This is a genomic window from Streptomyces sp. NPDC055013, assembly GCF_053608645.1.
In genome coordinates this window covers 266900-432756 of record NZ_JBSGVW010000002.1, presented here as the reverse complement: position 1 = coordinate 432756, position 165857 = coordinate 266900, and the positions used below count along the sequence as shown (strand labels likewise).

The 165857-nt window shown below is 70.9% G+C and carries 150 protein-coding genes, 3 tRNA genes, 3 pseudogenes and 2 riboswitches; of the genes and pseudogenes, 58 read left to right on the top strand and 98 right to left on the bottom strand.

What is annotated here, in order from left to right; genetic code table 11:
- Positions 1 to 522 precede the first annotated feature (522 nt).
- From ACWGDB_RS04630 to ACWGDB_RS04605, 6 genes are all read right to left on the bottom strand, one after another.
- Positions 523 to 867, bottom strand: coding sequence for a GNAT family N-acetyltransferase (locus tag ACWGDB_RS04630; RefSeq protein WP_427844168.1), 345 nt, complete (start codon positions 865 to 867; stop codon positions 523 to 525).
- A gap of 41 nt (positions 868 to 908) precedes the next feature.
- Positions 909 to 1331 (bottom strand): aspartate 1-decarboxylase, encoded by a 423-nt coding sequence (panD, locus tag ACWGDB_RS04625; protein ID WP_453821063.1) that lies wholly within the window; start codon positions 1329 to 1331, stop codon positions 909 to 911.
- 179 nt (positions 1332 to 1510) lie between these two features.
- Entirely contained in the window at positions 1511 to 2419 is a 909-nt protein-coding gene (locus ACWGDB_RS04620) for a hypothetical protein (RefSeq protein WP_453821062.1), read from the bottom strand.
- Entirely contained in the window at positions 2416 to 4140 is a 1725-nt protein-coding gene (locus tag ACWGDB_RS04615) for a diflavin oxidoreductase (protein ID WP_453821061.1), read from the bottom strand. The genes ACWGDB_RS04620 and ACWGDB_RS04615 overlap by 4 nt, the downstream gene beginning before the upstream one ends.
- A complete protein-coding gene (locus tag ACWGDB_RS04610) occupies positions 4137 to 9647 on the bottom strand; it encodes a glutamate synthase-related protein (protein ID WP_453821060.1) in 5511 nt (1836 codons plus the stop codon). Before ACWGDB_RS04610 ends, ACWGDB_RS04615 begins: the two co-directional genes overlap by 4 nt.
- Positions 9648 to 9946: 299 nt before the next feature.
- Positions 9947 to 11467: a catalase gene (locus ACWGDB_RS04605; RefSeq protein WP_453821059.1), complete on the bottom strand. Its 1521-nt coding sequence runs from the start codon at positions 11465 to 11467 to the stop codon at positions 9947 to 9949.
- A gap of 428 nt (positions 11468 to 11895) precedes the next feature.
- Here ACWGDB_RS04605 and ACWGDB_RS04600 point away from each other — a divergent pair, with 428 nt between their 5' ends.
- Positions 11896 to 12393, top strand: a complete 498-nt coding sequence (locus ACWGDB_RS04600; protein ID WP_427844165.1) for a hypothetical protein — start codon at positions 11896 to 11898, stop codon at positions 12391 to 12393.
- Between the two features lie 18 nt (positions 12394 to 12411).
- On the opposite strand, the gene ACWGDB_RS04595 is transcribed toward ACWGDB_RS04600, so the two are convergent.
- The 3 genes from ACWGDB_RS04595 to ACWGDB_RS04585 form a co-directional block, all read right to left on the bottom strand.
- Positions 12412 to 14025, bottom strand: coding sequence for a serine/threonine-protein kinase (locus ACWGDB_RS04595; RefSeq protein WP_453821058.1), 1614 nt, complete (start codon positions 14023 to 14025; stop codon positions 12412 to 12414).
- A gap of 146 nt (positions 14026 to 14171) precedes the next feature.
- Positions 14172 to 18095 (bottom strand): glycoside hydrolase family 2 TIM barrel-domain containing protein, encoded by a 3924-nt coding sequence (locus ACWGDB_RS04590; protein WP_453821057.1) that lies wholly within the window; start codon positions 18093 to 18095, stop codon positions 14172 to 14174.
- 93 nt (positions 18096 to 18188) lie between these two features.
- Entirely contained in the window at positions 18189 to 20126 is a 1938-nt protein-coding gene (locus ACWGDB_RS04585) for an ABC transporter ATP-binding protein (protein ID WP_453821086.1), read from the bottom strand.
- Between the two features lie 171 nt (positions 20127 to 20297).
- Here ACWGDB_RS04585 and ACWGDB_RS04580 point away from each other — a divergent pair, with 171 nt between their 5' ends.
- The 3 genes from ACWGDB_RS04580 to ACWGDB_RS04570 all read left to right on the top strand — a co-directional run bounded on the left by ACWGDB_RS04580 (position 20298) and on the right by ACWGDB_RS04570 (position 23611).
- A complete protein-coding gene (locus ACWGDB_RS04580; protein ID WP_453821056.1) occupies positions 20298 to 21263 on the top strand; it encodes a lysylphosphatidylglycerol synthase transmembrane domain-containing protein in 966 nt (321 codons plus the stop codon).
- Positions 21264 to 21366: 103 nt separating this feature from the next.
- Positions 21367 to 22131, top strand: coding sequence for a crotonase/enoyl-CoA hydratase family protein (locus tag ACWGDB_RS04575; protein WP_453821055.1), 765 nt, complete (start codon positions 21367 to 21369; stop codon positions 22129 to 22131).
- A gap of 370 nt (positions 22132 to 22501) precedes the next feature.
- The gene (locus ACWGDB_RS04570) at positions 22502 to 23611 is read left to right on the top strand and encodes a mechanosensitive ion channel family protein (RefSeq protein ID WP_453821054.1); all 1110 of its coding nucleotides are present in this window, start codon (positions 22502 to 22504) and stop codon (positions 23609 to 23611) included.
- Between the two features lie 15 nt (positions 23612 to 23626).
- On the opposite strand, the gene ACWGDB_RS04565 is transcribed toward ACWGDB_RS04570, so the two are convergent.
- Positions 23627 to 25195 (bottom strand): M1 family metallopeptidase, encoded by a 1569-nt coding sequence (locus ACWGDB_RS04565; RefSeq protein ID WP_453821053.1) that lies wholly within the window; start codon positions 25193 to 25195, stop codon positions 23627 to 23629.
- A 235-nt stretch (positions 25196 to 25430) separates the two neighbouring features.
- On the opposite strand from ACWGDB_RS04565, the gene ACWGDB_RS04560 reads away from it, so the two are divergent.
- The 5 genes from ACWGDB_RS04560 to ACWGDB_RS04540 all read left to right on the top strand — a co-directional run bounded on the left by ACWGDB_RS04560 (position 25431) and on the right by ACWGDB_RS04540 (position 30456).
- Entirely contained in the window at positions 25431 to 27650 is a 2220-nt protein-coding gene (locus tag ACWGDB_RS04560; protein WP_453821052.1) for an NADP-dependent isocitrate dehydrogenase, read from the top strand.
- Between the two features lie 230 nt (positions 27651 to 27880).
- On the top strand, positions 27881 to 28744 hold the full coding sequence (locus ACWGDB_RS04555) for a helix-turn-helix domain-containing protein (protein WP_363034257.1): 864 nt from the start codon (positions 27881 to 27883) through the stop codon (positions 28742 to 28744).
- Positions 28741 to 28959 carry a DUF397 domain-containing protein gene (locus ACWGDB_RS04550; RefSeq protein ID WP_453821051.1) on the top strand — a complete coding sequence of 73 codons (219 nt, stop codon included), beginning with the start codon at positions 28741 to 28743 and terminating at the stop codon, positions 28957 to 28959. The genes ACWGDB_RS04555 and ACWGDB_RS04550 overlap by 4 nt, the downstream gene beginning before the upstream one ends.
- 49 nt (positions 28960 to 29008) lie before the next feature.
- Positions 29009 to 29659 (top strand): hypothetical protein, encoded by a 651-nt coding sequence (locus ACWGDB_RS04545; RefSeq protein WP_453821050.1) that lies wholly within the window; start codon positions 29009 to 29011, stop codon positions 29657 to 29659.
- An 8-nt stretch (positions 29660 to 29667) separates the two neighbouring features.
- Positions 29668 to 30456: an N-formylglutamate amidohydrolase gene (locus ACWGDB_RS04540; protein ID WP_453821049.1), complete on the top strand. Its 789-nt coding sequence runs from the start codon at positions 29668 to 29670 to the stop codon at positions 30454 to 30456.
- 9 nt (positions 30457 to 30465) lie between these two features.
- Here the strand turns inward: ACWGDB_RS04540 and ACWGDB_RS04535 are convergent, their stop codons facing one another.
- The 3 genes from ACWGDB_RS04535 to ACWGDB_RS04525 are packed head-to-tail and all read right to left on the bottom strand — an operon-like array spanning position 30466 to position 33037.
- Entirely contained in the window at positions 30466 to 30957 is a 492-nt protein-coding gene (locus ACWGDB_RS04535; RefSeq protein WP_453821085.1) for a hypothetical protein, read from the bottom strand.
- 8 nt (positions 30958 to 30965) lie between these two features.
- On the bottom strand, positions 30966 to 31541 hold the full coding sequence (locus ACWGDB_RS04530) for an RNA polymerase sigma factor (protein WP_328877796.1): 576 nt from the start codon (positions 31539 to 31541) through the stop codon (positions 30966 to 30968).
- 59 nt (positions 31542 to 31600) lie between these two features.
- On the bottom strand, positions 31601 to 33037 hold the full coding sequence (locus ACWGDB_RS04525; protein ID WP_453821048.1) for a S8/S53 family peptidase: 1437 nt from the start codon (positions 33035 to 33037) through the stop codon (positions 31601 to 31603).
- A 148-nt stretch (positions 33038 to 33185) separates the two neighbouring features.
- Between ACWGDB_RS04525 and ACWGDB_RS04520 the strand changes: the two genes are divergently transcribed.
- Complete coding sequence (locus ACWGDB_RS04520; RefSeq protein WP_453821084.1) at positions 33186 to 35753, top strand: CHAT domain-containing protein; 2568 nt, start codon at positions 33186 to 33188, stop codon at positions 35751 to 35753.
- Positions 35754 to 35778: 25 nt separating this feature from the next.
- On the opposite strand, the gene ACWGDB_RS04515 is transcribed toward ACWGDB_RS04520, so the two are convergent.
- Positions 35779 to 37764 (bottom strand): LuxR family transcriptional regulator AbsR2, encoded by a 1986-nt coding sequence (locus ACWGDB_RS04515; protein WP_453821047.1) that lies wholly within the window; start codon positions 37762 to 37764, stop codon positions 35779 to 35781.
- A 70-nt stretch (positions 37765 to 37834) separates the two neighbouring features.
- On the opposite strand from ACWGDB_RS04515, the gene absR1 reads away from it, so the two are divergent.
- The 5 genes from absR1 to ACWGDB_RS04490 all read left to right on the top strand — a co-directional run bounded on the left by absR1 (position 37835) and on the right by ACWGDB_RS04490 (position 43088).
- On the top strand, positions 37835 to 38920 hold the full coding sequence (absR1, locus tag ACWGDB_RS04510) for a beta-glucuronidase AbsR1 (RefSeq protein ID WP_453821046.1): 1086 nt from the start codon (positions 37835 to 37837) through the stop codon (positions 38918 to 38920).
- 543 nt (positions 38921 to 39463) lie between these two features.
- Positions 39464 to 40240, top strand: coding sequence for an ABC transporter permease (locus ACWGDB_RS04505; protein WP_453821045.1), 777 nt, complete (start codon positions 39464 to 39466; stop codon positions 40238 to 40240).
- A gap of 120 nt (positions 40241 to 40360) precedes the next feature.
- Entirely contained in the window at positions 40361 to 41413 is a 1053-nt protein-coding gene (locus tag ACWGDB_RS04500; RefSeq protein WP_453821044.1) for a taurine ABC transporter substrate-binding protein, read from the top strand.
- Positions 41400 to 42191: an ABC transporter ATP-binding protein gene (locus ACWGDB_RS04495; RefSeq protein ID WP_453821043.1), complete on the top strand. Its 792-nt coding sequence runs from the start codon at positions 41400 to 41402 to the stop codon at positions 42189 to 42191. The genes ACWGDB_RS04500 and ACWGDB_RS04495 overlap by 14 nt, the downstream gene beginning before the upstream one ends.
- Before the next feature lie 27 nt (positions 42192 to 42218).
- A complete protein-coding gene (locus ACWGDB_RS04490) occupies positions 42219 to 43088 on the top strand; it encodes a TauD/TfdA dioxygenase family protein (RefSeq protein WP_453821042.1) in 870 nt (289 codons plus the stop codon).
- A 56-nt stretch (positions 43089 to 43144) separates the two neighbouring features.
- Here the strand turns inward: ACWGDB_RS04490 and ACWGDB_RS04485 are convergent, their stop codons facing one another.
- From ACWGDB_RS04485 to ACWGDB_RS04455, 7 genes are all read right to left on the bottom strand, one after another.
- Positions 43145 to 44269, bottom strand: coding sequence for an LLM class flavin-dependent oxidoreductase (locus ACWGDB_RS04485; RefSeq protein ID WP_453821041.1), 1125 nt, complete (start codon positions 44267 to 44269; stop codon positions 43145 to 43147).
- On the bottom strand, positions 44262 to 45353 hold the full coding sequence (locus tag ACWGDB_RS04480) for an LLM class flavin-dependent oxidoreductase (RefSeq protein ID WP_453821040.1): 1092 nt from the start codon (positions 45351 to 45353) through the stop codon (positions 44262 to 44264). The genes ACWGDB_RS04485 and ACWGDB_RS04480 overlap by 8 nt, the downstream gene beginning before the upstream one ends.
- On the bottom strand, positions 45350 to 46735 hold the full coding sequence (locus ACWGDB_RS04475; RefSeq protein WP_453821039.1) for an NtaA/DmoA family FMN-dependent monooxygenase: 1386 nt from the start codon (positions 46733 to 46735) through the stop codon (positions 45350 to 45352). Before ACWGDB_RS04475 ends, ACWGDB_RS04480 begins: the two co-directional genes overlap by 4 nt.
- 20 nt (positions 46736 to 46755) lie before the next feature.
- On the bottom strand, positions 46756 to 47958 hold the full coding sequence (locus ACWGDB_RS04470; RefSeq protein WP_453821038.1) for an LLM class flavin-dependent oxidoreductase: 1203 nt from the start codon (positions 47956 to 47958) through the stop codon (positions 46756 to 46758).
- 80 nt (positions 47959 to 48038) lie between these two features.
- The gene (locus ACWGDB_RS04465) at positions 48039 to 48116 is read right to left on the bottom strand and encodes a putative leader peptide (RefSeq protein ID WP_453821082.1); all 78 of its coding nucleotides are present in this window, start codon (positions 48114 to 48116) and stop codon (positions 48039 to 48041) included.
- Between the two features lie 100 nt (positions 48117 to 48216).
- Positions 48217 to 49239, bottom strand: a complete 1023-nt coding sequence (locus ACWGDB_RS04460) for a transporter substrate-binding domain-containing protein (protein ID WP_453821037.1) — start codon at positions 49237 to 49239, stop codon at positions 48217 to 48219.
- Between the two features lie 78 nt (positions 49240 to 49317).
- Positions 49318 to 50106 carry an amino acid ABC transporter ATP-binding protein gene (locus tag ACWGDB_RS04455; protein WP_453821036.1) on the bottom strand — a complete coding sequence of 263 codons (789 nt, stop codon included), beginning with the start codon at positions 50104 to 50106 and terminating at the stop codon, positions 49318 to 49320.
- Between the two features lie 221 nt (positions 50107 to 50327).
- Between ACWGDB_RS04455 and ACWGDB_RS04450 the strand changes: the two genes are divergently transcribed.
- The gene (locus ACWGDB_RS04450; RefSeq protein WP_453821035.1) at positions 50328 to 51527 is read left to right on the top strand and encodes an IS110 family transposase; all 1200 of its coding nucleotides are present in this window, start codon (positions 50328 to 50330) and stop codon (positions 51525 to 51527) included.
- 8 nt (positions 51528 to 51535) lie between these two features.
- On the opposite strand, the gene ACWGDB_RS04445 is transcribed toward ACWGDB_RS04450, so the two are convergent.
- The 4 genes from ACWGDB_RS04445 to ACWGDB_RS04430 form a co-directional block, all read right to left on the bottom strand.
- A complete protein-coding gene (locus ACWGDB_RS04445; protein ID WP_453821034.1) occupies positions 51536 to 52519 on the bottom strand; it encodes an amino acid ABC transporter permease in 984 nt (327 codons plus the stop codon).
- Positions 52520 to 52702: 183 nt separating this feature from the next.
- Positions 52703 to 52852 (bottom strand): hypothetical protein, encoded by a 150-nt coding sequence (locus ACWGDB_RS04440; protein WP_187284659.1) that lies wholly within the window; start codon positions 52850 to 52852, stop codon positions 52703 to 52705.
- A 29-nt stretch (positions 52853 to 52881) separates the two neighbouring features.
- Positions 52882 to 52989, bottom strand: a riboswitch (SAM riboswitch).
- A gap of 66 nt (positions 52990 to 53055) precedes the next feature.
- Positions 53056 to 53952 (bottom strand): glutathione S-transferase family protein, encoded by an 897-nt coding sequence (locus ACWGDB_RS04435; RefSeq protein WP_453821033.1) that lies wholly within the window; start codon positions 53950 to 53952, stop codon positions 53056 to 53058.
- A gap of 66 nt (positions 53953 to 54018) precedes the next feature.
- Complete coding sequence (locus tag ACWGDB_RS04430) at positions 54019 to 54117, bottom strand: putative leader peptide (protein ID WP_328877807.1); 99 nt, start codon at positions 54115 to 54117, stop codon at positions 54019 to 54021.
- Between the two features lie 162 nt (positions 54118 to 54279).
- Here ACWGDB_RS04430 and ACWGDB_RS04425 point away from each other — a divergent pair, with 162 nt between their 5' ends.
- Entirely contained in the window at positions 54280 to 55020 is a 741-nt protein-coding gene (locus tag ACWGDB_RS04425; RefSeq protein ID WP_453821032.1) for a class I SAM-dependent DNA methyltransferase, read from the top strand.
- Positions 55021 to 55039: 19 nt separating this feature from the next.
- Here the strand turns inward: ACWGDB_RS04425 and ACWGDB_RS04420 are convergent, their stop codons facing one another.
- The 7 genes from ACWGDB_RS04420 to ACWGDB_RS04390 all read right to left on the bottom strand — a co-directional run bounded on the left by ACWGDB_RS04420 (position 55040) and on the right by ACWGDB_RS04390 (position 61333).
- Positions 55040 to 55498: an RrF2 family transcriptional regulator gene (locus ACWGDB_RS04420; RefSeq protein WP_453821031.1), complete on the bottom strand. Its 459-nt coding sequence runs from the start codon at positions 55496 to 55498 to the stop codon at positions 55040 to 55042.
- A gap of 52 nt (positions 55499 to 55550) precedes the next feature.
- Positions 55551 to 56756 (bottom strand): acyl-CoA dehydrogenase family protein, encoded by a 1206-nt coding sequence (locus ACWGDB_RS04415; protein ID WP_453821030.1) that lies wholly within the window; start codon positions 56754 to 56756, stop codon positions 55551 to 55553.
- Positions 56757 to 56906: 150 nt separating this feature from the next.
- Positions 56907 to 58058, bottom strand: coding sequence for an LLM class flavin-dependent oxidoreductase (locus tag ACWGDB_RS04410; protein WP_453821029.1), 1152 nt, complete (start codon positions 58056 to 58058; stop codon positions 56907 to 56909).
- 40 nt (positions 58059 to 58098) lie between these two features.
- Complete coding sequence (locus ACWGDB_RS04405; RefSeq protein ID WP_453821028.1) at positions 58099 to 59295, bottom strand: SfnB family sulfur acquisition oxidoreductase; 1197 nt, start codon at positions 59293 to 59295, stop codon at positions 58099 to 58101.
- The gene (gene ssuE / locus ACWGDB_RS04400) at positions 59292 to 59849 is read right to left on the bottom strand and encodes an NADPH-dependent FMN reductase (RefSeq protein ID WP_383600088.1); all 558 of its coding nucleotides are present in this window, start codon (positions 59847 to 59849) and stop codon (positions 59292 to 59294) included. Before ssuE ends, ACWGDB_RS04405 begins: the two co-directional genes overlap by 4 nt.
- 63 nt (positions 59850 to 59912) lie before the next feature.
- On the bottom strand, positions 59913 to 61040 hold the full coding sequence (gene sfnG, locus ACWGDB_RS04395) for a dimethylsulfone monooxygenase SfnG (protein ID WP_453821027.1): 1128 nt from the start codon (positions 61038 to 61040) through the stop codon (positions 59913 to 59915).
- 212 nt (positions 61041 to 61252) lie between these two features.
- Positions 61253 to 61333: a putative leader peptide gene (locus ACWGDB_RS04390; protein ID WP_351078001.1), complete on the bottom strand. Its 81-nt coding sequence runs from the start codon at positions 61331 to 61333 to the stop codon at positions 61253 to 61255.
- Between the two features lie 137 nt (positions 61334 to 61470).
- Here ACWGDB_RS04390 and ACWGDB_RS04385 point away from each other — a divergent pair, with 137 nt between their 5' ends.
- Entirely contained in the window at positions 61471 to 62379 is a 909-nt protein-coding gene (locus ACWGDB_RS04385; protein ID WP_453821026.1) for a LysR family transcriptional regulator, read from the top strand.
- A 22-nt stretch (positions 62380 to 62401) separates the two neighbouring features.
- Here the strand turns inward: ACWGDB_RS04385 and ACWGDB_RS04380 are convergent, their stop codons facing one another.
- From ACWGDB_RS04380 to ACWGDB_RS04360, 5 genes are all read right to left on the bottom strand, one after another.
- Complete coding sequence (locus tag ACWGDB_RS04380; protein WP_453821025.1) at positions 62402 to 63691, bottom strand: sulfite oxidase; 1290 nt, start codon at positions 63689 to 63691, stop codon at positions 62402 to 62404.
- A gap of 198 nt (positions 63692 to 63889) precedes the next feature.
- Positions 63890 to 64654 (bottom strand): amino acid ABC transporter ATP-binding protein, encoded by a 765-nt coding sequence (locus ACWGDB_RS04375; protein WP_453821024.1) that lies wholly within the window; start codon positions 64652 to 64654, stop codon positions 63890 to 63892.
- Positions 64651 to 65607: an ABC transporter substrate-binding protein gene (locus tag ACWGDB_RS04370; RefSeq protein WP_453821023.1), complete on the bottom strand. Its 957-nt coding sequence runs from the start codon at positions 65605 to 65607 to the stop codon at positions 64651 to 64653. Before ACWGDB_RS04370 ends, ACWGDB_RS04375 begins: the two co-directional genes overlap by 4 nt.
- Positions 65604 to 66119 carry a GNAT family N-acetyltransferase gene (locus ACWGDB_RS04365; RefSeq protein WP_453821022.1) on the bottom strand — a complete coding sequence of 172 codons (516 nt, stop codon included), beginning with the start codon at positions 66117 to 66119 and terminating at the stop codon, positions 65604 to 65606. Before ACWGDB_RS04365 ends, ACWGDB_RS04370 begins: the two co-directional genes overlap by 4 nt.
- Positions 66116 to 67252 (bottom strand): LLM class flavin-dependent oxidoreductase, encoded by a 1137-nt coding sequence (locus tag ACWGDB_RS04360; RefSeq protein ID WP_453821021.1) that lies wholly within the window; start codon positions 67250 to 67252, stop codon positions 66116 to 66118. Before ACWGDB_RS04360 ends, ACWGDB_RS04365 begins: the two co-directional genes overlap by 4 nt.
- A gap of 545 nt (positions 67253 to 67797) precedes the next feature.
- Here ACWGDB_RS04360 and ACWGDB_RS04355 point away from each other — a divergent pair.
- The 6 genes from ACWGDB_RS04355 (at position 67798) to ACWGDB_RS04330 (ending at position 73904) form a co-directional block, all read left to right on the top strand.
- Positions 67798 to 68796, top strand: a complete 999-nt coding sequence (locus ACWGDB_RS04355) for an amino acid ABC transporter permease (protein ID WP_453821020.1) — start codon at positions 67798 to 67800, stop codon at positions 68794 to 68796.
- The gene (locus tag ACWGDB_RS04350; protein ID WP_453821019.1) at positions 68793 to 70754 is read left to right on the top strand and encodes an FAD/NAD(P)-binding protein; all 1962 of its coding nucleotides are present in this window, start codon (positions 68793 to 68795) and stop codon (positions 70752 to 70754) included. The genes ACWGDB_RS04355 and ACWGDB_RS04350 overlap by 4 nt, the downstream gene beginning before the upstream one ends.
- Positions 70755 to 70839: 85 nt before the next feature.
- Positions 70840 to 70941 (top strand): putative leader peptide, encoded by a 102-nt coding sequence (locus ACWGDB_RS04345; RefSeq protein WP_369274863.1) that lies wholly within the window; start codon positions 70840 to 70842, stop codon positions 70939 to 70941.
- Between the two features lie 97 nt (positions 70942 to 71038).
- A complete protein-coding gene (locus ACWGDB_RS04340; RefSeq protein WP_453821018.1) occupies positions 71039 to 72145 on the top strand; it encodes an ABC transporter substrate-binding protein in 1107 nt (368 codons plus the stop codon).
- A 36-nt stretch (positions 72146 to 72181) separates the two neighbouring features.
- The gene (locus tag ACWGDB_RS04335; RefSeq protein WP_453821017.1) at positions 72182 to 72979 is read left to right on the top strand and encodes an ABC transporter ATP-binding protein; all 798 of its coding nucleotides are present in this window, start codon (positions 72182 to 72184) and stop codon (positions 72977 to 72979) included.
- Positions 72966 to 73904 carry an ABC transporter permease gene (locus tag ACWGDB_RS04330; RefSeq protein ID WP_453821016.1) on the top strand — a complete coding sequence of 313 codons (939 nt, stop codon included), beginning with the start codon at positions 72966 to 72968 and terminating at the stop codon, positions 73902 to 73904. The genes ACWGDB_RS04335 and ACWGDB_RS04330 overlap by 14 nt, the downstream gene beginning before the upstream one ends.
- A 91-nt stretch (positions 73905 to 73995) precedes the next feature.
- On the opposite strand, the gene glpK is transcribed toward ACWGDB_RS04330, so the two are convergent.
- On the bottom strand, positions 73996 to 75510 hold the full coding sequence (gene glpK / locus ACWGDB_RS04325; protein WP_453821015.1) for a glycerol kinase GlpK: 1515 nt from the start codon (positions 75508 to 75510) through the stop codon (positions 73996 to 73998).
- 42 nt (positions 75511 to 75552) lie between these two features.
- Positions 75553 to 76320, bottom strand: a complete 768-nt coding sequence (locus ACWGDB_RS04320) for an IclR family transcriptional regulator (RefSeq protein WP_383600128.1) — start codon at positions 76318 to 76320, stop codon at positions 75553 to 75555.
- 149 nt (positions 76321 to 76469) lie between these two features.
- Here ACWGDB_RS04320 and ACWGDB_RS04315 point away from each other — a divergent pair, with 149 nt between their 5' ends.
- Positions 76470 to 76898, top strand: a complete 429-nt coding sequence (locus ACWGDB_RS04315; protein WP_453821014.1) for an ATP-binding protein — start codon at positions 76470 to 76472, stop codon at positions 76896 to 76898.
- Between the two features lie 290 nt (positions 76899 to 77188).
- Here the strand turns inward: ACWGDB_RS04315 and ACWGDB_RS04310 are convergent.
- Positions 77189 to 77262 (bottom strand) — tRNA-Pro (locus ACWGDB_RS04310).
- Between the two features lie 176 nt (positions 77263 to 77438).
- On the opposite strand from ACWGDB_RS04310, the gene ACWGDB_RS04305 reads away from it, so the two are divergent.
- Positions 77439 to 78371, top strand: coding sequence for an alpha/beta hydrolase (locus ACWGDB_RS04305; protein WP_453821013.1), 933 nt, complete (start codon positions 77439 to 77441; stop codon positions 78369 to 78371).
- 47 nt (positions 78372 to 78418) lie between these two features.
- Here ACWGDB_RS04305 and ACWGDB_RS04300 read toward each other — a convergent pair whose 3' ends face one another.
- From ACWGDB_RS04300 to ACWGDB_RS04270, 7 genes are all read right to left on the bottom strand, one after another.
- Positions 78419 to 78763 (bottom strand): hypothetical protein, encoded by a 345-nt coding sequence (locus ACWGDB_RS04300; protein ID WP_453821012.1) that lies wholly within the window; start codon positions 78761 to 78763, stop codon positions 78419 to 78421.
- Positions 78764 to 78920: 157 nt separating this feature from the next.
- Positions 78921 to 80249, bottom strand: coding sequence for an MFS transporter (locus ACWGDB_RS04295; protein WP_453821011.1), 1329 nt, complete (start codon positions 80247 to 80249; stop codon positions 78921 to 78923).
- A 152-nt stretch (positions 80250 to 80401) separates the two neighbouring features.
- A complete protein-coding gene (locus ACWGDB_RS04290) occupies positions 80402 to 81352 on the bottom strand; it encodes a catechol 2,3-dioxygenase (RefSeq protein WP_453821010.1) in 951 nt (316 codons plus the stop codon).
- The gene (locus ACWGDB_RS04285) at positions 81349 to 82458 is read right to left on the bottom strand and encodes a 4-oxalomesaconate tautomerase (protein WP_453821009.1); all 1110 of its coding nucleotides are present in this window, start codon (positions 82456 to 82458) and stop codon (positions 81349 to 81351) included. Before ACWGDB_RS04285 ends, ACWGDB_RS04290 begins: the two co-directional genes overlap by 4 nt.
- On the bottom strand, positions 82455 to 83165 hold the full coding sequence (locus ACWGDB_RS04280) for a 4-carboxy-4-hydroxy-2-oxoadipate aldolase/oxaloacetate decarboxylase (RefSeq protein WP_453821008.1): 711 nt from the start codon (positions 83163 to 83165) through the stop codon (positions 82455 to 82457). The genes ACWGDB_RS04285 and ACWGDB_RS04280 overlap by 4 nt, the downstream gene beginning before the upstream one ends.
- Positions 83162 to 83950 (bottom strand): PIG-L deacetylase family protein, encoded by a 789-nt coding sequence (locus ACWGDB_RS04275; RefSeq protein WP_453821007.1) that lies wholly within the window; start codon positions 83948 to 83950, stop codon positions 83162 to 83164. Before ACWGDB_RS04275 ends, ACWGDB_RS04280 begins: the two co-directional genes overlap by 4 nt.
- 72 nt (positions 83951 to 84022) lie before the next feature.
- Positions 84023 to 84673 carry a GntR family transcriptional regulator gene (locus ACWGDB_RS04270; RefSeq protein WP_453821006.1) on the bottom strand — a complete coding sequence of 217 codons (651 nt, stop codon included), beginning with the start codon at positions 84671 to 84673 and terminating at the stop codon, positions 84023 to 84025.
- Positions 84674 to 84874: 201 nt separating this feature from the next.
- On the opposite strand from ACWGDB_RS04270, the gene ACWGDB_RS04265 reads away from it, so the two are divergent.
- Positions 84875 to 85219 (top strand): cupin domain-containing protein, encoded by a 345-nt coding sequence (locus ACWGDB_RS04265; RefSeq protein WP_383600158.1) that lies wholly within the window; start codon positions 84875 to 84877, stop codon positions 85217 to 85219.
- On the opposite strand, the gene ACWGDB_RS04260 is transcribed toward ACWGDB_RS04265, so the two are convergent.
- A complete protein-coding gene (locus ACWGDB_RS04260) occupies positions 85209 to 86213 on the bottom strand; it encodes a LacI family DNA-binding transcriptional regulator (RefSeq protein WP_453821081.1) in 1005 nt (334 codons plus the stop codon). The genes ACWGDB_RS04265 and ACWGDB_RS04260 overlap by 11 nt on opposite strands.
- 142 nt (positions 86214 to 86355) lie before the next feature.
- Here ACWGDB_RS04260 and ACWGDB_RS04255 point away from each other — a divergent pair, with 142 nt between their 5' ends.
- Entirely contained in the window at positions 86356 to 87513 is a 1158-nt protein-coding gene (locus tag ACWGDB_RS04255) for a Gfo/Idh/MocA family protein (RefSeq protein ID WP_453821005.1), read from the top strand.
- Positions 87514 to 87522: 9 nt separating this feature from the next.
- Here ACWGDB_RS04255 and ACWGDB_RS04250 read toward each other — a convergent pair whose 3' ends face one another.
- Both ACWGDB_RS04250 and ACWGDB_RS04245 read right to left on the bottom strand, forming a co-directional pair.
- The gene (locus ACWGDB_RS04250; RefSeq protein ID WP_453821004.1) at positions 87523 to 88140 is read right to left on the bottom strand and encodes a TMEM175 family protein; all 618 of its coding nucleotides are present in this window, start codon (positions 88138 to 88140) and stop codon (positions 87523 to 87525) included.
- Positions 88141 to 88206: 66 nt separating this feature from the next.
- Positions 88207 to 89235, bottom strand: coding sequence for a LacI family DNA-binding transcriptional regulator (locus ACWGDB_RS04245; RefSeq protein ID WP_453821003.1), 1029 nt, complete (start codon positions 89233 to 89235; stop codon positions 88207 to 88209).
- Between the two features lie 107 nt (positions 89236 to 89342).
- Here ACWGDB_RS04245 and ACWGDB_RS04240 point away from each other — a divergent pair, with 107 nt between their 5' ends.
- The 4 genes from ACWGDB_RS04240 (at position 89343) to ACWGDB_RS04225 (ending at position 93429) form a co-directional block, all read left to right on the top strand.
- A complete protein-coding gene (locus tag ACWGDB_RS04240; RefSeq protein WP_453821002.1) occupies positions 89343 to 90503 on the top strand; it encodes a phytanoyl-CoA dioxygenase family protein in 1161 nt (386 codons plus the stop codon).
- A 16-nt stretch (positions 90504 to 90519) separates the two neighbouring features.
- The gene (locus ACWGDB_RS04235; protein WP_453821001.1) at positions 90520 to 91296 is read left to right on the top strand and encodes an SDR family oxidoreductase; all 777 of its coding nucleotides are present in this window, start codon (positions 90520 to 90522) and stop codon (positions 91294 to 91296) included.
- A gap of 109 nt (positions 91297 to 91405) precedes the next feature.
- A complete protein-coding gene (locus ACWGDB_RS04230) occupies positions 91406 to 92410 on the top strand; it encodes a Gfo/Idh/MocA family protein (RefSeq protein ID WP_453821000.1) in 1005 nt (334 codons plus the stop codon).
- Entirely contained in the window at positions 92407 to 93429 is a 1023-nt protein-coding gene (locus ACWGDB_RS04225) for a Gfo/Idh/MocA family protein (RefSeq protein WP_453820999.1), read from the top strand. The genes ACWGDB_RS04230 and ACWGDB_RS04225 overlap by 4 nt, the downstream gene beginning before the upstream one ends.
- A gap of 55 nt (positions 93430 to 93484) precedes the next feature.
- Here ACWGDB_RS04225 and ACWGDB_RS04220 read toward each other — a convergent pair whose 3' ends face one another.
- From ACWGDB_RS04220 to ACWGDB_RS04200, 5 genes are read right to left on the bottom strand one after another with little or no spacing between them, the layout of a single operon-like run.
- Complete coding sequence (locus ACWGDB_RS04220; RefSeq protein ID WP_453820998.1) at positions 93485 to 94507, bottom strand: Gfo/Idh/MocA family protein; 1023 nt, start codon at positions 94505 to 94507, stop codon at positions 93485 to 93487.
- 25 nt (positions 94508 to 94532) lie between these two features.
- Positions 94533 to 95435: a sugar phosphate isomerase/epimerase family protein gene (locus ACWGDB_RS04215; RefSeq protein WP_453820997.1), complete on the bottom strand. Its 903-nt coding sequence runs from the start codon at positions 95433 to 95435 to the stop codon at positions 94533 to 94535.
- Between the two features lies 1 nt (position 95436).
- Complete coding sequence (locus ACWGDB_RS04210) at positions 95437 to 96345, bottom strand: ATP-binding cassette domain-containing protein (RefSeq protein ID WP_453820996.1); 909 nt, start codon at positions 96343 to 96345, stop codon at positions 95437 to 95439.
- Positions 96346 to 96350: 5 nt separating this feature from the next.
- Entirely contained in the window at positions 96351 to 97430 is a 1080-nt protein-coding gene (locus tag ACWGDB_RS04205) for an ABC transporter permease (RefSeq protein ID WP_453820995.1), read from the bottom strand.
- The gene (locus ACWGDB_RS04200) at positions 97430 to 98446 is read right to left on the bottom strand and encodes a sugar ABC transporter substrate-binding protein (RefSeq protein WP_383600254.1); all 1017 of its coding nucleotides are present in this window, start codon (positions 98444 to 98446) and stop codon (positions 97430 to 97432) included. Before ACWGDB_RS04200 ends, ACWGDB_RS04205 begins: the two co-directional genes overlap by 1 nt.
- A gap of 297 nt (positions 98447 to 98743) precedes the next feature.
- On the opposite strand from ACWGDB_RS04200, the gene iolC reads away from it, so the two are divergent.
- From iolC to ACWGDB_RS04170, 6 genes are read left to right on the top strand one after another with little or no spacing between them, the layout of a single operon-like run.
- Positions 98744 to 99703, top strand: coding sequence for a 5-dehydro-2-deoxygluconokinase (gene iolC / locus ACWGDB_RS04195; protein WP_453820994.1), 960 nt, complete (start codon positions 98744 to 98746; stop codon positions 99701 to 99703).
- A 34-nt stretch (positions 99704 to 99737) separates the two neighbouring features.
- A complete protein-coding gene (locus tag ACWGDB_RS04190) occupies positions 99738 to 100616 on the top strand; it encodes a Cgl0159 family (beta/alpha)8-fold protein (RefSeq protein ID WP_453820993.1) in 879 nt (292 codons plus the stop codon).
- Positions 100617 to 100629: 13 nt separating this feature from the next.
- Complete coding sequence (gene iolB, locus ACWGDB_RS04185; protein ID WP_453820992.1) at positions 100630 to 101517, top strand: 5-deoxy-glucuronate isomerase; 888 nt, start codon at positions 100630 to 100632, stop codon at positions 101515 to 101517.
- Between the two features lie 11 nt (positions 101518 to 101528).
- Positions 101529 to 103406: a 3D-(3,5/4)-trihydroxycyclohexane-1,2-dione acylhydrolase (decyclizing) gene (gene iolD, locus ACWGDB_RS04180; RefSeq protein WP_453820991.1), complete on the top strand. Its 1878-nt coding sequence runs from the start codon at positions 101529 to 101531 to the stop codon at positions 103404 to 103406.
- A gap of 42 nt (positions 103407 to 103448) precedes the next feature.
- A complete protein-coding gene (locus tag ACWGDB_RS04175; RefSeq protein ID WP_453820990.1) occupies positions 103449 to 104942 on the top strand; it encodes a CoA-acylating methylmalonate-semialdehyde dehydrogenase in 1494 nt (497 codons plus the stop codon).
- A 23-nt stretch (positions 104943 to 104965) separates the two neighbouring features.
- Positions 104966 to 105751, top strand: coding sequence for a GntR family transcriptional regulator (locus tag ACWGDB_RS04170; RefSeq protein WP_453820989.1), 786 nt, complete (start codon positions 104966 to 104968; stop codon positions 105749 to 105751).
- On the opposite strand, the gene ACWGDB_RS04165 is transcribed toward ACWGDB_RS04170, so the two are convergent.
- From ACWGDB_RS04165 to ACWGDB_RS04140, 6 genes are all read right to left on the bottom strand, one after another.
- Positions 105741 to 106544, bottom strand: a complete 804-nt coding sequence (locus ACWGDB_RS04165; protein WP_453820988.1) for a DUF427 domain-containing protein — start codon at positions 106542 to 106544, stop codon at positions 105741 to 105743. The genes ACWGDB_RS04170 and ACWGDB_RS04165 overlap by 11 nt on opposite strands.
- 45 nt (positions 106545 to 106589) lie before the next feature.
- Positions 106590 to 107576: an aldo/keto reductase gene (locus tag ACWGDB_RS04160; RefSeq protein ID WP_453820987.1), complete on the bottom strand. Its 987-nt coding sequence runs from the start codon at positions 107574 to 107576 to the stop codon at positions 106590 to 106592.
- 91 nt (positions 107577 to 107667) lie between these two features.
- The gene (locus ACWGDB_RS04155) at positions 107668 to 108330 is read right to left on the bottom strand and encodes an NUDIX domain-containing protein (RefSeq protein WP_453820986.1); all 663 of its coding nucleotides are present in this window, start codon (positions 108328 to 108330) and stop codon (positions 107668 to 107670) included.
- Positions 108331 to 108442: 112 nt separating this feature from the next.
- Positions 108443 to 109141, bottom strand: coding sequence for a hypothetical protein (locus ACWGDB_RS04150; protein ID WP_453820985.1), 699 nt, complete (start codon positions 109139 to 109141; stop codon positions 108443 to 108445).
- Between the two features lie 121 nt (positions 109142 to 109262).
- Positions 109263 to 109694 carry an HIT family protein gene (locus tag ACWGDB_RS04145; RefSeq protein WP_453820984.1) on the bottom strand — a complete coding sequence of 144 codons (432 nt, stop codon included), beginning with the start codon at positions 109692 to 109694 and terminating at the stop codon, positions 109263 to 109265.
- A 139-nt stretch (positions 109695 to 109833) separates the two neighbouring features.
- Positions 109834 to 109907 (bottom strand) — tRNA-Pro (locus tag ACWGDB_RS04140).
- Between the two features lie 111 nt (positions 109908 to 110018).
- Here ACWGDB_RS04140 and ACWGDB_RS04135 point away from each other — a divergent pair.
- The 3 genes from ACWGDB_RS04135 (at position 110019) to ACWGDB_RS04125 (ending at position 111965) form a co-directional block, all read left to right on the top strand.
- Positions 110019 to 110540, top strand: a complete 522-nt coding sequence (locus ACWGDB_RS04135) for a DUF309 domain-containing protein (RefSeq protein WP_383621934.1) — start codon at positions 110019 to 110021, stop codon at positions 110538 to 110540.
- Between the two features lie 84 nt (positions 110541 to 110624).
- Positions 110625 to 111398 carry a precorrin-6A synthase (deacetylating) gene (gene cobF / locus ACWGDB_RS04130; RefSeq protein WP_453820983.1) on the top strand — a complete coding sequence of 258 codons (774 nt, stop codon included), beginning with the start codon at positions 110625 to 110627 and terminating at the stop codon, positions 111396 to 111398.
- 105 nt (positions 111399 to 111503) lie between these two features.
- Positions 111504 to 111965 carry a hypothetical protein gene (locus tag ACWGDB_RS04125; RefSeq protein WP_453820982.1) on the top strand — a complete coding sequence of 154 codons (462 nt, stop codon included), beginning with the start codon at positions 111504 to 111506 and terminating at the stop codon, positions 111963 to 111965.
- Here ACWGDB_RS04125 and ACWGDB_RS04120 read toward each other — a convergent pair.
- The gene (locus tag ACWGDB_RS04120; protein WP_453820981.1) at positions 111955 to 112701 is read right to left on the bottom strand and encodes a cobalt-precorrin-6A reductase; all 747 of its coding nucleotides are present in this window, start codon (positions 112699 to 112701) and stop codon (positions 111955 to 111957) included. The two genes, ACWGDB_RS04125 and ACWGDB_RS04120, sit on opposite strands and share 11 nt — an antisense overlap.
- A gap of 184 nt (positions 112702 to 112885) precedes the next feature.
- Here ACWGDB_RS04120 and ACWGDB_RS04115 point away from each other — a divergent pair, with 184 nt between their 5' ends.
- Complete coding sequence (locus tag ACWGDB_RS04115) at positions 112886 to 114337, top strand: hypothetical protein (RefSeq protein ID WP_453821080.1); 1452 nt, start codon at positions 112886 to 112888, stop codon at positions 114335 to 114337.
- 35 nt (positions 114338 to 114372) lie between these two features.
- Positions 114373 to 115239, top strand: coding sequence for an HAD-IIA family hydrolase (locus ACWGDB_RS04110; RefSeq protein ID WP_453820980.1), 867 nt, complete (start codon positions 114373 to 114375; stop codon positions 115237 to 115239).
- A 3-nt stretch (positions 115240 to 115242) separates the two neighbouring features.
- On the opposite strand, the gene ACWGDB_RS04105 is transcribed toward ACWGDB_RS04110, so the two are convergent.
- Positions 115243 to 116016 carry a sulfite exporter TauE/SafE family protein gene (locus ACWGDB_RS04105; protein ID WP_453820979.1) on the bottom strand — a complete coding sequence of 258 codons (774 nt, stop codon included), beginning with the start codon at positions 116014 to 116016 and terminating at the stop codon, positions 115243 to 115245.
- A gap of 66 nt (positions 116017 to 116082) precedes the next feature.
- Positions 116083 to 117270: a thiolase family protein gene (locus ACWGDB_RS04100; protein ID WP_427844069.1), complete on the bottom strand. Its 1188-nt coding sequence runs from the start codon at positions 117268 to 117270 to the stop codon at positions 116083 to 116085.
- Between the two features lie 132 nt (positions 117271 to 117402).
- Here ACWGDB_RS04100 and ACWGDB_RS04095 point away from each other — a divergent pair, with 132 nt between their 5' ends.
- The 5 genes and pseudogenes from ACWGDB_RS04095 to ACWGDB_RS04075 all read left to right on the top strand — a co-directional run bounded on the left by ACWGDB_RS04095 (position 117403) and on the right by ACWGDB_RS04075 (position 120602).
- Positions 117403 to 118245 carry an alpha/beta hydrolase gene (locus tag ACWGDB_RS04095; RefSeq protein WP_453820978.1) on the top strand — a complete coding sequence of 281 codons (843 nt, stop codon included), beginning with the start codon at positions 117403 to 117405 and terminating at the stop codon, positions 118243 to 118245.
- Positions 118246 to 118369: 124 nt separating this feature from the next.
- The gene (locus tag ACWGDB_RS04090; RefSeq protein WP_453820977.1) at positions 118370 to 118852 is read left to right on the top strand and encodes a Dps family protein; all 483 of its coding nucleotides are present in this window, start codon (positions 118370 to 118372) and stop codon (positions 118850 to 118852) included.
- A gap of 93 nt (positions 118853 to 118945) precedes the next feature.
- Positions 118946 to 119278, top strand: a complete 333-nt coding sequence (locus ACWGDB_RS04085) for a DUF3140 domain-containing protein (RefSeq protein ID WP_328420798.1) — start codon at positions 118946 to 118948, stop codon at positions 119276 to 119278.
- Positions 119279 to 119722: pseudogene (locus ACWGDB_RS04080) on the top strand (endonuclease); the annotation flags it as partial. It abuts the gene before it with no gap.
- Positions 119723 to 119771: 49 nt separating this feature from the next.
- On the top strand, positions 119772 to 120602 hold the full coding sequence (locus tag ACWGDB_RS04075; protein WP_453820976.1) for an SAM-dependent methyltransferase: 831 nt from the start codon (positions 119772 to 119774) through the stop codon (positions 120600 to 120602).
- 31 nt (positions 120603 to 120633) lie between these two features.
- Here ACWGDB_RS04075 and ACWGDB_RS04070 read toward each other — a convergent pair whose 3' ends face one another.
- From ACWGDB_RS04070 to ACWGDB_RS04035, 8 genes and pseudogenes are all read right to left on the bottom strand, one after another.
- The gene (locus ACWGDB_RS04070; protein ID WP_453820975.1) at positions 120634 to 121326 is read right to left on the bottom strand and encodes an SDR family oxidoreductase; all 693 of its coding nucleotides are present in this window, start codon (positions 121324 to 121326) and stop codon (positions 120634 to 120636) included.
- A complete protein-coding gene (locus tag ACWGDB_RS04065) occupies positions 121323 to 122198 on the bottom strand; it encodes a cupin domain-containing protein (RefSeq protein ID WP_453820974.1) in 876 nt (291 codons plus the stop codon). The genes ACWGDB_RS04070 and ACWGDB_RS04065 overlap by 4 nt, the downstream gene beginning before the upstream one ends.
- Positions 122195 to 123547, bottom strand: a complete 1353-nt coding sequence (locus tag ACWGDB_RS04060) for an amidohydrolase family protein (protein WP_453820973.1) — start codon at positions 123545 to 123547, stop codon at positions 122195 to 122197. Before ACWGDB_RS04060 ends, ACWGDB_RS04065 begins: the two co-directional genes overlap by 4 nt.
- Before the next feature lie 36 nt (positions 123548 to 123583).
- Positions 123584 to 124564 carry an alpha-ketoacid dehydrogenase subunit beta gene (locus ACWGDB_RS04055; RefSeq protein ID WP_453820972.1) on the bottom strand — a complete coding sequence of 327 codons (981 nt, stop codon included), beginning with the start codon at positions 124562 to 124564 and terminating at the stop codon, positions 123584 to 123586.
- Entirely contained in the window at positions 124552 to 125529 is a 978-nt protein-coding gene (locus tag ACWGDB_RS04050; protein WP_453820971.1) for a thiamine pyrophosphate-dependent dehydrogenase E1 component subunit alpha, read from the bottom strand. Before ACWGDB_RS04050 ends, ACWGDB_RS04055 begins: the two co-directional genes overlap by 13 nt.
- Entirely contained in the window at positions 125529 to 126905 is a 1377-nt protein-coding gene (locus ACWGDB_RS04045) for a M24 family metallopeptidase (protein ID WP_453820970.1), read from the bottom strand. The genes ACWGDB_RS04050 and ACWGDB_RS04045 overlap by 1 nt, the downstream gene beginning before the upstream one ends.
- A 52-nt stretch (positions 126906 to 126957) precedes the next feature.
- On the bottom strand, positions 126958 to 127599 hold the full coding sequence (locus tag ACWGDB_RS04040; protein WP_453820969.1) for a helix-turn-helix domain-containing protein: 642 nt from the start codon (positions 127597 to 127599) through the stop codon (positions 126958 to 126960).
- A 100-nt stretch (positions 127600 to 127699) separates the two neighbouring features.
- Positions 127700 to 128188: pseudogene (locus ACWGDB_RS04035) on the bottom strand (sensor histidine kinase); the annotation flags it as partial.
- A gap of 184 nt (positions 128189 to 128372) precedes the next feature.
- On the opposite strand from ACWGDB_RS04035, the gene ACWGDB_RS04030 reads away from it, so the two are divergent.
- The 6 genes from ACWGDB_RS04030 (at position 128373) to rox (ending at position 135022) form a co-directional block, all read left to right on the top strand.
- Positions 128373 to 129236: a hypothetical protein gene (locus ACWGDB_RS04030; RefSeq protein ID WP_453820968.1), complete on the top strand. Its 864-nt coding sequence runs from the start codon at positions 128373 to 128375 to the stop codon at positions 129234 to 129236.
- 147 nt (positions 129237 to 129383) lie between these two features.
- Complete coding sequence (locus ACWGDB_RS04025; RefSeq protein ID WP_453820967.1) at positions 129384 to 130193, top strand: SAM-dependent methyltransferase; 810 nt, start codon at positions 129384 to 129386, stop codon at positions 130191 to 130193.
- Between the two features lie 78 nt (positions 130194 to 130271).
- Complete coding sequence (locus tag ACWGDB_RS04020; protein ID WP_453820966.1) at positions 130272 to 131675, top strand: glutamine synthetase; 1404 nt, start codon at positions 130272 to 130274, stop codon at positions 131673 to 131675.
- 1 nt (position 131676) lies between these two features.
- The gene (locus tag ACWGDB_RS04015) at positions 131677 to 132849 is read left to right on the top strand and encodes an amidohydrolase family protein (protein ID WP_453820965.1); all 1173 of its coding nucleotides are present in this window, start codon (positions 131677 to 131679) and stop codon (positions 132847 to 132849) included.
- A gap of 42 nt (positions 132850 to 132891) precedes the next feature.
- Positions 132892 to 133419, top strand: a complete 528-nt coding sequence (locus ACWGDB_RS04010; RefSeq protein WP_453821079.1) for an NUDIX hydrolase family protein — start codon at positions 132892 to 132894, stop codon at positions 133417 to 133419.
- A 175-nt stretch (positions 133420 to 133594) separates the two neighbouring features.
- Positions 133595 to 135022, top strand: a complete 1428-nt coding sequence (gene rox / locus ACWGDB_RS04005) for a rifampin monooxygenase (protein ID WP_453820964.1) — start codon at positions 133595 to 133597, stop codon at positions 135020 to 135022.
- Positions 135023 to 135096: 74 nt separating this feature from the next.
- Here the strand turns inward: rox and ACWGDB_RS04000 are convergent.
- The 9 genes from ACWGDB_RS04000 to tdh form a co-directional block, all read right to left on the bottom strand.
- Positions 135097 to 135170: transfer RNA gene (locus ACWGDB_RS04000), tRNA-Pro, on the bottom strand.
- Positions 135171 to 135269: 99 nt separating this feature from the next.
- Positions 135270 to 136580: an MFS transporter gene (locus ACWGDB_RS03995; RefSeq protein ID WP_453820963.1), complete on the bottom strand. Its 1311-nt coding sequence runs from the start codon at positions 136578 to 136580 to the stop codon at positions 135270 to 135272.
- The gene (locus ACWGDB_RS03990; RefSeq protein ID WP_453820962.1) at positions 136573 to 136932 is read right to left on the bottom strand and encodes an MmcQ/YjbR family DNA-binding protein; all 360 of its coding nucleotides are present in this window, start codon (positions 136930 to 136932) and stop codon (positions 136573 to 136575) included. The genes ACWGDB_RS03995 and ACWGDB_RS03990 overlap by 8 nt, the downstream gene beginning before the upstream one ends.
- A 69-nt stretch (positions 136933 to 137001) precedes the next feature.
- Positions 137002 to 137484, bottom strand: coding sequence for a YfbM family protein (locus ACWGDB_RS03985; protein ID WP_453820961.1), 483 nt, complete (start codon positions 137482 to 137484; stop codon positions 137002 to 137004).
- A gap of 115 nt (positions 137485 to 137599) precedes the next feature.
- Positions 137600 to 138112 carry an N-acetyltransferase family protein gene (locus ACWGDB_RS03980; protein WP_453820960.1) on the bottom strand — a complete coding sequence of 171 codons (513 nt, stop codon included), beginning with the start codon at positions 138110 to 138112 and terminating at the stop codon, positions 137600 to 137602.
- On the bottom strand, positions 138109 to 138696 hold the full coding sequence (locus tag ACWGDB_RS03975; RefSeq protein WP_453820959.1) for a helix-turn-helix domain-containing protein: 588 nt from the start codon (positions 138694 to 138696) through the stop codon (positions 138109 to 138111). The genes ACWGDB_RS03980 and ACWGDB_RS03975 overlap by 4 nt, the downstream gene beginning before the upstream one ends.
- A gap of 46 nt (positions 138697 to 138742) precedes the next feature.
- Positions 138743 to 139645: a LysR family transcriptional regulator gene (locus ACWGDB_RS03970; RefSeq protein WP_453820958.1), complete on the bottom strand. Its 903-nt coding sequence runs from the start codon at positions 139643 to 139645 to the stop codon at positions 138743 to 138745.
- Positions 139646 to 139683: 38 nt separating this feature from the next.
- Positions 139684 to 140877, bottom strand: a complete 1194-nt coding sequence (locus ACWGDB_RS03965) for a glycine C-acetyltransferase (RefSeq protein ID WP_453820957.1) — start codon at positions 140875 to 140877, stop codon at positions 139684 to 139686.
- A gap of 40 nt (positions 140878 to 140917) precedes the next feature.
- The gene (gene tdh / locus ACWGDB_RS03960; RefSeq protein ID WP_453820956.1) at positions 140918 to 141946 is read right to left on the bottom strand and encodes an L-threonine 3-dehydrogenase; all 1029 of its coding nucleotides are present in this window, start codon (positions 141944 to 141946) and stop codon (positions 140918 to 140920) included.
- A 274-nt stretch (positions 141947 to 142220) separates the two neighbouring features.
- On the opposite strand from tdh, the gene ACWGDB_RS03955 reads away from it, so the two are divergent.
- Complete coding sequence (locus ACWGDB_RS03955) at positions 142221 to 142826, top strand: GOLPH3/VPS74 family protein (protein ID WP_453820955.1); 606 nt, start codon at positions 142221 to 142223, stop codon at positions 142824 to 142826.
- Between the two features lie 24 nt (positions 142827 to 142850).
- Here ACWGDB_RS03955 and ACWGDB_RS03950 read toward each other — a convergent pair whose 3' ends face one another.
- From ACWGDB_RS03950 to ACWGDB_RS03925, 6 genes are all read right to left on the bottom strand, one after another.
- Positions 142851 to 143429: a GAF domain-containing protein gene (locus ACWGDB_RS03950; RefSeq protein WP_453820954.1), complete on the bottom strand. Its 579-nt coding sequence runs from the start codon at positions 143427 to 143429 to the stop codon at positions 142851 to 142853.
- Between the two features lie 61 nt (positions 143430 to 143490).
- Positions 143491 to 144090, bottom strand: a complete 600-nt coding sequence (locus tag ACWGDB_RS03945; protein WP_383600375.1) for a GTP-binding protein — start codon at positions 144088 to 144090, stop codon at positions 143491 to 143493.
- A complete protein-coding gene (locus tag ACWGDB_RS03940; RefSeq protein WP_328430358.1) occupies positions 144068 to 144439 on the bottom strand; it encodes a DUF742 domain-containing protein in 372 nt (123 codons plus the stop codon). Before ACWGDB_RS03940 ends, ACWGDB_RS03945 begins: the two co-directional genes overlap by 23 nt.
- A 2-nt stretch (positions 144440 to 144441) precedes the next feature.
- Positions 144442 to 144876, bottom strand: a complete 435-nt coding sequence (locus ACWGDB_RS03935; RefSeq protein WP_453820953.1) for a roadblock/LC7 domain-containing protein — start codon at positions 144874 to 144876, stop codon at positions 144442 to 144444.
- 92 nt (positions 144877 to 144968) lie between these two features.
- A complete protein-coding gene (locus tag ACWGDB_RS03930) occupies positions 144969 to 147164 on the bottom strand; it encodes a sensor histidine kinase (protein ID WP_453820952.1) in 2196 nt (731 codons plus the stop codon).
- An 805-nt stretch (positions 147165 to 147969) separates the two neighbouring features.
- On the bottom strand, positions 147970 to 149145 hold the full coding sequence (locus ACWGDB_RS03925; protein WP_453820951.1) for an MBL fold metallo-hydrolase: 1176 nt from the start codon (positions 149143 to 149145) through the stop codon (positions 147970 to 147972).
- 261 nt (positions 149146 to 149406) lie between these two features.
- On the opposite strand from ACWGDB_RS03925, the gene ACWGDB_RS03920 reads away from it, so the two are divergent.
- On the top strand, positions 149407 to 150585 hold the full coding sequence (locus tag ACWGDB_RS03920) for a Glu/Leu/Phe/Val dehydrogenase dimerization domain-containing protein (RefSeq protein ID WP_453820950.1): 1179 nt from the start codon (positions 149407 to 149409) through the stop codon (positions 150583 to 150585).
- 69 nt (positions 150586 to 150654) lie between these two features.
- The gene (locus tag ACWGDB_RS03915) at positions 150655 to 151275 is read left to right on the top strand and encodes a TetR/AcrR family transcriptional regulator (protein ID WP_453820949.1); all 621 of its coding nucleotides are present in this window, start codon (positions 150655 to 150657) and stop codon (positions 151273 to 151275) included.
- Between the two features lie 85 nt (positions 151276 to 151360).
- Here the strand turns inward: ACWGDB_RS03915 and ACWGDB_RS03910 are convergent, their stop codons facing one another.
- The 3 genes and pseudogenes from ACWGDB_RS03910 to ACWGDB_RS03900 form a co-directional block, all read right to left on the bottom strand.
- Positions 151361 to 152146 carry an SGNH/GDSL hydrolase family protein gene (locus tag ACWGDB_RS03910; protein ID WP_453821078.1) on the bottom strand — a complete coding sequence of 262 codons (786 nt, stop codon included), beginning with the start codon at positions 152144 to 152146 and terminating at the stop codon, positions 151361 to 151363.
- A 263-nt stretch (positions 152147 to 152409) separates the two neighbouring features.
- Positions 152410 to 153357: a LysM peptidoglycan-binding domain-containing M23 family metallopeptidase gene (locus tag ACWGDB_RS03905; protein WP_453820948.1), complete on the bottom strand. Its 948-nt coding sequence runs from the start codon at positions 153355 to 153357 to the stop codon at positions 152410 to 152412.
- Positions 153358 to 153361: 4 nt separating this feature from the next.
- Positions 153362 to 153519, bottom strand: a riboswitch (cyclic di-AMP (ydaO/yuaA leader).
- Between the two features lie 307 nt (positions 153520 to 153826).
- Positions 153827 to 155563 (bottom strand): annotated as a pseudogene (locus ACWGDB_RS03900) (alpha-galactosidase).
- A 191-nt stretch (positions 155564 to 155754) separates the two neighbouring features.
- Here ACWGDB_RS03900 and ACWGDB_RS03895 point away from each other — a divergent pair.
- Positions 155755 to 156552, top strand: coding sequence for a tyrosine-protein phosphatase (locus ACWGDB_RS03895; protein ID WP_453820947.1), 798 nt, complete (start codon positions 155755 to 155757; stop codon positions 156550 to 156552).
- A 21-nt stretch (positions 156553 to 156573) separates the two neighbouring features.
- On the opposite strand, the gene ACWGDB_RS03890 is transcribed toward ACWGDB_RS03895, so the two are convergent.
- The 8 genes from ACWGDB_RS03890 to shc form a co-directional block, all read right to left on the bottom strand.
- A complete protein-coding gene (locus ACWGDB_RS03890; RefSeq protein WP_369274764.1) occupies positions 156574 to 156696 on the bottom strand; it encodes a DUF6126 family protein in 123 nt (40 codons plus the stop codon).
- Entirely contained in the window at positions 156693 to 157361 is a 669-nt protein-coding gene (locus tag ACWGDB_RS03885) for a helix-turn-helix domain-containing protein (RefSeq protein WP_453820946.1), read from the bottom strand. Before ACWGDB_RS03885 ends, ACWGDB_RS03890 begins: the two co-directional genes overlap by 4 nt.
- A gap of 77 nt (positions 157362 to 157438) precedes the next feature.
- On the bottom strand, positions 157439 to 158824 hold the full coding sequence (locus ACWGDB_RS03880) for an aspartate aminotransferase family protein (protein WP_453820945.1): 1386 nt from the start codon (positions 158822 to 158824) through the stop codon (positions 157439 to 157441).
- Complete coding sequence (gene dxs / locus ACWGDB_RS03875) at positions 158821 to 160821, bottom strand: 1-deoxy-D-xylulose-5-phosphate synthase (protein ID WP_453820944.1); 2001 nt, start codon at positions 160819 to 160821, stop codon at positions 158821 to 158823. Before dxs ends, ACWGDB_RS03880 begins: the two co-directional genes overlap by 4 nt.
- A 31-nt stretch (positions 160822 to 160852) precedes the next feature.
- Entirely contained in the window at positions 160853 to 162028 is a 1176-nt protein-coding gene (ispG, locus tag ACWGDB_RS03870) for a flavodoxin-dependent (E)-4-hydroxy-3-methylbut-2-enyl-diphosphate synthase (RefSeq protein WP_453820943.1), read from the bottom strand.
- A gap of 4 nt (positions 162029 to 162032) precedes the next feature.
- Positions 162033 to 163055, bottom strand: coding sequence for an adenosyl-hopene transferase HpnH (hpnH, locus tag ACWGDB_RS03865; RefSeq protein WP_369274759.1), 1023 nt, complete (start codon positions 163053 to 163055; stop codon positions 162033 to 162035).
- Positions 163056 to 163060: 5 nt separating this feature from the next.
- Complete coding sequence (locus ACWGDB_RS03860; protein WP_453820942.1) at positions 163061 to 163702, bottom strand: phosphorylase family protein; 642 nt, start codon at positions 163700 to 163702, stop codon at positions 163061 to 163063.
- Positions 163702 to 165717: a squalene--hopene cyclase gene (shc, locus tag ACWGDB_RS03855; RefSeq protein WP_453820941.1), complete on the bottom strand. Its 2016-nt coding sequence runs from the start codon at positions 165715 to 165717 to the stop codon at positions 163702 to 163704. Before shc ends, ACWGDB_RS03860 begins: the two co-directional genes overlap by 1 nt.
- Positions 165718 to 165857: the final 140 nt, after the last annotated feature.

The following is a 165857-nucleotide window of genomic DNA, read 5'->3' as shown; positions in this document are numbered from 1 at the left end:
CAGCGTGGGGGCTGTTCGCGCCCACGCGGCGGAGCCGCAGATCGATAGGGCCCCGTGCCCCTCAGGAGGTTGCGGTGGGCGGCATGTGCAAGCGCCCACCGCTTCCTCTTGCCCGGCTCAGCTGAGTGGCGGGCCCGGTTCGGGGCTCGGTACCGGCTCCGGGCCCGGGGGGATCGGAGACGGGGATGGGTCCGGGGGTGCGGGCGGGGTCGGGGGTGACGGTGGGGTGGGGCCGGGAGCCGGAGGCGATGGTGGCGTCGGGCCCGGGCCAGGGGCCGGAGGCGGCTCGGGAGCCGGCGGGGGCTCCGGGGGTGGTACCGGGTGGGGGTCGGGTGGCTGCGGCTCCGGGCCCGGGGTCGGTCCCGGATGGACGGGGTCCGGATACGGGTTCGTCATGGCGTCCTCCGGCCAATCGGTGCGCGTGGCCAATCGGTGCGCGTCGGCTCTGGACTACTCCCCCGCGTACCCGAGGGGCGCGCCCCCAGTCACTCCCTTGCGCCGATCCGGCCGCCCGGGTGGGCGTCAGAAGCGCTCGGGGTGCTCCCGCAGCCAGTCCGTCGCCGCCTCCAGCAGCGCGGGGTCGGCCGCGGGGGCCTCGTCGGGGTGGCGCTCGGCCCACTTCACGACGTACGGGCACAGCGGCGCGACCACGGCTCCCTCGCGCGCCGCCATGCCGTACAGCTCGCGTGCCAGGGAGCCCGCGATGCCCTTCCCCTCGTGGGCCGGCTCCACGACGGTGTGGACGGGGACGAGGGCGCGCGCCGGGGATTCGAGGACGAAGTACTCGATGCGGCCGGTGACTTCGTCGCCCTGGAGGGCCTCCAGGCGGCCCGCCGCCCGGTCGTCACGGATCTCGATGTCGCTCATGGCTCGCTCCTGGTCCGTCGTCAAGCTGAGGATGAGTGCGGTCAGGCCACCGGCACGGCCTGCGGGCTGCGTTCCTGGTCCGAGCCCGGCACCGGCGCGGACGGGTCCGCGCCCAGGGCCACGATCCGGTTGGCGCCGTCCACGTGCACGACCCGCGGCTCGAACTCCCGCGCCTCGGCGTCGGCCATCTGAGCGTAGCTGATGATGATCACCAGGTCGCCGGGGTGGACGAGATGGGCGGCGGCGCCGTTGATCCCCACGACCCCCGACCCTCGCTCGCCCTCGATGACGTACGTCTCCAGGCGGGCGCCGTTGGTGATGTCGACGATGTGGACGAGCTCACCGGGCAGCAGGTCGGCGGCGTCGAGCAGGTCCGCATCGATGGTCACCGATCCCACGTAGTGCAGGTCGGCCTGGGTGACGGTGGCGCGGTGGATCTTGGACTTGAACATGGTACGGATCATCGAGGTACTCCCACAAATAGGCTCCCTGCCCGCGTTATTGCAGGTCAAGGGCTGTTTCCATACCTACGGCGAGTTGCAGGTCCCCCTCGCCGACGGCCGGGATCAGCGTACGCAATGGCCCTCGTAGACCTCCGTGACGATCGCCACATCGGGGCTCGGAAGTGACGCCGGTGCGCCGGCTACGCGTCGGGCAGAGAAGCGGCAAGGTGCTCCCACGCCATGTGCACCTGCTCCCCCACCATCCCGAACTGCGTGATGACCGCGACGCAGCGTCCGTCCTCGTCGTCGAGCTCGATCGTGGAGGTCGAGCCGTGCGCCGCCGTGGAGCGGACGAGGTGGCAGGCCCGGACGTGGGCGAGGTCGATCTCGACCGAGCTCTGCGCGATCGCGGCGAACAGCCGCCCGCCGACGGTCCGCTCGGTGACGTGCGCACGGCCGTTGCACGCCTGCATGGCCGACGGGGCGAACACCGCGACACCGATCGGCAGGCCGACGGAGCAGACATGGTCGAGCACTGCGGGCACGACGCCGGCGTCGATCGGTCGGTGCTCTCCGCGGTACCGGTCGAACGCCGCGCGCCGGGCGGTTCCGCCGTCCGCGAGGATGGCGTCGAGCTGTGCGAGCTGGTCGCCGTTCTCCCACGCCGGCACCTCGGGGACCGGGGACGGCGCGGAGAGCGAGGCTCCGGCGTCGACGGTGCCTGCGAGTCCGGACAGGAGACGGTCCCCCTCGGAGAGCAGGCGCCCCTGGTGCGAGGTCCTTCCCTCCGCGTCGAGCAGGCGTACGGCGACCGCGCCGGTGATCTCGTCCCGCGCGACCACGCCCGAGGCGACACCCTGGCCGTCCAGGCGCAGCGCGATCGCGCCCGGGTGGACGGCGAACGCGTCGCCGCGCAGGCTCGGGACGGCGTAGCTGCCGGCCTGGTCGATCCGCGCGACCGGCCCTCCGGTGACCGCCTGGACGTACTGGAAGAGCGTCAGGCACCGCGCGAGTTCCGGCATCCGCGCGTCGATCAGCCGCACACTGCTGCTGCGCCGGCCGCAGCACCCTTCGAACGCGCAGTGAGCGTCGGCGTGATGGTCCGTCATGCTCCGTACACGTCCCGTACGTAGCGCTTCGCCCGGCGCAGGTCCGCGAGGTACTCGGCGGCGTCGTCGTCACCACGTCCTCGCTGCTCCGCGATGACGCCCAGCAGGGCCGCCTCGACGTCCTTCGCCATGCGGGAGGCGTCACCGCACACGTACACGTGCGCGCCGTCCTCCAACCACGCGTACAGGTCGCTCGATCGTTCCCGCATGCGCGTCTGCACGTAGACCTTCTCGGCCTGGTCGCGCGAGAACGCGAGGTCGAACTCGGTGAGCACACCGCGCCGTTGCAGCTCGGTCAGCTCGTCCTCGTACACGAAGTCGGTCTCGCGGTGCCGGTCGCCGAAGAACAGCCAGTTGCGCCCTGCGGCACCTCGTGCGGCGCGCTCGTGCAGGAACCCGCGGAAGGGCGCGATGCCCGTGCCGGGGCCGATCATGATCATCGGTGCCTCGTCGTCCGCCGGGACACTGAAGGACGCGTTCGGCTGGAGGTAGATGCCCACCTCGCCGTCACTCACCCGGTCCGCCAGATACGTCGACGCCACGCCCTCGTACCTGTCGTACCGCACGGACGCGACGGTGAGGTGGATGCTGCCCGGGTGGGCGAGCGGGCTCGACGAGATCGAGTACTGGCGGGACTGCAACGGCCGCAGGAGCGGCAGGAGTTCGGCGAGGTCCGGGGCCTTGGGCCCGGTGTCCCGGAGGAGGTCGAGCACGTCCCGGCCCCAGAGCCAGGAGTCGAGGTCCTCCCGGTCGCCGTGCATGACGACCGAGGCGAGTTCGCCGGCGGGCGACCGCTCTACGAGGTCGGCGATCAGCTCCTTCGACGGGGTGCGGATCTCCCGTTCCGCTCGCAGGAGCGCGGCGGTCTCCTGGTCGTTGCTCGCGCCCAGGTGCTCCAGCAGAGCCCCGACCAGACGGTCGTCGTTCAGCGGTACGACGGCCAGCGCGTCGCCCGCCTCGTACGTGATGCCGCTGTCGCCGAGGTCGAACTCGTAGTGGCGGATCTCCTTCGCGCTGCCGGGGGCGGAGAGGAGCCGGTTGGTGGTGAGGCGGGACTGGTAGGGGGTGCGCTTGTTCCAGGGCGAGCGGGACTTCGGCGACGGGGCCTCGGCAACGGCACCGGTGCCCTTCGCGCCCGTCTCGGCGGCGACCAGGTCCAGGACGCCCGCCGTCCACTGGGCCGCGGGCTCCTCGAAGTCCACGTCGCAGTCCACGCGTTCGTGCAGCCGGGTCGCCCCGAGCTGTTCCAGACGCGTGTCGATGACCTTCGCGGCCTGGCAGAAATCGTCGTACCCGCGGTCGCCGAGGCCGAGGACGGCGTAGCGCACGCCCTCCATGCGCGGCGCCGTGTCGGACTGCAAGGCCTCCCAGAACAGCCCCGCGTTGTCGGGCATCTCGCCCTCGCCGTACGTCGAGGTGACGACGATGACGTGGGACATCGCGGCGAGCCGCTCGGGCGTGACGTCGTCGAGCGCGGTGGCCCTGCCGCCGAGGCCGCGGGCGCGGGCACCGGCGACGACGTCGTCGGCCACGAGCTCGGCGTTGCCGGTCTGGGTGCCGATCAGGACGTCGATCGTCGCCGCGGGCGCGTCGCCCGCCGCGTCGTCCCGGCGTCCGGCGGCCGCGATGCCGGCGATGAACCCGGCGAGCCAGGACTCCTGTTGGGCGGAGAAGGGAGCGTCGGCCGGGATGAGGGATCCGGTCGGGGGCATGACGGTCATGCGGTCACCGTCTCGGTCGGGGCCTGCGGGGCACGGCGGGAGGCGATGTCCTCCAGCGCCGCGTTCGCGAGCAGTTCGTCGAACCGGGCGGCGCGGACGCGGCCGGCGTTCTTGGCGTTCTGGTGGACGATCCAGCCGTAGGTACCGGGGGCGTCCACGCTGAGGTTGTTGCGCTGCTTCAGCGCGCGCTTGTAGTCGTCGAGGCGCTTGATCGCGATCAGCGTCGCCAACTCGCCGTCGTCGAACCGTTCCAGCGTCCCGCGCAGGTACTTCACGACCCGCTGCTTGACGAAGAAGTCCTCGGTGAGCACGAGGTTGCGGACGGCCTCGGCGACCTTCGGGTCCTGCGGGCCGCTCGCCCCGGGCACCCGCTGGAGCGCGAGGTCCTGCGCGACTCCGAGCACCGTGTAGGACGACAGCAGCGAGAACATGTCGTCGCTGCCCTGGTCGCCGAAGGCCGGGGCGCGGCCGCCGAGCACGGTACGGCGGTCCCGGTAGTCGACCTTGAACGCCCGGAGCTTGTCCGTCGCGATCGAGGTCGCCAGCTCGTCGAGCAACTGGCCCCGGGTCGCGGCGGCGAGGATCTCGCCGGCGTCCTGGTAGAGCAGCAGGGCGCGGGGCATCCCGCAGTACACGTGCTGCCGCTCGGAGTCCCAGTCGTGCAGCAGCCGGGCGGCCAACTCCGAGCCGGTGGCCTCCGCATGCCAGGTCAGCAGCAGTCGTACGACTTCTTCGTGGAAGGTGCCGTGCGAGGTGTCGGTCACCGGGAACACCAGCAGCGAGTCGGCGCTCACCCGGCCTGCCAGCTCGCCCGACGGGTCGTACTGGTACAGGAACCCGCCGCTCATGCCGTTGCCGAGGCCCTTGCCGAAGCCGCCGAGGTTGAGCACGGTGCCGCCGGTCATGTACTCGCAGCCGAAGTCACCGACGCCCTCGACGACCGCCGTCGCACCGGAGTTGCGCACGGCGAACCGGTCACCGGCCTCGCCCTGCACGAACGTCCGCCCGCCGGTCGCGCCGAACAGGGCGAAGTTGCCGATGAGCACGTTCCCGCCGCGCTCGGGGCTGCCGCCGCCCGGGGCCCGCACGACGATCCGGCCGCCGCTCTGGCTCTTGCCGACGCCGTCGTTGGCGGTGCCGGTGTGTTCGAGGGTGATGCCGTCGTTGCAGAAGACGCCGTACGACTGTCCGGCCGACCCGGTGGTGCGGATGCGGACGGCGTCGTCGACGAGGCGGCGACGGCCGCGGTCGTCGGTGGTGACGGCCGGCACGGCGCCGTCGAACTCGTGGTTGAGGAGCCGCTCGACGTCGATGCCGAGCTGCCCGCCCACCGACTTGTCACTGTTGCCGAGCCGGATCCCCTCGACGAGCAGCGACGGCTCGCGCCGGTCGACCAGCGCCTCCCGGACGCGTTCGATGAGGGTGTCGTCGGTGGTGAAGTCCTTCTCCAGGTACTCCGGATCCGCCGCGGCCTTCTCGGGCAGGCGAGCCAGGAGGCGACGCACGTCCAGGTGCCCGACGCTCGCCGGGTGGTCGAGGAGCTGGAGCAGGTCCGTGCGTCCCCGGGCCTCGCGGAGGGACCGCAGGCCGAGGCGGGCGAGGATCTGCCGTACGTCGTGCGCGATGTTGAGCAGGTACTGGGCCAGCGCGCGCGGGTCGCCCTCGAAGACCTCGGGGTTCGTGGTGAGGCCGGCCGGGCACTTCACGTTGCAGTTCTTCGCCATGACGCAGCCGAGCATCATGAGGGCCGTCGTGCCGAACTCGAAGCTGTCCGCGCCGAGCAGCGCCGAGGTGACGACGTCGCCGCCGGTCTGGTGGGCGCCGGAACAGCGCAGGACGACCTTCTGCCGCAGCCCGTTGGCGACGAGCGCCTGGTGCACCTCGGCGACGCCGATCTCCGCCGAACGGCCCGCGTACTTCAGGCTGGTGACGGCCGCGGCCCCGGTACCGCCGGTGTTCCCGGCCACGTTGATGACGTCCGCGCCGGCCTTGGCGACGCCGACCGCGATGGTGCCGATGCCCTCCGAGGACACCAGCTTGACGATGACCCGGACCCGGGCGGCCTTGCAGTCGTGGATGAGCTGCGCGAGGTCCTCGATGGAGTACGTGTCGTGGTGCGGGGGCGGGGAGATGAGCTCGATACCGGGGGTTCCGCCACGCGCGGCGGCGATGTCGACCGTCACCTTCGGCGCGGGCAACTGGCCGCCCTCGCCCGGCTTGGCGCCCTGCCCGATCTTGATCTCCAGCTCCTCCAGCATCGGGTCGGCGAGATAGCCGGCCCAGATCCCGAAGCGGCCGGACGCGAACTGCTTGATCCGGGAGCCGCGGATGGTGCCGTACCGGGTGTGGTGCTCGCCGCCCTCACCGCTGTTGGACATGCCGCCGACCATGTTCGTGCCGTGCGCGACGGCCTCGTGCGCGGTCGCCACGAGCGCGCCGTGGCTCATCGCACCGGAGGCGAGCGAGCGCGTGATCTCGTGCGCGGGCTGGACCTCGTCGAGCGGGACGCTGTCGGGGGCGTCGTCGAGGAGGGCGAGGAGGCGGGCGGCGGCGCCGGTGGCGGTGACCTCGATGCCGTCAACGCCCACGGCGAGGGCCTCGGCCTCGCCCAGCTGCGCGAGCCCTTCGGCGAGGGCGGTGTGGCGCTCGGCGCCCTCGTCGCCCGGGGAAGTGAGGCGCAGGTGGAAGGTGCCCCGCTCCGTGCGGGAGACGACGACACCCCGGACCGTGACGCTCGCGTTCCCGTCCGTGGAGAACCGGCCCAGCTCACGGGCGAAGTCCTCGGCCGTACGCAGTCCGGTGACGTCGGCGGGCAGCGCGAGCACGTCACGCAGCGCGGCAGGGCGCCGCGAGCGCTCCTCGTGCGTGGTCCGCAGGAAGGCCCGGTACCCGGGCGTGATCCGGAACGCGTCGATCTCGTCGTCGCTCAGCGCGTCGTACCCGGTGTTCCGGTACGCGGCGTCGGTGATGCCGAACGCGTCGTCGAGCTGACCGAGGGTGAGCAGGCGCAGCGCGTCGGAGTCCTCGGGCTTGCCGAACTCCGGTCGCTCCTCGACCATGTCGCCGAAGCCGCGCACAGCCGTCACGCCGAAGGAGTGCCCGGCGCCGTCCGACCGCTCCTTGAACAGCCCGAGCAGCGGGATCTGCTGCTCGGTCCCGACCGTGCGGGCCCGCTCGTGCCAGTCCGTCGCGGCCTGCGCGATGCGGGCGAACCCGACACCGCCGACCGGTGCCTCCATGTGCGGGAAGGTCCGCGCGAAGACGTCGTCGCGGGTGTCGAGGTAGTTCGGTTCGAAGAACGCGCCGCCGATGTAGCTCTCGGCGGTGCAGAGCCCGACCCGGCCCATGGTCTTGGCGAGGGACTTCTCCGCCGCCTTGCGGAACTTCGCGAGCGCCCGGTCGGTCTCGGTGATCTCACCCGCGGGGGCCGCCGCACTCGGGAACTTCTCCTCGGCGCGCAGCCGTGCGCTGAGGCTGTAGACCGCCGACGCGCCGAAGCCGAGCGCGGTGGCGACGTGGTGGGACGAGGCCAGCTGGCCGCTCTCCGCGACTAGCGAGACGCGCAGTCGCAGCCCGGCCTCGATGAGGCGCTGGTTCGCCGCGGCGACGGCGAGGATGACGGGCAGGGGCGCGCGCGTCGACGAGACCGCCCGGTCGGTGAGGAGCGCGATGCCGCCCTGTTCGGTGGCGAACCGTTCGACGTCGTCGCAGAGCCGTGCGAGCGCCGACCGGAGCGCGTCGGCGTTCGCGGTCTCGTCCCCGGCCACCGGCTCGTAGAGCATCGCGAACCGCTCCAGCGGCACGATCCGCTGGTCCCGCAGCCGCACCATGTCGAGGTGCCCGAGCACGGGCGAGGACACGACCAGCTGCCGGCCGCCGGCGCTCCCGCCCCCGTCGGGCTTGGGGCCGAGCGCGACCCGCATGCTCATGCCGTCGGCCTCGCGGATGCTGTCCAGCGGTGGGTTCGTCACCTGGGCGAAGCGCTGCGAGAAGTACTTCGCCATGCCGCCCTCGGTGTCGCTGAGCGCGTTGATGGCGTTGCCGTACCCCATCGCCGAGATCCGCTCCGACCCGTCGGCGAGCATCGGGTCGAGCATGAACCGGAAGCTCTCCTGATTCAGCGAGTACGCCACGTACCGGCCTGCGAGGGTCAGATCACCGTCGTAGCCGAGCGTCGTCGTGCCGCGGTAGTAGTCCGGGGCAGGCAGGTCGTCGAGGTTCTCCCGTGCCGAGGCGAGCAGTTGCGAGTACGGGCGACGCGCGGCGAGGGCGTCGAGCACCTCGCGGGTGCGCATCCGGCGTCCGGTGCGGTGGTCGACGACGAGCATGCCGCCGGCCTCGATGCGGCCCCGGTGCACGACCTCGTCGTCGGGGAAGGCGACCTGGCCGGCCTCCGACGCCACCATGAGGTACTCGGCGGTCTCGACGGTACGCAGTGGACGGAGCCCGAGCCGGTCCAGCCGGGCGCCGATGACGTCCCCGTCGCTGAAGATCACGGCCGCCGGACCGTCGTTCTTCTCCTCGTACAGCGAGAAGTACTCCAGCATGTCCCGGACGGCGACGGGCAGGCCGCGGTCGTTCTCCCAGGCGGGCGGCATGAGCGACACGACCGACTCGACGATGTCCAGGCCGTCGTCGAACACCCGGCTCTGGAGGGTCTGGTCGAGCCGGCTGGAGTCGGACTGCCCCGGCGGCCGCACGATGCTCCGGGTGCGGGCACGGGCGAGGGCCTCGTCGCTCAGCCGGTTCTTGCGGTCGGTGTTCAGCTCGCCGTTGTGCGCCATGAGGCGGAACGGCTGGGCCATCGTCGGGTGCGGCTCGGTGTTCGTGGAGAACCGGGTGTGGAAGTACAGCGACCGGACGGAGTGCCGTGGATCGAGCAGGTCGCGGAAGTACCCGATCACCTCTCCTGAGTTGAGCCGGCCCTTGAGCACTTGCGTTCGCGCGCTGAGCGACAGCGGGTACAGCCCGGCGTACGTGTCGGTCTCGGCGTAGGCGACGGCCTCGATCGCAAGCAGGGCGCGGTTCGCCGCCGCGTCGACGTCGGCACGCTCCCAGGCGTCGGGTGCGCGGAACACCCACTGCACGATGGGCAGTTGGTACGACTCGGCCGCGGGCCGGGCGACGGTGTGGTCCACCGGGACGTCGCGGACCAGGAGGACTTCGAAGCCCTGCGCGGCAATGCTGCGGCCGACGAGGTCCACCGCGCCGCCCCGACGCTCGGCCGCGGTCGGCACGAAGCAGTTGGCGACGCCGAAGCGCCCGGCGCGCAGTTCCTCGCCGGTGATCGCGCTGAAGAACTCGACCGACAGGTCGACGCTCACGCCCGCGCCGTCGCCGACGCCCTCGGCGGAGGTGCCGCCGCGGTGCGGGATGGCGCAGAGCGCTTCGTCGCCCTTGCGGATGACTTCATGGCTCGGCGTGCCGTCGAGGCGGGTGAGGAAGCCGACGCCGCAGGCGCTGTGGTCGCGGGCAGGGTCGTACAGACCGAAGGTGCTGTGATTCAAGTGCGGTCCTGTGAGCAGCGAGTTCCGGCTGGGGGTACCTCCCAGGCCCTTGAGGCACTACGGGAGGACGGCCAGGCTGCGTCGGTGAAGCGCTCGCCGCGGGCGGACCGGTGTGACGGCCGGGGCCCCGAGTGGTGCGACTTAGTACGGTAAGCCTTACCTAAGTAACTGGCAAGTGTGTGCTCTGCACCCATGCGCGCCCGCGACGGCGGCACCATGCCCGGCGAGAGGGAGCGCTCCGTCCCTCCCGCCGGGCCGTCGGCGTCAGCCGTCCTGGCCGCTGGGCCCGACCGGGCGTTTCACGCCTTGTGCTGCATGGAGCTCCGTGCCGGGTTGCCCTGTTCGGCGGCCTTGGGGTCCTTCTCGTCGGCCTTCGCCCGTACTCCGTCGGCGATGCGCTTGCCGATGGTCTCGTCGATGTTCGACCAGTAGGCGAAGGCGCGCTCGAGGACGGGCTCGCTCACTCCGTTGAGGAGATGTCCGACGACGTTGTCGACCAGACGATCGCGGGCGGCGTCGTCCAGGACCTCGCGCACCAGGGTGCCGGGCTGCCCCCAGTCGTCGTCCTCGGGGTGGGAGACGTAGGCGGCCCGGGTGATCTCGCCGTCGGCCGTCCAGCTGGGCGGGGATCCGTAACGCTCGGTGTCCGCCGCGGGGCCGCCCTTGGAGTTCGGGGCGTACACCGGGTCGGTCGTGTTCCGGTAGGCCATCGCCCCGTCCTTGGAGTAGGTGTGGACGTCGACGACCGGGGCGTTCACCGGAAGCTGCTGGTAGTTGCCGCCGATGCGATGGCGGTGGGCGTCCGCGTAGGAGAACAGCCGGGCCAGCAGCATGCGGTCCGGGCTCGGACCGATGCCGGGGACGAAGTTGTTGGGCTGGAACGCCGCCTGTTCGATCTGAGCGTGGTTGTCGGTGGGGTTGCGGTCGAGCGTCATACGGCCGACCGGAATGAGCGGGTAGTCCCCGTGCGGCCACACCTTGGTGAGGTCGAACGGGTTGAAGCGGTAGCCCGCGGCCTCCTCGTACGGCATCACCTGCACGTACAGGGTCCAGCTGGGGTGGTCACCGTCCCGGATGTGCTCGAAGAGATCCCGGGTGTGGTAGTCCGTGTCGGCCGCGGCCATCTGGTCGCCCTCGTGCTGGGTGAAGAACTCGACGCCCTGGTCGGTCTTGAAGGTGTACTTCACCCAGAACCGCTCGCCGGCGGCGTTGATCCACATGTAGGTGTGGGAGGTGTAGCCGTTCATGTGGCGCCAGGTCCGCGGGATGCCGCGGTCTCCCATCAGCCACGTGACCTGGTGGGCGGACTCCGGGGAGAGGGTCCAGAAGTCCCACTGCATGTCGTGGTCGCGCAGGTTGTTGTCCGCGCGGCGCTTCTGGGACCGGATGAAGTGCTGGAACTTCATCGGATCCTTCACGAAGAAGACCGGCGTGTTGTTGCCGACCATGTCGTAGTTGCCCTCGCTGGTGTAGAACTTCACCGCGAAACCCCGCGGGTCACGCCAGGTGTCCGGGCTGCCGCGCTCGCCGGCGACGGTCGAGAAGCGGATGACCAGGTCGGTGCGCGTACCGGGCTGGAACAGGGCGGCCTTCGTGTACGCACTGACATCGTGTGTCACCTCGAAGTGACCGAAGGCGCCGCTTCCCTTGGCATGCGGCTGCCGCTCGGGAATCCGCTCTCGGTTGAACTGCGCCATCTGCTCGATCAGATACGCGTCCTGCAGCAGGATCGGTCCCCCGGGGCCCACGGTGAGCGAGTGCTCGTCACTCTCCACCGGTGCGCCGGAATCGGAGGTGGTGGCGGGTCGGATCTCCGTCATGAGTCGTCCCTTTCCTGGTGTGTCGACGGCCAGGTCGCGACTCCGGTGCGGACGCGGCATAGACGATCCCAGCCGACACTTTTTCCCCTATGGCGCGTGACCCGGAGCAGGCGGGATAAACGCCCTGGCCTCGACCCACCGGCATCGTGAGCGCAAGTGAGGAGCACGTGGGAAAATGTGCCCGCCGCGACTCAGCCGACCTCATGCGCACCCGTGAAGGTCCTGCGCTCAGCGCGCGATACTCGGGTCCCGATCCATCCCCACCTGGCATTATGAGGAGCGGACGGAGATCCACCCGTTCTGTGTCGCAGTGGGGGCTAGAGGCAGTGCCACAACGGAATTCAGCGGACGATCACTTGCGCGCCCTTCACCAGCAGGGATGGGAGGCCGCGTGTTCTCTCCACCGCCACCTGAGCAGCGGAGGGGAGTTGGCCCCGATCGCCACTCCAGGTGTGCTGCTCGAACAGGGTGAGATCGCATACGGCGACGTAGGGGCGGACTACTCGCGCTTCTACGGCACGAACGTGACCTACAACCAGCGCTCGGGCTTCTACTTCGGGTCGCCGATGTTCGTCGCCGCCGGGCTGGTCGGAGACGCGCTCGTCAACAACAGCGCCCGCAACCGGGCGCAGGCGATGGCTCAGGCGCAATGGCGGGACTTCTCCTCCTGCCGCGCGATACTCACCGACCGTCGCATGCTGCTGCACGTCGCGGCCGAGAACCGCTGGGTGACGGTTCGGCACCACGAGATCATCAGTTTTCTTCCCGTGCTCGACCAATGGGCACTGTTCACCGACTACCAGCAGTGGGAGCCGATGCGGCTGGCCGGGCCGACCGTGCCGTGGTTGACCGCCGCGACGATCTCCGTGCTCAACCGGGGCCGCTCCGAGTACCAGCAGCTGCCCCCACTGCCGCTTCCGGACTGATCTGCTAATCCCTGCCGGTCACTTGCTGCGGCGCAGCGTTCCGGTGTCCTCCACGCTCGTCACCTGGTAGCCCAGACCGCCGTCGCCCGAGGGGGTCAGAATGAGATCGACCTCGTCGACGCAGTTCAACGGGTCGCTTTCCTTGGTGATCTCCTCTCGGACCTGGACCGAATGCCCCGTGTCCATGGTGAGGACCCACCGGCCGCTGCACGCCAGCGACGGGTACTCGACGGTGGCCACCTGGTCGCCGATCTCTCCGCCCTTGTAGTTCACCTGGATCGAGTAGAGGCTGCCGTCCGACTCGCGGATGTTCCCGGTCCACTTGCCCTTGTAGTCGGCGGGGGACGCCTTCGAGGAAGCACTCTCGGACGCCTCGGAGTCGGCCCGGTCCCCTTTCCCTCCGAGACCGGGAACCACCACGGCCAGAACGATGGCGAGTACGACGATGGCGGCAAAAGTGAGCAGCACGGGGCCGACCCGGCTCGTGCTGCGGCCGCCGGGCTGGAAGCCGCCCGGTACCGGCGGCATCGGCGGTGTGGTCACCGTTGTCCGCGGTGTCGGCATCGGCGGCATGGGTGTCGGCGTCGGCGTCGGCGTGGGTACGGGGGGCATCGGTACCGGCGTCGGAGTGCCCGGCGGCGGAGGCGGGACGCGCCCGCCCAGCATGGTCGGCAGGGCGTGCACGTCGTCCCCGACACGACCGGCCGGGTTGTCGACCTGGGTAGGCGGCGGCGCCTCCTCGAGGTCGAGGAGGGTGGCGGCGTGCCGGCCGAGCTCCGCTGTCAGGGCGCCCGGAAGCCACGTGTCCGCGGTGGCGTCCGTCGTGGCCGCGGTTGCCGTCGCCACGATCTCCGGCAGCTGAATCCGCTGCTCGGGCTGCTTGGCGAGGCACCGCCGCACGAACTCGGCCAGCGGCTCGGACATCCCCTCCAGGTCCGGTTCGTCCTCGGTCACCCGCAGCATGACCGCGTGAGCGCCGCTGTCAGGCGCGCCGAACGCCTGTCGGCCCGTGGCGGCGAACACCAGCACCAGGCCGAGGCTGAACACGTCGCTCAGCCCGGTGACCTCGCTGCCCAGGATCTGCTCGGGCGACATGTACCCCGGAGAGCCGACCATCGCACCGGTGCGGGTCAGCACACTGGCCTCCGCCGCGCGGGCGACACCGAAGTCGATCACCCGGGGACCGTTGACCGTCAGCATGACGTTCGACGGCTTGAGGTCCCGGTGCACCAGCCCGCAGCCGTGGATGCTCTGCAGCGCACGCGCCAGACCGGCGGCCAGGTGCCACACCGACTCCTCCGGCAGCGGCCCGCCGATCCCGGTCACCGCATCGTGCAGTGTGGGACCGGCCACGTAGCCGGTGGCGACCCAGGGCGTCTCCGCCTCGGTGTCGGCGTCCAGGACGGGGGCCGTCCACTCCCCGCCCACCTGTCGCGCCGCGGCCACCTCCGCACGGAACCGGCGGCGGAACTCGGCGTCGTACGCCAACTGCGCATGGACGAGCTTCACGGCGACCGTGCGCCCCCGCTGCGAGCGCCCGAGGAACACCTGCCCCATGCCCCCGGCCCCGAGCCGTCGGAGCAACCGGTAGTCCCCGACCTGCGTGGGATCGCCGGGCCGCAAGTTCTCCATGATCGTTCGTCCCCCTGATCGGCTGAGCGTGGCACTACAGCCCGACGCCCATTACAACATCACCGGTTGCGCCTGTGGGCGTCACAGGTGGATCACGCCGGGAGCGGACGAGATCTGCCCAGGTGTGGGGAATTGGCGGCGTCCGGTCACTCCACCGCGGTGGGCCGGCGGGACGCCGCCATCGCCTCGTCCACGTCCGTCAGCGGGCGCAGCCGGTACGTGTAGGAGTAGTCGCGGCTCGGGAACAGCTTGTACCGGTCGTGGGTGTGCGCGCCCCAGCTGTTGTCGCCGCCCAGGCCCATCTGGCGGTGGTTGACGCGCAGGACCACCTCGTCGCGCGGGGTGAGCTGGTAGTCGTGGCGGACGCCGGACGACAGGTCCTCCGGGGTGAAGTGGGAGGCGTTGACCTCCAGCAGGGGTTCGCCGGAGACGAGGAGGCCGGTACCCCTGGCGTCGGTCAGGGCGATCCAGCGGACGTCGGTCTTGTTGCCGTTCTCCTGGGGGCGGATGTACGGCGTCCACTGCTCGGAGACGGTTGCGGAGTACACGCCCACATCGGTGGCGTCGCGGCGGTCGACGTAGTTCTCCTCGGGCCCGCGGCCGTAGTAGCGCAGCCGCTCGAAACGTCCGGGCAGGCACAACAGCGCGCCGACCTCCGGGATGTAGGGCAAGGACGCGGCGCCCGGGTGCAGGGTGGTGTCGACCCTGATCTCGCCGTTGCCGAACACCGTGTAGGTCATGGTGTACGTCGACTCGACGGAAGTCGGCAGCGTGCCGCTGACCTTGATCTCCACCGCCTTGTCGCGCAGGGCGCGCACCGCCACGTCCGTCACCTTGCGGTTGGTGCCCGCGTCGCGCCAGGTCTGGTTGCGGGTGTGCTGGCCGTTGCCGCGGTCGTTCTCGGTGGGCGCCCGCCAGAAGTTCGGTACTGGCCCGGAGGTGAGCAGCCGGATGCCCCGGGACTCGTAGGAGGTGATGACGCCGGTGCCCTTGTCGACGGTGACCGAGAAGTTCTTGCCCTTGACGGTGACGGCCTTGCCGCCGTCCTCGTGGCGCAGGGACGGCACGTTCGACAGGGGGACGGGCGTGACGGCCGGGGTGCCTGCGTCGAGGGCGAGTTGCTGCTTGGCCACCTCGAAGCCGGCCTTCGCCCACGGCGTGGATTCCTTGGTGGTGAAGGAGAGCTGGAGGAAGTACTCGGTGCCCGGGGCCGGGTCGTCCGGCAGCTTCACCGGCACCGTGATGTCCTTGCTGCCGAGCGGCGGGACGTCCAGCTGGGCGCGGCTCAGCCTGCCGCGCCGCGCCACCTCACCGTCGGCGAGCAGCTCCCAACGGCCGTCGAACTCACGGAGGTCGGTGAACAGGTACTCGTTGGTGAGGGTGATGGCCGCGCCGGGGGTCAGTGCGTCACCGGACGCCGGTGCCGCGTTGACCGCCTGGTAGATCTGCTTGATCTCGGCCGCCTTGGCGGTGTGGCGGCGGTCGGCGGTGACGATGCCGTCGGCGTTGGAGGTGCCGTCGTTGGGGTTGTCGCCCCAGTCGCCGCCGTACGGGAAGAAGGTCTTCGCGCGGGGCCGCTTCTCGGTGAGGCCGACGGTGGCCGCGTCGAACCAGAACCGTACGCCCTCGTCAGCGGGGCGGCGGCTGTCGGAGCCGAGTTCGGCGGCGCTCAGCGCACGGGCGTACACGCGGGCCCGGCGGATCGTGCCGCTGAACTCCCGGGTGGGGTTGTCGACGTCGGTGGCGAGGGCAAGGGGTGCGGTGTTGGTGGCGGGCCTGCGCGTGGTGGTGCGGGTGGACTTCACCTCGCCGTCGACGTGGAGGGTCAGCGTGCCCGTGTCCGCGTCGAAGACTCCGGCGATGTGGTGCTCGCGGCCGGTCCAGTCGGCCGGGAGGGTCCAGTTGACGGTGATCCACTGGCCGCCGCCGTGGATGAAGAACTCCAGGGTGTCGTCCGACTGCTTCAGGGCGTACTGGGTGTCGCCCTTGGCGATGATCGGCTGGTGGTAGCCGGTGTGGTGCGGGGTGACCCAGGCTTCCAGGGTGAGCGATCCGGTGAGGTCGAGGCGCTCGTCGCGGGGGAAGACGGTGGCGCCCGAGACGCCCTCGGCGCGGTCGAAGGTGCCGCTCGCGGTGAGGATCTCGCCGCGCAGGGCGCCCGGCCCGGCCTCGGTGAGGAACTTGCGGGTCGGCACGGGCCAGTTCAGTGACTGGTCGACGAAGTCCCAGATCCAGCCGCCCTGGAGGACGTCGTAGCGGCGGACGATGTCCCAGTACTCCTTGAAGTTGCCGTTCGAGTTCCCCATCGCGTGCGCGTACTCGATCATGACGTACGGCCGGGTGTCGGCGGTGTCCTTCGCGCGCTGTTCGACGCGGGACGGGCTGTCGTACATCTCCGAGCGGATGTCGCTGATCGTCGGCCGGTCGTCGCCCTCGTACTGGATCACGCGCGTCGGGTCGTAGGACTTGATCCAGTCGTGCATGGCGACGAAGGTGCTGCCGCCGCCGGCCTCGTTGCCGAGCGACCAGATGACGACCGAGGGGTGGTTCTTGTCGCGGTGGACCATGCTCTGGGCGCGCGCCACGCACGCCTTGGTCCAGTCGGCGTGGTTGCCGGGGTACTCGTCGCGGATGCCGTGGGTCTCGAGGTTGGTCTCGTCGACCAGGTAGAGGCCGTACTCGTCCGCGAGTTCGTACCACAGCGGATTGTTGGGGTAGTGCGAGGTGCGGACGGAGTTCATGTTCATCCGCTTGATGATCTCGATGTCCTCGACCATGTGCGCGCGGGTGAGTGCCATGCCGCTGTCGGGATGCATCTCGTGCCGGTTCGCGCCGCGGAAGGACACCGGCTTGCCGTTGATCCGCATCAGGCCGTCCTTGAGCGCGAACTCGCGCAGACCGACGCGGTGCGAGAGGGTCTCGATCACCTTCCCGGCCGGGTCGCGCAGCTGCAGTACGGCGGTGTAGAGGTTCGGGTGCTCGGCGGACCACAGCTTCGGCTCGGGCACGGCTCTGCTCGCCCGGACGGTCACGTCCTCACCGGCAGGGGCGGACGCGAGGTCGACCGCCTGCTGGAGTGGCCTGGACCAGACGGCGTGACCGCGGGCGTCGTACAGCTGCGTCTCGACGGAGTAGCCGCCCTCGGCCGTCCCGCCGTACGAGCGCACATGGGCGGTGACGGACAGCTCGGCGGCGCTGTAGTCGTCGCTGAGCGGGGTGTCCAGCTTGAAGTCGCGCAGCCGGACTTCGGGCGTGGAGTAGAGGTGGACCGAGCGGAAGATGCCGCTCAGCCGGATCATGTCCTGGTCCTCCAGCCAGTCGCCGTCGGAGAAGCGGTACACCTCGACGGCGATCTGGTTGGTGCCGGGCTTGAGGTGCGGGGTGATGTCGTACTCGGCCGGGGTGAACGAGTCCTCGGCGTACCCCACCAACTCCCCGTTGATCCACACGTAGTGCGCGGACTTGACGCCCTCGAAGTGCAGGAAGATGCGCCGCCCCGACCAGCCGCGCGGCACGGTGAAGGTACGGCGGTACTGCCCCACCGGGTTGAAGCGGGTCGGAGCGGCCGGGGGCTGCGCCTCCTCGCCGAGGCCGTTCGGACCCCACCAGGGGTAGGTGATGTTGACGAAGATCGGGCGGTCGTGGCCGTGCATCTGCCAGACGGAGGGGACCGGAATGGTGTCCCAGTCGCTGTCGTCGACGTCGGTGCGGTGGAAGTCGGCGTCCCGGTCGTCGGGGCGGTCGGCGTAGGCGAACTTCCACTTGCCGTCGAGGCTCAGCCGGTACGGCGAGCGGGTGCGGTCGGCGTCCAGCGCCTGCCTGACGTCCGCGTACGGCATGAGGGTGGTGTGCGGCGGCTGGGTGCCGATCCGGAAGACGTCGATGTGGCCGTTCCACTCCGGGGTGTCGGCCACCGCTCCGGCTCCGTCGGCCGCGTGCACCGCGGCGGACGATCCGGAGACGGCGAGCGCACCGAGCAGGGCGGCTCCTCCCTCCAGCAGACGGCGGCGGCTGACCGGCACGCCCGGCGCGCGGGACGGGCCGGTGGGGGGCACGGGGGTGAGCGGCATCGACGGTGGCCTTCCTCGGGACGACAGTGCGGCGCTGCGCGGCTTGAGGGAGCGTCAGATCATGTGCGGTGCTGTTGGGAAACCCAACGCACACTAGGTTGTGAACACAGTGGAAGCAATGATGCTGTCGAGGTTTGTGTGTTCCTGATGGGTACGGCCATCGACCTTGGCCGAATCCAGCTGCTCGAACTGTGTCCGGTACAGCTCGGCGTAGCGCCCGCCGGCCGCCAGCAACTCGTCGTGCGTGCCGCGTTCGACGATCCGGCCGGCCTCGACCACCAGGATCAGGTCCGCCGCCCGCACGGTGGACAGCCGGTGGGCGATCACGACCGCGGTCCTGCCCTCCAGCGCCTCGGTGAGCGCCTCCTGGACGGCGGCCTCGGAGGTGTTGTCGAGGTGGGCGGTGGCCTCGTCGAGGATGACGACGCGCTGGCGGGCCAGCAGCAGCCGGGCGATGGTCATCCGCTGGCGTTCACCGCCGGAGAGCCGGTAGCCGCGCTCGCCGACCACCGTGTCGAGGCCGTCGGGCAGGGACCGTACGAGATCGTCGAGGCGGGAGCGGCGCAGCGCGTCCCACAGTTCGGCGTCGGTGGCGGTGGGGCGGGCCAGCAGCAGGTTGGCGCGCACGGAGTCGTGGAAGAGGTGGCCGTCCTGGGTGACCATGCCGAGGGTGGCGCGCAGGGACTCGGCGCTCAGGTCGCGGACATCGGTGCCGGCCACGCGTACGGCGCCCCCGTCGACGTCGTAGAGCCGCGGGAGGAGTTGGGCGACGGTCGACTTGCCCGCGCCGGACGAGCCGACGAGGGCGACCGTCTGGCCGGGTTCGGCGCGGAAGGAGATGCCGTGCAGCACCTCGGCGCCGCCGCGCGTGTCGAGGGTCGCGACCTCCTCCAGGGAGGCGAGGGAGACCTTGTCTGCGGAGGGGTAGCCGAAGCGGACGTTGTCGAACTCCACCGACACCGGGCCGTCGGGGACCTCGCTCGCGTCCGGCTTCTCCTCGATCAGCGGCTTCAGGTCGAGCACCTCGAAGACGCGCTCGAAACTGACCAGGGCGCTCATGACCTCGACGCGGGCGCCGGCGAGCGCGGTGAGGGGCGCGTACATACGGGTCAGCAGCAACGCCAGTGAGACGACGGCGCCCGGCTCCAGGGTGCCGCGCAGGGCGAACCAGCCGCCGAGGCCGTAGACCAGGGCGAGGGCGAGCGCGGACACCAGGGTGAGCGCGGTGATGAAGACCGACTGGGCGGTGGCCGTCCGCACACCGATGTCGGCCACCCTGCGGGCCCTGGCCGTGAACTCCTCCGACTCCTCCCCGGGGCGCCCGAAGAGCTTGATCAGCGTGGCGCCGGGCGCCGAGAAGCGCTCGGTCATGCGGGTGCCCATCGAGGCGTTGAGCGCGGCGGCCTCCCGCTGCATGCGGGCCATGCGGTGGCCCATACGGCGGGCCGGGATCACGAACACCGGGAGCAGGACGAGGGCGAGCAGGGTGATCTGCCAGGACAGGGTGAGCATGACGGCGAGGGTGAGCAGCAGGGTGACGAGGTTGCTGACCACGCCGGACAGCGTGTTGCTGAAGGCGCGCTGGGCGCCGATGACGTCGTTGTTGAGACGGGAGACCAGCGCTCCCGTACGAGTGCGTGTGAAGAACGCGACCGGCATGCGCTGCACATGATCGAACACAGCCGTGCGCAGATCGAGGATGAGTCCCTCGCCGAGCGTCGCCGACAGACGTCTGGCGATGACCCCGAGCACCGCCTCCGCGACCGCGATCAGGGCGATCAACAGGGCCAGGCGGACGACGGTGCCCTCGTCGCCGCCCGTCACGATCGCGTCGACGACGCGTCCGGCGAGTACGGGGGTCGCGACGGCGAGCAGCGCGGTCATCACCCCGAGCACGACGAAGAACGCGATCCGGCGGCGGTGCGGGCGGGCGAAGGCGGCGATGCGGCGCAGCGTGGCGCGGGCGAAGGGGCGGCGCTCCTGCTCGGCGTTCATGACGCTGTGCAGCTGGGTCCAGGCTGTGGTCTCCATGCTCATGCGAGAGAACGTAGAACCTCAAGCATTGTTGAGGTCAACATCGGATCGGCCGAAGCCGATATCGACGGGTTCGCCGAGATCGGTGTCCGTCCGCAGCCGGTCCGTAAGGCGCCGTCCCCGCTCCCGCTACCCGCCGTTGTCGCAGCGTGGAGAACCTCTCCGAATGTGACAGCCGTACGACTTCCCGCGGGACGCCTGCTCAGACGTCTCCCGATCCGCCGGATACTGGTCCTGCTTCCGCTCGCCCTCGTCATCGTGGTCGCGGTGCAGCATCGCTCCGTGCTCGCCGAGGGCATCGGTCATCTGGCGACGGCCAAGTGGCCGTGGCTGCTCGCAGCGGCCTGCGCCACCTGCCTGACCTGGGTCGCGGCGGCCGTCACCCGGCAGGGCGCCGTGATAGACCGGCTGCCCAGACTGCGGCTGCTCGTCACGCAGTTCGCGGCGGGCTCCGCCAACCACCTGCTGCCCACCGGGCTGGGCGCGAGCGCGGTCAACCTGCGCTTCATGACGGTGTGCGGGCTGCCGCTCGCCCGCTCCTCGGCCGCGCTGGCGCTGTATCTGCTCGCGGAGAGCGTGGCCCGTGTCGGTCTGCTGGCCGCGCTGCTGATCGCCTTCCCGCACGCGCTGCAACTCGGGCCGCTGCTGCCGGAGGGGGCGTGGGGCCCGCTGCTGCTGGTCATCGGCGCGGCGGCGATCGTGGTCGTGGCCGTCTTCGCAGTCGTACGCCGACTGCGTACCGCCGTTCTCTCCTTCCTGCGCACCGCGCTGGACGAAGCGCGCTCGGTGCACACCCGTCCGTCCCGGGCACTGGCGTTGTGGGGCGGTTCGCTGGCCTTCCCCATGTTGCAGGCGGCCGGGCTGGTCCTGGTCGGGCTCGCCCTGGGGCTCGACGTGCCGCCGGCCCACATGGCGCTCGCCTATCTGGCGGCGACCGTCGCCGTCGCCCTGGTGCCGACGCCCGGCGGGCTCGGCTCGGTCGAGGCGGCGCTGATCGTGGCGCTGGTGGCGGCGGGCGGCCCGGTGGCGGTGGCGACGGCGGTCGTGCTGGCGTACCGGATCATCACGGTGTGGCTGCCGCTGCTGCCTGGGGCGTTGACCCTGGGGGCGCTCGTGCGCTTCAAGGTCATCTGAACGAGGACACCTGATCCAGGTCATGCGACCCGGCGGTACCGGTGGAAGGTCATGTGACCAGTCAGTAACGTACGGGGTCCGACCCACGGAAAGGACCCCCGCCATGCCGGTCCGCGTCGAGCGCCAAGGGCACGTCACCACCGTCGTCCTCTCCCGACCGGAGGTCCGCAACGCGGTCGACGGACCCACGGCCGCCGATCTCGCCGACGCCTTCCGGGAGTTCGACGCCGACGACGAGGCGCGGGTGGCGGTGCTGTGGGGCGAGGGTGGCACGTTCTGCGCGGGCGCCGACCTGAAGGCGCTCGGCGGCGGACGGGGCAACGCGGTCACGGAGGACGGTGACGGCCCGATGGGGCCGACCCGGCTGCGGCTGTCCAAGCCGGTGATCGCCGCGGTCGCCGGGCACGCCGTGGCGGGCGGCCTCGAGCTGGCGTTGTGGTGCGATCTGCGGGTCGCCGAGGAGGACGCCGTCTTCGGGGTGTTCTGCCGCCGCTGGGGTGTGCCGCTGATCGACGGCGGCACGGTACGGCTGCCCCGGCTGATCGGCACGAGCCGCGCCATGGACATGATTCTGACCGGACGTCCGGTGCCGGCGAACGAGGCGCACGAGATCGGGCTCGCCAACCGTGTCGTGCCGAGCGGACGTGCCCGCGCCGAGGCCGAGGAACTGGCCGCCACGATCGCGCGGTTCCCGCAGGCGTGCCTGCGCGCCGACCGCGCCTCCGTGCTCGACCAGGAGGGGCTGGCCGAGCCGGCCGCGCTGCGCACCGAACTCCGGCACGGCATGGGCGTGTTGACGGAGAGCCTGGAGGGCGCTGCCCGCTTCTCCTCCGGTGCGGGGCGGCACGGATCGTTCTCGGACATGTGACGCGGTTCACCGCTGGGGCATCCCCTACGCCATCCCGTGCCCTGTCGCTGCGGGAGCGTGCGCGGCGTGGAGCGCCCCCCGAGCGGCGCTCGCGCATCAAGCCCGCCTCCGGAGGCGGGCGTTCCGCCCTCGGGGGGCCGGAAGTTCAGGGGAGAATGCCCGAAAGCGGCTGATGAGGCCGTCCGGCCGACGTTCCTGGTGCGAACACGTGTACCCGATACGGCAGGATGAGCCCTCGTGCCGGTCTCGGGGGACGGGGTGGTCGGCGCGACGGCACATCGCGGAATCGAGCAGGTGACAACGTGACGAGACTTCACATCCGGCCGTCGGCGAAGGGGTTCGCCGCAGCTTTTCTCCCCGGGGGTGACCGGTGACGCGAGCGCTCACAGTGGACGACCTGGTGTTCGCCGGGATCGCGCTGGCGGCGGGGTTGCTCGCGGCCTTCCTGCTGCGGATGCTGCTGCGCTGGCTGGGCAAGCACGCCGACCGCACCCGCTGGAGCGGCGACGACCTCATCGTGGACACGCTGCGCAGCGTGGTGCCGTGGGCGGCGTTCCTCGGCGGCGCGGCCTCCGCCGGCGCCGCGCTGCCGCTGACGAAGACGGTCCAGCACAACGTCAACCAGATCCTGACGGTGCTGCTCATCTTCGTCGTGACGCTGTCGGTGGCCCGGGGGATCGCCGGGCTGATGCGGACGGTCACCCAGTCCCGCCCCGGCGTCGCCGGCTCGGCCACGATCTTCGTCAACATCACCCGGGTCCTGATTCTTGCCATCGGCTTCCTGGTGGTGCTGCAGACCCTGGGCATCTCCATAGCGCCCCTGCTCACCGCCCTGGGCGTCGGTGGTCTGGCGGTCGCGCTGGCCCTGCAGGACACGCTGGCCAACCTCTTCGCGGGCATCCACATCCTCGCCTCCAAGACCGTCCAGCCCGGCGACTACATCCGGCTGAGCAGCGGCGAGGAGGGCTACGTCGAGGACATCAACTGGCGCCAGACGACGGTGCGCGCCCTCTCCAACAACCTGATCGTGATCCCCAACGGGGAGCTCGCCAAGACGAACATGACCAACTTCATGCGTCCCGAGCAGGAGTTGACGATCCTGCTGCAGGTCGGCGTCGCCTACGACAGTGACCTGGACCATGTCGAGCGGGTGACGAACGAGGTCATCGCCGAGGTGATGTCCGAGGTCGAGGGCGCGCTCCCGGACCACGAGCCGATCATCCGCTTCCACACCTTCGGCGACTCCCGGATCGGCTTCACGGTCATCCTGGGCGTCGGCGAGTTCAGCGACCAGTACCGGATCAAGCACGAGTTCATCAAGCGCCTGCACAAGCGCTACCGCGCGGAGGGCATCCGCATTCCGGCGCCCACCCGGACGGTGGCGATCCAGCAGGGGACCGTGTCGATACCGCCGCAGTCGATACCGCATCCGCGGCTCCCCGGAGAGGCGGACGAGGTGACCCCCGTCCGCCTCGACTGACCTGCCCGCATGTGCCTAGAGGGTGGCCGAGTTGTCGTGGGACCGGCTGCGCCCCCGGCTGTGCGGCGCGGCGAGGGCCGGGTTCACCGGGGTGACCGTCCAGTCCGGGTGCCCCGGCATCCGCGGCGTCTTCGTGCCGTACAGCCAGTCCCGCAGGAATCCGGTCAGATCCTGGCCGGAGGCCTCGGAGGCCACGGCGATGAAGTCCTCCGTCGAGGCCGAGGAGTTGCGGTACCGGGCGAGGAAGGCGCGCTCGAGGTCGTTGAAGGCCTGCTCGCCGACGAGGTTGCGCAGCGCGTACAGGACCAGGACGCCGCCCAGGTAGCGCTGGCTGTCGAAGAGGTTCACCGCGTTCGGCGCCGCGACCGGCCCCGAGTCGTGGCGCCACTGGTCGCCGCGCGCGTAGGTGTTCTTCATGCGCGCTTCCATGGAGGTGAGGCCGAGCGAGTCGGGCCAGCCGCGCTCGTAGCGGTAGAGCAGCCCGTAGAAGTCGGCGTGGCCCTCGTTGATCCACAGGTCGGCCCAGGTGGCGGGGCTGACGCTGTTGCCGAAGTAGGAGTGGACCAGCTCGTGCATCATGTGCGAGCCGATCTTCGACTCCTCCTGGAGCAGGTAGTTCGGCTTGTAGATGGTGAGGGTCTGGGTCTCCAGGCCCGTGAAGTCGAAGGCGTTCGGGTCGTCGGAGTTGCAGGGCAGCAGTCCGTACGTCTCGAACGGGTACGCCCCGAGCCGCGCCTCCAGCCATGCCACGATCCCCGGAGTGAGCGCGAGCGCCGGCTCCAGCGCCTCGGCCCGTGCGGTCGGGACGACGTCCCGCAGCGGGAGGCCGTGCGGGCCCTGCCGCTGCTTCACCACGTAGTCGCCGACCGTTATCTGGACCAGCTCCGTGGCCATGGGCTCGCGGGAGCGGTACGTGTAGGCCGTACGGTCGCCGCCCAGGCGCTGGGTGCGCACGAGCAGGCCGGTCGCCACGCCACTCAGTCCGTTCGGGACGACGAGGCGGAAGGAGAAGTCGGCCTTGTCGGACGGGTGGTCGTTGCAGGGAAAGACGGTGTGGGCCAAGTTCGGCTGGCAGCACACGGCGAACCCGTCCAGCGTGTCGACCCAGCCGGTGTGCGGCTGCGGGATACGGCGTGGGTCCGCCGAGTACTCGACGCAGACGGTGACCCGGCACTTGGCCGGCAGGGTCCGGGCGGGCGTGATGCGCAGCTTCTCGTCGACCTGCTCGAAGGTCGCCTTGCGGCCGTCGACGCGCACGGAGCGGATGTCGAGGCCGAGGGCGTCGAGGGAGAAGCGGCTCAAGGCCTGGGTGGTACGGATCTTCAGGGTCGCGGTGGCGTCGACCAGGCGGGTCGTGGCGTCGTAGGAGAAGTCGAGGTCGTAGGCGGCGACGCGGTAGCCGTCGTTGCCGAGGGCCGGGTAGACGGGGTCACCGAGGGTCTCGGGGCCCGGCGTGCCGGAGGTCTTGGCGGCCGACGTCCCCGTCAGTGTCGGCGTCGCGTGGGCGGAGGGGGCGGCGGTCAGGGCCGCTGCCGTGCCGATCAGGGCGGCCGCGGGGGCCGTCACTCTGCTGCGATATCTCATGGTCCGCTTTCGCTCGGGCGGCCGGATGGTCAGGGCCGGCCGCCGGATCGGTGGTGATCGCCTTACATGACTCTGCGACCAGGCGATCCGGTTGCACGGAGGCGGTAGATCCGTTTGCGGGGATCAGGGATCGCGGCGCATATCCGGCACCTCGGTGCGGACCCCTGTCGATGAACGATCGATCAGGAGATATCTTGATGTCGAGCAATGTTGCAGACGTGGAGCGGAGCACCCGGTGACTGACTCGACCATCATCTATACGCACACTGACGAGGCCCCGGCCCTGGCGACGTATTCCTTCCTGCCGGTGGTCCAGGCGTACGCCTCGCAGGCGGGTGTCGCCGTGGAGACGCGGGACATCTCGCTGGCCGGCCGCATCATCGCGGTGTTCCCGGAGCACCTGGCCGAGGACCAGCGCATCCCGGACGCCCTGGCCGAGCTCGGTGAGCTCGCCAAGACGCCCGCGGCCAACATCATCAAGCTGCCGAACATCTCGGCGTCGATCCCGCAGCTCAAGGCCGCGATCGCCGAGCTCCAGGGCCAGGGCTACGCGCTGCCGAACTACCCGGACGACCCGAAGACCGACGAGGAGCGGGAGATCCAGGCCCGCTACGACAAGGTCAAGGGCTCCGCCGTGAACCCGGTCCTGCGTGAGGGCAACTCCGACCGGCGCGCCCCCGCCTCGGTCAAGAACTACGCCAAGGCCCACCCGCACCGCATGGGCGCCTGGACCGCCGAGTCCAAGACGAATGTGGCGACCATGGGCCGCAACGACTTCCGCTCCACCGAGAAGTCCGTCGTGATCTCCGAGGCCGGCGCGCTGCGGATCGAGCACGTCGCCGAGGACGGCACGACCACCGTCCTGCGCGAGTCCGTACCGGTCCTCGCCGGTGAGGTCGTCGACGCCTCCGTGATGCACGTGGCCAAGCTGCGTGAGTTCCTCACCGCGCAGATCGCCGAGGCCAAGGCCCAGGGCGTGCTGTTCTCCGTGCACCTCAAGGCCACGATGATGAAGGTCTCCGACCCGATCGTCTTCGGCCACGTCGTGCGCGCCTTCTTCCCGAAGACCTTCGAGCAGTACGGCGCCGCCCTCGCCGCCGCCGGCCTGTCCCCGAACGACGGTCTGGGCGGCATCCTCAAGGGCCTGGGCGCGCTGCCGAACGGCGCCGAGATCCAGGCGTCCTTCGAGGCGGAGATCGCCGAGGGCCCGGAGCTGGCCATGGTCGACTCCGACAAGGGCATCACCAACCTGCACGTGCCGTCCGACGTGATCGTCGACGCCTCGATGCCGGCCATGATCCGCACCTCCGGCCACATGTGGGGCCCGGACGGGCAGGAGGCCGACACCCTGGCGGTGCTGCCGGACTCGTCCTACGCCGGCGTCTACCAGGCCGTGATCGACGACTGCCGTGCCAACGGCGCCTACGACCCGTCGACGATGGGCTCGGTGCCGAACGTCGGCCTGATGGCGCAGAAGGCCGAGGAGTACGGCTCCCACGACAAGACCTTCGAGGCCAAGGCCGCGGGCACGATCCGCCTGGTCGACCAGGCCGGCAACGTCGTGATCGAGCAGGCCGTCTCCCCCGGTGACATCTTCCGCGCCTGCCAGACCAAGGACGCCCCGATCAAGGACTGGGTGAAGCTGGCCGTCACCCGCGCCCGCGCCACCGGCGACCCGGCCGTCTTCTGGCTGGACGAGACCCGCGCGCACGACGCCAACCTGATCGCCAAGGTCAACGCGTACCTGCCGGAGCACGACACCGAGGGCCTGGACATCCGCATCCTCGCCCCGGTCGACGCCACCAAGCTGTCGGTGGAGCGCATCCGCCGCGGCGAGAACACCATCTCGGTGACCGGCAACGTCCTGCGTGACTACCTGACGGACCTCTTCCCCATCCTGGAGCTGGGCACCAGCGCCAAGATGCTGTCGGTCGTCCCGCTGATGGCGGGCGGCGGCCTGTTCGAGACGGGCGCCGGCGGCTCCGCGCCGAAGCACGTCCAGCAGCTGGTCAAGGAGGACTACCTGCGCTGGGACTCCCTCGGTGAGTTCTTCGCGCTGGTGCCCTCCCTGGAGCAGCTGGCGACGGCCACCGGCAACACCCGCGCCCAGGTCCTCGCCGACACCCTCGACCGCGCCACGGCGACCTTCCTCAACGAGGACAAGTCCCCGACCCGTCGCGTCGGCGGCATCGACAACCGCGGCAGCCACTTCTACCTGTCCCTGTACTGGGCGCAGGAGCTGGCCCAGCAGACCGACGACGCGGACCTGGCGAAGGCCTTCGCCCCGCTCGCCGAGACGCTCGCCGGCAACGAGCAGAAGATCGTCGAGGAGCTGAACGCCGTCCAGGGCAAGCCGGCCGAGATCGGCGGCTACTACCAGCCCGACCCGGCCAAGGCGGCCGCGGTCATGCGTCCGTCAGCCACCTGGAACGAGGCGCTCGCCTCGCTGAGCTGACCCATCGGGCCTGCGGGCCTTGCCGTCTCCGCCCCGACCGGTGCACCGCCCGGCCGGGGCGGAGTCATGTCCGGGGCTGTTTCCGAAGTCGTTGACGAGGCGTTCCGAAGTCGGGCGATTTCTCTCACGCAATTGCGTGAGCCATGTGCATGATCTCAACTATCCTCAGACACAAGGAGATTGACGGCCGGACACACTTGCCCGGCGCAACAGACGCGAGGGGTGAGGCAATGGCCACGGCCGGCGGACCCACGCTGCGGCGGCGCCAGCTCGGCGCCGAACTCCGCCGCCTGCGCGAACACGCGGGCAAGCGGATCGAGGACGTCGCGGCGCACCTGGAGTGCTCGATGTCCAAGATCAGCAGGGTGGAGACCGGACAGGCCCCCATCAAGGCCCGGGACGTCCGCGATCTGCTCCAGTGGTACGGCGTGACCGAGCCGGAGCTCACCGAGGCCGTCATGCTGATCCACAAGGGCGCCCAGCAGCAGGGCTGGTGGGCGCACTACAACGAGGTGCTGCCCTCCGGCATGGCCACCTACGCGGGCCTGGAGGCGGACGCCAGTGTCCTGCGCAGCTATGAACCCACCTTTGTGCACGGCCTGTTGCAGACCGCGGACTACGCCCGTGCCGTGATCGCCGCCGTACGGCCCAACGAGCCGTACGAGGTGGACCAGTTGGTGCGTTTCCGCAAGGAGCGGCAGGCCCTGCTGACCAGGACTCCGGAGCCGCTGGAGCTGTGGGTGGTGGTGGAGGAGAGCGCGCTGCGCCGGCCGGTCGGCGGCACCGAGGTCATGGTCGACCAGCTGGAGCATCTGGCCCGGGCGACGGAGCTGCCGAACGTCACCATCCAGATCATGCCGACCGCGAAGGGCGCCCACGCGGCCCTCGCCGGGACCTTCTCGCTGCTGGAGTTCGGGCCACGTGAGCCCACCGTCGTCTACGTCAACTCCATCGCCGGAAACGTGTACTTGGAGAAGGAACGCGATGTGCGCACCTTCATTCAGACCTTCGACCTCGTGCGGGCCGCCGCTCCCGACCCGCAGGAGACACCCACCACGCTGGAGCGGATCGCAAGGGAGATGCAGGGGTCATGAGCGCGCACGACGGGCGGAGGCTGTCGCGGGTCGACCTGGACGGGGCCGACTGGCGCAGGAGCAGCCGCAGTTCGGGCAACGGAGCCTGTGTCGAGGTCGCGGCCGTGGCCGGACTCGTCGCGGTCCGGGACTCCAAGAACGCTCAGGGGCCGGCACTCGTGTTCACACCGCACGAGTGGCGGGCGTTCCTCGGCGGAGGAGTCCGCCACATGTGAGTCGTGAAGGAAGCCGTCGGCGGGCCGGGACGGAGAGTCACCGGAACAGTTGCCGCACGTACGAACGGAGTACGACGCGCGACCGGCCCCTTGGCGCGTCGGGCTGCCCGTGAACGAGGTCACCTCTCTCCCGCCCGTCGCGTCCGGTGCCTTCTACACCGGGGAGACCTTCTGGACGGCGGCCGGCGTCGCCGGGACCGTACTCGTCGGCTTCCTCGCGATGTGGACCGCGTTCCGCTCCACCCATCCCAAGCGGCGACTCAACTACACCGTGAGCCACCAGCCGTTGGTACGGCAGGTCATGTACGGGAGCCTGGAGATCCGGTGGAACGGTGCGTTACTGACCGATCCACACGTGGTTCGGCTGGTGCTGACCAACCCCGGTCGGTGGGACATCCCCAGCGAAGCGTTCGACCGGGGGGACCCGTTCCAGGTCGACTTGGGCGTGCCCTGTCTGGAGGTGCTGCGCACCGAGGCGGGCCCCGGCGCGGCCCGGGCCCCGCAGACCGAGGTGTGCGGTTCGCTCCTGCGCATCGGCCCCGGGCTCATCGGCCGCGGCACGACGATCACCTATCTCCTGCTCGTGGACACGGCACCGGCCTACGACTGCCGGCACTCCCTAGTCGACGTCAAGGTGCAGCAGGTCTCCCTGCCCCCGCCACGCCGCACCACCCGCCCGCCCCTGACCAGAACGCCTTGAGAGCCCCCATGTCTGCTTCCTTCGAGCTGCTGCCCGGCGCCGCCGGCTCCCCCGTGATCCTGCACGTACCGCATTCCGCCCGGCGGATCCCGGCCGACGCGCGGGCCTCGATCGTGCTGGACGACGGGGCGCTGGAGCGCGAACTCGACCACATCACCGACGCGCACACCGCGGAGCTCGCCGAGGCGGCGGCCGAGCGGGCGTCGCTCACGCCCTGGCGGTTCGTCAACCGGCTGTCCCGGCTGGTGGTGGATCCGGAGCGGTTCCCGGACGAGCGGGAGGAGATGCTCGCCGTGGGCATGGGCGCCGTCTACACACGGACCACGCATCTCGCGGATCTACGGCCGGCCGACACGGACCCGGAACCGCTCGTCGAGCGGTACTTCCGGCCGTACGCGAGGGCCATGACGGCCGCCGTGGCGGACCGTCTCGCCGCCACCGGCCGGGCCGTGATCATCGACGTGCACTCCTATCCGACCGCCCGCCTCCCCTACGAACTGCACGGCGAGGGTCCGCGGCCGCCGGTCTGCCTGGGCACCGACTCGTTCCACACGCCGCCCGAGCTGCTTGCCGCCGCCCGGGAGACGTTCGCGCCGTGCGGGCGGACGGAGCTGGACAGTCCGTTCAGCGGGACGTACGTACCGCTGGAGTTCCACGGCAGCGAGCCCCGGGTCGGCGCCCTGATGATCGAGATTCGGCGGGACACGTACATGACCGAGCCGGGCGGCCGCGCAGGTGCGGGACTCACCCGGCTCTCGGCGGCGCTGGCGGCGCTGGTGGACACCGCCGCTCGCTGACCCGGTGGCTCAGGCCCGCAGCCACTCCGTGACCACGACCTCCGCGCCCGTCCGCAGCCGCAGCGCGAAGGGGCCGTTCGGCGGTGCGTCGCTGGTGAAGCGGCCCATGTCGTCGGCCACCACCGGGGTGGCCGTCTGCGGGCCGCCCAGCACCTCGATCCGTGCCTGCTGGGGCGGCAGCACCTGCCCCATCAGCCCCTGCGCGGTCACCTCCACGTCGACGGTCACGTCGCCCGCACGGAAGGTCAGCATCCGCGGTACGTCCATGGCCCCCCTGACCGGAATGGCGTCCACCACCGAGTCGAACGTCAACTCGGCGATACGGGCGTCGAGATCGTGCAGTGCGAAGGCCTCGACGGCGAGCTGCCGCAGCTGGGCCGGTACGGGGTCCAGGATGGCGGCGGCCTGGCGGAGTTCCTCCTCCAGCAGTTCGATGTCGAACCCGTCGTCGCCGGACCCGGTGTGGTCGACGGGCTCCTCGCCGGTCGCTTCGTCGTGCATGTCGTCGTTCACAGCGCTCCCCGTGCGTCGAGTCGGGCCCGGAGCCGGCGCAGACAGCGCTGGCGCAGCGGCCCGATGCTGCCCACGGCGATGCCCAGTGCGGCGGACACCTCCTGGTAGCTGGGCGGCGGCGAGGCCATCAGCACGCGCAGCAACTGGCGGCAGCGGTCGCCCAGTTCCTCGAACTCCTGCCACATCCAGCGGATGCGCTCCGACTCGGCGGCGGCCTCCTCGGAGTCCAGGAGCGACTGTTCGGGCGTACGTTCCTCGCTGACCCGGTCCAGCAGCTGCGGATCGCTCGTCACGGTCAGCCGCCTCAAGCTCTTGAGCACCTTCAGGCACTCGTGCCGTGCGGTGCTCGCGAGCCAGGACCCGGCCTTCTCGGGTTCACGGATGCGCCCGAGGTGCTGGGCGAAACGGAACCACACGGTCTGGTACACCTCGTGGGCGTCGGCGTCATTGAGCCGGTGCGCGCGCACCACGGACCACACCAGTGGGCTCATTCCTTCCACGAGCGCCTTCCAGGCCGCCGCGTCGCCGTCGACGGCGGACTGGACCAACGCACCGACATCTGCACGGTCCACAGCCCCACCCCTCGTGTACGGCAAGTCATCGTACGCCGCGGAGGGGGCGGTTCCGACCCTCATGAGCGAGGAGCCGGCGGTGCGACGGGGGCAGGGCGCCAGGTCGGGGGGCGAAGCGCGGGTACGTGCGCCCCCCGCACCTCCGCGAACCCGGTGTTCGCCGCGAGCATCTTGTACCGGGCGACCCGCGGGTCGTTCTCCTGCTGTGTGCTCATGTGGGTGGCGATCATCGCGGCGACGACGGGAGTGGCGAACGAGGTGCCGCTCCAGTTCGCGAACCCCTCGAACATCACCTGGTCGGGCTTGGTGCCGCCGCTTGCCCCTGCCTCGCTCAACAGGCCGGTGTGGCGCGGGGAGACGCAGGAGCAGGAGTAGCCGAAGCCGTACCGGCAGGCGTCGTAGGTGGAGTGCTGGTACACGTACGGCACGGGCGTGTCGAAGCCGGTGAGGACGCTGGTGAGGCGCTCGCCGGGCGCGTACACCTTGACCCAGGGGCCGTGGTTGCTGAAGCAGGCGCCGAACTCGCCGTCGCCGCGCAGCGCGCCGACCGACAGCACGGTGTCCTGGTAGTCGGGCAGGTCGGCGTAGGCGGCGGGCCAGAAGGGCGTGGCGCTGCCGTTGTTGCCGGCCGCGGCGACGAGCAGGGTGCGCTGACCGCGCAGTTCCTGCATGAAGGCCTCGACGCCGAGCAGGCCGTCGGTGCGGCCGTTGGAGGTGCCCGCGGAGAGGCTGAGGATGTCGGGCCAGCCGCCCGCGTCGACGGCCTCGAAGAGCTTCTCGCCGAACTCGGACTCCAGGATGGCGCCGGCGTCGTTGAGGGAGTTGCGAACCGTGACGTTCGTGTTCGGCGCGACGGCGGCGACCAGCCCCGCGATGAACGTGCCGTGGCCGACGTACTGCTGGAGGATGCCGTCGTCGTCGCACTCCTTGAGTTGCGCGTCGCCGTCGGTGTGGGCGAGCAGCGGGGAGGACCGGAAGTCGTTCATGAGGCCGGTGTCGATGACGAGGACGCCGACGGCGGTGTCCGGGTCGTGGACGCCTTCGGCCACAGCGGGGTTGAGCTCCTCGGTGGCCGGGACGGGCACGGGCTCGTCGCCGGGGCAGGAGTTGACCGCGATCGACACCAGGTGGTTGCGGCTGACCAGGCGGCGTCGGGCCCGGCCCTCCGTCTCCCGCAGAGCGCGCAGGGCGTGCGCGACGGGGCGGTCGCCTGCGCGGTCGCCCTCGCCGGGGTCGCCGACCTGGATGCGGGTGATGCCCGAGCGGTTGGTCTGCGGGCTCATGCGCCGCACGTTGTCCTGCACGAGGTCGGGCTCGGCGGTGAAGTGCGCGCGTACGGTGTCCTCGACGAGGCGGGCGTCCTCGCCGTCGCGGACCAGCACATAGCCCTTCTCGTAGATGAACTCGGCGGAGTCGTCCGGTCCCATCGCGAGGGGGACGTCGGGCATGGAGCGTTGGATCTGCTCGAACTGCTCGTGGAATCGCTGTGGTGCCATGGCGTGTCCTCCCACTGAGGCGACGGTCGTCAATCAGAGCCGTGCGGTCACTGATTGATACAGCGCCAAACCTGTGTGGCACGGTCCTGGGGCAACTACCATCCGTGGAGTGACAGCGGGAAGCGAATCGGTTCTCGAACTGCTGCCGATGGTGTTCGCCGCCCCGAACGACGCGCTGGCGAGGGCGGAAGGCGTGCTCGACGCCGATCCGACGCCGTTGCACGCCTCCGTCGCCCACCAGGTGATCGGCATCTGGCAGCGGGACTGGGGCGACATACGCATCGCCCTGTATCACCTGCGGCGTGCGCGTGACCTCGCGGCACGCGCGGAGTCGGCCGACCGGGAGGCGGACGTCCTGGCCGCGCTCGGGGTCGCGCTGGTGCACGCGGGGCGCACTCAGCAGGGGCTGGCCGCGCTGGAGCGCGGTGTCGAGCGCGGCAGCGGGCACACACGCGCGCGCGTGCTGTTCCGCCGGGCCTACGCCCGCTGGGTGCTGGGCCATCACCCGGAGGCGCTGGAGGACGTACGCAAGGCGATACCCGTGCTGCGGCAGATGGACGACGTGATCTGGACGGCGCGGGCGCTGACCCTGCGGGCGACCGTGCATCTGGCGGTCGGCGCGGTGGACCGGGCGGATGCCGACTTCACCGCGGCCGAGGCGCTGTGGGACACCACGGGCCAGGAGCACGACAAGGCCGACGCCGTGGAGAGCCGGGGTCTCGCGGCGTTCCGGGCGGGCGACATCCCGGCCGCGCTGCGGCTGCTCGACGAGGCCGAGGAGCGGTACGCCAAGCTCGGCACGCCGACGTTCATGCTCAACATCCGCCGCTGCGAGGTGCTGATGGCCGCAGGGCTGGCCCGGGAGGCGCTGACCGAGGCCGACTCGGCGATCGCCGTGCTCGACCGCATCGGCGGCCAGTCCACCCGCAAGGCCGAGCTGCTGCTGGCCGCCGCGCGTGCCGCCCGGCCGGCGGGCGAGGCACACACCGCGATCGCGCGCGCCGACATGGCCGTACGGCTGTTCGCGGGGCAGCGGCGCGGTTGGTGGGAGGCGCATGCCCGGCTGGTGCTGATCGAGGCGCGGGTGGCCGCCGGACGCAGTTCGGGGCGGCTGGTGGCCGACACGGCGGCGGTCGCCGAACGGCTGGCCTCCTTCGGCGCGCCGGCCGCGCCGGAGGCCTCGCTGCTCGCCGGCCGGATCGCGCTCGGTCTGGGCTGGCGGGCCGACGCCGAGCAGCATCTGGCGGTGGCCGCCCGCAGCAGGCGCAGCGGCCCGCCGCTGGCGCGGCTGACGGGCTGGGCGGCGCAGGCACTGCGGGCCCAGGCGGCCGGGTCGGGGCGCGGCGTCCTGGAGGCCTGTCGGCGTGGCCTGGACGTGCTCGATGCCCACCGGATGACGCTGGGCGCCTCGGAGTTGCGTGCCCGCGCCACCGAGCAGGGTGCGGAGCTGGCCGCGCTGGCCCAGCAGGCCAGCCTGGTCTCCGGCAGTCCACGTCGGCTGCTGGTGTGGAGCGAGCGCTGGCGGGCCACCGCGCTGTCGACCCCGCCGACGCGGCCGCCCGCGGACCCGGAGCTGCAGAGCAACCTGACGGCGTTCCGGGAGATCGCGGCACGCGCGGAGGCCGCCCGCATGGAGGCGCGTCCCGTTCCGGCCCTGGAGCGCGAACAGCGGCGCCTGGAGCGGGAGATACGCTCCCGGACCCTGCACATGCGCGGTGACGCTCCCGGCGACGGCTACCGCTTCGACCCGGGCCGGCTGCTGGACCGGCTGGGCGACGACGTACGGCTGGCCGAACTCGCCGTGCTGGACGGGCGGGTTCAGGTGCTGCTGTGCGGGCAGGGCCGGGTGCGCCGGTACGAGGCCGGGCTGCTCGCCGATGCGGAGCGGGAGGCCGAGCACGTCCAGGCCGGACTGCGGCGGCTGGCCCACCCGGGTGCGGAAGGGCGGCTTCCGGTGGTGGAGGCCGCGGGGCGGCGCCTGGAGGAGCTGCTGCTCGGTCCGGCGGCGGCCCATCTGGGTGACGGCCCCGTGGTGGTCGTACCGCCGGCCAGGCTGCACCGCGTGCCGTGGGCGCTGCTGCCGTCGCTGCGGGAGCGGGTGCTCAGCGTGTCGCCGTCGGCGAGCAGCTGGCTGCGCGCCCGGGAGACCGAACCGCCGCACGGTGGCCGGCATGTGCTGGTGCGCGGGCCGGGACTGGCGACCGGTGGCGCGGAGGTGCCGCACCTGGCCGGCCGGTACGGCGGATCGGTCGTCCTGGAGTACGCGGACGCGCGCGTGCCGCGTGTCCTCGAGGAGCTCGACGGGGCCGAACTGGCGCACATCGCGGCGCACGGCACGTTCCGCGCGGACAGCCCGCTCTTCTCGGACCTGCGGATGGCCGACGGGCCGCTCATCGTCCATGACTTCGAGCGCCTGGACCGCAGCCCGTACCGGATCATCCTCTCCTGCTGCGAAACCGCCCGCTTCGCGTCCGTCGGCGCCGACGAACTGCTCGGCCTGGTCACCGCCCTGCTGCCGCTGGGCACGGCGGGCGTGGTGGCGAGCAGCGCGCCGGTCAACGACGCCGCTGTGGTGCCGCTGATGCTCGCACTGCACAAGGGGCTGAGCCAGGGCCTGTCCCTGGCGGAGGCCCTGCGCGACGCGCGGGCGGCTCTGCCGTCGGACGCGCTGCATCAGGCGACGGGGTGGGCGTTCTCGGCGTTCGGCGCGGCCTGACCCCGGCGCGGCCCGGACAACTCCCTCACGCCGGCTGCGCGTCCGGCAGCTCCACCAGCCATGGCAGGGCGCCCCGGTCGCCGGCGCCCAGGCGGGCGTAGGCGCTGTAGAGGTGGTTGCCGACCGTGCGGACGGAGAGAGTCAGCTTCTCGGCGATCTGGCGGTTGCTCAGGCCCGTGGCCGCGAGCGTGACGATCTGGCGCTGCCGGGTGGTCAGTTCGCCGAGGACCAGGCCGGACAGGGCGGGGGTGCGGGCGCCCTGGCAGCGGCGGGCCAGGGCGACGGCACGCGTGCGTGCGGTGCGGGCGGCGCGCGGGTCGCGGTGGGCCCGTACGGCGTGGGCGTGCGCCTCGGCCGCGAACAGCAGGAAGCCGCGCTGCTCCAGCTCCTCGGCGACCCGGTCCAGCGCGGGGCCGTCGCCACGGTCGAGCGCGGCGGCGTGCTCGGCGAAGACACCGGTCAGACGGCCCGCGGCACGCTCCGGGTCGCCGAGGCGGACGGCGTCGTACGCATCGCCGGAGAGTGCCTGGACACTCCCGTCGAGGTCGCTGCCGGTCGCCTCGACGGTCCCGTCGGCGTGACCGCGGGCCGCTGTCGGCCGGGTGACCGCCCCACCCCCGTGGGGGCGGCCACCCAGGATCTTGTGCGCGGCCGTCGGATCGCCCGACTGCGCCGCGGCGAGGGCGAGTTCGAGGCGGCAGGACGGATCGTCACCGCCGTCGCGCAGGCCTTCCCGCGCCCAGGCCGCCGCCTCACGCAACTCGCCGCGCAGGCGCGCGAATTCCGCGCGCACGGCCGCGTATCCGGCGGGCACCGAGGCGCCCTCCGCGACCAGCCACTCCCCCACCGGCGTCGGCAGCTCCCTCACGTCCGCCCGCTCGATGGCCCCGGCCAGCGCGGCCCGCTCGGCGTCGAGGGCGGGCCCGCACCGATCCGGCGTGCGAAGCGAGAGGGGGGTCCCCCCGGCCGCAGGCTCGGGGAGGGACAGTCGCCTCGCCCGGAGCCGGCCGGCCGCGGCCCGCAGGGCCGGGCCGTGCAGGGGGTGGGCGAGGCGGACTGCGCCCTGGTCGTCGACGTGGACCAGCGAGTCGGCCTCCAGGCGTTCGAGGACGCGAAGATCCGGTCGGTGGGGCTCCAAGCCATTTTCGGGCCCCTGTTCCAGACCGGGTTCCGGTTCCAGGTTCAAGGGCAACGGCTCGGAGAAGGCCAGGCGTTCGAGGATCTCGCGCTCTTCGGAGCAGGCACGGTCGAGGACCTGTGCGGTGTGCTCGCGCACCGTCGCGGTGACGGGCACCGGGCCGCGCCACGCCCACTCGTCGGAGTCCGAGTCCGGGTCCGCGTCGACGACGCGACTGAGCAGCCCGCGCTCGCGCACCGCGCCCACCAGGTCGCGCAGCAGCCGCAGGTCCCCCCGGCACAGGCGGTGCAGCCGGTTCACGGTGAGAGGTTCGAGGCCGCCGCCGCCCATTCCGGTGCCGGCCGCCAGTAGTTGGGCGGTCTCCTCGCGGGGCAGCGACTCCAGGGTGAGGCGGGGCAGGAGTTCGCCGGTCCACAGCCGGGAGATCGCGCCCGGGGCCGGGGCACCGTCGGTGGTGACGACCAGGAGACGGGTGCGTCCGTGCACCGCCAGCTGATGGACGAGGGCGGCGGAGGCGTCGTCGAGCAGCTGCGCGTCGTCGACCAGGAGCAGCCGTACGCCGGACAGGTGCTGGAAGGCACCGTGCAGGGAGGCCGACTCCGGTACGAGGTGTGCGAACGCGGCGAAGCGGATCCGGCGGGTCTCGGGGGTGCCGGCCACCCGGGCGCAGTCGGTGCCGCGGACGGCCTCCGTGACGAGGCGGGTCTTGCCGCAGCCCGCCGGACCCGTGATCACTAGGCCCTGGCGGCCCGCGGTCAAGGAGCCGCGTACCAGCTCGAGTTCGCCCTCCCGGCCGGTGAACGGCCAGGGCAGCTCCAGGGTCTTCGCGTCACGTTCGAAGTTCGTCACGGCAATAGGAGCGCCGTGACTCATCCTTGATACAGGGGTACTTGAGTAGCCCTCGACTCAGGCGCCCGCGGCGGGCCGACGGCAGGCTGTCCGCATGACCGCTCGCTACTGCTCCCTCGCGCAGCAGTCGGCCCCCGCCTTCACTCCGGGGCTGGCCGCCGAGCGGCTCAGTGCGCTCATCGGCGGACGCCGGATGTGGGTCAACGGCACCGTGCTGCACTACTGCTTCTTCGACCGGGAATCCGACGGCTCCGTGATCCCCGATCCGGAGACCGGCGAGACCCGGCGCGTGTCGTGGGTCGGCAGCAAGGAGCAGCAGGACGTCGTGCGCGAGTGCTTCCAGGAGTGGCAGGGCCTCGGCATCGGCCTGTCGTTCGTGGAGGTGGGCGACCGGTCGGAGGCCGAACTGCGCATCGGGTTCCAGCTCGGCGACGGCTCCTGGTCGACCGTGGGCAAGGACGCGCTCGGGGTCGGCCTCAACGAACGCACGATGAACTTCGGCTGGGACCTGACCGTGCCCGGGGAGCGCGGCACGGCCTTGCACGAGATCGGGCACGCGCTCGGCATGCTGCACGAGCACCAGAGCCCGTTCGCCGGCATCCACTGGGACGACGAGGCCGTGTACGCCGATCTGGCGGGCCCGCCGAACTTCTGGAGCCGGGACAGGACGTTCTTCAACATCCTGCGCAAGCTCGATCCGAACGAGGTCAACGGTTCCGCCTGGGACCCGCACTCGATCATGGAGTATCCCTTCTCGGCCGGACTGATCCTGGAGCCGGAGCAGTTCCGCGCGGGTCTGAACCCGCCGGGTGTGCTGTCCAAGGCCGACCGGGAGTTCGTCCAGCGCTGGTACCCACCGGCCGCGACGCCGGAGCCGCGGGAGCTGGTGCCGTTCCGTTCGGTGCCGCTGCGGCTGGGTCCGGCGGAGCAGGCCGACTTCGTCGTCGAACCGCCGGAGACCCGCGAGTACACGGTGGGCACCTTCGGCGACAGCGACACCGTCGTCGTGGTCTTCGAGGAACGGGACGGCGAACCCCGGTACCTCACCGCCCAGGACGACGGCGGCACCCCGGACAACGCCACCGTCAGGGCCCGTCTCGTCAAGGGCCGCCGCTATCACGTCAGAGTGCGCCTGTACTCCAGCTGGGGTTCGGGGGAGACAGCGGTCATGTGCTGGTGACGGCACGGATCGGCTGAGCGCTCGGACGCGGGAGTCCACAGTCCGGCGCCGGGGAAGTGGGCGGGACGCCACCTTCGGGGGAGGGTGACGTCCCGCCCACGCCGACGCCATGGGGCTGACACGGGGTCCGCCGGTGTTCCAGGGAGTGGACGCCTGTTGGTGACGGGCTGCGGCTGCGGTAGAAATAGGCCTCATGATTCCCGAGCCCCTGGTGCGACGCCTGGTCATCGACCTGTGCCGACGCCCGGGCTCGGGTTGTTGTTGCTGACTTAGCCCTGTCCCACGTGCCGCGCCGCCCGGTGGTCCCACCCGGCGAGGGCGGTTCGCGCACCCTGTCGCAGGGTGCTCTCTCCGCTTCGTTCAGCATCTCTCTCGCTCGGGGCCGGCCGCCCATGTCGGTCGACGGCAGCAGCTCATGTCCCGGCGCCCCATGGAGGACGCCCCGTGTCCACACCTCCCGCTCTGTCCAAGGCTGATCGCACCCGCACACCTGCCGACGTACCGCCCCGGCCCAGTTCGCCCGCGCGGGGCGGGTGGGCACGCGTGCGCCCTGTCGCACTGCCGGTCGGCTCGCTCCTGCTCTTCCTCGTCCTGTGGCAGCTGCTGGCGGCGAGCGGGACGTGGAGCGCGACGCTGGTGCCGCCACCGGCCAAGGTGGTGGACGCGTTCATCGACGTGTCCACCACGCACGACGGTGTACGGGGCTACAACGGCACCACCCTCGTCGAGCACCTCGGCATCAGCCTGCAACGCATCGCGCTCGGGGCCGGCATCGGCATCGCCGCCGGGGTGGTCTTCGGGCTCCTCATGGGCACCGTCGGCTGGCTGCGCTCGCTGTTCGAGCCCTGGATCACCTTCCTGCGGACGCTGCCGCCGCTGGCGTACTTCTCCCTGCTGATCATCTGGCTGGGCATCAACGAGGAGCCGAAGGTCACCCTGCTGGCGGTGGCCGCCTTCCCGCCGGTGGCGGTGTCGACCACGACAGCCGTGGCGGCCGTACCGAAGAGCCTGATCGAGGCCGCCCGTGCGCTCGGCGCGTCGCGGTGGGCCGTCGTCCGGGACGTCGTCGTCCCGTCAGCCCTGCCGGAGACGCTCACCGGGGTGCGGCTCGCCGTGGGGGTGGCCTACTCCTCCCTCGTCGCCGCCGAGTTGGTCAACGGACTGCCCGGCATCGGCGGCATGGTCAAGGATGCCGCCAACTACAACAACACCCCGGTGGTGCTCGTCGGCATCATCGCCATCGGCGTCTCCGGGCTCGTCATCGACGGGCTGCTGCTGCGGTTGGAACGCGCCGTCGTCCCGTGGCGCGGCCGCGCATAGGACCACGCTAGACGACCCACCTCTCCGCCCCGCGCAGCAGACACCCCGCTGCCCCGCGAGGCAGAAGACATCGCCCTCTGCCCCGCGCAAAGAACCCCTCAGCACAGAAACGGCCCTGACATGTCCCGTGTCTCCCCCGGCCCGTCCCGCCGGCTCCTGCTCGCCGGCGCCCTGGCCACGGTCTCCGCCGCCGTCACCGGCTGCTCCTCCGGCAGCTCGGCGGCCTCGTCCGGTGGTTCCCGGCAACTGCGGATCGGCTACTTCGCCTTCCCCAGCGGGGACTTGATCGTGAAGCAGCGCAAGTTGCTGGAGAAGGCGCTGCCGGACCACAAGATCTCCTGGATCAAGTTCGACTCCGGCGCGAGCGTCAACCAGGCCTTCCTCGGCAAGTCCCTCGACATCGCCGCGCTCGGGTCGAGTCCGTTCGCCCGCGGAGTGTCGGGCAGTTCGCCGGTCCCGTACAAGGTCGCCTTCATCCTCGACGTGGCCGGCGAGAACGAGGCCCTCGTGGCCCGCGAGCAGACCGGCATCACCGACGTGGCGGGGCTCAAGGGCAAGACCATCGCCACGCCGTTCGCCTCCACCTCCCACTACAGCCTGCTGGCGGCGCTGGAACAGGCCGGACTGAAGACGTCCGACATCAAACTGATCGACCTGCAGCCGCAGCCGATCCTCGCCGCCTGGCAGCGCGGTGACATCGATGCCGCCTACGTCTGGCTGCCCACCCTCGACGAACTCCGCAAGACCGGCACACAGTTGACGAGCAGCAAGGAGATCGGCGCGGCGGGCAAGCCGACGCTCGACCTGGCCGTCGTGTCGGACGAGCTGATCGCCCGCGATCCCGAGGTGATCGACACCTGGCGGTCGGTGGCGGCTCAGGCGCTGCGGCTGCTGAAGTCCGACCCGGACGGCGCGGTCAAGGACGTCTCCGCCGAACTCGGCATCAGCACCGCCGACGCCAAGGCACAGCTCGCGCAAGGCGTGTTCCTCACCCCGGAGCAGGTCGCCTCGGCCGACTGGCTGGGCACCGACGGCAGCCCGGGCAAGTTGCTGACCTACGTCACCGACACCGCCCGGTTCCTCGCCGGCCAGAAGCAGATCGACGCGGCACCCTCCGAGGCCGTCGTCCGCAAGGCGTTCTACCTGAAGGGACTTCCCGATGTCCTCAAGTGACACGGTCGAGGCCGCAGTTGAGCCGGCAGTCGAGGGTTCCGTCCGGATCGAGCAGGTCACTCATCGGTACGGTCCCGTCACGGCCGTCGGCCCGGTCGATCTGACCGTCCCCGCGGGCGAGTTCCTCGTCCTGGTGGGTGCCTCCGGCTGCGGCAAGAGCACCCTGCTGCGGCTGATCGCCGGGTTCGAGCAGGCCACGCAGGGTTCGGTGCGGGTGTCCGGCAAGGCGCCGCGGCCCGGCGAGGCGGCCGGGGTGGTGTTCCAGTCGCCGCGGCTGTTCCCGTGGCGGACCGTGCAGGGCAACATCGACCTGGCGCTGCGGTACGCCGGCGTCGAGCGCGCCCAATGGCCCGAGCAGCGCGCCGAGTTGCTGGCCCGGGTCGGGTTGGAGGGCACCGAGAGGCGGCGCGTCTGGGAGATCTCCGGCGGGCAGCAGCAGCGCGTCGCCATCGCCCGTGCCCTGGCTGCCGAGAACCCCCTGTTCCTGCTGGACGAGCCGTTCGCGGCGCTGGACGCGCTGACCCGGGAGCGGCTCCAGGAGGACGTACGTCAGGTCACCGGCCGGACCACGGTGTTCGTGACCCACTCCGCCGAGGAGGCGGTGTTTCTCGGCTCCCGCATCGTCGTGCTGACGAAGGCCCCCGGGACCGTCGCCCTGGACCTGCCGATCGACCTCCCCCGCGGCGAGGTCGCCGCCGACGAACTGCGCGAGTCAGGGGAGTTCGCCGAGCTGCGTGCCCAGGTGTCCCACGCCGTCAAGACAGCCGCCGCGGCCTGAACTCCGTATCAAGGAAAGGATGTCCGGATGACCGTCATCGCCCCGCCCCAGCTCCCCTTCACCCCCCTCGGCCCGAACTTCGGCGCCGAGCTCCACGGCGTCGACCTCGCCCGTCTCGGTGACGAGCAGATCCAGGCGATCCGGGAGGCGCTCGTGGCGTACAAGGTGCTCTTCGTGCGTGGCCAGGACGGCCTGGACGACTCCGCGCAGATCGAGTTCGGCCGGCGCCTCGGCGAGGTCACCGCCGGGCACCCGATCCACGACTCCGGTGAGGTGGCGGCCGAGGTGTACGCGCTGGACAGCCAGGACAACGGGTTCTCCGACGTGTGGCACACGGACGTGACCTTCGTACGCCGGCCGCCGGCGATCTCCGTCCTGCGCGCCGTCGTCCTGCCTCCCAACGGCGGCGACACGAACTGGGCCGACAGCCAGCTCGCCTATGAGTCGCTGTCGCCGGGCCTGCGGGCGTACATCGACACGCTCACCGCCGTGCACGACGGCAACCGCGCCTTCGGCTACTACCTGGCCCAGCAGCGGCGGGGAAGCGGAAACGTCTGGGAGGGCGAGGTGTTCACCGAGCTGGTGCCGGTGGAGCATCCGGTGGTGCGGGTGCATCCGGAGAGCGGACGCAAGGGGCTGTTCGTGAACCCCGGGTTCACCTCGCACATCACCGGGGTCTCCGAGTACGAGAGCCGGGGCATCCTCGACATCCTGTACGCCCACCTGACCAAGCCCGAGCACGTCGTGCGGCATCGTTGGCAGCCGGGTGACGTCGCCCTGTGGGACAACCGCAGCACGGCGCACTACGCCAACCGTGACTACGGCGACCGGCATCGCGTCATGCACCGCATCACGTTGCGCGGCGACACCCCGGTCGGTCCCACGGCTCACCGCTGACCACGTGTGCGCGGGCAGGCCCGGCGGCGGTCTCCCGCACGCCGGGCCTGCCCGTTTCACCTGCGACTCCACTCCCGCGCCAGCAGTTCGTACGACCGCACCCGGTCCGCGTGGTCGTGCGTGATCGTCGTGATCAGCAACTCGTCGGCCCCGGTGGCCTCCTGAAGCTGCGCCAGCCGGTCGGCCACCCGGCCCGCCGACCCCACGAACTGTGTGTCGACGCGGTCCTGGACCAGCGCCCGGTCCTCGTCGCTCCAGGGGTGGGCGCGGGCCTCCTCGGGAGTCGGGTACTCGATGGCGCCCTCGGCGGTGCGGATGCTGCGGACCCAGGGGCCGTAGCCCGCCGCCAGTTCGCGGGCCGTCGTGTCGTCCTCGGCGACCACGACGTCGGCCGAGACGCTGACGTAGGGCTTGTCGAGGAACTCGGAGGGCTGGAAGCAGGCGCGGTAGCCGTCCACCGCCTCCAGGACGGAGGCGGGGCTGACGTGGTAGTTCGCGGCGAAGCGCAGGCCGCGGGCGCCTGCGGCCTCGGCGCTCGGGCCGCCGCTGCTGCCCAGGATCCACACCTCGACGTCGGCGCCCTCGCCCGGCACCGCGTGTGCCTCGATGCCCTCCGGGGAGCGGTAGGTGCCGGCCAGCAGCGCGAGGATGTCGTCGATCTGCTCGGCGTAGTCGTGCGATTCGGCGCCCGGCAGCAGGAGCAGTTCGCGCTGCAGGGCGATGCGGGGTGAGCCGAGGAGGTGCTCGAAGGTGAAACGGGGCGGGATCAGCAGGCCGTTGGGGGTGCGGCCGTCGACGACCGGGGTCGCCGTCGCGGTGGTCGCCCTCTCCCCCGGTGGGCCGCCGCCCGAGCGGCCGAGGCCCAGGTCGAGGCGGCCTGGGTGCAGGGCGTCGATCAGGCCGAACTCCTCGACCGTGGACAGCGCGGTCCGGTGGCCGAGCTGTACGGCACCGGCGCCGAGGCGGATGGTGGAGGTGGCCGCGGCGGTCAGGGCCAGGGCGACCGCGGGGGACGTACCCGCCACGCCGGGGTTGAGATGGTGTTCGGCGAACCAGTAGCGGGCGTAGCCGAAGCGTTCGGTCTGCCTGGCGAGGTCGATGGTGTTGCGCAGGGCGGCCGCTGCCGTCGAGCCGGAAGAGATCGGTATCAGGTCCAGGACGCCGAGGGGGATGTCAGACATGGACTCGCTCCTGCGCCGTCGGTGCCGCCGCGAGCACGGGGGCCCAGGCGAAGGGTGGGTCCGGGATGTCCTTGCGCAGCACGGGTGCCACCGCCGACTGGAACAGTTCGAGCGAGTCGCGGTGCCGGGTGTCGGTGAGGCCGCTCGCGTCCGCCTGGACGTGGACCGCGGTATGGCCGAACTGCTCGTGGTAGCGGTGCACCTTGTCGATGACCTGCTGCGGGCTGCCGATCAGGGCGGAGCTGCGCGCGACGAAGTCCTCCAGCGTCTCGAACACGACGGGCAGTCCCGCCTGCCGGTAGAAGGCCAGGTTGGCCTCGAAGACGGGCCGGTAGGCGGCCAGGGCCTGCTGGGAGGTGGGGGCCACGTGGATGCCCGCCGTGCCGGCCCCGATCGCGATGTCGGCCGGGTCGTGGCCGTGGTGCTCCCAGCGTTCGCGGTAGTGGCGGATCAACTCGGCGTACGGCTCGATGGGGTGGGTGACGTTCGCGGAGAACAGCGGATCGCCGTAGCGGGCGGCCAGGTCGACCGACTCCTTGCTGGTGGCGCTGCCGTGCCAGACGCGGAGGGGCTGCTGGTAGGGACGCGGCCACACCTCGGCGTCCGTCAGCGGCGGGCGGAAACGGGTCGCCGCGGTCACCTTGTCCTGCCGCCAGATCCGCCGGAAGACCTCGTAGCTCTCGGCGTTGCGGTCCCACTGGTCCTCGGGGGTGACGTGGAACAGGTCGCGCTGGGCGGCGCCGTTGCCCTTGCCGATGATGAGGTCGAGCCGGCCCTCGGAGAGGTGGTCGAGGGTGGCGTAGTCCTCGTAGGCGCGCACCGGGTCGAGCAGGCTGAGCGTCGTCACGGCCGTGAAGAGGCGTATCCGCCTCGTCAGGGCGGCGACATGGCTGAGGACGACCGTGGGCGACGAGGAGATGAACGGCCGCTCGTGCCGCTCCCCCACGCCGAAGCCGTCGAAGCCGAGCTCCTCGGCGAGCAGGGCGTTGTCGAGGACCTCGCGGAAGCGCTCGTGCGTGGGCTTCTGCACCCCGGTGACCGGGTCCGGGCGATGCACGATCAGGGTGATGGCGATGAACTTCACGACGCGAGCCGCTCGTCGCCGGGTTCGTCGCGGTGCCCGTCGGGGTGCGTCAGGCCGAGGTGTTCGCGCAGGGTCGTGCCTTCGTAGTCCGTGCGGAACACGCCCTGTTCCTGAAGCAGCGGGACGACCTTGTCGGCGAACTCGTCGAGGCCGGTCGGGGTGATGTGCGGGACGAGGATGAAGCCGTCGCTCGCGTCGGCCTGGACGAAGTCGTTGATGGTTCTGGCGATGGTGGCCGGGGAGCCGACGAAGTTCTGCCGGTTACCGGTGTTGATGACCAGGTCGCGGATGGACCACTTGTTGGCCTCGGCCAGCTCGCGCCACTCGCGTGCGGTGGCCAGCGGGTCCCGGTACATGCGGACCTGGGCGCGGCCCTTGGAGATGTGGTCGTCGCCGATGTCCGGGTCGATGTCGGGGAGCGGCCCTTCCGGGTCGTAGAAGGACAGGTCCCGGTTCCAGACGAACTCCAGGTGCTTGAGGGCGGTGGCCCCGCTGACCTGTCGGCGGCGCACCTCGCGGGCGAGCTCCTCGGCCTCGGCGTCCGTGTCGGCGAGGGCGAAGGTCGCGGCGGGCAGGATGAGCAGCTGGTCCGGGCCGCGGCCGTACTTGGCCAGGCGGGACTTCACGTCCGTGTAGAAGGCCCGGCCGCCCTCCAGGGTGCCGTGCCGGCTGAAGATGGCGTCCGCTTCGGCGGCGGCGAACTCGCGGCCCTCCTCGGAGTCGCCGGCCTGGAAGACGACCGGGCGGCCCTGGGGCGAGCGCGGGACGTTGAACTGTCCGTGGATGTCGAAGTGCTGCCCGGTGTGGACGAAGGCGCCGGCCTTGGCGTCCCGCAGGAAGGTGCCGGTCTCCTTGTCGGCGAGGATCTCGTCGCCGTGCCAGGAGTCGAAGAGCTCGTTCGCGGTGGCGAGGAACTCCTTGGCGCGGGAGTAGCGCTCCTCCTGGGGCAGGAAGCCGCCGCGGCGGAAGTTCTCGCCGGTGAAGGCGTCCCAGGAGGTGACGACGTTCCAGGCGGAGCGACCGCCGGAGAGGTGGTCGAGGCCGGCGAACTGGCGGGCGACCTCGTAGGGCTCGTTGAAGGTGGAGTTGATGGTGCCGGTCAGGCCGATGCGCTCGGTGACGGCGGCGAGCGCGGCGAGGATCGTGAAGGTGTCGGGGCGGCCGACGACGTCCAGGTCGTAGATCTTCCCGCCCTGTTCACGGAGCCTGAGCCCCTCGGCGAGGAACAGGAAGTCGAACTTGGCGCGTTCGGCGGTCCGGGCGAAGTGGGCGAAGGAGCTGAACTCGATGTGGCTGCCGGCCTGCGGGTCGCTCCACACGGTGGTGTTGTTGACGCCGGGGAAGTGGGCGGCCAGGTGGATCTGCTTCAGCGGCTTGGTCATGGCGGCGGGGTCCTTCCGGCTCAGGCGGCTGCATAGCGGTTGGCGGGGCGGGCCAGGCCGAGCAGGCCGCGCAGGGTGGCCGACTCGTAGGCACGGCGGAAGGCGCCCCGGCGCTGGAGTTCGGGGACGAGTCCGCGGGTGATCCCCGGCAGGTCGTGTCCGGCGACGGCGGGGCGCAGCCGGAAGCCGGACAGACCGGAGCCGTGCAACTCCTGCAGTGAGTCGGCGAGTTGGGAGGGAGTGCCGGTGAAGATCAGGGCGTCACTCGTGTACGGCTGTCCCGCGAGCGCGTCCAGCCGGTCCCGGCGTGCCCTCGCGGCGGCCGGGTCGTCGTCGAGGAAGGCCACGATGTCTCCGAAGATGTGCAACGGCTCGGCGGCCCGACCGGCGGCGTCCTGCTCCGCGCGGATCCGGGCGACGATCGCGCGGGCCTCGTCCGCGTCGTGCGGAGTGACGTAGCCGACGTCGGCGGCGCGGGCCACGAGCCGGTACGGGACGGTGTCGTGGGCGAGGGCACTGACGATCGGCTGGCCCTGCGGCGGGCGAGGTGTGATGGAGGGGCCCCTGACGCTGAAGCGCCGGCCCTCGAAGTCGATGTAGTGGAGTTTGTCGCGGTCGATGAAGCGCCCGGTGGCGGCGTCCCGGATCTCGGCGTCGTCCTCCCAGCTGTCCCAGAGGCGGCGCACCGCCTCCACGTGGTCGGCGGCCTCGTCGAAGAGGTCGGTCACCACCTCCTGCGCGGCCGGGCTGTCGTAGGCCTCGATGCGGGCGACGGTGCGGCGGCCGAAGTGCGCTGCCTCGTTCGGGCGGGCGGTGATCTGGACGCGCAGACCGGCGCGCCCGGCGCTGACGTAGTCGAGGGTGGCGATCGCCTTGGAGACGTGGAACGGCTCCGTGTGGGTGGCGACGACCGTCGGCACCAGACCTATGCGGCTGGTCAGCGGGGCCACCCGGGAGGCGATGAGGACGGCGTCGAGGCGGCCGCGCACCTGGTCGGTGCGCTCGTCCGGGTCCAGGAAATGGGAGGACTGGAGACCGAGGCCGTCCTCGATGGTCACGAAGTCGAGCAGTCCGCGCTCGGCCTCGGTGACCAGGTCGGTCCAGTACCCGGCGGTGAACAGGTCCCGGGGGCGGGCCACCGGCTCTCGCCAGGAGGCGGGATGCCAGCCGGTGCCGTCCAGGGCGACGGCTAGATGCAGGGAGGGAGAGGGTGTTGAGGACACGAGTCGGTGCCTTCCTGGAAGTCCGTGACAAGAACGCCGACGGCCTCACGCGGGGGTGGGCTCGGCGGTGGAGGAACGCGTCAGGAGCGACAGAGCGCGCCGGCCACGCGCTGGAGGTCGATGTGGGGCCGGGAGTGGAGGTGGACGGCGTGGAACATGTGCGTCACGTCCGCCACCTCCGTCCTCCGGGTCGCGCGCTTTCGCGCCTCGCACATCTCGGCACGAGTCACAACGCGCCGACCTCGGTGGGTGTTCCCGTCAGGAGTTGTCCAACGGCAGGCCGGGCGGGTTGACCTCCGACTTGGCCACGGCCTCGCCCGAGAGGTTCCAGGCGGCGAGCCACTTGGCGTACTGGCCGTTGTCGATCAGGTGGTTGATCGCGTCGGCGAGGGGCTGGGCGAGGCCGCTGTCCTTCTTGGCTGTCGCGGCGATCAGGCCCTGGAGCGTGGCGCCGGCGCCGGAGAACTGGCCGGCGATCCTCGTCGGGGAGGGCGTGCCCTTGGTCTGGGTGACGTGGTAGGAGAGGTTGGGGCTGGGGCCGAAGTAGGCGTCGATCTTGCCGCTGCCCAGGGCCAGGTAGGTGCTGTTGCTGTCCTGGAAGTACTTGACGGTCAGCTTCTTGCCCTCCTTCTCCAGCTTGCCCTTCCACTCCAGCAGGATGCGCTCCTGGTTGGTGCCGGCGCCGACGGAGACGGTCTTGCCGGCGAGGGCCTTGTAGTCGCCGTCGAAGCTGAACTTCGAGTCCTTGAGCGCCTCGAAGGCGAGGTCGTCCTTGCGGTAGGAGGCGAACTCGTACTTCTGCTTGCGCTCCTCGGTGTCGGTGATGTTCGAGAAGCCGACGTTCACCTTGCCGCTGTCGATGCCGACGAAGAGGTTCTCCCAGGTGAACCGCTTGACCTCGGGCTGAAGGCCGAGGACGGCCGCGACCAGCCGGGCGAGGTCGATCTCGGAGCCGGTGAGGGTCTTCTGGTCGCTGCCCACGAAACCGAGGGGCGGGGCGCCGGAGGGCAGAGTGCCGGAGCCGATGACCAGCGTGCCGCTCTTCTTGAGGGCGTCGGGCAGCTTCGCGCTGATGGACTTCACCTCGGACACCTTCAGGGTGGTCTCCTTGGCGGCGCCGTTGGAGAGCTGTCCGACGGTGACGGTCCCCGCGGTGTCGTTCGTCCTGGTGGCGGCGTCGCTGTCACCACCGCAGGCGGCGAGCCCGGTGGCGAGGGTGGCGACGGCGGTCGCCGCGGTGATGCCGCGTATCAGGCTGCGTCGGGAGATGTGGCTGGGCATGGCCGTCCTTGGTGTTCGGAAGGGTGGTGAGGGTGGGGCGGGTGACGCGTGGGGGGGAGTTCGTGGGGAGCGGTGGGCTCAGAGGACCTTGCTGAGGAAGTCCCTGGTCCGCTCGTGGCACGGCTTGTCGAGGAGCTCGGAGGGCGGGCCCTGCTCGACGATCCTGCCGCCGTCGATGAAGACGACCCGGTCGGCGATCTCGCGGGCGAAGCCGATCTCGTGGGTGACGATGACGAGGGTGGTGCCGCTGGTCGCCAAGTCCTTGATGACGGAGAGGACTTCGCCGACGAGTTCCGGGTCGAGGGCGGAGGTCGGCTCGTCGAAGAGGATGACGCCGGGGCGCAGGGCGAGGGCGCGGGCGATGGCCACGCGCTGCTGCTGTCCGCCCGACAACTGCCGTGGATAGGCGGCGGCCTTGTCGGCGAGTCCGACCCGGCCGAGGAGGTCGCGGGCGAGCTCCAGTGCCGCGGTCTTGGCGAGCTTGCCGGTGGCCACCGGGGCGGCGGCCACGTTGTCGAGGACCGTCAGATGCGGGAAGAGGTTGAAGTTCTGGAAGACGAAGCCGATCCTGCTGCGCTGCGTCAGGATGGCCCGCTCGCTCAGCTCCTTCAAGCGCTCGCCGTGCCGCCGTACGCCGATCAGCTCGCCGTTGAGGCTGACGTGCCCGATCTCCGGCTTCTCCAGGTGGTTGATGACCCTGAGCAGGGTGGACTTGCCGGAGCCGGAGGGGCCGATGATCACGGTGACCTCGCCCGGACGCACGGTCAGGTCGACCCCGTTCAGCACCCGGTGGACGCCGTACCACTTGTGCACGTCGTGCACCTCCACGGTGGCGGGCGCGTTGTCGAGGGTGGTCTCGGCGGTCATACGGCCCTACCTTCTTGAGTGCGTCCCGAGAGTTCGCGACTCTGGGACTGCGCGGGTGGGGCAGGGATGGCTTTCATGCTGGCTGCCCTCGATGGCTCAGGCCGCTGGTCCCCCTGCCCCGCCACTTCTTCCGGACTGCTGATTAGGCACTGCGAACGATCGCTTGGTAGGGCGAGGACAGGCGGAAGGAGTCGCGTCACACACCGCACGAGGAGGGGACCGTGACCACCACCGCAGGCTTCGACATCGCCAAGGACTTCCACTGGCTCGCGGTCGCCGACGACCGGGGACGGCCGCTGCTCAGCCGCCGGGTCGACAACGACCCGGCCGCCATCGACCAGGCCATCGGCGAACTGCACACCATCGAGGCCGACCACGGCCCCGTCACCATCGGGCTGGACATCCTCGGCGGCATAGCAGCCCTGCTGACCGCGATGCTGCTGGCCGCAGGCTTCCGCGTCGTGCACGTGCCCGGCCTGGCGGTCAACCGCGCCCGCCGCGCCACCCGCGGCGGAGAGAACAAGTCCGACCCGCGCGACGCCAAAGTCATCGCCGAACAGGTCATGCTCCGCGAGGACCTGCGCACCGTCGAGCTGCCCGAGGAAGCCACCGTGGAACTGCGGCTCCTGGTCGGCCACCGCACCACGCTGGTCAAGGAGGCCACCGCCCGCACCGCGCGACTGCGCGACCTGCTCACCGGCATCCACCCCGGCCTGGAGAAAGCCGTCGACGCGACGAACAAGTCGGGCCTCATCCTCCTGGGCCACTACGTCACTCCGGCAGAGATCCGCCGCGCCGGCGTCACCCGCATCGCGGACTACCTGCGCAAACGCGGCGTCAGGACGGCCATCGCCCAATCCCTGGCAGACGCGGCACACGCCTCCGCGCAGGCCCAGCATGCCGTCGTGCCCGGTGAACGGCGCACCGCGCGCCTCATCCGCGAACTCGCCGACGAACTGCTGGCCGGCAAATCCCGACTGAGCACGCTGGAAGCCGAGATCGGGCAGCTGGTGGCCGACCACCCTGACGGGGCCCTCATCCGCAGCCTGCCGGGGATGGGGGCCACTCTCACCGCCGAGTTCATCGCCTCCGTCGGCGACATCCGCCGCTTCGCCGGCGGGGACGCCCTGGCCGCCGCGTCCGGCCTGTCCCCAGTGCTCTCGCAGTCCGGGAAGGTCCGCTACTCGCGCAGCGCGACCGGCGGCGACAAAGCCCTCAAGCGGGTCTTCTACCAGGCCGCGTTCTGCTCCATCCAACGCGATCCCACCTCGCGGGCCTTCTACGACCGCAAACGAGCGGAAGGCAAACGCCATCACCAGGCCCTGATCGCACTCGCCCGACGCAAGGTCAACGTCCTCTACGCCATCCTGCGTGACCGTCGCCCCTTCGAAGCCCGGCCAACTCTTCGTCTCGTGGCTTGACTTCAGCATTAGGCAGCGGCCTCCCTGCGGATGCGGGCGCTCAGGTCGGTGAACCCGGTCCGCAGCTTCTGCAACGGGGTCGGCGGCAGGGAGCGCGTGGCGCCCCGGGCGTAGTACCGCTCGACGTAGAACTGGACGACGGAGACGACGCTGGTGAGGATCAGGTACCAGACGGTGGCGACCATCAGCAGGGGCACGATGTCGCCGGGGTAGGTGGAGCCCATGGACTGCGCGGAGCCGAACAGGTCGAGCAGGGAGACGTAGAAGACCAGCGAGGTGCCCTTGATCAGGCCGATGAGCTGGTTGACGTAGTTCGGCACGATGGAGCGCAGCGCCTGCGGGAACACGATCCTGCGGAACTGGTAGCCCTTCGGCAGGCCGAGTGCGGCGGACGCCTCGTGCTGGCCCTGGTCGACGGAGAGGATGCCGCCGCGGACGACCTCGGCGGCGTACGCGGACTCGTGCAGGCTGATGCCGACGACGGCGATGACCATGTCGGTGGCGAGCTTCGACTCGTCGAAGGAGAAGAAGGCGGGGCCGAAGGGGATGCCCACGCTCAGCGTCTTGTACAGGGCGCTGAAGTTGTAGAGGAACAGCAGCACCACGATCAGCGGGACGGAGCGGAACGCCCAGACGTAGACCCAGCTGACCGCGCGCAGCACCGGGCTCTTCGACAGCCGGGCCAGTGCCAGCAGGATGCCGCCGAGGAGCCCCAGCACCGCGCTGTAGGCGGTGACTTCGAGGGTGATGAGGAGCCCGTCGAGGATGGTGGGGCGCAGGAACCAGTAGCCGAAGCGGTCCCACTGGTAGAAGGGGTTGGTCACCAGGCCGTTGACGAACTGGGCCGCCAGGACCAGGACCACCGCGGTGGCGATCCAGCGGCCGGGCCGCCTCAGCGGCAGCACGCGCTGGGCCGCGAGCTGTCTCGGCGGGGCGTCTGCGGGCGGCGGTGCCTCGGCGAGGGAGACGACGGCGCCTGGGGGTTCACTCATGGAGGGCTCCGGCAGGAGTCGGATGTCCCCGGAACGCGGCGCACGGCGCGGCGACGACAGCCGCACTGCGGCTGCGGCTCGTCAGGACGCGGGAGGACGCACGGTCACCGGGGGGGTGGGCGGACGACAGCACACCGCCGAGGCGGTGTTCGTCAGGGAGTGCGGGGCAGCGGACGGGAGACGTCAGCCGCGGCTGCGGGCACAGCCCGGTGCGGTACACAGTGCGCTGTTGACGCGGAGCAGATCGACGGCCCGGTCGGCGACGAACAGGGTCGCGTACGCCAGGGCGCGGCTCTGGGGGCGGCGTACGGCCGTCCTGGGAGCTGCGTCCATGGCGTCACTCACTCTTCCGGCCCGTGGGGCCATCGCGCTTACCGAAGTCATTCGGTCCGGTCGTCACCTGGGGCACCCCACCGCGATGCGAGGGTTGCCGGTCAGCGAGCCAGGGCTTGTCGCTGACGCTCATGACCGTTCTGGGCCGTAAGTAAGACAGTTGCCCGAACGGATGTCAACGCCGGTCCACTGTGCGGACCGGCTCATGGCCGCTCGACCTGCGCTCGTGTCCCGGTCCCGGCTGCCGCGTGGGCCGCCCAGTCCAGGATCTGGACGGCCGCTCCGGCGCCCTCCAGGCCTCGGCAACGGGCATGGTGGCGCCGGGAGATGGCGTCGAGGTCGAGATGCGCGCCGAAGGCCGGGTGCGCGGCGAGCCGGCGGGCGTAGGCCCACAGGGTGGCGTGCGCGGCGACGCGCTGCACCGCGGCGGCGTCCAGGTGATGCCGGTGAACGGTGTCGAGTTGGACGAGGGATACCCACAACTCCACGTCGGCGGCGGTGATCTGATCGCGAATCAGGTACTCGCGGCCGTCCAGCCACCGATCCAGCGCGCCCAGCGCACGCAGCAGTGTCCCGAGCGCCTCGTCCCGCTCCGCCCGCTCGGCGCCGGCCGCCCCCGCGGCCTGTGCGGCCTCCTCGATGTCCTGCGCACACATCCGCTCGACGGCCTCGATCTCCGACTCCGCACCGCCCGGGTACAGCTCCTGGCGACAGCCGCCGAAGCGCCGGGCCAGGTCGCGGGTGATGTCGGGGGCGTGCGTGCTCACGATGCGCCCGGACCAGTCGTCGCTGAGGACCGGCGCGAGGGCCGGTCCGGCGTACCGGTGGACGCTGGCGTCGTACAGCGGACGCAGCGCCGCGTGCCCGCCGTCGGCGCAGTCGGGGATCTCGGGCAGGAATGTCGCCGGGCAGACGTCGTCGAGGGCCAGCAGGCTGTGGGCGACGGCGATGCGCAGGCCGTCCGCACAGGCGGTGGTCAGGTGGAGGCGGTAGCGGCGCGGCACGGCGTAGTGGCCGCTGCGTTCGTCCCGGCCGATCCGGCCCCGGAAGGCGGGAGCGGTCGGTGCGGACGGGTGGGCGGCCAGCGGTGTGACGGACATGACTCTCCCCGGGGCAGGCGTGTGGACGTACACGTACGGAAGCGGCGTGGAGGAGGGCTCGGGGGGTCAGATCGCGCTGCAGACGCGGAGCAGATCGATGTGACGGCGGGACGTGAGAAGGGGCGTACGGCTCACTCGGCCGGTGACCGACTCAGGACGCCCCATGCTTCCCTACCAATTCACTAGGAAACCTGATTGGAGTGTCGGCTCCTCCGCGGCCGACGTCAAGAGGGCGTCCGGGGATCGAGCAGCCGGAGTCGCCGCCCGGGTGAGCGCCGACGGCAAATTCAGGTGCCCCGTCACGACGGCCGGCAGTACGGTCCCGGTGTGATCGATGACGACGGCTACTTCGGAGAGAACATCGCGGCCACCTACGACAAGTCAGCGGCGGACATGTTCCGCGCCGATGTGGTCGGCCCCGCGGTCGACCTACTGACCGAGCTCGCCGACGACGGCCCGGCGCTCGAGCTCGGCGTCGGCACCGGACGGATCGCGCTGCCGCTGTCCGGCCGCGGGGTCCCGGTGCACGGCATCGACATGTCCCGCGCCATGGTGGACCGGCTGCGCGCCAAGCCCGGCGGTGACGCCGTCCAGGTGACGATCGGGGACTTCGCGACGACACGGGTGGCGGGCGACTTCGCGGTCGCCTACCTCGTGTTCAACACGATCGGCAATCTGACGACCCAGGACGCGCAGGTCGACTGCTTCCGCAACGCCGCCGCCCATCTGCGGCCCGGGGGCTGCTTCGTGGTGGAGGTGGGTGTGCCCGATCTGCGCCGGCTGCCTCCCGGCCAGAGCGCCGTACCGTTCCACATCAGCGACACCCGGTGGGCGTTCGACACCTACGACGTCGCCACGCAGGCCATGAGCTCGAACTACGTCACCATCGTCGACGGCCGCGCCGAGCACTGGTCCATCCCGTTCCGGTACGTCTGGCCGGCCGAGCTGGATCTGATGGCCCGGCTCGCCGGTCTGCGGCTGCGCGACCGGTGGGAGAACTGGACGCGCGAGCCGTTCACGAGCGAGAGCGGCAAGCATGTGTCGGTGTGGGAGAAGCCGGCCGACTGATGCACGCGGCGGGGCCCGGTCAGGGGTTCGTCCACGCGTCGGGGTCGTCCGAGAGGCTCAGCACGTCGTCGGGCAGCTTCGCCGCGGCCACGTGGGCCAGGGTGACCTCGCCGAGGATCTTGCGGACGTTGGCGCGTACGGCGATCCACAGCGGCAGCAAGGACTCCGCGGGGCCGATGTAGGAGAGGTCGGGCGGGCGTACGCCGCGCACCGAGACCAGGGGGCCGTCGGCCACGCGGATCACGTCCGCGATGGGGATCGAGTCGGCCGGACGGGCGAGCCGGTAGCCGCCCTTGCCGCCGCGCTGGCTGACCACGAGGCCGCCCCGGCGCAGGTCGCCGAGGATGCCCTCCAGGAACTTGTGCGGGATCCCCTGCGCCTCGGCGATCGCCTCGGCCTTGAGTGAGGTGTCGTCTCCGGCCGCGGCCAGCTCCAACGCCGCCCGCACCGCATAGTCCGCCCTCGCCGAGATCCGCATGCTGAGATTATCCATCACTGCGGTGCCCGTCCCCACCGGCCGGCCCGTCGGGTCAGGCGGGAAGGCTGAACGGCGGATGCGCGCCGTTGAGGAAGTAGTCCCCGACCTCGCGCAGTCTGTGCGCGATCGGCTCACGCAGGGTGTGCGTGCGGGTGTCGCGCCAGAAGCGGTCCAGGCCGTGCCGGGCGAAGGCGGCCGGCGCGCCGACGGCGTCCAGGGCACGGGTGGTGATCTCCTGCGCGGCCCTGGAGGCGGCGGCCTCGGCCGCGCTGGCGAGCACGGCGATCTCCGCGCACTCCTCGTCGTCGAGGTCCTCGCCCCGCCCCAGGCCGCGGTTCAGGGCGTCCACCGCCTGGGCGGCGAGGGCCGAGGCGGCACGTGCGCCAACGGCGAGTTCGCCGAACGCGGTCAGCACGTACGGGTCCTGCGGCGGGTGGCCCGGCCAGGGTTGCGGGGAGAACGGCTGCCAGGGGGACCGCACCGCCCGTCCGTGCTCGCGGACTTCGCCGAGCAGCCCCTCGGCGATGCCGAGGAAGAAGTGGGCGGAGACCAGCCGTGCGGTCGGCGCGGCGAGGCCCGCGAAGGGGGACAGGGCACCCTCGTCGGAGGAGAGGGAACCGAGTACGTCGTCGGCGGCCACCGGCACGGCGTCGAACCCGACATCGCCGGCCGCTGCCAGCCGCTGCCCGAAGGTGTCCCCGCCGCTGCCGATGACGAGGCCCGGGTGGGCCGGGTCGACCAGGACGGCCAGGGGCTCGCCGATGCCGGGCACGGCGGCGCGGACGACCAGCCGGTCGGCGACGCCGACTCCGGAGCCGTACCGCTGATGGCCGTCCAGCAGATAGCCGTTGGCCGTGGGGGTCAGCATGAGCGGCGGTTCCTGCGAGGCGATACCGCCTCCCCAGTGCCACTCCCCCGCCGTGAACGCCCGCTCGATCCGCGCGGCACGCTCGGGGCCGGCGAAGAACCGGGCGCAGAAGGACAGGAAGTAGTGGCTGCCCAGCAGGTGGCCGATGGCGCCGTCGGCCGCGGCGATGGTCCGCACGACGGTGTAGGCGGTGCGCCAGTCCGCGCCGCCTCCGCCGCGTTCGGCCGGTACGAGCACGGTGAGCAGGCCCGATTCACGCAGCCTGGCGACCTCGTCGAGGGGTGGCTTGCCGGCCTGCTCGCGCTCGACCGCGTCCGTGGCGAGGTCGTCCGCCAGCTCGCGGGCCGTGTGCAGCCAGTCGGCACACCTCGTTCCTGTTTCGGTTGTCATGGCGGACTTCCTTCATGGCCGAAGAGAACGCGGTGTCTGGCTGCCCGGCCGACCGGGTCAGCGTCATCCTCACTCGCTTCACCGACCAGGGTCAACACTTCCCTAGTAATTCGATAGGAAATATAGGGAATATGTGTCCCGGGTGGCCGATTACCGCTCGGCGAAGGGGATCTGGGCCTCGGGACGAGCCGCCGTCGCACTGCGGAACGGATGGGTCCACAGCCCCTGCGCCTCCAGCCGGGGCAGCACGCCCTCACCGAACCAGTACGCCTCCTCCAGGTGCGGATAGCCGGAGAGCACGAACTCGTCGATGCCGAGGCGGTGGTACTCGGCGATCCGCTCGGCCACCTCGTCGTGACTGCCGACCAGCGCGGTACCCGCCCCGCCACGCACCAGCCCGATCCCGGCCCACAGGTTCGGGTGGATCTCCAGTTCCTCGGTGCTGCCACCGTGCAGGGCGAGCATGCGCCGCTGGCCCTCGGACTCGCTGCGGGCGAGCCCGGCCTGTACGGCCCGCACGGTCTCCGCGTCGAAGCCGGCCAGCAGCCGCCGGGCCTCGGCCCACGCCTGCTCGGCGGTGTCCCGGGTGATGACGTGCAGGCGGATGCCGAAACGGACGCTGCGGCCCTCCTTCTCGGCCAGCGCCCGGATGCGGGCGATCTTCTCGGCGACGGCGGTCGGCGGCTCTCCCCAGGTGAGGTAGACGTCGACGTGCCGGGCGGCGATCTCCCCGGCGATCGGTGAGGAGCCGCCGAAGTACACCTCCGGGACCGGGTCGGGCACCCGGGCCAGCCTGGCGTCCTCGACCTGCAGGTGCTCACCGACCAGGTCGACGGTCTTGCCCTCCCACAACCCCCGTACGATCTGCAGGAATTCACCGGTACGGCGATAGCGGTCGTCCTTGTCGAGGAAGTCGCCGTAGGCGCGCTGCTCGTGGTCCTCCCCGCCCGTGACGACGTTCAGCAGGAGCCGTCCGCCGGACTGCCGCTGGAAGGTGGCCGCCATCTGCGCGGCGAGGGTCGGCGAGACGAACCCGGGCCGGAAGGCGACCAGGAACTTCAGGCGCTCGGTGTGCTGGCTGACCATGGCGGTGGTGAGCCAGGCGTCCTCGCACCAGGCGCCGGTGGGGGTGAGCGCGCCGACGAAGCCCAGGTCCTCCGCGGCGCGGGCGATCTGGCTGAGGTAGGCGACCGTGGGCGGCCGGTCGCGGCCGGACGCCGTCGCCGGGGTGCCGTGGCCGCCGCCGACGACATGGCGGCTGTCGCCGTTCGTGGGCAGGAACCAGTGGAAGGTCAGGGACACGCGGGACTCCGATCGGGAAGGTGACTGAGGGGAACGGCCGTCACAGCAGGCCGTGTCGGGGCGGCCTGGTGCCGTTCAGCACATAGCGGCCGATGTGCTGGACCTTCCAGCGGGCCGGGTCGTGCAGGGTGTGGGTGCGGGCGTCGCGCCAGTGGCGGTGCAGGCCCAGGGAATCGAGCGCGGAGCGGGTGCCGGCCACTTCGAAGAGGGCGCTGCCGGCCTCCACGGCCGCCTCCGCAGCCGTCACCTTGGCGGCGGCCACGGCGATCGAGGTCTCGGCGGCCGAGTCGTCGGTCAGGTCGGCGCGGGCGGCGTCCACGGACCGCGCCGCGGTGGCGAGCAGCGCTTCGGCGGCCCGCACCCGGATCGCCAGTTCGCCGAAACGCTGGATCAGCAGCGGATCCTCGGCGGCGGTGGCGTGGCCCTCGTCGACGCTCTCGAACCAGGGGCGGCTCTTGGTGCGGACGAACTCCACGGCCTCGGCGAGCGCTCCGGAGGCGATTCCCGCGTCGATGGCCGCGTGCAGCAACTGGGCTTCTGCGCCGTGGAGTTGGGGCCCTTGGAAGGTGAGGTGGTGCGGCACCACCCGGTCGGCGGGCACGGGCACCGACTCCAGCCGGACGGTTCCGCTGGCCGTGGTGCGCTGGCCCATGCCGTCCCAGTCGTCCACGACCGTGAGGCCGGGTGCGTCCCGCGGCACGTACGCCACATGCAGGTTGTCGTCGTCGGCGCGGGCGAGGACGGGGATCCAGTCGGCGAACAGGGCGCCGGTCGAGTAGTGCTTGACGCCGTCGAGGACGTACGAGCCGTCCGGGCGTCGCCTGAGCCGGGTACGGATGTCCCGGACATGGCTCGTGCCCGCCTCGGACTGGGCGTTGCCGAACCGCTTGCCCGCCAGCACTTCGCCGAAGAGGAACTCCTGCTGCTCCCGTGTCCCTTGCCGGCGCAGCACACCCACGTACACGAAGTGACTCTGCGGGATCTGCGCGAGGCTGGCGTCGGCCGAGGCCAGCAGCCGGAAGACCTCGGCGAGGGTCTCCGTACGGACGTCCGCGCCGCCGAACTCCGCGGGCACCGTCACACCCAGCAGCCCGGAGGCGGACAGCCGCTCCAGTTCCCCGCGCGGAAGGCGGCGCCGCGCGTCCCGCTCGGCGGCGTCCTTGCGGAAGTCCGCGGCAAGTTCGGCGGCGACACCGAGGGCGTCGGCGTCGCCGGCGAGCACGGTCGCGGCGGTCATCCGGTGGCCGCCAGCACCGTCGGGCGGCCACCGAGGGCGAGCGAGAACTGGTCGGTGACCTGGGCCAGGGCCTCGGCGGCGCCGGGCGCGACGGTCAGGGTGCCGTCGTCGGCCACGGTGATCTCCTTGTCGAGCGTGAACCAGCCCGGCGTGATGTGGGCGGGACCCATGGAGTTCAGGACCGGACGCAGGGCGTAGTCGATGGCCAGGACGTGGGCGGTGGTGCCGCCGGTGGCCAGCGGCAGGACCGTCTTGCCCGCCAGTGCGTACTGCGGGAGCAGATCGAGCAGCGCCTTCAGCAGACCGGAGTAGGCGGCCTTGTAGACGGGGGTGCCGATCACGATGCCGTCCGCCCGCTCGACCAGGGCCGTGGCCTCGACGATCGCCGGGTGCCGGAACTGGGCGTGCAGCAGGGCCTCGGGCGGGAGTGTGCGGACGTCGAGGGGGATCACGTCGTGCCCCTGGGCGATCAGCCGGTCGTCCAGGTGGCGCAGCAGCCGGGCGGTGCGGGAGGTCGCGGAGGGACTGCCGGAGACGGAGAGGATGGTGGCCATGGGAGGACCTTTCGGGAGGAGTACCGGGTGGGCTCCGGCGGTGCGCCGGTGGGGACGCGCGGGTCAGGCGTGGGCGCCGACGGGCGCCGACTCGGCTTCCTGGGCCTCCAGTTCGCGTACGAGCGGCAGCACCCGCTTGCCGAAGTACTCGACCTCCTCCAGGTAGTGCAGGAAGCCGAGGAGGAAGAGGTCGACGCCGAGCCGCTTGTAGGCGACGATCCGCTCGGCGATCTGCTCGGGCGTGCCGATCAGCCCCGTCCGGAAGCCGTCGTTGTACTGGACGAGGTCCTCGAAGCTGGAGTCCTGCCACATGCCCTTGCCGTCGCCGGTGGACGGACCGGCCTGCTGGACGGCGTCGCGGAAGCCGTGGACGGCCTCGGTGTTGGCCTTGGCGACGATCTCGCGGAGCGTCTCGCGGGCCTCGGCCTCGGTGTCGCGGGCGATGAGGAAGCCGTTGAGCCCGAACTTCGGTGCGCTGCGGCCCGCCCGGGCGGCGGAGGCGCGGACGTCGTTGATCTGCTCGGTGACGCCGTCGAAGTCCTTGCCGTTGCTGAAGTACCAGTCGGAGACGCGGCCTGCCATGGCGCGGGCGGCGGTGGAGTTGCCGCCCTGGAAGATCTCCGGGTGCGGTCGCTCGAGGGTGTTGAGCGGCTTGGGCTTGAGGGAGAAGTCGCGTACCCGGTAGAAGTCCCCGGCGAGTTCGGCGTGGTCCTCGGTCCAGATCTTGCGCAGCGCGCTGATGAACTCCTCGGCGCGCCGGTAGCGCTCGTCGTGCTCCAGCCAGGGTTCGCCGAGGGCGGTGAACTCGCCCTTGAACCAGCCGCTGACGACGTTGACGGCGAACCGGCCGTTCGACAGGTGGTCGGCGGTGGCGCCGAGTTTGGCGAGGACGCCGGGGTGCCACAGGCCGGGGTGTACGGCTGCGATGACCTTCAGGCGCTGGGTGGCGAGGAGCAGGGCGAGGCTGAAGCTGGTCGACTCGTGCTGGAACTCGGCGCCGTAGCTGGCCATGTAGCGGACCTGGCTGAGGGCGTAGTCGAAGCCGTTGTTCTCGGCGAGGACGGCGAGTTCGCGGTTGTAGTCGTAGCCCCAGTCGGTGCGCTGCTCGATGGTGCTGGTGACCAGGCCGCCGCTGACGTTCGGCACCCAGTAGGCGAAGCGGAGGGGGTCGGATCCGGGCGGTACGGGCATGGGGAACTCCTGGCATGACTGCGCACGCGAAAAGGGCGCGTGCGTGGCAGGGAAACGTGTTCGGTGATCGGGATTCAGTGATCGGGATCAGTGATCGCGATTCAGGCGTGCGGAATCGCCGTCCCGGGGAAAGCCGAAATCGGCACGGAAAGCGGCCGGCGGTGAATTACGCGAGAAGAGCGGCGCGAGTGCGAGGGTTTCCCTCGGTGCGCTCAGACCCGACAGCGACAGCAGGAACTGGAGACACGCGCGAGGTCGACGTGGCGTCGCCGCGTGAGGTCCTGTCGCTTCATGCCATCGATCAAAGCAGCGGGGACTCCGGGAGGTCAAGAATGCCCGGTTGGGATTCCACATGCTGAGAGTCGGTATTCACGAGGTTGTGACAGGGTTTCCCTTGAACGCGACGCGCGGCTCGGGTCACGCTCCTGGCGTGCGTATCGAACAGCTCGAATACATCGCCGCCGTCACGCGATTGGGTTCGCTGCGGCGCGCCGCCGAAGAACTCCATCTGTCCCAGCCGGCGCTCAGCGAGACCGTGCGCAATCTGGAGCGTGAGCTCGGCGTGGACCTGCTGGAGCGCAAGCGGTCCGGTGCGAAGGTCAGCGACGAGGGACGGGAGCTGCTGCCGCACATCATGAGCGTGCTGGACGCGGTCGACCGGCTGCGCGGCGCGGCCGGCGACCAGCACCGCATCAGCCGTATGGTCCGGCTCGGCACCGTCAACACGGCCACCGTCCCACTGGTCATCCCGACGGTCCGGGAGTTCCGGGCCTCGCACCCGGACACCCAGGTCGAACTGGTCGGCGCGCAGCAGTCCGAGATCCAGCGCGGACTGATGGAGGGTGGGTTCGATCTGGGGCTGGTGAACTACCTCGGCGGCGACGACATGCCGCCCGGCTTCGAGACCACGGAGCTGCTGCGCGGCCGGCCGGTGGTGTGCGTTCGTCCGGACAGTGCGCTGGCCGCACTGGAGGCGGTGGACGCGGACAGCCTGCTCGCCGAACCGCTGGTGGTGATGCGGTCCGGCTATGTCATGCACCGCTTCGTCCACCGGCTGCTCGGCGGTCGTACGCCGTCCTTCTCGTACTCCACCGACGGCGCCGAGATGGGAAAGCTGATGGTCGCCGAGGGGCTGGGGGCGACCGTGCTGCCCGACTTCAGTGTCCTCGGGGACCCGCTGGAACGGCGGGGCGCGATCACCGTACGGCCGCTCGCCGGTGACGCGACCGACGTGCTGCTGGTCCTGCAGAGCCGCCCGTCCGGCCCGGTTCCCCGGGCCGTCCGCGATCTGCGCGAGCTGTTCGTGCGCAACGCGCGGGCGCACAGCGCCCCTTCGTAGTCCGTACTCGATCAGAACCCGATCAGATCACGGTCACCGGATGCCGGACCACCGCGTCGAACAGATAGCCCTGGGTGTTGGGCACGGCGACGTCCGGCTGACGACGGCCGGCCGTGTCGGTGGCACGGGCCAGGAGGTGGGTGGCACCGGTCGTGTCGGGCTTCCAGGTGACGGACCAGCGCGTCCAGGTGTCGGCTCGGGGCCGGTCATGCAGCCGGGCCCTGCGCCAGCTCGCGCCGCCGTCGGTGCTGACGTCGACCCGCGCGACGGCGCCCGCGCCCGACCAGGAGCGACCGTGCAGCACCTGCCCCCGCCCCACCCGGAAGGTCGCGCCGCTCGCCAGCTCGAAGGCGCTCTTGATGGTCTGCCGGGTCAGCGGCGCGCTGCCCTCCACCGGGTGGGCGGGGCCGTACAGCCGGTAGAAGGTGGTGTTCCACGGCGAGAACAGCGGCTGCGCGGACACCTCGATGTCGCCGACCCACTTGATCGACGAAATCCCCACCCACGAGGGCACCAGCACCCGCACCGGATACCCGTGGTCGTACGGCAGCGGCTCGCCGTTCATCTCGTAGGCGAGCAGGACGTCGTCCAGCGCCTTGGCCAAGGGCAGCGGCCTACGCACCCGGCCGAGGCTCTCGCCACCGCTGACGTACTCGGCGTCCAGCCCGCGCGGCTGCAGGTCCACGGCATACGGGGACAGCCCGGCTTTGCGCAGTACGTCGGCGAGGCGCACCCCGCGCCAACGCGCCACGCCGACCGCGCCCAGGGTCCACGAGGTTCCGGCGACCGTTTCCCGCTGCTGGGTGGTGTAGTAGCTGCGGCCGTTTCCGGCGCACTCGACGAACGCGGTCCGGGTGACGGCGGGCAGGGCGCGCAGATCGTCGTACCCGAACTCGACCGGGCGGCCCTCGGAGGGCTTGCCGCGCAGCCCGTCGCCCCAGAGTCTCAGCCGCCAGTCGGCGGCATCCAGCACGGGGGTCGCCGTGTGGTTGCGTACGAAGAACAGCTCGTTGGGGGTGTGGTGGCCCGTTCCGCGCAGCGCCTCCCAGCGGGTCTCGGCGTTGGTGCCGCGCTGGATGAACCACTCGGCCGGCAGCGGTTTGACGATCGGGGTGTCGGCCGCGTGCGCGGGACGTGGAGCGGGCAACGCGGTCGCGGCCGCCGTGGCGGCGAGCAGGGTGAGCAGCCGGCGGCGGCTGACCCCGTCCGCCCGGGCATCCCCGGCGAGCCACTGGCGCAGCCTGCGGCGGTCGTAGGCGGTCTCGTCGACGCGGGACGCGGAACGGGGTGAGGGCGCAGGGGATGCGGGCATGACGGGTCCTCGTCGTCGATGGTCGGGCCGGATGGTGAGACCGGCTGTGCGGGGGCAGCGGCAAGGCAGGTCAGACTGCCAGGGTTAACGACACCGGTGCGTACGGGTGTTGGAGGTGTGGCCGGGAAGCGTGTGCCGGCCGGTGAGCCGACACACGGCGGCGGCCACGCGGACGAGGTCCACGGCACGGGCGCACTTTCAGAGAACTTTGGCGAGGAAAGTACGGGTGCGTTCCTGACGCGGGCGGTCCAGGACCTCGGCGGGCGGTCCCTGCTCCACCACGACTCCGCCGTCCATGAACACCACGGTGTCGGCGACCTCGCGGGCGAAGCCGATCTCGTGGGTCACGACGATCATGGTGGTGCCGCTGCCCGCCAGGTCCTTGATGACGTCGAGGACTTCGCCGACCAGCTCCGGGTCCAGCGCGGAGGTGGGCTCGTCGAAGAGGAGCACCTTCGGTTCGAGGGCGAGCGCGCGGGCGATGGCCACGCGCTGCTGCTGGCCGCCGGACAGCCGGCGTGGGTAGGTGTCGGCCTTGTCCGCGAGGCCGACCCGGTCCAGGAGCCGGCGGGCCGCCTCCTCCGCCTCCCTGCGCGGGCGGCGCAGGGCGCAGACCGGGGCTTCCACGAGGTTCTCCAGCACGGTCAGATGCGGGAAGAGGTTGAAGTTCTGGAAGACGAACCCGATGCCGGTCCGCTGCCTCAGGACGTCCTTCTCCTTCAGCTCGTGGAGCTTGTCGCCCGCGCGGCGGTAGCCGATGAGTTCACCGTCGATGCTGACCCAGCCGCGGTTGACCTTCTCCAGGTGGTTGATGGTGCGCAGCAGCGTGGACTTCCCGGAGCCGGACGGTCCGAGGATCACGGTGACCTCTCCGGCGCGGACCTGCAGGTCGACGCCGCGCAGCACCTCCAGTGGGCCGAAGCTCTTGTGGACGCCGTGGACTTCGACCATGACGTCGCTCATGTCTGCTCCGGCGGGTTGACCCGCGATGTCTCGATCGCGGAGGCAGAGGTACCCCACTTGGTGAGGATCCGGGCGTACGTTCCGTTCCTGATCAGCTCGTTGACGGCGGCCCGGAACGCCTTGGTGAGCGCGGAGCCCTTCTTGAAGGCGAAGCCGACGTCCAGGCGGTGGTACTCGCCGAGGAAAGTGGTCTGCGACGCCGGTTGTGCCGCCTGGTAGCGCAGGCCGTTGATGGTCGACATGATCACGTCGATACGGCCCTGTTGGAGCGCGGTGAGCGTGGCCGCGTTCTCCGAGTAGACCTTCACGTCGTACGGCTTCTTGCCCGCCTTCGCGCACACCCCCTTCTGCGCGGTGAGGGTCGCCTCGAAGGTCGTGCCGGCGCCGGTGCCGATGGTCAGCCCGCACAGCTGGGTGAGGTCGGTGATCTTCGACTTGAGGGCGGTGTTGCCCTTCTTCACCGCGAAACCCTGGCCGTCGTTGATGTAGGTGACGAAGTCGATGGTCTTCAAGCGATCGCTCGTGACGCCGAAATTACCGGTGCCGAAGTCGTACTTGCCGCTGCCGAGGGCGGGCAGGATCGCCTCGAAGGAGGCGTCCTGACGCTCCAGCCCGACCCCGAGCACCTTGGCGACCGCGTCCGCGAGGTCGATGTCCTGCCCGGCGGGCGCCTTGTCCGTGCCGTTCGGGTAGTAGGCGCCGGGCGGGAATCCGATCGAGCTGCCGACGCGCAGCTTGCCGGCCTTGCGGACGTCGGCGGGGAGCAGGGCGGCGGCGGAGTCCACCTTGCGGACGGTGGCCACCGGGTCGTCGGTCGGTGCGGGAGAGGCCTCGGCACCGACGGCCGCCGTACCGCCGGTGTCGCCGGAGCCGCAGGCCGTCAGCGCGAGCAGGGGCAGCAGGGCGAGGGCGGCGGTGCCGCGCAGGCGGGTTTTGAGGGTGCGGATGTTCACTGGTCGGGGGCCTTTCCCGTGCGTTCCCGCACTGCGAGGTGCTTCTCGAAGGGCAACGGGCCGATGGTCTCCGGGTCGGCCTCCGTGTCGAACAGGGGTGTGTAGCCGGTGGCCAGGTACAGGCCGCGCGCCTCGGGCTGGCGTGGACCGGTGGTCAGGTGGATCCGCCGGTATCCGTGCGTGCCCGCCGCCCGCTCCAGCTCGGCGATCACGCGGCGGGCGAGGCCGCGTCTGCGGTGGGCGGAGTGTGTCCAGATCCGTTTCAGTTCGGCGGTGGTCGCGTCGTACCGGCGGAAGGCGCCGCCCGCGACGGGCTCGCCGCCCTCCAGCAGCAGCAGGAGCAGGCCGCCGTGGGCTTCGGTGAACTCCTCGTCGGGGTAGCGGGAGATCTCGGCGTGCGCGTCCTTGCCGTAGCGCGTGGAGTACTCGTGGCCGAGTTCGCGCAGCAGCGGTCTGACGCGCGGGTCGGACACCGGGACCTGAACGACGGACAGCTCGGGTGCGGAGGTCATGCGTTCACCGCCACCGGCGTCCGCGCCTCGCGTGCCGCCCGCTCGGCGTCGCGCTTGGCGACCTCCTCGCGGACGATCGGGATCACGTAGCGGCCGAAGTCGATGGCGTCGCCCAGCAGGTCGTAGCCGCGGGCGGAGAGGATGTCGACGCCGAGGTCGTAGTAGTCGAGGAGTGCCTGGGCGACCGTCTCCGGGGTGCCGACCAGGGCGTTGGAGTTTCCCGCGCCGCCGGTCGCGGCGGCGGTCGGGGTCCACAGGGCGCGGTCGTAGCGCTCGCCCGCCTCGGCGATGGCGATCAGCCGTTGCGAGCCCGTGTTCTGTGGATGCGCATGTCCGTTGTGGCGTTTGGTGATCGCCTCGCCCCGCTCCCTGCGGGCCTTGATCGCACCTACCGTGCGGTGGGCCTTCTCCCAGGCCAGTTCCTCCGTCGGGGCGATGATCGGGCGGAAGGCGACCTGGATGCGCGGCACGTCGGTGCGGCCCGCGGCCTTCGCGGCGGACTTCACGTTCTCGATCTGCTCGGCGGTCCTCGCCAGGGGCTCGCCCCACAGGCAGTAGATGTCGGACTCGGCGCCTCCGGCGGCCAGCGCGGCGGGCGACGAACCGCCGAACGACACATGGGGGCGGGGCTGCTGGACAGGGAAGACGTCGCTGACGAAGTCGTGGAAGCGGTAGTGCTCGCCCTCGTGGTCGAACGGCTCGTGGGTGGTCCAGATCTTCTTGACGATCCGGATGTACTCACGGGTGCGGGCGTATCGCTCGTCCTTGGTGAGGGTGTCACCCTCGCGGCCCTGCTCGTGGTCGTTGCCACCGGTGATGAAGTGCACGGTCAGCCGGCCCTCGCTGATCCGGTCGAGGGTGGCGAACGTCTTGGCGGCGAAGGTCGGATACGAGACGTTGGGCCGGTGCGCCAGCAGGATCTGCAGGCGGTCCAGCCGGCTCGCGATGTATGCGGCGGCCGGTGCGGGGTCCGGCGATCCGGAGCCGTACGCGAACAGCACCCGGTCCCAGCCGTGGTCCTCGTGTGCCCGGGCGAGGCGGAGGGTGTAGTCCTTGTCGAAGGCGGCGCCGGAGCGCGGCGTGGTTTCGGAGCCGTCGTTGGTGGCGGCTATACCGAGGAACTCCACCGGCATGGGTATGACCTCTCGGAAATGCGCACGCGGACAGGCGTGACGGAACTGCTTGTGCGCAAAGGTGAACGGGCGACTGAATTCAATGCGAGCGTGACGACGCGAAGCGTCGAAAAACGGTGCTACGGCAGCAGCGCGCGAAAAAGGAGAACTCGGCCCGCGACGGGGTCACCGAGGGAGGGAAGGGCCGGTCGGAGGGCCCGCTGCCGAATCAGGCGCAACACGCCGCGGACCACACTCGACCGAAGTCGATGTGATCGCGCGAGACCAAGCGCAGCTGGGCAGTCATGCGACTAATTGAGCAGTACATCGTGCTCCCCGTCAAGCAGATCCCGGATGCCGGAACGCGCGGACAGGCGTCTCAAAGCTTGCTGTTGACACATCGATGGCGTGGGCACATACGATCGACGGCGGACCGGCTCCGCGTTGCGCGGCAGCCTCTCCGGCCGCGTTGAGGGACGCGGCGAGCGTGTCGACGCCGATCCCCGGCCGCACCGAGTGCCCCTGGGGTCACCCACGCCTGCGTTCCCTCCCCGGAGAGCCTCCCCATGGTCACGTCGCCCGATCTCACGTCCGGCCCCGCAACGAAGAGTCACCAGGTACTCGCCACCGACCTGCCGCGGATCGTCCCGCGCCGTCACGTCGGCCGGTGGCTGACCGCCGCCGTCGCGCTGTCGCTCTTCGCGATGGTGCTCAACTCCGTGGTCCGCAACGACGCCTTCCAATGGGACGTGGTGGGCGGGTACTTCACCACGGCCGCCGTGCTCGACGGGCTGCTGCTCTCGCTGTGGCTGACCGCCGTGGTGATGGTGCTCGGCTTTCTGTTCGGCACCGTGCTCGCGGTGATGCGGCTCTCCGCCAACCCGGTTCTGCGCACGCTGAGTTGGGGCTATGTGTGGGTCTTCCGGTCCACGCCCCTGCTGGTGCAGCTGCTGTTCTGGTTCAACATCGGGGCCCTGTATCCGACGCTCGGCCTCGGTATCCCGTTCGGCCCGGAGTTCCTCACGTTCAAGACGGTCAACCTGCTCGGTCCCACTCTCACCGCCGTCATCGGCCTCACCCTGCACGAGACCGCCTACGCCGCCGAGGTGGTGCGCGGCGGCATCCTCGCCGTGGACGCGGGGCAGACCGAGGCCGCCCTGGCACTCGGGCTGAGCAGACGCCGCACCCTGCGCCGGATCGTCGTGCCGCAGGCCATGCGTTCGATCGTGCCGACGGCCGGGAACATGCTGATCGGCACCCTCAAGGGCACCAGCATCGTCAGTGTGCTGGCCGTGCACGACCTGCTGTACTCGGTGCAGTTGATCTACAACCAGACGTACCAGATCATCCCGCTGCTGATGGTCGCGACCCTGTGGTACATCGCGGTCACCACGGTGCTGAGCGCGGGCCAGTTCTACGTCGAGCGGTACTACGCGCGCGGCAACTCGCGCACCCTGCCCCCCACTCCGCTCCAGCGGCTGCGCGGCCACCTGACCGCCGTGCGCCTTCGGCTGCGGGCGGCGACGGCAGCCGACGCCCGCCCGGCGATCGGCGGTGACCGGTGAGCGCCGGCCCTTCCGCGGCGGTCCTGGTCGTCGTGGGCGCGGGTCCGCGTGCCACGGGCCTGCTGGAGCGCATCGGCGCCAACACCCCCGAACTGTGGGACCGGGACGGGGAGTTGCGCATCCACCTGATCGACCCGCACCCGCCCGGCCCGGGTCGGATCTGGCGCGACGAGCAGTCCGCGCTGCTGCGGATGAACTCGATGGCGGAGGACGTCACGATGTTCACCGACGAGTCGTCCACCATCGACGGTCCGGTACGCCCCGGACCCTCCCTCGCCGAGTGGGCGGCCCAGTTCTCCGGCCGGGGCCCGCGCCACGCGCCCCACACCGAGCCCGCCGACCCGGAGGTGCTCACCGAACTGCGCTCGCTCGCCGGGACGGACTTCCCCACCCGCCGGGCCCAGAGCGCCTATCTGGACTGGGTGTTCCGCAGGGCGCTGGCCCAGCTGCCGCCCACCGTCACGGTCGAGTGGCACCGCACGACCGCGACCGCGGTCACCGGTCCCCCGGACGGCCCGCAGTACGTTCACCTGGCCGACCGCGCCACCCCCCTCACCGCCGACCTGGTGGTCCTGGCGCAGGGACACATCGGCTCCACCCCCGCCGCCGAGCACCGCGACCACGCCGCCTTCGCGCGCCGCCACGGCCGCTTCCATCTGCCACCGGAGTTCTCCGCCGACGCCGACCTGTCCGCGCTGCAACCCGGCGAGCATGTCGTCCTGCGCGGCTTCGGGCTGGCCTTCATCGACCTGATGGCGCTGCTCACCGAGGGCCGCGGCGGCACCTACCGCACCGAGGCCGACGGCAGCCTCACCTACCTGCCGTCCGGTCTGGAGCCCGTCCTGCACGTCGGATCGCGGCGGGGAGTGCCGTACCACTCCAAGACCCGCTACCGGCTCCAGGGCCCCCGGCCGCCGCTGCCCAGGCACTTCGGTCCCGAAGCGGTCGACGCGCTGCTCGCCGAGGGGCGCCCGCTGGATCTGCGGCGCGATGTGTGGCCGCTGATGGCCAAGGAGATCGGCTTCGGCCACTACCACGAGCTCTTCCACGCACACCCCGAACGCACCGCCCTCCCCTGGCCGGACTTCATCGCCGCCTACGACCGTCTGGACTGGTACGCCGACGCCATGGCCGACCTCGTAGCCGCGGCCGTACCCGACCCGGCTTACCGGCTGGACTTCGAGGCCCTGGACCACCCCCTGGACGGTCTCGCGTTCCCGACCCCGGACGCCTTTCAGGAGCACCTGCGGGACCGGATCGCCGAGGACGTCGCCCGCCGCGAGGACCCGGAGTTCAGTGCCGACCTCGGGGCCTTCCTCGCGCTGCTCTCCATCTACGGGCAGTTGCCCCGCCTGGTGGCCGGTGGACGGCTGACCGCTCGGTCCGTCGCCGAGCAGCTCGACGGCTGGTGGCACGGATTCTTCAGCTTCCTGGCCTCCGGGCCGCCCGGCTTCCGGCTGCGCCAGCTGCTCGCCCTGTCCCGGGCCGGGGTCGTCCGCTTCCTGGGCGCCGGCATCCGGATCGGCACCGACGAGACGACCGGCACCTTCACCGCGGCCGGCCCCACCCTCCCCGGCCGCACGCTCCACGCCACCGCCCTGATCGAGGCGTATCTGCCCCGCCACTCCCTGGACCGCACCGAGGACCCCCTCCTGCGTGACCTGCACCGGGCCGGCGCCCTCACCGAGGAGGTCATCGCCGACCCCACGCACGCCCACCGCTCCGGCCTGCTGGCCGTCTCCGCCGCGGACGGCCATGTCCTCGACCCGTCCCTCGGCGGCACTCACCCGCGCCGCATCGCCCTCGGCGCCCCCACCAACAGCCGGGCCGTCGCCGCGTTCGCCCGCCCCCGTACGAACGCCCCCGCCTTCCGCCAGAACGACGCGGTGGCCCGTGCGCTGCTGTGCGCCCTGAGCTCACAGTTCCCAAAGGGAGAGATGGCAACGTCCACTATGTGAAATCCCTCTTGGGGTGAGCGCCACCTTCTGCCACGATCCCCATCAACCAGGTAGGAAAACTAGGAATCGGTGGGGTGGGGTGGCCATGAGTTCGCGCGAGCACGCACGCCTCGTCCCGCCCCTTCTGACCTCGCGTCGCCACATCGACTTCGCGCGTACGTCCAGCGCCATCTGTCGGCTCGTCTGAAGCCGTTCGCGGAGCCTGCCCGCGCTCCGCACCAGCGCCACCGTTCTTCGACGTACTTCCGCACTCTCCTGTCACTCATCTCCGAGAGGACACCTTCGTGTCTGCCGCAAGACCGCTCACCACCCTGCGCACCCTCGCCGTCATCGCGGCGCTCCCCCTGCTGCTGACCGCCTGCGGCTACGGCGCCGATTCCACCGACGACGGCAAGCAGGCCGAGGTCGCGGCGGACGCCAAGAAGCTCTCCGTCGACGAAGTGAAGATCGGCTACTTCCCCAACCTCACGCACGCCACCGCTCTGGTGGGCGTCCAGGAGGGCCTGTTCCAGAAGGAGCTCGGCGGCACCACGATCAAGCCGTCGACGTTCAACGCCGGGCCGTCGGAGATCGAGGCGCTGAACTCCGGCTCCATCGACATCGGCTGGATCGGCCCGTCCCCCGCGATCAACGGCTACACCAAGGCGGCCGGGAAGAACCTGCGGATCATCTCGGGGTCGGCCTCGGGCGGGGTGAAGCTCGTCGTCAACCCGGAGAAGATCAAGTCCCTCAAGGACGTCAAGGGCAAGAAGATCGCCACGCCGCAGCTCGGCAACACGCAGGACGTGGCCCTGCTCAACTGGATCTCCGAGCAGGGCTGGAAGGTCGACGCGGAGAGCGGCAAGGGTGACGTCTCGGTCGTCCGCACCGACAACAAGATCACGCCGGACGCCTACAAGTCCGGCTCGATCGACGGTGCCTGGGTGCCGGAGCCGACCGCGTCCAAGCTGGTCGCCGAGGGCGGCAAGGTGCTGCTCGACGAGGCCGACCTGTGGCCGGACAAGAAGTTCGTGATCACGAACATCATCGTCCGGCAGGAGTTCCTCAAGGAGCACCCGGACGTCGTCGAGGCCGTGCTGCGCGGTTCGGTGAAGACCAACGAGTGGATCAACGCCAACCCGGACAAGGCCAAGGCCTCCGCGAACAAGGCCCTGGAGGAGCTCTCCGGCAAGGCCCTGCCCGCCGAGGTCATCGACCCGGCGTGGAAGTCGATCACCTTCCTCGACGACCCGCTGGCCGCGACCCTCGACAGCGAGGCGGAGCACGCGGTGAAGGCCGGCCTGCTGGAGGAGCCCGACCTGAAGGGCATCTACGACCTCGCGCCGCTCAACAAGGTCCTCAAGGCCGACGGCAAGGACGAGGTCGACGACGCCGGTCTCGGCGTCAAGTAACCACCGCATCCGCTCAGTTCCCAGGAGGTGACGACCATGGCCACCCCGACGGCCACGACCGCGAAGGTCGCCGAGGACGCCGCGGCGGTGACGTATGCCGCGCGTGTCGAGCATGTCTCGAAGTCCTTCGCCGGCCCCGCCGGGCGGCAACTCGTCCTCGACGACATCACGCTCGATGTCGCACCCGGCGAGTTCGTCACCCTCCTGGGAGCCTCCGGCTGCGGCAAGTCGACGCTGCTGAACCTGGTCGCGGGGCTGGACCTGCCGTCCGCCGGTTCGATCGGCACGGACGGCCGGCCCGCCCTGATGTTCCAGGAGCACGCGCTGTTCCCCTGGCTGACCGCCGGCAAGAACGTCGAGCTCGCGCTCAAGCTGCGCGGGGTCGCCAAGGCGGAGCGCCGCACCGAGGCGGAGCGGCTGCTGGAACTCGTCCGGCTGCAGGGGGCGTACGGCAAGCGGGTGCACGAGTTGTCGGGCGGCATGCGGCAGCGGGTCGCCCTGGCCCGGGCGCTGGCGCAGGACAGCCGGCTGCTGCTGATGGACGAGCCGTTCGCGGCGCTGGACGCGATCACGCGTGACGTGCTGCACGACGAACTGACCCGTATCTGGCGGGAGACGGGGCTGTCGGTGCTGTTCGTGACGCACAACGTCCGCGAGGCGGTGCGGCTGGCCCAGCGGGTGGTGCTGCTGTCCTCGCGGCCCGGCCGGATCGCGCGGGAGTGGACCGTCGACCTCGCCCATCCGCGCCGTATCGAGGACACCGCGGTCGCCGAGCTGTCCGTCGAGATCACCGAAGAACTGCGTGGGGAGATCCGCCGCCATGGCCGGCACTGACAACCGCGTCGACACCAAGGTCGACGTCACCAAGGACGGTTCCAGGACGGCCGGGGCGCCGCAGGATCCCAACGATCTGGCGGGACTCGAGGCCGGGCTCGACGCGCTGGACTCGGTGCAGGTGAGCCGTACGCCGTTGCGCGAGACCCTGGTCCGCAAGGTACTGCCGCCCGTCACCGCCGTCGCATTGGTGCTGGTCGTCTGGCAGTTGCTGGTGTGGGCCGAGGTCGCACCCGACTACAAGCTGGCCTCGCCGTCCGACGTGTGGGGCGAGGTGCGCGAGGCCTGGCTCCAGGGCACGCTGCTCGACTACATCTGGACGTCCGTCTCACGCGGCCTGCTCGGCTTCCTGCTGGCGCTCGCCATCGGCACGCCACTCGGCCTGCTGGTCGCCCGGGTGCGGTTCGTCCGGGCGGCCATCGGCCCCATCCTGTCCGGCCTCCAGTCGCTGCCGTCGGTGGCCTGGGTGCCGCCCGCCGTGCTGTGGCTCGGCCTCAACAACTCGATGATGTACGCCGTGATCCTGCTCGGTGCGGTCCCGTCCATCGCCAACGGCCTCGTCGCGGGCATCGACCAGATCCCCCCGCTGTTCCTGCGCGCCGGGCGGACCCTGGGCGCGACCGGGCTGCGCGAGGCCTGGCACATCGTGATGCCGGGTGCGCTCCCGGGCTATCTCGCCGGCCTGAAGCAGGGCTGGGCGTTCTCGTGGCGCTCCCTGATGGCCGCCGAGATCATCGCCTCCTCCCCCGATCTCGGCGTCGGCCTCGGCCAGTTGCTGGAGAACGGCCGCAACAACAGCAGCATGCCGCAGGTGTTCCTGGCCATCTTCCTGATCCTCCTCGTCGGTATCGCCATCGACCTGCTGATCTTCAGCCCGCTGGAGCGGCGGGTGCTGCGCAGCCGGGGTCTGCTGGTCACCCGCTGAGAGGCGGGTCCACGACCGACCCGGGCGTCGGACACCCAGCGGGTCCGCGGACGGTGGCGGACCCGCTGGGCAGAACCGTCGGCCCGGCGGGTCACGGTCGCTTCGGTGGCTGGATCCACCCCAGCGACCGCTCGACGGCCCGCTTCCAGCACTCGTACTCCCACTCCCGCCGCTCGTCGTCCATGTCCGGCAGCCACTGCGCGGCCCGGTGCCAGTTGCGGCGCAGGACCTGGAGGTCCGGCCAGTAGCCGGCCGCCAGACCGGCCGCGTAGGCGGCACCCAGGGACACCGTCTCGGCGACGAGGGGCCGTACGACGGGAACGTCGAGCACATCGGCCAGGATCTGCATGAGCAGATGGTCGGACGTCATTCCTCCGTCGACCTTGAGCTGCTTCAGGGCGAGCGCGGAGTCGGCGTTCATGGCGTCGACGACCTCCCGGGTCTGCCAGCCGGTGGCCTCCAGGACAGCGCGGGCCAGATGGCCCTTGGTGATGTACGACGTGAGTCCGACGATCACACCGCGGGCGTCGCTGCGCCAGTGCGGCGCGAACAGACCCGAGAACGCGGGGACGATGTAGCAGCCGCCGTTGTCCTCGACGGTGCGGGCCAGCGTCTCGATCTCGGGGGCGCTGTGGATCAGGCCCAGCCGGTCGCGGAACCACTGCACCAGCGACCCGGTGACGGCGATCGGGCCCTCCAGCGCGTAGATGGTGGGCTGGTCCCCGATCTTGTACGCGACGGTCGTCAGCAGCCCGTGTTCGGAGCGGACGACGTCGGTGCCGGTGTTCATCACCAGGAAGCTACCGGTTCCGTAGGTGCACTTCGCCTCGCCCGGCGAGAAGCAGGTCTGCCCGAACAGGGCCGCCTGCTGATCGCCGAGGGCCGCCGTGATCCGCACGCCGGGGAGCAGGGCGCTCGCCTCGCCGTAGCTCTCCGCCGAGGACCGGATCTCCGGCAGCATCGCGCGTGGCACGCCGAAGAAGGCCATGAGCTCCGCGTCCCAGGTCAGCGTGCGGATGTCCATGAGCATGGTGCGGCTGGCGTTGGTGGCGTCGGTGATGTGCAGGCCGCCGTCGGGGCCGCCGGTGAGGTTCCAGATCAGCCAGCTCTCGATGGTGCCGAACAGCACCTCGCCGTCGCGGGCGCGCCGCTCCAGCCCGTCGACGTTGTCGAACAGCCAGCGGATCCGGGGCGCGGAGAAGTACGTCGACGGGGGCAGCCGGCAGCGGTCGAGGAAGAAGTCGTCGCCCGGGTCGCTCCTCAGCTCGTCGACGAGCGGGGCGGTTCGGGTGTCCTGCCAGACGATCGCCCGGACCAGCGGGATGCCGGTCCGCGGGTCCCAGAGCACGGTCGTCTCGCGCTGGTTGGCGATCCCGATGGCCGAGATCTGGCTCGCCTCGATCCCGGCGTTCGACAGTGTCTCGGGGACGATCCGCCGGAGGTTGCGCCAGATCTCGACGGCGTCGTGCTCGACCCAGCCGGGCCGGGGGAAGAACTGCTGGTGCTCCCGCTGGGCGACCGACACCAGCCGCCCGCCGTGGTCGAACAGGATGCAGCGGGTGGACGTGGTGCCCTGGTCGATGGACATCACATACCGTTCAACCATGATCGGCCCTCCCTTCCGATGTGTCGCGGAGGTGCTGGGGGCCTACCAGCGAGCCGCGCCCAGGTCTCTGGAGATCGCGCGTGCCGCCTCCCTCAGCACGGTGATCAGGGCCGGCAGCGGCCGGCCTTTGGAGTCGCAGATCCGCTCCACGGCCCCGGACACGCCTATCGCGCCCACCACGAGACCGCCCTGTCCCCGGATCGGCGCGGCAATCCCGGCTTCGCCCATGCTCATCTCCTGTACTTCGGCGCCCCAGCCGAGGTCCCGTATCTCCGCGAGCGCCCGGTTCAGCTCCGAGGGGTGAACCAGGGTGTGCCGGGTGTATCCCTCCGGTTCGTCCTCCAGCAGCGGCTCCACCGGGGTCGCTCCGAAGGCCAGCAGAACCTTGCCGAGCGAGGAGGCGTGGAGGGGCAGCAGCGCGCCGACATCCAGGGTCTGGAGGGTGTCGTCGGGCCGGAAGACGTGGTGGATGACGAGCACCTTGCCCTCCAGGGGCGTGCCCAGTCGTACGGCCTCCCCGCTGCGGGCGGCCAGGGCGTCGGCCCAGTTGATGGAACGCGAGCGCAGTTCGTTGACGTCGAGGTAGCTGGTGCCGAGGTGCAGCAGGGCCGCCCCGAGCTGGTATCTTCCGGTCGCCGGGTCCTGCTCGACGAAGTCCACGTGCTGCAGGGTCCGCAGGATTCCGTGGGCGGTGCCCTTGGCCAGCCCCAGCGACGAGGCCACCTCCCCCAGCCCCAGTCGGCGGGATCCGCCGGCGAGCAGTCGCAGGATCGCCGCCGCCCGCTCGATGGACTGGACTGGGCCGGCCATGAGGCGATGGTAGTCCCAGTTTTTCCGCTTTGGGACTGTCGTTCGGTAATGCCGACCCAGGTTCGTTGACCGGTGGATTCTCCTTGTTTAGCGTTCCATGACGCCTTCGCCCCGACCTGGGGCCGGCGGAGACCGCCCGAGGAGGACAGATGACTACAGCGCAGCTCGCCGCCGCGCCTCCTGGGGAGGTCGAGCACGTCTTCTCCCTGCCGCACGCCCCGGGGGCGGTCGCCGGCATGAGGCGACGTGTCCGTGCCGTGCTGTCCGACTGGAATCTGACGGCCGACTGCGCCGCCGACGTCCTGCTGGTGGTCTCGGAGCTCCTCACCAACGCCATCGTCCACGCCGTGCCGCCGGCGACGCTGCGGCTCTCGCGGAGCCCGCTGGAGGGATGCGGAACGGTACGCGTCGAGGTGACCGACCTGGGCCCCGCGGCACCGGCGGAGGACCCGACCTCCACGATCGACCCGGACGAACACGGCCGCGGCCTCGACATCGTCAACGCACTGGCGTCCCGCTGCGGCGTCCACGTCCACACGGGCGGAACCAGCCGCTGGGCCGAGCTCCCCTCGACCTGAGGCCGACGCCATACGAAAAGGGCCTCCCCGAGCCACTGCCCACGAAGACCCTTAACACCGTCGGACGACAGGGTCCATGCATTCCAGGGAGTCCGGCAAACGTCCAAGCCAAAGGCCTGCTGCGCGGGGTGATTGCGATTCTGCGGGCAATTGACCGGCCTCGGTACATGACCACTGCCCAGGCACTTCGTCGAGAAGCTTCGCGCGACGACACTCCAGAAACGGTCAAGGGCCTCGTCCCACCGAAGTGAAACAAGGCCCTGACCTGCGACTACATGGTGCTGCAGCAGTCGGGACGACAGGATTTGAACCTGCGACCCCTTGACCCCCAGTCAAGTGCGCTACCAAGCTGCGCCACGTCCCGATGCCTGTCGCGCGACGAACCGCGTGATCATGCAGGTCAACCCTACCCCATGGGCGCCCCGCCCCAGCCGGTCCCGACCCCTTGACCCATTATTGTCGTTGCCTATAATTGCCTAACTCAAGGAGGGCCGGTCCGCTGCCGGACAGGCCCACGCGCCGCGACCGAACGGATGCCACATGTCCCTCCTGACCCGGCCCGCGGTGGCCGGCCTTGTCGCCAAGGTCATGCAGCGGGTGACCGTCATGGCGGACCGGCGTCCCGGCGGCCGGGGTTCCGCCGCCGCCTCGCACGCGCGCTTTCCCGAATTCCCGCGACGCGTACGCGAGTTGACGATTCCCACGTCGATCGCTCCCGCCCGGGCCACGGTGTATCTGCCCGCCCGTGCCGAGCCAGCCCCGCCGGTGCACGTCAACTTCCACGGCGGCGGATACGTCATGACGCTGACCGAACTGGACGACCCACTGTGCAGGTTCCTCGCCGCGGAGACGGGGGCCGTCGTGATCAATGTGGACTATGTCGTCGCGCCGCAGCATCCGTTCCCGGCGCCGACCCGGCAGGCGTACGAGATCGTTCGCTGGGTCGCGGCACACGGCGCCGAGGAGGGGTGGGACGGCGAGCGGCTCACCGTGGGCGGGCAGAGCGCCGGCGGCGGGCTCGCGGCGGCCGTGGCACGGCAGGCCTTCGATGAGGGCGGGCCGTCGATCGCGCTGCAGGTGCTGCACTATCCCCCGCTCGACCTGGCGACGGGCGTCCGGAACAAGCGCGCCGCCATCGCCAAGCCGATGCTGCGGCCCTGGATGGGCGACGTCTTCGACACGTCGTACGTCCCGGATGTGCGGCGGCGTCTCGATCCGCTCGTCTCCCCCGCGCACCCTTCGGACACCGCGGACCTGAAAGGCATCGCCCCTGCCCTGGTGATCACCGCCGAACACGACCTACTCCGGGCCGAGGGCGAGCGTTACGCGGAGCGACTCCGGGGCGTCGGCGCGCTGGTCGACCACCATGAGGTGCGCGGCGCCGATCACGGGTACGACGGGACCGACGACGACAAGGCGCGGGACGTTTACACGATCATCGCCCGGCGGCTCCGGGAAGCCGTGGATGCCTGACGGGGCCGTCCGGCGGCGGGCCTGGGTGACGGACCTTGGCGACGGGCCTAAGAACCCAGCCCGCTCTTCCCGTTGGCGACCGCGGGCTGCCTCTCGCCGGTCACGCGGGTCCCGGCGCTCGCCACGGGCACGCCGTACTCGTCCGGGGACGGGACGCGCACGTGCACCGGGACCACCGGCACGACGACCGAACTCCGGTCGGCCGAAGGCCAGATGGGCTGAGCCGCCGGGCCGCCGGACGTCGGGGTGGCCCGGGAGCCTCGCCATGGACCCCCGGACCTCCCTGCGCCGAATCCCGACATCAGCAGGGCCACGGCCACGACCACCCACCACGGCAGGCCCGCCTTGGCCATGAACGCGACGACGGCTGCCAGCGCGAGAAGTGCCGTCACGTCCTGCTCCCCCTTTACGGAACAACTCACCAGCCCCGGGCGCACCGAAAGGCGCCCTCCATCACTACGGGCATATGACGCAACAATACGCGAGACCGTCGTATAACCCAGTTCGGCTCATCTGTACATATGGCTCGTCAGTACATATGACGGGCGGTCAGTGTGCTCCTACGAGTTTCTGCTCGCTGTCGCCCCCGACGGTCCGTTTCGAGCCGCGCAGTGCCGCGATCCCGATGAAGACCATCGACGACAGGCCGGCCAGGGCAAACGCGGTGAAGCCCCAGTCGCCCTTGTTCGCGGCGAGCAACTGGCCGCCCAGCCAGGGCCCGAACACCGCACCGAAGCGGCCCATGCCGGAGGTCCAGCCGACGGCGGTGGCGCGGTTCTCGGGGCGGGAGCGGATCGAGACGGTCGCGTAGATCATGGTCTGCGCGCTGTTCAGGAACACTCCGGTCAGGAACACCACCGCGAAGGTGAGCGCCGGCGGCATGTGGACGCTGAGCAGGAAGACACCGGCGGCGGTCAGCGCGAACCAGATCGCCGAGATCCGCGGGGCGCCGAACCGGTCGGAGGCGCGGCCGGCGACCAGCATGCCGACGATGCCGCCGAGGTTGAACAGGACCACGAAGGTCAGTGCGGAGCCGAGGTTGTAGCCCTCACCTCGCATCAGGGTGGGCAGCCAGGTGGCGACGCCGTAGACGAGGAGAAGCCCGCCGAAGGAGGCCGCCCAGTACAGCAGGGTCTGGCTCCACTCACCGCCGCGGAACAGGCTGACGAGGGCGTTCCAGCGGCCGGCGGTGCCCTGCTCGCCTGCGGGGGCGGCCGGCAGCGCGACCTCGTAGCGCCGGGCCAGCTCGCCGGCCTCCTCGCTGCGACCCTTGGCGACCAGGAAGCTCAGCGACTCGGGCAGGGACTTGGCCAGGACCGGCACGAACAGCAGCGGGAGCACGCAGAACCAGAACGCGGCCCGCCAGCCCAGGGGTTCGACGACCCACAGGGCGACATACGCGGAGAGGATGCCGCCCGCGTGGTGGGCGGTCATCAGCATGCCGACGGTGAGAGCGGCGCGGCCACGCGGGGCGTAGTCGGAGACCATGCTGATCGCAGTGGGCAGCAGACCGCCGAGGCCGATTCCGGCGAGCGTGCGGCCGAGGCCGAACACCCCGACGCTGCCCGCCATCGCGCACAGCCCGGAGGCCAGCGAGAACAGCGCGACGCAGGCGACCATCAGCTTCTTGCGGCCGATCCGGTCGGCGACCGTGCCCGCGGTCAGGGCGCCGACCAGCATGCCGAAGGTGGCATAACTGCCCAGGTCACCGGCCTGGTCCGGGGTGAGGCCGAGGGCCTTCTGCTCCAGCATGTGGGGCAGCACCGAGCCGTAGACGAACATGTCCAGGCCGTCGAAGAGGACGGCCAGCCAGCACAGGCCGACGGCGAGCACGGCCAGTCTGCCGACGCGAGCGGTCGGGGAGGGGGAGGAGGACATCCTTGTTTTCCTCTCGTGCGTTGTGCGCCAGACGCTAAGGAGCCGGAGACCAAAGAGTCAACGTTTTTGTCAACAATCTCAGCGACAATCCGGTGCGCCTGGAAGAACCCGAAAGACCCGAACGATTCGAAAGACCCGAAGGGCGCGCCTTCTCAGACGACCGGCGGAGTCCCGTGCGTGTGGAAGGACTCGATCGTCTTCAGGCCCCATGCCTGCCCCTTGGCCCGTTCGGCCTCGGTCCAGGTGATCAGCGGCCAGTCCGGGGCCAGCACCAGGCGCGTGAGCGGGTTGCACAGCTCGATGCGGTTGCCGCCGGGCTCGTAGACGTACAGGAAGAACGTCTGCTGGATGGCGTGCTTGTGCGGGCCGGTCTCGATGAACACGCCGGTGTCGATGGCGAGGTCGGCGGCGCGCAGGATGTCCTCACGGGTGTCGGCCGCGAAGGCGATGTGGTGCAGCCGGCCGGCGGAGCCGGTCCAGTCGGAGGTGTGGACGACGTCGTACGACTTGTCGGTGAAGGTCAGCCAACGCGCCGCGATCTTCCCGGAGTCGAGCCGGATCTGCTCGGTGGGCCGGGCGCCCAGCACCTGTTCCTGGAACTCGGCGTTGGCGAGCACGTCGGCGGCGAGGAAGTTGACGTGGTCCAGTCGCCGTACGCCCACGCCCCGGTTGGGCTTGGCCTGCGGCTGGTTCTTCAGGGCGGGCTTCAGCTCCGCCGGTGCCCGGTAGTACTCGCTCTCCCAGTAGAGGGCGTGTTCGTGCCCGTCGGGGTCGGTGGTCAGGTACAGCCTGCCGATGCCGGGCTCGTCCTCGACCCACTTGCCGGAGCCGCCCGCCGCCTCGATCGCCTTGATACGGCGGTGCAGTGCCTCCTCGCTGGAGGTGCGCAGGGCGAGCCGGCCGAGGCCCGGCTGTTCGCGGGCGGTGAGGACCAGGCTGTGGTGCTCGTAGTCGTCGAAGGTCCTCAGGTAGACGGTGTCGCCGTCCTGCCCGTTGACGGTGAGCCCCAGGTAGTCGGTGAAGAAGGCGACGCTGGCGTCCAGGTCCGGGGTGAACAGCTGGGCGTGGCCGATGTGGGCGATGTCGCCGAGCGGCGGGGTCATCGGGAGCCTCCGGGGGTGGGTGCGGGGAGTGGAGCCGTCTCGGCGGACCGGGGGAAGACGGTGCCGTCGAAGATCTTGCGGGCGGTGCGGACGACCGCCGTACGGCGGGCTGCGGGCAGGCCTGCGGCGTCGGTGCCGAGGCTGCTCTCGATGTCCAGGAATCCCGAGGGGTGTTCGATGCGGACCCGGTCACCCTCGGGAGGCAGTTCCGCGAGATCCGCGCCAACGCCCCCTTCGACGCGCAGGCCGGCGGCGACACTGGCTGCCCCGAGCACGCCGATCGACGTGTGGCAGCGGACCGGGATGAAGGTGCGGGTGGTGATCACGCCGCCGTGACGGGGCGGGGCGAGCAGTGTGAGCTTGGGGACGGTGGCGTCCGAGACGTCACCGAGGCCCATCAACTTCCCCGCCGCCGAACGGAGTTCGCTCAGACGCTCGGCGAGCGCCAGATCCTCCTCCAGCTCCTTGGGAGTCTCGTGGCCGGTGACCTGGAGCGCGGCGGCCTGCACGAGGACGGTCGGCATGCCGTTGTCCACGCAGGTCACCGGGATGCCGTCGATCTCGTCGCGGACGTTGCCGGTGGGCAGCAGCTTCCCTGCACGGGGCGGGAATTCGATCATCACGGGCGCTGCCGTGCCGGGTACGCCCGAGATCTCGGCGTCCCCCGTGCAGTCGACGCGACCGCCCGGGGTGGGGAAGGCCGCCGTGGCGAAGTCGCCGGTGTTGACCATGCGGATGCGTACGGAGGTCCGCTCCTCCCCCGCCGGGACGAGACCGCGCTCGACGGCGAACGGCCCGATGCCCGCGAGGATGTTCCCGCAGTTCTGACGAGCGATCACCTCCGGTCTGTCGACGACCACTTGAAGAAACAGGTAGTCGACATCCGCCCGCGGGTCCGATGACGGCGAGACCACGGCGACCTTGCTCGTGAGCGGGTGCGCGCCACCCAGGCCGTCGATCTGCCGCTCGTCGGGGCTGCCCATGACGCGCAGCAGCAGCGCGTCGCGTGCTCCGGGGTCGGCGGGCAGGTCCGCGGCCAGGAAGAAGGCGCCCTTGGAGGTGCCGCCGCGCATCAGCATGCAGCGGATCCCCGTCGGCCCGGTCACGGCTGCGCCTCCTCACGGACGTACTCGTCGTAGGACTTGTACGTCACACCGAGCCGTACGAGGGTCTCCCGCAACCCGTAGCGGTCCAGGCCGAGTTGGCCGTCGAGGAAGGCGGCGCGGGTCGCGGCCTCCTTGGCCTCGCGGGCCTCGGCCTTGGCCACTGTCGCCCGGGCGCGCTCGCGGGGCACGACCACGACACCGTCGTCGTCGGCGAGGATCACGTCGCCGGGGCGCACGACCTGGCCGTCGATGGCGATCGGCACGTTCACGGAGCCGCCGGTGGCCTTGACCGTGCCCTGCGAGGACACCGCCCGCGACCAGGCGGCGAAGCCCATGTCGCGCAGCTCTTGGGTGTCGCGGATGCCCGTGTTGAGCACGACACCGCGCACACCGCGCTGCTGGAGGGCGGTCGCGAACAGCTCCCCGAACGGACCGTCCGTGCAGGGCGAGGTGGTGGTGACGACCAGGATGTCGCCCTCGCCGCACTGCTCGACGGCGGCGTGGATCATGAGGTTGTCGCCGGGCCAGCTGAGCACTGTGACGGCCGTACCCGCGACCCTTACGCCCTGCTGGACGGGGCGGATCCACGTCCCCAGCAAGCCGGTTCGGCCCATGGCCTCGCTCACCGTCGCCACGCCGAAGCCGGCCAGCGCGTCGACGTCCTTCAGCTCCGCCTTGGGCGGGTTGGTGACGATCACGCCGCTCATGCCAGCTCCTTCGCGATCTGCGGGAAGGGACGCATGTACGCCTCGGCCATGGTCCGGTGGGCCAGCCCCAGGTTGGGTCCGGCGTTGCGCTTGAGCTGGACGCCGCGGCGGACGGCGAGGTCGGTGTAGTAGTCCCACAGGTGCTGCTGGGCACCGAGGCACTCCATGGCCGCGCGCTTGGTCTCCCACACCTCGGTGATGTCGAGCAGGACCTCGGGCCGGAAGCCGCTCATCTCGGGTTGGTGCGGCTCGAAGTAGAAGACCGGCGGGGCGCCGATGATGTCGCCGGCGCCCGGGTAGCCGATGGCCTGCGCGAGAATCCGGGCCTCGAGGGCCATGCGGTTGGCGGCCGGGTGATCGCCGTTGTACGGGTCCTCGGTCGGGTGGGTGAGCACCACGTCGGGCTGGGTCTCGCGGTGCACGGCGACGAGTTGGTCGGTCAGCGCGGGGGTGGCTACCAGCGGATAGTCGCCGGCGTCGAAGAAGCGGACTTCCGCGCCGAGGGTGGCGGCGGCACGCTCGGCCTCGCCCTGGCGTATCGCCTTGATCTCCTCCAGCTTCCTGCCCTCGCGCCAGGCCTTGGCGGACTCGCCGCGCTCGCCGAAGGTCAGGCAGGCGATGGTCACCTTCTCGCCCCGGGCGGCGGCCAGGGCGATGGCTCCACCCGCCCGCCACACGAAGTCGCCGGCGTGCGCTGTGATGACGAGGGTCGAGCGGGGCGGGGACGGGGGTCCCCCCGCGCGAGGTTGTCCGAGCGAGGGGGAGGGCGCATCGGCGTGCGTCATTGCGGGTCTTCTCCTTCGGTGACAGGTGTGCGCCCGCCCTCTGACGCGCCGTCACGCGGCGACGTGCACGACTCAGTCGCGCAACGCCTCGATCACGCTGCCGAGGTGGGCGCGGACGGCCTCCTCGGCCGCCTGCGGGTCCCTGGCCCGGATCGCCTCGATCATGGCCAGGTGCTCGTTCAGGGAGTGCTGCGGGCGTCCCGGCCTGAGTGCCAGCTGGAAGCGGTGGCGCACCAGTTGTGCGTTGAGCCGCTCCAGCAGTTCCACGGCCGTGCGCTGGCCGGAGAACTCCCGGATTCTGGCGTGCAGTTCCTGGTTCAGCTCCGAGTAGGTCATCGGCTCGCCGTCGGCCACGGCCTTGGTCATCGCCGCGCCGAGGTCCGCCAGCTGGGTCAGCTGCTCGTCGCCGGCCGCGACGGCCGCCTTGGCCGCGCACAGCCCCTCCAGGACCATGCGGCACTCGGTGATGGCGACCGCTTCCTCCACGGTCACCACCCGCACCCGCGAACCGCGGTTGCGGATCCGCTCGACCAGTCCCTGCGCCTCCAGATCGATGAGTGCCGCGCGGATGCTGGCCCGTGTCACACCGAACTGCTCGGCGAGTTCGTTCTCCACCAGCCGCTGCGCCGGTGCCATCTCGCCGTGCAGGATCGCCTGCCGCAGCTGCGCGAGCGCATGCTGCTTGGCCTGCTCTCCGGTGCTCGGACGGGCTTCCTTCGGCATGTGCCCTCCCTGAGTGAGTGCCTGTCGAACGTAAATCTAGCCAAACAAGATTGTCAACAATTTTGTCTGCCGTATTGAGCGCAAGGCCGTGCCGGGCACGGTCCGAGGGCACGCGGTGGCGACGGAGTGTCCGCTCGGCGCCGCCGACACCCCACACCTTGTCCACGCCCCCGCCCCGCTCACCCCGGCTAGGGTCGCCGCATGACGCACAGCTTCGTACTGCACATCCCCGACGCCGAGCTCGAACCCGAGCCCCTCGACCCCGAGCAGATCGTCTCCGGCACGCCCGAGGTGACCGGGAAGGTGGTCTGGGAGTCGGAGGACGGGCGTCAGGTGCGGGGCATCTGGCAGATCACGCCCGGCGTGGTCACCGACACGGAGGCCGACGAACTGTTCGTCGTCATCAGCGGCTCGGCCACCATCGAGTTCGAGGGCGGGCCGACGCTGACGGTGGGGCCGGGCGACATGGCCGTCCTGCGCGAGGGCGACCGGACGACGTGGACGGTGCACGAGACGCTGCGCAAGGCGTACGCGATCAACCAGTGAGCGGGGGCGCCGTCGAGCCCCGGATCTCCAACGTCGGTGCCGCGAGGCGGACTTCACCCGCTCCCCCACCGCCGTCGAACCGTTCGAGCAGACAGCGGGCCGCGCGCCGGCCGACCTCGTGGCTGGCGTTGTCGACGCTGGTGAGCCAGACGTGCCGCAGGCGGGCGATGCTCGTGTTGTCGTAGCCGACGACGGACAGGTCGCGTGGCACCCGCAGCCCCGACTCGTCGGCCGCGGACAGCGCGCCGATGGCGGCGATGTCGTTGACGGCGAAGACGGCCGTCGGCCGGTCCACCCGGCTCAGCAGGCGGACCGTCGCGCGGTAGCCGCCCTCCTCGGTCATGTCGCTCGGTTCGACGACCGTCTCGGCCGCGAGGCCGTGCTCGCGCATGGTCACCTCGAAGCTGCTCCGGCGCAGTTCACCGACCGCGCCGTACCCCGCGATGTGCGCGATGCGCCGGTGCCCGAGGCCGATCAGGTGCTCGGTGACCAGGCGGGCCCCCCGCTCGTCGTCGTTGGCGACGACGTCCACGCCGGGCAGCCGCGGCTCACGCGCGCCCGCCACCACCACCGGGAGACGCTCGGCGACCGCCCCGAGCGCGGCCGGGTCCGGCAGCGTGCCGACGACGATCAGGCCGTCGACCCCGAGGTCCAGGAAGGGGCCCGCCGGGTCCTGCCCGGTACGGCGGTTGAGCCGGGCGTCGGCCAGGAGCATGTGCAGGCCGTTGTCGTGCAGGAGCGAGTTCAGACCGTCGAGCATGTCGACGAACCAGGGGTTGCGCAGGTCGTTCAGGAGGACACCGACCGTGCGGGTGCGCTGCTCGCTGAGGCTGCGCGCGGCGGCGTTCGGGCGGTAGCCGAGCTCGCGTACGGCCCGCAGGACGGCCTCCCGCTTCTCCGGGCGCACCTGGTCCGAACCGCGCAGCACCAGCGAGACCAGCGACTTGGAGACGCCGGCCCGGTCGGCCACATCACGGATCGTCGGCGCTCTCATGGACATGGACCGTTCCATGCGGTGCTCACCTTGTCAAAGGGGCCGGGAAAGGGTTGACACCGGTGCCGGGACACACCCAAGGTGAATTGGAAAGAAAATGGACCGGTCCAAACAGAGTTCCAGAGTCCAGGGAAGGGCTGCCATGGTGGATACGCTCGGTGTCGCCGTCGTCGGATTCGGCTGGATGGGGCGGGTGCACACCCAGGCGTACGCCCGTGTCCCGCACCATTACCCGCAGCTGGCCCCGCGTCCGCAGCTCGTGACGGTGGCCGAGGAGGTGCCCGGCCGGGCCGAGGAGGCCGCCGCACAGTTCGGGTTCGCCTCGACCACCCGTGACTGGCGCGAGGTGGCCGCCGACCCGCGTGTGCGGGCGGTCAGCATCACCGCGCCGAACTTCCTGCACCGCGAGATCGGCGTCGCGATGGCCGAGGCCGGCAAGCACATCTGGATCGAGAAGCCGGTGGGCCTGACGGTCGCGGACGCCCGGGCGGTCGCCGACGCCGTCGCCAAGGCCGGCGTCCAGGGCGCGGTCGGCTTCAACTACCGCAACGCACCCGCCGTTGAGGCAGCCCGCGACCTCATCGCCGCCGGCGAGATCGGCACCGTCACCCACGTGCGCGTCCGCCTCTTCAGCGACTACGCCGCCCACCCCGACGGCGCCCTGACCTGGCGGTACGAGAAGGAGCGCGGCGGCAGCGGGGTACTGGGCGACCTGGCCTCGCACGGCGCCGACCTGGCCCGCCACCTGCTCGGCGACATCGCCTCCCTGACCGCCGACACGGCGATCTTCCTCCCGGAGCGGGCCCGCCCCACCGGCGCCACGGCGGGCCACAGCCGCGCCACGGGGGGCGAGCTCGGTCCCGTCGAGAACGAGGACTACGTCAACTGCCTGCTGCGCTTCGCCTCCGGCGCCCGCGGCGTGCTGGAGGCCTGCCGGGTCTCGGTCGGCGAGCAGAACAACTACGGCTTCGAGGTGCACGGCACCAAAGGCGCCGTCTTCTGGGACTTCCGCCGGATGAACGAACTCGGCATCAGCCGCGGCACGACCTACCAGGACCAGCCGGTCAGCACGGTGTACGTCGGCCCGGGCGACGGCGAGTTCGGCGCCTTCCAGCCGGGCGCGGCGAACGCCATGGGCTACGACGACCTCAAGGTCATCGAGGCGTCCCGCTTCCTGCGCTCGGTCGCCGAGGGCGTCCCGCACGGGGCCACCCTTCGGGACGCGGTGCACAGCGCCGCCGTACTGGACGCGATGGCACGGTCGGCCGAGAGCCGCGCGTGGGTGACCGTGGACGCGTAGCCGGGACGGTCACTGGTCGGCGCGCAGGCGGGCGCGCCGGCCGAGGGAGACCTTGAGCGGAACCAGGACGAGCCACCACCACGCGGCGGCGGCCCCGGCCACCAGCGTCAGCGGGATGGTGAGGAGGAACACCGTCACCGTCACGGCGAGATCGAGGGCGTACAGCCGGAAGCCGCCCACGGGAGTCACGTCGCCGCGCAGCCACGGGCGCCGGGCCAGTACGGCGACCAGGGCGAGGTGGGCGGCGCCGAGTGCCGCGACCGACGCGGCGTAGATCGCGACCGAGACGGGGTCGCGGCCGTACTCGGAGATCAGCCTGGTGGGGAACGGCAGCAGGGCCGCGATGCCCAGGCCGAAGACGGACAGGGTGATGAGCTGTCCGTCGATCACGCGGACGGTGCGGAAGATGTTGCGGTGGTCGCGCCAGAAGCTGCCCAGCACCACCACGCTGAGGGCGTAGGCGCCGAAGTCCGGGAGCAGATCGCGCAGCGCGTCGTGGTACTGCCGCTCGGTCAGCTCCCGCGGCACGTTGAGGTCCAGGACGAGCAGGGTGATGGCGATGGCGAACACGCCGTCGGCGAGCGCCACCAGCCGTTCGGGCCCACCTTCCGGGTTCGATTTCCACATGCGCACGACGGTAGGGAGCCGGGGCGCGGCGAGCGGGCGTACACGCCCGGGGCACGGCCGCGATCGTCACCCGATGGGTGCGGGCATGTTGTACGGGGTCACCACCTGGATCGCCGACGGCAGGGTGGGTCCCGCGGGCGGCAGCGCGCCGTGGGCCCGCATGACGATGTGGCAGGCCTCGCGCATGTCCTGGCGCAGGTCGTGGTGGAGGACCGCGGACAGACGGTGCTCGCGCAGCAGGCGGGTGTTGTCCTGGTCGAGGTCGTGCGCGACGAACACCGCGCACGGTCGGCCGAGGTCCTCGAAGGCCCGCAGCGTGGCGATGTTGCCGCCGCCGATCGAGTAGACCGCGCGGATCTCCGGGTCGCGTTCCAGGGCGGCCCTCACCAGGTCGTACTGGGTGGCGTCCAGGCCCTGCCCCTCGGTGAGTTCGACCAGCGTGCGCTCGGGGTGCCGGGCGCGCATGGCGCTGCGGAAGCCCATCTCGCGCTCCTCCTCGTTGCGGAAGAAGCCGCTGCTGAGGCTGGTGAGGACATGGCCGGGACGGTCGCCGAGCCACTGGCCCATGAGGTACGCGGCGGTCGCCCCGGCGGCCCGGTTGTCTATGCCGACGTACGCGAGGCGCGGAGTGGACGGCAGGTCCGTCACGAGGGTCACCACGGGGATGCCGGACTCCGCGAGCCGTGCGACGGCGGCGGTGATCTCGGGGACGTCCGGGGCCTTCAGGATCACGCCCTGCGAACCGCGCCGGCCGATCCGGTCCAGTGTCCTCGTGAGCTCCTCCACCGGGCCCGTCTCGCGGAAGTGGAAGCGCGAGCGCACGACGGCCGGATGCAGGGCCGGCAGCTCGGCCTCCAGGGCGGCCCGTACGGCCGTGGAGAACCGCTCCGGCGTCTGCATCACTATGTCGATCATGAAGGTACGGCCCACCAGCCGGACCTGTGTGCGCTGCCGGTCCAGGTCCGCTATCGCCTGGCGGACCTCGCGCGCGGTGCTCTCCCGCACCCCTCCCCGGCCGTTCAGGACCCGGTCGACCGTGGCCTCGCTCAGGCCCGCCTGACGTGCGATCTCCCGGATCGGGAACGGGTGACCCATGCGACGGCTCCTTGAGGGGTTTTTGATGGTCGTCTGCCGGTTGTTCGACGGGATTGTCATGACAAGAATGGCAGCGCTGAGTCGCCCCTGTCACCGAGAGGACGCCGATGTCCTTCACCCCCGTACACCGCCGGGCCTGGCTGTCCGAGCACGACTGCGACCTCGCCGACTTCCGTGAGGTGGTCGAGCGGACCACGGACCTCGCCGACTACCCGTACGCCTCCTCCGTGGAACGCAACGTCCTGATCTACGACAGCGACCGTCTCCGCAGGGCCGAGGACAGCAGGGCGGTGCGGGCCGAGCTGGTGCGCGCCCTCGCCGACGGGCCGGGCATCGTGGTCGTCCGGGGCGCCTTCCCGAACCCCGAGATCGTCGACCGGCTCAGTGCCGTGTTCGACGCCCTGATCGCCGAGCAGCGCGCCTCGGGCGCGAGCGCCGGGGACCACTTCGCCAAGCCGGGCGCCAACGACCGGGTCTGGAACGCGTTGGAGAAGGCGGCCCTCTACGACCCCGAGGCGTTCGCCGACTACTACGCCAACGACATCCTCGCGCTGGTCTCCCGCGCCTGGCTCGGCCCCGGCTACCAGGTGACCTCGCAGGTGAACGTGGTCAACCCGGGCGGCGCGGCGCAGACCGTGCACCGTGACTACCACCTGGGCTTCCTCTCGGGCCAGGTCGCGGCCGCCTACCCGGCCCATGTCCACGTCCTCTCCCCCGTGCTCACCCTCCAGGGCGCCGTCGCACACTGCGACATGCCGGTGCAGTCCGGGCCGACGATGTACCTGCCGTACTCGCAGACGTACGAGCCGGGCTACCTGGCCTGGCGACTGCCCGAGTTCCAGGAGTACTTCGAGGCGCACCACGTCCAACTCCCCCTCGCCAAGGGCGATGCGGCCTTCTTCAACCCGGCGTTGTTCCACGCGGCCGGCACCAACCGGTCGGCGGGCATCCGCCGCATGGCGAACCTCCTGCAGGTGTCCTCCGCGTTCGGACGGGCGATGGAGACGGTCGACCGCGAGGCCGTCGCGAACGCCGTCTATCCGGTGCTGCTGGCCCGCACGGGCGCGGACGAGGCGTGGACGGCGAACGTGATCGCCGCCGGCGCCGAGGGCTACCCCTTCCCCACGAACCTCGACAGCGATCCGCCGGTCGACGGCCTGGCCCCGCCCTCCCAGGCGGACGTCGTACGGCGCGCGCTGCGCGAGGCATGGACTCCCGAGGCTCTGCGGGACGAGCTACGGGCCGGCGCCGAGCGGCGCCAGAGCTGAAAGGACCCGGAAAGACATGGGACTTCTCGACGACAAGGTCGTCCTCGTCAACGGCGGCAGCCAGGGCGTCGGCGCCGCCATCGCGCGGGCCGCCGTGCGCGAGGGAGCGGTCGTGGCCGTCACCGGGCGGCGCACCGAACCCGGTGAGGCCCTGGTGGCCGAGTTGGCCGCCGCCGGGGGCAAGGCCCTGTTCGTGCGCGCCGACCTGTCGGACACCGGGCAGGCGAAGGCCTCCGTCGCCGAGGTCGTCGACGCGTACGGCCGGATCGACTGCCTGGTCAACTCGGCGGGGCTGACCTCCCGGGGCACGCTGCTCGACACCACGCCCGAGCTGTTCGACCAGCACATCGCGATCAACCTCAAGGCACCGTTCTTCGCCATGCAGGCCGCCGTCTCGGACATGGTCGCCCGCAGGGCGCCCGGCACGATCGTCAACATCATCACGTCCTCGGCACACGGCGGGCAGCCGTTCCTCGCGCCGTACGTCTCCGCCAAGGCCGGCCTGCTCGGGCTGACCCGCAACGCCGCGCACGCCCACCGCTGGGACCGGGTCCGCATCAACGGCCTCAACATCGGCTGGACGGCCACGGAGGGCGAGGACGCCACGCAGAAGGCCTTCCACGGTGCCGACGACGGCTGGCGCGAGTCGGCTGCCGCCGGGCTGCCGATGGGGAAGCTCGGGCAACCGGACGAAATCGCGGACTTCGCGGTGTTCCTGCTGTCGGACCGGTCCGGGGTGGTGACGGGATCGGTGATCGACTGGGACCAGAACGTCCTGGGCGGCCTGGACTGAAGCAGGTGAGCCCGTCCGGCGATTGAGGACGAGCGCGAAAGGCGACCGGGGCCCGGGGCGAAGCTCCGGCAACGAACAGCAACCACACACCAAGAAAGCAGCAGAGCTCATGCGTATCGGAATCCTCGGCCTCGGCCGCATCGGCGCCTTCCACGCCGAGACCCTCTCCGGACTCGACGCGGTCGACTCCCTCGTCGTCACCGACCCGTTCGCGGACGCCGCCAAGGCCGCCGCGGAGCGGTTCGGCGCCGAGGTCGTGGACTCGCCCGAGGCCCTGCTGGCCGCCGGCGTGGACGGCATCGTCGTCGCGGCGGCGACGGACGCCCACCCCGCGCTGATCCTGGCCGGCGTCGAGGCCGGCATCCCCGTCTTCTGCGAGAAGCCCGTCGCCAGGACCATGGCCGAGGGCGTCGAGGTACTGAAGGCGGTCCAGGGCAAGGACGTGCCGATCCAGATCGGCTACAACCGCCGCTTCGACACCGGCTTCGTCAACGCCCGCGCCGCCGTGCGGAGCGGCGAGCTCGGGAAGCTGCACACGGTCCGCTCGACCACCCTGGACCCGGCGCCGCCGCCCGCCGCGTACATCGCCGCCTCCGGTGGCATCTTCCGGGACTGCTCGGTGCACGACTTCGACATCATCCGCTGGGTGACCGGCCGCGAGGTGACCGAGGTGTACGCCGTCGGCGGCAACAGGGGCGCCGACTACATCAAGGAGGCGGGCGACGCCGACACCACCGGCGCGATCCTCACTCTGGACGACGGCACGATCGCGGTCGTCTCCAACTCCCGCCACAACGCCCGTGGTTACGACGTCCGCATGGAGATCCACGGCTTCACGGACTCCATCGCGGTCGGCCTGGAGGACAAGCTGCCGCTGCGCTCGGTCGAGCCCGGCGTGACCTTCCCGGCGGGCACCCCGCACGACTTCTTCATGGACCGCTTCACCGCCGCCTACCGTGCCGAACTCACCGCGTTCACCGAGGTCGTCGCGGGTACCCGGACCTCACCGTGCACGATCGAGGACGCCCTGGAGGCGGGCTGGATCGCCGACGCCTGCACTCTGTCGCTGCACGAGCACCGTCCGGTGACGATCGAGGAGGTACGGCGGGGATGAACGATTCGGGCCGGGAACCGCTGCGCATCGGGGTACTGGGCGCGGCACGCATCACCGAGCTCTCCCTCGTCGGCCCGGCCCGGACGACCGGCCACCGCCTCGTGGCGGTGGCCGCGCGCGACCGTGCCCGCGCCGCGGCGTTCGCCGACGAGCACGACGTGGAGCGGGTGGTGGACTCCTACGCCGACCTGCTCTCCGACCCCGAGGTCGAGGTCGTCTACAACCCGCTCGCCAACGGTCTGCACGGGCCCTGGAACCTCGCCGCGCTCGCGGCCGGCAAGCACGTCCTGACGGAGAAGCCGTCGGCGAGCAACGCCGAGGAGGCGTCCGAGGTGCGGGAGGCGGCCACGAAGTCCGGGAGCGTCTTCATGGAGGCGTTCCACTACCTCTTCCACCCGGTCACCCGGCGCCTGCACGAGATCGTGGAGAGCGGTGAACTGGGCGAGTTGCAGCGGGTGGAGACGCTCGTCGCGATCCCGGCGCCCGGCGACCTGGACCCGCGCTGGTCCCTGCCTCTCGCGGGCGGCGCAGTGATGGACCTCGGCTGCTACAGCCTGCACGCGGTTCGGATGCTCGCGCCCTGGGGCGGCGGTGCACCACGCCTCACCTCCGCGCGGGGCGGGGAGCGGGCCGGGGCTCCGGGCGTCGACGAGTGGCTGGACGCCGAGTTGGAGTTCCCCGGCGGGGCGACGGCGTCCGCGCGCTGCCACATGGCGTACGGCGAGCTGGAGATGAGCTGCCGGATCGTCGGCTCGCGGGGCGAGGCGTTCGCGCCGAACTTCGTGCTGCCGCACCGCGACGACCGGGTCGTGGTGCGTACGGCGCAGGGCGAGCGGACGGAGCGGCTGGGCACACGCTCGTCGTACACCTACCAACTGGAGGCGTTCGCCGCGCACATACGCCGGGACGCCCCGCTGGCGCTGGACGCGGACGACGCGCTGGCGACGATGTCGCTGATCGACGAGGCCTACCGGGCGGCGGGGTTCGAGCCGCGGCCGCGGAGCGCGCTCGCGCGCTGAGTACGGAGACCGAACTGAAGGGCCGGGGAGGTTCCCCGGCCCTTCGGTTGATGTGTCAGCGGTACAGCGCGGGCCGCTCGACCAGTTCCACCGGCACCCGGCCGCCCTCCTCCAGCGCCCGTACGGCCGCCTCGCACACCGCGGCCACGGCGTACCCGTCCCACGCGCTGGGCCCGGTGACCTCACCGCGCCGGGTGGCGTCGACCCAGGCCTGCACCTCACGGTCGTAGGCGTCCGCGAAGCGCTCGATGTAGTCCTGGGCGATGATGCCGCCCCAGCGGCCGGCCGCGTTGGTGACCATGGCGTGGCCGTCGCCGACGCGGGCGGTGCCGCGTTCGCAGACGACCTCGGCCTGGACCTGGTAGCCGAAGCCGCAGTTCACGAAGATCTCGACGTCGACGATCGCCCCGCCGTCGGTCTCGAAGACGACGAACTGCGGGTCGCGGATGCCGTCCGGCGCGTTCCCCGACGGGGTCGGGGCCAGCACGGTGACGGCCGTGATCTCGTGGCCGAGCAGCCAGCGGGTCACGTCCATCTCGTGCGTCACGGAGTCGTTGATGAGCATCTCGGACGTCCAGCCGGGCGGGCTGGCGACGTTGCGGTGCCGGTTGTGGAGCATCAGGGGACGACCCAGCTGGCCCGTCTCCAGCAGGGCCTTGAGCTTCGTGTACTCGGCGTCGTAGCGCCGCATGAAGCCGACCTGGACCCGGCGCCGGCCCAGCTTCTGCTCGGCCTGCAGGACGCGCAGTGCGGACGCCGCGTCGGGGGTGAGGGGTTTCTCGCACAGCACCGGCAGATCGTGCTCGAAGGCCGTGAGGAGTGCCGCCTCGTGGGCGGGCCCCGGCGAGGCGATGATCACCGCGTCGACGTCGGCCGACGCCATCGCGGCCGCCGGGTCGGTGTGGGCGGAGCAGCCGTCGACGCGGGCGGCCACCGATTTGGCGCGTTCCGCGTCGACGTCCACGACGGCGGTCACCCGTGCCCCGCTGATGACCTCCTGGACACGGCGGACGTGGTCCGCGCCCATCTTTCCGGTACCGATGACTGCGACTCCGAGCGTGTGCGGACGCTGGGTCATGGTGATCGGCCGTCCTTTCGGGTCGTCAGGCGCCGCAGGACCTCAGGAACTTGCGGGTACGGACCGCGATGGGCAGGGGCCTGTCCGGCTCGCAGGGGTACATGTCCTGCTCGACGATCGCGAACAGGTCCACGTTCAGCTTCTGCGCGGCCGTCAGCACCGGCCCCAACTCCGGTACGCCCGCCGGGGGTTCGCACATCACGCCGCGCTGGACGGCGGGTCCGAACGGGATCTCGTTCTTCACCACGTCCGCGAGGATCTCCGGGTCGACCTGCTTGAGGTGCAGATAGCCGATGCGCTCGCCGTAGGTCTCTATCAGCTTGACGCTGTCACCACCGCAGTAGGCGTAGTGGCCGGTGTCCAGGCAGAGGTTGAGCAGGTCGGAGTCGGTCGAGTCGAGGAAGCGCTCGACGTGGGCCTCGGTGTCGATGTGGGTGTCGGCGTGCGGGTGCACGACGATGTCGAGGCCGAACTGCTCCTTCACCTCGTGACCGAGCCGCTCCATGCCCTTGGTCAGATGGGCCCACTGCTCGCCGGTGAGCTCCGGCGGCTCCAGGATCTCGGCGGTCTTGTCGTCGCGCCAGAAGGACGGGATGACGACGAGGTGCTTGGCGCCCATGGCCTGGGTGAGACCGGCGACCTGGCTGACATGCTCCCAGGTGGACTCCCAGACGGCGGGGCCGCGGTGCAGGCCGGTGAAGATCGTGCCCGCGGACACCTTCAGGTTGCGCCGGTTCACCTCGTCCGTGAGCCGGGCCGGGTCGGTCGGCAGATAGCCGTACGGGCCCAGCTCGATCCACTCGTAGCCCGCTTCGGTGACCTCGTCGAGGAAACGTTCCCAGGGCACCTGGACGGGGTCGTCGGGGAACCAGACGCCCCAGGAGTCGGGGGCCGAGCCGACCCGGATGCGGTCCAGCACAGGGGGCATGTCAGGACTTCCCTTCGGAGGATGCCACGGGTGCGGTGAGGTCGGCGGCTTCGGGGAGTTCTTCGACGTCGACGCCGCGGACCTGGGCCAGTTCGTGCTTGAGGGCGGCGAGTTCGGTGCCGCCGGCCATGTGGTTGGTGAGTTCTTCGAGGCTGACCTCGTCGCGGGAGGCGTTGAGTTCCATGGTGCCCAGGCGCAGGACGCTGAAGTGGTCGCCGACCATGTAGGCGTGGTGGGGGTTGTGGGTGATGAAGATGACGCCGAGTCCGCGGTCGCGGGCGGCGGCGATGTACTTCAGGACGACGCCGGACTGCTTGACGCCGAGGGCGGCGGTGGGCTCGTCCAGGATGAGGACGCGGGCGCCGAAGTAGACGGCGCGGGCGATGGCCACGCACTGGCGCTGGCCGCCGGACAGGGTGCCGATGGGCTGTTCCAGGTCGTCCAGGACGATGCCCATGTTGCGCAGTTCCTCGTCGGCGGTCTTCTTCATCGCGTCGATGTCGAGACGGCGTACGGGCCAGGGGCCCTTGGTGATCTCGGAGCCGAGGAAGAAGTTGCGCCAGACCGGCATCAGGGGGACGACGGCGAGGTCCTGGTAGACCGTCGCGATGCCCTTGTCCAACGCCTCGCGGGGGGTGGAGAAGCGCACCGGTTCACCGTCGACGAGGAACTCGCCCTCGGTGTGCTGGTGCAGCCCGGAGATGATTTTGATCAGGGTCGACTTGCCCGCGCCGTTGTCACCCAGAACACAGGTGACCTGGCTCGGGAACACCTTCAGGTCGACGCCGTGCAGGGCACGGATGTTGCCGTAGGACTTGCCCGCGTTGCGCAGTTCGACGACCGGGGCGTCCTTCTGCGGGGTCTTGTCCTGCAGGACGGCACCGTGGGTGCCGGTTTCGTTGCTTGTCATTCGGGTCACCTCCGGGTCGCCGTGCGCTGGACCCACAGATTGATGAGGACGGCGCCGAGGAGCATCACGCCGAGGAAGGCCTTGAACCAGTCCGGGTTCCAGCCGGCGTAGACGATGCCCTGCTGCACCAAGCCGAACATGAACGCGCCGAAGACCGGCCCGATCGCGGAACCGGCGCCACCGGTCAGCAGACAGCCACCGATCACCGCGGCGGCGATGTAGATCAGCTCCTGACCGACACCCTCACCGGACTGCACGGTGTTGAACGAGAACAGCTGGTGCATGCCGACGAACCAGGCGCCGAAGCCGACCAGCATGAACAGCGAGATCTTCGTGAACGTCACCGGCACACCGACGGCCCGCGAGGACTGCTTGTTGCCGCCGACCGCGAAGATCCAGTTGCCGTACTTGGTACGCAGCAGCACCCACGTGGCGAGCGCAGCGAAGACCAGCCACCACACGACGGTGATCTTCACGTTGACCCCGCCGACGTCGAACGACGAGGCGAAGATCGCCTTGGCCTGGTCGAAGCCGTCCATGTCACTGATGTCGTCGGTGGCGACGTTGCCGGTGATCAGCTTGGTGACCGCGAGGTTCACGCCCTGGAGGATCAGGAACGTGCCGAGGGTGACCAGGAAGCTCGGCAGACCGGTCTTGACCAGCAGCCAGCCGTTGAACAGACCGACCGCGAGGGACACGATCAGGGCGACGATCACACCGACCCAGACGTTCATGCTGAGCTGGTAGGCGACCATGCTCGCGGTCAGGGCCGAGGTGATCACGGCGACGCCGGCGGACAGGTCGAACTCGCCGCCGATCATCAGCAGCGCGACCGGCAGGGCCATGATCCCGATCGTCGACGACTGATACAGGATGTTCGCCATCGAGCTGCCGTCACGCACGGCCGGGGCCGTGATGAGGAAGAAGATCAGCACCGCGACGGCGCCGAGGAAGACACCGACCTCGGGACGGGCGAGGAGGCGCAGCGCCAGGGGGCGCTCCTTGGTCCGCCCGTCGGATTCCTTGCCGGGGCCGGAGGCCGGCGGTGTGGTCACCGCCGGCTCAGCCTGTCGGGTCATGCTCATCACCGGGTGCCCTTCGCGGCGAACTTGTCGATCACGTCGACGTTCGTCTTGTCGACGAAGGCCGGCCCGGTCAGCACCGGGGCCTCGCCGCCGCCCATGTAGTTGCCGTTGTTCTTGTAGAGCCACAGGGAGTCGATCGCCAGGTAGCCCTGGAGGTAGGGCTGCTGGTCGACGGCGAACTCGATGTCGCCCTTGCTGATCGCTCCGGTCAGCTGCTTGTTGAGGTCGAACGTGGCGACCTTCGCCTTGCTGCCCGTCTCGTCGACCGACTGCGCGGCCGTCAGCGCGAACGGGGCGCCGAGGGCGACGACGTAGTCGATGTCGCTGTCCGTCTTGAGCTTGGCGGTGATCGTGGACTTCACGGACGGCATGTCCGTGCCGTTGACGTTCAGGGTCTCGGTCGTGCCCTCGAACGTCTTCTTCACACCGTCACAGCGCTGGGTGAGGCCGATGTTGCCCTGTTCCTGGATGACACAGACGGCCTTCTTGGCGCCCTCCTCGTTCAGGCGCTTGCCGAGCGCCTCGCCGGCCACGGTCTCGTCCTGGCCGAAGAACTCCATCAGGCCGAGCTTCTGCCAGTCGCTCACACCGGAGTTGAGACCGACGACAGGGATGTTCGCCGCCTTCGCCTTACTGACGACGTCCTTCATCGCGTCCGGCTTGGCGAGCGTGATCGCGATGCCGTCGACCTTCTGGTCGATCGCGTTCTGCACCAGGTTGGCCTGGTTGCCCGCGTTCGGGTCGGCGGAGTAGACCAACTTGATGTTGTCCTTCGCGGCGGCCGCTTCGGCGCCCTTGCGGACGATGTCCCAGAAGGTGTCACCGGGCGCCTGGTGCGTCACCAGGGCGACGGTCATACGGGGAGTGGTGGCCTTGCCCGCAGAAGCGTTTTCCCCACCCTCCTCGGCCTGCTTGCCACCGGAGCTGCTGGAGCAGCCTGCGAGGGTCAGCGCAGCCGCGGCAGCCAGAGCCACCATGGGGGCCAGCTTGCGGGAGCGGGGGTAGTAGCGGTCCATCTTTCCAGCACCTCACTGTGCGACGGGTGTGCGACGGGGGGAAAGGGATGATCACTGGATCCGAGACCCGGACCCTTGGGAAGTCCGGGTCGTATGTCGTGGAACACGGCGGGTTCGCTGACACGGGATCCAATCCCTGGATGCGCCCGCTGTCAATACTTTGTTAAGACATCATTTCACGCTCAGGTCCGAATGTAAGTACAAACTATTGACAGCGTCGGCCTCCACGACCTACACCTGGGGGGCGGCAGGCCCGATGGGACCCGCACCCCCAGTCCAGTTGTAGGAGCGTCGCGCATGGCCGAGTCAGCCAAGTCCTTCGACTTGATCACGATGGGAAGGATAGGAGTCGATCTCTACCCCCTGCAGTCTGGCCTACCTCTGACGCAGGTGGAGACGTTCGGCAAATTCCTCGGAGGCTCGGCCGCGAACGTCGCGGTGGCCGCCGCTCGGCTCGGTCGCGACACCGCCGTGATCACGCGCACCGGCGACGACCCGTTCGGCGCGTACCTGCACGAGGCCCTGAAGGACTTCGGCGTCGACGACCGCTGGGTGACGCCCGTCGCGGCGTATCCGACGCCGGTGACGTTCTGCGAGATCTTCCCGCCGGACGACTTCCCGCTGTACTTCTACCGGCAGCCTAAGGCCCCTGACCTGGAGATACACTCCGACGAACTCGACTACTGGGCCATCCGCTCGGCCCGGGTGTTCTGGATCACCGGCACCGGTCTGAGCGAGGAACCGAGCCGCTCGGCCACCCTCGCCGCCCTCAAGGCCCGCGACAAGGCGGGCACGACGGTCTTCGACCTCGACTGGCGGCCGATGTTCTGGCGCGACCCGGACGAGGCCCGCCCGTACTACGCCGAGGCACTTCGGCACACGACGGTCGCGGTCGGCAACCTCGACGAGTGCGAGATCGCCACCGGCGTCCGCGAGCCGCGCGCCTGCGCCGAGGCGCTGCTGGCGGCCGGCGTGGAGCTCGCGGTCGTCAAGCAGGGCCCCAAGGGCGTGCTGGCGGTCCACCGCGACGGCACGGAGGCCGAGGTGCCACCGGTGCCGGTCGAGGTGGCCAACGGCCTCGGCGCGGGCGACGCCTTCGGCGGCTCGCTGGTCCACGGGCTGCTGTGCGGGTGGGACCTGGCCGACACCATGCGGTACGCCAACGCCGCCGGCGCCCTCGTCGCGTCCCGCCTCGCCTGCTCCTCCGCGATGCCCACCGAGTCCGAGGTCGAGAGCCTCCTCGCCCAGGCGTCATGACGGCCGACCGAGCCACCCTTGAACGGAGCTTTCCTTGAGCATCAGCATCCCCGACCTCACCGCGGTCAGAGCCCGGCACCCCGAGGCGATCGCGGAGGCAGCGGCAAGCCGGGTGCGCCGCCCGCTGGTCGGCGACAGCGGCCGCATGATGATCGTGGCCGCCGACCATCCGGCACGCGGCGCGCTGGGCGTCGGCGACCACCGGCTCGCGATGGCCAACCGGGCCGATCTGCTGGAACGTCTCTGCACCGCGCTGTCCCGGCCCGGCGTGGACGGGGTGCTGGCCACCGCCGACATCCTGGAGGATCTGCTGCTGCTCGGCGTCCTCGACGACAAGGTTGTCATGGGCTCCATGAACCGCGGCGGCCTGGCCGGAGCGTCCTTCGAGATGGACGACCGCTTCACCGGCCACCGCGCCGAGGACATCGCCCGGCTGCGCTTCGACGCGGGCAAGCTGCTGGTCCGTATCGACTACGACGACCCGGGCTCGCTCACCACCCTGGAGTCCACGGCCCGCGCCGTCGACGCCATGGCCGCGCTCCAACTTCCTTTGTTCGTCGAGCCGTTCATATCCCGGCGGGTCGAGGGCAAAGTGCGCAACGACCTCTCCGCCGCGGCCGTCACCAAGTCGATCGCCATCGCGTCGGGCCTGGGCGGCACCTCGGCGTACACATGGCTGAAACTGCCCGTCACCCATGACCCCGACGACATGGCCGAAGTTCTGGAGACGTCCACACTGCCCGTCGTCCTGCTGGGCGGCGAGGTCGGGGACGACCAGGAGGGGGCCTACGTGCGCTGGCGCAAGGCGCTCCGGCTCCCGACCGTCCAGGGCATGGTCGTCGGCCGCTCGCTGCTCTACCCGGCCGAGGGCAGCGTGGAGACGGCGGTGGACACGGCCGTCGGCCTGTTGTGACACGGAGGAACAGATGACGTATCACCTTCCCGCGGGAAAGGCGCTCGGCGGCCCGTACGTCGTGGACGTCACGCCCGAGAAGGCCGGCTGGGGCTACTCCAGCCTGCGGATCCTGGAGCTGCCGCCCGGCGGCTCGCACAGCTTCGACACCGGCGACAGCGAGTGGATCGTGCTGCCGCTGAACGGCGGCTGCACGGTCGAGGCCACCGACGACTTCGGCCATGACACGTTTCAACTCACCGGCCGTGACAGCGTGTTCACCGCCGTCAGCGACTTCGCCTATGTGCCGCGCGACGCGCGTACGACCGTCTCGTCGCCCGACGGCGGACGGTTCGCGCTGACCGGCGCACGGTGCTCGCGACGGCTGCCCGCCCGGTACGGACCGGCGTCGTCGGTGCCGGTGGAGCTGCGCGGCACCGGCAACAGCAGCCGTCAGGTGAACAACTTCGGCGCGGCCGGGGTCTTCGAGTGCGACAAGCTCATCGCGGTCGAGGTCATCACGCCGGGCGGCAACTGGTCGTCCTTCCCGCCGCACAAGCACGACGAGCACCGCCCCGGCGAGGAGTCGGTCCTCGAAGAGGTCTACTACTTCGAGTTCGCCGACCACGAGGGCACCCCCGGCCTCGGCTACCAGCGCGTCTCCCCGTCCGGGCACGGCCGTGACACCGATGTGCTGGCCGAGGTGCGCGGCGGCGACGTGGTGCTCATCCCCGACGGCTGGCACGGGCCGTCCATGGCCGTGCCCGGTCACCACATGTACTACCTCAACGTCATGGCGGGCCCCGAGGCCGAGCGCGCCTGGCTGATCTGCGACCACCCCGACCACGCCTGGATCCGCGACACCTGGCCGGACCAGCCCGTCGACCCCCGTCTGCCCCTCTACACCGCTGAGTCCCAGTGAGGTCCCCCGAGATGAGCCAGCCCACGATCCGCCTGACCGTCGCTCAGGCGCTGGTGCGGTTCCTGTCCGTGCAGTACACCGAGCGCGACGGCGTCCGGCGACGGCTGATCGCCGGCACCTGGGGCATCTTCGGCCACGGCAACGTGGCCGGCGTCGGTCAGGCCCTCCTCCAGGCGGGCGAGGACGTCATGCCGTACCACCAGGGCCGCAACGAGCAGTCCATGGTGCACGCGGCCGTCGGCTACGCCCGCCAGCTCAACCGGCTCTCCGCGCAGGCGGTGACGACGTCGATCGGACCGGGCGCGACGAACCTGGTGACGGGTGCGGCCCTGGCGACGATCAACCGTCTCCCGGTCCTCCTGCTCCCCGGCGACTACTTCGCCTCGCACGCCCCCGACCCGCTGCTCCAGCAGCTGGAGCACCCGACCGAGGCGGACGTGTCGGTCAACGACACCCTGCGCCCGGTCTCCCGCTACTTCGACCGGATCACCCGCCCCGAGGCCCTGATCCCGTCCGCGCTGAACGCCATGCGCGTCCTCGCCGACCCGGCCGAGACCGGCGCGGTCACGCTGGCCCTCCCCCAGGACGTCCAGGCGGAGGCGTACGACTGGCCGCAGGAGTTCTTCGCCGAGCGCGTCTGGTACGTACGGCGTCCCGCGCCCGACCCGGTCGAGCTGGCGGCGGCCGTCGAGGCGATCCGGGCCGCCGAGCGCCCGCTGATCGTCGCGGGCGGCGGCGTCCACCACAGCGAGGCCGAGGCGGCACTGAAGGCCTTCGTCGAGGCCACCGGCATCCCGGTCTCCTCCACCCAGGCCGGCAAGGGCTCACTGCGCCACGACCACCCCGCCGACCTCGGCGGCATCGGCCACACCGGCACCTCGGTCAGCGACGACATCGCCCGCGGCGCCGACCTGGTGATCGGCGTGGGCACGAGATACACCGACTTCACCACCGCCTCCGGCACGCTCTTCCAGAACCCGGACGTGCGGTTCCTGAACCTCAACATCACCGGCTTCGACGCGCACAAGCTGGCCGCGCGGACGCTGGTCTGCGACGCGCGGGCCGGGCTCACGGCCCTGACGGCGGCGCTTTTCGGCCATCGCGTGGACGCCGCGTACGAGGCCGAGTACCGCGCCGGCAAGGAGCGTTGGGACGCGATCGTCGAGGCCGCCTACCGCGCCGACGACGAGACGGCCGTACCGACGCAGACCCAGGTCCTCGGCGCGCTGGACGCGGTCGTCGGCGACGACGACGTGGTCATCAACGCGGCCGGTTCGCTCCCGGGCGACCTGCACAAGCTGTGGCGGGCGCGTTCACCGCGCCAGTACCACCTGGAGTACGGCTACTCCTGCATGGGCTACGAGATCCCGGCCGGGATCGGCATCCAGCAGGCCGCCCCGGACACGGCCGTGTGGTCGCTGGTCGGCGACGGCACCTACCTGATGATGCCGACGGAGATCGTGACCGCGGTCCAGGAGGGCCTGCCGGTCAACATCGTCCTGATCCAGAACCACGGCTACGCCTCCATCGGCGGGCTGTCGAACGAGGTCGGCGGCGAGCGCTTCGGCACCGACTACCGCTACCGGGCCGCCGACGGCACCTTCACCGGCGCCCCGCTCCCGGTCGACCTCGCCGCCAACGCGGCCAGCCTCGGCATGGACGTGCTGCGCGCCAAGACGGTGGGCGAGCTGCGCGAGGCGCTGGCCACGGCCCGTGCCTCCGAGCGGCCGACCTGCGTGTACGTCGAGACCGACATCACGAACCCGACCGCGCCGGGCGCCGAGGCCTGGTGGGACGTGCCCGTGGCCGAGGTCGCCTCCCGCGAGGCCGCCGTCGAAGCACGCGCACGGTACGACCAGCACGTCACCGACCGTCGCCACCACCTCTGAACTCCCCGCACCCGCCCCGCACCTGAAAGGCCCTTGCGCACCATGAAGACCATCACCCACTGGATCGACGGCAAGCCCGTGGAGGGCGGCTCCGGCCGCTTCGCCCCCGTCTACAACCCGGCCACCGGCGCCCAGGAGAAGCAGGTCGCCTTCGCGACCGTCGACGAGGTGAACGCCGCCGTCGCCTCCGCCAAGGCCGCATTCGAGAGCTGGGGCGAGTCCTCCCTGGCCAAGCGCACGGCGATCCTGTTCAAGTACCGCGAGCTGCTGGACGCCCACCGCGACGAGATCGCCGAGCTGATCACCGCCGAGCACGGCAAGGTGCACTCCGACGCGCTCGGCGAGGTGGCGCGCGGACTGGAGATCGTGGAGCTGGCCTGCGGGATCAGCGTGCAGCTCAAGGGCGAGCTGTCGACTCAGGTGTCGACCCGGGTGGACGTGGCCTCGATCCGGCAGCCGCTGGGTGTGGTCGCCGGCATCACGCCGTTCAACTTCCCGGCGATGGTGCCGATGTGGATGTTCCCGCTGGCCATCGCGTGCGGCAACACCTTCGTGCTGAAGCCGAGCGAGAAGGACCCGTCGGCGTCCCTCCGACTGGCCGAACTGGCCTCCGAGGCCGGGCTGCCCGAGGGCGTGCTCAACGTGGTGCAGGGCGACAAGGTGGCCGTGGACCGGCTGCTCGAGCACCCGGACATCGAGGCGGTGTCCTTCGTCGGCTCGACGCCGATCGCGAAGTACATCCAGCTCAAGGCGGTTGAGCACGGCAAGCGCGTGCAGGCCCTGGGTGGCGCCAAGAACCACATGCTCGTGCTCCCCGACGCCGACCTGGACTTCGCAGCCGACCAGGCGATCAACGCCGCCTACGGCTCGGCGGGCGAACGCTGCATGGCCGTGTCCGTCGTCGTCGCGGTCGGCGACACGGGCGACGAGCTGGTCGGCAAGATCGCCGAGCGGGCGAAGAACCTGCGCATCGGCCCCGGCAACGACCCGGCGAGCGAGATGGGCCCGCTCATCACGCGCGAGCACCGCGACAAGGTGGCGTCCTATGTCGCCTCGGCCGCCGAGCAGGGCGCCGAGGTCGTCGTCGACGGCACCGGCTACTCGGTCGAGGGCCACGAGGACGGCTTCTTCCTCGGTGTCTCGCTGCTGGACCGGGTGCCGCTGACGGCGGACGCGTACCGGGAGGAGATCTTCGGCCCCGTGCTGGCCGTGGTGCGTGCTCAGACGTACGAAGAGGCCATCAAGCTGATCAACGACTCCCGCTGGGGCAACGGCACCGCGATCTTCACTCGGGACGGCGGCGCCGCCCGCCGCTTCCAGCTGGAGGTGAAGGCGGGCATGGTGGGCGTGAACGTGCCGATCCCGGTGCCGGTCGGCTACCACTCCTTCGGTGGCTGGAAGGACTCGCTCTTCGGCGATCTGCACGTCTACGGCAACGACGGCATCGCCTTCTACACCCAGGGCAAGGTCATCACCACGCGCTGGCCGGACCCGTCCGACGGCGGCATCAACCTCGGTTTCCCCAGCAACTCCTGACAGCCTGACAGGGAGGGCGTCCCATGGCGAAGACCCGCGGCTCCGCACGTGCCGGGTCCGGCTCCGCGCTGGCCTCGCTGGACTTCGCCCTGGACCGGGGCAGTCCCGTGCCGCTATACTACCAGCTCGCCCAGCAGCTGGAGGCGGCGATCGAGCACGGGGCCCTCGCCCCGGGCAACCTCCTGGGCAACGAGGTCGACCTGTCGGTGCGGCTGGGCCTGTCCCGGCCCACCGTCCGGCAGGCCATCCAGTCGCTCGTCGACAAGGGGCTGCTGGTCCGGCGACGCGGGGTGGGTACCCAGGTGGTGCACAGCCAGGTGAAGCGCCCGCTGGAGCTCAGCAGCCTCTACGACGACCTGGAGGCGGCCGGGCAGGGTCCGACCACGCAGGTCGTCCGCAACGAGCGCGTCCCGGCGGCCGCCGATGTCGCCGCCGCGCTCGGGATCGCGGAGGGCGCCGAGGTCACGTTCCTGGAGCGGCTGCGCTGCACGCACGGCCAGCCCGTCGCGATCCTCTGCAACTACCTGCCCGCGAGCCTGCTCGACCTCGACACGGCCCGGCTGGAGTCGACCGGCCTGTACCGGATGATGCGGGCCGTCGGCATCACCCTGCACAGCGCCCGCCAGACCATCGGTGCCCGCAGCGCCACCGCCGACGAGGCCGAGCGGCTCGACGAGAAGGAGGGCGCCGCGCTGCTGACCATGCAGCGCACGGCGTACGACGACACGGGCCGGCCGGTCGAGTACGGGACGCACATCTACCGCGCGTCCCGGTACGCGTTCGACTTCCAGCTGCTGGTCAGGTCTTGAGGCTCGCGGTGAACGGCGTGACCGGCCGTTCCAGCCGCTCGCCGTCCACGGTGATCTCCACCGCCTCGTTGTAGAAGGCCAGGAGCCCCTTGACGGGAGCCACCGCGGCCAGCGGCTCGGCGTAACTCCAGACGATGTTCCGCGGGATCTCGCCTTCGCCACGCCAGTTCCAGTACTGGGCCGTGCCCTTGTACGGGCACCCGGTGCTGTGGTCGGTGGGTTCGAACAGGTCGAGCCGGACGTCCTCGCGGGGCACGTAGTACCGCGTCGGCAGGCTGGTCTCGAACAGCAGCACCGGGCGGTGTGTGTCCGCGACGACCGTGCCGCCGATCTCGACCTGGACATGGCGGCCGCTGGGCATGGCGTCCACCCGTTTGTGCGGGTCACGGGGGTGGATGAAGATCTCTTCCTGCTCCTCGTACCAGTGGTCGAGGCCGGTCCCCCAGCGCAGGAACCACTCGAAGGCGATGTGATCGGCGAGGTCGGCGGCGGGGAAGGTCCACGCCGCGTTCTCCACCAGCTCGCCGTCGACCTCGAGGTCGTAGAAGATCTGCGAGCCCGTGTGCTTGCCCGGCTGCGGGTTCTTGGCGGGGCGGAGGAGGTCCGTGCGGACCTCCGCGCGCGGGAACGCGTAGCCGGGCACGGGCAGATCGGGTTCCCAGACCAGGACGGGGTGCCGGCTGTCGACGACGGTGACGTCGCCCTTGACGCCCCGCACCCAACGCTCGCTGGGCTCCCACAGGAGGCCTTCGGGGGTCGTACGGACGTTCTGCTCGGTGGGGAACAGAGGCATGGCCACTCTCCTTCGGCTCCTCTTCGGAGCGTACTCCCGGAGGGGTCAGTGAGCGGCGTCGACCCGGGCCCGCTGGCCGGCGGTCAGCTCCAGGTGCACGGCGGCCAGGCTCTCCTCCAGCTGGGCCACGGACGACGCTCCGACGAGCGGGATGATCGGCAGCTCGGCGCCGATCTGCCAGGCCAGGACGACCTGGTTGACGGTGGCCCCGGTCTCCTGCGCGACCTCGCGGAGCACCTTCAGACGGGCCGGGGTACCCGGGTGGTCGAAGTCGCGGGGCAGGGCGACGTCCGGGCGGGTGTAGGCGCCCTTCAGCAGCGGCGAGTAGGCGACCAGGGTGAGACCGGGCTCGGCGCGCAGGTAGCTGAGCAGGTCGGGTCCGACGTGGCCGAGGCTGCCGTCGGGGAACAGTCCCTCGGGGATGTCGAGGCGGGGCCGCAGGTGGCTGTGGGCGTACTGGAGCACCTCGTAGCCGGGCAGGCCCGCCGCGGCGGCGAGGGCGCGGGCCCGCTCGACGCGCCAGGTGGCGTGGTTGCTGACGCCGAGGAGACCGACCGTGCCCTCGGCGACCAGGTCGGCGAACCCCTCGACGGTTTCCTGGAGGGGGACCTGCCGGTCCTCGATGTGGGCGTAGAGCAGGTCCAGCCTGGCCACGCCGAGCCGGTCACGGCTGCGTTCGGCGGACTCGCGGATCACCTTCGCCGACAGGCCTTCCGCGTTGTCGATGTAGCCGGTGCCGGGGGCCAGCGGGCGGGCGCCGAGCTTGGTGGCGATGACGATCTCGTCGCCGACGCCCCGGCTGCGGCGCCACCGGCCGAGCAGTTCCTCGCTCTGTCCGCCCTGACCGCCGTCCTCCCAGAAGGCGTAGTTGTCGGACGTGTCGATGAAGGTTCCGCCCGCCTCGACATAGCGGTCGAGGACGGCGAAGGAGGTCTCCTCGTCGGTCCGGGAGCCGAACAGCATCGCGCCGAGCGCGAGGACGCTGACCTCGCGGCGGGTGTTCGGAGCGGTGCCCATGGTGCGGTACTTCATGGATGACTTCCCTCCCGTTCGTGCACCCGCTCCGGGTGCACGAACGGGAGTCTTCATCCTGAAGCGCACTTCAAGTCAAGGGCGAGGGCGCTTACTTGGCGAACGGGCCGTCCAGTGCCGCCCATTGCAGCAGCATGATCGTCTTGGCGTCCGCGATCTCGCCGCTGCGGATCATCTCCAGGGCCCGGCTGAAGGGCAGCTCGACGATCTCGATGTCCTCGCCCTCCTCGTCCAGGCCACCGCCCTCGTGGGTGCGGGTCGAGGGGCCGTAGGCGGCGGCGTAGAAACTGACGCGTTCGGTGACCGAACCGGGGCTCATGTAGACGTCGAAGACGTGCCGGACCTCGCCGATGGTGTGCCCGGTCTCCTCCACCACCTCGCGCCGCACCGCGATCTCCGGGTGCTCGTCATCGTCGTCGAGCAGCCCGCCCGGCGTCTCGACCAGCATGCCGTCGGGGTGGCCGTTGACGTACACCGGGAAGCGGAACTGGCGGGTCAGCAGGACGGTTTCGCGTTCGGCGTCGTACAGCAGCATGGTCGCGCCGTTGCCGCGGTCGTGCGTCTCGCGCTGCTGGGTGCTCCAGGTGCCGTCGGCGTGCCGGAAGTCGAAGGTCGTGGCGCGCTCGACGTACCAGTGGCTGGACAGGAGCCGCACGTCCCGCACCTTGATGCGGGGATTGCCGGTCAGGTCCCGGCCCGCCTGGTCGAGTCCGGTGCGGCCACGGCGGTCGGGGGTGTCGATGCCGGCGGTCATCGGGCACCGGCCGGGTGCATGAGCGAGTTGGTCATGGCCCGCTTCTACCACCCCGGCATGGCGTACGTCGCGCGGGAAGGTGAGGAGTGAGGGGGTGCGGGGCATCCGGGCGTCAGCCCGCGACGTCCGCCTTGTCCAGGACCTGCGCAGACGCCGGAGGCCGGACGTCCACCGGCTCGTCGAAGGCGCTGAACGACGTGGTGGTGACGTTCCCGCCGCCCTTGTAGACGGTCTTGAGCAGGTGGGGCTCGCCCTCGGTGGCCACGTAGAAGGTGTACGTCCCTCCCTTGTCCGCCTTGTCCGCCTTGTCCGTGACGTGCAGCGCGAGCGCTTCGCGGCCGCCGACGCGGGCGGCCTCGCCCTTCTTCGCCTCGCCGAACGACTCGAAGGGCCAGGTACACGCGGCCAGTCCATCGCCCGGCTGCGCCTCGTCGGCGGGGACCTTCACCCACTGCTTCGGCCGTACGTCGGCGACCGGCCTGCCGCGCCACTTCTCGAGGTACGTCCCGTCCGGGCGGACGTAGTCCGTCTCACCGATCCTGATCTGTTCGAGGCTGCCGTTGTCACCCCAGGTGGTCTTCGCCGTGCACCGGTCCTTCAGGTCGGTCCTCAGGCGTGTCGTCACTTTGCCGCCGTCCGCGGTGCTGGTCATCTCGACGGTCACGTAACGCAAGTCGCGCATCGTGTCGTTGGCCTCGTCGAGCAGATCGGCCGCCGACTTCTCCGAACCGCCGTCACCGGCCCCGCACCCGGTGAGCGCGACTCCGGTGCACAGACACAGCAGCGCCGCCGTCATGGGAATCGTCCGCATCGAGCCCCCCGCTCCGTCCCCGCTACCCCGTTTCCCGATCATCGACATGACCATGCCCATGATCAGGAGCGGGAGCCTACCAGCCCCGGGCAGGGCATCCAGAGCCCTGGCTCCGGCGCTGTCAGGCCCCCGGCGGCACGGCCTGTTCGAAGCCGAGTTCGCGCAGGGCGGTGCGGAGTCTGTCGGCCGGCTCGTCCAGCGCCGACAGGTCCTCCTCCGGCTTGGCGTGGGCGAAGTCCAGATCGCCCAGGCCCCACATGGGCGCCACATGAATGTGCAGGTGGGGCACCTCGAATCCGGCGATGAGCAGCCCGGCCCGCGGAGCGTCCCACGCCCGCTGCACGCCCTGGCCGACGGCCTGGGCGACCTGCATGCAGTGGGACAGCAGTTCACCGTCGACCTGCGTCCACTGGTCGACCTCACGCCGGGGCACGACGAGGGTGTGGCCGGGCGTCAGCGGTGCGATGGACAGGAACGCCGTCGCGTGCGGGTCCTGCCAGACGAACCGGGCGGGAAGCTCTCCGGCGATGATGCGGGAGAAGACGGTGGTCATGCCGGGCCCCTTCGCTGCGGAAGATCTCTCGGGGCGAGCCTACGTCCCCAACAGCGCGTGAATCCGGTCCCGTTGGCCTTGACCGGCCACATGAGAAAGGGCCTCCGCAGGCTCTCACCTGCGAAGACCCTTCGCACCGTCGGGACGACAGGATTTGAACCTGCGACCCCTTGACCCCCAGTCAAGTGCGCTACCAAGCTGCGCCACGTCCCGGTGCCTCTCGCGCGGTGAACCGCGTGATCGCGCGGACAGCACTTTACCGTACGGGGACGAGTGCGCCGAAGGGGGCATCCGGCGAGGAGCCGGACGATGGACAATCGGTGTATGGGCAGCACATCGTCAGGACGCCAGGCCGCCGCGCGGGACCGGGACAGCGAGGGGCGGGCACGCAGCGCCCGGCCCCGGGACGGCCTCGGGCGCCCCCTGCCGTACGACGCGGACGGCGTCGACCGCCAGCCCGAGGGCGTCGTACGCACGCCGGGGCAGACCGTCGCCGAGGCGCAGGAGCTGCTGGACGCCGGGAAGCCGTTCCATGCGCATGAGGTGTTCGAGGACGCGTGGAAGGCGGGGCCGGAGGGGGAGCGGGCGTTGTGGCGGGGGCTCGCGCAGCTTGCCGTGGGGCTCACGCACTCGGCGCGGGGGAACGTGACGGGCGGGCCGCGGCTGCTGCGGCGCGGAGCGGGGGCCGTGGAGGAGTGGGCGTCCGATGCCGGGGAGCGGCGGCCGTACGGGATGGATCTCGCGGGGCTGAGCGCGTGGGCGCGGGAACTGGCGGGGGTCGTGGAGGAGAGCGGGGAGGCCGTGGACGCGCGGGGGCGGGCGCCGAGGCTGCGGGGCGGGGCGTAGAGGCGAGGCGGGGTCGGCGGGCCTGAGCACGGGCTGCGTGGACGCGGTGTACTCGGTGTCGGTGGCGTGGGGCAGACTCGGGGTGTGCGAAAGATTCATGTCATCGGTATCGGCGCGGGCGACCCTGAGCAGCTGACGCTGCAGGCGGTCAGGGCACTGCGGAGTACGGACGTGTTCTTCATCCTCGACAAGGGCGAGGTGAAGTCGGACCTCACGCAGGTGCGCCGGGACATGCTGGACGCGCACGTACCGGAGGGGAGGTACCGGGTGGTCGAGGCCCGGGACCCCGAGCGGGACCGGTCCGCCGGCGGTACCGCCTACTCCCCCGCCGTCGGGGACTGGCGCAGTGCGCGCGCCGGGATCTACGAGCGGCTGATCTCCGAGGAACTGGGCGAGGACGAGACCGGGGCATTCCTGGTGTGGGGCGACCCCGCGCTGTACGACAGCACGCTCGGCATCCTGGAGGAGGTACTGGACAAGGGCGACGTGACCTTCGAGTACGACGTCGTACCCGGCATCAGCAGCGTCTCCGCCCTCGTCGCCCGCCACCGGACGGGACTCAACCGGGTCGCCCGCCCCGTGCAGATCACCACCGGCCGCCGACTGGCCGAAGGCTTCCCGGACGGCGTGGACGACGTCGTCGTGATGCTCGACGCCCACCAGACCTTCCAGAAGTACGCCGACCAGGACATCGACATCTACTGGGGCGCCTACATCGGCACCCCCGACGAGATCCTCGCCTCGGGCCCGATCGCCGAGACCGCCCCCCGCATCGAGACCCTGCGCGCGGAGGCCCGGGAGCGCAAGGGTTGGATCATGGACACGTATCTGCTGCGACGGAATCCGAAGCAGCAGTAGGCGGTACGCCCGCCGGGCCACCGGGACTGCGGCCGGCCGGCGGGCTGAGCGCGCCGCGCCGAAATGCCGGTGCGGCGTGCGGCAGTCCGCCGTGATACTGGCCGTATGTCCGCACCGGTGCGTTTCCGCGATCCCCTCACCGAGCTGTACGAGTTCACCGATTCGGTCCTGGTTCGCTGCCCACGCTGCGAGAGGATCGCTCACTACGAGCGTCGGTCGACCGTCGCTCCGGACGCGGACGGTGCGAGGTACCCGGAGCGCCGTCTGGTCTGCCGGTCCTGTGGCCTGGCCCGGCAGTCGTCACGTGCCGACGGGCGGTGTGCCCGGCCGGATCTTTGGCTGCAGACCGCGACCAGGCACGGGGTGGTGTGGGCCTACAACCTCGAACATCTGGACCTGCTCAGGCGTTTCGTGGCGGCATCGCTGCGGGAGCGGGCGCCCTGGTACGAGCACGGACGGAAGATGACCTACATCGGACGGCTGCCCGCCTGGATCAAGCAGGCGAAGAACCGCGAGGAGATCCTGAGCGCCATCGACCGCCTCCGTGCCTCCGTCGTCACAGGCTGAGGCCGAGCCGCTCCAGCACCCCCGCCACCTCCGACACCGCCTCCACGCCCCCCGGCAGCGACGGGCGGCGTACGAGCACGACGGGTAGGGCGAGTTGGCGGGCGGCTGTGAGCTTGGCCGCGGTTGCCGTGCCGCCGCTGTCCTTCGTGACGAGGGTGTCGATGCGGTGTTCCCGTAGGAGGGCCGACTCTTCGGGGAGGGTGAACGGGCCGCGGGACAGGAGTACTTCGGTGTGCGGGGGCATCGGCGGCTCGGGCGGGTCGACGGAGCGTACGACGAAGTGCAGGTCGGTGAGGTGGGCGAAGGACGCGAGGCCCAGGCGGCCGGTGGTCAGGAAGACACGGTGGGCGAGGCTGGGCAGCAGGGCCGCGGCCTCGTCGAGCGAAGCGACCTCGTGCCAGCGGTCCCCGGGGCCGGGGCGCCAACCGGGCCGGCGCAGGACCACCGCCGCCACCCCGGTCTTCGTCGCGGCGCGGACCGCGTTCGCCGTGATCGACTCGGCGAAGGGGTGCGTGGCGTCGACGACCGTGTCGACCTGCTCGGCGCGCAGCCAGTCGGCCAGGCCCTCCGCCCCGCCGAAGCCCCCGATGCGTACGTCCCCGGCGACCGCGCCCGGCCGTGCCACGCGCCCCGCGAGCGAGCTGGTGACGCGGACGCCGGGGTGCGCCGCCAGCGCGGCGGCGAGTTCGCGGGCCTCGGTGGTGCCGCCGAGGATCAGGACGTGGCGGGGGGACATGGGGCGAGCGTACGTCGTGCCGCCCGCTGCGGCGCCGCCGCCCTGAACACCGCGAACACTATGAACACAACGATCAGACCCGTGGTTCCTCGCCCCGCCGCTCCCTAGCATCGCGGCGCACGGCTCGACGACGCGCCGAAGAGGAACGAGGAGCAGCGTCTTGGACTGGACGAGAACCCACGCAGTGATCCGCAGGTCTGTCCCATGGACCCCTCACCGGCGCACGACGCTGACCGCCCTGCTGGCCGGCGCCCTCGCCGCCGGCCTTCTCGTCGGCGCGTCGAACGCCCGGGGAGAGACCGGCGACACGGCGGGCCCGGCTCGTGCCGAATGCCCCGCCGCCGTCGCCGACAAGGCGACCTGCTACACCGGCCTTGACCCCAACGGCGCCAACTACGCGATAGCCGTGCCCAACGACTGGAACGGCTCCCTCGTCGTCCACGCCCACGGCGGCCCCGACCTGGGTGCGGAGTCCGACCCGGGCCGCAGTCTCGAAGATCTGGGGCGCTGGTCGGTGATGGTGAAGGAGGGCTACGCCTGGGCGGGTTCGTCGTACCGCCGGGGCGGCTACGGGACGCGGATGGCCGCCGCGGACACGGAGAGCGTGCGCCGACTGTTCGTCGGTGAGTTCGGCAAGCCCCGGCGGACGTATGTGCACGGCCAGTCGTGGGGCGGGAACGTCGCCGCGAAGGTCGTGGAGACGTACGGCAACCGGCGCGGGGCGTACGACGGGGCGCTCCTCACCAACGGCGTCCTCGGCGGGGGCTCGCGCGGCTACGACTACCGCGTCGACCTGCGCGTCGTCTACCAGTACTACTGCGGCAACCACCCCCGCCCGACCGAGCCGCAGTACCCGCTGTGGCAGGGCCTGCGCGCCGGCTCGACCATGACCAGTGCCGGGCTGCGCGCCCGGCTGCAGGAGTGCACGGGCCACGCGTCGGCGCCGCAGGAGCGGACCGCGCTCCAGCAGCGCAACCTCGACGACATCCTCGCCGTCACGCGGATCCCGGAGCGCACGCTGGAGTCGCATCTGCGGTTCGCCACCTTCACGTTCCGGGACATCGTGCACGACCGCCTCGGCGACCGGAACCCGTTCGGCAACCGAGGCGTCCGGTACTCCGGGTCGCATGACGACGAGGCGCTCAACGCCGGTGTCGAGCGTTTCGCCCCCGACCCGACGGCCGTACGCGATCTTTCCTACGACAGCGATCTCACCGGCAAGGTCTCGATCCCGGTGCTGACGATGCACGCGATCGACGACCCGACGGCGTTCGTCGAGCACGAGGCCGCCTACCGGGCCACGCTGCAGGGGGCCCGGCGGGACGGGCACCTGGTGCAGACGTTCACTCGGGAGGCCGAGCACAGCGAGCTGAGCGACGCCGAGTACGCCAACTCCATTGCCGCCCTCGACAAGTGGGTGCGCAACGGTAAGAAGCCGACGGCCGGGTCGGTCGCGGCGTCGTGCGCGGCGTTCGACCGCACGTACGGCACAGGCTGCTTCTACGACCCGGCGTTCCGCCCGGCCCCGTACGCCACGCGCGTCGAGCCGCGACCGGGTGGGCTGCGGTGGCCCGCCATGACGTCGGCTCAGGAGCGGGCGTGGAGCAGGATCGAGGGTGTCGGGATCGCGCCCTGACCTGTGCCGGGTGGATCGATGGCTAGGGTCCTGGCATGGAATCCGTACGTGGCGTGGAATCCCTGCGTGCCGTCCTGATCGACATCGACGGGGTGCTCACCGTCTCGTGGCAGCCGCTGCCGGGTGCCGTCGAGGCGCTGCGGGAGATCCGCGAGGCCGGGCTCGGTGTCGCGCTGGTCACGAACACGACCTCGCGGACCCGGGCGTCGATCGCGCGGACACTGGCGGACACCGGGTTCCCGGCGTCCGCCGAGGACATCCTGACCGCGCCCGCCGTCACCGCCGCGTATCTGGCGGAGCACTGTCCAACGGCGCGGTGTGTGCTGCTGAACAGCGGGGACATCGCGGAGGACCTGGGCGGAGTCACTGTCGTAGGAGATGACGAGGACGGTGACGAGGACGCGGGCGACCGGGCCGTTCCGGACGTCGTGGTCGTCGGGGGTGCCGGGCCCGAGTTCGGCTACGCGGCGCTGAACCGGGCCTTCGGACATCTGCGGCGCGGGGCGCGGCTGGTGGCCATGCACCGGAATCTGTACTGGCGTACCGATGACGGGTTGCAGCTGGACACCGGCGCGTTTCTGGCCGGCCTGGAGAAGGCGGCGCGGGTCGAGGCGGAGATCACGGGGAAGCCGTCGGCCGCGTTCTTCGAGGCGGCCCTGGCGCATGTGGGGGTCGGCGCGGGCGAGGCGGTGATGGTCGGGGACGACATCGAGTCCGATGTGCTGGCGGCGCAGCGGGCGGGGGTCAGGGGCGTGCTGGTCAGGACCGGGAAGTACCTGCCGGAAACGCACCGGTCCGCGAGCGGCACGCCCGACCATGTGATCGACTCCTTCGCCGATCTGCCCGCGCTCCTGAGGGAACTGCGGGGGTCGGCGCGGGGGTCGGGGTCGGCGCAGGAGTAGGGGTCAGCGCAGGAGCAGCTGGAGGCCGCCGACGATCGTCGCCGCGATCACCAGTTGCTCGAACAGCCGCTGGTTGATCCGGTTCACCGCCCATTTGCCGAGGAACGCACCGGGCACGACGAAGAGCACGAGCGCCGCGTCGAGCAGGAGCGAAGGGCCGTCGATCAGGCCGAGTCCGGCGCTGAAGGGCACCTTGGAGACGTTGACGATCAGGAAGAAGAAGGCTGACGTCCCGAGGAAGCCGAGCTTGCGGAAGCCGGCCGACAGCAGGTACATCGACATCACCGGGCCGCCCGCGTTGGCGACCATCGTGGTGAAGCCGCCGAGGACGCCGTACGAGCGCGCCTTGACCCGGCCGGCCCGGCTGGTGACCGAGTCCGGCTCCGCCTCCTGCTCGGCGGTACGGCGGCGCCACACCGTCACGCCCGCCATCATCAGCAGGATCGCGCCGATCGACGTACGGACGACGCCGTCGTCGGCCCACACGAGGAACAGCGTGCCGAAGACGACGCCGGCCGCGACCGCGGGAAACAGCCGCCACAGCGTGGGCCAGTGGGCGTGCCGTCGGTAGGTGAGTACGGCGAGGACGTCCCCGGCGATCAGGATCGGCAGCAGCACACCGGTGGAGGCGCGGGCGGGGAGCACGGCGGCGAAGATCGCGAGGCTGACCGTGTTGGCCCCGCTCACGGCCGTTTTCGAAAAGCCGACGAGCAGGGCCGCGAAGGCGAGCGCGGCGAACTCCCAGCCTGTTATGTGCCAAAGCGTCATCGTGTCCATGCGGAGACCGATGGTATGTGCAGACAACAGGTACTGGTAAGGACCGTCTCGCCAGTCGGGAGATTGCTAGTGGCGCTCCACCAGCACCGCACTCCCCTGCCCGACACCTACACACATGGTCGCCAGGCCCCGCTCGGCCCCCGTACGCCGCATCCGGTGCAGCAGCGTCGTGAGGATCCGCGCACCCGAGGAGCCCAGCGGATGCCCCAGCGCGATCGCCCCGCCGCTCGCGTTGACCAGCTCGGGATCGATGCCGAGCTCGTCGACGCAGGCGAGGGCCTGCGCCGCGAACGCCTCGTTGAACTCGGCCTCCTGGATGTCGCCGATCGTCCAGTCGGCGCGGGCGAGGACCTTGCGGGTGGCGGGGACCGGGCCGATGCCCATCACGTCGGGGTGGACGCCCGCCGAACCGCCGGCGACATAGCGGCCCAGGGACTCCAGGCCGAGTTCGTTGAGGGCTTCCTCGCTGACGAGGAGCAGTGCTGCCGCGCCGTCGTTCATCGGTGAGGCGTTGCCCGCGGTGACCGTGCCCCCCTGCCGGAAGACCGGCTTCAGGCGGGCCAGCTTCTCGTACGACGTGTCCTCGCGGATGCACTCGTCGCTGTCGACCAGCACGCCGTCCGGGCGCTCGACCGGCAGGAGTTCGTCGTCGAAGTGGCCGTTCTTGCGGGCCTCGGCGGCCCGTTGGTGGCTGCGCAGGGCGAAGTCGTCCTGTCGCTCGCGCGGGATGCCGTAGCGCTCGGCGACCTCCTCGGCCGTCTCGCCCATGGACAGCAGACCGTGCAGCTCCTTCATCGCCGGGTTGACCAGGCGCCAGCCGAGCCGGGTGTCGACGGTCTCGATGCGGTGAGGCAGGGCCTCGTCGGGGCGGGGCAGGACGAAGGGGGCGCGGCTCATCGACTCGGAGCCGCCGGCGAGCACGATGTCGGCCTCGCCCGCCGCGATGGTGCGGGCGGCCGACGTCACCGCCTCCAGTCCGGACGCGCACAGACGGTTGACCGTGGCGCCGGGGACCGACTCGGGCAGCCCCGCGAGGAGCGCGGCCATACGGGCGATGTTGCGGTTGTCCTCGCCCGCCTGGTTGGCGGCGCCCCAGTAGACGTCGTCGATGCGCGCCGGGTCGAGTGCGGGCACCTCGGCGACGAGGCCCCGGATCACGGTCGCGGCGAGGTCGTCGGGCCGTACCGACGACAGCGCGCCGCGCAGCTTGCCGATGGGGGTGCGGCGGGCGGCCGCGAAGTGGACGGGACGCACGACAGGACTCCTGACCGGGCCGTATGAATCGGCACCCAATTAATTAGCACCGCTAGTTTTGGACTATAGACCGCCTCGCCGCCCCCTGGGAAGATCCTCCGGGAAGCCTGCCCCGACGCAGCCGGAGGAACCATGGCCGACGCCCGCGAGCACGTACTCGACGGAAGCCGGGGATCGATCGTCGTACGCGAGTGGCCGAGCCGCGGCCGGCCCCGCTACCTCGCCCTCGTGATCCACGGCTACGGCGAGCACGTCGGCCGGTACGCCGAGGTGGCGGACGTCCTGGTCGGGCACGGTGCTGCCGTGTTCGGGCCCGATCACGTCGGTCACGGCAGGTCGGCGGGTGAGCGCGTGCTGATCGAGGACTTCGAGGACGTGGTCGCCGATGTGCACGCGGTCGCCGGGCCGGCCCGGGCCGCGTATCCGGATGTGCCGGTCGTCATGGTCGGGCACTCCATGGGCGGCCTCATCGCGGCCCGCTACGCCCAGCTGCACGGCGACGGGCTCGCCGCTCTGGTGCTGTCCGGGCCCGTGATCGGCGACTGGGAGCTGCCCCGCCGGCTGCTCGCCCTCGACGAGATCCCCGACACGCCCATCAGCCCGGCCGCGCTCTCCCGCGATCCCGGGGTGGGCGCGGCGTACGTGGCGGATCCGCTGGTCTGGCACGGGCCGATGAAGCGGCCGACGGTCGAGGCGTTCGCGCGGATGCTGGACACCGTGTCCAAGGGCGGCGACCTCGGACGCCTGCCGCTGCTGTGGCTGCACGGCGACAACGACCGGCTGGTCCCGCTCACCGGCAGCCGTGTCGGCGTCGAGGAGCTGCGCGGGGGCGAGCCGTCCGAGCAAGTCCACGGCGAGCACATCCATGGCGAGCACATCTATCCGGGAGCCCGGCACGAGGTGTTCAACGAGACGAACAAGGCGGACGTCTTCGCGGACCTGCTCCACTTCCTGGACGGTGTGTTCGCGCACTGAGACACGTCGCGTTTTGCGCCGGTTCGCCCTGGGCACCCGCGCCCGCATGGAGCGGTACCGGCGTCGCACCTGCGTCGCACCGCTCCGTACTGGCCCGACCACGCCAGAAATGGAGGAGCGCGGAATGACTGTCGTCAAGAGCACGCTTCCCGAACCGGCCCGCCGCGTCGCCGGCGAGGCGCTGCAGAGCACTCTCGTCGATCTCCTGGGACTGTCGCTGATCGGAAAGCAGGCGCACTGGAACATCGTGGGCCCGCGGTTCCGCTCGATCCATCTGCAGCTCGACGAGGTCGTCTCGGTGGCCCGCTCGTTCGCCGACACGGTCGCCGAACGCTCCGCCGCACTCGGCCTGCCGCCCGACGGCCGGCCGGAGACCATCGCTGCGGCCTACACGCTGCCCGGCCCCAAGGAGGGCTGGGTCCGCGACAACGAGGTCGTCCAGCTCGTCGTGGACTCCCTGGCGGGGGCCATAGAGCGGCTGCGCGCGCGTATCGACGCGACCGCCGAGCCGGACCCGGTGACGCAGGACCTGCTGATCGGCATCACGAGCGAGCTGGAGAAGCAGCGCTGGATGTTCGACGCCGAGAACTGGCCGCGCGACGAGTGACACGACACCTGAACCGACACCGACACCGACACCGACACCGACACCGACATACGCCGTACACGCACAGCCGTACCCGGAGAGAAGGGGCACACCGTGACCGACGCCCTCGAACTCGACGCACTGTGGCAGGAGTTCCACCGCGTCGTGAACATGACCTCGCAGGAGCTGGCCACCTGGCTGCGGGTCAGTGACGCGGACGAGGAGACCGAGCCGCTGCCGGACCAGGCCGGGACGCCGACCGGGCAGCACGTCCTCGCGATCCTCCAGAAACGGCGCACGGACCTCACGGACGACGACGTCCAGATCATGTACGACGTCGTGGACACCGTCACCGACCAGGCGGACCTCGAGAACGAGCCCGAGCCCGAACAGACCCGCCGTCGGCATCAGCTGATGACGATCGGCCACGACCCGCTGCGGCCCTAGGATCCGCGCCGGATGGCCGACGCCGACTGGCAGGGGGGGCGACGCGCTCGGCCGGGCTATCGACGCTACGACGAACGTGCGGCCACCCAACTCGGCCAAGGTGCCGAGATGTTGAACGACCGGTGGGGCGGAGACCTGCGGCGGCTGGGCAAGGACGCCGACGGTGACGTCGCCGAACTGCGCAGCCTGCTGCAGGGGTCCCCCAGGACGGGGTCGTCCGGCGCCGCCATCTTCCTGCGCGAGGCCCAGCGGGTCCGGCCGGACGTGGCGCCCTGACTGGACACCAAGGCGCTCGCGGGCGCCGAGCGGTTCGGCCTCCCAAAGGTTCCGGAACGGGTGGCCGGCCTCGCCGGGATCGCCGAACCGGCCGTGCCGGCCGCCGCGTTGGTGCGGGCCTCGCTCGACAAGGAGGTGGCCGAAGACAGTCTCCGCCGGGCCGCATGATCGTGGAAGACTGCTCGCAGCACACCGTTGCCGAGCACAGGAGGCCTGCGTGGCGGGGACCGAGTCGGGAACCGGGTCGGCGACCCAGTCGGCCGTATCTCGTATCGACACGAGCAGACCGCATCCGGCCCGGGTGTACGACTGGTTCCTCGGCGGCAAGGACAACTACCCGGTCGACGAGGAGCTCGGCCGCCGGATCACGGCGATGCAGGGCGACGCTCCGCGGCACGCGCGGGCCAACCGCCGGTTCATGCAGCGGGCCACCCGGGCGGTCGTCCAGGAGACGGGGATCCGGCAGTTCCTCGACATCGGCTCCGGCATCCCGACCGAGCCCAATCTGCACCAGATCGCCCAGTCCGTCGTCCCGGACGCACGGGTGGTCTACGTCGACAACGACCCGATCGTGCTCGCTCACGCGGAGGCCCTGCTGCGCGGCACTCCGGAAGGCGTGACGGAGTATGTGCAGGCCGACGCGCGTGAGCCGGAGCGGATTCTCGAACAGGCAGCGTCGGTCCTCGACCTGGACCGGCCCGTCGCCCTGTCCCTGATCGCGCTGCTGCACTTCATCGCGGACGACGACGGCGCCCACCGGCTGGTGGACACGCTGGTCGGCGCGCTGGCGCCGGGCAGCTGCCTGGTGCTTTCGGCCATGACGGCGGACTTCGAACCGGAGAACGTCCGCCGGGGGATCGCGGCCTACAACGCGAGCGGGGTGACGCTCGTGGCCCGTTCGCACGACGAAGTGGGCCGCCTTTTCAAGGGACTTGAGCTGCTGGAGCCGGGGATCGTCTCACTGTCGGACTGGCGGCCGGGCGCGGACGAGCTCGGGGCGAACGAAATTCCCGTGTCGCTGTACGGCGCGGTCGGCCTGAAGCCCTGACGCCCTGACCCAGCCCCCGGCTCGAAGCCTCTCACCCGAGCAACCATCCCCCATCCACCGCGAGTTCGACCGCGTTGACCGACCGGTTGCGCAGCAGGAAGTCCACCGCGTCCACGACGTCCGCCATCGTGGCGAGCTGCCCGGTGGGGGTTCTGGCACGTAGCCCCGCCAGCACCTCGCCGGGCTTGGCCAGCCAGTAGGGGCTGTCCCCCACGACCCCGGGATGCACGGCGTTGACCCGTACCGGCGCCAGCTCGACGGCGAGGGTGTTCACCAGCCCGCTCACGCCCGCGTTGACGGTCGCCACCGTCGTGGCGCCGACGTACGGGCGCTCCTTGGCCTGTCCGCCGAACAGCACGATCGCGCTGTCGTCGTGCAGCCGTGGACGCAGGGCGTGCACGACCTCGGTGTAGCCGACGAGCTTGAGCGTGACGAGACGCAGGGCTGCGTCGATGTCGTACTCGGTGACCCGGTTGTCGTCCCGGGAGACGCCCGCGATCACCAGGTGGTCCAGACGCCCGACGCCGGCCAGTGCGGCGGCGATCTCCCGGGGCTGCGACAGATCCAGCGCGAGGCCCTGAGCAGCGCCGATCTCCTTGGCCACCGTGTCGGCGCGATCGGCGTCGCGGCCGGTGAGGACCACCTCGTCACCCCGCCGCGCGCGGAAGCGGGCGAACTCGCGGCCGATCCCGGAGGTGCCGCCCACGACGAGCACACTGCTCATGACCCCAGCGCCTTCCTCAGATACTCCCAGTCCCGCGTGAACCGGTAGGAGTGCTGCGGCGGCGGCTGCGGCGCCTGGGTCTCCAGCCAGCGCAGGGGCCCCTCCCCCGCGTTGGCGAACCCGTGCACGCAGCCGGCGCCCGCCCACGCGAGGTCGCCGGGGCCGAGCCGGTACCGCTCGCCGTCGAAGGTGGCGTCCACGGCCCCCTCCAGGAACAGGTACGTCTCCTCGAAGGGGTGGTCGTGTGTGCCGGCCACCCCGTCCGGCGCGTACTGCACCATGAACATGGTCGAGGCGACGGCGCCGAGATCGCTGTCGACCATCATCTTCACGGTGATCCCGCTGTACACGAGCAACGCGGTCCGCATGCTCGCCGACACCGCGAGCAGGTCCTGCGCCTGCTTGCCGGGATCCATCTGCGCGGCCTCGAAGTGGCCGAAGGACCGGGTGCGCGGGTCGCGGACGTCGATGCGGACGGGGTCGCGGGCCGGCAGCGCGGGCACCGCCTGGGTGTCGTGGCCGTAGCGGGCCCGCGGCACCGGCGCGAGCATGTCGGCCCAGCGTCCGACGGTCTCCCCCGCGCCACGCCAGGCATGCGTGACGCCGGTCGGGAGGAGGCCGTAGTCGCCCTCTTCTAGGAGGTACGACCCTTCGGGCACATCGAGGATCACGGCCCCGTCGAGGACATGGAAGCTCTCCTCGTACGAGTGCACATGCGCGCCGACCCGGCCGTCGGGCCGTATCTCGCACACACCGAAGCCGGTGTGCACGCTGCCGTCATCTTCGCCGACCAACTCCCGTCGCCGGTGGCCGAGTTCGTCATAGATCGGCTCCGGGACGTCGGCGGCCCGGCGCACCAGGTGTCGGGTCATGCGGCGCTCTTCGCCTCCTTCGCGGCCAGGAGACGGTCGCAGGAGTCCTGGACCAGTCGGCGGGCCCGGTCGACGTCGGCAACGAGCCGGCCGTCACGCTTGCGGATCACACCGTCGACGATGACCGTGTCGACGTTGGAGACATCCGCCGACAGCGTCACCGCGGCGGCCGCGTCGTGCACCGGGGCGACATTCAGTGCGGTGGCGTCGATCGCGACGACGTCGGCGCGCTTGCCGGGGGTCAGGGAGCCGGTGCGGTCCTCGACGCCCGCGACGTGGGCGCCGTTGCGTGTCGCGATCTCCAGCATCTGACGTGCCGTCAACATCGTTTCGGGGACGGGCAGATTGGCCTTCCAGCAGTCGGCGTTGACGCGGGCGCGCTCGGCGCCGAAGGCCGCGCGGATCTGGGTGAACATGTCGCCGGGCACGGTGGTGACGACATCGATGCTCAACGAGGGCCGCAGCCCGTACTCGATGGCCTTCATGACGGGGGGCCAGCCGTGCCCCATCTGCTCCTCGACCTGCGGTGCGATCGAGACCGTGCCGCCGCTGTCGGCGACCATCTGCCACTCCTCCTCGCTGAAGTAGCAGCAGTGGACGTAGGTGGTGTCGGGGCCGAGCAGCCCCAGGCCCTGGAGCTGCTTGACCATGCCGAAGCGGCCCGCCAGGCGGCCCATCGCGACATGCACGGTGATCGGGATGCCCAGGTCGCGGGCGAGGGCCCACTCGGCGGTGACGACGTCGTTGGTGCAGAAGCCGGGGCCGCGGGTGGCCAGGCCCATGGTCAGCAGACCGTCGTCGGAGGAGAAGTGGGCGCTGCGAATGCGTCGTACGTCGTCGCCCGGAATCGCGATCTTGCTGTCGAACCAGTAGTCGGCCAGTGAGGTGTTGGCGCTGCCGTACGCGTACTGGGCGCGGATGCCGGTCTCCGTGAGCGCGTGGATCGCGGCGTCGGGATGCTCGGGGGTGTTGTTGATGTGCGACCAGTCGACGAGGGTCGTGATGCCCGCGTTGAGGCACTCCAGCGATCCCGCGAGGTTGGCCGCGTACACGTCCTCGGGGGTGTAGAGCGGCGCGAAGGAGTCGAGGATGTCGACGAAGTAGTCGTCCAGGGTGGCGTCGGGGGCGACGTTACGGATCGACGCCTCCCAGGTGTGGCGGTGGGTGTCGACGAAGCCGGGGATCACGATACGGCCGGTCATGTCGAGCACGTCCGCGTCGGCGCTGATGTCCGGCTCCACCGCCGTGATCTTCCCGTCCTCGATGAGGACGTCCCCCTGGGGGAGGTCCCCGACAGCGGGATCCATCGACAGCACGTGACCGGCTCGCAGGAGTATCCGATCGGGCATCGCTCTTCCTCCCATGCGGTGTTTCGGACGGGACGTTCAATAGGCGGTGAGGGTCCTCACGGCCGTGACGACCTTGTCGACGGTGGGGATCACCCGTTCCTCCAGCGCATCGGCGAACGGCAGCGGTACGCACTCCCCCGCCACCCGTCTGACCGGCGCGTCCAGCAGGCCGAACCCCTCGTCCGCGACAACCGAGACGACCGTCGCGCCCCAGCCGCCCTGGTACGGGTTCTCCTCGACGGTGACGAGCCGCGAGGTCCGCCCGAGCGACGCGAGCACGGTGCTCATGTCCAGCGGCACCAGACAGCGCAGGTCGACGACCTCCGCCTCGATGCCCTCGCCGGACAGCAGGTCGGCGGCCTGCAGCGCGAGCGGCACCATCGAGGCGAGGGCGACGAGGGTGACGTCGGCGCCCTCGCGGACGACTGCGGCCCGGCCCAGCTCGACGACATGGTCCGGCGGTGCGGGCGCGCCCTTGGAGGCGAGCAGCGCCTTGTGCTCGAAGAAGACGACCGGGTCGTCGCTGCGGATCGCCGCGGCCATCATGCCGATCACGTCGGCGGGGGTCGCCGGTGCGGCGATCTTCAGACCGGGCACGGTGAGCGCCCAGTTCTCGGTGGCCTGGGAGTGCTGCGCGCCGAAGCCGAGCCCGCCGCCGTTGGCGGTGCGCACCACGAGCGGGACGGTGACCTGGCCGCCCGTCATGTACCGCACCTTGGGGATCTCGTTGGCGAGATAGTCCCAGCAGCAGGCCAGGAAGTCGGAGAACATGATCTCGGCGACGGGCCGTATCCCGGTCATCGCGGCGCCCATGGCAGCCCCCACGATGGCCTGTTCGGAGATCGGCGTGTCCCACACCCGCTCGGGCCCGAACTCCTTGAACAGCCCGACGGTGGTCTTGAACACCCCGCCCGCCGCCCCGATGTCCTCGCCCAGGCACACGACGGACGGATCGCGCCGCATCTCCCGCGCGATGCCCTCGGCGACCGCCTCCCGGTAGGTGATCAGGTCCGCCACGCCGCACCTCCGTCCGCCCATACGTCGGTGAACGCCTCGTCCGGATCGGGCGCGGGCGCCGCCTTCGCGGCCTCGACGGCCTTCTGGACGAGGGAGGTCGCCCGGTCGTCCGCCTCGCCGATCACCGCCTCCGACACCCCCATCTCGACGAGCCGGCCCCGCGCCAGGTCCAACGGGTCGTGCTTCAGCCAGCGTTCGACCTCCTCGGCGGGGCGGTAGGTGGCCGGATCGGAGCGGCTGTGCCCGAAGTGGCGGTAGGTCAGCGCCTCCAGCAGCGCGGGCCCGTCTCCTGCCCGGGCCCGCGCCGCGAACCGGGCCACCGCCTCCTCTACCGCGAGGACGTCGTTACCGTCCACCACCTCGCCCGGGATGCCGTACGCGGGCGCCCGGTCGGCGGCGGGGCGGGGCACCGCCGTGACGTCGGCGATCGGCGTGTACTCCATGTAGAGGTTGTTCTCGCAGACGAACAGCACGGGCAGCTTCCATACGGCGGCCAGGTTGAGCGCCTCGTGGAAGGCGCCGATGTTGGTGGCGCCGTCGCCGAAGAAGGCGACCGCGATCTGGTCGGTGCCGCGCAGCCGGGCCGACCAGGCGGCGCCGGCCGCCATCGGAAGGTGGGAGCCGACGATGGCGTACGAGCCGAGCATGCCGGTTGCCGCCTTGGTCAGGTGCATGGAGCCGCCCTTGGCCCCGCACAACCCCGTGGCCCGGCTCATGAGTTCGGCGAGGCACTCCTCGGGGGTGGCGCCGCGTGCCAGCGCGTGATGGTGTCCCCGGTAGGTGGCGAAGACGTGGTCGTCGGGACGCAGGGCGGCACTCGCGCCGACGGCGATGGCCTCGTGTCCGGCCGCGAGGTGAGTGGTGCCCTTGACGAGGCCCTGCAGGAAGAGGTCGTGGGCGGCCTTCTCCGTACGGCGGATGACGGTCATCCGCTCGTAGGCGGCGAGGAGTTCGGCCGGTTCCATCAGCGGGACCCATCGTCACGGGAGGTGCTGCGGGAGGGGTTCAGGGGTGTGTTGCGGGACGTGTTGAGGTGGGACTGCGACTCGCGCCGGGTGTTCAGCTCGCCGCCGACCGTCCAGTACTTGCGGCCCGCCACGAGCAGTTCCTCCGCCGGGAACTTGGTGATGACCTCGCAGCCGTCGGCGGTGACGACGACTTCCTCCTCGATGCGGGCGGCGGACCAGCCGTCGGCGGCGGGCCAGTAGGTCTCCAGCGCGAACACCATGCCCTCTTCCAGGACCTCGGGGTGGTCGAGGGAGACCAGCCGACTGAAGATCGGCTTCTCCCAGATCGACAGGCCGACGCCGTGGCCGTACTGGAGGGCGAACGCGGCGGTCTCGTCGGCGAAGCCGAACTCCTCGGCGCGCGGCCAGACCTGCACGATGTCGGCGGTGGTGGCGCCCGGGCGGACGAGGTCGATGGCCTGGTCCATGTACTCGCGGCAGCGTACGTATGCGTCGCGCTGGGCGCGGGAGGCGCTGCCGACGGCGAAGGTGCGGTAGTAGCAGGTGCGGTAGCCGAGGTGGCTGTGCAGGATGTCGAAGAAGGCGGGGTCGCCTGGGCGGATCAGACGGTCGCTGTAGACGTGCGGATGGGGTGAACAACGCTCGCCGGAGATCGCGTTGACGCCCTCGACGTACTCGCTGCCGAGGTCGTACAGCACCTTGCTGACCACCCCGACACACTCGTTCTCGCGCACGCCTGGGCGCAGATAGCCGTACAGCTCCTCGTACGCGGCGTCGACCATCGCGCAGGCCTGGGTGAGCAGGGAGATCTCGTCCGGTGTCTTGATGCGGCGGGCCTCCAGGAAGACCTGCTGTCCGTCGACGACCTCGATGCCCTCGGCGCGCAGGGCGGTGAGGACCGGCATCTCGACGACGTCGATGCCGAGCGGCTCGTCGGCCAGGCCGTGTGCGCGCAGTTCGGTGACGATCTTCGCGGCGACGTCCGCGGCGATCCCGGCCTGCGGGTGGAAGGCGCCGCGCAGTGTGGAGATCCCGGCGCGGGCGCCGGTGGGCGGGCCGTCTTCCTTCCCGTCGCTGTAGTCGAGCCACGGGTTGTACAGCTGGTGGTGCCGGGCCGCGGAGCCGAAGTCCCAGACGATCGGCTCGCCGCCGCGCACCAGCAGGGCGAAGCGGATCAGCTTGTCCATCGCCCAGGTGCCGATGTGCGTGGCCGTCATGTAGCGGATGTTGGCGAAGTCGAAGCTGAGCACCGCGCCGAGATCGGAGCGGTTCAGGGTCTCGTTGAGACGGGCCAGCCGCTGTTTGCGCAGCCGGTCCAGGTCGACGCGCTCTTCCCAGTCGACGGCATTGGGTCCGAAAGTGCGGATCGCCATGGCGACCACCCCCGCTTGGGAGTCAACGACTGTACGCGGCGAGTGTCAAGTGTCACTGAACAACACTGGACACGAACCAGATGCCTGTAGCCAGTACGTCACCATCATTGCGGTAGCGGTGCGGGGTCGTCGACTCGAAGCAGACGGAGTCGCCGGGACTCAGCGTGTACTCGTCGAACCCGAGGGTGAGGATCAGCTCGCCCGAGGTCAGGCAGCCGTATTCGGTGCCGGTGTGCCGCATGAGGCCACCGGAGCTGGAGGAGGCCCCGCCGGGCCGGTACGTCACGAGCAGGAAGTCGACGTCGGTGCCGGGAACGTGGCCGAGACGCTCCCACACCACACCCGAGTCCAGCTCCAGCACTTCCCGCTCCTCCGGCGTGACCAGCGGGCCGATGCGGCGACCGGGGTCGGCGGCGAAGGCGGCGAGGGCGTGCAGGACGGTGCCGGGGGCTGCCGCCGCCAGGGAGGCCGTTGCAGCTTCGCCCGCCTCGAAGAGGACTTCGATGGAGATGCCGAGGGCTGTGGTGATGGCGTAGAGGGTGCTGACCGAGGGCTGGCTCTTGCCGTTCTCGATCTGCGAGATGAGGCTCGCCGATACGCCGACCTCCCGGGCGAGCGCCCGCAGGCTCGTCCCGCGTGCCAGGCGGGCCTGCCGGATGCGGGTGCCTACCGGCGGGACGGCGGCGGGGGGCATGCGGGCTCCTCTCGGCGGGACAGGACTGTTCGCTCCCATTGAACAGCGAGCGGAGCACGCGCGGTACTGCAACGCTCCAAGTGCCACGGGGAACCGCACATCAGGCCTTCCTCGCCGGAAACACCGCCCGAACCTCCCACCCGACCCCGCCCCGCGGTCCGGCATGCAGTTCCCCGCCCAGTGCGGTCACCCGCTCCTTGAGGCCGACGAGGCCGAAGCCACCGCCGTGGGCCGCCGGCGGCAGCTGGACGCCGCCTCGGCCGTCGTCCGCTACCGACACCTCCAGTCGCCCGGCGTCGTCGCTCAGGCGAACTTCGATGTGCGCGGCGTCGGCCGCGTGCCGCTGGACGACCCGGAAGGCCGCCGCCTGCACCTCATGGGGCAGGTCGTCCGACACCGCGGGATCACGGCTCAGGGTGACCTGCCGGCCCGGGCCCGCGAAGCCGTCCGTCAGCTCGGCGACGCCCGCCAGGTCGCCGACCGGGCGACGGTCACCGCCCTCCTCCCCGGTGTCGCGCAGCACGCCGACGGTACGGCGCATCGAGGCGAAGGCCTCGGTGGCGGCGCGTTCGATGCCGGCCAGGACCGGAACCGCGTCGAGATCGCGGCGTGGGCCTGGCAGCACGGATACGGACAGCCGGGCGGCTGAGGCGCCGGCGCGGCGTGGGCGCGCTCCCCGGGGGTGGTCACTCGAACGGGCCGGTGCCGGTGGTGGGCCGTTGGTTCCGGTGGTGCGCTGAGGGCACTCGTCACGTTCTCAGGAGGCACCCCCGATGACCCGTCGTACGTCCCGACTCGTCCGCGTCCTCTCCTCGGCCCTGGCGGCAGGAACGCTGCTGGCCACCGCCGCCTGCTCGGACGACGGCGACGAAGACGGCTCGCGGGCCTCCGGCGTCACCGCGTCCCCCGCCGCCAGGAAGCAGCCGACCGGCTCCCCCACCACGACCGGTTCTCCCACCACGACCGGCTCGCCCACCGGGGCCACCCTCACCGAGTCCGGCGCACAGACCGCGCTGATCACCGAGGCGGACATCGAGGACGCCTGGACCCAGGTCAAGGACACCGAGGCGGAGAACTGGCACGACAGCCTGCTCATCGGCACCGTGGACGTCTCGGACTTCCTCACCGCCAAGGCCGACGCCGCCGACTGCCAGCGGCTCATGGACTCGCTCTACGACGACGACCTGCTGGGCAAGCCGTCGGGAGCGAACGCGCTGCGCGGCTTCACGCAGAACGATTCTCGGCTGCTCTACCAGGTCGCGGCCTACGACCGCAACGACCCGCAGGACTCGCTGAACTGGATGGCGAAGCTGCCGACCGAGTGCGACCAGTTCACGATGACAGAGAACGGCGAGGAGCGCACCGTCCAGGTCATCGAGACCTCGCTGCCCGACGTGGGCGACGCCCGTGAGGGCCTGCGGGTGACGGTGCAGGGCACCACCGGCGGCGAGCAGTCCACGCTGACCCTCGACGTCGCCGCCGTTCGTGTCGGCAACGACGCGATCACCGTCACGGCGGGCGGCCTCGACGGGGACGAGCACGACTCCGTGGAGCAGGCGGTCAAGCTCGGTACGCAGCGCCTCCAGGACGTCCTGGCCGGGAAGTCGCCCGCCTCGACGCCCAGCGAGATCGAGTAACACGGCCCACCGCTCCCTCTCCCTCCCGCCGCACTGCCCTCCAACAGCCCTCCCGGCTCTGCCGATTCCCGGGACAGCGTGATCAACGGAGCGGCACAATGGCGGCGATGGCCGGTTTCGGTCGTTCGTGCGAGGAGAGGACGAGTCGTGAGTGATGGCCACACCCCGTCGGGCGGGTCGGCGAAGCTGAACACCGGTGTGGCGCACAACGCGCGCGTGTGGAACTACTGGATCGGCGGCAAGGACAACTACGAGGTCGACCAGCAGGTCGGCGAGCATGTCGCGGGGATGTTCCCGATCATCCGGGACATCGCCCGCGCCGACCGCGACTTCCTCGGCCGGGCGGTGCGTTTCGTGGCCGAGGAGCAGGGCGTGCGGCAGTTCCTCGACATCGGCACCGGACTGCCGACGGCGGACAACACCCATGAGATCGCCCAGCGCGTCGCCCCCGACTCACGGATCGTGTACGTCGACAACGACCCGATCGTGCTCGTGCACGCCCGCACGCTGCTGACCGGCACCCACGAGGGCGTCACCGCCTACATCGACGCCGACGTGCACGACCCGGACGCCATCGTCGAACGCGCCTCACAAACCCTGGACTTCACGAAACCGGTCGCGGTGATGATGCTGGGCATCCTCAACTTCGTCCTGGACTACGACGAGGCCCGCGAGATCGTACGGCGGGTCCTTGCCGCGGTCCCCTCCGACAGCCACCTGGTCCTGACGCACCCGACGTTCGACTCCGAGCTGGGCGGCGAGGGCCAGATCCCGGCGATGAAGTTCTGGAACGAGAACGCCACGCCGCCGATCACTGCCCGCAGCGGCACGGACATCGCGGCCTTCTTCGAGGGGCTGGAGCTGCTGGAGCCGGGCATGGTGTCCTGCTCGCAGTGGCGCGCCCCCGACTCTCCCGTTGCGGTGCCGCAGTACGGCGCGGTCGCCGTGAAACCCTGACGCCCAGCGGGGACCACACGTGCCGGCCCGGACCGGCACGGACCGGAACGCACCGGCCGAGCTCGTCGAGGAGACCGTATGACCACCCTTGCCGATCCCGTCCCGGGCGGGCGTCCCGGTGACGTCGAGCGGGCGGGCGCGCTGAGCGGCGAGTTGTCCGGGCGGGGCGTGCACGGGATCGTCCTGGCGTACGTCGACACGGCGGGCATCGCCCGGGTGAAGACGATCCCGACGGCGAAGCTCGCCTCCACGGCGGCCTGGGGCGTCGGGATGTCCCCGGTGTTCGACACCTTCCTGGCGGGCGACTCCATCGTCACCACGGACGTCCTCGGCTCCCCGGACGGCGACCTGCGCCTCTACCCCGACCTCGACCTCCTGGTGGAGCTGTCCGCGCAGCCCGGCTGGGCGTGGGCTCCGGTCGACCGGATCACCCAGGAGGGCGAGCGGCATCCCGGGTGCAGCCGTACGTTCCTGCGGCGGACGGTCCTTGAGGCGGCCGAGCGGCACGACGTCACCTTCAAGGCGAGCATCGAGATCGAGTGGGCCGTCGCCCAACCCCCGGGGCCCGAGGGTGAGTTCGTGCCGGCGGTCGCAGGGCCGGCATACGGCGCCGCCCGCCAGGTCGAGCTGAGCGACTGCGCCGCCGAGCTGCTGGCGGCGCTCGCGCGGCAGGGGGTGGAGGTCGACCAGTTCCATCCGGAGTACGCGGCCGGACAGTTCGAGCTGTCGGTGGCAGCGCTCGATCCGGTGGCTGCGGCCGACCGCAGCGTGCTGGTGCGGCAGACGATCCGGGCGGTGACGCAGCGGCACGGGCTCGCAGTGTCCTTCGCCCCGGCGGTCCTCGGCCAGGGCGTCGGCAACGGCGGCCATGTCCACCTCTCCGCCTGGCGCGAGGGGGTCAATCTGCACGCAGGCGGTGACCGCCGGCACGGCATGCGGTCCGAGGCCGAGTCCTTCGCGGCCGGCATCCTCGCCCACCTCCCCGCCCTCACGGCCGTGACCGCGCCGAGCCCGGCGAGCCAGCTGCGGCTCAGACCCTCGCAGTGGGCCGGGGTGTTCACCGCATGGGGCCGGGAGACACGGGAGGCCGGGCTGCGTGTCGTCACGGGCACGGCAGGCCATCGCGCCGAGGCGGCCAACCTGGAGGTCAAGCCGGTGGACCTGGCCGCCAACCCATACCTCGCCCTCGGGTGCCTGATCGCCGCCGGGCTGGACGGACTGGCGTCGGGCGCGCGGCTGCCGGAGGAGATCACCGGCGACCCGGCCCACCTCGGCGCGCGGGCCGCGGCGGCCCGAGGCGTCCGCCGGCTGCCGACCTCGCTCGCCGAGGCCGTGGAGGAGTTCCGTACGAACGAGCCGCTGCGTGCCGCGCTGGGCCCCGTCCTCGCCGACGCCGTGATCGCCGTACGGCAGGGCGAGGTCGACGCCGTCGCCGGGCTGGACGACGATCAGGTCGCGGCGGCGTACCGCTGGAAGTACTGACGTGGGCGCCACCGGGCCGGTCCACGAGGCGCTCGCGGCGCTGCCGCTGGTGGACCACCACTGCCACGGGATCGTCACCTCCGACCTGGGCAGGGACGGCTTCGAGGCCCTGCTCACCGAGGGCGAGCACTGGACCGGCGTCTCGTCCTTCGACACCCCGGTCGGCGTGGCCGTACGCCGCCACTGCGCACCCCTGCTCGATCTGCCGCGGCACGCCCCCGCCGACGCGTATCTGGCCCGGCGTGCGGAGCTGGGCCGGGGCGAGGTGGACCGCCGGCTGCTCGCCGCCGCCGGAACGGAGGTGTTCTGCGTCGACACCGGCTACACCCCACAGCGCCTCACCACACCCCAGGAGCTGGCGGAGACCGCCGACGCGACCGCGTACGAGGTCGTACGGCTGGAGGCGGTCGCCGAGGCGCTGGCGGCACAGGGGGTCGAACCGGATGCCTACGCCTCCGCCTTCCGTACGGCCGCCGAGGCGGCCGTACGGCGGGCGGGCGTGGTGGCCGTGAAGTCGGTGGCCGCCTACCGGACCGGCTTCGACCTGAACCCGGCGCGCCCCTCGGACGCGCTGGTCACCGCGGCGGCCCGGCAGTGGCTGGCGAACGGCGGCCGCCTGACCGACCCGGTCCTGGTACGTCATCTCCTGTGGACGGCGGTCGACCTGGGGCTTCCCCTCCAACTCCACACCGGGTTCGGCGACAGCGACATCCGACTGCACCGCGTGGACCCGACCCGTCTGACGGACTGGCTGCACCTCATCAAGGGCACGATTCCGGTGCTGCTCCTGCACTGCTGGCCCTACCAGCGCCAGGCCGCCTATCTGGCGGCGGTCTTCGAGGAGGTGTATCTCGACGTCGGCCTCACCCTGCACCACGTCGGCCCCGCCCGGTCCCGGGCGATCCTGGCGGAGGCGATGGAGATCACTCCGTTCCGCAAGCTGCTGTACGCCTCCGACGCGTATGGTCTGGCGGAGTTCTACCAGCTCGGCGCACTGGCGTTCCGCCGCGGCCTGGGCGAACTGCTCCAGGACCGGGTGGACGCCGACGAGCTGGGCCTGCCTGACGCGCTGCGGATCGCGGCGTGGGCGGCCGGCGACAACGCCCGCCGTCTCTACGGACTTCCCGCCCCCGAACCCGACCCCGCCCTCGAGCCCCGCCCGCCTCGCGACTGAGCGTTCGCAATTCCCGGAAAGTATGATCAAGCAATGTCTGACATGACCGAGACCACGCCCGGCTGGCTGTCCTCCGACGAGCTGGAGATGGCACGCGCGCGCATGCCGATCCTGTACGTCGAGGCCGTGCCGGTGCAGGTCGACGACAGCGGCGAGGTCACCAGCATCGGCCTGCTGCTGCGCATCGGACCGGACGGAACGGTCAGCCGGACCCTCGTCTCCGGCCGCGTGCTGCACCACGAGCGCGTCCGCGACGCCCTCTTGCGGCACCTGGAGAAGGACCTCGGTCCGGTGGCGCTGCCCCGGGTCCCGACGTCCCTCCAGCCCTTCACCGTCGCGGAGTACTTCCCGACGCAGGGCGTCACGCCGTACCACGACCCGCGCCAGCACGCGGTCTCACTCGCCTACGTCGTCCCGGTCACCGGCGACTGCCGGCCCCGCCAGGACGCCCTCGACCTGGTCTGGTTCAGCCCGCAGGAGGCCCTGTCCCCGGCGGTGCAGAGCGAGATGCCGGGCGGCCACGGGGTGCTGCTGAAGCAGGCGCTGGCGCACGTGGGCTGCGTGATCTGACGGCCGGCGGGCGACGAGAACCGGGCTGCAAGGACCGGGCCACAGACGAAGGGCAAGGAGGTCACTCACTCCTTGCCACTCTCAACGTATAGCGCACCGGGGGTCTTGCGGCAAGGCCCCCTTCGTACCGCAGAATCTCCGGCCGAAGCCAGTACCTGCGGAAATGAGTGTTGTGATGATCGACGTGATCATTGTGGGCGGCGGACCGACCGGCATGATGCTGGCCGGCGAGCTGCGGCTGCACGGCGTGCATGTGCTCGTGCTGGAGAAGGAGCCGGAGCCGACCAAGGTGGTGCGCTCGCTCGGTCTGCACATGCGCAGCATCGAGGTGATGGACCAGCGGGGTCTGCTGGAGCGGTTCCTCGCACACGGTAGGCAGTACCAGGTCGGCGGCTTCTTCGCCGGCATCGACAAGCCCTGGCCCGACCGGCTGGACACCGCACATCCCTACACCCTCGGCATCCCCCAGACCATCACCGACCGCCTGCTCGCCGAGCACGCCACCGAGGTCGGCGCCGAGATCCGGCGCGGCTGCGAGCTGGTCGGTCTGAGCCAGGACGACGACGCGGTGACAGCCGAGCTGGCCGACGGCACACGGCTGCGCTCGCGCTACCTCGTCGGCTGCGACGGCGGCCGCAGCACGGTGCGCAAGCTGCTCGGCGTCGGCTTCCCCGGCGAGCCCGCCACGGTCGAGACGCTGCTGGGCGAGATGGAGGTGGCCGTGCCCCAGGAAACGCTGATCTCCGTGATGACCGAAGTCCGCAAGACCCAGAAGCGGTTCGGCTTCATGCCTCTCGGAGACGGGGTGTACCGCGTCGTCGTGCCTGCCGAGGGGCTGACCGAGGACCGCGCCGTCCCGCCGGCCTTCGAGGAGGTCCGGCAACAGCTGCGGGCGGTCGCCGGCACCGACTTCGGTGTTCACTCACCTCGCTGGCTGTCCCGCTTCGGCGACGCCACCCGGCAGGCCGAGCGCTACCGGTCCGGCCGGGTGCTGCTGGCCGGCGACGCGGCGCACATCCACCCGCCGACCGGCGGCCAGGGCCTCAACCTCGGCATCCAGGACGCGTTCAACCTCGGCTGGAAACTGGCCGCCGAGCTGGGCGGCCGGGCACCGGACGGGCTGCTGGACAGCTACGAGAGCGAACGGCACCCGGTGGCGGCCGACGTGCTGGACAACACCCGCGCGCAGATGTACCTGATGGCCACCGAACCGGGTCCGCAGTCGGTGCGTCGGCTGGTGTCGCAGCTGATGGACTTCGAGGACGTGAACCGCTACCTGATCGAGAAGATCACCGCCATCGGGGTCCACTACGACTTCGGCGAGGGCCACGAACTGCTCGGCCGACGGCTGCGGGACGTGAAGCTGAAGCAGGGTCGCCTCTACGAGCTGATGCGCGGCGGCCGCGGGCTGCTGCTCGACGGGACGGGCCGGCTCTCGGCGGCGGGCTGGTCGGATCGGGTCGACCATGTCGTCGACGTGAGCGAGGAACTGGACGTACCCGCGGTGCTGCTGCGGCCGGACGGCCATGTGGCCTGGGCCGGCGAGGATCAGCAGGAGCTGCTCGGCCATCTGCCGCGGTGGTTCGGGGCCGCCGCCGGTTGAGTATCGGGTCGGTACCGGGACCCATGCGAAAAAGGGCCCTCACAGGCTCTAGCCTGCGAAGACCCTTCGCACCGTCGGGACGACAGGATTTGAACCTGCGACCCCTTGACCCCCAGTCAAGTGCGCTACCAAGCTGCGCCACGTCCCGGTGCCGTCTGACCTGGGGTTTCCCCCGGCCGAACGCGCATGGAAACAATACCGCACTCGGGTCGGTGGTCGCGCACTCGTTTCCGCGTGCCCGGCCGCTTCAGGTCCGCTCGGGGCACACGCCCTCGCCTGCCGGGTCCGGAGACGGGGCCGGGGCCGGAGAGGGGGCCGGTCCCCGTGTCGTCGGGGTGTCGGCCCGCACCAGGTCCCGGATCGGACGCACCGAGAGCAGCGCCGCCACGACGACGAGGCTCATGCCTGCGGCGACCAGGAGCACGTGGTCCGTGCCCATGGTCGCCGCGGCCGGGCCGGCGAGGGCCTGGCCGACCGGCATCATCGCCAGGGAGCCCGCCACGTCGTACGCGTGGATGCGGTTGAGGACATCGGCCGGGACCTGCGTCTGGACACTGGTCGCCCACATCACGCTCCAGAAGGCCATGCCCGCCCCGGCGACAGCGGCTCCGGCAGCCATGGCCGGAACGTCGAGGCCGGCGCCGACCGTCATGGGGAAGCCGGCGAAGGCGACGAGCGCGATCGCGCCGGCGCGGAGCATGCGGCGCGGGCGCAGCCGCAGCGCCAGCAGACCGCCCACGACGGTACCCGCGCCGAGCGCGGAGTTGATCAGGCCGTAGGCGCGCGGTCCGTGCTGCTGAACCACCTCCGTAGCCACGAGCGGGACGGTCGGGCCCCACACGGCGATCATGTAGACGCACCAGATGGCTATGACGCCCCAGAGCCAGGTGCGAGCCCTGAACTCCCGCCAGCCTTCCGCCAGATCGGCCCGGAAGACCCTGGTCCCGCGGACTGCGCGGTCGCCGGGCGGGCGGACCCGTGGGGGCAGGCGGAGCAACAGGAGGCACAGGGCGCTCACCGCGTAGGTGGACGCGTGCGCCGCGAACACGCCGCCGGGTGAAGCGAATCCGACGAGCACACCGGCGAGGGCCGGGCCGGCGAGTTGGGCCACGGCCTCGGCGACGCGTATGGCGCCGTTCGCGCCCTGGACATCGGCGGCGAGCCGGGGCACCGTGCCGGCGACGCCGGGCTGGAACACGGCGCCCGCCGCGCCGTTGACGAAGCCGATCGCGCAGATCTGCCACAGCACGACATGCCCGGAGAAGAAGAGCACGGCGGCCACGGACTGGGTGCCGAGGCGGACCAGGTCGGCGCCGATCATCAGCTTGCGCGTGCTGAAGCGGTCCGCGATGACCCCGCCGAAGACGATGAGCCCGGCGAAGGCGGCGGACGTCGCGGCCAGGGCGAGACCGACGGCTCCGGCGCCGTACTCGTGCTGCAGCAGGCCCGCGGCGAGGGCCACCGGCAGCATGGTGTCGCCGAGTTGGGCGACGGCCCGGGCCACGAAGAACAGGCCGAAGTCACGCGACCACACCGGGTGTGATCCGGTCTCACTCACGCGTCGGCAGCCCCAACTCCGGATGCGCCTCCAGCAGGCTCGACGGTGCTGCCTGGCGCCAGGAGTCGGCGAGGATGTCGCGCAGTTCGTCCTCGTCTTCCAGGGCGGAGAGCCAAGCCCTCACCCAGGCGAACTGCGCCTCGTGGTCGGCGATCCAGAACTTGTCCGGCTCGGCCAGCACCAGTTCGTCGCGCTCCTCCTTGGGGCAGCGCACGGCGATGGAGGTCTCGTCCTCGGGCAGCGTGGCGAACATCTTGCCCGCGACCCGGAACGTGGGCATGCTCCAGGCGATCTTCTCCGTCGTATCCGGCAGGGACAGGGCGATACGGCGTACGTCTTCGGCATCCGGCATGACAGGCACGGTAGCGGCTGCCACTGACAACCACCTGGTGAGCGGGGTCGGCCCGGCGCATGGGGCCCTCTAGAAGCTGAAGGTCATGAACGCTCCGAGGCCGCGGTCGGCTGCCCCACCGAAGAACTCGACAAGCTCCTCGTACGCCCCCTCCAGCCACTCCAGCTGCCCCTCGGGGTCGAACCGCCACATGTTGGGGTACACATCCTTCTTCCCCATGCGCTCCGCGTCGTAGTGGGCCGCAAGCCGCTCCCACGGGGTCGCCCGCAGCTCCCGGGCCACGCTGTCGATCTGCTCCGCGGTCCATCCGAAGAGAGTGCCGTCGTCCCGGATCTGGAACCCGTCCAGGACGAACTCGAGTGATATCTCGGCCTCGTCGAACAGGAACTGAAGGCCGCCGAACGCCTTGTCCGGGCCGCCGTAGGGACGGTCCGGCAGCGGGTAGTCCTTGCCGTACAGCTCGGAGAGGTGGTCATCGGCCCAACTCGGGTCCTTCTCCGCCCTGTCCAGCTCCTCCGTGGTCGCACCGACGAACGAAATGGTCACGCCCATGACTGCCAATCCCCCTGTGTGTACTGCCTCTTCGACCGCTGTCGATGTCTTGGTCGATCAACGCTCGATCAACGTCGGAGAGTGTTCCACGGGGCACTGACAACGGGCCGATCGGTCACAGGCGCTTGAAGTAGATCGTCGTCGGCCGCAGCGCTCCGTCCGGGTTCGCCGCGTAGTCCGGGATCACCCCGGCCCGGGTCCAGCCGGCCGCCCCGTACAGCCGCTCGGCGCGGCTGTCTGTCTCGGTGTCGAGGTGGAGGAGCGTGACTCCGGCCCGGATCGCCGCCTCTTCCGCAGTCGTCAGGAGTCTGCGGCCGAGGCCCTGTCCCCGCGTGTCCCGGTGCACCATCAGCTTGACCAGTTCCGCCCGGTGGCGGCTGTTCGGCTTGTCGGGGAAGGCCAGGCTGACCGTGCCTACGGTTCGCTCGCTCTCGCGCGCCACCCACACCGCCCACTGCCCGGTGGCCACGGCCGCCGCGCGCTCCTTCCACCAGGCCATGGCCGCCGTACGGTCAAGAGGGGCCAGGAACCCGACGGATGCCCCGTCCTCCACGGTGTCCACCAGCAGGGCGGCCAAGTCCTCCGCCTGGCCCAGCAGTTGGCCTTCGTCCAGGCGCGTCACGATCACGGCAGCACCACCGCCAGCACGTACCGCACCGCTCCGGGCCCCGCGCACCGGAACCGAGTGGGCCCCCACACCCGCATCCGCAGACAGTCCCCCGCGCCGAGATGGTGCTCGGCCTCCTGAACCGTCACGTCGAGCGCCCCCTCCAGCACCCAGATGTGCTGCTCCAGTCCCGGCACGGGTGGCCGGTCGTACGCGATGTCGGCGCCCTCGGTGAGCCGCCCCTCGACGAGTTCCGCGCGCAGCCCGGCGTGCGGCGGTGACACGGACCGTCGTACGAACCCGGAGGAACGGTCCTCCCACACCGGCTGCTCGGTCGCCCGCACCAGCAGCGCGGGCTCGGACTCGACCTCGCTGAGCAGCTGGGACATGGTCCGGCCGTGGACGTGGCACAGGCGGTTCAGCAGCGAGGCGGTGGGGCTGATCTCCGCCCGCTCGGCGCGGGACAGGGTCGAGCGGCTGATGCCGCTGCGCTCCGCCAACTCGCCGAGGGACCAGCCACGTTCGGCCCGCAGCTCGGCGAGGCGGGCGCCCAGGCGGGCGTCGACCGTGTCCGGGGTATCGGCATCACCTTCGACATGTTTCATATCCGGGACGCTATCCCAGATATGAAACACCGGTGTTACGGGAGCCTCACTCCCCCGCCACGTCCCCCAGCGCGTCCAGCACCGGCCGGATCAACGGATGCTCCTCCGCGCCCCGGCGCACTGCCGCGAACACCCGGCGCGTGGGGGCCACCCCGTCCACGGGCCGTACGACGACCCCCGCGAGGTCCATGCCGCGCAGTGCCGAGCGCGGTACGAGCGCCACGCCCGCGTCGGCCGACGCGAGGGCGACGACCGCGCGGAAGTCGTCCGAGGAGTGTTCGAGGCGGGGCTGGAAGCCGGCGTTCTCACAGGCCAGGACGACCACGTCGTGGCAGGGGTTGCCGGGGTACTGACCGATCCAGGAGTCCTTCGCCAGTTCCGCGAGCGGGACCTCGGCCGCGTCCGCCAGCCGGTGGCTCACCGGGACGACCGCGTCGAAGGGCTCGGCGTACAGCGGCACGTGCGCGAGGCGGGGGTCGTCGGCGGGCGGCGCCCCCCGGTACTCGACGGCCACCGCGATGTCGACCTGCCGGTCCAGCACCATCGGCAGGCTGGCGTCGCCCTCGGCGTCCTGGACGCGGATGCGGATGCCGGGGGCGGTCCCGGCGAGACGGGCCACCGCGGGCGCGACGACCAGGGCGATGCCGGTCGCGAAGGAGGCGACCGTGACCGTGCCGGCCGCGCCCGAGCTGTACGCCGCGAGCTCGGCCTCCGCGCGCTCCAGCTGGGCGAGGACGGCGTTGGTGTGGCTGAGCAGGATCTCACCGGCCGGGGTCAGCCGTACGCCCTTCGCGCCGCGCTCCACCAGACGGTGCCCCGTCTCCTGCTCCAGGGCCGCGAGCTGCTGGGAGACCGCGGAGGGCGTGAGATACAGCGCGGCGGCAGCCGCCGTCACGGTGCGGTGGTCGGCCACCGCACGGAGGATGTGGAGCCGCCGCGCTTCGATCATGAGATCGATTATCGCAAGGTCCGGGCGTGAGCCGGACGTCAGCCTTCCAGTTCGGCGCGGGCCGAGACGAAGGCGTCCACGGCACGGTTGACGTCGTCCGTCGAGTGCGCGGCGGACAGCTGGACGCGGATGCGGGCCTGGCCCTGGGGCACGACCGGGTACGAGAAGCCGATCACGTACACGCCGCGCGCCAGCAGCTGTTCCGCCAGCCGGCCTGCCTTGGACGCGTCGCCGATCATCACGGGCGCGATGGCGTGGTCGCCGGGGAGGATCTCGAAACCCTCCTCCGTCATCCGGCGGCGGAACAGCTCCGTGTTCTCGGTGAGCCGAACGCGCAGGTCGTCCGCGGACTCCAGCAGGTCGAGGACCTTCAGGGAGGCGGCCGCGATCACCGGGGCCAGGGTGTTGGAGAAGAGGTACGGCCGGGAGCGCTGGCGCAGCAGGGCGACGATCTCGGCACGGGCCGCGACGTAGCCGCCTGACGCCCCGCCGAGGGCCTTGCCGAGGGTGCCGGTGATGATGTCGACGCGGTCCATGACGCCGTGCAGCTCGGGGGTGCCGCGGCCGCCGGGGCCGACGAAGCCGACGGCATGGGAGTCGTCGACCATGACCATGGCGTCGTAGCGGTCGGCGAGGTCGCAGATCTCGCGCAGGGGGGCCACGTAGCCGTCCATGGAGAAGACGCCGTCGGTGACGATCAGCCGGCGCCGTGCGTCCGACGCGTCCTTCAACTGCCGCTCGAGGTCGGCCAGGTCACGGTTGGCGTACCGGAAGCGGCGGGCCTTGGACAGCCGGATCCCGTCGATGATCGACGCGTGGTTGAGGGCGTCGGAGATCACCGCGTCCTCCGGGCCGAGGATCGTCTCGAAGACGCCGCCGTTGGCGTCGAAGCAGGAGGAGTACAGGATCGTGTCCTCCTGGCCGAGGAACGCGGAGAGCCTGGCCTCCAGTTCCTTGTGCACCTCCTGCGTGCCGCAGATGAAGCGCACCGACGCCATGCCGTAGCCCCAGCGGTCGAGGGCCTCGTGGGCGGCGGCGATCACTTCGGGGTGGTCGGCGAGGCCGAGGTAGTTGTTGGCGCAGAAGTTGAGGACCTCGCCGGGACGGCCGCCCGCGGCGACGTTCACGGTCGCGGACTGCGGGGTGTCGATGACGCGCTCGGGCTTGTGCAGTCCGGCGGCGCGGATCTCGTCGAGGGTGGCGCGCAGGTCGTCGCGCACGGAGTCGAACATCTCAAAGCTCCTAGAAAGGCAGGTGACTTACGCGGGTGACTTACGCGGTCCAGTCGAGGATGACCTTGCCGCCACGGCCGCTGGCCGCGTCGGCGAACGCCGCCTCGAAGTCGCGGTAGCCGTACCGGCCGGTGATCACGGGGGCGAGGTCGAGGCCGCCCTCCAGGAGCACCGACATCGCGTACCAGGTCTCGAACATCTCACGGCCGTAGATGCCCTTGATGGTGATCATCGAGGTGACGATCCGGGCCCAGTCGACCGGGAACTCCTGCGCCGGCAGGCCGAGCATGGCGATCCGGCCGCCGTGCGTCATGTTGGCGATCATGTCGCGCATGGCCTCGGGGCGGCCGGACATCTCCAGGCCGATGTCGAAGCCTTCGCGCAGCCCGAGTTCGCGCTGGCCGTCGGCGATGCTCGCCTCGGACACGTTCAGCGCCAGGCTCACGCCCACCTTGCGGGCCAGCTCCAGCCGTTCCTCGCTCACGTCGGTGATCACGACGTTGCGGGCACCCGCGTGCCGGGCGACGGCCGCCGCCATCAGGCCGATGGGGCCCGCGCCGGTGATCAGGACGTCCTCGCCGACCAGCGGGAACGACAGCGCGGTGTGCACCGCGTTGCCGAACGGGTCGAAGATCGCGGCCACGTCGAGGTCGACGGGCGCACGGTGCACCCACACGTTGGCGGCGGGCAGGGCGACGTACTCGGCGAAGGCGCCGTCGCGTCCGACGCCGAGGCCGACGGTGGCCCGGCACAGATGACGGCGGCCGGCCAGGCAGTTGCGGCACTTGCCGCACACCAGATGGCCCTCACCGCTGACCCGGTCGCCGGCGGCGATGTCGGTGACGTCACGCCCGGTCTCGACGACCTCGCCGACGAACTCGTGCCCGAGCACGAGCGGGGTGCGGATCGCCTGCTGCGCCCAGCCGTCCCAGGACCGGATGTGCAGGTCGGTGCCGCAGATGCCGGTGCGCAGCACCTTGATCAGTACGTCGCCCGGTCCGACGGCCGGCTCCGGGACGTCCGCGAGCCACAGCCCGGGCTCCGCCTTCTCCTTGACCAGCGCCTTCACGGAACGGCTCCTGACGGTGAGTCCCGGCCACGGGCATGCCGAAGGCGCCCGCGGCCGGGGAGGGGGGTGGAATCGCCTAGCAATCTGCCGTACGGCGGCTCTGCGGTCCATCGAGGATTTCTTAAGCAGCGCCACAGCTTTCCTTCACGCCCTCCACTCGCGCCCCCTCACGCCCTCTGGGCGGCGACAATCGAGGTAGGGGCCCCCGGGACGGCCGTCGCGGCCGGTCCCGGTGCTCCCGTCCCGTACTCGGCCGACTGACCTGGAGTCGCTCATGAACACCGCACGTGACCTCGCGATCGTCGCGCTGGACATGGCACCCGACCGCCCCGTGGGCCAGGGCGAACTGTCGCTCGCGCTCGCGGCGGCCGAGGTTTTCGACCTCATCGAGGCCGGGTCCCTCGTCCTCGACGACGAACGCATCACGCCGAGCGCGCAGGCTCCGACGGGCGACCGGCTGCTGGACGAGGCCGCCTCGTCACTCGTACGGCAGGAGCCCTACGAGTCGGTCGAGGACTGGCTGTGGCGCCGGGGGCGCGGACTGTCCTCGGCCTATGGCGCGGATCTGGAGAGCATGGGGCTCACGGCCCGGCCGCGGGCCCACCGGATCTCGCTGCGGGCCGGGCGGTCGGTGCCGGTCGACTCGGCGGCCCGGCAGCAGGCCGAGGAGCGCTGGGCGTCGGGCGAGCCCGTCCTCGCGGCCCTGGCTGCCGCCGCCGGGTTGCGCGACATGACCGACGACTCCCCTGACGACCTCACCGACGACACGGTCACGACCGTCCTCGCCGCCGTCGGCAACGCGGTCGTGGAGCTGGAGGCCGTACGGCAACGGCGGGCGATCGAGGACGCCGCGTTCGACAACGTGTGGCGCGGTTTCTAGTCGCCGCTCCCGGACCCGGAGCAGTCACAGCAGGGGGAGCCCGTCGGCCTCCCGACGCTCCAGCCGGGCGACCAGGTCCGCCGCCGACGCCTTGATGGTCTCCAGTCCCGCCTTCCCCCACGGCCGCGGCTCCACGTCTACGACGCACACAGTGCCGATCACCATCCCCTTGCTGTCGATGAGCGGTGCGCCCAGATAGGAGCGGATTCCGAACTCGTCCACGATCGGATTCCCGGCGAACCGCGGATAGTCGCGGACGTCCTCCAGGACCAGCGCCTTGCGTCGGACGACCACATGGGGGCAGAACCCATGGTCGCGCTCCATATGACGGCCCAGCTGGGGCTTGCTGTCGTCGGCGCGGGCCAGGTTCACGGCCGGCCGCACATGCAGGCCGGCGAAGAACTGACGGTTCTCGCCGATGAAGTTGACCATGGCGTACGGCGCCCCGGTGTGCTCGGCCAGATGGTCCGCGAAGACGTCAAGGGCCGGATCGGGGTGTTCCCCCAGGCCCATCCGAAGCAACCGCTGCGCACGGGCAGGGGCCTCCTTGTCCTCGGGGGTGAGCAGCAGGCGAGCGACCGGGTGGGGTGGGCCGTGGCTCATGGGCGGATTCCGTCGCTGTGGGCGTACGTCATATGCGGCTCCGTGCTGGTGTGTGCTGATGTCACATGTGGGCGCCGTGGCTCGGCGCGGGTGCCGGCGCGTGAGCGATGAGGTGCCGGACCAGGGTCAGCAGGGTCTGAACTCCTGAGCTGGAGATCCGGGCGTCGCAACGGACGACGGGGACCTGCGGGTCGAGGTCGATCGCGGCTCGGACCTCCTCCGGGTCGTACCGGAAGCCCCCGTCGAACTCGTTGATCGCCACGATGAATCCGAGGCCCCGCTGTTCGAAGAAGTCGACGGCGGCAAAGCATTCCTCCAGTCGCCGGGTGTCGGCGAGGATGACCGCGCCGAGCGCACCCTCGGAGAGTTCGTCCCACATGAACCAGAACCGCTCCTGTCCGGGCGTGCCGAACAGATACAGGACGTGTTCCGGATCGAGCGTGATGCGGCCGAAGTCCATGGCCACCGTCGTCTCGACCTTGTTCTCGATCCCTTCGAGGCTGTCGGTCGCGGCGCTGACCGTGGTGAGCAGCTCCTCCGTACTGAGCGGCGCGATCTCGCTCACCGCGCCGACGAAGGTCGTCTTGCCTACCCCGAACCCTCCCGCCACCAAGATCTTCAGCGCGGTGGGGAAGGGATCAGAGCTGTCGTCGTAGTCCATCGAGCACTGCCTCCAGAAGGGCCCGGTCAGTCGGGTTGTGGTGGAACTCGGGGGGCTTGGTGGTGACCGCCCCGCAGTCGACGAGGTCCGACAGCAGCACCTTGGTGACCACCGCCGGCAGCTTGAGATGGGCGGCGACCTCGGCGACCGACACCGGGCCGCGGCACAGGTCGAGCGCCTGCTCGTGCTCGGGGCCGAGATAGCCGAGGGGGGTCGCCCCGGTGGCCATGACCTGCGACATGAGGTCGAGCGCGATGGTGGGCCGGGTACGGCCGTTGCTGACCGTGAAAGGGCGCACCAGCCGTCCGGCCGCGTCGTCGAGCCAGGGCCCGTCGCCGGCCGCCGTCACGTTCAAGGCCTCAGCGCCGAGGGGTCGACGGAGTGCTGCCGGGGAGCGGTGACCAGGTAGGGGCGGACGCTCTTGACGAGCATCGCCATCTCGTAGCCGAGCACGGCCGCGTCGGCCTCGCGGCCGGCCAGGACGGCGAGACAGGTGCCGGAGCCGGCCGTGGTCACGAAGAGCAGGGTGGAGTCGAGTTCGACGACGACCTGGCGCACCTCTCCGCCCTCACCGAAGCGGACGCCGGCGCTCCGGCCGAGGGAGTACAGGCCGGACGCGAGGGCGGCCATGTGGTCCGCGCTGTCCGGGTCGAGGCCGTGGACGGACTTCACGAGCCCGTCGCAGGAGAGGAGAACCGCACTGGTGGTGTGCGGTACGCGCTGCACGAGGCCGCTCATCAGCCAGTCGAGATCGGACACATGGGCGGTCTGCGCTTCGCTCGCCATGATGGATCGACTCCTTGAGGTACGAAGGTCAGCGGGAGCGCTGGGGGTGGGGGTGGACTTCCAGGCGGATGTCGAACTGGTCATGAACGTGGTCATCCGGCTGGTGCGCTCCCGTCGTGCCAGGGGGTGTGGTCGGCGCCGGGCGCGGACCCGGGCTGCCTCTCGGTGGTGTGGACCGGGTCCATGGGCGATACGTCCATGGAGGGACGGGGGGTCATGGGGGTCACGTCTGTGTGCAGTCCATCCAGGGCCGTCGGGCGCAGGTGTGGGGGCTGCGGGTGCCGCGTGTCGAGGCTCGTCGACTCCAGGTGGGTCTGCACCGGGCGGACGGACTCCAGGCGGGTGGGCTCGGGGGACGTGTGGCCCAGGCCCGTGGGGTCCGGGTCGGCCGACGTCGTGTCGGAGGCCTGGTGCGGGGAGGAGGTGTAGGCGGAAGTGGTCCCCTGCGGGGTGACGGTGTGCGGCGACTCCATGTGCGGCGACTCCACGTCTGCCGACTCCATGTGCTGCTGTGTCTCCGCGAGCCCGACACCTCGTTGGAATGCCGCCATCAGCCCCGGGTCGTGCCCGGCAAGCTGGTCGGACTCCTGACGCGGTGTGGGGCCGTCACGCAGTTGCGGGGCGATGTGTTCCTGGGCCCGGCGTCGGGGCAGTTGGGGCTTGCCCATGGTGCCGCGGACGGTGCCGGTGCGCGGGGCCAGCGGTGCGGCGGTGTTCTCCTCGACGCGGCCACGTTCGTCGGGCCTGATGCCGGGCAGGGCCTCCGCGGGGTTGGCCCGCTCGTCGTGGGCGCCGCGCACGGGCAGCGGTGCCGGTCCGGTGCCGTTCGCTCCGGGGGCCGCGCCCATCCCGCCGGCCGGCGGCTGCTGCCGACGCGGCACGCCCCTGGACGCCTCGGCCGCACCTCGCTGCCCGCCCTCCGACGCGGTCGACGCATGCCGCCCGTACTGCTGCGGTGACACCGGCGTCTGCGGCGGCCGCGGCTGCTGCGGGCGTGCCGGCGACGGGACGTGCGGCGGTACGGGCGTGCCCGCCGCCCCGTGCGGCTCCTGCGCGCCCTCCACGCCGGCGCGAGCCCCCGGTTCCGTCCCCAACAACCCTTGCGGCACGACGAGTACGGCCTGGACTCCGCCGTAGATGTTGGTCTGCAGACGCACATGGATGCCGTGCCGCTTGGCGAGCTGCGAGACGACGAACAGCCCGATGCGCCCGTCCGCCAGCAGGCTGGCGACGTTGACCTGGTCGGGGTCGGCGAGCAGGGCGTTCATGCGGTTCTGCTCGCCGACCGGCATGCCGAGGCCGCGGTCCTCGACCTCGACGGCCAGCCCCGAGGTCACGAGGTTGGCGCGGAGCAGCACTTGGGTGTGCGGAGCCGAGAACACCGTGGCGTTCTCGACCAGTTCGGCCAGCAGATGGATGACGTCGGCGACGGCGTGCCCGCGCAGGGTGCCGTCGATCGGAGGCACGAGCTTGACCCGCGAGTACTGCTCCACCTCGGCGATGGCGGAGCGCAGCACCTCGGTCATGGAGACCGGGTTGCTCCACTGCCGACGGGAGACGGCGCCGCCGAGCACGGCGAGGTTCTCGGCGTGACGGCGGATGCGGGTGGCGAGGTGGTCCACGTGGAAGAGGCCCTTGAGCAGATCGGGGTCCTCCATCTCGTTCTCCAGCTCGTCGAGGATGGAGATCTCGCGGTGCACGAGCGACTGAAGGCGCCGGGCGAGGTTGACGAAGACCTCGAGCTTCTGTTCGCTGCCCGCCTGGCTGGAGAGCTGGGAGGCCTGGACGACGGCGGTGACGGCCCCGTCCTGCGCACGGGCCAGATCGGCGGCGAGCAGTTCGAAGTCGTCGGCGCCGTCGGGCGGACCGCTGCGCTGCCTGCGCTTCGGCGGCGCCTCGCCACGCCGCAGGGTCTCGACCAGGGCCCGCAGATCGGCCTCGCCGCGCGCGCTCCTGCGGCGCAGTGCGCCGATGCGGTCGCTCACGGACCTGGCGGTGCGGTTGGCGGCCACCGCGGCGATCAGGATGCCCGCCAGGGTCACCGAGACCGCGCCGGCGAGCACGCCCCACAGGGTGAGGCTCGGCCGTACTCCGGTGGACCGCACGACGAACAGCACGGCCGCGAAGGCACTGAGGGTCACCGCGACCGGCGGCAGCACGGCCAGACGCAGCAGTTGGGGCCGTATGTGGGTCTCGGGCAGCGCGGTAGCGGTGCGGGCGGCCGGGCGCCCGTGCCGCCCGCCCTCACGGCGGTCAGCGCGTGCGGCCGGGGCGCGGAGATGAGACATCGGGGTCCTCGTACTGGTCCGTCGGTCGGGGCCTGGGATGCGCGCGGTCTGCGCGGCCCGGGGCGTGCGCCATAGCGATGTCGGTCGGCAGAACCGACGAATTCGGCTCCGCGTCGCCCGACGGACACTGACAGTAGTCGCCTCCGCATCAAGTGCGGTGGGCAGTTGACAAAGTCCCGCAGGCAGCGTCCCGCTCTGGTATGAGGTCTCGTACGACAGACCGATAACCCGCCCCACCGTTCGCCCACAAGCGGAAATCGAACGATCAGACCTGGTCAGAAGCAGTCATGATCAAAGGTCGGACTACGGGGCACTTCGTACGCCGCACGCCGCGCCGACTCCTGGCTCCCATGCCCTTGCCCGCCCTGGCCGGGACGATTCAGCATCCGCACGCCCACCCGTCCACCCCCCAAAGCGTCACAGGCCGTAACGGCGCGCACGGCCCCGTGGGCGCCCCGCCACACTCACGCACGCCCCGCGCGAACGGTCTCGCAAGGGCGCACGGAACCATTGACCGGCCCCATCGTCTCGCCGGACGCCACCCCGGCACCCGGCCCTGCGCCGGCCGCAGCCTTGCGCGGGCGCAGCATGGGGGGCGCTGTAGATGGGGCGACCGCTCCACTGGGGCAGTGGCCGCACGGAGGCGGGCCCTGTACATGGGGCGGCCGCCCACTGGGGCAGGCGCCGTAGATGGGACGGCCGCCGCACTGGGCGGGCGCTGCAGTCGGGCAGGCGCGGTAAGTGGGGCGGCCGCTGCACTGGGGCAGGCGCCCAATGACGCGACCGGCTCCGTACAGAACCCGCGCTAGACGACCGCCGCCCCGTCCGGCCCCGACGCGACCGGCGGCCACGTCGGCCATCCCCCGGCGGGCGTCTCGGCCACTTCACGCCACCACGGCGTCAGGGGCGGCATCGAGGCAGGTTCGAAGGGCTCGCCGCAGCGCGGAGCCGCCATCGTGGCCCCGGCCTTGTGCGTGGCGCGCATCGTCCACTCCCCCGGCTCCGCCCACGCATGCGGCGCCAGGTTGAAGGTGCCCCAGTGGATCGGCAGCATGACGCCCGCAGTCGGGTCCCCGCCCTGAAGGTCGAGGTGGGCGCGGACGCCCTCGTCCGGCGTCATGTGGATGTCGGGCCAGAAGTCCGAGTAGGCGCCGATCTGGATCATCGTCGCGTCGAAGGGGCCGTGGTCGGCGCCGATGTCCGTGAAGCCGTCGAAGTAGCCGGTGTCCCCGCTGTGGTAGATCCGGTGCTCGTCGGAGGCGACGACCCAGGACGCCCAGAGCGTGTGCTGGGTGTTGCGCAGCCCGCGGCCGCAGAAGTGACGGGCGGGGGTGGCCGTAAGACTGAGGCCGCCGACCTTCGTCGTCTCGTGCCAGTCCAGCTCGCGCACCCGGTCGGCCGAGACGCCCCAGTGTTCCAGGTGGGCGCCGACGCCGAGCGGTACGGCGAAGAGCGTGTCCGTGCCGACCAGTGCCTTGATCGTGGGCAGGTCGAGGTGGTCGTAGTGGTCGTGGGAGATGACCACGACGTCGACAGGGCCGAGCTGGGCGAGCGGCAGGGGCGCGGGGTGCAGTCGCTTGGGCCCGGCGAAGGGGAAGGGGGAGCAGCGCTCGCCCCAGACGGGGTCGAAGAGCACACGGTGGCCGTCGATCTCCGCGAGGACGCTGGAGTGCCCCATCCAGGTCAGGCGCAGCCCGCTGACGGGCGGTTTCGCCAGGTCGGCGTAGGTGGTGGGGTGCACCGGCACGGTGCCCTTCGGGACTCGATGGGGCCGGGTGTCCCGGTCGAAGAAGACCTTGGCGAACTCCAGCATCGATCCGGAAGGTCTGGTCCGTGCGGTACCCCCGGGGTTCTGGAAGACCCCGTCCCGGAAGTGCGGTGATCTGCGGATGCGCGCCATGCGCTCACCGCTCGGGTCCACGCCGAAGGCCTCGGGCCGCAGGGCACGCAGCCCGGAGCTCGGAAGACGGAAACCGGCCACGGTACCTCCAGGTGGAGTCGGTGAGGCATTCCATTATGGTCGGCCCCTCCGACAACCCCGGACGCCCCCCGGTCCCACAACCCCTAGCCCCCGGCCGGTGGTCCTGAATCGCCTCGGCACGTCACCCCGCCCCTGGAGATCCAGGCCCCATCATTGACATGTCCCCGCCCTCCCTCCGATACTGACCCATCGTTCAGTAGCCGCGCGCGGCACGCGGCCCTCGCTCACCCTCTCCTCTCCCCTCCCCACCCCGGAGACCCCATGACCACGCCCCTGCTGTCGCTCACCTGGACCGACCACGTCACCGGCCGCCAGGGCTTCCTGGTCGTCGACCGGCTGGTACGGGGTGTGTCCAGCGGCGGGCTGCGCATGCGGCCGGGCTGCACGCTCGACGAGGTCACCGGGCTCGCCCGCGGCATGAGCATGAAAGAAGCCCTGCACTACGACCCCGAGGCCAGGTACATCCCCCTGGGCGGCGCCAAGGGCGGCATCGACTGCGATCCACGCGATCCGGAGGCGTACGGGGTCCTCGTGCGCTACCTGCGGACCATGCGGCCCTACATCGAGAACCTCTGGACCACGGGCGAGGACCTCGGGCTCTCCCAGGACGTGGTCGACCGGGCCGCCGCCGAGGCGGGGCTCGTCTCGTCCGTCCAGGCCGTGTATCCGCTGCTCGACGACGAGGCCGGCGCCCGCACCCGGCTCGCGGACGCGTTCGCGGTCGAGGTGGACGGCATCGGGCTCGACGAGCTGGTCGGCGGCTGCGGGGTCGCCGAGTCGGTGCTCACCGCCCTGGACAGGGCCGGTGTGCCGTACTGGAGGACGCGCGCCGCCGTGCAGGGGCTCGGGACCATGGGCGGGGCCACGGCACGCTTCCTCACGCGCGCGGGGCTCACCGTCGTGGCCGTCGCCGACATCAAGGGCACGATCGCCAACCCGGCGGGCCTCGACATCGAGACCCTGCTGGCGGCACGGGACGCGCACGGCACGGTCGACCGGGCGGCGCTGCGGCCCGGCGACCGCGAACTGCCGGGTGACGCCTGGCTGTCGGCCGAGACGGAGGTGCTGGTTCCGGCAGCCGTCTCGTACGTGATCGACGCCGCCAACCAGGGGCGGATCACCGCCCGCTGGATCGCCGAGGCGGCCAACATGCCGGTACGGCCGGAGGCGGAGGAGCTGCTGGCCGCGCGGGGCGTCACCGTGCTGCCGGACGTCGTGGTCAACTCGGCCACGAACGCCTGGTGGTGGTGGACGCTGTTCGGCGACGTCGGTCCGGACGCGGACGATGCCTTCGCCCACACACGGCGCTCGATGCGCGCCCTGACCGACCTCACCCTGGCCCGGGCCGAGACCGACGGGACGACGCCCCGGGCCGCCGCGCACGCGATCGCGGAGGACCGGTTGCCGGTGATCGCCGAGCGGTTCGGTCAACTCCGGTGACCGCAAGGGCCCCGGGCCCCGACTCGGCCTCGGCCCGGGAACGGCCGCTGCAAGCCTTAGGGTGGCCGAGTGGCAAGAGTGCGGTTGAGCGTGGCGGAGCGGCGTGAGGAGTTGCTGCGTGCCGCCGTGGAGCAGATAGAGGCGCGGGGCGTGGCGGCGGTCAGGATCGCCGACGTGGCCGCGGCGCTCGGGGTGAGCAACGCGCTGGTGCTCTATCACTTCGCCACGAAGGAGAAGCTGGTCGCCGCCGCGTTCACGTACGCGGCCCAGGGCGACCTGGCCCGTCTGCGACGGGTCCTCGGGCGTCGTACGACGGCGCTGCGCCGACTGCGGGCGGCCGTGCGCTGGTACGCGCCGACCGGCCAGGCCAAGGGCTGGCGGCTGTGGATCGAGGGCTGGGCGGCGGCGCTGCGCGAACCCGCGCTGCAGGAGGTCACGCGGGACCTGGACCGGCAGTGGAAGGCCGCCATCGCCGAGGTCATCGCGGAGGGCGTGGCCGCGGACGAGTTCCGCTGCCCGGATCCCATGGGTGCGGCCCTGCGCCTGACGGCCCTCCTGGACGGGCTCGCCGTGCAGATGACGTCGTACCGCGGCGCGGTCTCACGCGCGCGTGCCCAGGAGTGGGTGGACGAGGCGCTCGCCCGGGAACTGGGGCTGGAGCGGGAGGCGTTGACGGCGTTGTCGCGCTGACGCCGGCGCATGTGTGGGCCGTACCGATCACACGTCGGCACGGCCCACACCTGCACGTCACCGCGAACCCGATGGCGAACCGCTCTCAAGCCACCGATTCGATCCGCATCTTGATGTCGTCCGGGGACAACGCGCCCTTGGCCGTGACGTGGTCCCCCGACGACTCGCCCCGCAGGCGCCGCCCGATCCAGGGCACCAGGTACTCGCGGGCCCATTGGACGTCGTCGCGGCGGATGTCGAGGGTGCCGCGGGGCGGGAGCGGCGGCCAGGGCTGGTCCGGGTCGGCCGGGACCTCCAGGCCGAGCACCTGGCCCGCGCGCAGCGCCACGCGCGTGTGCCCCTCGGGAGACAGGTGGAGCCGGTCGTGGTCCCAGGCCCGGCGGTCCTGAACGGTCTTCAGGGACCACAGGTCGAGGACCGGGCACCCGTACCGGTCGGCGATGGCCCGCACATGACCGTTGTACGTGGCGATCTTGCCGCGCAGATGTCTCAGCACGGGCACGCCACGGGTGTCGAAACCGGTCGTCACCATGACGGTGCCGACCTCGCAGGTGAGCCGGGCGATCGCCCGCTCGAAGCGCTCGGCGACCTCGTCGGGATCGGTGCCGGGCCGGATGATGTCGTTGCCGCCCGCACAGAACGAGACCAGGTCCGGGGCCAGTTCGGCGGCCTTCGGAAGCTGGTCCTCGACGATCTGGTCGAGCAGTTTGCCGCGCACGGCGAGGTTCGTGTAGTTGAAGTCGCCCTCGGGTCGTCGGTCCGCGAGCAGGACCGCGAACCGGTCGGCCCAGCCGACGAACGCCCCGTCGGGGCCGGGGTCGCCGACGCCCTCGGTGAAGCTGTCCCCCACCGCAACGTACGACCCGATCACTGATCTGCTGTCACTCTTCGAATCGTCTGCCACATCGGCCCATGATTCACCTTCGAATGTGACCTACGCGACCGTAGGACGGGGTTGACGATCGGTGAGATAAGCCACTCCTAAAGTGTTCACCAAACGTGGAATAACCCTCTGATCAGGGGTGTTGTGGGCGCAACCGCCACACAGCCCTCTGTACGCAGACCGAAGGCCGGACCCGGGGATCGGGGTCCGGCCTTCGGCAGCGTGTCAGGCAGGTTGTTGCGCGGCAGGCGTCAGCCGATGGAGACGCCCTTCGAGCGGAGGTAGGAGACCGGGTCCAGGTCCGAGCCGTAGTCCGGGGTGGTGCGGATCTCGAAGTGGAGGTGCGGGCCGGTGACGTTGCCGGTCGCGCCGGAGAGGCCGATCTGCTGGCCCGCCGTCACGGACTGGCCGCTGGAGACGGACAGCGAGGACAGGTGGGCGTACTGGGCGTAGTGGCCGTCGGCGAGCTGGATGACGACCTGGTTGCCGTACGCGCCGCCCCAGCCGGCCGAGACGACGGTGCCCGCGCCAACTGCCTTCAGCGGGGTGCCGGTCGGGGCGGAGAAGTCGACGCCGGTGTGGTAGCCGCTGGACCACATGCTGCCCGCCACCTTGTAGGCGGTGCCGAGGGTGGCGCCGTCGAGGGGGGCGGAGAAGCCGCTGGAGGCGCTGGTGTTCTCGGCGCTCTGCGCGGTGGTGGTGGTCTTCGACGCGGCGGGCTTGGACGCCGAGGACTTCGAGGCGGTCGCGTCCGAGGACGACTTCGAAGGCGCGGAGGAGGAGGGCGCGGACGAGGACTTGGGGGCGCTCGTCTCGGCCTTCTTGCCGCCGATGGTGAGCTTCAGACCCGGGTGGATCAGCGCCGGGTCCGTGCCGACGGCCTCACGGTTGTCGGCGTAGAGCTTCTTCCAGCCACCGCTGACGTTCTGGTCGTCGGCGATCTTCGCAAGGTAGTCGCCGACCTTGACCGAATAGGTCCGCGCATCCGCCTTCTTGTCGGTGGCCTTCTTCTCTGCCTTCTTCGCGGCGACCGGAGCGGACTGAACGGCCTTTTTCGAAACGGACTGAGAAGGAGCGGCGTGGGCGCCGGTGGCTCCGATGAGCGGGAGAGCGAGAGCGGCGCCACCGGTTCCGGCGACGGCGATGGAGCGGGTGAAGCGCAGGGACTTCGGGCGGCGATGCTTACCCTTCGCGGGCATGGCGAATTCCTCTCCGGCGCCTGCGAGGTGAGCTGTCGGGTGCGGGCTGGAGATGCCCGGCCGCGTCGGGACGCGACTTGACCCCAAGCCGTTCCGGAGACCGGAACAGGCGGTTGTACCTGTGGGTCCCCCGCTCCTGCCGGGTACGGGTGAGTTAGCGCGGGATCCGGTCGGCGGCAGGATTAGGCGTCCGTCCGGATTGGTGTGGAACGTAAGCGAGAAAGACGCACGGGAACAAGTGAGGGGTTCCGTCCGAATGCGTTCCTGTTGATCCCTTGTGGGAATTACCGGTCACACTCCGTGAATTGTCGGGACGTCGTCCGACTCAAAACCCCTCGAAAAGCACGTGAATTACGTGGACATGACGAGCGACGCACGGTCACGAATATGACGCTCCTCACGTGACACTTCTCCAGCTCCCTTTACTCCAGAGCGAGTTGGAATGAAGGCGCCAATTCGGACAGAACTCCTAGATGCGACGCAGTCGGATATCCGTCGCATCAAGGTCGCCGCGTAGGCCGGTGCGAAGTCCGTGATGCACCAATACAGAACCTCGGCGAATTTCGCCCGTTCCAAGGCATTCGTCCGATGCTGTCGGGCCGAAGGCGCGCAGTCGCAGCACCGGGGCGGGTTCGCCAAAACTCTGGGCCCGGAGCCAGGCCAGGGCGACCGTCTCGTCACCGAGCACGTACTGCACCGCACCGAGGCCGCCCGCCGGAGGCCGCAGCCGATAGAGGTCGCCGCGTTGCACCACGGGCCGGATCTGCTTGTGGAGCGTCACCCACTCCCGCGCCTCGGCGAGCGCAGGGAGGCGGCCCGGTGGTTGAGCATGGCGTTCGGGCTGTCGGTGACCCAGGCGGCCATGGCCCTTGCCGGGTGGATCTGGCTGAAGCCGTGCTGGATCGCGAGCCGGTCGAGAGGGTCGGCGTTGTCCGAGGTCCACACCTGGTCGGTACGGCGGCGCGCGCCGATGTCGATCCGTCCGCCGCCGCCCGAGCAGGACTCGAAGGCGACGCCGGGGTGAGCGGCGCGAGCCGGTCCAGCAGGCCGTACGGAGCACGCACATGGTCGACCCAGAGGTACTCTTGGACGTCGTCGCGCGCGGGATTCAGTACGAGCTGATTGCGAAGTTCTGTCCGATTCCGCTCCGTTTAATATCGAATCCATTCCAGATGGGCGCGATACAACTCACTGTCCGCATTGACCATTTCTGGTTCGGCCCAGATGCCGAACTGCATGCCGAGCGCGTGCGCGTACTCGGCAAGCGGCTCGAGCCCGGACGGGAAGCGGTCGGGGTTGGGGGTCCAGTCGCCGAGCCCGGCGCGGTCGCTGATGCGCTTCCCGAACCAGCCGTCGTCGACGACGAGCAGCTCCACGCCGACGGCCGCGGCACGCCGCGCGAGCAGGCTCTACTGCTCCTCGGAGATGTCGAACTCCGTTGCCGCCCAGGAGTTGAAAAGCACCGGCCGGCCCCGGTCCGCGTTCGGGATCACGTACGCGCGCTGGTACGCATGCCAGGCGCGGCTGGCCCCGCCGAAGCCGCCGTCGCTCCACAGGCCGGCGAAGACGGGCGTCGTGAAGGACTCCCCCGTCGCGAGGCGCAGCAGGACGGAGGTAGACCTCGCCGCGCTCCTCGGTGGCGTCGTGTCGAGCGCAACCAACCCAGGGCAAATGCTGATGCCCGGTGTGTCCGCGACGGCTGCCGATGACCTTCTCCCCATAGGTGAGGGGTCCGTGCAACTGGGACAACTGCCGGCCCTCCGGGTTGGGCAACGCCCAGGTGACCGAGTCAGCGCGCAGCAGCTCCAGGACGGGTCCCTGGTCGTCCAGGGTCACCCAGCGCTCCACGACGCCCGCGCGCATCCGGTAGTGCAGGGTGACGTTCAGCCCGCCGTCACGAAAGCGCAACCGCAGCTCGTCGCCCTCGGTCTCGTACCGCTCGAACGCCCACTCGGTACCACGCCGCTCGTCGGTGCGCACGGACAGGGCGGGTCGTACGAAGCGGGGCCGCCCTCGACCAGGTACTCCTCGCGGCCCTCGATCGGGGACTCGAAGGGCCGGTACTCGGGCAGCGGGCGTAGGGCGAGGGCGATGCGCGGCCTCCAGTGGAGATGCGGAGCTCGTGGGCGTCCGTCAGGTGGACGGCATAACTGCTGGTCGGCCCGCAGAGGAGCCACATACGGCCGTTGCCGGAGATCTCCAGCATCAAGCCCTCACAGATCTAAAACATACACGAACAGATACCGCCAAATATCAACATAATCAAGAGTCCGGCCATCCCGAGGCAACGCCTGTGGACAACTCCTTGGCCCAGGAAGCCATGTCGTATCGTCGAGTGCGCACCCCGTCGGCCGCATCGCCGAGCCGCGTCGACGGGGCCGACTGGGAGGAGCCCCCGTGACGCAGCAGATCCCGTCGACCGAGCCCGAGCTGGCCGGAGTTCGCAACTTTCGTGATGTGGGCGGACTGCCGACCGTGGACGGACGGCGGGTGCGACACGGGGTTCTGTTCCGCAGCGGCCACCTCGCGCACGCGACCGAGGACGACGCGGCCTTCCTCGACACCCTTGGGCTGCACACGATCTTCGACTTCCGCAACGCGGCCGACCAGAAGCTCGAAGGCGCCGACGTGGAGCTGCGGGGCGTACGCAATGTGAACCTGCCGCTGTCCGACCCCGCGGACGGTGCCGAGTTCTGGAAGATGGTCCGGGACGGCAACCTCGACCAGCTTCGCGAGATCCTGGCCGACGGCAAGGGCGCCGGCCGGATGATCGCCTCCTACCGCATGATCATCAAGGAGCGCACCGCCGAGCACTCCCAGGTGCTGCACTCCCTCGCGCAGGACAGCGTCCCGGCCCTGATGCACTGCGCGGCCGGCAAGGACCGCGCCGGCCTGTCCATCGCCGTGACGCTGCTCGCCCTCGGCGTCGAGCGCGAGGCGATCGTCGCCGACTACCTGGAGTCGAACGCCAAGCACCGCCGCTACAAGGTGCGCCGCAGCGGCAGCGACGCCTCGGCCTACTCGCCCGAGGTCATGGAGCTGCTCAGCCCCCTGTTCGACGCGCGGGCCGAGTATCTGACGGCGGCCCTCGACACGATCGACGAGGCTTGGGGCGGCGTCGACACCTACCTGGAGCAGGGCCTGCGGCTCACCCCGGAGACCCGGGAGCGGCTGCGGGAGCGGCTGCTCGACTGACGCCGAGCGGCCCCCTCCCGGCTACTTCTGTGCGCCCATCTCGAACAGCAGGTAGATGAACGCCGCGAAGACGTGCCCCACCGCGATGTAGATGATGAGCCGTACCCACAGGGCGCGCGGGAACTTCTCCTCCATGTTGCTCATGGCGTCTCTCCAGGGGTGGGGCCCAGACACAGTGTGGCCGTGGGGCTCTGCAGCAGGGTGTGGACGAACAGGAGCTCGACCCCGTCCTGGTCCAGGGCGGCGATCCGGTGCGGGGTGAGCGAGTCGAAGTGCGCGCTGTCACCGGGCGCGAGCCGGTGCGTGGCATCCCCGAGGCGCAGCCGCAGCCGCCCCTTGAGGACGTGGAGCCACTCCTCGCCGGGATGCACGCGCACGATGTCGCCCTGCGAGCCGTACGGCACGTGCACGCGCAGGGCCTGCATGCCACGCCCGGACGCGCCCGCCTGCCAGTACGTCCAGCCGCCGGCCGCGGTCGGCTCCATGTCGGCGGCACGCACCACGGCGTCCCGGTCGGCGACCGTCTCGCCGAGCAACTCGGAGACGGTCGTACCGTAGATGCGGGCGAGCGCGAGCAGCATCGGCAGCGAGGGCTGGCGCCGCCCGGTCTCCAGACGGGACAGATGCGCGGGCGACAGCCCGGCGGCGCGGGCCGCGGCCTCCAGGGTGAGGGAGGCACGGCGGCGCAGCGCGCGGAGCTGGGGCGCGACGGCCGGCAGGGCATCGACCGGCCCGGCCGCGTCAGCCTCGGCCCCGAGTCCCGGCTCGGGGCCGGTCTCGGGTTCTGGCTCGGTCTCGGGAGAGCTCATGCTCTCCATTCAGCCGGACATTTGCCTCTGCGGCAAACTTCTTGCCTCAGAGGCAAAAGCGCTCGCGGCCCCGGATGTCAGCGGTTGGCGACCGCCTGCTTGATCAGCGTCTTGCCGAAGTCCCACATCAGCCCGCCCCCACTGTGGGCATCATCCATCACGTCCGTGAAGGCGTCGACGAACCGGTCCACCTCGCGCTCGCCGATGATGAGCGGCGGGATCAGCTTGATCACCTCCAGGTGGTCCCCGGAGACCTGGGTGAGGATCCGGTGCCGCCGCAGCAGCGGTACGACGACCATCTGCGCGAACAGGCCCTTGCGCGCGGCCTGCAGCATGGTCCAACGGCTGCGCAGCTTCAGCGAGTCGGGCCTGCCGAACTCGATGCCGATCATCAGGCCCCGGCCGCGGACGTCGGCGAGCAGTTCGTACTTGTCGGTCAGTGCCGCGAGCCGGGACCTCAGCTGCTCCCCCGTCGCCCGCGCGTTCGCGACGATCTGCTCGTCCTCGATGACGGACAGCACGGCGAGCCCCGCGGCCATGGCCTGTGCGTTCGAACCGAAGCTCGCCGAGTGGACCAGCACGCGGTCCATGGACGAGTAGACCTTCTTGAAGATCCAGTCCTTGCCGAGGGTGGCGCCCACCGGCACATATCCGCCGGAGAGCGCCTTGGCCACACACACCAGGTCCGGCTCCACACCGTCCTCGTGCTGGTAGGCGTAGAAGTCCCCGGTGCGGCCCAGTCCCGTCTGCACCTCGTCGGCGATGAGCAGCGCCTTGTGCTTGTGCAGCAGTTCCTGGGCGGCCCGCAGATAGCCGCTCGGGGCCTCGTGCACGCCCTTGCCCTGGATCGGCTCGACGATCAGGGCGGCTACGTCGCCCTTCTTCAACTCCCTCGCCAGGGCGTCGAGATCACCGAGCGGTACGGCCGTGTCGGGCAGCAGCGGGGCGAAGCCGTCCCGGAAGCCGGACTCGCCGTTGACCGACAGCGAGCCGGTGGTCAGCCCGTGGAAGGCGTGGTCGCAGTACAGGATCCGCGGCCTGCCGGTGACGAACCGCGCGAACTTCAGCGCGGTCTCCACCGCCTCCGTACCGCTGTTGCCGAAGAAGACGCGGTCCAGGTGCGGGCTGTGTGCGAGCAGCTTCTCGGCCAGCAGACCCGGCAGCGGCTGGCAGTCGAAGCGGGTGAGGTCGGCGAGCTGGGCGTCGAGGACGTCGTGCAGCGCCTTGCGGACGACGGGGTGGTGGCGCCCCAGGCCCATCACTCCGAACCCGGCGAGCATGTCCAGGTGGTCGTCACCGTCCGCGTCCCAGAAGTAGGCGCCCTCGGCCCGCTCGTAGACCTTGTCGAAGCCGATGGTGTGCAGCATGCGCGGCAGCTGGTGGTTGAGGTGCCTGGTGTGCAGCTCGTAGCGCTCGGCTCCGCGCTCGGCGAGGAGTCTGCCGAGGTCGAACTCGGTGGTCATTCGGCTTTCTCCTTGAGGGCTTTCTCCTTGACGGCCTTCTTCTTGACCGGCACGACGGCACGGCCTTCATGGCCGCCGGCACGACCCTGATCGCGGCCGTTACGACCGTCGTGGCCGCCCTCGGCCTCCTTCAGGGCGAGGCTCGCGCTGATCCGTCCGGCGACCTCCACGGGCGTGAGCCCGATGTCGGCGAGCACCTCGCTCCGCTTGGCGTGCGCGAGGAACTGCTCCGGGATGCCGAACCGCCGTACGGGTACGTCGACTTCGGCGTCGCCCAGCGCGAGCGCCACCGCGGAGCCGACCCCGGACGAGCGGCTGTTGTCCTCGACGACGGCCACCAACCGGTGTTCGGCGGCGAGCGGCGGGAGTGCGGGGTCGACCGGCTTGACCCACCGTGGGTCGACGACGGTGCAGTTGATCCCGCGCGCCTGGAGCAGTTCGGCGGCCTGGAGGCACACCGGCGCCATCACGCCGACGGCGACCAGGAGGACCTCCGGCTCACCCGCGTCCTGGTGCAGCACGTCCAGGCCGCCCACCCGGTCCACCGCCGGGATCGACGGTCCGACCGACTCCTTGGGGAACCGCACCAGCGTGGGCGCGTCGTCGACGGCCACCGCCTCCCGCAACTGCGCCCGCAGCTGGTCGGCGTCGCGCGGCGCGGCGATCCTGAGGCCGGGCACGACCTGGAGGATCGACAGGTCCCACATGCCGTTGTGGGAGGGCCCGTCGGCACCCGTGACGCCGGCCCGGTCCAGCACGAAGGTCACCCCGCACCCGTGCAGCGCGACGTCCATCAGCAACTGGTCGAAGGCACGGTTCAGGAAGGTGGCGTAGATGGCGACGACCGGATGCACCCCGCCCGTCGCGAGCCCCGCCGCCGACACGGCCGCGTGCTGCTCGGCGATCCCGACGTCCCAGACCCGGTCCGGGAACCGCTCCGCGAACCTGCCGAGCCCGACGGGATGCAGCATGGCCGCCGTGATCGCCACGACGTCCTCGCGTTCCTCCCCGATCCGCACGATCTCGTCGCCGAACACCGACGTCCAGGACGGGCCGTTGGACGGCGCGAGCGGCTCGCAGGTCAGCGGGTCCATCACGCCGACGGTGTGGAAGTGGTCCTCCTCGTGGGCGACGGCTGGTTCATAGCCACGCCCCTTCTCCGTGAGGCAGTGGATCAGCACCGGCCCGTGGAAGCGCTTGGCCCGCCGCAGCGCGGACTCGACGGCGCCGATGTCGTGCCCGTCGATCGGTCCGACGTACTTCAGACCCAGGTCCTCGAACATGCCCTGCGGCGCAAAGGCGTCCTTGAAGCCCTTCTTCGCGCCGTGCAGCGACTCGTAGACCGTGTTGCCCACCAGCGGTGTCCGCAGCAGTACGTCCTTGCCCCAGGCCAGGACCCTCTCGTAGCTGTCGGTCGTGCGCAGGGTGGCCAGGTGGTTGGCCAGGCCCCCGATGGTGGGCGCGTACGAGCGCTCGTTGTCGTTGACGACGATGATCAGGGGCCGGTCCTTGGCGGCCGCGATGTTGTTGAGCGCCTCCCAGGCCATGCCGCCGGTCAGCGCGCCGTCGCCGATCACCGCGACGACGTGCCCCTTCTCGCCCTGGACCTGGCGCGCCTTGGCGAGCCCGTCGGCCCAGCCGAGCGCGGTGGAGGCGTGGCTGTTCTCGACGATGTCGTGCTCGGACTCCTCCCGCGACGGGTAGCCGGACAGGCCGCCCTTGCCGCGCAGCTTGGAGAAGTCCTGGCGCCCCGTCAAAAGCTTGTGCACGTAGCTCTGATGACCGGTGTCCCAGACGATGCGGTCGACCGGCGACTCGAAGACCCGGTGGAGCGCGATGGAGAGTTCCACCACCCCCAGATTGGGTCCGAGATGTCCACCGGTCCTGGCGACCGCGTGCACCAGGAACTCCCTGATCTCGTCGGACAGTTCACCGAGTTCCGCCTCGGACAGCGCCTTCAGGTCGCGTGGTCCCCGGATGCTCTCCAAAATCGTCACGCTCGGGCCCCCTCTCGGTCCGTGCCTGGCTTCAGCTCACAGTCACTTCTGGTTTCCCCGTGACGATGGAGGCGCCCGTGGCGTCCCCGTCCTGTTCCATCTGCTCGGCGATCTTCATCGCCTCTTCGATCAGGGTCTCGACGATCCTGGACTCGGGGACGGTCTTGATGACCTCGCCCTTGACGAAGATCTGGCCCTTGCCGTTGCCGGAGGCAACCCCCAGGTCCGCCTCCCGCGCCTCACCGGGGCCGTTCACCACACATCCCATGACGGCGACACGCAACGGCACCTCCATGCCCTCCAGGCCCGCCGTGACCTCGTCGGCCAGCTTGTAGACGTCGACCTGGGCGCGGCCGCAGGACGGGCAGGAGACGATCTCCAGGCGCCGCTGCCGGAGATTCAGGGACTCCAGGATCTGGATGCCCACCTTGACCTCCTCGGCCGGCGGGGCCGACAAGGAGACCCGGATGGTGTCCCCGATGCCCTGGGAGAGCAGGGCGCCGAAGGCGACGGCCGACTTGATCGTGCCCTGGAAGGCCGGGCCCGCCTCCGTCACACCGAGGTGGAGGGGGTAGTCGCACTGGGCCGCGAGCTGCTTGTAGGCCTCGACCATCACGACCGGGTCGTTGTGCTTGACCGAGATCTTGATGTCCCGGAAATCGTGCTCCTCGAAGAGCGACGCCTCCCACAGCGCCGACTCGACCAGGGCCTCCGGCGTCGCCTTGCCGTACTTCTGCAGCAGCCGCTTGTCGAGCGACCCGGCGTTCACGCCGATGCGGATCGGCGTGCCGTGGTCCTTGGCCGCCCGCGCGATCTCCTTGATCTTGTCGTCGAACTGCTTGATGTTGCCGGGATTGACCCGTACGGCCGCGCAGCCGGCCTCGATCGCGGCGAACACGTACTTCGGCTGGAAGTGGATGTCCGCGATCACCGGGATCTGGGACTTACGGGCGATCGTCGCGAGCGCGTCCGCGTCGTCCTGCGTCGGACACGCCACGCGCACGATCTGACAGCCGGAGGCAGTGAGCTCCGCGATCTGCTGGAGAGTGGCGCCGATGTCCGACGTACGCGTCGTCGTCATCGACTGCACCGACACAGGGGCACCGCCCCCGACCGCCACCGGACCGACCTGGATCTGCCGCGACACTCGCCGCTCGGCGATCGGCCGGAGGGGTACCTCGGGGACGCCCAAGGAGATGGCGGTCATGGCGTCACTCCCGGTTTCCGGAGACCGTCTCGCGCATGGCGCGCAGCGACTCCTTGAGCGAGCCCATGGTGGCGAGGACGGCGGTGGGCTCGTAGCCGCAGTGCGCCATGCAGTTGGCGCAGCGCGGGTCCTTGCCACGGCCGTACTTGTCCCAGTCGGTCTCCTCGATCAGCTCGCGGTACGTCGGGACGTACCCGTCGCTCATCAGGTAGCAGGGGCGCTGCCAGCCGAACAGCGAGTAGTTCGGGATCGCCCAGGCGGTGCACGGGAAGTCGACCTTGCCCTCGAGGAAGTCGAGGAACAGCGGCGAATGGTTCAGCCGCCACTTGCGGCGGTTGCCGCCCGCGAAGGCCTTCTTGAACAGCTCGCGGGTCTGCTCGACGCCCAGGAAGTGTTCCTGGTCGGGGGCCTTCTCGTAGGCGTAGGCGGGCGAGATCATCATTTCGTCGACCTTGAGGTCGTCGTTGAGGAAGTTGAGCACCTCGATGATGGTCTGCGGGGTGTCGGTGTTGAAGAAGGTCGAGTTGGTGGTGACCCGGAAGCCGCGCCGCTTGGCCTCCTTGATCGCCTCCACCGCCTCGTCGAACACACCCTCCTTCGCCACGGACTCGTCGTGGCGCTCGCGCAGGCCGTCGATGTGCACGGCGAAGGCGAAGTAGGGCGAGGGCTTGAACTTTTCCATCTTCTTGCGCATCAGCAGGGCGTTGGTGCACAGGAAGACGTACTTCCGCTTGGCCACCAGCTGCCGCACGATCTCGTCGATCTGCGGATGCATCAGGGGCTCACCGCCCGCGATGGACACCATCGGCGCACCGGACTCGAGCACCGCGCCCACGGCCTGGGCCACCGGCATGCGCTGCTTGAGCACCCCGGCCGGGTGCTGGATCTTGCCGCAGCCCTCGCACTTGAGGTTGCAGGCGAAGAGCGGTTCAAGCTCGACGATCAGCGGAAACTTGTCCCGCCTGCGGAGCTTCTGTTCGGCCAAGTAAGTAGCGACCTTGATGGACTGACGCAGCGGCATGGCCATCTGGCTCACCTCCTGGGGAGCAGCAAAGAACGGTGCCATTCAAAGAATGCGGGTAGAACGGAACGAAGGACGCGGAAAGCCGATATTCCACCGCGCAACGTGCCGATCCGGACGAGTTCATGTTCTGGAGCGTCCACGACCACCCGGACGGCCGCAACCGGGCGCTCGCCCGCGCGCACCGCGCTCAGGAGCGTGGCCGCCGATTCCATGTCGACCGCGATTGCGCCGGTCGAGAGCAGATCGGACCGTTCCTGACCACGGATGATGTGATCGGAGCCGGTGAGGGGTCCGGTGTGGACGGTGCGGCCGGGAATGGTCCGCGCGAGCTCTTTGACGAGTAGGTCGGTCCCGACGCACGGAATGGTTCCACCCGGATCCCGGGTCTCCTCGGCGACGACCAGATCGCCGGGATGCATTCCGGGCGCGAGTCCCGCACAGAACCCGGTGGCGAGCACGGCGGCGCCGCTGAGGGCCGGGTCACCCAGGATCCGGGTGACGGAGCGCTCCGCCGCCCGGGGGCCCATGCCGGTCCGCAGTACGGTGACCGGCCCGCCGGCTCCGCCGCGATCGCTCGTGCGCAGGGCGAAGTGCTCGATGCCGAGCGCGCAGGCGATCAGTAGCGGGGCCGGGGCGGGCTGTGGGCTCATCAGCTCACCTTGGCCTCGGCGAGGGAAGGCTCGGGCTTGTCGGCGAAGGGCTCCCCGTGGACGTACCGGCCGAGTGCGGTGAGCGGGAAGACCTGCCGGTAGAGGTGGTAGTTGATCGAGAAGTCCCAGGGGAAGCCGGTTCCGGTGAAGTAGGGCTCGTCCCAGGAGCCGTCCTCGCGCTGGGTCGCCGCGAGCCACTCGACGCCGCGCTCGACGGCCTTGGAGTCCTTCTCCCCCGCCGCCAGCAGCGCCATCAGCGCCCATGCGGTCTGCGAGGCCGTGGAGGCGCCCTTGCCGCTCCACTCCTTGACGTCCCTGTAGGAGCGCAGGTCCTCGCCCCAGCCGCCGTCGTCGTTCTGGACGGACTCCAGCCAGCTCACCGCGCGGCGGATCGCCGGGTGCGAGCCCGGGAAGCCGGCCGCCACCAGGGCGGGTACGACGGATCCGGTGCCGTAGACGTAGTTCACGCCCCAGCGCCCGAACCACGAGCCGTCCGGCTCCTGCTCGGCGAGCAGCCACTGGATGCCGCGCCGGGTGCGCGGGTCGTGGGCGAGGCCCTCGACGGCCAGCATCTCCACCACGTGGGCCGTGACGTCCGCCGACGGTGGGTCGATGACCTCGCCGAAGTCGCAGAACGGCAGCCGGTTGGGGAACGGGCTGGTGTTGTCGACGTCGAAGGCGCCCCACGCCCCGTTCCTCGACTGCATCCCGAGGTTCCAGCGCACGCCGCGGCCGATCGCCCGCTCCATCCGCTCCGGGTCGTGGTGCCTGACCCGGCGCAGCGCGAGGACTACTTCCGCCGTGTCGTCGATGTCGGGGTAGTTGTCGTTGTGGAACTCGAACGCCCAGCCACCCGGCGGCAGTTGGGGCCGCTTGACCGCCCAGTCACCGGGCCGGACGATCTCCTCGCCCAGCATCCAGTCGGCGGCCTTGACGAGCTGCGGATGGTCGGCGGGCACACCCGCGTCGGCCAGCGCGATGGTCGCGAGGCAGGTGTCCCAGACCGGCGACTGGCAGGCCTCGATCATCCGGGCCCCGTCCTCGCGCCAGACGGCGAAACGGTCCAGCGACGCCAGCCCCTCCCGCATCACGGGGTGTTGGAGGTCGTAGCCGAGCAGGGACAGGGCGATGATCGAGTACACCGCCGGCGGCTGGATGCCTCCCCAGCAGCCGTCGTTCTCCTGCCGCTCGATGATCCAGCGGGCGGCGCTGTTCATGGCGGCTCTGCGCAGCCTGCGCGGGGCGACCTTCCGCAGCTGGTGCAGCGCTTTGTCGAGCCGCTGGAAGGCGCCGTCCCAACTGGCCGCCGGAGCAAGGGGCTTGGGCGGGTTGGGGCGGTCCGGGTCGGTGTGCAGTTCGTCGAGCGGGAAGGGCGCGGGCCGTACCGGGCGCTTCGCGGAGACGACGGTCAGCGGGACGATGGTCTGCCGGGCCCAGCAGCCGAAGTCGTAGATGTTGAGCGGTACCCACTTGGGGAAGTAGATGAGCTCCGGCGGGAGTTCGGGCAGGTCCTCCCACTTCCACCAGCCGAACAGGGCCAGCCAGATCCGGGTGAACACACGGGAGGCGGCGATGCCGCCCTGCTCGCGGATCCAGGCGGAGGCTGTCGCCATGTGCGGGGCGTCGGGCGCGTCGCCGGCCAGGCGGAGGGCGACGTAGGCCTCGATGGTGGCGGAGAGTTCGCCGGGAGCGCCGTAGAAGGTGCCCCAGGTGCCGTCCTCACGCTGCTCGCCCCGGATGAAGAGCGCGGCGGCCTGCGTGGTCTTCTCGTCGCGGATGCCCAGGAACTGACGGAGCAGCAGGTCCTCGGCGTCCATGGTGACGTTCGTCTCGAGGTCGCCCTTCCACCAGCCCTGGGCGTCCTGCTTCGCCAGCAGGAAGTCGGTGGCGCGCCGGGCGGCGCGTACGGCGGCTTCGTGGACCCCGGCCGCCACGGGGGTTTCGCTGTCGGTGTCGCTGGCCGCGGCTGCCCGGGGTGGCAGTGCCCCGGTGCTTCCGTCGGTCGTCGCTGTCATGGCTTCCCCTTCGTGCAGTGCTACTGGAAGTGCGTCTGCTGTGGGTCCGCCGTCGGCCGGTGCGCTGGTTCACGCTGCACCGGCCGGCGACTAAGCGAGGGTTATTCGACCGATACTGATCATCTCTTTTCGCCCGGTGG

Coding starts and splice junctions, on each gene's coding strand:
- ACWGDB_RS03935 (WP_453820953.1), bottom strand. CDS start 144,876: ATGGCGAGCGAAGCGCAGACCGCCCATGTGTCCGATCTCGACTGGCTG.
- shc (WP_453820941.1), bottom strand. CDS start 165,717: ATGACAGCGACGACCGACGGAAGCACCGGGGCACTGCCACCCCGGGCA.
- ACWGDB_RS04050 (WP_453820971.1), bottom strand. CDS start 125,529: ATGGAACCGGCCGAACTCCTCGCCGCCTACGAGCGGATGACCGTCATC.
- ACWGDB_RS04260 (WP_453821081.1), bottom strand. CDS start 86,213: ATGAGAGCGCCGACGATCCGTGATGTGGCCGACCGGGCCGGCGTCTCC.
- ACWGDB_RS04520 (WP_453821084.1), top strand. CDS start 33,186: ATGGTGTTCGCCGCCCCGAACGACGCGCTGGCGAGGGCGGAAGGCGTG.
- ACWGDB_RS04445 (WP_453821034.1), bottom strand. CDS start 52,519: ATGAGTGAACCCCCAGGCGCCGTCGTCTCCCTCGCCGAGGCACCGCCG.
- panD (WP_453821063.1), bottom strand. CDS start 1,331: ATGATCCGTACCATGTTCAAGTCCAAGATCCACCGCGCCACCGTCACC.
- ACWGDB_RS03950 (WP_453820954.1), bottom strand. CDS start 143,429: ATGAGCCACGGCCCACCCCACCCGGTCGCTCGCCTGCTGCTCACCCCC.
- ACWGDB_RS04585 (WP_453821086.1), bottom strand. CDS start 20,126: ATGGAGACCACAGCCTGGACCCAGCTGCACAGCGTCATGAACGCCGAG.
- ACWGDB_RS04455 (WP_453821036.1), bottom strand. CDS start 50,106: ATGACCGCCGAGACCACCCTCGACAACGCGCCCGCCACCGTGGAGGTG.
- ACWGDB_RS04405 (WP_453821028.1), bottom strand. CDS start 59,295: ATGACCGCCGCGACCGTGCTCGCCGGCGACGCCGACGCCCTCGGTGTC.
- ACWGDB_RS04475 (WP_453821039.1), bottom strand. CDS start 46,735: ATGACCAAGCCGCTGAAGCAGATCCACCTGGCCGCCCACTTCCCCGGC.
- ACWGDB_RS04590 (WP_453821057.1), bottom strand. CDS start 18,095: ATGCCGCTCACCCCCGTGCCCCCCACCGGCCCGTCCCGCGCGCCGGGC.
- glpK (WP_453821015.1), bottom strand. CDS start 75,510: ATGGTTGAACGGTATGTGATGTCCATCGACCAGGGCACCACGTCCACC.
- rox (WP_453820964.1), top strand. CDS start 133,595: ATGATCGACGTGATCATTGTGGGCGGCGGACCGACCGGCATGATGCTG.
- iolC (WP_453820994.1), top strand. CDS start 98,744: ATGGCCGAGTCAGCCAAGTCCTTCGACTTGATCACGATGGGAAGGATA.
- ACWGDB_RS04135 (WP_383621934.1), top strand. CDS start 110,019: ATGGGCAGCACATCGTCAGGACGCCAGGCCGCCGCGCGGGACCGGGAC.
- iolD (WP_453820991.1), top strand. CDS start 101,529: ATGAGCCAGCCCACGATCCGCCTGACCGTCGCTCAGGCGCTGGTGCGG.
- ACWGDB_RS04020 (WP_453820966.1), top strand. CDS start 130,272: ATGACCACCCTTGCCGATCCCGTCCCGGGCGGGCGTCCCGGTGACGTC.
- ACWGDB_RS04515 (WP_453821047.1), bottom strand. CDS start 37,764: ATGAGTCACGGCGCTCCTATTGCCGTGACGAACTTCGAACGTGACGCG.
- ACWGDB_RS03930 (WP_453820952.1), bottom strand. CDS start 147,164: ATGTCTCATCTCCGCGCCCCGGCCGCACGCGCTGACCGCCGTGAGGGC.
- ACWGDB_RS04280 (WP_453821008.1), bottom strand. CDS start 83,165: ATGAGCGGCGTGATCGTCACCAACCCGCCCAAGGCGGAGCTGAAGGAC.
- ACWGDB_RS04555 (WP_363034257.1), top strand. CDS start 27,881: ATGGCCACGGCCGGCGGACCCACGCTGCGGCGGCGCCAGCTCGGCGCC.
- ACWGDB_RS04125 (WP_453820982.1), top strand. CDS start 111,504: ATGTCCGCACCGGTGCGTTTCCGCGATCCCCTCACCGAGCTGTACGAG.
- ACWGDB_RS04165 (WP_453820988.1), bottom strand. CDS start 106,544: ATGCCTCTGTTCCCCACCGAGCAGAACGTCCGTACGACCCCCGAAGGC.
- ACWGDB_RS04095 (WP_453820978.1), top strand. CDS start 117,403: ATGGCCGACGCCCGCGAGCACGTACTCGACGGAAGCCGGGGATCGATC.
- ACWGDB_RS03965 (WP_453820957.1), bottom strand. CDS start 140,877: ATGTTCGACTCCGTGCGCGACGACCTGCGCGCCACCCTCGACGAGATC.
- ACWGDB_RS03945 (WP_383600375.1), bottom strand. CDS start 144,090: ATGGACTACGACGACAGCTCTGATCCCTTCCCCACCGCGCTGAAGATC.
- ACWGDB_RS03860 (WP_453820942.1), bottom strand. CDS start 163,702: ATGAGCCCACAGCCCGCCCCGGCCCCGCTACTGATCGCCTGCGCGCTC.
- ACWGDB_RS04315 (WP_453821014.1), top strand. CDS start 76,470: ATGACTACAGCGCAGCTCGCCGCCGCGCCTCCTGGGGAGGTCGAGCAC.
- ACWGDB_RS04045 (WP_453820970.1), bottom strand. CDS start 126,905: ATGGCGATCCGCACTTTCGGACCCAATGCCGTCGACTGGGAAGAGCGC.
- ACWGDB_RS04380 (WP_453821025.1), bottom strand. CDS start 63,691: ATGCCCGCATCCCCTGCGCCCTCACCCCGTTCCGCGTCCCGCGTCGAC.
- ACWGDB_RS03905 (WP_453820948.1), bottom strand. CDS start 153,357: ATGCCCGCGAAGGGTAAGCATCGCCGCCCGAAGTCCCTGCGCTTCACC.
- ACWGDB_RS04365 (WP_453821022.1), bottom strand. CDS start 66,119: ATGACCTCCGCACCCGAGCTGTCCGTCGTTCAGGTCCCGGTGTCCGAC.
- ACWGDB_RS04295 (WP_453821011.1), bottom strand. CDS start 80,249: ATGTCCTCCTCCCCCTCCCCGACCGCTCGCGTCGGCAGACTGGCCGTG.
- ACWGDB_RS04495 (WP_453821043.1), top strand. CDS start 41,400: ATGTCCTCAAGTGACACGGTCGAGGCCGCAGTTGAGCCGGCAGTCGAG.
- ACWGDB_RS03975 (WP_453820959.1), bottom strand. CDS start 138,696: ATGAAACATGTCGAAGGTGATGCCGATACCCCGGACACGGTCGACGCC.
- ACWGDB_RS04170 (WP_453820989.1), top strand. CDS start 104,966: ATGGCGAAGACCCGCGGCTCCGCACGTGCCGGGTCCGGCTCCGCGCTG.
- ACWGDB_RS04120 (WP_453820981.1), bottom strand. CDS start 112,701: ATGTCCCCCCGCCACGTCCTGATCCTCGGCGGCACCACCGAGGCCCGC.
- ACWGDB_RS04230 (WP_453821000.1), top strand. CDS start 91,406: ATGCGTATCGGAATCCTCGGCCTCGGCCGCATCGGCGCCTTCCACGCC.
- ACWGDB_RS04330 (WP_453821016.1), top strand. CDS start 72,966: ATGGCCGGCACTGACAACCGCGTCGACACCAAGGTCGACGTCACCAAG.
- ACWGDB_RS04415 (WP_453821030.1), bottom strand. CDS start 56,756: ATGACAACCGAAACAGGAACGAGGTGTGCCGACTGGCTGCACACGGCC.
- ACWGDB_RS04250 (WP_453821004.1), bottom strand. CDS start 88,140: ATGTGGAAATCGAACCCGGAAGGTGGGCCCGAACGGCTGGTGGCGCTC.
- ACWGDB_RS03955 (WP_453820955.1), top strand. CDS start 142,221: ATGAACACCGCACGTGACCTCGCGATCGTCGCGCTGGACATGGCACCC.
- ACWGDB_RS04535 (WP_453821085.1), bottom strand. CDS start 30,957: ATGCACGACGAAGCGACCGGCGAGGAGCCCGTCGACCACACCGGGTCC.
- ACWGDB_RS04440 (WP_187284659.1), bottom strand. CDS start 52,852: ATGGACGCAGCTCCCAGGACGGCCGTACGCCGCCCCCAGAGCCGCGCC.
- ACWGDB_RS04500 (WP_453821044.1), top strand. CDS start 40,361: ATGTCCCGTGTCTCCCCCGGCCCGTCCCGCCGGCTCCTGCTCGCCGGC.
- ACWGDB_RS03885 (WP_453820946.1), bottom strand. CDS start 157,361: ATGAGCTCTCCCGAGACCGAGCCAGAACCCGAGACCGGCCCCGAGCCG.
- ACWGDB_RS04290 (WP_453821010.1), bottom strand. CDS start 81,352: ATGACCCCGCCGCTCGGCGACATCGCCCACATCGGCCACGCCCAGCTG.
- ACWGDB_RS04150 (WP_453820985.1), bottom strand. CDS start 109,141: ATGCGGACGATTCCCATGACGGCGGCGCTGCTGTGTCTGTGCACCGGA.
- ACWGDB_RS04200 (WP_383600254.1), bottom strand. CDS start 98,446: ATGGACCGCTACTACCCCCGCTCCCGCAAGCTGGCCCCCATGGTGGCT.
- ACWGDB_RS04105 (WP_453820979.1), bottom strand. CDS start 116,016: ATGGACACGATGACGCTTTGGCACATAACAGGCTGGGAGTTCGCCGCG.
- ACWGDB_RS04595 (WP_453821058.1), bottom strand. CDS start 14,025: ATGGAGAACTTGCGGCCCGGCGATCCCACGCAGGTCGGGGACTACCGG.
- ACWGDB_RS03920 (WP_453820950.1), top strand. CDS start 149,407: ATGACCACGCCCCTGCTGTCGCTCACCTGGACCGACCACGTCACCGGC.
- ACWGDB_RS04155 (WP_453820986.1), bottom strand. CDS start 108,330: ATGACCGCCGGCATCGACACCCCCGACCGCCGTGGCCGCACCGGACTC.
- ACWGDB_RS04355 (WP_453821020.1), top strand. CDS start 67,798: ATGGTCACGTCGCCCGATCTCACGTCCGGCCCCGCAACGAAGAGTCAC.
- ACWGDB_RS04090 (WP_453820977.1), top strand. CDS start 118,370: ATGACTGTCGTCAAGAGCACGCTTCCCGAACCGGCCCGCCGCGTCGCC.
- ACWGDB_RS04605 (WP_453821059.1), bottom strand. CDS start 11,467: ATGACGGAGATCCGACCCGCCACCACCTCCGATTCCGGCGCACCGGTG.
- ACWGDB_RS04010 (WP_453821079.1), top strand. CDS start 132,892: ATGACCGAGACCACGCCCGGCTGGCTGTCCTCCGACGAGCTGGAGATG.
- ACWGDB_RS04420 (WP_453821031.1), bottom strand. CDS start 55,498: ATGCGGATCTCGGCGAGGGCGGACTATGCGGTGCGGGCGGCGTTGGAG.
- ACWGDB_RS04345 (WP_369274863.1), top strand. CDS start 70,840: ATGAGTTCGCGCGAGCACGCACGCCTCGTCCCGCCCCTTCTGACCTCG.
- ACWGDB_RS04255 (WP_453821005.1), top strand. CDS start 86,356: ATGGTGGATACGCTCGGTGTCGCCGTCGTCGGATTCGGCTGGATGGGG.
- ACWGDB_RS04070 (WP_453820975.1), bottom strand. CDS start 121,326: ATGAGCAGTGTGCTCGTCGTGGGCGGCACCTCCGGGATCGGCCGCGAG.
- ACWGDB_RS04320 (WP_383600128.1), bottom strand. CDS start 76,320: ATGGCCGGCCCAGTCCAGTCCATCGAGCGGGCGGCGGCGATCCTGCGA.
- absR1 (WP_453821046.1), top strand. CDS start 37,835: ATGACCGCTCGCTACTGCTCCCTCGCGCAGCAGTCGGCCCCCGCCTTC.
- ACWGDB_RS04485 (WP_453821041.1), bottom strand. CDS start 44,269: ATGTCTGACATCCCCCTCGGCGTCCTGGACCTGATACCGATCTCTTCC.
- ACWGDB_RS03970 (WP_453820958.1), bottom strand. CDS start 139,645: ATGATCGAAGCGCGGCGGCTCCACATCCTCCGTGCGGTGGCCGACCAC.
- ACWGDB_RS04465 (WP_453821082.1), bottom strand. CDS start 48,116: ATGTTCCACGCCGTCCACCTCCACTCCCGGCCCCACATCGACCTCCAG.
- ACWGDB_RS04175 (WP_453820990.1), top strand. CDS start 103,449: ATGAAGACCATCACCCACTGGATCGACGGCAAGCCCGTGGAGGGCGGC.
- ACWGDB_RS04030 (WP_453820968.1), top strand. CDS start 128,373: ATGACCCGTCGTACGTCCCGACTCGTCCGCGTCCTCTCCTCGGCCCTG.
- ACWGDB_RS04575 (WP_453821055.1), top strand. CDS start 21,367: ATGCCGGTCCGCGTCGAGCGCCAAGGGCACGTCACCACCGTCGTCCTC.
- ACWGDB_RS04205 (WP_453820995.1), bottom strand. CDS start 97,430: ATGAGCATGACCCGACAGGCTGAGCCGGCGGTGACCACACCGCCGGCC.
- ispG (WP_453820943.1), bottom strand. CDS start 162,028: ATGACCGCCATCTCCTTGGGCGTCCCCGAGGTACCCCTCCGGCCGATC.
- ACWGDB_RS04490 (WP_453821042.1), top strand. CDS start 42,219: ATGACCGTCATCGCCCCGCCCCAGCTCCCCTTCACCCCCCTCGGCCCG.
- ACWGDB_RS03890 (WP_369274764.1), bottom strand. CDS start 156,696: ATGAGCAACATGGAGGAGAAGTTCCCGCGCGCCCTGTGGGTACGGCTC.
- ACWGDB_RS04215 (WP_453820997.1), bottom strand. CDS start 95,435: ATGCCCCCTGTGCTGGACCGCATCCGGGTCGGCTCGGCCCCCGACTCC.
- ACWGDB_RS04390 (WP_351078001.1), bottom strand. CDS start 61,333: ATGAAGCGACAGGACCTCACGCGGCGACGCCACGTCGACCTCGCGCGT.
- ACWGDB_RS04630 (WP_427844168.1), bottom strand. CDS start 867: ATGAGCGACATCGAGATCCGTGACGACCGGGCGGCGGGCCGCCTGGAG.
- ACWGDB_RS04375 (WP_453821024.1), bottom strand. CDS start 64,654: ATGAGCGACGTCATGGTCGAAGTCCACGGCGTCCACAAGAGCTTCGGC.
- ACWGDB_RS04435 (WP_453821033.1), bottom strand. CDS start 53,952: ATGTCCGTCACACCGCTGGCCGCCCACCCGTCCGCACCGACCGCTCCC.
- ACWGDB_RS04040 (WP_453820969.1), bottom strand. CDS start 127,599: ATGCCCCCCGCCGCCGTCCCGCCGGTAGGCACCCGCATCCGGCAGGCC.
- ACWGDB_RS04525 (WP_453821048.1), bottom strand. CDS start 33,037: ATGGCACCACAGCGATTCCACGAGCAGTTCGAGCAGATCCAACGCTCC.
- sfnG (WP_453821027.1), bottom strand. CDS start 61,040: ATGCCCGTACCGCCCGGATCCGACCCCCTCCGCTTCGCCTACTGGGTG.
- ACWGDB_RS03880 (WP_453820945.1), bottom strand. CDS start 158,824: ATGACCACCGAGTTCGACCTCGGCAGACTCCTCGCCGAGCGCGGAGCC.
- ACWGDB_RS04460 (WP_453821037.1), bottom strand. CDS start 49,239: ATGCCCAGCCACATCTCCCGACGCAGCCTGATACGCGGCATCACCGCG.
- ACWGDB_RS04220 (WP_453820998.1), bottom strand. CDS start 94,507: ATGACCCAGCGTCCGCACACGCTCGGAGTCGCAGTCATCGGTACCGGA.
- ssuE (WP_383600088.1), bottom strand. CDS start 59,849: ATGGCCACCATCCTCTCCGTCTCCGGCAGTCCCTCCGCGACCTCCCGC.
- ACWGDB_RS04065 (WP_453820974.1), bottom strand. CDS start 122,198: ATGACCCGACACCTGGTGCGCCGGGCCGCCGACGTCCCGGAGCCGATC.
- ACWGDB_RS04145 (WP_453820984.1), bottom strand. CDS start 109,694: ATGACCACCGTCTTCTCCCGCATCATCGCCGGAGAGCTTCCCGCCCGG.
- ACWGDB_RS04615 (WP_453821061.1), bottom strand. CDS start 4,140: ATGACCGTCATGCCCCCGACCGGATCCCTCATCCCGGCCGACGCTCCC.
- ACWGDB_RS04210 (WP_453820996.1), bottom strand. CDS start 96,345: ATGACAAGCAACGAAACCGGCACCCACGGTGCCGTCCTGCAGGACAAG.
- ACWGDB_RS03985 (WP_453820961.1), bottom strand. CDS start 137,484: ATGGGCGTGACCATTTCGTTCGTCGGTGCGACCACGGAGGAGCTGGAC.
- ACWGDB_RS04550 (WP_453821051.1), top strand. CDS start 28,741: ATGAGCGCGCACGACGGGCGGAGGCTGTCGCGGGTCGACCTGGACGGG.
- hpnH (WP_369274759.1), bottom strand. CDS start 163,055: ATGGCCATGCCGCTGCGTCAGTCCATCAAGGTCGCTACTTACTTGGCC.
- ACWGDB_RS04430 (WP_328877807.1), bottom strand. CDS start 54,117: ATGGGGCGTCCTGAGTCGGTCACCGGCCGAGTGAGCCGTACGCCCCTT.
- ACWGDB_RS03990 (WP_453820962.1), bottom strand. CDS start 136,932: ATGCCGGATGCCGAAGACGTACGCCGTATCGCCCTGTCCCTGCCGGAT.
- ACWGDB_RS04305 (WP_453821013.1), top strand. CDS start 77,439: ATGTCCCTCCTGACCCGGCCCGCGGTGGCCGGCCTTGTCGCCAAGGTC.
- ACWGDB_RS04235 (WP_453821001.1), top strand. CDS start 90,520: ATGGGACTTCTCGACGACAAGGTCGTCCTCGTCAACGGCGGCAGCCAG.
- ACWGDB_RS04335 (WP_453821017.1), top strand. CDS start 72,182: ATGGCCACCCCGACGGCCACGACCGCGAAGGTCGCCGAGGACGCCGCG.
- ACWGDB_RS04565 (WP_453821053.1), bottom strand. CDS start 25,195: ATGAGATATCGCAGCAGAGTGACGGCCCCCGCGGCCGCCCTGATCGGC.
- ACWGDB_RS04360 (WP_453821021.1), bottom strand. CDS start 67,252: ATGCCGGTGGAGTTCCTCGGTATAGCCGCCACCAACGACGGCTCCGAA.
- ACWGDB_RS04060 (WP_453820973.1), bottom strand. CDS start 123,547: ATGCCCGATCGGATACTCCTGCGAGCCGGTCACGTGCTGTCGATGGAT.
- ACWGDB_RS04240 (WP_453821002.1), top strand. CDS start 89,343: ATGTCCTTCACCCCCGTACACCGCCGGGCCTGGCTGTCCGAGCACGAC.
- ACWGDB_RS04265 (WP_383600158.1), top strand. CDS start 84,875: ATGACGCACAGCTTCGTACTGCACATCCCCGACGCCGAGCTCGAACCC.
- ACWGDB_RS04270 (WP_453821006.1), bottom strand. CDS start 84,673: ATGCCGAAGGAAGCCCGTCCGAGCACCGGAGAGCAGGCCAAGCAGCAT.
- ACWGDB_RS04540 (WP_453821049.1), top strand. CDS start 29,668: ATGTCTGCTTCCTTCGAGCTGCTGCCCGGCGCCGCCGGCTCCCCCGTG.
- iolB (WP_453820992.1), top strand. CDS start 100,630: ATGACGTATCACCTTCCCGCGGGAAAGGCGCTCGGCGGCCCGTACGTC.
- ACWGDB_RS04245 (WP_453821003.1), bottom strand. CDS start 89,235: ATGGGTCACCCGTTCCCGATCCGGGAGATCGCACGTCAGGCGGGCCTG.
- ACWGDB_RS04620 (WP_453821062.1), bottom strand. CDS start 2,419: ATGACGGACCATCACGCCGACGCTCACTGCGCGTTCGAAGGGTGCTGC.
- ACWGDB_RS04160 (WP_453820987.1), bottom strand. CDS start 107,576: ATGAAGTACCGCACCATGGGCACCGCTCCGAACACCCGCCGCGAGGTC.
- ACWGDB_RS04225 (WP_453820999.1), top strand. CDS start 92,407: ATGAACGATTCGGGCCGGGAACCGCTGCGCATCGGGGTACTGGGCGCG.
- ACWGDB_RS04110 (WP_453820980.1), top strand. CDS start 114,373: ATGGAATCCGTACGTGGCGTGGAATCCCTGCGTGCCGTCCTGATCGAC.
- ACWGDB_RS04275 (WP_453821007.1), bottom strand. CDS start 83,950: ATGACGCACGCCGATGCGCCCTCCCCCTCGCTCGGACAACCTCGCGCG.